General features: G+C 64.5%; 206 protein-coding genes, 1 tRNA gene and 2 pseudogenes (1 of these 209 only partly in view). 88 read left to right on the top strand and 121 right to left on the bottom strand.

Annotation, left to right across the window (positions count from 1 at the left end):
• Positions 1 to 293 carry the 5' end (the start) of a dienelactone hydrolase family protein gene (locus BG83_RS0118625; RefSeq protein ID WP_024978107.1) on the bottom strand. Its footprint begins 523 nt before the window's first position, so 293 of the gene's 816 nt are visible here — the first part of the coding sequence; the start codon lies at positions 291 to 293; the stop codon falls past the left edge of the window.
• A 27-nt stretch (positions 294 to 320) separates the two neighbouring features.
• Entirely contained in the window at positions 321 to 773 is a 453-nt protein-coding gene (locus tag BG83_RS0118620; protein ID WP_024978106.1) for a tautomerase family protein, read from the bottom strand.
• Between the two features lie 97 nt (positions 774 to 870).
• Here BG83_RS0118620 and BG83_RS0118615 point away from each other — a divergent pair, with 97 nt between their 5' ends.
• Both BG83_RS0118615 and BG83_RS0118610 read left to right on the top strand, forming a co-directional pair.
• Positions 871 to 1,842 (top strand): GlxA family transcriptional regulator, encoded by a 972-nt coding sequence (locus BG83_RS0118615; protein WP_024978105.1) that lies wholly within the window; start codon positions 871 to 873, stop codon positions 1,840 to 1,842.
• 126 nt (positions 1,843 to 1,968) lie between these two features.
• A complete protein-coding gene (locus tag BG83_RS0118610) occupies positions 1,969 to 2,661 on the top strand; it encodes a DUF2076 domain-containing protein (protein ID WP_024978104.1) in 693 nt (230 codons plus the stop codon).
• A 131-nt stretch (positions 2,662 to 2,792) separates the two neighbouring features.
• Here BG83_RS0118610 and BG83_RS0118605 read toward each other — a convergent pair whose 3' ends face one another.
• Complete coding sequence (locus BG83_RS0118605; RefSeq protein ID WP_024978103.1) at positions 2,793 to 3,698, bottom strand: LysR family transcriptional regulator; 906 nt, start codon at positions 3,696 to 3,698, stop codon at positions 2,793 to 2,795.
• 118 nt (positions 3,699 to 3,816) lie between these two features.
• On the opposite strand from BG83_RS0118605, the gene BG83_RS0118600 reads away from it, so the two are divergent.
• Positions 3,817 to 4,407 carry a flavodoxin family protein gene (locus BG83_RS0118600; protein WP_024978102.1) on the top strand — a complete coding sequence of 197 codons (591 nt, stop codon included), beginning with the start codon at positions 3,817 to 3,819 and terminating at the stop codon, positions 4,405 to 4,407.
• Between the two features lie 472 nt (positions 4,408 to 4,879).
• On the opposite strand, the gene BG83_RS0118595 is transcribed toward BG83_RS0118600, so the two are convergent.
• Positions 4,880 to 7,270 (bottom strand): PAS domain S-box protein, encoded by a 2,391-nt coding sequence (locus tag BG83_RS0118595; RefSeq protein WP_024978101.1) that lies wholly within the window; start codon positions 7,268 to 7,270, stop codon positions 4,880 to 4,882.
• Positions 7,271 to 7,537: 267 nt separating this feature from the next.
• Here BG83_RS0118595 and BG83_RS0118590 point away from each other — a divergent pair, with 267 nt between their 5' ends.
• Positions 7,538 to 8,659 (top strand): sensor histidine kinase, encoded by a 1,122-nt coding sequence (locus BG83_RS0118590; protein WP_024978100.1) that lies wholly within the window; start codon positions 7,538 to 7,540, stop codon positions 8,657 to 8,659.
• A gap of 102 nt (positions 8,660 to 8,761) precedes the next feature.
• Here the strand turns inward: BG83_RS0118590 and mctP are convergent, their stop codons facing one another.
• The 3 genes from mctP to BG83_RS0118575 all read right to left on the bottom strand — a co-directional run bounded on the left by mctP (position 8,762) and on the right by BG83_RS0118575 (position 12,898).
• A complete protein-coding gene (gene mctP / locus BG83_RS0118585; protein WP_024978099.1) occupies positions 8,762 to 10,270 on the bottom strand; it encodes a monocarboxylate uptake permease MctP in 1,509 nt (502 codons plus the stop codon).
• Complete coding sequence (locus BG83_RS0118580; RefSeq protein WP_024978098.1) at positions 10,270 to 10,449, bottom strand: DUF3311 domain-containing protein; 180 nt, start codon at positions 10,447 to 10,449, stop codon at positions 10,270 to 10,272. The genes mctP and BG83_RS0118580 overlap by 1 nt, the downstream gene beginning before the upstream one ends.
• A 1,072-nt stretch (positions 10,450 to 11,521) precedes the next feature.
• Complete coding sequence (locus BG83_RS0118575; RefSeq protein ID WP_024978097.1) at positions 11,522 to 12,898, bottom strand: MFS transporter; 1,377 nt, start codon at positions 12,896 to 12,898, stop codon at positions 11,522 to 11,524.
• 135 nt (positions 12,899 to 13,033) lie between these two features.
• On the opposite strand from BG83_RS0118575, the gene BG83_RS0118570 reads away from it, so the two are divergent.
• Entirely contained in the window at positions 13,034 to 13,759 is a 726-nt protein-coding gene (locus BG83_RS0118570; protein WP_024978096.1) for an ArsR/SmtB family transcription factor, read from the top strand.
• A gap of 9 nt (positions 13,760 to 13,768) precedes the next feature.
• Here BG83_RS0118570 and blaOXA read toward each other — a convergent pair whose 3' ends face one another.
• Entirely contained in the window at positions 13,769 to 14,596 is an 828-nt protein-coding gene (gene blaOXA, locus BG83_RS0118565; RefSeq protein WP_024978095.1) for an OXA-22 family class D beta-lactamase, read from the bottom strand.
• 171 nt (positions 14,597 to 14,767) lie between these two features.
• Between blaOXA and BG83_RS0118560 the strand changes: the two genes are divergently transcribed.
• Positions 14,768 to 14,852, top strand: a tRNA-Leu gene (locus tag BG83_RS0118560).
• A gap of 271 nt (positions 14,853 to 15,123) precedes the next feature.
• On the opposite strand, the gene BG83_RS0118555 is transcribed toward BG83_RS0118560, so the two are convergent.
• The 10 genes from BG83_RS0118555 to pip all read right to left on the bottom strand — a co-directional run bounded on the left by BG83_RS0118555 (position 15,124) and on the right by pip (position 25,885).
• Entirely contained in the window at positions 15,124 to 16,773 is a 1,650-nt protein-coding gene (locus BG83_RS0118555; protein WP_152543724.1) for an ATP-binding protein, read from the bottom strand.
• A gap of 81 nt (positions 16,774 to 16,854) precedes the next feature.
• Positions 16,855 to 17,910: a substrate-binding domain-containing protein gene (locus tag BG83_RS0118550; RefSeq protein WP_037032185.1), complete on the bottom strand. Its 1,056-nt coding sequence runs from the start codon at positions 17,908 to 17,910 to the stop codon at positions 16,855 to 16,857.
• An 86-nt stretch (positions 17,911 to 17,996) separates the two neighbouring features.
• Positions 17,997 to 19,418 (bottom strand): HD domain-containing phosphohydrolase, encoded by a 1,422-nt coding sequence (locus BG83_RS0118545; protein WP_024978092.1) that lies wholly within the window; start codon positions 19,416 to 19,418, stop codon positions 17,997 to 17,999.
• A gap of 39 nt (positions 19,419 to 19,457) precedes the next feature.
• Positions 19,458 to 20,069: a chemotaxis protein CheC gene (locus tag BG83_RS0118540; protein WP_024978091.1), complete on the bottom strand. Its 612-nt coding sequence runs from the start codon at positions 20,067 to 20,069 to the stop codon at positions 19,458 to 19,460.
• Positions 20,062 to 20,430: a response regulator gene (locus BG83_RS0118535; protein ID WP_024978090.1), complete on the bottom strand. Its 369-nt coding sequence runs from the start codon at positions 20,428 to 20,430 to the stop codon at positions 20,062 to 20,064. The genes BG83_RS0118540 and BG83_RS0118535 overlap by 8 nt, the downstream gene beginning before the upstream one ends.
• A 37-nt stretch (positions 20,431 to 20,467) precedes the next feature.
• Complete coding sequence (locus BG83_RS0118530; protein WP_024978089.1) at positions 20,468 to 21,856, bottom strand: ATP-binding protein; 1,389 nt, start codon at positions 21,854 to 21,856, stop codon at positions 20,468 to 20,470.
• A 244-nt stretch (positions 21,857 to 22,100) separates the two neighbouring features.
• Positions 22,101 to 23,249, bottom strand: a complete 1,149-nt coding sequence (locus BG83_RS0118525; RefSeq protein ID WP_024978088.1) for a DSD1 family PLP-dependent enzyme — start codon at positions 23,247 to 23,249, stop codon at positions 22,101 to 22,103.
• A 10-nt stretch (positions 23,250 to 23,259) separates the two neighbouring features.
• The gene (locus BG83_RS0118520) at positions 23,260 to 23,928 is read right to left on the bottom strand and encodes an HAD-IA family hydrolase (protein ID WP_024978087.1); all 669 of its coding nucleotides are present in this window, start codon (positions 23,926 to 23,928) and stop codon (positions 23,260 to 23,262) included.
• A gap of 94 nt (positions 23,929 to 24,022) precedes the next feature.
• On the bottom strand, positions 24,023 to 24,928 hold the full coding sequence (locus BG83_RS0118515) for a LysR family transcriptional regulator (protein ID WP_024978086.1): 906 nt from the start codon (positions 24,926 to 24,928) through the stop codon (positions 24,023 to 24,025).
• Positions 24,929 to 24,931: 3 nt separating this feature from the next.
• Positions 24,932 to 25,885, bottom strand: coding sequence for a prolyl aminopeptidase (gene pip, locus BG83_RS0118510; RefSeq protein ID WP_024978085.1), 954 nt, complete (start codon positions 25,883 to 25,885; stop codon positions 24,932 to 24,934).
• A 121-nt stretch (positions 25,886 to 26,006) separates the two neighbouring features.
• Here pip and BG83_RS0118505 point away from each other — a divergent pair, with 121 nt between their 5' ends.
• The 3 genes from BG83_RS0118505 (at position 26,007) to BG83_RS29710 (ending at position 29,435) form a co-directional block, all read left to right on the top strand.
• Positions 26,007 to 26,636, top strand: a complete 630-nt coding sequence (locus BG83_RS0118505; RefSeq protein ID WP_024978084.1) for a TetR/AcrR family transcriptional regulator — start codon at positions 26,007 to 26,009, stop codon at positions 26,634 to 26,636.
• On the top strand, positions 26,636 to 29,164 hold the full coding sequence (locus tag BG83_RS0118500; RefSeq protein ID WP_024978083.1) for a PEP/pyruvate-binding domain-containing protein: 2,529 nt from the start codon (positions 26,636 to 26,638) through the stop codon (positions 29,162 to 29,164). The genes BG83_RS0118505 and BG83_RS0118500 overlap by 1 nt, the downstream gene beginning before the upstream one ends.
• Before the next feature lie 124 nt (positions 29,165 to 29,288).
• Positions 29,289 to 29,435, top strand: coding sequence for a hypothetical protein (locus tag BG83_RS29710; protein WP_175537079.1), 147 nt, complete (start codon positions 29,289 to 29,291; stop codon positions 29,433 to 29,435).
• Positions 29,436 to 29,459: 24 nt separating this feature from the next.
• Here the strand turns inward: BG83_RS29710 and BG83_RS0118490 are convergent, their stop codons facing one another.
• The 5 genes from BG83_RS0118490 to BG83_RS0118470 form a co-directional block, all read right to left on the bottom strand.
• A complete protein-coding gene (locus tag BG83_RS0118490; protein ID WP_024978082.1) occupies positions 29,460 to 30,146 on the bottom strand; it encodes a Fe2+-dependent dioxygenase in 687 nt (228 codons plus the stop codon).
• A gap of 48 nt (positions 30,147 to 30,194) precedes the next feature.
• Entirely contained in the window at positions 30,195 to 32,423 is a 2,229-nt protein-coding gene (locus BG83_RS0118485) for a TonB-dependent receptor (protein WP_024978081.1), read from the bottom strand.
• 282 nt (positions 32,424 to 32,705) lie between these two features.
• Entirely contained in the window at positions 32,706 to 34,109 is a 1,404-nt protein-coding gene (locus tag BG83_RS0118480) for a ClcB-like voltage-gated chloride channel protein (protein ID WP_024978080.1), read from the bottom strand.
• Between the two features lie 52 nt (positions 34,110 to 34,161).
• The gene (locus BG83_RS0118475) at positions 34,162 to 34,479 is read right to left on the bottom strand and encodes a YciI family protein (RefSeq protein WP_024978079.1); all 318 of its coding nucleotides are present in this window, start codon (positions 34,477 to 34,479) and stop codon (positions 34,162 to 34,164) included.
• A gap of 127 nt (positions 34,480 to 34,606) precedes the next feature.
• A complete protein-coding gene (locus BG83_RS0118470; RefSeq protein ID WP_024978078.1) occupies positions 34,607 to 35,605 on the bottom strand; it encodes a quinone oxidoreductase family protein in 999 nt (332 codons plus the stop codon).
• Between the two features lie 205 nt (positions 35,606 to 35,810).
• Between BG83_RS0118470 and BG83_RS0118465 the strand changes: the two genes are divergently transcribed.
• Complete coding sequence (locus tag BG83_RS0118465) at positions 35,811 to 36,683, top strand: LysR family transcriptional regulator (RefSeq protein WP_024978077.1); 873 nt, start codon at positions 35,811 to 35,813, stop codon at positions 36,681 to 36,683.
• A gap of 108 nt (positions 36,684 to 36,791) precedes the next feature.
• Here the strand turns inward: BG83_RS0118465 and BG83_RS0118460 are convergent, their stop codons facing one another.
• From BG83_RS0118460 to BG83_RS0118425, 7 genes are all read right to left on the bottom strand, one after another.
• Positions 36,792 to 37,517: an ABC transporter ATP-binding protein gene (locus BG83_RS0118460; RefSeq protein ID WP_024978076.1), complete on the bottom strand. Its 726-nt coding sequence runs from the start codon at positions 37,515 to 37,517 to the stop codon at positions 36,792 to 36,794.
• Positions 37,514 to 38,311 (bottom strand): ABC transporter ATP-binding protein, encoded by a 798-nt coding sequence (locus BG83_RS0118455; RefSeq protein ID WP_024978075.1) that lies wholly within the window; start codon positions 38,309 to 38,311, stop codon positions 37,514 to 37,516. The genes BG83_RS0118460 and BG83_RS0118455 overlap by 4 nt, the downstream gene beginning before the upstream one ends.
• A gap of 7 nt (positions 38,312 to 38,318) precedes the next feature.
• Positions 38,319 to 39,218, bottom strand: coding sequence for a branched-chain amino acid ABC transporter permease (locus tag BG83_RS0118450; protein WP_024978074.1), 900 nt, complete (start codon positions 39,216 to 39,218; stop codon positions 38,319 to 38,321).
• 10 nt (positions 39,219 to 39,228) lie between these two features.
• Positions 39,229 to 40,110, bottom strand: a complete 882-nt coding sequence (locus tag BG83_RS0118445; protein WP_024978073.1) for a branched-chain amino acid ABC transporter permease — start codon at positions 40,108 to 40,110, stop codon at positions 39,229 to 39,231.
• A gap of 109 nt (positions 40,111 to 40,219) precedes the next feature.
• Positions 40,220 to 41,380: an ABC transporter substrate-binding protein gene (locus tag BG83_RS0118440; RefSeq protein WP_024978072.1), complete on the bottom strand. Its 1,161-nt coding sequence runs from the start codon at positions 41,378 to 41,380 to the stop codon at positions 40,220 to 40,222.
• A 449-nt stretch (positions 41,381 to 41,829) separates the two neighbouring features.
• Entirely contained in the window at positions 41,830 to 44,511 is a 2,682-nt protein-coding gene (locus BG83_RS0118430) for a diguanylate cyclase domain-containing protein (RefSeq protein WP_024978070.1), read from the bottom strand.
• A 108-nt stretch (positions 44,512 to 44,619) separates the two neighbouring features.
• Positions 44,620 to 45,060 (bottom strand): surface-adhesin E family protein, encoded by a 441-nt coding sequence (locus tag BG83_RS0118425; protein ID WP_024978069.1) that lies wholly within the window; start codon positions 45,058 to 45,060, stop codon positions 44,620 to 44,622.
• A 125-nt stretch (positions 45,061 to 45,185) separates the two neighbouring features.
• On the opposite strand from BG83_RS0118425, the gene BG83_RS0118420 reads away from it, so the two are divergent.
• On the top strand, positions 45,186 to 45,986 hold the full coding sequence (locus BG83_RS0118420) for a YhfC family intramembrane metalloprotease (RefSeq protein ID WP_024978068.1): 801 nt from the start codon (positions 45,186 to 45,188) through the stop codon (positions 45,984 to 45,986).
• Here BG83_RS0118420 and BG83_RS0118415 read toward each other — a convergent pair.
• The 7 genes from BG83_RS0118415 to BG83_RS0118385 form a co-directional block, all read right to left on the bottom strand.
• Positions 45,983 to 47,341, bottom strand: a complete 1,359-nt coding sequence (locus BG83_RS0118415) for a sigma-54-dependent transcriptional regulator (protein WP_024978067.1) — start codon at positions 47,339 to 47,341, stop codon at positions 45,983 to 45,985. The two genes, BG83_RS0118420 and BG83_RS0118415, sit on opposite strands and share 4 nt — an antisense overlap.
• Positions 47,338 to 49,254 carry a sensor histidine kinase gene (locus BG83_RS0118410; RefSeq protein ID WP_024978066.1) on the bottom strand — a complete coding sequence of 639 codons (1,917 nt, stop codon included), beginning with the start codon at positions 49,252 to 49,254 and terminating at the stop codon, positions 47,338 to 47,340. Before BG83_RS0118410 ends, BG83_RS0118415 begins: the two co-directional genes overlap by 4 nt.
• Positions 49,255 to 49,257: 3 nt before the next feature.
• Positions 49,258 to 50,598 (bottom strand): MFS transporter, encoded by a 1,341-nt coding sequence (locus tag BG83_RS0118405; protein WP_024978065.1) that lies wholly within the window; start codon positions 50,596 to 50,598, stop codon positions 49,258 to 49,260.
• Between the two features lie 283 nt (positions 50,599 to 50,881).
• Complete coding sequence (gene galU / locus BG83_RS0118400) at positions 50,882 to 51,832, bottom strand: UTP--glucose-1-phosphate uridylyltransferase GalU (protein ID WP_024978064.1); 951 nt, start codon at positions 51,830 to 51,832, stop codon at positions 50,882 to 50,884.
• A gap of 266 nt (positions 51,833 to 52,098) precedes the next feature.
• On the bottom strand, positions 52,099 to 52,917 hold the full coding sequence (locus tag BG83_RS0118395; RefSeq protein ID WP_024978063.1) for a DNA-binding protein: 819 nt from the start codon (positions 52,915 to 52,917) through the stop codon (positions 52,099 to 52,101).
• Positions 52,918 to 53,236: 319 nt separating this feature from the next.
• Complete coding sequence (locus BG83_RS0118390) at positions 53,237 to 54,247, bottom strand: ParB/RepB/Spo0J family partition protein (protein WP_024978062.1); 1,011 nt, start codon at positions 54,245 to 54,247, stop codon at positions 53,237 to 53,239.
• Positions 54,244 to 54,912 (bottom strand): ParA family protein, encoded by a 669-nt coding sequence (locus BG83_RS0118385; RefSeq protein WP_024978061.1) that lies wholly within the window; start codon positions 54,910 to 54,912, stop codon positions 54,244 to 54,246. Before BG83_RS0118385 ends, BG83_RS0118390 begins: the two co-directional genes overlap by 4 nt.
• Positions 54,913 to 55,325: 413 nt before the next feature.
• Between BG83_RS0118385 and BG83_RS0118380 the strand changes: the two genes are divergently transcribed.
• The gene (locus BG83_RS0118380; protein WP_004632415.1) at positions 55,326 to 55,529 is read left to right on the top strand and encodes a cold-shock protein; all 204 of its coding nucleotides are present in this window, start codon (positions 55,326 to 55,328) and stop codon (positions 55,527 to 55,529) included.
• A 78-nt stretch (positions 55,530 to 55,607) separates the two neighbouring features.
• Here the strand turns inward: BG83_RS0118380 and BG83_RS0118375 are convergent, their stop codons facing one another.
• A complete protein-coding gene (locus BG83_RS0118375; RefSeq protein ID WP_004632417.1) occupies positions 55,608 to 56,684 on the bottom strand; it encodes a replication protein RepA in 1,077 nt (358 codons plus the stop codon).
• 1,435 nt (positions 56,685 to 58,119) lie between these two features.
• Between BG83_RS0118375 and BG83_RS0118370 the strand changes: the two genes are divergently transcribed.
• Entirely contained in the window at positions 58,120 to 59,424 is a 1,305-nt protein-coding gene (locus BG83_RS0118370; protein ID WP_024978060.1) for an NCS2 family permease, read from the top strand.
• Positions 59,425 to 59,713: 289 nt separating this feature from the next.
• Here BG83_RS0118370 and BG83_RS0118365 read toward each other — a convergent pair whose 3' ends face one another.
• On the bottom strand, positions 59,714 to 60,976 hold the full coding sequence (locus BG83_RS0118365) for an integrase (RefSeq protein WP_024978059.1): 1,263 nt from the start codon (positions 60,974 to 60,976) through the stop codon (positions 59,714 to 59,716).
• 302 nt (positions 60,977 to 61,278) lie between these two features.
• On the opposite strand from BG83_RS0118365, the gene BG83_RS0118360 reads away from it, so the two are divergent.
• The 6 genes from BG83_RS0118360 to BG83_RS0118335 all read left to right on the top strand — a co-directional run bounded on the left by BG83_RS0118360 (position 61,279) and on the right by BG83_RS0118335 (position 68,227).
• Positions 61,279 to 62,061 (top strand): DUF4397 domain-containing protein, encoded by a 783-nt coding sequence (locus tag BG83_RS0118360; RefSeq protein WP_024978058.1) that lies wholly within the window; start codon positions 61,279 to 61,281, stop codon positions 62,059 to 62,061.
• Positions 62,062 to 62,149: 88 nt separating this feature from the next.
• Positions 62,150 to 64,567 (top strand): PAS domain-containing protein, encoded by a 2,418-nt coding sequence (locus BG83_RS0118355; RefSeq protein WP_024978057.1) that lies wholly within the window; start codon positions 62,150 to 62,152, stop codon positions 64,565 to 64,567.
• 52 nt (positions 64,568 to 64,619) lie between these two features.
• Positions 64,620 to 65,876: an AI-2E family transporter gene (locus BG83_RS0118350; protein WP_024978056.1), complete on the top strand. Its 1,257-nt coding sequence runs from the start codon at positions 64,620 to 64,622 to the stop codon at positions 65,874 to 65,876.
• A 225-nt stretch (positions 65,877 to 66,101) separates the two neighbouring features.
• The gene (locus BG83_RS0118345) at positions 66,102 to 66,533 is read left to right on the top strand and encodes a hypothetical protein (protein ID WP_024978055.1); all 432 of its coding nucleotides are present in this window, start codon (positions 66,102 to 66,104) and stop codon (positions 66,531 to 66,533) included.
• A 7-nt stretch (positions 66,534 to 66,540) separates the two neighbouring features.
• Positions 66,541 to 67,713 carry a glycosyltransferase family 4 protein gene (locus BG83_RS0118340; protein WP_024978054.1) on the top strand — a complete coding sequence of 391 codons (1,173 nt, stop codon included), beginning with the start codon at positions 66,541 to 66,543 and terminating at the stop codon, positions 67,711 to 67,713.
• Positions 67,691 to 68,227, top strand: a complete 537-nt coding sequence (locus BG83_RS0118335) for a phosphatase PAP2 family protein (RefSeq protein WP_024978053.1) — start codon at positions 67,691 to 67,693, stop codon at positions 68,225 to 68,227. Before BG83_RS0118340 ends, BG83_RS0118335 begins: the two co-directional genes overlap by 23 nt.
• A 9-nt stretch (positions 68,228 to 68,236) precedes the next feature.
• Here BG83_RS0118335 and BG83_RS0118330 read toward each other — a convergent pair whose 3' ends face one another.
• The 3 genes from BG83_RS0118330 to BG83_RS0118320 are packed head-to-tail and all read right to left on the bottom strand — an operon-like array spanning position 68,237 to position 71,795.
• Complete coding sequence (locus BG83_RS0118330; RefSeq protein WP_024978052.1) at positions 68,237 to 69,031, bottom strand: DUF2334 domain-containing protein; 795 nt, start codon at positions 69,029 to 69,031, stop codon at positions 68,237 to 68,239.
• 21 nt (positions 69,032 to 69,052) lie between these two features.
• Entirely contained in the window at positions 69,053 to 70,267 is a 1,215-nt protein-coding gene (locus BG83_RS0118325; protein WP_037032096.1) for a glycosyltransferase family 4 protein, read from the bottom strand.
• A 25-nt stretch (positions 70,268 to 70,292) separates the two neighbouring features.
• A complete protein-coding gene (locus tag BG83_RS0118320) occupies positions 70,293 to 71,795 on the bottom strand; it encodes an RNA polymerase factor sigma-54 (protein WP_024978050.1) in 1,503 nt (500 codons plus the stop codon).
• Positions 71,796 to 72,118: 323 nt separating this feature from the next.
• On the opposite strand from BG83_RS0118320, the gene BG83_RS0118315 reads away from it, so the two are divergent.
• Together BG83_RS0118315 and BG83_RS29705 are read left to right on the top strand one after the other, a co-directional pair.
• Positions 72,119 to 72,526, top strand: a complete 408-nt coding sequence (locus BG83_RS0118315) for a hypothetical protein (RefSeq protein ID WP_024978049.1) — start codon at positions 72,119 to 72,121, stop codon at positions 72,524 to 72,526.
• A gap of 22 nt (positions 72,527 to 72,548) precedes the next feature.
• Positions 72,549 to 72,695, top strand: coding sequence for a hypothetical protein (locus tag BG83_RS29705; protein ID WP_200869055.1), 147 nt, complete (start codon positions 72,549 to 72,551; stop codon positions 72,693 to 72,695).
• A gap of 66 nt (positions 72,696 to 72,761) precedes the next feature.
• Here the strand turns inward: BG83_RS29705 and BG83_RS0118310 are convergent, their stop codons facing one another.
• A complete protein-coding gene (locus BG83_RS0118310; RefSeq protein WP_024978048.1) occupies positions 72,762 to 73,865 on the bottom strand; it encodes a sigma-54 interaction domain-containing protein in 1,104 nt (367 codons plus the stop codon).
• Between the two features lie 541 nt (positions 73,866 to 74,406).
• Between BG83_RS0118310 and BG83_RS0118305 the strand changes: the two genes are divergently transcribed.
• The 4 genes from BG83_RS0118305 (at position 74,407) to BG83_RS0118290 (ending at position 77,581) form a co-directional block, all read left to right on the top strand.
• The gene (locus BG83_RS0118305) at positions 74,407 to 75,813 is read left to right on the top strand and encodes a sigma-54-dependent transcriptional regulator (protein ID WP_024978047.1); all 1,407 of its coding nucleotides are present in this window, start codon (positions 74,407 to 74,409) and stop codon (positions 75,811 to 75,813) included.
• 90 nt (positions 75,814 to 75,903) lie between these two features.
• Complete coding sequence (locus BG83_RS28870) at positions 75,904 to 76,071, top strand: DUF1328 domain-containing protein (RefSeq protein ID WP_009240192.1); 168 nt, start codon at positions 75,904 to 75,906, stop codon at positions 76,069 to 76,071.
• A 69-nt stretch (positions 76,072 to 76,140) separates the two neighbouring features.
• The gene (locus BG83_RS0118295) at positions 76,141 to 76,446 is read left to right on the top strand and encodes a hypothetical protein (RefSeq protein ID WP_024978046.1); all 306 of its coding nucleotides are present in this window, start codon (positions 76,141 to 76,143) and stop codon (positions 76,444 to 76,446) included.
• A 121-nt stretch (positions 76,447 to 76,567) separates the two neighbouring features.
• Positions 76,568 to 77,581 (top strand): YihY/virulence factor BrkB family protein, encoded by a 1,014-nt coding sequence (locus BG83_RS0118290; protein ID WP_024978045.1) that lies wholly within the window; start codon positions 76,568 to 76,570, stop codon positions 77,579 to 77,581.
• A gap of 10 nt (positions 77,582 to 77,591) precedes the next feature.
• On the opposite strand, the gene BG83_RS0118285 is transcribed toward BG83_RS0118290, so the two are convergent.
• Together BG83_RS0118285 and BG83_RS0118280 are read right to left on the bottom strand one after the other, a co-directional pair.
• Positions 77,592 to 77,918: a hypothetical protein gene (locus BG83_RS0118285; RefSeq protein ID WP_024978044.1), complete on the bottom strand. Its 327-nt coding sequence runs from the start codon at positions 77,916 to 77,918 to the stop codon at positions 77,592 to 77,594.
• 133 nt (positions 77,919 to 78,051) lie between these two features.
• Entirely contained in the window at positions 78,052 to 78,279 is a 228-nt protein-coding gene (locus BG83_RS0118280; protein WP_004632457.1) for a hypothetical protein, read from the bottom strand.
• A 360-nt stretch (positions 78,280 to 78,639) separates the two neighbouring features.
• Between BG83_RS0118280 and BG83_RS0118270 the strand changes: the two genes are divergently transcribed.
• Positions 78,640 to 80,235 (top strand): peptide chain release factor 3, encoded by a 1,596-nt coding sequence (locus tag BG83_RS0118270; RefSeq protein ID WP_024978043.1) that lies wholly within the window; start codon positions 78,640 to 78,642, stop codon positions 80,233 to 80,235.
• Positions 80,236 to 80,277: 42 nt separating this feature from the next.
• On the opposite strand, the gene BG83_RS0118265 is transcribed toward BG83_RS0118270, so the two are convergent.
• From BG83_RS0118265 to mdcA, 10 genes are all read right to left on the bottom strand, one after another.
• The gene (locus BG83_RS0118265; RefSeq protein ID WP_235193220.1) at positions 80,278 to 80,862 is read right to left on the bottom strand and encodes a hypothetical protein; all 585 of its coding nucleotides are present in this window, start codon (positions 80,860 to 80,862) and stop codon (positions 80,278 to 80,280) included.
• Positions 80,852 to 81,787 carry a malonate decarboxylase subunit epsilon gene (mdcH, locus tag BG83_RS0118260; RefSeq protein WP_024978041.1) on the bottom strand — a complete coding sequence of 312 codons (936 nt, stop codon included), beginning with the start codon at positions 81,785 to 81,787 and terminating at the stop codon, positions 80,852 to 80,854. Before mdcH ends, BG83_RS0118265 begins: the two co-directional genes overlap by 11 nt.
• Positions 81,784 to 82,419: a malonate decarboxylase holo-ACP synthase gene (locus tag BG83_RS0118255; protein WP_024978040.1), complete on the bottom strand. Its 636-nt coding sequence runs from the start codon at positions 82,417 to 82,419 to the stop codon at positions 81,784 to 81,786. Before BG83_RS0118255 ends, mdcH begins: the two co-directional genes overlap by 4 nt.
• Positions 82,416 to 83,180: a malonate transporter subunit MadM gene (madM, locus tag BG83_RS0118250; RefSeq protein WP_024978039.1), complete on the bottom strand. Its 765-nt coding sequence runs from the start codon at positions 83,178 to 83,180 to the stop codon at positions 82,416 to 82,418. Before madM ends, BG83_RS0118255 begins: the two co-directional genes overlap by 4 nt.
• An 11-nt stretch (positions 83,181 to 83,191) precedes the next feature.
• On the bottom strand, positions 83,192 to 83,599 hold the full coding sequence (madL, locus tag BG83_RS0118245; protein ID WP_024978038.1) for a malonate transporter subunit MadL: 408 nt from the start codon (positions 83,597 to 83,599) through the stop codon (positions 83,192 to 83,194).
• Positions 83,600 to 83,957: 358 nt separating this feature from the next.
• Complete coding sequence (mdcE, locus tag BG83_RS0118240) at positions 83,958 to 84,788, bottom strand: biotin-independent malonate decarboxylase subunit gamma (RefSeq protein WP_024978037.1); 831 nt, start codon at positions 84,786 to 84,788, stop codon at positions 83,958 to 83,960.
• Positions 84,785 to 85,630, bottom strand: a complete 846-nt coding sequence (locus BG83_RS0118235) for a biotin-independent malonate decarboxylase subunit beta (protein ID WP_024978036.1) — start codon at positions 85,628 to 85,630, stop codon at positions 84,785 to 84,787. Before BG83_RS0118235 ends, mdcE begins: the two co-directional genes overlap by 4 nt.
• Before the next feature lie 10 nt (positions 85,631 to 85,640).
• Entirely contained in the window at positions 85,641 to 85,940 is a 300-nt protein-coding gene (locus BG83_RS0118230) for a malonate decarboxylase subunit delta (protein WP_024978035.1), read from the bottom strand.
• On the bottom strand, positions 85,927 to 86,856 hold the full coding sequence (locus tag BG83_RS0118225) for a triphosphoribosyl-dephospho-CoA synthase (RefSeq protein ID WP_024978034.1): 930 nt from the start codon (positions 86,854 to 86,856) through the stop codon (positions 85,927 to 85,929). The genes BG83_RS0118230 and BG83_RS0118225 overlap by 14 nt, the downstream gene beginning before the upstream one ends.
• Positions 86,856 to 88,544, bottom strand: coding sequence for a malonate decarboxylase subunit alpha (mdcA, locus tag BG83_RS0118220; RefSeq protein WP_024978033.1), 1,689 nt, complete (start codon positions 88,542 to 88,544; stop codon positions 86,856 to 86,858). Before mdcA ends, BG83_RS0118225 begins: the two co-directional genes overlap by 1 nt.
• Before the next feature lie 165 nt (positions 88,545 to 88,709).
• Here mdcA and BG83_RS0118215 point away from each other — a divergent pair, with 165 nt between their 5' ends.
• Positions 88,710 to 89,615: a LysR substrate-binding domain-containing protein gene (locus BG83_RS0118215; protein ID WP_024978032.1), complete on the top strand. Its 906-nt coding sequence runs from the start codon at positions 88,710 to 88,712 to the stop codon at positions 89,613 to 89,615.
• 118 nt (positions 89,616 to 89,733) lie between these two features.
• Here the strand turns inward: BG83_RS0118215 and BG83_RS28865 are convergent, their stop codons facing one another.
• Both BG83_RS28865 and BG83_RS0118205 read right to left on the bottom strand, forming a co-directional pair.
• Positions 89,734 to 89,913: a hypothetical protein gene (locus BG83_RS28865; RefSeq protein ID WP_235193219.1), complete on the bottom strand. Its 180-nt coding sequence runs from the start codon at positions 89,911 to 89,913 to the stop codon at positions 89,734 to 89,736.
• A 361-nt stretch (positions 89,914 to 90,274) separates the two neighbouring features.
• Positions 90,275 to 90,856: a J domain-containing protein gene (locus BG83_RS0118205; RefSeq protein WP_024978031.1), complete on the bottom strand. Its 582-nt coding sequence runs from the start codon at positions 90,854 to 90,856 to the stop codon at positions 90,275 to 90,277.
• 136 nt (positions 90,857 to 90,992) lie between these two features.
• On the opposite strand from BG83_RS0118205, the gene BG83_RS0118200 reads away from it, so the two are divergent.
• Together BG83_RS0118200 and BG83_RS0118195 are read left to right on the top strand one after the other, a co-directional pair.
• Positions 90,993 to 91,337, top strand: a complete 345-nt coding sequence (locus BG83_RS0118200) for an ArsR/SmtB family transcription factor (protein WP_024978030.1) — start codon at positions 90,993 to 90,995, stop codon at positions 91,335 to 91,337.
• The gene (locus tag BG83_RS0118195) at positions 91,327 to 91,845 is read left to right on the top strand and encodes an SRPBCC family protein (RefSeq protein WP_024978029.1); all 519 of its coding nucleotides are present in this window, start codon (positions 91,327 to 91,329) and stop codon (positions 91,843 to 91,845) included. Before BG83_RS0118200 ends, BG83_RS0118195 begins: the two co-directional genes overlap by 11 nt.
• Positions 91,846 to 91,914: 69 nt before the next feature.
• On the opposite strand, the pseudogene BG83_RS29400 reads toward BG83_RS0118195, so the two are convergent.
• The 5 genes and pseudogenes from BG83_RS29400 to BG83_RS0118170 all read right to left on the bottom strand — a co-directional run.
• Positions 91,915 to 92,046, bottom strand: a pseudogene (locus tag BG83_RS29400) (cytochrome c oxidase subunit II); the annotation flags it as partial.
• A gap of 15 nt (positions 92,047 to 92,061) precedes the next feature.
• Positions 92,062 to 93,537, bottom strand: a complete 1,476-nt coding sequence (locus BG83_RS0118185; RefSeq protein ID WP_024978028.1) for a YncE family protein — start codon at positions 93,535 to 93,537, stop codon at positions 92,062 to 92,064.
• Positions 93,534 to 94,019, bottom strand: a complete 486-nt coding sequence (locus BG83_RS0118180) for a DUF305 domain-containing protein (protein WP_024978027.1) — start codon at positions 94,017 to 94,019, stop codon at positions 93,534 to 93,536. The genes BG83_RS0118185 and BG83_RS0118180 overlap by 4 nt, the downstream gene beginning before the upstream one ends.
• A gap of 187 nt (positions 94,020 to 94,206) precedes the next feature.
• The gene (locus BG83_RS0118175) at positions 94,207 to 94,584 is read right to left on the bottom strand and encodes a cupredoxin domain-containing protein (RefSeq protein ID WP_024978026.1); all 378 of its coding nucleotides are present in this window, start codon (positions 94,582 to 94,584) and stop codon (positions 94,207 to 94,209) included.
• A gap of 1 nt (position 94,585) precedes the next feature.
• A complete protein-coding gene (locus tag BG83_RS0118170) occupies positions 94,586 to 95,548 on the bottom strand; it encodes a metallophosphoesterase family protein (protein ID WP_024978025.1) in 963 nt (320 codons plus the stop codon).
• Positions 95,549 to 95,745: 197 nt separating this feature from the next.
• On the opposite strand from BG83_RS0118170, the gene BG83_RS0118165 reads away from it, so the two are divergent.
• Together BG83_RS0118165 and BG83_RS0118160 are read left to right on the top strand one after the other, a co-directional pair.
• Positions 95,746 to 96,381 (top strand): RNA polymerase sigma factor, encoded by a 636-nt coding sequence (locus BG83_RS0118165; RefSeq protein WP_024978024.1) that lies wholly within the window; start codon positions 95,746 to 95,748, stop codon positions 96,379 to 96,381.
• Complete coding sequence (locus tag BG83_RS0118160) at positions 96,371 to 97,192, top strand: anti-sigma factor family protein (RefSeq protein ID WP_024978023.1); 822 nt, start codon at positions 96,371 to 96,373, stop codon at positions 97,190 to 97,192. The genes BG83_RS0118165 and BG83_RS0118160 overlap by 11 nt, the downstream gene beginning before the upstream one ends.
• A 7-nt stretch (positions 97,193 to 97,199) precedes the next feature.
• On the opposite strand, the gene BG83_RS0118155 is transcribed toward BG83_RS0118160, so the two are convergent.
• The 4 genes from BG83_RS0118155 to BG83_RS0118140 all read right to left on the bottom strand — a co-directional run bounded on the left by BG83_RS0118155 (position 97,200) and on the right by BG83_RS0118140 (position 104,638).
• Positions 97,200 to 99,797, bottom strand: coding sequence for an EAL domain-containing protein (locus BG83_RS0118155; protein ID WP_051541553.1), 2,598 nt, complete (start codon positions 99,795 to 99,797; stop codon positions 97,200 to 97,202).
• A gap of 325 nt (positions 99,798 to 100,122) precedes the next feature.
• Positions 100,123 to 102,249, bottom strand: a complete 2,127-nt coding sequence (locus tag BG83_RS0118150; protein ID WP_024978021.1) for a 3-hydroxyacyl-CoA dehydrogenase NAD-binding domain-containing protein — start codon at positions 102,247 to 102,249, stop codon at positions 100,123 to 100,125.
• A gap of 13 nt (positions 102,250 to 102,262) precedes the next feature.
• Positions 102,263 to 103,468, bottom strand: coding sequence for an acetyl-CoA C-acetyltransferase (locus BG83_RS0118145; RefSeq protein ID WP_024978020.1), 1,206 nt, complete (start codon positions 103,466 to 103,468; stop codon positions 102,263 to 102,265).
• Between the two features lie 27 nt (positions 103,469 to 103,495).
• Positions 103,496 to 104,638 carry an acyl-CoA dehydrogenase family protein gene (locus BG83_RS0118140; RefSeq protein ID WP_024978019.1) on the bottom strand — a complete coding sequence of 381 codons (1,143 nt, stop codon included), beginning with the start codon at positions 104,636 to 104,638 and terminating at the stop codon, positions 103,496 to 103,498.
• Positions 104,639 to 104,752: 114 nt separating this feature from the next.
• Between BG83_RS0118140 and BG83_RS0118135 the strand changes: the two genes are divergently transcribed.
• Entirely contained in the window at positions 104,753 to 105,772 is a 1,020-nt protein-coding gene (locus BG83_RS0118135) for a GlxA family transcriptional regulator (RefSeq protein WP_024978018.1), read from the top strand.
• 4 nt (positions 105,773 to 105,776) lie between these two features.
• Here BG83_RS0118135 and BG83_RS30050 read toward each other — a convergent pair whose 3' ends face one another.
• The 10 genes from BG83_RS30050 to BG83_RS0118075 form a co-directional block, all read right to left on the bottom strand.
• Positions 105,777 to 105,911 (bottom strand): hypothetical protein, encoded by a 135-nt coding sequence (locus tag BG83_RS30050; protein WP_024978017.1) that lies wholly within the window; start codon positions 105,909 to 105,911, stop codon positions 105,777 to 105,779.
• 46 nt (positions 105,912 to 105,957) lie between these two features.
• A complete protein-coding gene (locus tag BG83_RS0118125; RefSeq protein ID WP_024978016.1) occupies positions 105,958 to 106,350 on the bottom strand; it encodes a tautomerase family protein in 393 nt (130 codons plus the stop codon).
• A gap of 54 nt (positions 106,351 to 106,404) precedes the next feature.
• Positions 106,405 to 106,821, bottom strand: coding sequence for a MarR family winged helix-turn-helix transcriptional regulator (locus BG83_RS0118120; protein ID WP_024978015.1), 417 nt, complete (start codon positions 106,819 to 106,821; stop codon positions 106,405 to 106,407).
• Positions 106,822 to 107,425: 604 nt separating this feature from the next.
• On the bottom strand, positions 107,426 to 109,612 hold the full coding sequence (locus BG83_RS0118110) for a TonB-dependent siderophore receptor (protein WP_080693694.1): 2,187 nt from the start codon (positions 109,610 to 109,612) through the stop codon (positions 107,426 to 107,428).
• Positions 109,613 to 109,731: 119 nt separating this feature from the next.
• Positions 109,732 to 111,354 carry a PepSY-associated TM helix domain-containing protein gene (locus tag BG83_RS0118105; protein ID WP_024978012.1) on the bottom strand — a complete coding sequence of 541 codons (1,623 nt, stop codon included), beginning with the start codon at positions 111,352 to 111,354 and terminating at the stop codon, positions 109,732 to 109,734.
• A 7-nt stretch (positions 111,355 to 111,361) separates the two neighbouring features.
• Positions 111,362 to 111,628: a hypothetical protein gene (locus tag BG83_RS0118100; RefSeq protein ID WP_024978011.1), complete on the bottom strand. Its 267-nt coding sequence runs from the start codon at positions 111,626 to 111,628 to the stop codon at positions 111,362 to 111,364.
• Positions 111,625 to 111,909: a hypothetical protein gene (locus BG83_RS0118095; RefSeq protein ID WP_024978010.1), complete on the bottom strand. Its 285-nt coding sequence runs from the start codon at positions 111,907 to 111,909 to the stop codon at positions 111,625 to 111,627. Before BG83_RS0118095 ends, BG83_RS0118100 begins: the two co-directional genes overlap by 4 nt.
• Positions 111,910 to 112,079: 170 nt before the next feature.
• Positions 112,080 to 112,559 carry a hypothetical protein gene (locus BG83_RS0118090; protein ID WP_152543723.1) on the bottom strand — a complete coding sequence of 160 codons (480 nt, stop codon included), beginning with the start codon at positions 112,557 to 112,559 and terminating at the stop codon, positions 112,080 to 112,082.
• 88 nt (positions 112,560 to 112,647) lie between these two features.
• Positions 112,648 to 113,235, bottom strand: a complete 588-nt coding sequence (locus BG83_RS0118080) for a 2-hydroxychromene-2-carboxylate isomerase (RefSeq protein WP_024978008.1) — start codon at positions 113,233 to 113,235, stop codon at positions 112,648 to 112,650.
• A 49-nt stretch (positions 113,236 to 113,284) separates the two neighbouring features.
• Positions 113,285 to 114,019, bottom strand: coding sequence for an SDR family oxidoreductase (locus BG83_RS0118075; protein ID WP_024978007.1), 735 nt, complete (start codon positions 114,017 to 114,019; stop codon positions 113,285 to 113,287).
• A 91-nt stretch (positions 114,020 to 114,110) separates the two neighbouring features.
• Between BG83_RS0118075 and BG83_RS0118070 the strand changes: the two genes are divergently transcribed.
• The gene (locus BG83_RS0118070) at positions 114,111 to 114,686 is read left to right on the top strand and encodes a TetR/AcrR family transcriptional regulator (RefSeq protein ID WP_024978006.1); all 576 of its coding nucleotides are present in this window, start codon (positions 114,111 to 114,113) and stop codon (positions 114,684 to 114,686) included.
• Positions 114,687 to 114,699: 13 nt separating this feature from the next.
• Here the strand turns inward: BG83_RS0118070 and BG83_RS0118065 are convergent, their stop codons facing one another.
• The 3 genes from BG83_RS0118065 to BG83_RS0118055 form a co-directional block, all read right to left on the bottom strand.
• Positions 114,700 to 115,197: a hypothetical protein gene (locus BG83_RS0118065; RefSeq protein ID WP_037032090.1), complete on the bottom strand. Its 498-nt coding sequence runs from the start codon at positions 115,195 to 115,197 to the stop codon at positions 114,700 to 114,702.
• A complete protein-coding gene (locus tag BG83_RS0118060; RefSeq protein ID WP_037032088.1) occupies positions 115,194 to 115,727 on the bottom strand; it encodes a hypothetical protein in 534 nt (177 codons plus the stop codon). Before BG83_RS0118060 ends, BG83_RS0118065 begins: the two co-directional genes overlap by 4 nt.
• Before the next feature lie 292 nt (positions 115,728 to 116,019).
• Positions 116,020 to 116,835, bottom strand: coding sequence for an AraC family transcriptional regulator (locus BG83_RS0118055; protein WP_024978003.1), 816 nt, complete (start codon positions 116,833 to 116,835; stop codon positions 116,020 to 116,022).
• 98 nt (positions 116,836 to 116,933) lie between these two features.
• On the opposite strand from BG83_RS0118055, the gene BG83_RS0118050 reads away from it, so the two are divergent.
• Both BG83_RS0118050 and BG83_RS0118045 read left to right on the top strand, forming a co-directional pair.
• Positions 116,934 to 117,827: a DMT family transporter gene (locus BG83_RS0118050; RefSeq protein ID WP_024978002.1), complete on the top strand. Its 894-nt coding sequence runs from the start codon at positions 116,934 to 116,936 to the stop codon at positions 117,825 to 117,827.
• A gap of 112 nt (positions 117,828 to 117,939) precedes the next feature.
• Positions 117,940 to 118,980: a LacI family DNA-binding transcriptional regulator gene (locus BG83_RS0118045; RefSeq protein ID WP_024978001.1), complete on the top strand. Its 1,041-nt coding sequence runs from the start codon at positions 117,940 to 117,942 to the stop codon at positions 118,978 to 118,980.
• A 27-nt stretch (positions 118,981 to 119,007) separates the two neighbouring features.
• Here the strand turns inward: BG83_RS0118045 and BG83_RS0118040 are convergent, their stop codons facing one another.
• The 5 genes and pseudogenes from BG83_RS0118040 to BG83_RS29390 all read right to left on the bottom strand — a co-directional run.
• Positions 119,008 to 119,934 (bottom strand): NAD-dependent epimerase/dehydratase family protein, encoded by a 927-nt coding sequence (locus BG83_RS0118040; RefSeq protein WP_024978000.1) that lies wholly within the window; start codon positions 119,932 to 119,934, stop codon positions 119,008 to 119,010.
• 155 nt (positions 119,935 to 120,089) lie between these two features.
• Positions 120,090 to 121,292, bottom strand: a complete 1,203-nt coding sequence (locus tag BG83_RS0118035; RefSeq protein WP_024977999.1) for a sugar ABC transporter permease — start codon at positions 121,290 to 121,292, stop codon at positions 120,090 to 120,092.
• Between the two features lie 6 nt (positions 121,293 to 121,298).
• Positions 121,299 to 122,846: a xylose ABC transporter ATP-binding protein gene (locus BG83_RS0118030; protein WP_024977998.1), complete on the bottom strand. Its 1,548-nt coding sequence runs from the start codon at positions 122,844 to 122,846 to the stop codon at positions 121,299 to 121,301.
• Positions 122,847 to 122,909: 63 nt separating this feature from the next.
• Complete coding sequence (xylF, locus tag BG83_RS0118025; protein WP_024977997.1) at positions 122,910 to 123,920, bottom strand: D-xylose ABC transporter substrate-binding protein; 1,011 nt, start codon at positions 123,918 to 123,920, stop codon at positions 122,910 to 122,912.
• Between the two features lie 30 nt (positions 123,921 to 123,950).
• Positions 123,951 to 124,058: pseudogene (locus BG83_RS29390) on the bottom strand (carbohydrate porin); the annotation flags it as partial.
• Positions 124,059 to 124,393: 335 nt separating this feature from the next.
• On the opposite strand from BG83_RS29390, the gene BG83_RS0118015 reads away from it, so the two are divergent.
• Complete coding sequence (locus tag BG83_RS0118015; protein ID WP_024977996.1) at positions 124,394 to 125,473, top strand: porin; 1,080 nt, start codon at positions 124,394 to 124,396, stop codon at positions 125,471 to 125,473.
• 137 nt (positions 125,474 to 125,610) lie between these two features.
• Complete coding sequence (gene cynS / locus BG83_RS0118010; RefSeq protein ID WP_024977995.1) at positions 125,611 to 126,054, top strand: cyanase; 444 nt, start codon at positions 125,611 to 125,613, stop codon at positions 126,052 to 126,054.
• 4 nt (positions 126,055 to 126,058) lie between these two features.
• Here cynS and BG83_RS0118005 read toward each other — a convergent pair whose 3' ends face one another.
• Positions 126,059 to 126,907, bottom strand: coding sequence for a FadR/GntR family transcriptional regulator (locus tag BG83_RS0118005; protein WP_024977994.1), 849 nt, complete (start codon positions 126,905 to 126,907; stop codon positions 126,059 to 126,061).
• 355 nt (positions 126,908 to 127,262) lie between these two features.
• On the opposite strand from BG83_RS0118005, the gene BG83_RS0118000 reads away from it, so the two are divergent.
• The 7 genes from BG83_RS0118000 to BG83_RS0117970 all read left to right on the top strand — a co-directional run bounded on the left by BG83_RS0118000 (position 127,263) and on the right by BG83_RS0117970 (position 134,603).
• Positions 127,263 to 128,462, top strand: a complete 1,200-nt coding sequence (locus BG83_RS0118000; protein ID WP_024977993.1) for an ABC transporter substrate-binding protein — start codon at positions 127,263 to 127,265, stop codon at positions 128,460 to 128,462.
• An 80-nt stretch (positions 128,463 to 128,542) separates the two neighbouring features.
• Positions 128,543 to 129,400 carry a branched-chain amino acid ABC transporter permease gene (locus BG83_RS0117995; RefSeq protein ID WP_024977992.1) on the top strand — a complete coding sequence of 286 codons (858 nt, stop codon included), beginning with the start codon at positions 128,543 to 128,545 and terminating at the stop codon, positions 129,398 to 129,400.
• Positions 129,400 to 130,368, top strand: coding sequence for a branched-chain amino acid ABC transporter permease (locus tag BG83_RS0117990; RefSeq protein ID WP_024977991.1), 969 nt, complete (start codon positions 129,400 to 129,402; stop codon positions 130,366 to 130,368). Before BG83_RS0117995 ends, BG83_RS0117990 begins: the two co-directional genes overlap by 1 nt.
• Positions 130,365 to 131,135: an ABC transporter ATP-binding protein gene (locus BG83_RS0117985; RefSeq protein ID WP_024977990.1), complete on the top strand. Its 771-nt coding sequence runs from the start codon at positions 130,365 to 130,367 to the stop codon at positions 131,133 to 131,135. The genes BG83_RS0117990 and BG83_RS0117985 overlap by 4 nt, the downstream gene beginning before the upstream one ends.
• Positions 131,132 to 131,845 (top strand): ABC transporter ATP-binding protein, encoded by a 714-nt coding sequence (locus tag BG83_RS0117980; protein ID WP_037032086.1) that lies wholly within the window; start codon positions 131,132 to 131,134, stop codon positions 131,843 to 131,845. Before BG83_RS0117985 ends, BG83_RS0117980 begins: the two co-directional genes overlap by 4 nt.
• Positions 131,842 to 133,104 carry a Zn-dependent hydrolase gene (locus BG83_RS0117975; protein ID WP_024977988.1) on the top strand — a complete coding sequence of 421 codons (1,263 nt, stop codon included), beginning with the start codon at positions 131,842 to 131,844 and terminating at the stop codon, positions 133,102 to 133,104. The genes BG83_RS0117980 and BG83_RS0117975 overlap by 4 nt, the downstream gene beginning before the upstream one ends.
• A gap of 20 nt (positions 133,105 to 133,124) precedes the next feature.
• Positions 133,125 to 134,603: a M81 family metallopeptidase gene (locus tag BG83_RS0117970; protein ID WP_024977987.1), complete on the top strand. Its 1,479-nt coding sequence runs from the start codon at positions 133,125 to 133,127 to the stop codon at positions 134,601 to 134,603.
• 3 nt (positions 134,604 to 134,606) lie between these two features.
• Here BG83_RS0117970 and BG83_RS0117965 read toward each other — a convergent pair whose 3' ends face one another.
• Positions 134,607 to 135,659 carry a LacI family DNA-binding transcriptional regulator gene (locus BG83_RS0117965; protein WP_024977986.1) on the bottom strand — a complete coding sequence of 351 codons (1,053 nt, stop codon included), beginning with the start codon at positions 135,657 to 135,659 and terminating at the stop codon, positions 134,607 to 134,609.
• 163 nt (positions 135,660 to 135,822) lie between these two features.
• Between BG83_RS0117965 and BG83_RS0117960 the strand changes: the two genes are divergently transcribed.
• Genes BG83_RS0117960 through BG83_RS0117940 form a run of 5 tightly spaced genes read left to right on the top strand, consistent with a single transcriptional unit; the run spans position 135,823 to position 142,147 of the window.
• Positions 135,823 to 137,370 (top strand): UxaA family hydrolase, encoded by a 1,548-nt coding sequence (locus BG83_RS0117960; protein WP_024977985.1) that lies wholly within the window; start codon positions 135,823 to 135,825, stop codon positions 137,368 to 137,370.
• A 50-nt stretch (positions 137,371 to 137,420) separates the two neighbouring features.
• On the top strand, positions 137,421 to 138,758 hold the full coding sequence (locus tag BG83_RS0117955) for an MFS transporter (RefSeq protein ID WP_024977984.1): 1,338 nt from the start codon (positions 137,421 to 137,423) through the stop codon (positions 138,756 to 138,758).
• Positions 138,727 to 139,530: a 4-hydroxy-2-oxoheptanedioate aldolase gene (gene hpaI, locus BG83_RS0117950; protein WP_024977983.1), complete on the top strand. Its 804-nt coding sequence runs from the start codon at positions 138,727 to 138,729 to the stop codon at positions 139,528 to 139,530. Before BG83_RS0117955 ends, hpaI begins: the two co-directional genes overlap by 32 nt.
• Positions 139,531 to 139,559: 29 nt before the next feature.
• Positions 139,560 to 140,645 (top strand): tartrate dehydrogenase, encoded by a 1,086-nt coding sequence (locus BG83_RS0117945; RefSeq protein WP_024977982.1) that lies wholly within the window; start codon positions 139,560 to 139,562, stop codon positions 140,643 to 140,645.
• Between the two features lie 20 nt (positions 140,646 to 140,665).
• Positions 140,666 to 142,147 (top strand): NAD-dependent succinate-semialdehyde dehydrogenase, encoded by a 1,482-nt coding sequence (locus tag BG83_RS0117940; protein ID WP_024977981.1) that lies wholly within the window; start codon positions 140,666 to 140,668, stop codon positions 142,145 to 142,147.
• On the opposite strand, the gene BG83_RS0117935 is transcribed toward BG83_RS0117940, so the two are convergent.
• From BG83_RS0117935 to BG83_RS0117920, 4 genes are read right to left on the bottom strand one after another with little or no spacing between them, the layout of a single operon-like run.
• Positions 142,144 to 143,397 (bottom strand): NAD(P)/FAD-dependent oxidoreductase, encoded by a 1,254-nt coding sequence (locus BG83_RS0117935; RefSeq protein WP_024977980.1) that lies wholly within the window; start codon positions 143,395 to 143,397, stop codon positions 142,144 to 142,146. The genes BG83_RS0117940 and BG83_RS0117935 overlap by 4 nt on opposite strands.
• Positions 143,398 to 143,410: 13 nt before the next feature.
• Entirely contained in the window at positions 143,411 to 143,767 is a 357-nt protein-coding gene (locus tag BG83_RS0117930; protein ID WP_024977979.1) for a RidA family protein, read from the bottom strand.
• Positions 143,768 to 143,788: 21 nt separating this feature from the next.
• Complete coding sequence (locus tag BG83_RS0117925; RefSeq protein ID WP_024977978.1) at positions 143,789 to 145,312, bottom strand: amidase; 1,524 nt, start codon at positions 145,310 to 145,312, stop codon at positions 143,789 to 143,791.
• An 11-nt stretch (positions 145,313 to 145,323) separates the two neighbouring features.
• Positions 145,324 to 146,616, bottom strand: a complete 1,293-nt coding sequence (locus BG83_RS0117920; RefSeq protein ID WP_024977977.1) for an MFS transporter — start codon at positions 146,614 to 146,616, stop codon at positions 145,324 to 145,326.
• A gap of 94 nt (positions 146,617 to 146,710) precedes the next feature.
• Between BG83_RS0117920 and BG83_RS0117915 the strand changes: the two genes are divergently transcribed.
• The gene (locus BG83_RS0117915) at positions 146,711 to 147,361 is read left to right on the top strand and encodes a helix-turn-helix domain-containing protein (protein WP_024977976.1); all 651 of its coding nucleotides are present in this window, start codon (positions 146,711 to 146,713) and stop codon (positions 147,359 to 147,361) included.
• Between the two features lie 670 nt (positions 147,362 to 148,031).
• Positions 148,032 to 148,946: a hypothetical protein gene (locus BG83_RS0117910; protein WP_235193218.1), complete on the top strand. Its 915-nt coding sequence runs from the start codon at positions 148,032 to 148,034 to the stop codon at positions 148,944 to 148,946.
• A 3-nt stretch (positions 148,947 to 148,949) separates the two neighbouring features.
• On the opposite strand, the gene BG83_RS0117905 is transcribed toward BG83_RS0117910, so the two are convergent.
• From BG83_RS0117905 to BG83_RS0117890, 4 genes are all read right to left on the bottom strand, one after another.
• On the bottom strand, positions 148,950 to 150,395 hold the full coding sequence (locus tag BG83_RS0117905; protein WP_024977974.1) for an efflux transporter outer membrane subunit: 1,446 nt from the start codon (positions 150,393 to 150,395) through the stop codon (positions 148,950 to 148,952).
• Positions 150,392 to 151,723 carry an efflux RND transporter periplasmic adaptor subunit gene (locus tag BG83_RS0117900; RefSeq protein ID WP_024977973.1) on the bottom strand — a complete coding sequence of 444 codons (1,332 nt, stop codon included), beginning with the start codon at positions 151,721 to 151,723 and terminating at the stop codon, positions 150,392 to 150,394. Before BG83_RS0117900 ends, BG83_RS0117905 begins: the two co-directional genes overlap by 4 nt.
• Positions 151,716 to 154,922, bottom strand: a complete 3,207-nt coding sequence (locus BG83_RS0117895) for an efflux RND transporter permease subunit (protein ID WP_024977972.1) — start codon at positions 154,920 to 154,922, stop codon at positions 151,716 to 151,718. Before BG83_RS0117895 ends, BG83_RS0117900 begins: the two co-directional genes overlap by 8 nt.
• A 161-nt stretch (positions 154,923 to 155,083) precedes the next feature.
• Entirely contained in the window at positions 155,084 to 155,557 is a 474-nt protein-coding gene (locus BG83_RS0117890; RefSeq protein WP_024977971.1) for a MarR family winged helix-turn-helix transcriptional regulator, read from the bottom strand.
• A 190-nt stretch (positions 155,558 to 155,747) separates the two neighbouring features.
• On the opposite strand from BG83_RS0117890, the gene BG83_RS0117885 reads away from it, so the two are divergent.
• The 6 genes from BG83_RS0117885 (at position 155,748) to BG83_RS0117860 (ending at position 164,371) form a co-directional block, all read left to right on the top strand.
• Positions 155,748 to 156,581, top strand: coding sequence for a p-hydroxycinnamoyl CoA hydratase/lyase (locus BG83_RS0117885; protein ID WP_024977970.1), 834 nt, complete (start codon positions 155,748 to 155,750; stop codon positions 156,579 to 156,581).
• Positions 156,582 to 156,614: 33 nt separating this feature from the next.
• Positions 156,615 to 158,078, top strand: a complete 1,464-nt coding sequence (locus BG83_RS0117880; RefSeq protein WP_024977969.1) for an aldehyde dehydrogenase — start codon at positions 156,615 to 156,617, stop codon at positions 158,076 to 158,078.
• A 120-nt stretch (positions 158,079 to 158,198) separates the two neighbouring features.
• Positions 158,199 to 160,064 carry a feruloyl-CoA synthase gene (locus tag BG83_RS0117875; protein ID WP_051541552.1) on the top strand — a complete coding sequence of 622 codons (1,866 nt, stop codon included), beginning with the start codon at positions 158,199 to 158,201 and terminating at the stop codon, positions 160,062 to 160,064.
• A gap of 60 nt (positions 160,065 to 160,124) precedes the next feature.
• A complete protein-coding gene (locus BG83_RS0117870; protein ID WP_024977967.1) occupies positions 160,125 to 161,873 on the top strand; it encodes a tannase/feruloyl esterase family alpha/beta hydrolase in 1,749 nt (582 codons plus the stop codon).
• Positions 161,874 to 161,902: 29 nt separating this feature from the next.
• The gene (mhpT, locus tag BG83_RS0117865; protein WP_024977966.1) at positions 161,903 to 163,123 is read left to right on the top strand and encodes a 3-(3-hydroxy-phenyl)propionate transporter MhpT; all 1,221 of its coding nucleotides are present in this window, start codon (positions 161,903 to 161,905) and stop codon (positions 163,121 to 163,123) included.
• Between the two features lie 111 nt (positions 163,124 to 163,234).
• The gene (locus BG83_RS0117860) at positions 163,235 to 164,371 is read left to right on the top strand and encodes a porin (RefSeq protein ID WP_024977965.1); all 1,137 of its coding nucleotides are present in this window, start codon (positions 163,235 to 163,237) and stop codon (positions 164,369 to 164,371) included.
• Positions 164,372 to 164,403: 32 nt separating this feature from the next.
• Here the strand turns inward: BG83_RS0117860 and BG83_RS0117855 are convergent, their stop codons facing one another.
• Positions 164,404 to 165,264, bottom strand: coding sequence for an SDR family oxidoreductase (locus BG83_RS0117855; RefSeq protein ID WP_024977964.1), 861 nt, complete (start codon positions 165,262 to 165,264; stop codon positions 164,404 to 164,406).
• A 157-nt stretch (positions 165,265 to 165,421) separates the two neighbouring features.
• On the opposite strand from BG83_RS0117855, the gene BG83_RS0117850 reads away from it, so the two are divergent.
• The 4 genes from BG83_RS0117850 to BG83_RS0117835 all read left to right on the top strand — a co-directional run bounded on the left by BG83_RS0117850 (position 165,422) and on the right by BG83_RS0117835 (position 169,114).
• Positions 165,422 to 165,913, top strand: a complete 492-nt coding sequence (locus tag BG83_RS0117850) for a DUF421 domain-containing protein (RefSeq protein ID WP_024977963.1) — start codon at positions 165,422 to 165,424, stop codon at positions 165,911 to 165,913.
• A gap of 29 nt (positions 165,914 to 165,942) precedes the next feature.
• Positions 165,943 to 166,209, top strand: a complete 267-nt coding sequence (locus BG83_RS0117845; protein WP_024977962.1) for a hypothetical protein — start codon at positions 165,943 to 165,945, stop codon at positions 166,207 to 166,209.
• 7 nt (positions 166,210 to 166,216) lie between these two features.
• Positions 166,217 to 167,488: an Nramp family divalent metal transporter gene (locus BG83_RS0117840; protein WP_024977961.1), complete on the top strand. Its 1,272-nt coding sequence runs from the start codon at positions 166,217 to 166,219 to the stop codon at positions 167,486 to 167,488.
• A gap of 390 nt (positions 167,489 to 167,878) precedes the next feature.
• Positions 167,879 to 169,114 (top strand): cystathionine gamma-synthase family protein, encoded by a 1,236-nt coding sequence (locus BG83_RS0117835; protein WP_024977960.1) that lies wholly within the window; start codon positions 167,879 to 167,881, stop codon positions 169,112 to 169,114.
• Between the two features lie 74 nt (positions 169,115 to 169,188).
• Here the strand turns inward: BG83_RS0117835 and BG83_RS0117830 are convergent, their stop codons facing one another.
• The 8 genes from BG83_RS0117830 to BG83_RS0117795 all read right to left on the bottom strand — a co-directional run bounded on the left by BG83_RS0117830 (position 169,189) and on the right by BG83_RS0117795 (position 175,952).
• A complete protein-coding gene (locus BG83_RS0117830; RefSeq protein ID WP_024977959.1) occupies positions 169,189 to 170,292 on the bottom strand; it encodes a porin in 1,104 nt (367 codons plus the stop codon).
• Between the two features lie 46 nt (positions 170,293 to 170,338).
• A complete protein-coding gene (gene maiA / locus BG83_RS0117825) occupies positions 170,339 to 170,980 on the bottom strand; it encodes a maleylacetoacetate isomerase (protein ID WP_024977958.1) in 642 nt (213 codons plus the stop codon).
• Positions 170,981 to 170,991: 11 nt separating this feature from the next.
• Complete coding sequence (locus BG83_RS0117820) at positions 170,992 to 171,690, bottom strand: fumarylacetoacetate hydrolase family protein (RefSeq protein WP_024977957.1); 699 nt, start codon at positions 171,688 to 171,690, stop codon at positions 170,992 to 170,994.
• Positions 171,691 to 171,791: 101 nt separating this feature from the next.
• Positions 171,792 to 172,838, bottom strand: a complete 1,047-nt coding sequence (gene gtdA / locus BG83_RS0117815; RefSeq protein ID WP_024977956.1) for a gentisate 1,2-dioxygenase — start codon at positions 172,836 to 172,838, stop codon at positions 171,792 to 171,794.
• Positions 172,839 to 172,848: 10 nt separating this feature from the next.
• Positions 172,849 to 173,172 (bottom strand): non-heme iron oxygenase ferredoxin subunit, encoded by a 324-nt coding sequence (locus BG83_RS0117810; protein WP_024977955.1) that lies wholly within the window; start codon positions 173,170 to 173,172, stop codon positions 172,849 to 172,851.
• 9 nt (positions 173,173 to 173,181) lie between these two features.
• Positions 173,182 to 173,673: an aromatic-ring-hydroxylating dioxygenase subunit beta gene (locus BG83_RS0117805; RefSeq protein ID WP_024977954.1), complete on the bottom strand. Its 492-nt coding sequence runs from the start codon at positions 173,671 to 173,673 to the stop codon at positions 173,182 to 173,184.
• Between the two features lies 1 nt (position 173,674).
• A complete protein-coding gene (locus BG83_RS0117800) occupies positions 173,675 to 174,931 on the bottom strand; it encodes an aromatic ring-hydroxylating dioxygenase subunit alpha (RefSeq protein ID WP_024977953.1) in 1,257 nt (418 codons plus the stop codon).
• A 34-nt stretch (positions 174,932 to 174,965) separates the two neighbouring features.
• On the bottom strand, positions 174,966 to 175,952 hold the full coding sequence (locus BG83_RS0117795; RefSeq protein ID WP_024977952.1) for an FAD-binding oxidoreductase: 987 nt from the start codon (positions 175,950 to 175,952) through the stop codon (positions 174,966 to 174,968).
• A 130-nt stretch (positions 175,953 to 176,082) separates the two neighbouring features.
• Between BG83_RS0117795 and BG83_RS0117790 the strand changes: the two genes are divergently transcribed.
• Positions 176,083 to 176,985 (top strand): LysR family transcriptional regulator, encoded by a 903-nt coding sequence (locus BG83_RS0117790; RefSeq protein ID WP_024977951.1) that lies wholly within the window; start codon positions 176,083 to 176,085, stop codon positions 176,983 to 176,985.
• A 476-nt stretch (positions 176,986 to 177,461) separates the two neighbouring features.
• Here the strand turns inward: BG83_RS0117790 and BG83_RS0117785 are convergent, their stop codons facing one another.
• From BG83_RS0117785 to BG83_RS0117750, 8 genes are all read right to left on the bottom strand, one after another.
• Positions 177,462 to 178,817 (bottom strand): MFS transporter, encoded by a 1,356-nt coding sequence (locus BG83_RS0117785; RefSeq protein ID WP_024977950.1) that lies wholly within the window; start codon positions 178,815 to 178,817, stop codon positions 177,462 to 177,464.
• A 163-nt stretch (positions 178,818 to 178,980) separates the two neighbouring features.
• Positions 178,981 to 179,328, bottom strand: a complete 348-nt coding sequence (locus BG83_RS0117780) for a cytochrome C oxidase subunit IV family protein (protein ID WP_024977949.1) — start codon at positions 179,326 to 179,328, stop codon at positions 178,981 to 178,983.
• Positions 179,329 to 179,335: 7 nt separating this feature from the next.
• Positions 179,336 to 180,028 (bottom strand): heme-copper oxidase subunit III family protein, encoded by a 693-nt coding sequence (locus BG83_RS0117775; protein WP_024977948.1) that lies wholly within the window; start codon positions 180,026 to 180,028, stop codon positions 179,336 to 179,338.
• Positions 180,025 to 180,633 (bottom strand): cytochrome c oxidase subunit 3, encoded by a 609-nt coding sequence (locus tag BG83_RS0117770; RefSeq protein WP_024977947.1) that lies wholly within the window; start codon positions 180,631 to 180,633, stop codon positions 180,025 to 180,027. The genes BG83_RS0117775 and BG83_RS0117770 overlap by 4 nt, the downstream gene beginning before the upstream one ends.
• Positions 180,630 to 182,411 carry a cytochrome c oxidase subunit I gene (gene ctaD / locus BG83_RS0117765; protein ID WP_024977946.1) on the bottom strand — a complete coding sequence of 594 codons (1,782 nt, stop codon included), beginning with the start codon at positions 182,409 to 182,411 and terminating at the stop codon, positions 180,630 to 180,632. Before ctaD ends, BG83_RS0117770 begins: the two co-directional genes overlap by 4 nt.
• Before the next feature lie 12 nt (positions 182,412 to 182,423).
• Positions 182,424 to 183,581 carry a cytochrome c oxidase subunit II gene (locus BG83_RS0117760; RefSeq protein WP_024977945.1) on the bottom strand — a complete coding sequence of 386 codons (1,158 nt, stop codon included), beginning with the start codon at positions 183,579 to 183,581 and terminating at the stop codon, positions 182,424 to 182,426.
• A gap of 231 nt (positions 183,582 to 183,812) precedes the next feature.
• Positions 183,813 to 184,325: a hypothetical protein gene (locus BG83_RS0117755; RefSeq protein WP_024977944.1), complete on the bottom strand. Its 513-nt coding sequence runs from the start codon at positions 184,323 to 184,325 to the stop codon at positions 183,813 to 183,815.
• 97 nt (positions 184,326 to 184,422) lie between these two features.
• Complete coding sequence (locus tag BG83_RS0117750) at positions 184,423 to 184,881, bottom strand: DUF3293 domain-containing protein (protein ID WP_024977943.1); 459 nt, start codon at positions 184,879 to 184,881, stop codon at positions 184,423 to 184,425.
• 146 nt (positions 184,882 to 185,027) lie between these two features.
• On the opposite strand from BG83_RS0117750, the gene BG83_RS0117745 reads away from it, so the two are divergent.
• On the top strand, positions 185,028 to 185,483 hold the full coding sequence (locus tag BG83_RS0117745; RefSeq protein WP_024977942.1) for a universal stress protein: 456 nt from the start codon (positions 185,028 to 185,030) through the stop codon (positions 185,481 to 185,483).
• Positions 185,484 to 185,584: 101 nt separating this feature from the next.
• The gene (locus BG83_RS0117740; protein WP_024977941.1) at positions 185,585 to 186,283 is read left to right on the top strand and encodes a YceH family protein; all 699 of its coding nucleotides are present in this window, start codon (positions 185,585 to 185,587) and stop codon (positions 186,281 to 186,283) included.
• A gap of 50 nt (positions 186,284 to 186,333) precedes the next feature.
• Here BG83_RS0117740 and edd read toward each other — a convergent pair whose 3' ends face one another.
• Positions 186,334 to 188,163, bottom strand: a complete 1,830-nt coding sequence (edd, locus tag BG83_RS0117735) for a phosphogluconate dehydratase (protein WP_024977940.1) — start codon at positions 188,161 to 188,163, stop codon at positions 186,334 to 186,336.
• Between the two features lie 321 nt (positions 188,164 to 188,484).
• Here edd and zwf point away from each other — a divergent pair, with 321 nt between their 5' ends.
• From zwf to BG83_RS0117720, 3 genes are read left to right on the top strand one after another with little or no spacing between them, the layout of a single operon-like run.
• Positions 188,485 to 189,954: a glucose-6-phosphate dehydrogenase gene (gene zwf / locus BG83_RS0117730; RefSeq protein ID WP_024977939.1), complete on the top strand. Its 1,470-nt coding sequence runs from the start codon at positions 188,485 to 188,487 to the stop codon at positions 189,952 to 189,954.
• Positions 189,954 to 190,658, top strand: a complete 705-nt coding sequence (gene pgl / locus BG83_RS0117725; protein WP_024977938.1) for a 6-phosphogluconolactonase — start codon at positions 189,954 to 189,956, stop codon at positions 190,656 to 190,658. The genes zwf and pgl overlap by 1 nt, the downstream gene beginning before the upstream one ends.
• Positions 190,639 to 191,706, top strand: coding sequence for a glucokinase (locus BG83_RS0117720; protein ID WP_024977937.1), 1,068 nt, complete (start codon positions 190,639 to 190,641; stop codon positions 191,704 to 191,706). Before pgl ends, BG83_RS0117720 begins: the two co-directional genes overlap by 20 nt.
• A 13-nt stretch (positions 191,707 to 191,719) precedes the next feature.
• Here the strand turns inward: BG83_RS0117720 and BG83_RS0117715 are convergent, their stop codons facing one another.
• Complete coding sequence (locus tag BG83_RS0117715; protein WP_024977936.1) at positions 191,720 to 192,553, bottom strand: MurR/RpiR family transcriptional regulator; 834 nt, start codon at positions 192,551 to 192,553, stop codon at positions 191,720 to 191,722.
• Positions 192,554 to 192,768: 215 nt separating this feature from the next.
• Here BG83_RS0117715 and BG83_RS0117710 point away from each other — a divergent pair, with 215 nt between their 5' ends.
• The 6 genes from BG83_RS0117710 to BG83_RS27885 all read left to right on the top strand — a co-directional run bounded on the left by BG83_RS0117710 (position 192,769) and on the right by BG83_RS27885 (position 202,713).
• On the top strand, positions 192,769 to 194,493 hold the full coding sequence (locus BG83_RS0117710; RefSeq protein ID WP_024977935.1) for a S53 family peptidase: 1,725 nt from the start codon (positions 192,769 to 192,771) through the stop codon (positions 194,491 to 194,493).
• A gap of 95 nt (positions 194,494 to 194,588) precedes the next feature.
• A complete protein-coding gene (locus BG83_RS0117705) occupies positions 194,589 to 195,323 on the top strand; it encodes a response regulator transcription factor (RefSeq protein WP_024977934.1) in 735 nt (244 codons plus the stop codon).
• Positions 195,324 to 195,326: 3 nt separating this feature from the next.
• Positions 195,327 to 196,643: an ATP-binding protein gene (locus BG83_RS0117700; protein WP_024977933.1), complete on the top strand. Its 1,317-nt coding sequence runs from the start codon at positions 195,327 to 195,329 to the stop codon at positions 196,641 to 196,643.
• A 147-nt stretch (positions 196,644 to 196,790) separates the two neighbouring features.
• Positions 196,791 to 198,272, top strand: a complete 1,482-nt coding sequence (locus BG83_RS0117695) for a DegQ family serine endoprotease (RefSeq protein WP_024977932.1) — start codon at positions 196,791 to 196,793, stop codon at positions 198,270 to 198,272.
• A 453-nt stretch (positions 198,273 to 198,725) separates the two neighbouring features.
• On the top strand, positions 198,726 to 200,507 hold the full coding sequence (locus tag BG83_RS0117690; protein ID WP_152543722.1) for a glycoside hydrolase family 28 protein: 1,782 nt from the start codon (positions 198,726 to 198,728) through the stop codon (positions 200,505 to 200,507).
• A gap of 46 nt (positions 200,508 to 200,553) precedes the next feature.
• Positions 200,554 to 202,713: an Ig-like domain-containing protein gene (locus tag BG83_RS27885; protein WP_235193217.1), complete on the top strand. Its 2,160-nt coding sequence runs from the start codon at positions 200,554 to 200,556 to the stop codon at positions 202,711 to 202,713.
• 68 nt (positions 202,714 to 202,781) lie between these two features.
• Here BG83_RS27885 and BG83_RS0117680 read toward each other — a convergent pair whose 3' ends face one another.
• Positions 202,782 to 203,360, bottom strand: a complete 579-nt coding sequence (locus BG83_RS0117680) for a chorismate mutase (protein WP_419177611.1) — start codon at positions 203,358 to 203,360, stop codon at positions 202,782 to 202,784.
• Positions 203,361 to 203,568: 208 nt separating this feature from the next.
• Here BG83_RS0117680 and BG83_RS0117675 point away from each other — a divergent pair, with 208 nt between their 5' ends.
• From BG83_RS0117675 to BG83_RS0117640, 8 genes are all read left to right on the top strand, one after another.
• Positions 203,569 to 203,919, top strand: coding sequence for a hypothetical protein (locus BG83_RS0117675; protein WP_024977928.1), 351 nt, complete (start codon positions 203,569 to 203,571; stop codon positions 203,917 to 203,919).
• Positions 203,920 to 203,991: 72 nt separating this feature from the next.
• Positions 203,992 to 204,318, top strand: coding sequence for a hypothetical protein (locus BG83_RS0117670; RefSeq protein ID WP_024977927.1), 327 nt, complete (start codon positions 203,992 to 203,994; stop codon positions 204,316 to 204,318).
• Between the two features lie 165 nt (positions 204,319 to 204,483).
• On the top strand, positions 204,484 to 205,656 hold the full coding sequence (locus BG83_RS0117665; protein WP_024977926.1) for a GGDEF domain-containing protein: 1,173 nt from the start codon (positions 204,484 to 204,486) through the stop codon (positions 205,654 to 205,656).
• A gap of 68 nt (positions 205,657 to 205,724) precedes the next feature.
• Positions 205,725 to 206,285 (top strand): dihydrofolate reductase family protein, encoded by a 561-nt coding sequence (locus tag BG83_RS0117660; RefSeq protein ID WP_024977925.1) that lies wholly within the window; start codon positions 205,725 to 205,727, stop codon positions 206,283 to 206,285.
• 206 nt (positions 206,286 to 206,491) lie between these two features.
• The gene (gene treA, locus BG83_RS0117655) at positions 206,492 to 208,105 is read left to right on the top strand and encodes an alpha,alpha-trehalase TreA (RefSeq protein WP_024977924.1); all 1,614 of its coding nucleotides are present in this window, start codon (positions 206,492 to 206,494) and stop codon (positions 208,103 to 208,105) included.
• A gap of 33 nt (positions 208,106 to 208,138) precedes the next feature.
• Positions 208,139 to 208,402, top strand: a complete 264-nt coding sequence (locus BG83_RS0117650) for a DUF2164 domain-containing protein (protein ID WP_024977923.1) — start codon at positions 208,139 to 208,141, stop codon at positions 208,400 to 208,402.
• 44 nt (positions 208,403 to 208,446) lie between these two features.
• On the top strand, positions 208,447 to 208,818 hold the full coding sequence (locus BG83_RS0117645) for a 2OG-Fe(II) oxygenase (RefSeq protein ID WP_024977922.1): 372 nt from the start codon (positions 208,447 to 208,449) through the stop codon (positions 208,816 to 208,818).
• 17 nt (positions 208,819 to 208,835) lie between these two features.
• Positions 208,836 to 209,528, top strand: coding sequence for a Crp/Fnr family transcriptional regulator (locus BG83_RS0117640; protein ID WP_024977921.1), 693 nt, complete (start codon positions 208,836 to 208,838; stop codon positions 209,526 to 209,528).
• Here BG83_RS0117640 and BG83_RS0117635 read toward each other — a convergent pair.
• The 3 genes from BG83_RS0117635 to BG83_RS0117625 all read right to left on the bottom strand — a co-directional run bounded on the left by BG83_RS0117635 (position 209,525) and on the right by BG83_RS0117625 (position 213,830).
• The gene (locus tag BG83_RS0117635) at positions 209,525 to 210,538 is read right to left on the bottom strand and encodes a 2-dehydropantoate 2-reductase (RefSeq protein WP_024977920.1); all 1,014 of its coding nucleotides are present in this window, start codon (positions 210,536 to 210,538) and stop codon (positions 209,525 to 209,527) included. The two genes, BG83_RS0117640 and BG83_RS0117635, sit on opposite strands and share 4 nt — an antisense overlap.
• A 27-nt stretch (positions 210,539 to 210,565) precedes the next feature.
• Positions 210,566 to 212,230, bottom strand: coding sequence for an alkaline phosphatase D family protein (locus BG83_RS0117630; protein WP_024977919.1), 1,665 nt, complete (start codon positions 212,228 to 212,230; stop codon positions 210,566 to 210,568).
• A 181-nt stretch (positions 212,231 to 212,411) separates the two neighbouring features.
• Complete coding sequence (locus BG83_RS0117625) at positions 212,412 to 213,830, bottom strand: discoidin domain-containing protein (protein WP_024977918.1); 1,419 nt, start codon at positions 213,828 to 213,830, stop codon at positions 212,412 to 212,414.
• A 942-nt stretch (positions 213,831 to 214,772) separates the two neighbouring features.
• Between BG83_RS0117625 and BG83_RS0117620 the strand changes: the two genes are divergently transcribed.
• Entirely contained in the window at positions 214,773 to 215,522 is a 750-nt protein-coding gene (locus BG83_RS0117620; protein WP_024977917.1) for an autoinducer binding domain-containing protein, read from the top strand.
• 6 nt (positions 215,523 to 215,528) lie between these two features.
• Here BG83_RS0117620 and BG83_RS0117615 read toward each other — a convergent pair whose 3' ends face one another.
• Positions 215,529 to 217,316 carry a phosphodiesterase gene (locus BG83_RS0117615; RefSeq protein WP_200869054.1) on the bottom strand — a complete coding sequence of 596 codons (1,788 nt, stop codon included), beginning with the start codon at positions 217,314 to 217,316 and terminating at the stop codon, positions 215,529 to 215,531.
• Between the two features lie 257 nt (positions 217,317 to 217,573).
• Between BG83_RS0117615 and BG83_RS0117610 the strand changes: the two genes are divergently transcribed.
• Positions 217,574 to 218,602 carry a MerR family transcriptional regulator gene (locus BG83_RS0117610; protein WP_024977915.1) on the top strand — a complete coding sequence of 343 codons (1,029 nt, stop codon included), beginning with the start codon at positions 217,574 to 217,576 and terminating at the stop codon, positions 218,600 to 218,602.
• 75 nt (positions 218,603 to 218,677) lie between these two features.
• Here BG83_RS0117610 and BG83_RS0117605 read toward each other — a convergent pair whose 3' ends face one another.
• Positions 218,678 to 219,562 (bottom strand): aldo/keto reductase family oxidoreductase, encoded by an 885-nt coding sequence (locus BG83_RS0117605; RefSeq protein WP_024977914.1) that lies wholly within the window; start codon positions 219,560 to 219,562, stop codon positions 218,678 to 218,680.
• Between the two features lie 102 nt (positions 219,563 to 219,664).
• Between BG83_RS0117605 and BG83_RS0117600 the strand changes: the two genes are divergently transcribed.
• The gene (locus BG83_RS0117600; protein ID WP_024977913.1) at positions 219,665 to 220,579 is read left to right on the top strand and encodes a LysR family transcriptional regulator; all 915 of its coding nucleotides are present in this window, start codon (positions 219,665 to 219,667) and stop codon (positions 220,577 to 220,579) included.
• Between the two features lie 102 nt (positions 220,580 to 220,681).
• On the opposite strand, the gene BG83_RS0117595 is transcribed toward BG83_RS0117600, so the two are convergent.
• Positions 220,682 to 222,370, bottom strand: a complete 1,689-nt coding sequence (locus tag BG83_RS0117595; protein WP_419177610.1) for an APC family permease — start codon at positions 222,368 to 222,370, stop codon at positions 220,682 to 220,684.
• A gap of 319 nt (positions 222,371 to 222,689) precedes the next feature.
• Here BG83_RS0117595 and BG83_RS0117590 point away from each other — a divergent pair, with 319 nt between their 5' ends.
• A complete protein-coding gene (locus tag BG83_RS0117590; protein WP_024977911.1) occupies positions 222,690 to 224,045 on the top strand; it encodes an MATE family efflux transporter in 1,356 nt (451 codons plus the stop codon).
• 20 nt (positions 224,046 to 224,065) lie between these two features.
• On the opposite strand, the gene BG83_RS0117585 is transcribed toward BG83_RS0117590, so the two are convergent.
• Positions 224,066 to 224,662, bottom strand: a complete 597-nt coding sequence (locus BG83_RS0117585; protein WP_024977910.1) for a helix-turn-helix domain-containing protein — start codon at positions 224,660 to 224,662, stop codon at positions 224,066 to 224,068.
• A gap of 87 nt (positions 224,663 to 224,749) precedes the next feature.
• Between BG83_RS0117585 and kbl the strand changes: the two genes are divergently transcribed.
• The 3 genes from kbl (at position 224,750) to BG83_RS27880 (ending at position 227,305) form a co-directional block, all read left to right on the top strand.
• Positions 224,750 to 225,967, top strand: a complete 1,218-nt coding sequence (gene kbl, locus BG83_RS0117580; protein ID WP_024977909.1) for a glycine C-acetyltransferase — start codon at positions 224,750 to 224,752, stop codon at positions 225,965 to 225,967.
• Positions 225,967 to 226,950 carry an NAD-dependent epimerase/dehydratase family protein gene (locus tag BG83_RS0117575; protein WP_024977908.1) on the top strand — a complete coding sequence of 328 codons (984 nt, stop codon included), beginning with the start codon at positions 225,967 to 225,969 and terminating at the stop codon, positions 226,948 to 226,950. The genes kbl and BG83_RS0117575 overlap by 1 nt, the downstream gene beginning before the upstream one ends.
• A gap of 109 nt (positions 226,951 to 227,059) precedes the next feature.
• Entirely contained in the window at positions 227,060 to 227,305 is a 246-nt protein-coding gene (locus tag BG83_RS27880) for a hypothetical protein (protein ID WP_037032073.1), read from the top strand.
• Positions 227,306 to 227,919: the final 614 nt, after the last annotated feature.

Below are 227,919 nucleotides of genomic sequence, written 5' to 3'. Positions count from 1 at the left end.
GCGCGGAACTCCGCGCTCACGCACGCATGGCGGAAGACCTCCGCGCCCGCATCCGCCTCGGGCACCGCGCCATCACGCCCGAACAACGACGGCATGTAGACCGTCAGCCCCGCATCGCGCACCCAGCGCGCAAACCGCGCCACGTGCGGGCTGATGCCCGGCATCTCGGCCATGACGATCACGCCCGGGCCCGCGCCGGCCACGTACACGGTTTTGGTGATGCCATCCAGCGTGATCTGGCGGCGCGTGAAGTCTTCCAGGCGATCATCCTGCTGCGGGGGCTGGCTTGTCATGCATGGGCTCCGTTGGAATGGCTTGGCTCAAGCGACGAGGTGCTGCAGGTGCGCATAACCCGCCGCCCTGGCGAAATCGGGCAGCGTCCACAGCGCGCCGTTCACGCCCCACGTACCGTCGGCCACGTCATGCAGCATCACGGAGGTCACCACGCGCCGGGCATCGGCCGCCGGCAACGCCTGCGAGAAGGCCTCGTGCATCTGCTGAACGAAGCGCGCCCGCGCATCGGCATCCAGCACACCCGCAGGTACATGGGCGACGACCAGACACGGCACCATCTGCCTTGCCACGTCCACCCCGCCGCACCACCAGGAGGCGGCCGGCACGTCTTCCATCACCACCCAGGTTGTCGCGCGCCGGCGCGGATCATCGGGAATCTGCTCGGCCTGCGCGGCCGCCTCGGTGATGCGGCGTGCGAGCGCCGCGCGTGCGTCGCCGTCAAAGGTGTTTGCGGGAATCTTGACGAGTATGTTTGGCATGTGGGCAATCGTCGGCGTTGTTGACATGCCTGCATTGAACCCTTGCAACCGCTAGACTGGCAGTGTCGATTTCGACATCTTTCGGGCAACTTCGGTCATGGCGGATTTCACCATCCTCGTACTCTCGGGCGCATATGCCACCAGCGTGGCGGCCACGCTGGACATCCTGCAGGCCGCGTCGACACTGGCCCCGCGCATCAAAGCCGCACGCCCGACGTGGCGCGTGCTGTCCGCCGACGCGCCCAGTGTGCGGCTGAGCAACGGCATGCAGGTGGAGGCCACCACGCTGCCAAAACGCCCGCGCCCGGATGGCAGCACCTGGATCGTGCCCGGCCTGGGCCTGGACCATGCGGAAGTGATTGCCAAGCGTCTGGCGCAAGACGATGCCCAGCGGGCAGCGCGCGCCCTGGCCGCCCAAGTGGCGGCGGGCGGGCAGGTGGCAGCATCGTGCTCGGCGGTGTTTCTGTTGCAGGCGGCAGGGTTGCTGCCCGGGCGCTGCGTCACCACGTCTTGGTGGCTGGCCGCAACATTGCGGCGGTGGGAACCCGCATGCACCGTCGACGCAAACCGCATGGTGTGCGCCGACGGCCCGGTCGCCACCGCCGGTGCTGCCTTTGCGCAGACCGACCTGATGCTGCACCTGCTGCGCACGCGCTTTGGTGTGGCGCTGGCCGATGCCGTGGGGCGCGTGCTGCTGATCGACGGCCGCCACGCGCAGGCGCCTTTTGTGGTGCCCGCCATGCTGGCCAACGGCAACGCGCTGATAGCCCGGCTGGTGGCGCGCATTGAAGCCGCCCTGCCCGACCCGCCCAGCGTGCAGACGCTGGCCGACGAACTGGCCATGTCGCAACGCACGCTGTCTCGGCACGTGCGCGAGGCCACCGGCAGAAGCACCCTGGCCCTGGTGCAGAGCGTGCGCCTGAACCGCGCCCGCATGCTGATCGAATCCAGCCGCATGACCATCGACAGCGTGGCCGCGGCCGTGGGCTACGAAGACGCCACCGCGCTGCGGCGCCTGATGCGCAAGGTGTCGGGCACCAACCCGAGCCAATACCGCCCGGCCGCCTAGGGGCCTAGGGGCCTAGGGGCCTAGGGTTACAGGCCGTTACACAAGAAGCTGCGGGACTTTAATTTTCGTTTAAGACTTGAAGCCTAACTTGGTCACGTCGCTCCCACCCAGACAGGAACCCACACCATGTCACCGCAAGAACAGCAAGCGCTGGAGAACTTCCTGGCCCAACTGACGCAAGCCCGCGCCGCAGCCAAGGACCCGCAGGCCGAAGCCCGCATCCTCGATGCCGTGGCGCGCCAGCCAGACGCGGCCTATCTGCTCGTGCAGCGCGTCATGCTGCTTGACCAGGCGCTGGCATCGGCGCAAGCGCAAATCGCCGCGCTGCAAAACCAGTTGCAAGCGGCACAGGCGGGCCGCGGCACATCGTTCATGGACTCCGCCAACAACTGGGGCAGCCACGCCAACAGCCCCGCGCCCAACCCAGCCTACGCCCCGCAGCAGGCCGCCCCCATGCAGATGCCGCCGCAGGCGCAGCCGGCCCCGGCGCAACCCGCGCGCTCGGGCTTCTTTAGCGGCGGCCTGGGCAGCACGCTCGGCAGCGTCGCGACCACGGCAGCCGGCGTGGCCGGCGGCGCGCTCCTGTTCCAGGGCATCGAGAACATGTTCCACCACAACAGCGGCGGTGGCGGCTTCTTCGGCCAGCAGCCGGTAATGGGCGGCACCACCGAAACGGTCATCAACAACTACTACGACAGCGATAGCAACGGCAACAGCGGCAATACCAACACGGCCTCGCGTGACGACAGCCTTGGCCTGATTGATGACAGCGATCTGGGCGGTAGTGATTATTCGGATGACGATTCGATGTTGAGCTAGTCGCCACAGCTCAGGGCTCAAGCGCGAGCGTCGTCTCCTCAATTCGGAGGAAACGTCCGTCGGAGCCGCGCTTTGCGAAGAGAGACACCTCTTGGCAAAGCGGGGTGGCAGGACAGAGGGCCCGCAAACACTTAATCAAGATAAGGCTTCAACACCCCTTCGATCCACGCCATAAAAGCCCGAACGCGCGGCGACAGGTTGCGCCGATGGGCCACGACGAGCGACGCGACCAGGGGTTCGGGGCGCAGGTCAGGGAGCACTTCCACAAGCGCGCCGCTTTCGATATGCGGCGCGAGCGCAGAATATCCCGCCTGAATCAGCCCAATGCCCGCGAGCCCGGCGGCGTGATAGGTCTGCACGCTGTTGACCTGCATGGCACTTGGCAGCGGCAGCCACGCATAACCGTCGCCGTCGGGGTATTCCCATCCGGCATGCCGGGCGCCGAGCGTGAGCGTGTAATGCACCATCTGATGCCCCTGGCTGCGCAGGTCTTCGAGCGTATGCGGGACGCCATACCGAGCCAGGTAAGACGGGCTTGCCGCATTGATCATGCGCAGCCTGCCAAGCGGCCGGGCAATCAGTGTTTCATCCGAGATCGGACCGAGACGGATCACACAGTCGAACCCTTCCTGAACCAGATCGACGCGGCGGTCCGTACTGGAGAGTTCCAGTTGCAGCTCCGGGTGCGCAGCCATCAGTTGCGGCAGCGCAGGGACCACGACACTGCGCGCCAACTCGGTGGGCATGTCGACGCGCAGCCGGCCGCGCAACGGCCCGCCGTTGCCCAGGAACATCGACTGCAGTTCCTGGGCTTCTGCCAGCAAATCCCGCGCGCGTGCATAGAATTCGCGGCCGTCTTCGGTCAGCTGCACACTCCGCGTGGTCCGATGCAGGAGCGCGACGCCCACATCCCGCTCAAGCGTGCGGATCACCGTCGAGACACGTCCCTTCTGGATGCCGAGGCTTTCGGCCGCACGCGTGAAGCTCATCATTTCGGCCACACGCGCAAAGATCAACAGCGCGTCGAGGTTTTGCATTGTTCACCCGTGGAAGAACAGAACGTTCAATTTGGCGTCATTTATAACGCAGTCGCCGCTCGCTAAAGTGGCTTCCCATGTCGTCCACAGCGGACCACGTTCACGATAGGAAGCCACCATGACTGAAACCACCAACACGGCAAAAACGGCCGTCGTCTATCACTCCGGCTACGGGCATACCGCACGCATGGCAAGCGCCGTTGCGCAAGGCGCCAGCGCGGTGCTCGTCGCAATCGACGCCGAAGGCAATATCCCCGAAAACGCCTGGGCCACGCTCGCCGCAGCGGACGCCATCCTGTTCGGCTCGCCAACCTACATGGGTGGCCCCAGCTGGCAGTTCAAGAAATTTGCAGATGCATCGTCAAAGCCGTGGTTCGAAGGCGCATGGCAAAACAAGGTCTTCGGCGGTTTTACCAACAGCGCGAGCATCAATGGCGACAAGCTCAACACGCTCGAATACTTTGTCCTGCTCACGGGGCAGCATGGCGGCATCTGGGTGAGCATGGATATCAAGCCTGCGAACGTAAAGGCATCGAAGCGCGACGACCTGAACCGCATGGGATCGTACATCGCGCCGATGGCACAGACGCCGGCCGATGCCTCGCCCGAAGAAATGTCGGCGGGCGATCTTGAGACGGCACGCCGCTATGGCGCGCGCGTGGCCGTGGTTGCGGCACAGCTCCGCGCGGGGCGGGCTCAAGCGCGCTGAAATGATGGAAGCGCACCCGCCGCCGATGACGCGCTTTGGCGCGATCGGTGGGCGGGGTGCGCCGGGCTACGGGGCAATTGGCATGGAGCTCACTCCTGGAGCCTCAAGCTCGACTCCCCGACACTCAACCCCCAGCCTCAAAGCCTCGCACCCGACACCCAAACACTCGTGTTCGACAGTGCGAGCGTCGAGCATCGCTTCCAGACAGTCGCGCTCCACAGCCTACCCCTGGCGCTCGACTCTTTGAGCTTCAAATTTTCGTCCTCCGAGTGTCGCGTTCCAGTCTCAAACAGTCGATGGCCACGGGCGGAGGCTGGTGCTCGACAGCCCGGCCCTGGAGCACGACTCTCAGAGGTCGAAAATTTCGAGCGAAAACAGCGGCGCTCCACTGTTTGGGTACCGTGCGTGAACCTTCCACTGTGGAACACGAGCCTTTGAAACCCAAACGCCGCGCTCAAACCTCAACGCTCGGCTACGTGTCGGTGGTCATCCGCTCAAGCGCCATCATCGATTGCAGTGCGTGCTGCAATTGATCGAGCGTGTACGGCTTGCGAAGCGCCGTCCACTTGAACGCAAAGCTGTCGTGGTCTGGGATGGGGTTTCCAGAAGCGAAGACCACCCGTAGCGCCGGATCCAATTCAGACGCCCGCTGCGCGAGTTCAATGCCGGACATGTCAGGCATGACGATGTCCGTAAACAGAACGTCGACGGAGCCTGCACGCAGGGCTGCGAGCGCCTGCGCGCCGCTGGCCGCCTGCTGCGGCGTGATCCCGATAAGCATCAACAGCTCGCATACCGCGCCACGCAAGGAAGCGTCGTCCTCCACCACGAGGATGCGCAAGCGCGCCGGCTCCCAAACAGGGCCCGTGTTGAGATCGAGCCGCGTCTCTTCTGCGTCGGGTCCGATCGCTTCCACCGCGTCGCCCCCCAGCACCTGGCGAATCTTGAATGCAAGCTGCTGGCGGCTGTAAGGCTTGCTCAGTAACTCGACACCGGGATCGAGCCGGCCGCCATGCACGATAGCGTTCTGCGTGTAGCCGGACGTGTACAGCACCTTCAGCGCGGGAAGCGTCTGAACCGCCCTGCGCACCATCTCCGGACTGCGCAGTGCCCCTGGCATGACCACGTCGGTAAAGAGCATGTCGATGTGCACGCCACTCTCGACCACGGCCAATGCCTGCTCTGCGTTGTTGGCCTTGAGCACGGCATAGCCGAGTCCGCCCAACAGATCGACTACGGTTTCGCGAACTTTTGCGTCGTCTTCCACGACGAGGATCGTCTCGTTGCCGTGCTTGAGCCCGCTGGCCTTGAGGCGTGAGGGCTCGACCGCCGTGCCGGTGGAGCGGGGCAGATAGACCCGCACGGTCGTGCCCTCCTCAACTTCGCTGTAGAGCCGAATATGACCGCCGCTCTGCTTGACGAAACCGTAGGCCATGCTGAGCCCCAGCCCCGTGCCTTCTCCCTCGGGCTTGGTGCTGAAGAACGGGTCGAATGCCTGCTCCAACACTTGGGGGCTCATGCCCGTGCCGGTATCCGTGACGGCGAGCATAACGTACTGCCCAGCCGACACATCGGGAACTGGCATCACATATTCGTCGTCGAGCGTGGCGTTGGACAGTTCGAGCGTGAGCTTGCCGCCCTCGGGCATCGCATCCCGCGCGTTGATCGCCAGATTCAGGATGACGTTTTCCAGGTGATGCGGATCGACCGCGATATTCCAGAGGCCGCCTGCGACCACCGATTCGATTTCGATCGCCTCGCCCAGCGCCCGCCGCAACAGATCATCCATGGCGCGCAGTTGCCGCGCTGGATTGATCACGACGGGAGCAAGCGGTTGCTGGCGACCGAAGGCAAGCAACTGAGCGGCAAGCGTGGCGCCGCGATCAACGGCATCGATGGCGTTACTGAGTCGCTCGGCGCTCCAGCCATCACGGCCGTGCCGACTTTCGAGCAGTTCGAGATTGCCCCGCAGCACCTGCAGCACGTTGTTGAAATCATGCGCAACGCCACCCGTGAGCTTGCCCAGCGCTTCCATCTTCTGGGCCTGGAACAGCGCCCTTTGCGTTTGCTCGAGCTGCTCGCTGGCACGCCGCCGTTCCGTGATGTCGCGGGTGATCTTCGCAAACCCGACCAACTCACCCTCTTCGTAGATGGCATCGATGATGACGTGCGCAAAGAAGCGGCTTCCGTCACGCCGCACGCGCCAGCCTTCGGCCTCGAAGCGCCCGTCGCGCCGGGCGGTCTCCAGGCCCCGGAACGGTACGCCCGCCGCAACATCCTCAGGCGTATAGAAACGCGAAAAATGTGAACCGATGATGTCGGACTCGGTATAGCCCTTGATGCGCCGTGCCCCCTCATTCCAGCTCGTGATGTGCCCGTCGGTCGACAGCATGAAGATGGCGTAGTCCGTCACGCCCTGAACGAGCAGGCGGAAGTTGCGTTCGCTCTTCAGCACAGCGTCGTGAGCGGCCTTCTTGTCGCTCACATCGCTGATCACGGTACCGAACCCGATCAACGCGTTGTTGCTGTCGCGAAGTGCCGTCATGGCGACGTTCGCCCAGAAGGGCGTGCCGTCCTTGCGCATGCGCCATCCCTCCTCGACATGCCGCCCTGTCTTGGCGGCGGCATGCAGCGCGGCCTCGGGCGCACCCGAGGCTCGGCCCTCCGGCGGATACAGAAGTGCGAACGGCCGGCCAATAATCTCGTCCGGCCGATAGCCGTGCATGCATTCGCCGCCCGGATTCCACGTTGAAACGATGCCCTGTATCGACAGCGCAAAGATGGCGTAATCGGAGGTCGATTCAGCCCACAGCCGAAGCCATGTAGGGCCGAATTCGGAGGGCGGAGAAGCGGCGTCGTTCATTCAGTTGGCAGGTAAGCGTGGAGCGCCGCAAGGGGGGTACGTGCCAAGAGCAGCAACTGGTGTGCCCATGGCCGCCCGCTCGTGCACCCACGACGGTCTGCGGGTGCGAGTTGTAGAGGAATCTCCGCACCCAGCTAGCGACTGGAACGCAGTTTGCATACCTTGTAGCGGTAAAACGGGCAACGACCCTTTCCATCATGTGGGCAATGGCCTCGTTGTGCCCAACCTCCCGTCTCAACATGGCTTTCGCAACCGTCGAGGAAATCCATGACGCTATCTGACTTTATCCAGGCAAACCTCCCCGGCATCGTCGACGACTGGACGGAATACGCGCGCACGGTCAGCAGCGGCCGCGCCGGTCTTTCCGAATCCCAGTTGCGTAATTCGATTCGTGATCTTCTCGTCCGGATTGCCGCAGACATGCGCGAGCGGCAGACGCCCGAGCAACAGCGGGCCAAATCGCAGGGCGACCGGGCGCCTTCGGAGTCCGGCTTCAATGAAGCGGCCCACGAGCATGCCGACGACCGCCTCTCGCACGGTTTCGACATCAACGATGTGGTGGCGGAATACCGCGCACTGCGCGCCAGCGTGCTGCGCCGGTGGCAGCAGTTTGCGCAATCGGACCCGTCAGCCTTCCAGGAGATGATCCGATTCAACGAAGCAATCGATCAGATGCTCGCAGAGTCGGTGCGACAGCACGCGCAGCGAACGGAGCGCACGCGCGACCTGTTTTCCGGCGTGCTCGCGCATGACCTGCGCTCCCCCCTCGGCGCGATCCTGGCCTCCGCAGAAACGCTGCTGCACGACGACGGGCTGTCGTCACGCAGCGTACGCGCGGTCGCATTCATACAGCGCGGTGCAATGCGCGTGCAACAGATGATCGACGATCTGCTCGTCTTTACACGCACCCGCTTGGGCGATTTCCTGCCCACGACTTTCAGCCCCCAGGATATGGGGCGGCTTTGCAGCGATGCCATCGACGAAGTGTGCGCGTCTTACCCCGATGCGCAGATCGATCTGCGCCTTGCGGGCGAACTTCGTGGCACCTGGGACGGGAGCCGGATCGGCCAGTTGCTGGTCAATCTATTGGCCAACGCGGTGCGTTACGGATCGGGGCGCGTCGCCATCGAAGCCGCTGGACGCGAGGGGCAGATGACGGTTGCCGTTTCAAACGAGGGCAACCCCATACCGCCCTCCGCTTTCCCAACACTGTTCGATCCGCTCACCCGCGCCAAACAGCCCGACCACAGCGGGAGCGCAGCCGGCATCGGGCTTGGCCTGTACATCTGCCGCTGCATTGTGCAGGCGCATCGCGGAACGATCGATGTGCAATCGTCCGAACACGGCACGACGTTCACCGTGCGGATTCCCTATTCGGTGGCTGCTTGAAACTTCCGGCTGCGGGCATGCCGGTCGCCCAGCGTTAAAGAAAAAAAGCCGGCACCCTGAGGTACCGGCTCTTTCTCTTCCTTTTGCGAATCGCAGCGTCGATCAGCCTGCCTGACGCAGCGCAGCGGCTTCTTCCCCACGCTTGCCCATCAGCAACTGCACCACCACCGCAACGATGATGTTGAAGGCCAGTGCCGCCAGGCCCGTGTAGATGGTGTACTTGTCACCGCCAATCACAAAGGTGTGCACGGGCTTGATGCCGTCGGAGAACGCCAGCCAGCTGCCGCCAATCATGCCCGCTGCCCAACCGGCCAGCAGCGCCGGTGCGCGGAAGCGGTTCGAGATGTTGAACAACCCGAACACGACCGACGGGAACGTCTGCACGATCCACACGCCGCCCAGCAGCTGCAGGTCCAGCGCGAACTTGGTCGGCAGGAACAGGATGAACACCAGGGCGCCCGCCTTGACGATGAGCGAGATCACCTTGGCAACCTTTTCCTCACCGGCGTGCGTGAGGTCCGGGGCCACGTAGGGCTTCCAGAAGTTGCGCGTGAACAGGTTGGCCGCCCCAATCGACATGACGGCCGCCGGCACGAGTGCACCAATGGCGATGGCCGAGAACGCAAAGCCCGTGAACCAGCTCGGGAACAGCGCGTTGAACAGCGCGGGCACGACGTCGTTGTTGTTGGTGACCTTGATGCCTGCCGCATAGGCCATGAAACCCAGCAGCGCGATCAGGCCCAGCAGCACCGTATAGGCGGGCAGGAAGACGGCGTTCTTGCGGATCGTGTCTGCACTGCGCGCGGCAAAGATGCCCGTGAGCGTGTGCGGATACATGAACGCCGCCAGTGCCGAGCCAATTGCCAGCGTGGCGAACGGCAGGAACTGCGCAGGCTTGAGCGTGAGGCCCGTGGCGCCGCCCTTCAAGGCAAACGCATCATGCGCGGTGGCAAACACCGCACCGTAGCCACCCAGCTTGGCCGGCACCAGCACCACCGCCACCAGCACCACGATGTAGATCATGATGTCTTTGACGAAGGCGATGAGCGCCGGGGCGCGCAGGCCGGCGGAGTACGTGTACAGCGCCAGGATGACGAACGCGGCCGCCAGCGGCAGCTCGCCCGTCAAACCCAGCGCCTTGATCACGACTTCCATGCCGATGAGCTGCAGGGCGATGTAGGGCATCGTCGCCACCACGCCCGTGAGCGCCACCGCAAACTCCAGCGAGCGCGAGCCGTAGCGGCCGTACACGGCATCAGCCGCCGTGACGTGGCCATTGGCATGCGCCACCTTCCACAGCTTGGGCATGATCAGGAAGACGATCGGGTACACCAGGATCGTGTACGGCAGCGCGAAGAAGCCATACGCGCCCACCGCATACACGAGTGCCGGCACGGCGATCACGGTGTAGGCGGTGTAGAAATCGCCGCCCACCAGGAACCACGTGATCCAGGTGCCGAAGTTGCGGCCGCCCAGGCCCCATTCTTCAATGTGGGCACCCTTGTCGGAGTTGCCGCGCTGCCAGCGCGAGGCGATGAAACCCATCACCGTGACCAGCGCGAAGAAGAAGATGAAGACTGCCAGCGCAGTCCAGTTGATTTGTCCGCCCATCATTCTTCTCCTTTGCTCTGACCGTTCTTGAAGACGATCCAGATCAGCAGCGAGGTGATCGGCACCCAGAGGAACTGGTACCAGTAGAAGAACGGAAAGCCGAAGAGCGCCGGCATTTCCTGGTTGTAGAACGGCACCCACAGCAGGCCGATGAAAGGCAGTGCGAGCAAGAACTTCATGGGTTGTCTCCTAGTTCGGGGACTTCGGATTGTTGTTTTGAACAGGTGAGGTGCCACGCCCGATGCGTGGCCAGACGGATGTCTGAGGGAGTGCTTTCCGCCTTTGTTGTTATCCGGCGCACTCTGATCGCGCGCCCTCCGGAAAACCATCCGCACCTGTACGCAGCAGCCACACGTAGTACTACGTAGTAAGCGTAGGCTTTTCGCGTGAAATAACCAATCGCTAAGGTGGGCGCGGGTTTCCTAGGGTTTTCACGAATTCCTGTCATGACAGACAGCGGCCGATTGCGTGAGCAACACGCGTAAGCCGTTACGGCGTCGCATGGCACCAAGCACAACGGGGAGCCGCAATGGTTCCCCGTTGATTGTTGTGGCGCAGCATAAGCCCTAGCGTGTACAGGGTTTCTGCACCGTGCAGCGCTGCCGCGTTGCGGTCGGCTTACCCGTTCCAGCGCATGCCGAGCTTGCCGTCGTAGCCGTGAAGGGGGCCGTCCGAGTGCTTCGAGCGGAAACCCTCGGCGCTGAACCGACACATAAAGCCCCGAATTCTTGCCGGCGGACGCGCCCCGAAATTCGATCAATGTCGATCAATGCAAATGCCTGCTCATGCAGTGGTGTGCGTGCCGATGGGCTCCTGGCGTCCAACATATCCGGTCAGATCGACAATTCAATACGGAATTGATTGAATTAATTTTCCAATTCATTTCAATCCAATAAAGTCTTTTTCATTGGGGGTTTTTTAGCTTTTTTTACTTGAAAGGCACCGCCATTGAAATTCCTCTTTCAAGAGGAAATCGTTTGCCATCAACCCGCAAATGGCGCAGCCATCAGGAAAAACCCGCACACCGGTTGACATTCAAGCGCCCGTTTCTTTAGAGCAAATCCTCAAAAACGTGTTGTGTTTTAAATTTGTTTTCAATCTGATCAAAGAAAATCTTGTAAGGTGATTCTGTCTTATGCATTCACATCCCACTTAGCCCGGCAATCCCCTCGCCGGGTATTTTTTTGCGATGCGTCAGATGGCCTTGCCTGTTCCAATCCGGCGTAAAAGCGGCAGGGCATTGCAGCGCGCTCAGTGGCGCTCAGCGCCATGCCGCCACGCCACGGCGGCGCATGCGAGCTGTACCGCGCCACCGTACAACATGGCCACGCGCAGCCCCGATGCGCCGCTGCCGCACACGGCATACGCCGCCCCCAGAATTGCCACGCCCAACGTCGCCCCGGTCATGCGCGCCACGTTGACGAGCGCCGATGCCGTGCCGGAACGCTCCGGCCCCACGGCGCCTACCGCCGCGCCCATCAGCGGGCCGGTGGCAAAGCCCATGCCGAGCCCCGTGAGCGCCAGCCCGATGGCTGCCGGCACCACCGATGCGACACCTGCAAACGCGCCCACCGTGAGCAGCCCCAGCGCGATGATGCCCACCCCGCCCGCCGTGGCCAGCCGCACGCCGTGGCGGCGCGCCACCGTGCCCGACATGGGCGACACCGCCATGAAGACCAGCGCCATCGGCATCAGCGCAATGCCTGCACCAATGACGTTGAAGCGCCCGGTGCTTTGCCACATGAGCGGCAGCAAAAAGAGTGCGCCGTACATGCCGAACGTCATGCCCGCCGTGGCGACAATGGCGCCGCGAAACTCCCGCACGCGAAAGAGATCCAGTGGCACCAGCGCCTCGCCACCATGGCGCGCCTCTACGCGAATGAACCACGCCAGCGCGATGATCGCCACGGCCAGCACAGCCGCCGCCACAACGGGCGCGTGATGCGCTTCGATGGCGGCAAAGGCCAGACCGCCCAGCGTGATGGCGCCCAACACCTGGGCCAGCGCATCGAAACGGCGATGCGCGGCGTCGGACGATTCCGGTACCACCCGCACGGCCAGCACCATGATGGCCACGCTCACCGGCACCACCACCCAGAACACGGCGCGCCAGCCGAAGTGCGTGACCAGCACGCCGCCGGCCGTCGGCCCAATCGCCATGGCCAAGCCGTTGCATGCTGCCCAGACGCCCAGCGCATGCGCACGTTCGCCCGGGTCGCGCCACACCACCCGCAGGATCGCCAGCGATGCCGGCAGCAGCAACGACGCACCCACACCCGCCATCGCACGCGCCCCGATCAGCCACCCGATCGACGGCGCCAGCGCGCACAGCACCGATGCCACCGAGAACACCGCCGCACCCGACACAAACGCCCGCCGGCGGCCGTACAAGTCGGCCAGCAGGCCGCCGCTGAGCAGCAATGCGGCATAGGCGAGGTTGTAAGCGTCGATCACCCACTGCAGCGGGCCGACCTCCGCGTGGAAGAACTGGCCAATCGGGCGCACCGCCAGGTTGACGACGGCGGTGTCGATCTGCGCGACCAACACGGCCATCGACAGCACGCACAGCACCACGCGTTTACGTGTCGCGGTGCTGGCATGCGCTTGTTGCATCGTGATTCCATCCATCTCGGGGCCTTTAGCTTTTGGCTTTCGCAAGTGATGGCCCCAGCGTAGTGCCGGCATCGTGGGCAACGCTTCGATGCGTGTCGAAGCATCGCGGCGCGCGGCTCCCTAGAATGGCCACATGACAAGGAGTCGGACATGTCGCATCCGAACAGCTTTTCCGGCACGGCCTTCCTGATTGCTGACCCGGCACGGGCGGCCATGCTGACGGCGTTGCTCGATGGGCGCGCGCTGCCAGCGGGCGAGTTGGCGCATGCCGCGGGCGTCACCGCGCAGACGGCAAGCACGCATCTGGCCAAGTTGCTCGACGGTGGCTTGGTGGTGGTGGAAACCGAGGGGCGGCACAAGTACTTCCGGCTGGCCGGGGCACATGTGGCGCAAGCGCTGGAACACCTGGCGGCCATCACGCCCGCAGCGGCCGTGCGACGCGCCACACCCAGCCCGAAGGCGCGAGAGCTTGGCTTCTGCCGCTGCTGCTATGACCACCTTGCCGGGCAGGTGGGCGTGGCCGTCACGCACGCGCTGCAATCACGCGGCTATCTGCTGCCGATGCCAGACAAGCAATACGAGATCACCCCCGCCGGCATCACCTGGTTTGGCGACGTGGGGCTCGATGTGTGCGCCATTCGCCCGACGCGGCGCGGGCTGGCGCGGCAATGCCTGGATTGGACGGAGCGCACGCATCACCTGGCGGGGCCGCTGGGGGTGCAGTTCCTGCGTCGCCTGTGCGATGTCGGCTGGATGCTGCGCGCACGCGATTCACGCGCCGTGCTGGTCACGCCCAAGGGCTGGCAGGAATTGCATCAGCGCCTGGGCGTGGATGAAGCAACGGTGCGCAGCGCGGCCGAACACCGTCATGCATAACGCCGTCGATCAGTGCCCAGCAAAGGCCAGGACTTCGGGCAGGCGCGCCAGCAGCGCATCGCGCGAGCGTATGCCGCCCGACGTCGGCTCCACCTTGTCGTCCTGGATCAGGTTGGCAAATACGTACGTTTTGTCTCCCTTTTTGGCCCAGCCGACAAACCAGCCGTAAGCGTGCGCCTGATCCCACGTGCCGTCGGCTGACGTATTGCCCGGCGCCGGGCCGGCGGTGCCCGTCTTGCCCTGCACGGCCCAACCACCCGGCACCTGCCAGGTCTGCACGGTACGGTCGACCATCTCGTAGGTGCGCGCCGACACCGGCAACTGCCGATTGACGATCCTGCGCATAAAGTCGACCTGCTCCTCCGGCGAGATCTTCAGCGACGAGGTGATCCACGAGCGGTCCATGCCGTTGTTCTTGCCCGGGTCGCCGCTCACGTCCATGTTGCCGTAGCCGAGCTTGCGCACGTACGCCTGGAAGGTCTGCGCGCCCATTGCGTGCGTAATGCGCTGCGAATACCAGACCACCGAATATTTGAGCCACAGCGCCGGGTCGATGGGCTGGTGCCAGGCTTCGCCGCCCCAATCGGGGTCACCACGCTTGAAGTGCTCGACCGGGGTGTGCTCGTCTTTGAGGAAACCGTGGTCAAAACCCATGACGGCGAGTGCCAGCTTGAAGGTGGAAGCGGGGGTCACGCGCTCGTCGCACTTGCCTTCGTGCAAGACGGCCTTGCCTGTGGCGGCGTCGGCCACGATCGTGCAGATCGGGTGCTCGGCGTGGGCAAACGTGGCAAGCGCGGCCAGCAGGGCGCCGGTGGCGGCGTGGCGAAGTTTCATCATCGATCAACCTCATGTTGGGGGGAATGCAAATGGCTGCGTGGCAGCGTAGCAGCGAGGTTGCCGTCCTGCTGACCCCTGCGGGCGTAACGGCTGTAACGCTGGCGGAATAGCCGTTCCAAAAAGAAGGGCTTGCAAATTTTTCGGCGGTCGGTAAAATGCGCGGCTCACCTAGCCCAGGTGGCGGAATTGGTAGACGCACTAGTTTCAGGTACTAGCGGGTAACTCCGTGGAGGTTCGAGTCCTCTCCTGGGCACCAAACACAGTCCCAAGCAGTTCAGGGGCGACAAAAAACCCGCGTGGCGATAAGCCTCGCGGGTTTTTTGTTGTCCGGACGAAGGCGAGATTCAAACCGTCCTGCATCGCCTCACATTGCTCTGATGACGCCCGGCACCGCCGATTCCATGCAAGGCAGAGCACGCGGCTCGGATCGTTGCTGGCTCCGGGAAGGGGTACGAAGGGGTACGAAGGGGTACGAAGGGGTACGAACGCGCCGTATCGGAATCTGGCGCTCGAATGCGCCCGCTGCATCAACGGCTTTGCAGTGGCAAGACGAGCCGAAAACACGTGCCCCGGCCAAGGTCGCTACGCACGTCGATCTGGCCACCATGCTTGCGCACGATGCCATAAGAAACGGACAGGCCGAGCCCCGTCCCCAGGCCAACGGGCTTGGTGGTGAAGAACGGATCAAAGATGCGGCTGAGATGCTCGGGCCGGATACCGCCCCCGGTATCTTCCACCTCCACCCAGACGTTGTCCTCGTCGTGGCCGGTTCGCAGCGTGATGCGTCCGTGGTCCTGAATGGCTTGTCCGGCATTGACCAGCAGGTTCATGAACACCTGGCTCAGTTGGGTGGGCCTGCACTCGATGTCCGGGATTCCGCCATATTCGCGCACCAGCTCCACCTTGTACTTCAGCTCATTCCAGACGATCTTGATTGTTGTTTCCAGACACGCTTCAAGATTGGCAGGTTGCGGCTGCGCTTCTTCTACATGGGAGAAATCCTTAAGACCCTGCACGATCGTCTTGACCCGCTGCAGCCCCTCCTGGGACTCCGCCAACAGCCCCGGCACATCTTCGCGCACGTACTCGAGATCAGCCGCCAGCTTGACCTGCGCAAGCGCAGCCCGCGTGGCGGGCGCCAACTCTGCCTCGTGAGATTCGTAGGCTGACAGCGCGTCGAGCAATCCTCCAACGTATCGCTGCAAACTGCCCAGATTGGCTTTGACAAACGAGACGGGATTGTTGATCTCATGGGCCACGCCGGCAGCGAGCTGGCCGATCGACGCCATCTTTTCCGATTGCAGCAGCTGCCCCTGCGTTTGGGCCAGTTCGTGCAGCAGTTGCTCCTGGCGCGCACGCTCGGCCTGCAGTGCCTCGTGGGCCAAGGCAAGCTGCCATCGGTCACGCTGGAATTGCTCGACCGCGCGCGCCATCTGGCCGATCTCATCGTCGCCATCCACGGGTACCGCACTGGGCGCCCCGTCCGAGTGTCCTTCGCGCAAGCTGCGGCTGACCTGCAGCAAGCGCTGAAGCACATGGCGCCCGAGCAGCCCGTAAGCCGCCAGGCAGGCAAATGCCACGCTGGTGGCGAGCAGCGCTGTCACCCAGCGCTGATTGCGCTCGGAAACTACCACCAACGCCTGCATCGCCTGCTGAAACGCCCGCGTGTGCTGCTCCGACACCTGCTGTGCCGAAACCACCATGGCGCCGGCTTGCATGTAAAGCGCATCCAAGGACCGGTGCCCGGCAAGGCTGCGTTCGGATGCCGGCGCCTGTGCAGCCGCGCCGGCAGTTCCGGCATGCTGCAGCTCGCTTTCCCACCACTGCGCGACGATATTGACGACGTTGCGAAACAGCTGAGTCGACTGATGCAGATCGAGCACTTCAATGTCGTCGTCGGTTGCAGCAAGCCGTTCGGACAACTGCTCGAACGCCTCCAGGTTGCGCAAGATCTCGGCATAGTGCCGGCGCAGGGCTTCCACCGACGAGGTCTTTTCCAACTGCGCCGATTCGCGCTCAATCAACAACGTGCGCTGAACGAGTTCCTGCGCCTCGCGCAATTGCATGAGCTGCTCGCTGGCGAGCCTGCGGGTGGCTTCCGCCGAGGTGCGCAGCGCATAGACCGCCGTGATGCCGCCTGCTGAGATCAGCAGCGCCAGCATGGCGACGACCAACATGAATTGACGCCCGAGCGATCTGGGCCACAGACCGTACCGCGGCATGCGCGCACAGCGGATAGCAGGGGCTGCGCTGAACATTCAACGGCCCCATATCCGGCGATACACGGCCCGGTAGCCGTTGTCCGGGTCGTATTGCCCGAGTGGTCCGCCATCGAAAGCGACGTTCTTGACCGTCACAAGGTGCACGGGGGCCACATACCCGGTGACCACATGATGGGTCAGCAGCCGGTTCACCTCGTCCACCAGTTGCCAGCCTTGCAGGTTCAACGGCTCGGCCACCGTGCTCGTCTGAAACGCTCCAGCCTGGATGCGCAGGAACGCCGCGGCGCTGCCGTCGCCGGCAGACAGCATGTGGATGCCGTCGGGCTTGCCGGCGCGGGTCAGCTCGGCGGCGGCGTAATCGAAGTAGATGTCGTTGATGGCCAGCGCATGCGTCCACACGCGGCCATACCGCTCCAGCAGACGTCGCATGACGGCGGGCATGGCCTGCGCACTGCCCGAGATAGGTACGTCCTCGACGGCCAGCAAGCGGCAGCCCTTGCATGCGCCGATCACCTCAGCCATCGCCGCAGCCTTTGCGCTGGCGATCTGGAAATTGGAGTCGGTAAAGATGACCACGTTGGCGTGGCCCGCCGATTCCACTACAGCCGCCATGGCCGTGAGCCGGGCAACTGCCATCGGGTCGGTGGAAACATTGATGGCGATGGGACTGCCCGTGATGGCGCCGGCCGTTGCGGCAACGTGCCAGCCGACCACGGGCCTGCCCTGCCGCACGAAGGGCAGCAGCTCTGCCTGCATCTCGCGCGCGTCACCCCCGACGAGCACGACGCCGTCCGGTTGCAGCGCCCAGGCCGATGCCATCGCTCGCTTGCGGCCCTCCGGCGTCCCGCCGGCGTCATAGACGCGGATCTTCCAGCCGATGGCCCCAGCGGCCTCCTTGATGCCTTTCGCAACACCAAGAATGCCGCCGTTGCGCAAGTCTTCACTCACGACGGCCAGCGTGATGCCGACCTGCGCACGAGGACCTGCCTGGGGACCATCCCAAGGGGCCCCGTGTTCGCTGGCGCGTGCGACGATCTGCTGCATGCGTGCGTCGTCGGCGATGCCGCCGGAGGCCATCGCCTGGCCTGCCATCGCTCCCCACCCGAATGCGCACAGCAGGGATGCCAGCATTCGCTTGCCGCTGCTTGGGACCATCGCCGCCTCCCGAAGGTCACCCTTCACGCTGCTGGTAGCACGTCTGCCGCATCCGTGGGATTGGGCAAAGGCGCATAGACAAGAATCGCGAACGGCACATCCTCATGGGTTTCGAAGCGCCTGATCTGCAAGACCTGATGCGCACTGACGATGCTGTCCCGTGTAATGAGCAGCACGCCGCGTCGCGTGAGCAGATCGTCGGCCAACCGCATGCCCTCCCGCAGTTCGGCCGCAGCGATCTGCCGCACAGGCATCACCTCGCCCTGCTGTCTGAGCACGGCCACGAAGCGCACAACCACGTCGGGGTCATAGCGCAGGCCCGATTGCGCCTTGACCATCTCCAGAGCTTGATCGCCCGAGACGTGGTCCTTGATGATCTCGCCCGTCAGAAGCCCCTCGAAATCGCGTGCGACCGCCACGATGCGTGCGCCGATCGGGATCGCCGATCCTGCCAATCGGTCGGGAGTACCGCGGCCATTGAAGCGTTCGTACTGGTGCCGGATGATTTGGGCCACATGCTCGAGCTGCGGCACGGGTGTGAGCACCATCTGAGCACGCAGCGGATGCTGATAGAACTGCTGTGCCTGTTCAGCCGAAAGCCTGTCGAGCGACGTATTCAGCAGGGCATCTGGCAGCGACAACTTGCCAATGCCGTGCAGCAAGCCAGCGTGGAAGATGTCCTGCACCTGCAGCCCCGTCAACCCGCATTCAATGGCAATGCGGCGCGCCAGATCGGCCACGCGCAGCGACTGGCGCGCCATGGCACCACAGCGCATCTCGATCATGCTGGCGCATACCTTGACCATATTCGTGAAGTTCGCTTTCTGGTCACGTTGAGCACCCTCCAGGAACATCACGGTCTGGCGAATTTCTTCGGTGCGCGCCAGCACCTGGGTTTCCAGCCCGGCATTCAATTGCTGCAGCGTTTCGTTCTGCTGCTGCGTCAACTCGCTCAGGCGGCGCGCCTCGCATGCGAGCGTGCGCTGCTCGATGGCGTGCTTGACGGTGAGCAACAGGTCCTGGTCATCCCACGGCTTGTTGAGGTAGCGATAGACGCCGCCCTCGTTGATGGCACGCACAGCCGAATCGACTTCGGAGTAGCCGGTCAGCAGGATCCGCATGATGTCCGGATAGCGCTCACGAGCACGTGCCAGGAACTCGGCGCCGTTCATGCCGGGCATGCGCATGTCGGAAATGATCAGATCCACCGGATACACCGACAGCATGTCGAGCGCCGCCGCACCGCCCTCGGCGGTGATCACGCGGTAGCCCGTGGGCCTCAGCAGCCGGCGCAGCGACGAGAGCACGCCTGGCTCATCGTCCACCAGCAGGATCAACGGCGTGGCGTCCGCAGGCGTTGCGCAAGCGGGCGCGCTTTCTGGCTGCGCGGCGGCTTTGATCTCGGGCGCGCTCGCTTGCGCGGTGTCTTCGTCGTAAACAAGCATGGCTGGCGTCTCACGGTTCGATGGCTGGCGGGGCGCGTCTCAAAGCGCCTGCAGGAATTGCTCCAGCGCGTGCTTCATTTTTCGGATGGCGGTTTCAGGTAGCAGCATGACCAACTGGGCCACAAAGCCGCCGCGCTCCAGGGTGAAGCGCACTTCCAGCAACAGCGCCACATCCCAACGATGGAACTGTTCGCCGGACAAGGCTTGCTGGAGCACCGCGGCCGGAACGAAGCTTGGCCGCGAGAACGACAGATTGCGGCCGAGCTGCTCGAAGACGCTGCGCACACAAGCACCCACGAGCAAGTTGGCGATATCGGCCAGCGCTTCGCTTTCGCTGTTTACGTCGGCATCGCCGTAGCCCATCAGTTCTTCGAGTTCTTCGCGGCCGTCCTTGCCGAACAGCACGATCGCCTCGCCCGGAATGTCGGACTGAAACGCCTGCCGCACCGGCGAGGGCGCGTCGCCGGCCATGTCGCGGCCCAGCAGTTCGGCCTTCAGTTGTGCCGCGTTGACAAGCTTGATGCCCGGCACCGAGAGCGTCACAAAGGCGCCCAGCAGTTCGGCCAGTGCCGCCCCCGCTTTGCCCATCCCGATATTGGCGATTTCCTGCAGAGCGTCGCGCTGGTCTTCGTTCAGTGTCAGGTCATTCATAAAGACCGTACCCCCGCAGGATCGGAACAATGCGCTCGGCCGATACGGGCTTCGGAATGAAGCCGATGGCGCCGAGGTCCTTGACGCGCTCGACGGCACCCGACTGGATGTCGGCGGACACCACGATGACGAAGGCGTCGTCGCAGGCCTTGCGGATGTGTTCGAGCACCTGGAAGCCGTCCATGTCCGGCATGGTCAGATCGAGAAAAACGACCGTGCCCTTACCGGCACGAAACAGCTCCAGCGCCTGCGCACCGTTGGATGCCTGCGTAACCTCGACATCCCAGTCGTCAGGCAAGGCGTTGATCAGAAGCTTGCGCGCCAACGATGAATCGTCGGCAACGAGCACAGGTAGCGCCATGATGTGTCCCCTTCAGGCGTAAAGCGTGAGGCTTACGTCATATAGCCAGCGCGGTAGCGGCCGGCGGTTGTTGTTCGACAGGTGGGGCTTCCGGCCTGCAACGTGGCAAGGTCACGCGAAAGGTCGTGCCCACGCCCACCGTGCTCGACACGTCGATGCGCCCGCCATGCGCCCTGACAATGCCGTAGGTGAGAGACAGGCCCAGCCCGGTGCCCTTGCCAACAGGCTTGGTGGTGAAGAAAGGATCGAAGATGCGCTTCAGGTTTTCGGGCGCGATGCCGCTGCCGGCGTCTGCTACCTCAAACCAGATCGATGCAGCGTCGGTCGCGTCAGTTCCGGTGCGGACGGTGATGGTGCCGCGCCCGCCGCCCTGCGTGCTTTTGCCCGCATACGACTGCGCCGCGTTGACCACCAGGTTCAGCACCACCTGATTGATCTGCGACGGGATGCAGGTCACGGCCGGCAGTTCGCTGTACTCGCGCACGAGGTCAGCCTGGTATTTGACCTCGTTGTGGGCGATGTTGAGCGTCGACTCGATGCAGCGGTGAATGTCCACCTGATCCCATTGGTGGGCGCTGTCGACGCGTGAGAAATCGCGCAAGTCCACCACAATGTCGCGCACCCGGGTCAGGCCTTCCTGCGATTCGGCCACGAGCGCTGGACCATCTTCGGCCAGGAACTCGATGTCGGCCGCCTGCGCAAGCGCCAAGAGCTGTGCGTCGAGTGACGGCGTATGCTGGCCAATCAGCTGATCCAGGCTGCGTGCGTAATCGAGCAGCGTGCTCATGTAGCGCTGCAAGCTGTTCAGGTTCGAGAGCACAAACCCCACGGGGTTATTGATCTCGTGTGCAATGCCGGCGGCAAGCTGGCCAATGGCGGCAAGCTTTTCAGACTGCAGCAGCTGCTGATGCGCCTGGGCCAGCTCTTCGTTCAGTGCGGAGAGTTGGGCGTTACGCACGGTGAGTTCCTGAAGCGCATCGGTTACGGTTTTTTCGCGCTTCTTCAGCTCGCCATATGCCAGGCACACGTCCGTCGCATCGAGCAACGTAATCCCCACCGCAATGACCACACCATTTCCATCTTCGATCGGAATAAAGCTGCAGTTCTGCTGCATCCATTCAATCGTGTCGGTAATGGGCCGCGTATGACGAAAACGAAACAAATACGGGCGGTGCTCCCAAGATGTGTACGCAGAGACACCTAGAATGAATACGCTCTCGATTTTCTTGCGCAGCCACTTCTCCGGCAACTCGGGAAACAGCGCAAACATATTCTTGCCGATCACTTCCTCGCCGGAAAAACCGCTGTGATATTGCATGAAGCGGTTCCACGACAGGATCTGCATCTGGCGATTCACAGAAAACACGCCACAACTTACCAATTCCGCAATGGCATCAGATAACAGGGGTTGGGTGACGTCTGCCATGTTTGGCATGCTTCCTGCGGGATAATGATGTTCGCTATCAGCCACTTGAGTTCCGTGGCCGTCTCTCTATCTATCGACCGGATTTTGCCCAGGCAAATGCGTATAAATCCCTATTAACCCCTGAATATCCGGATCGCCACGCTAAAACCGGATCTCATTTTTTTGATTTGGTAGTCTGGATAGAAGCAAAAGGCCCGCAAGTACGCTGCGGGCCTTTTGCTTTTCGGCATACCAGGTGCGCGACTCACCAGCCGTGGAATCGCCCCCACGTCTGCACCATGCCCCGCGACGACACCGCCTGATACTCCGGAAACTGGACCCCTGTCGCGCACGCATGGTTCGGCAGCACACGCAGCTTCGTGCCGACCGGAAATCGCGCCACCAGGTCGTCGCGTGCCGAGCCATCGCTGGCCGCCAGAATGCCGTGCTCCTGGTTCGCGCCGATCAGCATGAGCCCGTCGAGTGGCGTGCCGTCAAGCGCGCACGGCAGCCCGTAGCCGAAGTCATGCGACTGCTTGGCGGTGCCGCGGTCACGGCTCATCGCCATCCATCCGGCGTCGACAATCACCCAGCCTTTGTCGGGCTGATGGCCGATCACGGTGGTCAGCACGCTCAGGGCGATCTCGTCCAGCGCGCACACGCCCACGTTGTGCATGACCAGATCGAAGAACACGTAGACCCCCGCGCGCACCTCCGTCACGCCGTCGAGGTGTTCGGTGGCCAACGCGGTGGGCGTCGAGCCCACGCTCACCGCCGCGCACGGCACGCCGGCATCCCGCAGGCGCTGCGCGGCGCGCACGCAACCGGCACGCTCCTGCTCGGCCAATGCGCCCAGCGCGGCGCGGTCGTTCAGGTCGTAGCTGGAGCCGGCGTGCGTCATCACGCCGCCCACGTCGATGCCACCGCCTTTCAGGATGCGGCCGACTTCCAGCAGCGCCTCCTGCTCGGGCGTGATGCCGGAGCGGTGCCCATCGGTGTCGACTTCGATCCACACTTCACAGCGCTCACCGTGTGCGCGGGCGTAGTCGACCACAGCGTGGGCGGCCTCTGCGTTATCGACCACGAGCTTCAGATCGCAGCCCCGCTTGCGCAGCGCCATCGCACGCGGCAGCTTGGTGGCGACAATGCCCACCGCGTACAGGATGTCCTTGATACCGGCGGCAAAGAAGGCCTCGGCCTCCTTCAACGTCGATACGGTGATGCCTTGCGCGCCGGCTGCCATCTGTGCGCGCACCACATCGAGGCACTTGGTGGTCTTCACATGCGGGCGGAATTTCACGCCCAGCGCGTTCATGCGGTGCTGCATCCGGGCAATGTTGTGCTGCATGCGCGGCAGGTCAATCAACGCAGCGGGCGTGTCGAGGGTTTCAAGCGTGTGCGTGTCAGGGGTCATGGTTGCATCCTCATGCGGCAAAGCGGCGGGCCCAGGGCAACAGATCGTCGAGCGTGGGCGAGGTGATTTCCGGCAACTGGGCGCCCTCCACCGGCGTCAGGCCGATGCGGTTATGCCAGTACGTGCGCAGACCCACGGCCGCTGTGCCAAACATGTCGTAACTGGAGCCCGCAACAAATGCCGCGTCGGCCGCGTCCACGCCAAGCTGTTCGAGCGCCATGCGATAGGGCTTCGGATCGGGCTTGTACACGCCAGCCTGCTCGGCCGTGACAACGACATCCCACGTGACGGGCAACAGCGCTGCGGCTTGCCGGCCCAGCCGTCCCGAACAGTTGGTGACAACGGCCAGTTTGCAGTGCGGCTGGAGCTGGGCCAGCGCTTGCGCAGCGCCGCTCCACGGTGCGAGGTGCAACCAGTTGGCTTCCAGCGCTTCAGGGGCAGAGGCCAATAAGCCGACGTTCTGCGCGGCCTGCCGAACCATCGTTTCATACGGGACGTATGCGCCGCAGCCGTACGTGAGCCGCAGATACTCGGCGCGCCACGTGCGGCCTGCCTGTTCGGAGCCAGCGGCGCGGTTCCACAACGACCACGAATCGAGCAGCGCGGTCAGCAGATCGAACAGGATGGCTTTGGGATAGCCGGTATCGGGAGAAACCGCGGAAGCATTCACGCTTGTCACCTGCAAATCGGTAGAGATCGATGCAGCCGATTGTAGGTACCGCGCACCGGCTTTCGGTGAAGCCGGTTTAAATCAAAGATTCAGTGAAGCTGCATCATCCGCGCCACGGCGGCTGCGGCTTGAAACGGCTCTGCAGCGCCTGCATGAAGTGACGCGTACGTTGAGGCAACCCGGCGCGGTTGTGCGTGAGGGCGATCACGTTGGCGTCCGGCGCCTTCCAGCCGGGCAGCAAACGCACCAGCCGGCCCGCGCGCAAATCATCGGCCACATCCCATTCGGAGCGAAGGATCACGCCACGCCCTTCGCACGCCCACTGGCGGATGACATCGCCGTCGTTGCAGATCAGTCGGCGCGGCACGCGCACGCTGCGGCTCGTGCGCCCCTTGCTGAAATGCCAGAGCGACACGTCTTCCTTGTTCTCGCGCAGCACGATGCAGGGCAGCGCGGCAAGGTCATCGGGGGTTTCCGGCGGGCCAAAGCGCTTCACAAACGCGGGGGAAGCGCAGACAAAGCGCGCATTCGGCGCAATCGCATGGCCGACAAGGTTCGACACCTGCAGCGCGCCAATATGCACCACCACATCAAAGCGGTCCGCCGCTTCGGTCAGGGGCGCATCGGACAGCGCCAGTTCGATGTCGACATCGGGGTGCTGCTGCTGGAAATCGGCAATGACGGGTGCCACGTAGCGTCGCCCAAACCCCAGCGGCGCATTCACCTTGAGCGTGCCGACCAGGCCGCCCCGGCGCGTGTGCAAATCCTCTGACAGTGCGTCGAGCTGGCGGATCAGCTCTGCCCCGCGCTCGCACAGCAGCATGCCTTCCTGCGTAAAGCGCAAGCTGCGCGCCGTGCGATCGACCAGCCGTGTGCCCAGCTTCTTCTCCAGCTGTTGCAGCCGCTGCGACACGGCCGATGGCGTCAGGTCCAGCGCCCGCGCCGTCGCCACCAGGCTGCCGTTGTCCTGGATGGCGAGCAGGAAGCGCAGATCGGCGGAATCCGTCATGGTTTACTTGCCGGCAAAGCGGTCCGTTGCGGCCAGCAGTTGATCGAGAATGCCCGGTTCGGACCACGCATGGCCGGCGCCTTCGATCAGGTGGAAGTCTGAATCCGGCCACGCCTGATGCAACGCATACGCATAGCGCGCGGGGCACGGCATGTCGTAGCGGCCATGCACGATCACGCCGGGAATGCCCGCCAGCTTGTGTGCCTCGCGCAGCAACTGGCCCTCTTCCAGCCAGCACTGATGCGTGAAGTAGTGGTTCTCCAGCCGCGCGAAGGCCAGCGCGAAATGGTCGTCGGCGTGCTTGGCGCTATTGCTCGGGTCGGGCAGCAGCGTGATGGTCTCGCCTTCCCACACGCTCCAGGCGCGGGCGGCTTCGATCTGCCTGGCGGTGTCGTTGCCGGTCAGCACTTTGCGATAGGCCGCAATCATGTCACCGCGCTCGGCCTCCGGAATGGGCGCCTGGAAACGTGCCCATTTCTCGGGGAACATCTCCGACACGCCGTACTGGTAGTACCAGCGCAGCTCGGCCTGCGTGACGGTGTAGATGCCCCGCAGCACGAGTTCGCTCACATGCTGCGGGTACTTCTGCGCGTAAGCGAGTGCCAACGTCGAACCCCACGAGCCGCCAAAGACGAGCCAGCGCTCGGCGCCGGCAATCGCGCGCAGGCGTTCGATATCGGCCACCAGATGCCACGTGGTGTTGGCCTCCAGGCCCGCGTGCGGCGTCGACCGCCCGCAGCCGCGCTGGTCGAACAGCATCACGTCGTAGCGCGCGGGGTCGAACACGCGGCGGTGATCAGCCGAAACGCCGCCACCTGGCCCGCCATGCAGGAACACCGCGGGCTTGGCACCGGGCGTGCCAACGCGCTCGTAGTAGATCGTGTGGCCATCGCCCACGTCCAGCATGCCGGTTTCATAGGGCTCGATTGGCGGATACAGGGTGCGCAGTGCAGTCATGGTCGGTCCTGTCAAAAGGTTGCCGGGAGAATGGGCCGATTCTACAGAGGGGTTCTCGCTTGCACATATTTTTGAACGACGTATAAAATTGCACATCGTTTAAAAAAACAGCGGACCCACCATGTCGTCCATCCCGATCCCCATTGAAGCCGGCCGCCGCGAACGCAAGCGCAACCAGACGCTGGACCACCTGGCGGCCACCGCCTTCTCCCTGTTCGAGCAGCACGGTTACGACGCGGTGACGATGGAGCAGATTGCCGCGCAGGCCGATGTGTCCAAGGGCACGCTGTACAACCACTTTCCGGTCAAGGAAGCCCTGTTGGCACACCAGTTCCACGCCGAACTGGCGGCCGGCGGCGCGCAATTGCGTGCGCAGATCGAGGCGCAGCCGGATTTCGCCTCCCGCCTGGCGGTGCTGCTTTCCGCCTCGGCCGATTGGTGCAACGTGCGCCGGCCCTACCTGGCCGCGTATTTCCGTTACCGCTTTGCCAGCGCCGACCTGGCTGCCCGCAACCGTGACGCAGACAAGCGCAGCGGGCTCGAAGCGGTGTTCATGATGCTCATCGATGCGGCGCAGCGCTCGGGCGAACTCGATACCCGGCTTGATGCGCAGCACCTCGCGGTGTTGTTCGAGTACCTGTATCTCGGCGCACTGATGCGCTGGCTGGCACGTCCTGAAACGGACCTGCACGCGGGTTTCTCCGCCGTTATCGACCTGTTCCTGCACGGCATGGCCGCCAAGGAGGCGTGATGAACCCGCTCGTGCTCGATTGGCCGGCTGCGGCTGCGGCTGGTGCCGCAGTGGCGGGCGGCAAGGGCTGGCAGCTTGGTCGGATGGCGAGACTCGGCGTGCCGGTGCCCGATGGTTTCGTGCTGGCCGCAGAGGCCAGCCTCAGCCGGAAGCACGGAGATGCGGTGCCCGATACGGTGCTGGCTGCCATCGCGCAAGCGCTGGCCGCGCGCGGCTGGCAAAACACGCCACTGGCCGTGCGCTCGTCCGCACCGCAGGAAGATTCCGCGCGACGCTCGTTCGCGGGCATTCACGAAACGCGCCTGAACGTGATTGGCGTGCAGGCGCTGGCGGAAGCGGTGCGCGCCGTGTGGGACTCGGCGTACGCACCGCAAGCGTTGGCATACCGCGAGCGCTTTGGCATCGACACCTCCGATCTGGCGATGGCCGTGGTCATCATGCCGATGTTGCCGGCAGTGGCCGCAGGCATCGCGTTCACCGGCGACCCCCTGAGCGGCCGCGACGACCACATCGTCATCAACGCGCACTGGGGCCTGGGCGAAGCGCTGGTGGGCGGCCAAGCCGATGGTGACGTCGACCGGCTGGAAGTCGCGCCGCAAGACGACGCGCTGCGGGTGGTCCAACGCCAGATCGGCACAAAGCGCCGCATGACGCGCGCGCTGGCCGAAGGCGGCACCGCACTCGCCGATACCGCCACTGAAGATGCCCGCCGCGCCGTGCTGGACGACGCCCAGCTCATTGCACTTGCCACGGTGGCGCGCGACACGGCACGCGCGCTGGATTTTGCGCAGCCGCGCTATGACATCGAATGGGTCTGGGACGGGCAGCGCTTCTGGATCGTGCAGGCTCGCCCGATCACCACGGCCGCCCGCCAGACTTACGCCGCACTCCAAACCCAGCCGACGTTCTGGACGCGCGGCAACACGCGCGAGGTGTTTCCCGCGCCGCTGTCGCCCATCGACTGGACGCTCTACGGTCACGCGGCCAATCGCATGCTGATGCTGGCCTACTCGCTGGCCGGCTACGCATTGCTGCCCGGGCTGGCGCGCGCCAAGTTGTTTGGCGGCTGCGTGTACCTCGACGTCTCGTTGATGCAGTGGGAGGCATTTGACGCGTTCGGCATTGCGCCGGATGCCATCAACCGCATGCTCGGCGGCACGCAGCCCGAGATTGCGCTGCCGCGCGCCACATGGCCGCAGCGGCTGGCACGCGGGGCGCGTCTCCTGCGTTATTTGTGCAGCGCCGGCGCCGCGCGCCGCCATGCGCAAAGCGATCTGAACCGCGCCCGCAAGCAAGCCGCGCAATGGCGTGAAGACGCGTGGCCGGAATCGGCAGCGGAGCTGGCCGCCTGCCTGCGCGAGCGCTTCAACACCGCGCGCCGCGCAGACGGCCTGTTCTTCCTGCAGGGCTCGGCGGGCGGCTCCGTTTCGGGCCTGGTCGACGTGATCGAAAAACACTGCCCCGGCGAGGGCCACGCGCTGGCCGCCGCGCTCATGGCAGGCGCAGAACCCAGCGTCACCGCGCAGCAGAGCTACGAATTGATGGCGCTGGCGCAAACGGCCGCCGCCGATGCCGAAGCCCTCGCCTGGCTTCGCGCCGACAACCGCATCGGCACGCAATGGGCGCAGCAACTGCCGGCGCACAGCCCGTTCCGCCGGCACTTCAGTACGTTTCTGGAGCGCTACGGACACCGCGCCATTGAAGAGAGCTACTTCCGCCGCCCGCGCTGGCGCGAGCAGCCCAACTATTTGCTCGACCTCATCGTCGGGCTGATCGACAGCGACGCGCACGCCGTGCGGCAAAGGCAACTGGCGGCGTCTGAGCGTGCGTGGGCGCGCCTGCCGTTCTGGCTGCGCCCGATTGTGCGGGGGATGCTCAAGGGTGCCGTGCGCGACAGCAACCAGCGCGAAGCCGCGCGCAGCGCGCTGGTGGCGTATCTGGAAGCGCTGCGCATCGGCCTGCTCAAGCTGGCTGACAGGCTCGTCGGCGAGGAAGGACTCGATGCGTCGGAAGACATCTTCAACCTGACGCTGGACGAATGCGTAGCCGCGGCCACAGGCGCATTACCCCTGCGCTTCGCCGCGCAGCGCGCGCGTGAACGCCGCCAACAGTTGGACGATTGGGCCGCTGCGCAGGAGCCGGACATCCTCATCGAACATGGCGAGGCACCGGTCGTGGCCAGTACGTCAGTCGCCCTCTCAGGAGATGCCTGGAGCGGCACCGCCGTGGGCGCTGGCTCGGCACAGGGGCAAGCACGTCTGGTCGATCACGCCGCCGCCGGCACGGCACTGCAAGCCGGCGATATCCTGGTCGCCCCCAGTACCGATCCCGCTTGGACGCCCCTTTTCCTGAAGGCCGGCGCGCTGGTCATGGAAACCGGTGGCTACCTCTCGCATGGCGCCATCGTGGCGCGGGAGTTCGGGATTCCGGCCGTGGTGAACCTGCCTGGCATCCGGGCACAGTTGAAAGATGGCGAGACGATCCGTGTAGACGGCAATGCCGGTACGGTCAGTAGAGTGGCGCATTAGGCACCCATATGTGGTGATGAGGCGACACTGGCGAATGCGGTTTTGCTGCGTCGCAATATTCGGACTAATATTCGGGTATTCCCTACTAGGGTTATCCCTAAATCAGTCCTCAGAAGGAATCGCCATGAACACCGTCGCTCTCAAAGCCGCCCCCGCCTCGCGTTTCGCCCGTTTCTGGCAAATCGTGCGCCGTGAAGCCAGCCGCGCCGTTGCACTGCACGTGGAAAGCTGCGGCATGATGGCCGAGCTGTATCGCCGTTCGGGCCACTGAGCCGAAGCGCACAGCAGGCTCACATCAGGTCTCGCTCCACTGCCGCATCAGGTTGTGATACACGCCGATGAGCGTGCGGCGCGCGGTGGCATCCGCGTCGGTCTGGTTGAGCGTCTGGATTGCGTTGTCCAGGTCGAACAGCATCGCGCGCTGCGCGTCATCGCGAATCAGGCTCTGGATCCAGAAGAAGCTCGCCACGCGCACTCCCCGCGTGATGGGCGTCACCTGATGCAGGCTCGTTGCCGGGTAGATCACGAGGTCACCGGCATTGAGCTTGACGCTGTGCATGCCATAGGTGTCTTCAATCTGCAGTTCGCCGCCGTCATAGCTGGCGGGGTCTGACAGAAACAGCGTGGCCGAGATGTCGGTGCGCAGCTTTGTGCCGTTGTGCGGATGGATACGCACGCTGCCATCGACATGCGCGCCGAAGGTCATGCCCTCGCCGTAGCGGTTGAACATCGGCGGGTACACCACGTTGGGCAACGCCGCGCTGATGAAGCGCGGGTGCCGCTCCAGCACGCTCAGGATGAGCTGCTGGCACTGCAGCGCCACTTCTGCGCGCTCGTCAATCTGCTGGTTGACCTTGACCGGTGCCCCCGAATACCCGGCCGACACGCGGCCATCGACCCAGGCATCGCCCGCGCTATCGAGCAGGTCGCGCAGCGCAGCCACCTGCGCGGCGTTGAAGACGTTGGGAATGCAGACAAGCATGGCGCTGGAAGGAAACGGGGATGCAGCCGAGGGCCCATCCCCCTGCCATTACATCCGATATACCACCGACAACATCGCCGCACGGCCGGTGCCCGGCACGGCGCGACCGCCATCGGACGGAATCAGCGCATCGTAATACGTCTTGTTGAACAGGTTGAACAGGTTCAGCCGCACGTCGTATTTCGGTTGGTGATAGGCCAGCATCGCATCCCAGCGCACGAAGCCACCCACCTGCACCGTGTCGGTGTTGTTGGCGTAGCGCTGCGACATGTAGAACGCGCCCGCGCCCACCTCCCAGTTCGGCAGGAAGGTGTAGCTCGTCCACACCGTGGCAGCGTGCTTGGGCGTGTTGGCCGGCGTCATGCCCTGCGTGCCCGCGGCGATGCCATTGACGATCTGCGCATCCAGGTAGGTATAGCCCGCAAAGATCTGCAGCTTGTCGGTCACGTGGCCCGTGGCACCCAGGCGCGCACCGCGCACGCGGATCTTGCCTGCCGACGTGTACGTCGTGCTGTCGATCTGCGTGCGGGCGTTGTCCTTGGTGATCTGGAACAGCGCCGAGCTGACCGACAGATCGCCGTTGAGCAGATCCCACTTGCCGCCGGCTTCATACGACTTGTTCTTCTCCGGGTCCAGGTTCTGCTGGCCGGTGGTGCCCACGAGTTGCTCCAATGACGGGTTGAACGACGTGCCATACGACACGTAGTACGACTGCCAGTCCGTCGGCTGCCAGATGCCGCCCAGGCGCGTGCTGACAAAGTTCACGCTCTGCTGCGCGTACGGCAGCGCGGTGATCTTGGCCGACGCCGGCGTGTTCGCCGAATTCAGCGAGTTCGAAATGCTCGCAACGTAGCGGTCATAGCGCAGGCCGGCCACCGCCTTCCACTGCTTGGTGAATTCGATCGAGTCGTTGAAATACGCAGCCACCGTGTTGGCCGAGCCGCCCTGCAGGTTGCCCAGGCTGGACGGCGTGCTGGCCGGCGACGTGGTGTAGCTCGGGCTCACCAGCGGCTCGCACGAGACAAAGCCGCTCGTCATGCTCGACTGCGCCAGCGGCGTGCCATTGCACGAGCCGTTGCGGTAATAGTTCTGGTTGTCGTAACCGTCGTGGCCGAACTCGGTGCCAACCAGCAGCGTGTGCTTGACCGAACCCGTATCGAACTTGGCCGTCAGTTCGGTCTGGTTGAATAGCGAGTAATCGCGGATGCGGCGGTCATGGCTTTGCAAACGCACCGACAGCGCCGAGAGCGGCAGATTGCTGTTGGCGAGCGCCGTGAACACGCCCGACGAATTGACCGTACCCACAGCGTTGGGCGCCGTCTCCCGCGCGTCGGTCTGCACGTAGTTGAACTGCGTCTGGTTGCGCAGGCGCAGGTTGGGCGAGAACTTGTGATCGATATTGGCCGAGAACGACGCCACATCCTGCGTGGTGCGGTCATCGGTGTAGCCGTAGTACGTCTTGGGGCTCACGTTGACCGGGTGGCCGTTGAGGTTCGGCACGCCGTAGTCGGGCATGTCGCGGTTGTGCTGCAGCAGCGCGGACAGCGTCACCTCGGTCGGCGTACCGATGCCGAAACGCCACGACGGCGCGATGCCGAAATCCTGCGCGGTCATCTCGTCGCGCGTGCTGGTCTTGCCGTTCTGCGCCATCGCGGCGATGCGGAAGGCGGAGGTGTCGGACGTCGGCGTGTTGACGTCGGCCGTAGCGCGCACCAAGCCGTTGGTCGTGACCGATCCGGTGATTTCCGTGGCCGCTTTCAGCTTCGGCTTCTTCGTCACCTGGTTGATGACACCGCCGGTGGAGCCGCGACCGAACAGCATCGACGACGGGCCCATCAGCACTTCCACCGAATCGAGAGCGAACAAGTCGCGATAGTACTGGCCGCGATCACGGAAGCCGTCGAGGTAGATGTCGGTACGCGCCGAGAAGCCGTTCAGGTTGATGTTGTTGCCAATCTGCCCACCTTCGGCCGCGCCGATGGTGATGCCGGGCACGTTGCGCAGTGCGTCGGCCAGCGAGCTGCCGCCTTGCGCGTCGGTCAGCGCCTTGGGCACGACCGTCACCGATTGCGGCACATCGCGCAGGTTCTCGGGCAGCTTGGAGATGGAGCTTTTGGCGGCGTTGTAGTCGTCGCGCGGGGCGGAGCCCTTCACAACAGCTTCCGGCAACGTGGCGGTGGCGGGTGCCTGGGCAAGCGTGGCCTGCTGGGCGAGTGCGACGGTGGGGGTGGCAAACAGGGCCAACAGGGCGCTGGCGACGGGCGTGCGGCAGTTCATTGCGTGGTTTCTCCGGCGGCACTCTTCTAGTGGTGCCAGCCGCTACGGAACGCCCTCCTGCGCCCGCGCCGCCGTGCACGAGAGCGCACTACGAATTGCGGACGCAAATATAAATGATAACGATTCTCAACAGCAATAAATTGTCGCAATAACTCCCGAAAGTTCCCGGAAACGCACAATTAAAGAGGCTTATAGAGCGCTTTTCCTTGGATTTAGCTGACTTGGCAAGCTTGTCCTCCAGGAATATCTGTGGTCAGGCGCCTCCCAACCAGCAAAGCGTACCTATTTCTGCGTGCTGTCTGATGGCGATGGAAGGTGCTGCGCATCGTTTCCGGCATCTGCACGATTGCGCGCCAGCGCACGCGCATACACCGACGGCGCACCCGCCGCATGTGCCGTCACATAGCCGGTAATGCACGCCAACATGAGCGGCAGCACCACCTGATACGACAGCGTCATCTCGAAGATCATCAGGATCGACATGAGCGGCGCATGCGTGGTGGCCGCCAGCAACGCGCCCATGCCGACCACCGCGTAGCTGACTGGCACGGGCGCCGCATCCGGCAGCAGCGCGTGCATGCCCGTGCCGTACAGCAAACCCAGCGCCGCGCCACAGAACAGCGTGGGTGTGAACACACCACCCACCGCGCCAGAACCTGCGCTGGACGCCGTCGCCACCACCTTGCAGATCAGCACCAGCGCCACCGTCTGCCACAGCCATGGGTCATGCAGGAAGCCATTCACCACGCTGTAGCCGTTACCCCAGACCTCGGGCACGCCCGTGGAGAGCGCACCGACAATCAACCCGCCGGCGGCCAATCGCAGCGTGAGCGGCAGCTTGGTCTGTGCAAACGCATCACGCGCGCGGTCAATCAGACCCAGCAGCAGCGGCCCCACCATCCCCGCCGCCAAACCAAGGCCCAGATACGTCAGCACTTCCCAGCCGGAAACAAAATCGAAGTGCGGCATCTCGTAGACCGCCCCGTACCCGAAGAACTGGCGCACCACGATGTCTGCGGTGACAGCCGCCACCAGCAGCGGCCCGAGTGTCGCCGTGGTGATGACACCGAACACGATTTCGCAGACGAACACGGCGCCCGAGATAGGCGCGTTATAAGCAGAGGTGATGCCAGCGGCCGCACCGCACGCGACCAGCAGACGCAATTGCTCGACCGGCACGGGCGTCCAGCGCCGCAGCACGCGGCCGACCAGCGAGCCGCACATGGCCGCCAATTGCACCATCGGCCCTTCGCGCCCGATCGACGCGCCACTGGCCACCGAGCACAACGACGACGCACTGCGTACCAAGCTCTGCCGCGCGCTGAGCACGCCATCGCCCACGGCAATGGCTTCCATATAGTCTTCCGAGCCCTTTCGGGGGATCCACTTCAGGCCCACTTGCAAGGTAATGCCCGCCAGCAGTCCGCCCACGGTCGGCACCAGCAGGCGCGCCCACCACGGCAACGCGCGCGCCGTGGCCACCAAGCCCTGGTCCGTACCCGAGAGCCACCATTGCAGATGACGCAGGGACTCGCGAAACAGGATCGTCGACAGAGCGCCCGCGCAGCCGATCACCCCGGCAATCACGAACACAAGATGCTCGCGACCGAACGGCAGCCGGGCAGTCGCGCGCCGCCACCATGGCTGGCGCGGCACATCAGGTTGAGGCGGCGGCGTGTCGGTCATGTCGATTCGCGCAAGAACAGATCGACATGATAGCGGCGGCGCCGCGCCCGTTTTAAGTCGATGCCGCGACCACAGCGTCTGGCAACCACGCCTGCGGTGTATCAGCGCTGCGACGATTCGGGCCCCAGGCAATGACGCGCGCCTGTACGAGGTTTTCGATCACGAATGGGTCGCGCGCGACGATGGCGTCGATTTCTTCACGGGATTCGGCACGCGCCAGGATGCCACCGCCCTCACGCGGGAAGAACGGCCCCGACATCAGGAAGTGGCCGCTCGCATAGTGGGCGTCCAGATGCGCACGATGCGCAGGCAGCACGCGATCGAGCGTTTCGAGCGGTGCGGTGTAGTTGAAAAGAATCAGGTACAGCATGCGATGGCTCCTTGTGAGGTGAGGTAAAACCTTCGAAACGCGAGACCCGGCAACGTGAAGCAACGACGCTGAGTGTCCCGCAGAAACGGGTACGCTTTGCACGGAAACCCTTCGGCGCGCAGGGTTCTCAAGGGCGCAAGAGCAACGCCCCCGAGGTCTGTCCGGCTTCGAGCGCGGTGTGGGCGGCAGCCGCATCTTCCAGCGCATAGGTACCGCCCACCGGCACGCGCACGCCATCGAGCATGCGTTGCAACGCCGCCTGCGCTCCCATCCGGTAGTTCGACAGATCGGCCATGTAGCGGAATACGCCTGGCCGCGCCAGCGCAATCGAGCGCGACGGTCCAAGCGCCGCAAGATCGACGACATCCGTTTGGGCGTTGCCGACATCGCCCGCCTGACCGATGCTGGCCACCATGCCGAATGGCCGCGTCACTGCCAACGATGTTTGCAGCATGGCGCCGCCAATGCCGTCGATCACGTAGTCGACGCCTTCTCCGCCGGTGAGCTGCAGCACGGCTTCGCGCACGTCCTGCTGGCGATGCAACACGACGTGGTCTGCGCCATGGCCCAGCGCGACGGCGGCTTTGGCTTCGCTGCCAACCGTGCCGATCACACGCGCACCCTGGCGCTTGGCCCACTGCACCAGCAACACGCCCAGGCCGCCGGCTGCGGCGTGCACGAGCACCGTATCGCCGGCGCGCATCTGCCGTACCCGCGTCAGCAGCATGTGCGCAGTGATGCCGCGGACCAATGTGGCCGCGACGGTTTGGTCATCAAGCGCATCCGGCAAGGCAATCGCCCGTTCGGCCGGAATGTTGCGATGGCTGGCGTAGCCCCCGGGCGCGCCATCCATCAGGCCGGCCCAGGCCACGCGCTGGCCAACCACAAAGCCGCGCACATCCGTACCCACGGCTTCCACCACGCCGACACCCTCCACCCCGAGCACCGCCGGGAATGCGGGCACCGGATACAGCCCGGCACGGTGATACACGTCGACAAAGTTCACGCCGACGGCGGTATGCCGCACCGTCATCGCATTCGGCGCGGGCGGCGGCAACATCAGGCTGGCGGGCCGCAAACCCAATGCTGGTCCGGGTTCGCGCAGTTGGATCACCTTGGCGTGCATGGCAAAAGTCCTCGCAGAAATGGGTACGCTTTTCGGTTTGGTCGATGACGGGTACTGCGTTCGTCACGTTGTGAAACAAGCGTAATCCGTTCAGAATCACCCGGGAATTCACAAAAACCGATCAGCTTCTGTGCAAAAAAGCCCAGGTCGGCCAAAAAATGCACGTGCCCTGGCGCGTGCGGCGGCGGCCGAACCTTCCTCTTCCTTGCAGTGGGATGACGTGCGCTACTTTCTCGTGCTGGCGCGCGAGGGCAGCTTGTCGGCCGCTGCGCGGCGGCTGGCGGTGGAACACACCACGGTAGCGCGGCGTGCCGATGCGTTGGAGCAATCATTGGGCGTGCGCTTGTTCGACCGCCTGCCGCGCGGCTGGCGCCTGACCGCTGAAGGCAACGCCCTGGCCGAGCGTGCAGAACGCATGGAGCAGGAGGCCGCCGGCTTTGCACGTGCCGCAGCGGGGGCGGGCAGCTTGCGCGGGACGGTGCGTATCTCCGCGCCGCCCACGGTGGCCAGCCACATCATCGCGCCAAACCTGGCGGCACTGCGCCGGCAATGGCCCGGCATCGACCTCGTGCTGCTGGGCGAAAAGCGCAACGCCAACCTGATGGCGCACGAGGCCGACTTGGCGGTGCGCTTGTCGCGCCCGACGTCATCTACCTTGGCGACACGGCCGCTGGGCGACCTCGGCTACGGCCTGTACGCCACCGCAGAGGTGCTCGCACGCCCCGAATCAGAGTGGGAATTCATCGGCTACGACGAAAACCTGCGCCACGTCCCGCAACAGCGCTGGCTGGACAACTACGCAGGCGAACGTCGCGTGGTCTTACGCTGCAGCGATCTGGCGGCGATGCATCAGGCGACACTGGCCGGACTGGGTGTTGCAGCGCTGCCTCACCTGCTTGGCGCGCCCGCAGAAACGGGTACGCTTTTGCGCCGATTGCCTGTCGACGATCCTGCGTTGCACCGAGAAATCTGGTTGGTGATCCACCCCGACGTTCGACGATCACCGCGCGTGCGAGCCGTGGCCGATGCATTGATCGCGCTGTTCGACGCACAGCGACACGTCTTGGCGGGGTTTTGAACGTACGCAGAAACGGGTACGCTTTTGGGTGAAAATGAACCGCAAACCCAATGGATATGCGGTTCTTACGCCTCGGCAATGTTGCATGCCGAGGCGCGTTCTGAACGCTCAGCCGCCCAGGTAGGCTTCGAGCACGCGCGGATTGCCCAGCAGGTTTTTACCGCTGTCGGCGAGCACGATCTGGCCGGTCTCCAGCACATAGCCATGCTGCGCGATCTTTAACGCCTGACGCACGTTCTGCTCGACCAGGAAGATCGTCAGACCTTCGGCATTGATAGTGCGCAGGATGCGGAAGATCTCCTGCACGATGATCGGCGCAAGGCCCATCGACGGTTCATCCAGCAGCAGCACGCGCGGGCGAGCCATCAACGCGCGGCCGATGGCAAGCATCTGCTGCTCGCCGCCCGAGAGGTTGCCCGCCAGACCCTCGATACGCTCCTTCAGGCGCGGGAACAGGTGGAACACGCGCTCCAGGTCGGAGGCGATCTGACCTTTGTCCTTGCGCGTGTAGGCGCCCAGCTCCAGGTTCTCGCGCACCGTCATCGTGGTGAGCGTGGCGCGCCCTTCGGCCACCTGCACGATGCCGCGCTCCACACGCTTGTGGGCAGACCACTGCGTGACGTCTTCGCCCTCGAACAGGATCTGGCCGCGCACATCACCCTGCGACTTCGGGATCAGGCCCGAGAGCGCAAGCAGCGTGGTCGATTTGCCCGCACCGTTTGCGCCCACCAGCGAGGTGATCTCGCCGGCCTTGAGCGCAAAGTCGATGCCCTTGACGGCTGCGATGTGCCCGTACGACACGTCCAGCCCTTTGACTTCCAGCAACGTGGTCATGCCGTCTCCTTCTGCGCAGCATCGCCGTTCGCTTCATCGTCGTCATCGCGGCCCAGGTAGGCTTCGATGACCTGCGGATCGTTGCGGATTGCTTCGGGCGGCCCTTCGGCGATGATGCGGCCGAAGTTGAGCACCGCAATGCGCTCGCACAGGCCCATCACGAAACGCATGTCGTGCTCGATCATGAAGATCGTGTAGCCGCGCGCCTTGATGTTCTCGATCTCGGCCATCAGGTCGACCTTCTCGCCCGTGTTCATGCCAGCGACGGGCTCGTCGAGCAGCAGCAGCTTGGGTTCGGTGGCCAGCGCCCGCGCGAGTTCGAGCTTGCGCTGGTCGCCGTACGAGAGGTTGTCGGCAATGTCGTGCGCCTTGTGGTCGAGCTTGACCCAGGAGAGCAGTTCCAGCGCACGGTCGCGCGCGCGGCGCTCGGCGGCGCGGTACTTGGGCAGCGACAGCAGCAGGCCCGGCGCGCCGTAGTCGAGATGCCGATGCATGCCGACCACCACGTTCTCCAGCAGCGTCATCTCCTTGAAGATGCGGATGTTCTGGAACGTGCGCGCAATGCCCATCTGCGTGATCTGGTGCGGCTTCTTGCCGACGAGATTTTCGCCGTTGAACGTGAGCGAGCCGCCCGTGGGTGCCAGCAGGCCGGTGATCAGGTTAAAGACGGTCGTCTTGCCGGCGCCGTTCGGGCCGATCAAGCCGAAGATGGTGCCTTGCGGCACTTCAATGTTGACGTCCTGCAGCACCGACAGGCCGCCAAAGCGTTTGGAAATGGAGGTGAGCTTCAGCATGGCGGCCTCAGTGCGATTCATTGGAGGCGGCCGACGCACCCGGCATGGTGCCGCCGCGCTTCATGCCGAACCAGCGCGCGAAACGCGCCGGATCCCAGATGCCCTTGGGCAGGAACAGGACGATCACCATCAGGATCACGCCATTGACGACCAAGCGGAAATCCTTGAACGCACGCAGCAGCTCGGGTAGCAGCGACAGGATCAGGCTGCCGAGCACCGGGCCCGTCAGGCCGTTGGTGCCGCCCAGAATCGTCATCGTGAGAATTTCCACGCCGCGGTCGAAGCCGAATTCATTGGGGCCGATGAAGAACGTCAGGTGCGCATTGAGTGCGCCCGCCAGCCCGGCAATGGCCGCACCCAGCGTGAACGCCAGCAGCTTGGTGCCGGCCACGTTGATGCCCATGAGGCCTGCGGCGGTCTCGTCTTCCTTGATGGCCTCGAATGCGCGGCCGACCTTGGAGCGGCGCATGCGCGCCAGCACGAACAGCGTGGCCAACACGGCCAGCGCCACATGCCACCACTCGGTCAGTTGCGGAATGCCGTTCAGGCCCAGCGCGCCGCCGGTCCAGTTCTCGGTGTTCAGGATCAGCACGCGCACGACTTCGCCAAAACCAAGCGTGGCCATGGCCAGATACACGCCGGAAAGACGCAGCGTCGGCCGGCCGATGACAACGGCCACCACGGCTGGTGCCGCCATGCCACCCAGCAGCGCGACCGAAAACGGCATCTCCGCATTCATCGTCAGCAGCGCGGAGGTATACGCACCGATGCCCATGAAAGCCGCATTCGCCATCGCCAGCAGGCCGCACGACAGCGTGAGATAAATGGACAGCGCCAGCAACGCGTTGATGCCGAGCGTCAGCACCAGGTTGCTGTAGACCGACCAGAAGTTGTCGAACCATTCCATGTCGGTCTCCTTATGCCTTGCGTTCGAGCACCTTGCCGAACAGCCCTTGCGGCCGCACCAGCAGGATCAGGAACAGCAGACCGAACGCCACCGCATCGCGCATGGTCGAGCCGATGTAGGCCACCGACAGCACCTCGGCAAAGCCGAGGAACAGGCCGCCGAGCATCGCGCCGCGAATATCGCCCAGGCCGCCCAGGATGATGACCGCGATGCCCTTGTGCAGCATCGGCTGGCCCATCAGCGGGAACACGGCGTTGGAGTACAGGCCGATCAGCACGCCCGACAACCCACCCAGCGCAGCGGCGGCAAACGAGGTCAGCAGGAACAGCCCTTCGACATTGATGCCGAGCAGCGCCGCTGCCTTGGGCGACTCCGCAATCGCGCGCAGCGCACGGCCGAGCTGCGTGCGCTTGAGCAGCAGCATGAGCGCGCCCATCAGCACGAACGACAGCACGATGATGCCCAGCTCGAGCGGCGTGAGATGGATGCCGCCCAGGTCCAGCGAGGCGTCCGACACGAGCCCGGCCGGGAAGCGCAGGTTCTCTGCCCCGAACACGCCCTGCATGGCGTTATTGATGGCGATGCCCGCACCGATGGTCCCGATCATCGGAATCAGGTGGGGCGCATTGCGCCGGCGCAGCGGGCGCAGCAGCAGCACATCGATGATGAGCCCAGCCACGCCGCTCACGGCAAAACCGACGGCCAGCGCCGCCCACAGCGGCAGATCGAAGTGGAGGACGACCTGCAGCGCCGCATAGGCACCGAGCATGAAGACCGCGCCGTGCGACAGGTTGATCACGCCCAGGATGCCGAAAACCAGCGTGAACCCCAGGGCGAACAACGCATACACGCAGCCGAGCGACAGCGCATTGACGAGTTGCTGTTCCAGCATGATGAATCAGAGTGAGGAGCGGCCGAATGTCACCAAAGCAGCCACAAAAAAAGCGATGGGGCGTAGGTTTAGCTACGCCCCGCGTTTCGGTTTCAACGAGAACCGAAGATTACTTCTCGATCGTGTACTTGCCGTTCTTGGTCACGCTCACGATCGGCGTCTGCACGGCGTCATAGCCGGCCGGCTTGCCGCGCGCCGTCACCTGACGGAACGCAAACGCGCCGGTCGCGCCAACGTGCTTGACTGCCGGCAGCGCATCGCGGATCGCCTTGCGATCGGCTTCGAGGTTGCCGCTGAACTTCACCTTCTTCAGCGCTGTCGCCGCGATGTACATGGCGTCATACGACTGTGCCGCAAACTGGTCCGGCGCAGCCTTGTACTTGGCGGTGTAGGCGGTGATGAACTTGCTGTTCTCGGCCGTGTGGTTCTCGATCGACCACGGGCTGCCCACCCACAGGTTGTCGGACTTGTCCTTGGCCAGGTCGAACACCTTGACCGAGTTCATGCCGTTGCCGCCGATGATTGGCACATTCAGGCCAAGCTGGCGCGCCTGCACCATGATCGGACCACCTTCGGCAATCAGCGCCGACAGCACGATCGCGTCCGGGTTCGTCGCCTTGATCTTGGTGAGCTGGGCCTTGAAGTCGACATCGCCCTTGGCGAAGGTCTCGGTGGTCGTGACCGGAATCTTCAGGTCTTCGAGCGCCTTCTTGAAGTTGTCGTAGCCGCTCTTGGTGAAGACGTCGTCGTTGCCGTACAGCACGGCCACCTTCTTCACGCCTGCTTTCTTCACAACGGTCTGGATCGTGGCCGGCAGCACGTCGGCTTCGGTCACGGAATTGCGGAAGACGAAATCGCCGATGCTGGTGATGCCGTCTGCGGTGTTGGAAGTGCCAAAGGCAACCGTCTTGGACGCCTGCGCGATCGGGTCGGCCGCCTGTGCCGAGTTGGACAGCGTGGGGCCGAACACCATCGCCACCTTGTCCTGGAAGATCAGCTTCTTGAAGACGTTGATGGCCTCTTCCTTCTTGCCCTGCTCGTCTTCGATCACCAGCGCGATCTTGCTGCCGTTGATGCCGCCCGCGGCGTTGATCTCGTCAGCGGCCAACTGGAAGCCGTTGCGGATGGCCACGCCGTACTGGGCTGCGCCGCCCGACAGCGCTTCGGCCACACCGATCTTGATGTCCTGGGCCGCAGTTGCCGCGCCCGTTGCGATTGCCGCCCCCGCAGCCACTGCCGTCAACAGCAGCCGTTTGATCATTTTTTTCATGCGAACCTGCTCCTTGTTTGTCCGTCGCGATTGCTTGAATGCGATTCGTCTCGAAGATGCGCTGGCCCAACACCGTCGCTCCCCCCGCATGCGCCCTGCATCGCGTCCGGACGCTCGCCTGCCGGGTTTCGCGCCACGAAGACAAACAACGTTGGCGAAACGGCGGAAGACCTGCCGGGCGAGCGATGCCGGATCGGGCATGCTGCGCCGGGAGTGCGTCGGAGTGTGAAGCGAAGGCGCCATGGGTACAGCGCTCTTGTGCGACGCGCCGGGGTGGCCGGCACGTGCAGTCAGTCGCGGGACTTTACCGGAAAGCGCACGACCGTGCGATAGGGGATTGTCCGCCGCCCGGCCTGGGGGGCGACTGTTGCGGCGCAATATTGCCACGCGACACCATCAAATCGACGTGGAGCGTACCCGTTTCTGCGTGCCTTGCGGCACTGCGAAAATCACCCCGTCGGCAGCTCGTCGGCGCTCACAAACAACCCCTTGCCGCGCGATTTGGCTTCGTACAACGCCTCGTCGGCGGCTTCGAAGACGACGCTCTGCGCCAGCGTGCGCGCGTCGAAGGTCGCGATACCGATGCTCGCGCCCACCTGCACCACCGCTTCACGCAGGCGAAACGGCTTGTTGCATGCGGCGAGGATATTGGCGGCAACCGTCTTTGCGTCGTCCGCGTGCGACAGGTGCTCCAGGATGACGGCGAACTCGTCTCCACCAAAACGTGCCACGCCGTCGTACGGGCGCACGGCGCGCGCCAGGCGCTGCGCGAAGGTACGCAGCAGCGCATCGCCCACGGCGTGCCCGTGCGTGTCGTTGACGACCTTGAAGCGGTCGAGATCGACCAGCAGCAGCGCTCCGGTGGATCCGTTCACACGCGCCTGGTCCAACGCTGCCAGTAAGCGCTCTTCAAAGCCAGCACGGTTGGCCAGGCCGGTGAGGTGATCGGTGGTGGTCAGCGCGCGCAGGCGCAGCTCTTGTTTCTTGCGCTCCGTGATATCGAGGGTGACCGAATGCACGCCCGCCACGCGGCCTTGCGCATCGAACTGCGGAAGGTAGCTGACCTCTTCGCACCGGTACAGATCGCGGCCCCGGAGTTCGCGCTCAAAGACCATCGTCTCGCCGCCCAGCGCGCGCCGCAACGCATCGCGAAGGTTGCTGTAAGCATCGTCGCCCACAACTTCACGCAGCGTCTGTCCGAGCATGCTCGCAGCCGATCGTCCATACGCTTTCTCGTAGGCGGCATTCAGGAAGCGGAAGCGCTCGTCGGTGTCGATGAAGGCCACCAGCGCAGGCAACGCATCGGTCACCGTTTGCAGTGTTTCGCGGCTGCGCTGCAGCGCTTCCTTGGCGGCCCTGTCCTGCGTGATGTCGCGCATGACCGACGAGAAGTGCTCCATACGCCCGGCAGGATCGCGGTGCGCGATGATCATGTGGTTGATCGGCACGACCTGACCTTCGGCCCCTCGGACCGTGGTTTCGCCAATCCACACGCCGTCGCGTGAAGCCGCGGGGACGGCCACCTCGCGCAGCCAGCCCATCGTCTCGGGCGGATAGAAATCCGCAACGGTCAGGCCCTGGAGATTGGCGTCCAGCGCAATGCCGGCAAAGCGCCGGCCGGCCGGATTCATGTAGGTAACGTTGCCCTGTACGTCGCTCTGCGCAACGAAGTCGGTGGTGGAGTCGAGGATCTTGGTCAGCACGCGCGACGCCTGTTGCGCCCGCGCGCGTACGGTGATGTCTTCCATGGCCCCAACGTGGCCGACGATCTCGTCGTCCACGCGCACCGGCGCTGTCGTAACGACCAGCAGCCGCTCGCCGATGCCCGGCACGATCACGCGCTGCTCGGCGCTGTAACCTGCGCCGCGCGCGACCGCATCCCGCCAACCGGCCATGGTGGCATCGCGGTCGTTCGGATGCAGGCGTGCGAGCCACACGTCGGCCAGCGCCTCTTCATGCGTGGCACCGAGCAGCCGGCGATACGCCTCATTGGTATAGACGGTCCGGCCGTCCGCATCCGAGCGGAACAATCCGAGCGGCGAGGCATCGTTCACGGCTTCCAGTTCGGCGCGCTGGCGGACAACCTCGCCCATCAGCTTGTGGAATGCCGTCGACACCGCGTCGATTTCCGCCGAGGTACCGTCCAGCTCGAGCGGCGGCGCATTGCGCAAGTCCGTGGCCGAAAGCTGCGTCATGGCGGCATGCAACCGGCCAAGCGGGCGCAGCAGCCACAGCATCGCCGCCCACACCGACACCCCGATCAGCGCTGCCAGCACCAGGAGCGACCAGCGAAAACGCTGGCGCATGAGGAAGAGCTGCCGGTTGGCCTCGGCCCCGGGCAATACCGCAGCAAGCGTCCAGCCGGCCGCAGTGATGTCGTGCGTGGTAACCACGTCGCCGCCGCGATCAGGCAGCGCATCCGGATTCGCGCGGAAGGCCGCGGCCACCGCCGGATCGGCATCGAGCGGCGCAAGCGTCTTGTCGGCCTCGGGGTGGACGATATAGACGGGGTTGTCACCTCGCGTGGCCAGGTAGACATGGCCGGTCTGGCCCACGCGCATGTCGCGCATGTCCCCCAGAAAGTTCGGCTTGAGCAGGTACAGCGACGCGCCGATCAACCCGACGAGATTGCCGTCCTGATCATGCACGGGCGCGGCCATGATAACGATGGGCTCGCCGCCCACCCGGTTGCGCAGCGGCGCGGAGATGGTCGGCTGATCGACCACCATGACCTGCTTGAAGTAATCCCGATCCGAAATGTCGATGCCGACCACGCCCGCGCGGCGCCGCGAGGTGGCTGTCACCTTGCCATCGGCCGAGGCCAGGAACACCCCGTCGAACAGGCCGCTGGCGGGCTGGATGGATCGGTAGAACGCCGCTTCCTGCGCGGGCGTGCTGAACTGCACGGTACGCATCTGCTGGGCAGTGCGCTCGAGCACACCCAGGTAGGTGTCCAGCCGCTGCTTGAGGTCTTCCGCCGACTCCTTGACCATGGCCGTCTGCTGCGCCTTGATCTGCGCCATCACCTCGCGGCGGATCGGCTCACGCTGCGACCAGCCGAACAGGCTCACCACCGTCACGCTGATGACGGTCGCCATGATGGCCGCCTGCGACTTCAGGGTCAGTTTCATCGGACCGTCGGCTGGCACCGGCGCCCCTCGCGACCGGTGTCTTGTTGTAGTGGGAGGGCAGACACCATAGTGCTATGCCCGCCGGTCATTGTCGAGCCGCCGCGGCGTCTAGCGGCGGCCGCAGACGTAAGCGGCAGAGCGAGCAGCGAGCGTACCGGGGCGGATGCGCATCCAGTGCGCGCCGGCTGCGGTATCGGTATCGAGCGTGGCGCCGTCGGGACCGCGCACCACGTAGTCGACCAGGCGGATGCGCTGGCGATGGCAGTCGATCTCCTGACGCGAGAGGATCACCGTGCCGGGCCGGTAATGGGCCCCATGGGCGCGGCGTTCGCTGCGCTTGAGCACGGTGCGCGCCAGAAAGGTCTTGTGGCCGGTACGGTTGGAGCGCAGCGACGTGCGATCGATGGAAGCCACGACGGACGTCGTCGTCAGGTATTGGTGCCAGCGCGCAGCCTGGGCAGGCACCGCCATGCCGAAGGCGCCCACGCCGACACTGCATATCCAGATCCACCGCCACATCATGCGTTTCACGACCGTCCGTCCTGCCATATCAAGAAGTCAAGGAGCGGCACTGCTGCCGCAGGCACATATTGTAACAATCGGCCCGCAAGACTCGCGCCCGCGCCCTCAGGTAGCATGCGGCGACCTTCATTGCCCCAATTGCGCCATCCGCCATGCCTACCGTCGCCCTGTCTGCCCTCGTTGCCCACGCGGTCGCGGCCTTGCTCATCGCAAGCGTGCCAGTCGTGGCGTGGTTCTGGCTGCGGCGGCGCTTTGACCTGGCATGGCGCGACATCGGCGTGGGTGCGGCGGTGTTTGTCGTGTTTGCGCTGGTGCTGGAACGCACGCTGCATTTGTACCTGCTGCAGCTCAATCCGACCACGGCGCACTGGCTGCGCATGCCCGTGCTGTTCGTCATCTACGGCGCGCTGATGGCCGGCTTGTTCGAGGAAAGCGGCCGCTGGCTCGGCCTGCGTTTTCTCGTGCGCAAGCCGGGGGATGCCGCCACACCGGTGGCGTACGCGCTCGGTCACGCGGGCATCGAGGCCTGGCTGGTCGGTGCGGCATCGCAGGCCCAGATGGTGATGTTCGGCATTGCCGCCAACCGCGGCGAGCTGGAATCGCGCCTCGCGGCCAGCGGCGCCGATGCCATGGTCGGGACGATCCACGCCATGCTGGCGCAGCTGTCGCCATGGCTGGCGCTCGGTGCGGTGAGCGAGCGCATTGCGGCGATGCTGATCCAGTTCACGCTCACGTTGGTGGTGTGGCACGCGGTACGACAGCGTCGTTTTGTGATTGTCGTGCTGGCGGTGCTGCTCCATGCGCTGGCAGACCTGCCCGCTGCGCTGTACCAGGTCCATGTGCTGCCGCTGGCGGTGACCGAAGCGATCTACGCCGTGGCGGCCGTGCTGCTGGCAGCAACGTGCTGGCCCCCGCAAGGCGGCCGCAAGATCGGCGAATCCTCGCTGCGCTAACTGCTGCGGAAGCGGTCCGGCTCGATCCCGTGCCGGTTGAGCTTGTCGTACAGCGTCTTGCGCGGCACGGCCAGCAGATCGGCCGCGCGTGCAACGTTGCCCTCCGTGGCGCGCAGTGCTTCCTCGATGGTGGTACGTTCGACCGCCATCATCCGGCCCGCCAGGGAATGCTGGCTCGCTTCCGAAACCACCAGGCCATCGTCCAATCCGAGGCAAAAGCGTTCCGCCACGTTCTTGAGCTCACGCACGTTGCCCGGCCAGTCGTGGTGCTGCCAGCGCATCATGTCCTGCGCAGACCAATCGGGCGCCGCACGCTCGTAGCGCACCGCGGCCTGCTGCAGAAAGTGGGCCATCAGCAACGGAATGTCTTCGGCACGCTGGCGCAGCGCCGGTAGCGCAATCGATACGACATTCAGGCGGTAATACAAGTCCGCGCGGAACTGACCGTGGTCGGATGCATCCTTCAGGTCGACCTTGGCGGCGGCCACCACACGGCAATTGACCGGCACGCTCGCGTTACTGCCCAGCCGTTCGATGCTGCGTTCCTGCAGAGCACGCAGCAGCTTGGCCTGCAGCGCCAGCGGCATCGATTCGATTTCATCCAGGAACAGCGTGCCGCCATCTGCATATTCCATCTTGCCGATGCGGCGGCGGTTGGCGCCTGTGAAAGCGCCCGCCTCGTGGCCAAACATCTCGCTCTCGAACACGGACTCCGGCAGCGCCGCGCAATTGAGCGCGACGAACGGCCCGCGACGCCGGCTGCCTTCGTGAATGGCACGCGCGAGCACTTCCTTGCCCGAGCCGGTCTCGCCCGTGACGAGGATGTCAGCATCGGTGGGCGCCAACGCGGTGACGAGCCGGCGCACGTTCTGCATGACGGCGCTCTGACCGATCAATGGGTACGCCTGCCGGCCCTGCAGCGCTTCACGCAAACGCAGGTTTTCGGAAGTGAGCCTGCGCTTTTCCAACGCGCGCCGCACCACGTCGACGAGGCGCTCGGAGTGGAACGGCTTCTCCATGAAATCGTAGGCGCCCGCGCGCATGGCGGCCACAGCCATCGTCACGTCACCATGACCGGTGATGAGGATGACGGGCAACTGACGGTCGTGCTGCAGCATCTCGCGCAGCACAGCCAGGCCGTCGCGGCCGGGCAGGCGCACGTCGGTGACGACCACGGCCGGCGTTTGCGTGGCGAGTGCGGCCAGCGCGCTTTCCGCATCGGCAAAGGACTGCACCGGCACATCCGCCAGCGTGAGTGCTTGCTCGCAGCCCAGGCGCACCACGTCATCGTCTTCGATCAGGAAGACGGGCGCGTGGTCGATGGGGGAAGGGTCCGGCGTACCGTGTTCAGTCATGTGGGTTTCACAACGCGTTCAAGCTCGATGATGAATTCTGCGCCACCCGCTTCGTCACCCGCATTGCGACCTTCGAGCCGGCCACCAAAGTCTTCGATGATCGCCAGCGAAATCGCCAAGCCAAGCCCCAGGCCCTGACCATCGTCCTTGGTGGTGAAGAACGGCTCAAACAGACGCGGCAGCACATCGGCGGGAATGCCCGGGCCGAAGTCGCGCACGGTGATGCGTACCCATTTCTCGATGGGTTCGACGCTCACGCGCACGGTAGGCGAGTCGGCTGCGGGGGCCTCGGCGGTGGCATCAATGGCGTTGCGGATAAGGTTCACGAGCACCTGCTCGAGCCGCACAGCATTGGCCCAGACCGCAAGATCGGCCGGCACCGGCTCGGCCACCACCGTCACGCCGGCCTGGCGGCGACGCGTCTCAACCAGCATCAGCGCCTGGCGGATGGCCTCGTCCACCGACACGGCAGCGCGTGCCGCATCGCCCTTGCGCGAGAAGGCCTTGATGTGCGAAACGATACGCCCCATGCGCTCGGCAAGCTGGCTGATGTGGGTGAGGTTGCCGCGCACTTCGTCGATGCGGCCGCGCTCGGCAAGCTGGTTGGCGTTATCGGACAGCGTGGTCAGCGCGGTGAGCGGCTGGTTGAGTTCGTGCGTGATGCCGGCGGCCATCTGGCCGAGCACGGCGAGCTTGCCGGCCTGCACAGCGGCATCGCGCGTTTCGCGCAGGATGCGTTGCGCGGCATCGAGCGCTTCGACCTTGCCGGCCAGCGCGGTGTTGGCGGAAGTCAGCTCCGCAGTGCGTTGTGCGATGCGCGCTTCCAGATCACGCTGGATTTCGCGCAGCGCGGCGCGCGCGCGGTGCTGCTCTTCGCGCCGGCGCGTACGCAAACGCAACGCAACGAGTACGGCGAAGATCAGCGCCATCGCAAACGCGGCACTCGCACCGGCCACCAACGCAGTGCGCTGCTCATCGCGCGGGTCGATCAACACGGCGACCTGCCAGCCGAGCAGGCCCACCGGGCGGTACTGCACGCGCAGTGTCGACGCCGATTTTCCGGGCAACGCCACGCGCACGGTCTGCGGTGGGTGGTCCGCAGAAAAGGGTACGCTCACGGCGTGCCCATCGTTCATTCCGAGCGGCGCAAGTACGTGGGGCGCGTACTGGCGCGTCGCGTCGAGTGCTGCGCGCTGGTCCGCGCTCAAGGTGCCGAGCGTGCGGTATTTCCACTCGGGTACGGACGACAGGAAGATCACGCCGTGCCGATCCACCAGCAGCACCGTATCGCCGCTGCGCGACAACGTGGCCTCGAACGCATCGAGGTTGACCTTCACGACCACCACGCCGATCGGCTTGTTGTCTTCGCGCACGGGGGCGGCCACGAAATAGCCCGTCTCGCCCGTGGTATTACCGACACCGTAGAAGCGACCGAGCCCCTCGCGCATGGCCTCGACAAAGTACGGGCGGAATGCGTAGTTCTGGCCGACGAACGAGGTCGGCAGATCCCAGTTGCTGGCCGCAATCGTGAGGCCTGTCGTATTGATCAGGTGTGCGGCGGCCAAGTCGGTGGCCGCCTGGACTTCTTTCAGATAGGCATTGGCCGCGCGACGCATGACGGCGTCGCCAGCCTGGGGATTCTCTTGCAGCGCGACGTGCAGCACGTGCTCCAGCGCCGCCAGCCTGGGCAATGATTCATAGCGCGCCAGCGTGCTGCGCAGGTTCTGTGCGTAGAACGTGGTGCGCTGACCGGCCTCCTCGGCGCGCGTGGCGACGTAGCGCTGCAGGGCGACAGCGTAAGCGCCCCACCCCGCTGCGCCGCAACATGCCGCCATGGCCAGCGCGACGGCCACGCGCCAGCCACGACCGCGTGCGGGTGGGGCAAGGTCGGCGTGGCCGTCGGTTGGCGACATGGGTCAATGTTCGATGCGGGAATGCTCGCGAGTATCGCGCATGAACACGTACACCAACAGCGACAGGAAGATCGTGCCCGTCACATACCAGTAGAACAGCGACTCGTGACCCGCCTGCTTGAGCCACAGTGCGATGTACTCCGCCGTGCCGCCAAAGATTGAGACCGTGAGTGCATACGGCAGGCCCACGCCCAGCGCACGCACTTCCGCGGGGAACAGCTCGGCCTTCACCACCGCGTTGATCGACGTATAGCCCGAGACGATCACCAGCGCGGCCATGATCAGGAAGAAGGCCGTCCACACGTTGGTGGTCTGGCTGATGCCGGTCATGATGGGCACGGTGAACAGCGTACCCAACACGCCGAACGCAATCAGGATCGGACGGCGGCCAATGCGGTCGGACAACCCGCCCACGATCGGCTGCAGCATCGCGAACAGCAGCAGCGTGGCGCCGGACACCAGCGTCGCCGTGTCCTTCGACAGCCCGACCGTGTTGGCCAGGAACTTCTGCATGTAGATCGAGTACGTGTAAAACGCCACCGTACCGCCCATCGTCAGGCCCACGACCGTCGCAACGGCACGCGGATGCTTGGCCAGTTCCGACAGCGTGCCGCGCTTCTTGTTTGCCTTCGCGGCGGTAAAAGACTGCGTTTCCTCCATGTGCGAGCGCATGGCCATTGCCACCAGCGCACACAGCGCGCCGACAAAGAACGGAATGCGCCAGCCCCACGCCTCAAGCTGCGCCGGCGACAGCACGAACTGCTGCAGCACGATCAGCAGCACCAGCGCCGTCAGTTGGCCGGCGATGAGCGTGACGTACTGGAAGCTCGAGTAGAAACCGCGGTTTTCCTTGTTGGCGACTTCGCTCAGGTACGTGGCCGAGGTGCCGTATTCCCCACCGACCGACAGCCCCTGCAGCAGACGGGCCAGCACCAGCATCACCGGTGCCGCAACGCCGATGGTCGCGTAGCTCGGCGTAAGCGCAATGATGAGCGAGCCCGCGCACATGAGCACCACCGAGAAGAACAGTGCGCGCTTGCGGCCGTAGCGATCGGCGTAGATGCCCATCAGCCAGCCGCCCACCGGGCGCGCCAGGAAGCCGACCGCAAACACCGCCGCCGTATTGAGCAGCTGCGCGGTCTGGTCGCCCTTCGGGAAGAATGACTTGGCAAAGTACAGCGCAAACGCCGAGTACACGTACCAGTCGTACCACTCGACCAGATTGCCAATCGAACCGGAGAAGATGGAACGCAGACGACGGCGTACGTCTGCGGGAGTGTCTTTGGTGGGGGCCTGCGCGGGCGAAAAGTCGCCCGTGACCGCACCAGCCTGAGGCTGCGTCATGGTGTCTCCTTGGAGCGTTGGCGGCGGCCTTTGCTGGTGACGTGTCGCACAGAGAGCTGCGTGTGCGACGTCCGAGCGGTCCGCCGGTTTATGGGTGGTTGCTCTTACTCAAGAAGCATTCCATGCGGAAAACAGGCGCGTCGATCCGCCACAAAAGCCCATGGCACAAGGCTTTGCGAGAAATCGACGGAACGGCGGGAGATAGGAGAAGTGTGCGGTTTCTCAGAATCGACCGAGCGGCCTGTGCGGAAACCCGCACGACCGATTCTGAAAGAGGTGAGGCTCAGGCGGCCACGCTCAGCGGAATGGTGTCGCGGACCAACGAATCCATCTCGGCAGACACATCTTCATGCGTTTGGGACAGACCCAGACGGTCATACAGATACGCTTCAAAGTCAGCACGCACTTCCGGATGGCGCAGCGCAAACTCGACCGTCGCCTGCAGGTACCCAAATTTGCTGCCGCAATCGAAACGCTGACCACGGTAGCGATAAGCCAGGATCTGCTCTTCAGCGAGCAGGCTCTGGATGGCGTCCGTCAACTGCAACTCGCCGCCCGCGCCAGGCTTGAGATTGCGCAGATGATCGAAGATGCGCGGCGTCAGGATGTAGCGCCCGACCACGCCCAAGTTGGACGGTGCATCCTTCGGCGCCGGCTTTTCGACGATGCCATCGAGCTTGACCAAGCGGTCATCCCATTCGCGGCCGGCCACCACGCCGTAAGAACGCGAGGCTTCCGGCGCAATCGTTTCGACGCCGACGATGGAGCAACGGTAGTGATCGTAAAGTTCCGTCATCTGCTGCATCACGGGCGGCTGGTTGTCCAGCAAGTCATCGGCCAGGATCACGGCGAAGGGTTCATCGCGTACCAGTTTCTGCGCACAAAGCACGGCGTGGCCGAGACCCAGAGTCTCGGGCTGGCGGACATAGAAGCACTCGACGCCGGGCGGCTTGATGGACTGCACCATCTCCAGCAGCGCATGCTTATTCTTGGCGGCCAGCTCAGTTTCCAGTTCGTAGGCCTTGTCGAAATGGTCTTCGATAGCGCGCTTGGCGCGGCCCGTAATGAAGATCATCTCCGTGATACCCGCAGCGGCAGCCTCTTCCACCGCATATTGGATCAGCGGCTTATCGACGATCGGGAGCATCTCTTTCGGGCTCGCCTTGGTGGCGGGTAGAAAACGTGTACCGAGTCCTGCCACGGGAAACACGGCCTTGGTGATCTTCTCGTTCATGACAACTCCATTGGTGAGACGTAGCGTCATGAGCAAGTCATATGCCAGCGCAAGCCAAGCGGTCCACCCTTTAATGGAGCACGATCTGGCGTGCCCCGCGCAACGTTGCGGGCACTGCATCGGCGCCTTTCCTACAACCGGTTGCAACTCCGTCGCACCAACTTTCAGCGCCGAAAGTCGAAAAGCGTACCCAATTCTGCGTGCCGTTTTACGCCAACGTACGGTGTGCACGACCAGTAAGTACCCGCTAACAGAGCGTCAGGAAATCAGGAGGATGGCTTGACCCAGCCGCGCGAGACTGGTGGGGTGCGTTCCGGCATGCGCCGGTAGGCGTCGATTTGCGCGTTCAGTTGCGCGACCTCGGCTTCAAGGGTGCGGATACGCTGGCGCAGTTGATCGGCTTCGTTTTGCGTCTGCTGGCGCACCGCATCGTTCTGCAAGCGCAGAAAGCGCTCCGTACCCGCCAGCGCGCTGGCCGCCCCCTCCAGGCGGGTCACGGTTTCCATGGTCTGCTCCAGGCGCTCGAGCGTTGCGTCCGTCAACTTGGGGGGCACGGCGGGCGCCGTGGCAAGCGCCTCGCCGAGACGGCGCTCCAAGTCGGCCATCGCGGCCTGCAATTGCCGATTGCGCGCGGCTTCGTGTTCCAGCGCGCGCTCCGCCACCTCAGCGCGGATGCGCGCTTCCATCCATTCGGCGCCCGCACCGGGCGCGCCAATGGCGCGCGAGGCAATGCGGTTGCGCTCATCACGTGCCGAAAGCGTACCCGTTTCTGCGTGCGCCAACAGGATCGGCCACGGCTCGACCGCATCCGCGGTGACACCGTTTGCAACCGGCCCGCGTCCCTGCGCTCGATCTATCGCCTTCTGTAACGTCGTATTGCTCGGACGCCGGCGTAGTCCCGCCTCCGTCAACCACTGCACGTAGCGCCGAACGCCATAAATACGACGCGTCACGGCGTGGACGGCTTCGATCACCTCATCCAGGAACACCGCGTTGTCGTGCGGGAAGGCGATATCCAGCCTCCGGATCGCTTCAACGATCCGCTGCTGCTGCTCAGCCGAGAAATAGAGACCGGGGCGTGCCATAAGGGCTATCAGGTGTCCATGTAGTGTACATCAAGGGTTAAAAACCTCAAATACGTTCATATATACATCATTATTTAAATATTGAATAAGTGTAGTTGCAGTCCAATCCCGAATAGTTGGCATGCCCTACCAACGCCGCATCTGCTTGTTTCGGCGCACGTTTAGTGGTGAAGCGAGCCCTTCCGCGGGACGCACCCGACGCGTATCAGCCCGCGCAGAAACGGGTACGCTCCACACGCCGGCGAGCGTCCGGCACGCGAAATTGGGGCAAAAAAAAGCGCCCTGTTGGGCGCTTATGGCGAACAAAACTGCGTCGAAACTACAGTAAGGCGACGTCCAGGCCGAAGCGGCTTTTCAGTGCCTCGACCAACGATTCTCGTGCGCCTCGATCTCCCAGCTTCACATCAAGCATCACGCGTCCGGAATCCCACTCCTTAATTGTGCCGAGAAGATCACCTTCAGCGCTTCGGATCTTGTACTGGCGGCTGACTTCCTTGACCTTGCGGGTACGCCCCTCCTGAGCCACCTTACGGATCTGCTCCACGTCGCGGCTGGAGAGCCCCTCTTCGAGCACGCGATGCACGAGCTCACGCGTGCGGTCTTCGCCAGCGCTCTTGAAGTACAGCGTCAGCTCATATCCGGTCGCGATACCAATGCCAGCCGGTCGCTCCTTCATCACTTCAAGCACCGATTCCGGCAGTTTCAGCAGCGCCAATGTCTTGTTGACCGTTCCCGCGGATACGCCGGTAATTTCACAAATATCTTCTTCTTTTTTAACTTTTCCTTCATCTAGCAGCTGCCGCCACGCGATGGCGTTGTCCAGCACGGATTGGCCGGAACGCTGCTCGTTCAAGACGAAGGACAGACGGTAGAAATCGATGTCAGACAGGCCGTCTTCGATGAAACAGTCCATCTCGGCCTTCCCAGCAGCGGCCAAGGCACGCTTCCGATAGTGACCGTCGATCAGGACATACCACCCTGGCCGCGCGGGGTCTGGCGCCGCCAACCCAGGCGTCTGCTGACCATGTGTAGCGATGGATGCCGCCCGCTCCTGAACGATCTGCGGATCGTAGATGCGACGGGCGTTGAGCGGATTTTCCTGCAGCCGCTCAAGCGAAACCTTGATCACCCGGCGTTCGGAAGTATTTGCAGGTGCGGGACTTTCAGCGCTGAAAGCGGGGGCAGGAGCCGCCTGCCCAAGCAGGCCGCGGGGGTGCGATGTAATCGCTTTTTCCGCCAAAGCAAAGCGATCAACCGGTGTCGCCTTGGTCTTCTCTGCGGCAATGCCGGCCAGCATGCCGTCTTTGAGCGATTTCAACTTCGCGCTCATACACGTTCCTCCTGCAACAACTGCAACACCTCGTCGATCAAGATGTCGACTTCACTAACGGCTTCCCGGGCGCCCGACACACCATGCACCGTCGCACCGATTGCCTGACATTCACGAAATGCAGAGCGTGAGCCGATCATGGATTCCATCAAAGGAATATCGCCATCATCACCAAGAATTTCAATTGCTTGCTTGGCAAGCGAGACACGCCGCTGAACCATGTTCGCCAGTACACGAATACGCAGCGTCTCGTTGGTGACCTGCGCTTGCTGGGCCAAAGCTTTGGCTGCCACCGCAGCCCAAAGATCGGGCGGTGACGGCACCACAGGGATGAGCGCAATGTCGGAGATCAGCAGCGCGCTTGACGACGATGGCGAATGGACGGCCGGAGGGCAATCGACCACGATGTAGTCATAGTCCGCCACAAACTTGCGGACCTCTCGGTGCATGGCGCCACCAGACGGCGCCAAACCGATCACTGAAGCCGGGAAGGGCTTGTCTTCCGGCGCCTGAGCGGCCCACCGTGTGGCCGTTCCTTGCTCGTCCATATCGACCAGCAGCGTCTTATTTCCCCGCAAACCAAGGGTTCCGGCGATGTGCATGCTGACCGTGGTCTTGCCGCAGCCGCCCTTCTGATTGAATACCGTTACGATCTTGGCGCTCACTGGCCCTCCACTTTCAGCGCTGAAAGTCAGCAGCGCTCATCTTAGGGAAGACAGCACGAAAACACAAGATCGATAAAATTCAATTCGTACAAATTTAATTGTAAAAGTGGGCTAAAGGGATCATCCACACGTGGTTTTCGATTCACCTAAATTGAGATGTAAATGCGCCTTTAACGCACAACTTCATGTGTTCAACCCTGTATTTACGGGCTTCCTAGGTGTTTACCAGCGAGATGCATAAAAGCGACATTTTGGAAAAATGTCGCCCATCGACACTGTGCCCCAAACTGGTTATGATGCTTGGACAGTCGTCTGAAGACTTTGTCTACGCAAGATTCGGAATTAGCCGGTTCTTCGTGCGATGTCCGGATCGGCTGGACGACGTGTTTTTTGTTTTTTAAAGGAATTTTTGCATGGCCACGGGTACTGTCAAATGGTTTAACGAAACCAAAGGCTTCGGCTTCATCACTCCAGACGGCGGCGGCGCAGATTTGTTCGCGCACTTCTCCGAAATTCAGGGTTCGGGCTTCAAGACCCTGAAGGACGGCCAGAAGGTCACCTTCGAGGTGAAGCAAGGCCCGAAGGGTCTGCAAGCCTCGGCGATCAAGCCGGAATAAGTTTCGGGCTGATCGCCTGAGATGAAAAAGGGGAGCTTCTGCTCCCCTTTTTTTTGCCCGCCACTTCTGCGTTTTGCGTCAGGCCAACTTCCGTACGCTGGTACGCGAAGGCTGCAGAATCAGCGCCTTAGACGAGTCAGCATCCACCTTCGCGTCTGGATAGACAACCAGCACGTCTTTCAGCGCCTTACGGAACAACGCTCGGAATTTCCGCTCGCTTTCGGTCTCGGTGCCGAATTGCATCTGCAGCGCTTCCCAAGGGATCTCTGTACGCTTCTGGATCGTAAAGAAGCGGTAGGTAAGCCACGAATACACATCCAGCGCAAACGGCGACTGCTTGAGCGCCTTCAACGCACGCATATCCACCGGCACAGGCCGATTCACGAGTTCGTTGAAGAACGGTTCTGACAGCACCACGAAGCTCTCGAACATCGAGCCCTGGCCGGGCTGCATTGGATCCCACCAGGTCGACAGCTGATCGGCCAGCAGGTAACCGATGCGATCGATCGACAGCGGTTCCTGGTTCTGATTCTGGCTGCTGGGTGCAGACTTGTTCTGCACGATGGCAATCGTGGCAGAGAACAGGCGAATCATCTGCTGGCGCACCAGCGTCATGGTGCCCCGCTTGCCGCCCGTGGCCATCGGGATGCCCAGGTTATACATGAACTCGGACAACGAGTTGCCCAGCGAAATGCGACGGTCTTCCACCGTGCCCTGGAATTCGCCACGCTTCTTCTTGGCCATGATCTCCTTGCCGATCCAGGCCAGCATCAGGCGTGGATACGAGCCATAGGGATAGCCGAAGGAGACGGTCTCGGAGACGATGCGCTGCCGCCCATTGCTGGCCCGCTCCGAACGTTGTTGCGTGAAATAACCCGGTTGGATCATCAGCGAGATGTTGCCGCTCGACCGCGTCCAGACCGGCGGCGCACCTTTGGGAGCACGATAGGGAAGGGTGACCTGCACGCTGGCGCGGCTGAGAAAGCCGACCTCGCCGCTCTGCCAGGCGTCTTCGCGTTCCATCGCCTGCGCTTCGTCGAACAGGCGCTGAAACTTCTCCGGCGCGGCAATGACTTGCCCTCCCGAGGGGACGATGATGCGGCCGGGCGAATTGTCGTCCGGTTTCCCATTGGGTGTTAGGCGTTTGGTGACCATGGTGGGCAAGAATTGTTCAGAGCCTTTGTACTAAAACGCCTTCGCCTTGTCACGCAGAATTGGGTACGTTTTCTGAATTTTGCTCGTTGTCGCGGGAAGGGCATCGGTGGGCAACCGTTAAGGTTGTCCACGGAAGACCTTTCCTCACTACCAGCTATATATACCTTCTATGTTTACTACAGGTAAACCGTATACGCGGCCCGCAAAGCCTTGTCAGCATTAGGTTCAGTGGGGTAAACCGAACCAGATTCTGCGAAGGTGCGAACCAGATTCTGCGCGATGGCGTACCCGCTTCTGCGCGAAACCGTACCCGCTTCTGCGCATTGGGCGTACCGGAATCTGCGGGGACAACATCATGTTGTCCACAGTGTTATCCACAGAAAACAAGGGTAGAGGGGGCACGATTCGGTGTGTTTCTGCGCACGCGTACCCGTTTCTGCGGCTGATTCGGCCATTTTCGGGGCTTGCTCAGCCTGTCAGCCGCCGAAGCGTACCTGTTTCTGCGTGAGCAAGGGCGATTTCGGCGCGTACTTGCGTACCCAAATCTGCGAGTGCGTCGATACCTCCTGACGTTTCTTCCCTTCTTATTACGCCATTACTGCAAAAGCGAGTACACGCTTCGTACGGCCAGCCCACGCGCCACGCGTACCTGTTTCTGCGTGGCGGCCCGCAAGCTGCATGTGGCAGCACCTCACCGAGCCTGTCGCCTGGATGGGCGAATTCTGAACTTTCATCGCTGAAACCTGCACGAGAGGATGCGGTTTACGGAGGTCTCGTGACGCCGCGTTCTGGCCGCCGTACCTGTTTCTGCGGGTAAAAAGCCTTATTGGCCAAGGGCTTGGCGCGGCGGCTTGCAAATAAAGCGTACCTGTTTCTGCGGGGCATTGCGCAGAAACGGGTACGGCCAATCTAATGCCGCTTTCGCAGAAACGGGTTCGCTTTGAGCCGAGCCTCGGCGCCATCACGCGCAGAAACGGGTACGGAGTGCTCTTCAAAGGCGCGCAGAAACGGGTACGCCATCGCTTTTCGTCACGCGCTCTTACATTTGCAGAGGTTCGTACCCGTTTCTGCGGAGACAGGCGCAGAAATGGGTACGCCAATCGCTGCGCATGCCTCGCGGCATCGGGTGTTCGCAGAAACGGGTACGGTTTGTCGGTGGAGTCACGCCCTTTGTTGCCGAAGGGGTGCCTCTTGCCGGGCGAGTGCGCGCGCCCGGCGTTTCGGGCATCATGCGCATCCCGCGCGCCGGCCTGGCACTTGGCTGGCGCGTTTTCCATCATTCGATTCGCATGAACCGTATTTCGACCGCGCCGCCTTGGGGCGCCGGAAGCTTGCTAAGAGTAGCCTCGTCCCATGGTGGGCGTGCATCGGGGGAGCCAGCCGCAGGACAGCGCCGGCCAGCGATGACACTTCACAACAAGAGGAGACAACCTGAATGACCTGGCTCGCGCGCACCTTCAAGCTCGAGGAACACCAGACCGACGTCCGCACGGAAGTGCTTGCCGGGCTGACGACGTTCCTCACCATGGCGTACATCATCTTCGTCAACCCGAACATCCTGGCTGACGCGGGCATGCCGCACGACGCGGTATTTGTCGCCACCTGCATTGCCGCGGCAATCGGCACGATCATCATGGGGATGTACGCGAACTACCCGATTGCGATGGCGCCGGGCATGGGGTTGAACGCCTACTTTGCGTACGCGGTGGTCAAGGGCATGGGCTTTACGTGGCAGGCGGCACTGGGCGCGGTGTTCATTTCCGGCTGCCTGTTTTTGCTGGTGAGCGTGTTCCGCATCCGCGAGATGATCGTCAACGGGATTCCGCATTCGATTCGCGTGGCGATCACGGCGGGTATCGGGCTGTTCCTCGGCATCGTGTCGCTGCGGGGTGCAGGGCTGATCGTCGGGAATCCGGCGACGCTCGTGACGCTGGGCGATGTGCACCAGCCTTCGGTCATCCTGGCGGTGATCGGCTTCTTCGTGATCGTGGCACTGGACCACCTGCGCGTGAAAGGCGCCATCCTGATCGGCATTCTGGCCGTGACGGCAGCGAGCTTCTTCTTTGCGGGCAACACCTTCCACGGCGTGGTGTCGATGCCGCCGTCGCTCGCGCCAACGCTGATGCAGCTCGACATCATGGGCGCGCTGTCGGTGGGCATCCTGAACGTGGTGCTGGTGTTCTTCCTCGTGGAGCTGTTTGACGCGACCGGCACGCTCATGGGCGTGGCCAACCGCGCGGGCCTGCTCAAGCAGGGCAAGATGGACCGCCTGAACAAGGCGCTGCTGGCCGACAGCACGGCCATCATGGCGGGCTCCCTGCTGGGCACGTCGTCGACCACCGCCTATATCGAAAGCGCTTCGGGTGTACAGGCCGGCGGCCGTACGGGGCTGACCGCGCTGACGGTGGCGGTGCTGTTCCTGCTATGTCTGTTCTTCTCGCCGCTGGCTGGCGTGGTGCCGGCTTACGCGACGGCGCCCGCGCTGCTGTATGTGTCGTGCCTGATGTTGCGCGAACTGGTGGATCTGAACTGGGAAGACACCACCGAAGCCGTGCCGGCCGTGCTGACGGCGCTGATGATGCCGTTCACGTATTCGATCGCCAACGGCGTCGCGTTCGGCTTCATCACGTACTCGGGGCTGAAGCTGTTCACGGGGCGCATGCGAGAGGTGCCGGTCATCGTGTGGATCATCTCGGCGGTGTTCCTTTTCCGCTTCTTCTATCTGTCGAGCGGGCACTGAGCGCCAGCGTCTTCAAGCAACGCACAATGAACGCGGACTCTCGGGTCCGCGTTTTTTTTTGGAGCATTTGCGCCAAAGCGTACCTGTTTCTGCGTGCGATTTTGGGGCTGAGCGTACCCGTTTCTGCGGGCCACTGTTGACGATTCAGTGGCGAAGCGTACCCAATTCTGCGGACGACGTAAGCGACAACTGTCGCGCGAATCATGCCGACAATTGGTTTCGACGATGCGTGAATACGGCATCCGCACAGGCCGTGCGTACCCGTTTCTGCGCGATGTGTGGAGGCGTGTCAGGCGGACGGCAGAGCCAGCTTGCGGGCTGCGTCAGCAATGCTGGCCGCCAGATCGGCTTCGCGCGCGCGCACGGCGACGCTTGGCAGGGCGACCAGGCCAAGCGCATGGGCGACCTCGTCTGCGGCTTCACCGGCGGCAAGCCGCTCACGCAAATGCGCACCGCGCACGCCGCGCAACGAGGCATTCGCCAGGCGGACGGCCGCGTCGGCGCGGCCCGTGGCGCGGGCGTACTCAGCGGCTTCGCCGAGCATGGCCTTGACGATGAGCAGCAGTTGCGAACGCGAGGCGATGCCCTTGCGCTCGCCGAAGTCGCGGCGCAGGGCGGGCGAGTCGATGATGGTGCCGTCTGCGCGTCGCGGCGATCGCTTGCGCACTGACAGCAGCAGCGGCGTGGCTTCATTCGGCAGCGGCAGCGGCGACAGGCCAAAGGCCGCACGGTATTCGCGCAGCGCAGACATCAACGCATCGCATGGCAGCCAGCGCTGCGAGCGGCCTGTGCCGATCGCCAGCAGCCAGACCGACGTCGGCAGCAATGCGTCGGATGTCGCCTGCTCGGCCGGCACGGCGTGCAGCGCTACGTCGCCCATGCGGGCGGACACCAGCTCCGATACACGCATGCCCGCCTGTGCGAGCAGCACGGAGAGAAAGTGGTCGCGCGCCTGGCGCAAGCGCGCTTCACGGCCCAAGGCGACACGGGCGCGCACGGCATCGATCATCAATGCCATGTCGGATGCGCCAAGTGCCGTGTCCGGTTCGGATGTTGCGACGGACCTGGGCGCAGGCGCGCTCGGCGCGGGCACGGTAATGACGATCGCATCGTCATCGAGAAATGGGTTCACGCGCAGATAGCCCGTGCGCTGCAGCCAGCCGCAGAGGTTTGCCGCGATGATGCCGCTTTGCCGCGTGGAACGTGCCGAGAGCGGGCCGCGCAGCGGCGTCCAGGTGGCATCGTCGCGATCAATGCCGCGCGCACTGATCGCCCAAGCGGGCGGTTCTTGCAAAAAGCGCAGATAGGCCGACGCGTCATCGCGCTGCCAGCTTGCGATCGGCTTACCGAACGTGCGCGCGTACCAGCACACGCGCTCGGCTTCCACGCGGTACTGCGACAGCGTGGAAGCACTCACCGCACGGTCGCCCGAAGCCCGCGCAGCGAGCCACGCCTGCACGCGTTCGCGCTCTTGCGCGAAAGCCTGCAGATCGGCCTGGGAAGCGGCGTTATCGGGAAGGGGCACGGCATCAGCCGGACGCGGTTCGGGCATGCGGAGCGTGTGTGGCGCACGAAGACAAAACAGATCGCGCAAGTATAGCGATCCGCCTTCAAGCCCAGGCCGCGAGACCGGATTGGAGTGGTCATTCAACGGTGGTGGGCACGCGCCATGCTCAATGCGAGAAGGTCGCTTCGTGTGTCGGACGCTTCCGACAAAACGATCGGAACCGGTTCGATAGGCGCGCCTGTATGTGCGCGGCTATCGTCGGCTCCACAAGTCGGCAACAACGTACACGGGCATGCGCGATGTATGCGGCCCGGTTCATGACAGGACTCTCCCTCCGAGGTGGAAGAATGAAGATACAGATCAGGAAAATCGTCGCCGTGCTGGCGCTGGGTTCGTTGGGCGTGCTTGCCGGATGTGGCGGCGGTAACGACGACATCGGGCAGATCATCGGCACCAGCTCGCCGCAATACCGCACGGTGCACGCCAACCCGTTCATCGGTAACGTTGACTTTGGGGTGAACGGCACCACGAAGGTCACCAATGTCGGTTTCAAGAACGTCAGCAACTACTTCGGCATCGACGCGACGGCCAGCACGGCCACGGTTTCGAACACGGGCAGCAGTACGCCGCTGGCCTCAACCGGCTTCACGCCCGCAAACGGCCACCGCTATACGGCGCTCGCCATCGTGGGCGCCAACGGTTCGGCGACGAGCCTGGCGCTGATCGATGATCCGTATAACAAGTCGATCCTGTCGGACAAGGCGCGCGTGCGCACCTTCAACGCTTCGTACAACGCCCCCAACGTCGACGTCTACGTGACCGCGCCGAATGTGGATCTTTCGGCCATTGCGCCGACCATGAGCGGTGCAGCGTATGGCGGTGCTGCACCGGCCAGCACGCAGGATTCGATCTACGTCGATGGCGGAACGTACCAGGTGCGCGTGGCGACGGCGGGGACGAAAAACATCATCTTCACCTCGCAGCCGTTCAGCCTGGCCAACAACGCCGACTGGCTGATCACCACGCTGCCGGCCGGGGGCGTCGGCGCGGTTACCCCGAACGCGATTCGCGTGCTGGTGGCCCAGGCTAACGGCGCCTCGCAGACGGCTTCTGAATTGCCCTCGCAGTAACCTCGCTCCACGCCCTATGATGCGGTGCTGCGGCACCGCATTTTTTTCGCGATGCCCCCGGGAATGAAAACTGCTGGCGAAGGGCGCAATGAGTGAATCCGTAACGGGCTGGTCCGCACCCGTGCGCGCCGCGCGCGAGACGCGTACCGCACTGGCCGCAAGGAAGCAGGTTGATGTGTTCTGGGTAGACGATCCGTTGACGGGTATGCGTCTGCACGTAAGCGCCGGCGCGCAGACGTGGGGCGTGCAGCCCGATTCCTTGTGCGGCGTCCGTGACCGCTGGCTCGTCCATGTGCATCCGGATGACCATATCGCGTTGCGTGCCGCCTGGGAGGGCTTGGCACGGGGGCAGGAGTTTGCCCTCGAATACCGCTGGCTCGGCACCGACGCTGGCCAAATTCGCGAATACCGCGTTCGCGAACGCGGCTACCTCATGCCGAGCCTTGACGGTGCATCCGCCCATGCCGTGGGCGTGGTCGAAGATGTGACGCAGGGCCAGCAGAGCTTTGCGGCGCTCGCCGAGTCGGAATTCCAGTTGCAATGGCTGACCGAAAGCGTGCCATTTCCGCTTGTGCAGATCGACCCCGAGCACCGCGTGCGCTTTGCCAACCGCGCTTACGCAGAGCGCTTTGGCGCTCGTCACGAAGACGTGCTGGGGCACCATCTGCGCGAACTGATGGGCGAGGCTGCGTATGCGCGCATCCTGCCGTACCTGAACGACGCATTCGCGGGGCAGCGCGTCGAATTTGAAATGGAGCTGTCGTACCCGGCCGATGTCGGCCGCCGCTTCGTGCATGCCGCGTATTCGCCGCAGCACGGTCCGGACGGCAGCGTGCAGGCGCTCGTTTGCGTGGTGGAAGACATCACCGAGCGCAAGGAGGCCGAGCACGAGCGCTTTCGCCATCAGCGCGAGTTCGTCACGCTGGTCGAGAACGCGCCCGACGTGATTGCCCGGCTCGATCGCGAACTGCGCTGCGTGTATGTCAACCGCGCCGTAACCGAAGCCTTTGGCGTGACGCCTGCCGCGCTGATTGGCAAGACGTTGGCCGCGTCGCCGCTTTCCGTTGACGTCACCCTTCCGCTGGAGGACGCCGCGCGCCGCGCGTTCGCCTTGGGTGCGGAACAGACCCTCGCGCTGCATCTCGAAGTGCAGGACGGACGCCCACGCATTGCGCACTACAACGCGCGTGTCATTCCGGAAGCCGACCGGAATGGTGCGATGGAATCGGCGCTGCTCATCGTCTACGACGTGACCGAGCGCACCGAGGCCGAGCGCGAGCGCGATGCGTTGTTGTTGCGCGAACAAGCCGCGCGTGCACAAGCGGAGGCCGCAGCGCTGGCGCGCGATCAGTTCCTGGCGGTGGTGTCGCACGAACTGCGCTCGCCGCTCAATGGCATCCAGAACTGGGCGTATGTACTGGAGAGCCAGATCGCAGGCGGTGCGCCGCTCATGCAGCGCGCGCTCGCGGGCATCAAGACCGGCGTCGAGCAGCAGGTGCGCTTGATCGAAGACCTGCTGGACGCCACGCGCGTGATGAGCGGCAAGCTGCGCCTGACACGCGAACCGTTCGTGCTGCGCGCGGCGCTGGAGAGCGCGCTCAATAGCGTGCACGCGCTGGCCGCCGAACGGCATATCACCCTGCACACCGCCATTGAACTGGACGATCACGAGATCGACGGCGATGCCGATCGTGTCGAACAGATCGTGTGGAACCTGCTGACCAACGCCATCAAGTTCACGCAGGAAGGTGGCGAGGTTTGGCTGTCGGCCGATCTGCTGGGCGAGGTGGCGCGCATTGTTGTGCGCGATAACGGCCGAGGGATTGCGCCGGCGTTCCTGCCCTATCTGTTCGATCCATTCCGCCAGGCTGACGGTGCGCACACGCGACGCACAGGCGGTCTCGGACTGGGTCTGGCGTTGGTCAAGCGCTTGACCGAATTGCATGGCGGGCGCGTGTATGCGCGCAGCGAGGGCGACCAGCAGGGCACCACCTTCACCGTATATCTGCCGCTGCATGCGGGGGCCGATCTGATCACGCCGCTGGCTGAAGACCCCGAGCGCACCGGGCCGTTGCCCTCACTGGCGGGCCTGCGCGTGCTGCTGGTCGACGATCAGGAGGACGCGCGCGACGCGCTGGCCACCCTACTCACGCAAGTCGGTGCGGAAGTCGGCAGCGTGGGCTCCGGCCACGAGACGATGGCGCTGCTCGACGTCTGGGGCGCGCGGGGCGAAGCAGGCCGCCCGCAGGCGGTGGTGTGCGACATCGCGCTGCCCGACGAAGACGGCTACGCGATCCTGCAGAGAATTCGTGCGTGGGAACACGAACATCTGCCCCCAGGTGCGGCGCCGATGGCCGCCATCGCGCTGACCGCATTTGCGCAACCGCACGATCGTGCTCAGGCGTTGGCCACCGGTTTTCAGGAACACCTGATCAAGCCTGTGTCGCCGTACGACTTGGTGCGCACGTTGCGCATGCTTGCCATGTCTGTTTCCACGACTTCATAGACGCCCCAAGGCACAATTTTTGCGCAGAGAACGGTGAACCACATTCTCTGCCATGCCAGCCGAATTCACTCCGCCCCCCACGCATCCGGAACCGCTGCACGGCAGTCTGCTCGACGGGCTGCGGCAGCCCGCGTGGCGCGTGGCGATGGTGCTGGTGGCCATTGGCGGTACGTTGGTCTTTTTGCAATGGGCGCGGGCGTTTCTGGTGCCGTTCACTCTTGGTGTGGTGCTGGCGTTTGCGTTGAATCCGGTGGTGGTGTGGTTGCGACGGTGCTATGTGCCGCGCCCCATTGCGGCGGCCATCGTGGTGCTCGGCCTGTGGATTGCCGGTGCCGTGCTGGTCTTCGGGATGCAAGACGGGGTCTCGGCCATGGCGGACCGGTTGCCCGTGGCGGCGGAGCGCATGGCAGAAGCCATCGACGGTATGCGTGGGCATATGGGCGGCGCGTTCGACAAGATGCGCGATGTGACTGTCGCACTCGAACATGCCGCCGAAGGCGTGCAGGGCAAGCCGGCGCCAGTGCTTGCCAAACGGTCGCCTGCGGTCGCGGCTCCTGCCGCGCAGCCGGTGCTGCCGCTGCGCGAGTTTCTATGGACGGGTTCCGCCAACCTCTTCGCGCTGGTGGGGCAGCTCGTCGTGGTCTCGTTTCTCGTCTACTTCCTGCTCGCTTCGGGCCAGGCACTCAAGCGTAAATGGGTGCGCGCGGTGGGCAACACGTTGAGCGAAAAGAAGCGCGCGGTGCGCATGATGGCGGTCATCGGCACGCAGATTCAGTATTCGCTGCTGGTGCTGTTTGCAACCAACATCGTGTTGGGCGTACTCACCACGGTGGCCTTTGTGCTGCTCGGCATGGAAGACGCAGCGGTCTGGGGTCTGGCGACCGCCGTGCTGCACTTCGTGCCGTATCTCGGTTCGGTGGTGATTGCCGTGGCCAGCGGCATCGGCGCGTACCTGCAGATGGGCGCGTGGTCGGATGCGCTTGTCGTGGCAGGCGTTACGCTGCTGCTGGCCACGCTGGTCGGCACGCTGCTCGTGACGTGGCTGCAGAGCCGGGCCTCCAAGCTCGATCCGTGCGTGGTCTACATCGGCCTGCTGCTGTGGGGCTGGCTGTGGGGCTTGTGGGGCTTGCTGCTTGGAACGTCGATCACGGCAATGATCAAGGTTGTATGTGATCACGTCGATCGATTGCGCCCGCTCGGTACGCTGCTCGGCACCACAGACGCGCCGGCAGGCGTGTCGCAACGCTTGCTGGACCGACTGCGCGGCCGTCCTACGCGACGTGCGGAACGCGTACGCCTCCCGCATTAATTGCTTTTGGATCACCTTGCGCAGCAGGCGTTACAAGCGCGCATGTAACCCTTACGCAACGATCACGTCGCGACGCTGGCGGATGCATTGGTACGTGGCATTGTCTCCGTCGCGGTGTTGTGCAGGAGTGGTGCAGGTCTTGTCGATTGTACGAAGCATGCGGGCGGTGTTGGCACGTCGGTTGCGGTGCGCAAAGCAACGAGATCACGTCCGCAGGAGGGCGCCATGAACCCACTACGCCCCACCTTACGCGGCCCGCATGAGCGCGGCGAACGACCGGCAGGTACCACACCGCCGCGTGCGCCAGGCACGGGCCGAAACGCTGAAAACATCGACACGATGCTCGGCAAGCCGGAGCAAGGCAAGCCAGAGTCGGGTTCGGCAGATCGGCTGCCGCACGAGCGCGACCAACACCTTGAAGAGCAACGCTCCGAACCGCGCAGCAATGTCGAGCAGGCCGCGCGCGACATCGAAAGCGGTCAGCTCGACACCGATCTGCACAACACCCCCGGCGTAGAACGCGTCGTGCGCGAACGCCATGCGGCCAACCGCGACGATCGCGATCGCCAAGTCGCCAATCGCAGCGCAGACGACCTTGCTCACAAGCGAGGCCAGACGGGCGGCCCTTCGCACAGCCGCGATGAGCACAAAGGTTGATCGGCCCATGCGCATTGCTTATGTGACCGAAACCTGGCCGCCGGAACTTAACGGCGTGTCGCTCACTGCCGTGCGCACCGTGGCATTTCTGCAGGCGTGCGGGCATGACGTGATGGTCGTGCGACCGCGCCAAAGTGCCATCGACGCCGGCAAGCCTGCATTGGCAGACGACACGCTGCGAGTTCCGGGCGTGCCGATTCCGCTGTATCCGGATTTGCGCATGGGCTTGCCCGCACGCCGGCGTCTGCTTCGCGCGTGGGCCGCCTATCGGCCCGACCTTGTGCATGTCGCCACGGAAGGGCCGCTCGGCTGGTCGGCCATTCGGGCTGCGCGGCAACTTGGTGTGCCCGTGACTTCGGATTTCAGAACGCGCTTTGACGAGTACGGCCGCCACTACGCGTGGGAAGGCGCCGTAACGCTGGTGCGCGCCTATCTGCGCGCCTTTCACAATCGCACCGATCGCACCTTCGTCCCCACGCGCGAACTGCAGCGGCAGTTAAGTGACCTCGATTTCGAGCGCCTGACCGTGAGTACACGCGGCGTGGACGCACACCGATTCACGCCGCAAGCCCGCAGTCACGCGTTGCGTGCGCAATGGGGGGCTGACGCTGACACGCCGGTCGTGCTCGCGGTCGGGCGTCTTGCGTTGGAGAAGAACCTGGGTGTCGCGCTGGATGCGTTTGATGCCGTGCGCGAGTGCGTGCCCCAGGCACGCCTCGTCATGGTGGGCGATGGTCCACAACGCAACGCACTGCGCCGTCGTTGTCCCGATGCCATCTTTGCCGGCACGCAGCATGGCGAGGCATTGGCCGCGCACTATGCCTCGGCAGATATGTTTCTCTTTCCAAGCGTGACCGAGACCTTCGGCAATGTGGTGGTCGAGGCGATGGCCAGCGGCTTGCCCGTGGTGGCGTTCGATACCGCCGCGGCCGGCATGCACGTGCGCAGCCACGAGAACGGTTGGCTCGCGCCCGTCGGGGACGCCGCGTTGTTCACGCAGGCTGCTATCACGCTCGCCACCGATGTCGGCTTGCGGCAACGCCTGGGTAAAGCGGCGCGGTTGACTGCGCAGAGTTTGGATTGGCCGCGCGTGCTCGAACGCTTTGAAGCCGCGCTCATTGCCGTGCACGACGCTGCCACCAACGGGGAGGCCTACCATGGCGACCCACGCCTGGCCTGACTGGAAGCGCTGGCGCGAGCGCGATCGGCAACTCGCCGTGGCGCTCAACCACGTGGCGGGCGATGCCTCGGCCATGCGCTTCTATCGTGGTGTCAGCCGCCTGGGTGACGGCATGCTTTGGTATGCGTTGATGGCGGCGTTGCCCGTGGTGGGCGGTGACACCGGCTGGGAATGCGCCAAGCAGATGGGGCTCACGGGGCTGCTCTCGCTGGTTATCTACATCCTGCTCAAGCGCGGCGTGTGCCGACCGCGGCCCTACCTCTCGTGCGAAGAGATCCACCTGTGCGGGCGCGTGCTCGATCAGTTCAGCTTTCCGTCGGGCCACACGCTGCACGCGGTGTCGTTCAGCATCGTGATGGCCGCGTATTACCCGCGCATGGCGCTGGCGCTCGTGCCGTTTACGCTGATGGTGGCCGTCTCTCGCGTCGTGCTTGGCCTGCACTATCCGAGCGACGTGCTGGCCGGTGCCGGGCTCGGGATGCTGATCGGCGGATTGTCGGTGTGGTTGTTCTAGCGCTTGCGTTCAGTATGACGTTTGCGCGTGCCCGGCGATGGTGGTTTCCGGGCCGCCCATCCAGGCTTGGGCCAGCACCTGCGCAAAGCCGTTCTTGGTAACGGGCGTGCGCGTCTCCAGGCATGCAGCGAGCAATTCCTGCCAATGGCGAATGACGTCGGGATGCGCCGCGTCAGCCGGGTGCAGGCCCAGGCGCAGCAGTGGTGCCTCCGCGTGCCGCTGCGCCAGCCAGCGCAGGTAATACCGCGACACCAGCCGGCGCGCCGGCGAACGCACGCTGTACGTCAGGCATGGCGCCTTGAGCGGGCGCCGCGGGTGCAGCAAGTAGAAGCGCTGCAGCGTGGTCGTGTAGCGCAGGGGCAGGCCATCGAGCGCCTCCCAGGTTGGCCGGTTCATCAGCCACGCCGGGGCCACAAAGCCATGCAGCGGCCAGCCGTTGGCTGCAAACCACGCGGCGCCGGCCTCAATGCGCGCACGTGCCGCCGCCAGCGGAATTGCAGAGAATTCGCCTTCGCCTGCGGTATAGCGCGTGCGGATCAGTTGGTCGATCACGCCGCCGGGGGGCTGGTCGTCGAGGTGCGCATAGCCATGCAAGACAAGCTCATCGCCCTCGGCCAGGCATTCGCTCATGACGCGGCAGAAACGCTCACTGCTGCGTGCGGTCGGGCCGCGATAGAAGTTTGGGATGACCAGCAGAGACTTTGGTACGCGCGCCACCTCATCCAACGCTGAAAGCAACACCTTGCACGCAGGCCAAGTGGCGGGCGTGACATCGTGCATGGCAAGAATGAGATAGCGCGACATGATGAACAGAATCGATCAGGGCTACCGGGCGCGCGATGCACGCACGCGCTCGCGAGCCGGTTGTGGAGTTGTGTCCGGCGCGGCGCTGGTTTGCCGGCCGAGCAGGGCCAGATAGCGTTGCAGCAGTTGCGGCAGCACGGCCCGCCAGTCGTACTGCATGGCATGCCGGCGCGCCGCGTGCGCCAGTGCGACCGGATCGCGTTGACGCAGCGCCTGTAGCGCCTGCGCGAAATCGTCAGCGCGGCAGCGCGGCACGGCATAGCCGACACGCTCGTTCACCAGCTCGCTTAAGCCGCCGGCCGCGCAGGTGACGACCGGCACGCCGCTGGCCATCGCTTCCAATGCGACGAGGCCGAATGTTTCCTGATCGCCCGCGTGCACAAACACATCGGCACTCGCCATGGCGGCGGCCAGGTGCTGCGTGTCGCCTTCATAAGCGAGGGCGCGCACTTGCTTACCACGTGGGGGTGTCGGGCCCGAACCAATGGTGACGAGCACGCTGCCGTCGTCGAGCTTGTCCACCGCGTCGCACAGTACGTGCAGATTCTTCTCTGGCGCATAGCGGCCGACGTACAGCAGCACGCGTGCATCGCGCGGCAAGTCAAGTTGTTCGCGCCAGCGCAGCGAGCGCCGCGCGGGATGGAACAGGCGCGTGTCTACGCCCAGCGGCTGCAGTTCGATGCGTTGCACACCAAGGTCGGCCACTTTCTGCGCGATGTAGCGGCTGGGCACGAACACCGTATCGAAGTGCGGATACAGCTTGCGGGCGTACGCGGCAGCGGCCAGTTCGGCAGGCGGGCCGCCCAGGCGGCGGAAGAACGCGGGCAGATCGGAGTGATAAAACGCCGCCACCGGCACTTGGAGCTGCGCGCCGGCCTGCACCGCCGCCCACGACAGTCGGTACGGGTCTCCGGCTTCAATGAGGTCTGGCGACAATGCACACAGCGCTCGCACGGCCGGCCCCGTGCGCAGCGGAATGCGATAGCCATGCGATAGCGGCAGCGGCACGCCCGGCACCACGGCGATCTCATTGGTAGCGTCGTCCGCCGTGCCGGGCACGACCAACGTGTGCCGCCAGTGCGTGGAGCGCAGGAAGTCGTGCTTGGCGCGCAGGTAGCGTTTGACGCCACCGCTTTCCGCCGCCCAGAACATCGTCACGTCGGCCAGATGCAAGGACGCGGTCGTCGCATCGCCGTCGTCGCGATGCGGGTAGTGATCGGTGGGCAGCTTGTGCACAGGGCTCCTGTCGGTAGCGGGCGCGTCAGACCTGCCGCCGCATTTCCGCGGGCGCAATGCGCATGAGCCCGCGATACTTGGCGACAGTGCGGCGCGCAACGATCACGCCCTGCTCGGCCAGCATCTTGGCGAGCGACACATCGGAGAGCGGCGCGTCCGAGTCTTCGGCTTCGATCATCTCCTTGAGCAACGCCCGCACCGAAGCCGCCGAGCATGCGCCGCCGGTATCGGTTGCCAGCTGGCGCGAGAAGAAGTATTTGAACTCGAAGATGCCGCGCGGCGTGGCCATGTACTTGTTGCCTGTGGCGCGCGAGATGGTCGATTCGTGCAGGCCCAGCTCTTCAGCCACGTCACGCAGCACCAGAGGCTTCATGGCCACCTCGCCGTATTCCAGGAAGTGCTTCTGGTGCGCGACGATCGCCTCGGCCACGCGCTGGATGGTGGCGAAGCGCTGCTGCGCGTTGCGGATCAGCCAGCGGGCTTCCTGCAGTTGGTGCGCCAGCGGCGTGCGATTGTGGCCGCGCGTCTGGGCAAACAACTCCGCGTAGACCTTATTGACGCGCGCGCACGGTGCCACCGCCGGGTTGGTTACGGCAACCCACTTGCCCTTGATCTTGGCGACGATCACGTCGGGCACGATGTAGCCCGCATGCGCTTGCGAAAAGCGCAGCCCCGGGCGCGGGTCCAGCATGCGGATCAGTGCGCAGGCATCGCGCAACTCCTCTTCGGTGCAGCCGAGCGCGCGACGCATCTGCGTGAGTTCGCGCTTGGCCAATCGCGGCAGGTGGTTACGCACGATGTCTTGCGCAATCTCCTGGATGCGTTCTTCGGCTTCGGTATCGGCGGGGCGCGCTTCGATCTGCAGGCGCAGGCACTCCGCCAGATCACGCGCGGCCACGCCCGGCGGGTCCAGGCTTTGCACGAGCGCCAGTGCAATCTGCATTTCCTTCTCGGTGGGCGGCGGTTCCACCGGTGCCAGCGGAATCAACTCGGAGAGCAACTGACGCAGGTAGCCGTCGTCGTCCAGCGCTTCAATCAGCGTCTGTGCGAGCAGGCAGTCGCGCTCAGACAAGCGATAGCTGCGCAACTCCTGATGCAGATGCTCGCGCAGGCTTGGCGTGGAGTGCACCCATTCACCGATGTCGCTGTCTTCACCATCGCCATGGTGACCGCCACCATGGCTGTAGTAGGTGCTGAAGTCGGTCGGGAAATCTTCCGATGCGGCCAGCGTCGGGTCGGTTTCGATGGCGCTGGTGGTGGTTTCCAGCGGAGCGTCGTCTGCAGGCGTGTGATCGGCCGCGGCGCCGTCCCGATCGGCAGAAATGGCAATGTCGCCGGTGCGCGCGGCATCAGGCTGCGCACCTGCTTCTTGCTCGACTTCTTCGAGGAACGGATTGCTTGCGAGCGCTTCTTGCATTTCCTGCGCAAATTCGGTTGCAGACAACTGCAGCAGCTTGACGGATTGCTGCAGTCGCGGCGTTAGCGCGAGATGCTGCTTCGCACGCATTTCCAGAGCGGCCTTGACCATTCGCCTTGCCTCCTTTGGTGAGTGGGCGTCGACATTTCCGTCGACAGGTCACCGCATCGATGCAAAGGGTATGCCATGTCAACAAAGCCAGTCACCACAAGGCTTTACGGGCGGCTGGCACGCCGTTTCTACATGGTCATGTCGTTTTTATATGCCCATTGTTGCCGGCACATGACAGCGCCGGCTGCGCTTGCGCACTGCGCCGGCAGACGCAGGTGGGTGGCACCGCAGGTACATGCGTTGCTGCGGAGGGAGGCGGGAGACGCGCCGCAGTGCGCTTCCATCGCCTTCTCATCGAGCATTACATCCCAGGAGAAAACCCTATGCGAACACGTTTCCTGACCGCTGCGCTCGCCAGCGCCATCTTCGGGCTTGGCATCGGCACGGCCATGGCCCAGACAACGACCGCGCCGGTCGATAACCAGGAATCCAGCAATCCGACCAAGGCGCAGGGCAAGCGCACCGATCCGCCGTCTTCGACTGCCGACCGCACGGCTAATACGTCGATGCCAGGCAGCCAGGCGACACCTGCCGCGGCTAGTGGCAGTGACACCAGCAAGCCCATGCACAAGAAGCATCGCTATCACAAGAAATCAAAGTCGGATGCAACCGTGCCGGGCGGTACCAATAGCGCGGGCGACATGTCGCACTCGGGCGTGCAGTCCGGCGGCAACGATGCAGCGACGACGACCGGCAATTCCTACCCCGGTAGCTCGAAGCCAGGCCAGTAACGTTGAAAGGGAAGGGCTCGCCATGCCGATGACACTTACCACCGCCGTCCGCACGGGCCCGCGCGCCCGCGCGGAGACCGAACCCGCACCCCGCCGCCCGACACCGGAACCGCAGGAGCGCCGCCGCCACGAGCATCCGGGCGAACGCGCGCACGCACATCCGCGCTAGAACGTCAGCGCGGATGCAGCGGGGTATGACAGGGTCGGAAGCGTCGAGCTTAGAGAAGCAGAGCCGTCAGGCAGCCATGGCGGCGGCCGCGGTGCTTTGATAGAGGTCGAGGCGGTTGTACAGCGTCTTCAGGCTGACGCCGAGCGTCTTGGCGGCTTGGCGCTTATCCCCATGAAAATGCTCCAGCGTGGCCAGGATCATCGCGCGTTGCGCATCGGCCAGCGTCACGCCCACCGACAGGCTGAGCACACCCTCCTTGACGGTCGGGCGCGCAGGGCCGCGTGCGGGCGCCAGCGGTGCGGCCAGCTCCACCGTTTTCTCGCCGAGGATGTATCCGCGCTGCACGGCGTTGCGCAACTCGCGCACATTGCCCGGCCACGGCTGGCCTCGCAGTGCCGCCAGAGCCTGGCGAGAGAACACCTTGTCGGTTTGGTGCGCAGCGTTGAACTGGGCAAGGAAGTGCAGGGCCAGCTCTTCAATGTCGTCTTCGCGATCGCGCAGCGGCGGCACCTGCAGCGGCACCACGGCCAGGCGATACATCAGATCTTCGCGAAAGGCGCCTTCGCTCACTGCTTCCAGCAGGTTGCGGTTGGTGGCAGCGATGATGCGCGCGCGCGTCTGGATCGGCTCGGTGCCGCCCACCCGCATGAACACGCCGGTCTCCAGCACGCGCAGCAGCTTGACCTGCATCTCGACCGGCATCTCGGTGATCTCGTCCAGGAAGATCGTGCCGCCGCAGGCATGTTCGAAATAGCCGACATGACGCTGGGCCGCCCCGGTAAAGCTGCCCTTTTCGTGGCCGAACAGTTCGGACTCGATCAGGTTGGGCGAGATGGCGCCGCAGTTCACTGCGATGAAGGCCTGGTCTGCGCGCGGGCTCATGTCGTGTACCGTGCGCGCGATCAACTCTTTGCCGGTACCCGATTCGCCCATGATGAGCACCGTGGCCAGCGTGCCCGACACCTTGCCGATCTGGTCGTACAGCGCACGCATCACCGGCGAGCGGCCGTAGAGGAGACCGAAATCCGGCTCGGCAATCGATTGAACAGAGGATGTTCCGGCGTCAGACGGCACGCGTTCGGTGTCGTCAAAGTCGGCCAGGGCAGGGGGATAGCGCAGGCGCCCGATGGTCACTGCGCGGTCGTCGGCGAAGGCTTCGCTCAAGGACATGGCTCCCTCGTGGTTGGTCGCGACGGGGACGTCCTGGCGAGCGGCTGCATCTTCAGCGATGCAGTCTTCGGAAGGCAGGGTACGTCGTCATCCCGTCACATTGTGTTGAAAAGTTGAGCCATTATCAGGGCCGCCCAAGTGCGTTGTATGTCGGGCATGCGCTGACGTTTCTTCCATCCTGTCGGCCAAACGCTGACAAGAAACGGGCCTGAGACGCAGATGCAGCGCGGGTTTCACATTTGTCATGCGGCGTACGATGTCCATTTCGGCCCGCAGGTGGCGAAGCGCGGACCTTCTCAACTATGCTGACTCCTGCGTAGTACCAGTGGCCCGCCCTGGAGTGATGCATTCGATCCATTTCTTGCATGCGTGCGTGTAAAAGTTACCGACACCCGCGTTGACGACGCGGGTTGAGGCGCGCGATGGCGGAGGTTGTATTGGATGGAATACTTTTTGCACCTGCCGCCGGTCCTCTAGCCGAGCGGGCCGTTGCACCCTGCATGACCGCCGGCACATAACCGGCTCATCCAACCAAATCGAGATGCCACATATCCTGATTGTCGAAGACGATGCCAACGCACGCGCCGCTCTAGGTGAGCTGGTGGGCGCCGAAGGCTTCACCACCGCGCTGGCCGGGTCGCTGCGCGATGCGCGCATTCAGATGTCGCGTCACAGCCCCGATGCCGTGCTGATCGACCTTGTCCTGCCCGACGGCAACGGCATGGATCTGATGGAAGACATCGCGCCGCACTCCGGCACCGAGATCATCGTCATGACGGGCCACGCCAGCGTGGAAACCGCCGTCGAGGCCCTGCGCATGGGCGCGGCCGACTACCTGGTCAAGCCCGTCAATTTCCAACGTTTGAAATCCGTACTGGCGCGCATCCCACGCCCGGGCGATCTGAAAGCCGAGATCGGCAACCTGCGTGGCGAGCTGCGTCGCCTGGGGCTCTTCGGCCAGATGCTCGGCAACTCGACGGTGATGCAGACGCTGTATGACCAGGTCAGCCGCGTGGCGCCCACCGAGGCGACCGTGCTGCTGATTGGCGAATCGGGCACCGGCAAGGAACTGGCCGCACAGACCATCCACGACCTCAGCCTGCGTCGCAAGCAGCCGTTCCTGCCGGTCAATTGCGGTGCCATTTCGCCCAACCTGATCGAGTCGGAAATGTTCGGCCACGAGCGCGGCAGCTTTACCGGCGCCGACCGCCAGCACAAGGGCTACTTCGAACGCGCCAACGGCGGCACGCTGTTCCTCGACGAAATAACCGAGATGCCGATCGAGCTGCAGGTGAAACTGCTGCGTGTGCTGGAAACGGGCGTGTTCATGCGCGTGGGCACCAACCGCGAGATCGACTCCGATGTGCGCGTGATTGCCGCCACCAATCGCGACCCCGAAGAGGCCGTGGCCGACGGCAAGCTGCGCGCCGACCTGTATCACCGCCTGAACGTGTTTCCGCTGCAACTGCCGCCGCTGCGCGAGCGCGGCAAGGATGTCGAGCTGCTGGCCCAGCATTTCCTCGATCAGCTCAATGCGCAGAGCAATACCAAGAAGGCATTCCTGCCGCCGGCCATGGAAACGCTGCGCGGTTATCACTGGCCGGGCAATGTGCGCGAACTGCGCAATTACGTGCAACGCGCGTACATCCTGTCCGACGACGCCGGCATCGATACGGCCAACGTGCCGCTGCAGGTGTCGAGCACGCAGGTCTCGTCCGGTTCCACGCTGACGATTTCGGTCGGCACCTCACTGGCGAGCGCCGACAAGAAGATCATCCTCGCCACGCTGGAACAGTGTGGTGGTGTGAAGAAGCGCGCGGCTGAACTGCTCGGTATCAGCCTCAAGACGCTCTACAACCGGCTGGAGGAATACGGCAACAGCAACGCCGACGACGGTGGCGACGGCAACAGCGCGGGCTCCGGCCGCGCGCATGCCACCGAGGCATAACCCGACATCCTGGCGCGGTACGCGGCTTGCTGAACCGGTGGGGTATCCGCCCCATGGCGGCAAGCTCACTCAACTGCACAGGAGGTCACCATGCTGCGTTATGCAGTCATCTTTTTCATCATCGCCCTGATTGCGGCCGTGCTCGGGTTTGGCGGCATCGCTGCCGGCGCAGCGAGCATCGCCAAGATCCTGTTCATGATTTTCGTGGTGCTGTTTGTGGTCAGCCTCATCTGGGGTCTGGTCGCGGGCAGAGGATGACGCCGGGATGATGCGCACAGCTTTCAACCCGGCTCTCACGATGCCACGCAACTCCAGGAGCGCTGACTGATGGAACCGTCTCAAACCAACCCGTTTCCCAAATCCGATGCCAATGGCAACCTCATCCGCGGCGACGTGGCGCAAGCCGCCGAGCGTGTGAAGGCGACCACGGCACAGGCCATCGATCGCATTGCCGACGCAGCGGCCACTGCGCTTGACGAGGCCGCTGCCAAGCGCGATCAATGGCGCGCCTCGCAGCAGCGTCTGATGAGCGATGCGGCGGACTGCATGCGATCGCACCCGCTTGCGACGATCGGCCTGGCATTCGGCGCGGGCTTTCTCATCAGCCGGCTGCTGGGCAGCGGTAACGACTGAAGGGCGCAAGCCCTCACGTTTCCGGCCCGCCACGGTCGAGCTTGCGCGCGTCCCGTGTGCTGACTAGGCTCAAGGTCGAGGCCGGCACGGCGCCGGCCGCATCGCCTTGCAAGGAACCTTCATGCGCCCGGCTGCTTACTTCCACCGCGACCTCCTCAAGCGCTCCGCCCAGGTGCTGATGGGGGCCGTGCGGCAGTGGTCCGCGCATCGCGCCGCGAGCAAGGGCGCGGCGCTGTCGTTCTACACGTTGTTCTCGATGGCGCCGGTGCTGGTGCTGGTCATTTCCATTGCAGGCTTGTTCTTTGGCGAACAGGCCGCGCGCGGCGAAATCTTTGGGCAGATCCAAGGTCTGGTGGGGGCGCAGGGCGCCTCTGCGGTGGAAGCCGTGCTCGCGGCTACCCGGCGCTCGGGCAGCGGCCTTTTCGCTGCAGTCACGGCCGTCGCGCTATTGCTGGTGGGTGCCACCACGGCCTTCTCCGAACTCAAGGACAGCCTGGACGAACTATGGGAGGTGCCACCGCGCCAGCAGGCAGGGCTGTGGGGCTTGTTGCGTTCGCGCCTGCTGTCGTTCAGCCTGATTCTGGTGCTGGCGTTTCTGCTGCTGGTGTCGCTCACCATCAACGCGGCTCTGGCGGTGGTGGAGCGCTTCTGGGGGGCGTTGTGGGCGGGCTCCACTTCGGGCATTGCGCTGCTGGTGGCGCAGGTGCTGTCGTCCGCGTTTTCGTTTGCTGTCGTATCGCTGTTGTTCGGCACCATTTTCAAAATGCTGCCCGAAACGCGCGTGGCCTGGCGCGACGTTGCTCTGGGCGCCATCGTTACGGCGCTGCTCTTCACGCTGGGCAAACACCTTATCGGCCTGTATCTCGGCAACAGCGCCGTGGCGTCGTCTTACGGGGCGGCGGGTTCGGTGGTGGCGCTGATGCTGTGGATCTACTACTCCGCCCAGATCTTCTTCTTTGGCGCGCTGGTCACTCGGCAATACGCGCTCCGATTTGGCAGTCGCCAGTACGAGGCCTCCGGTCAGGCCGGCGCGGCCGCGCAGGCGGCGTTGCTCAACCCGACGCTGGCGGCAAACCTGTCCAACGGCGGACGGGCAGTAACCCGAACGCAGCGCGCCACAGCCGCCAAGACCTAAGGACGCCGGCTCAATCCCGCGTCAACTGCTCCAGCAGCATGCCTGCCACGAACGCCAGACCGATCGTAATGACCGGATGCTGACGCACGGAGCCGCTTGCCTGTTCCGAGACATTCGCGTGCAGGTTCTTCAACTGCTCGGTACGTTTGTCGAACTGCGTGAGCGCCGTGGAAAGGACGCTCGCCAGCCGGTCGATGCCTTCAGCCGTGGCATCTTTGACGCGCTGTGCGGTGTGATCGATCTGCGGATGGAGCGTCGTGACGGTCGCACCGTTGGCGCCATGTGTGCCGTTCGTGCCATTGCTGCTGGTGGGCGGCTTGGGGGTCAGTTCGGTCATGTTGGCCTCTTGAGCTGAGTCATGTCAGCCAATCCCAAGCAACCGTCATGCCCCTGCCACATGCCCCCCGATCGTGACGCCCAAAAGAAAAGGGCCACGACTGTGGCCCTCGACACGGTGAGGAACTGCGCGACTAGCCGACCGTCACCACGGTCTTGCGCACGGCCCAGATTTCAGCTTGCAGGGCGAGTGCGGCGAGTGCCTGCAGGCTGTCCTGCGGCAAAGCCTTGATCCGTTTGCGGCGATTGGCGGCACGCTGCTGACGCGCCGCGCGCACGCTTTGCTCGTCGAGTTGCCACGCCTTGCGGGTGGTCTCGATGATGCGTTGCACTGCCGGATCGACAGGGATTCGACTACGCACGATGTTGGACTCCTTGCTTCTTTGCTTCTTTCGACGTCGCGGCGTACCCAAAGGCGGGTTTCGCGACGGCCTCCACAATACGGGAGCTTCATGACAACTTCGATAACACCGACTCCGAAAGGGTTGTCAGTGCATTCCCACAACGGGTTGGTCTCCTCCGTCCGGTGGACGGTTCCTAGGGGGTTTCCCCTGTTTGCCGCTCGGATCAGTCGATCTTAAGCAAGGGCGCCGATCGCGTACAATCTCGGCTGCCCGGATTGACAACTCTGATCGGGCAGTCCATCGGCCGCCGGGATGACCCCGCCAGCCAGCGCCCATGCCATGAGCGCATTCATCACTTCTCCCTTTCGGTTTTTGCCCGTGAGTACGCTGCAGCAGGAGATCCGGCGCCGCCGGACGTTCGCCATCATTGCCCACCCGGATGCGGGTAAAACCACGCTCACCGAGAAACTGCTGTGGTTTGGCGGCGCCATCCAGATGGCCGGCGCCGTGCGTGCGCGCAAGGCCAACCGCCACGCCACCTCCGACTGGATGGAGATGGAAAAGCAGCGCGGCATCTCGGTGACGTCGTCGGTGATGCAGTTCCCGTACCGGAACGATGGCGGCGATTACATCGTCAACCTGCTCGACACCCCGGGCCACGAAGACTTCTCGGAAGACACGTACCGCACGCTCACGGCCGTCGACTCCGCCGTGATGGTGATCGACTCCGTCAACGGCGTGGAAGCGCAGACCATCAAGCTGCTCAACGTCTGCCGCCTGCGCAGCACGCCCATCCTCACGTTCATCAACAAGCTCGACCGTGAAGGCCGCGCGCCCATCGAATTGCTCGATGAAATCGAAAGCGTGCTGCAGATCCAGTGCGCGCCGATGACCTGGCCGATCGGCATGGGCAAGTCGTTCAAGGGCGTGTATCACCTCGTGAACGATACGGTCCAGTTGTTCGACCCGCACGCCGACAGCGAAAAGGGCGCCACCGCCGGCCTGATTCAAGGCCTGGACAACCCCGAGCTGGACCGCGTGCTCGGCTCACAGGCAGAAGAACTGCGCATCGACATCGAACTCGTGCGCGGTGCATCGCACACGTTCGACAAAGAGGCGTTCCTGGCCGGCAAGCAGTGCCCGGTGTATTTCGGTTCGGCGGTGAACAACTTCGGTGTGCAATCGTTGTTGGATGCGCTGGTGGACCAGTCGCCCGAGCCGCTGGCACGCCCCACCGAAACGCGCGAAGTCAAGCCGATGGAAGAGAAGTTCACCGGTTTCGTCTTCAAGATCCAGGCCAACATGGACCCGAAGCACCGTGACCGCATCGCCTTTGTGCGCGTGTGCTCGGGCCGCTTCGAGCGCGGCATGAAGCTGCTGCAGGTGTCGACCGGCAAGACGGTTGCCATCAACAACGCCATCACGTTCATGGCGCAGGACCGCAACACCACGGAAGAGGCATTTGCCGGCGACATCATCGGCGTGCCCAACCATGGCACGATCCGCCTCGGTGATGCCTTTACGGAAGGCGAGTCGCTCAAGTTCACGGGCATCCCGTCGTTTGCGCCGGAGTTCTTCCGCCGCGCGCGCCTGAACAACCCGCTGCGCCTCAAGCAGTTGCAGAAGGGTTTGCAGCAACTGGCCGAAGAAGGCGCCACGCAGATGTTCCGCCCCCTGGCGTCGAACGATCTGGTGCTGGGTGCCGTCGGTATCCTGCAGTTCGACGTGGTGGCGCATCGCCTTGAACACGAGTACGGCGTCGATGCCATCTTCGAACCGCACGAGTGCTCCACGGCCCGCTGGCTGCGCGGCAAGCAGGAAGATATCGACAAGCTGATCGACAAGGCGGGCCACAACGTGGCCCTGGATGGTGCGGGTGACTACGTGTACCTGGCGCCGAGCCAGGTGAACCTGCGCCTGACGCAGGAGCGCTTTCCGGACATCCAGTTCATGGAAACGCGGGAAATCGTCTAAGGGACGATGGGCGAAAAGAGACGGGGCCATGTGCCCCGTTTTTTATTGACCTGTCCGGCGCGCCACCGGGCAAACCGCTTCAAGTCGGCGGGCACCGGTTTCGGCGTTTCGCGGTGAGAGCTGTAGAAGTTGCAGAGGCTGCGGGTCTGCGCCGGTCACTTTGACCGTGATCGGCTTGCCTGTATGGAACAACGCGTAGAAGCGCGCCAGCGTCTTCACGTCACCTACGGCATACGCTTCCATGTCGGACACTTCAAGGCGCGCCGGGATCGTCAAACGGAGAGGGCCGGAAGCCAATTGGAAGCGGACGGCCTTTCCGTTTTGCGCCGTTTGCGCGTTTGTGGATACCGCAACGTGGAGCCGCTTGTCCTCGCAGTTGGCGTAAAAGCTCAGGCCATCGGTTTCGTAACCGCCATAAGTCAATGACTGTGCGACGTAGTACCAGCTTGCAAGCTCCTCTTCGGATGTCTCCGTGGCGGCCGCCAACGCGGATGTGGCGCACAAGGTGGCGATGGCAGCAATGGACACGACGCGCAATTCGGAGCCTCTCACGAGCGATGAAATCCGGTGCGCAACAATGCCGGAATGCCGCTGAAAAATCCATGGTGCAGACAATTCAAAGGCCATCCACGCGACGTTGGCGCTGGATCCGCACCCGCACCGCATCCAGTCCGCCGCCTGCATCCAGCACCGCATCGTGCGCAAACACGCCGTGCGCCAGACGCGCCAGCGTGCCGCCGCCCGGAACCTCCACCGCCATGCGTGCGCCGCGTTCCAATGCATGGCGAAGCGTGTCGTGCCACAGCACCGGCCGTGCCATGTTCCACGCAAGATCCTCGACGATGAGATTGGCGTGAAAGAGCGCTCGCGCCCGGCTGCTGCTGACGTAGGTGAGTTGCGGCGTGTGGGCCGTGACCTTTGCGGCAGCCGCAGCTAGCTCGGCAGCCTGTGCATCCAGCAGCGAACAGTGTGACGGCACCGCCATGCACAGCCGCGTAGCCGTTGATGCGCCCGCCGCTTGCGCGCGCGCCATGACTTGCGTGAGCGCCGCATCGTTGCCCGCCACGACAATCTGCCGTTCCGCATTCAGGTTTGCGACATAGGCCGGTGTTGCGGCGGAATTGACCTGCGCAACGATGGCGGCGACTTCGGGTTCGGTCAGCCCGGCCGTGACGGCCATGCCGTAACCGCTCGGATACGCGTCTTCCATGAGTTGCCCACGCAGGCGGACCAGGCGCAGCGCATCGCTGAACTCCAGCACGCCCGCGACAACGGCTGCCGGCCACGCGCCAATCGACAGGCCTGCCACCATGTCGGGCGCGGCGTCCTGCCGGACCAGCGTGCGCGCTACCGCAACACCGGCAATCAACAGGCAGAGTTGGACGGCCACGGTCGACCGCAGCGCCTCTGCGGTATCGAGCGTGAGCGGGTCCGTACCCAGCGCGTCGCGCGCTTCGGCCAGGGTCTGCACGACGGCCGGATCGACAGGCAACGCGTGCAGCATGCCTGCACGCTGACTGCCCTGGCCGGGAAACATGAAGAGCACGCTCATGCGAGATCGCTCCACGGGTCTGCAACGAGGTGTGGGCCGTGATCGGTCTTGAGCAAGGTTTGGTGGGGCGAGGTCAGCCAGTCGCGCCACGCGAATCCACCGTGCCCGGTGTCGATTTGCAGGTCGACGCGGCATTCGGTTTCGGTCAGCACGTGCACGAGCTGATCGCGCTGCGCGGCCGACGGTGCAGTCGGCATGCGCAGCACGAGATCGAGATCGCTGTCTGCATGCAGCACCGGCAAGCCGCTGGCAAGTGCAAAGCCCGCACCGCCGGTCGGGCCCCACGCCCAGCCCAGCGCGTCGAGTTTTGGCGCCAGCGCACGCAAGGTGCGCAGTGCCGCAAACGGCGCGTCGGCTGCGATGGAGGCCGTTGTGATTGCCAGCGCCTCAGGCGACGCCACGCGCGTGATGGCCCTGGCGGCCACGGTGGCCGCACAGCGTTCATGGCGCGCGCCGCCGCGCAGGCCGACCGGTACTGCACCATCGCTGCCGCGCGGTGCCCGGCGCACAACGACTGGCGCGCCTTGCCGGCATGCCGTGATGGCCCAGTCGGGCAAGGGCATGCCATCCGTCGCCATGGGTGTGTCGGACACCCACAGCAGATCGTGCGCGCGCAGCGGCGTGGGTGTCATCGCAGCAATGCCTGCGTGGCCAGGAACAGGATCGACGGCCCGAGCAGGCAACCGATACCCGTATGGAACGTCGCCACCAGCGAGCCGTAGGGCACCAGCCGCCGGTCGGTGGCCGCCAGACCTGCCGACACGCCGCTGACCGTACCCGCCAACCCGCCGAACACCATGGCCGCGCGCGGGTTGTTCAAGCCCAGTGCCTTGGCCGCGAACGGCGTGCCGACCATCACCAGGATCGCCTTGACGAGCCCTGTGGCAATCGACAGCGCCATCACATCGGAGGAGGCACCCAGCGCCGCACCGGTCACCGGTCCGACGATGTACGTGACGGCACCCGCGCCGATGGTGGTGACGCTCACCGGATCGGTATAACCGAAGGCGTAGGCAACGCTGGCGCCGACGATGAACGGCAGCACCGTGCCCAGCAGCAGCGAGATGGCGCCGATCATGCCCGCCTTGCGTGCCTCGGTCACCTGCACTTCAAAGGCCGTGGCAACGATGGCGAAGTCGCGCAGCATTGCACCGCCCATCAGGCCGATCCCGCCGAACAGCTTCAGGTCAGCCAGACCGCGTTCGCCACCGGTCTGCATGCCGCCCCAGTAGGCGAGCACCAGCCCGATCATGATGGCGATGGCCGAACCGTGCACGCGCCCAAACGTCAGCTTCTTGGACGCCCACATCGACAGACCCATGACGATGCCGACCAGCGCAAACGCCGCGACCAGCCCGTTGTGCTGCAGAACTTTCTCTAGCATTGACAGCATGGTGGGGCTCCTTATGCGCGGGCTTGTTCGGAGTCAGGCAGCGGGGGCAGAGGTTGCCGGTCTTCCGCGTTGCCTGTGCGGTTGATGAGGGCAATGCAGACACCGCACACCAGCACCGCGCCGATGGCGCCGAGCAGTGCAACGGGGCCGCCGCGCAGTGCCGTGACCACGTTCTGCGTGGCGGCCATGGCCACCACCACCGGGATGTACATGGCACCCCAGAACGAGACGCCCGCCTCGGTGGCCGCGGGCATGAGCCCCTGCCTGTGCAGGTAGAGCCGCGCGAAGATCAGCAGCAGCATGGCGATGCCCACGCCGCCCACATTGGCCTTCACGCCGATGGCCTGGCCGAGCAGGTCGCCCAGGAAGAGGCCGGCGAGATGACATAGCGCCAGCAGGGTTGTACCGTAGATGATCACTTCTTTGTCTCCTGAAGGAACGGCGATGGGTCGCCTGTTGTGTGGTGTGGTGATCGAGGTTTGAAGACTGGTTGTTTTGCGTTGATTGCGTTGGTGGTGCATCCCTTGTTTCATCCCCTGCCGGGGCTGACCTACTTTCTTTGTCTTGCCAAAGAAAGTAGGCAAAGAAAGGCGCGCCCGAGATGGCGAAAGACTCCTTGAATTTCTGTCGCAGGGAGGGAGAGGAGGCAAACTCGCTTCGCTCAAACAGCCTCCTCTCTTTTTCCTCCCTGCAACACAAATTCAAGGCGCCATCTAGGGCAGGTACGGCCAAACCATCGAGGCGCATGTGTTCGCGCCGCGATGTGTTTCCTATTCGTTATGCGCTTTCTGGCCGCGCGTTCCATTGCTCGCGCAGGCGTTTGCGTACCTCTGAGGACGCGTTGCGCAGTGGCGCGCCCATGCGGCTTTCGAGTCCGCGCGATGGGTCGGCAGCGATGTCCGCCAGCGCTGCCGCGAGCGCGGTCTGCACGGTATCGACGTCGCTTGCATCAGGTGCGTTGGCCGATTTCACCTTCAGCAGTTTCCACAGCAACCCGAGCGATGCGAAGCTGGCAATGTCGTAGGCCATGGGCGGAATCTCTTGCGCGAGGCGTTCCAGATCGGCGACCGAGCGCAGCGTCACGCGCGCCGCTGCGGCCTTGCCCATCGCGTGCACCATTACCTCGGCATCATCCAGGGCGAGCAGGCGATTGGCCTGGTAGCCGTGCGCCAGCAGCGCGCCCGACATGGCACGACCGACGATAAGACCGATCACGGGGTGGCCGGCCAACCTGGCAGCCGCGTAAGCATCCGCCGCTGCAGCCAGTGCGAGGTGAATGCCATAGGCCTCTTCCCGTCGCCCGTAGGCTTGGCTTGCCACATCGATGACGGCGACGATGGCGCGCTTCTTTTCCTGCCCCGCATCCGCAGTCATGGCATCGCGCACGGCACGCGCGAGCTGCCAGCCTTCGATAAGGCCGACTTCACCGTTGCGTGCGCGGGGGAAGCGGTTTTCCGCATCAGGCACCACGGCGATGTAGCGCGTGGGCTGGCCGGCCAGCGTGGCATCGACGACTTGCAGCGTGCTGCTGTAGCCCGCCACCGGCGTGCCGTTGGCAAGCGCGCGCATCCAGGTCGCGCCGCGCGTGGAAAGTTCGTTCTGGCTCATGCGTCGTCCTTTGCATAGTGCGTGCGCACATCTTCTGCCGTGGCTTGGCGCGATGTGTCGACGGCGTTGAGGCATTCGAGGTAGTCGTCGATCTGCTCGCTGCGCTGGTGCTTGGGTGCACCAGCGCGCAGCCACTCGATCACCTGCGCGCGGATGGCGACGGAATCGTCTTCGATGCAGACGTCGGCCAGCCCGGTGGCGGCGCGTTGTTCGCCGCCCGTCAGGCTCCAGATGAAGGGGCGATCGCGCGAGTCGTATTCTTCAATGCCGGCTTCCTGTTCGATCACCTGCGGGCCGTTCAGGCCGAGGCGTGCCTCACGCGTCATCAGCAGGTAGCTGCACAGGCCTGCGGCGATGCTCATGCCGCCAAAGCAGCCGACCACACCCGCCGTGATGCCGACCACCGGTCCGTACTCGCGCAGGGCACGGATGCCTGCGTGGATTTCGGCAATGGCCGCCAGACCCAGGTTGGCTTCCTGCAGCCGCACGCCGCCCGTCTCGAAAACGATGACGGCGCGTGTGGGAACGCCGTTGCGGTTGTCTTCTGCCGCCAGCTCCAGCGCACCGGCAATCTTGGCGCCGGACACCTCGCCCATGCTGCCGCCCTGGAAGGCGCCTTCAATGGCGAGCACCACGGCGGGCTGCCCGCCCAGCGTGCCGCGTGCCACCACCACGCCATCGTCGGCCTGCGTGACGATGCCCTGGCGCGGCAGCCACGGCGAGGTCAATTGCTCGAACGGATCGAGCAGCTCGCGGAAGGTGCCGGGGTCGAGCAGGGCGATGGCGCGTCGGCGCGCATCGCGTTCGATAAAGCTGTCTCGTTCAATCGGGTTGCGCGACATGCGTATCTCCTCAAGGCTGGGCGAGCGCTTCAAGCGCTTGCTCAAGCCGCAACCGGACCACGGCCGGTGTCGCGCCGAAGTCGTTGATGGTGATCTTGGCCGCCGGCCACGCGTGCGAGCCGAACACACGTGCAAGCTGCGCCTGCCATGTCGCGCTCATGCCATTGACGGACGTGGTGATGGCCACGTCGATCTGGCCGGCGCTGCCGGGGGTCAGCAGCACTTCGAGGTCACCCGAGCCGACCACGCCGGCATACGCACGGCGCGCGGCGGGTGCGCCGCCGGTGAACTGAAAATCAAGATGCTCCATGTTCGGTTTCCTGATGAGCGGATTCGATGTCGGACGCTGCTTGCGCACTTGCGGGCAAGCGGTCGAGGAAGAGCGCGGCGGCCAGCAAGTCGGCTGCGCCGCCGGGCGACACGTGCAGCGTCAGCATGTCTTGTTCAAGCGTGCGGAAAGCGCGACGGCCCTGCGCTGTGGCCAAGCCGCCTTCTGCGCGCACGGTGGCCGCGCCCGTTTGCACGACGCGTAGCGCATCCGCGCCGCCGCGTGCGAGCACGCAGGTGTCGTCCAGCGCGGCCATGACGGCAAGCAATGCATCCACGCGTGCGTGGTCTTCGCGAATGCCTGCTGCGCGCGCCTGGCGCAACGCCGGCAGCGCGACCTTGATCACGTGCGGGAAGCCGGCAGAGGCCTGCCCCTTCGCACCGCCGACGCCGTAGTCGTTGCACGCGCGCTCGCCCTTGTGGCCCGTAGAGACAGGCGCAAAGCGATCCGGGATGCTGGCCAGGTGTGCCGCGCGGCTTGCAACAGCGGCCGCGCCCAATGCATGCGGCGCTTGGCTCGCAGCCGTCACCAGCAAGCCGAGCGCCCAGATGGCACCACGGTGCGTGTTGATGCCGCCGGTGGCATCGAGCATGGCCGCTTCGCCTTCTCGGCCCAGGCGGCCGATGCGCTCGCGCAGCGCGAGTTGTGCGCCGGCTTGCGTTTCGATCTGCGCGCCGGCCAATGCCATGGCTTCAAATGCAGGGCGCAGGGTTTGTGCGGAATGCACCATCAGCGTCCAGTCGAGATCGTGATGCGCGCCGTTGCCACGCACGTCCACAAGACCGGGTTTGGGCGACAGCGTTACCTCGTCGATGAGGGCAGACTCGACCAGCGCGGCCAATCGCTTTGCACGCGCTTTCGGGCTGGCTGGCAGAGGCCGTTGCAATGTCTTCTCCATTACCAGCTCCGGAAGCGCGCAGGCGGGTCGTACAGGCCGCCGGACCATTCGACCAGGTCGGCGATGCTCTTGGCGGCGAGCAACTCGCGGCTCGCATCGCTGCGGCGCACGTCCAGGTCTTCTGGCAGGGCGATCAGGCCGTCGCGGCGCATCTGCTCCGTCTTGGACGGGTCGTGGCGCAGGCCGATCGACGTGACACCCGCCACGGCGGCAATCATGGCGCGCCGCTCTTCCAGCGAGCGGGCCTTGTAGAGATACGCAATGCCGTCTTCGGTCAACAGGTGCGTGACGTCGTCGCCGTAGATCATGATGGGCGCGAGCGGCATGCCGCTTTGCTTGGCCACGGCCACCGCGTCGAGCGTGTCGACGAAGGTCGGCTTGCCCCCTTCCTGGAACGTCTCGACCATCTGCACGACGAGCTTCTTGCCGCGCTCAAGCATCGTCACGGGTTCGGTCATGTCGAGCCACGCAGGCGTGGCGTGGCGGCGGCCGCGCGGGTCGTGGCCCATGTTGGGCGCGCCGCCAAAGCCGGCGAGCCGACCGCGCGTGACGGTGGACGAATGCCCGTCGCCATCCACCTGCAGCGTCGCGCCAATGAACAGGTCGACCGCATATTGACCGGCGAGCTGGCACAGCATGCGGTTTGAGCGCAGCGAACCGTCCCGGCCGGTGAAGAACACATCGGGGCGCGCGGCCACGTAGCGTTCCATGCCGAGTTCTGTGCCGAAGCAGTGCACGCTTTCCACCCAGCCCGATTCAATGGCGGGAATGAGCGTCGGGTGCGGGTTCAGCGTCCAGTTGCGGCAGATCTTGCCCTTGAGGCCTAGGCGTTCGCCGTACGTCGGCAGGATCAGCTCGATGGCGGCTGTGTTGAAGCCGATGCCGTGGTTGAGCGACTGCACGCTGTGCCGCTGGTAGATGCCGCGAATGGCCATCATCGCCATCAGCACGTGCACGGGCTTGATGAGGCGCGGGTCGCGCGTGAACAGCGGCTCGATGTAGAACGGCTTGTCGGCCTGCACGATGAAGTCGACCCACGAGCCCGGAATGTCCACACGCGGCAAGTCGGCCGGATCATCGACGATCTCATTGACCTGCACGATGACGATGCCGTCGGAAAACGCGGCAGGTTCGACCAACGCAGGTGTGTCTTCGGTGCTTGGGCCGGTGTAGATGTTGCCGTCGCGGTCGGCCTTGAAACCGGCCACCAGCGATACGTTGGGAATCAGGTCCACCACCAGCCGTGCATACAGCTCGATGTAGGTGTGGATGGCGCCGACTTCCAGCAGCCCGTCGGCCAACAACTGGCTGATGCGCAGGCTCTGCGGCCCGGCAAACGAGAAATCGAGCTTGTGCGCGATGCCGGCTTCGAAAATGTCGAGGTGTTCGGCCCGGCTCACGCTCGGCATGATCATGTGCAGATCGTGCAGGCGCTCGGGGTTCACCTTGGCCAGCGAGCGCGAGAGGAAATCCGCCTGCTTCTGGTTGTTGCCTTCCAGCACGACGCGATCGCCCGGGGCAAGCAGCGCTTCGAGCGCGGCAACGATATCGCTGGTGGGAATGACCTTGCCGTTGGCAATGCGCCGGGCTGCAGTCAGGCGGCGTTCTTTCTCGTCGCGCCGGCGGCGCCATTGGGGCGGGATGGGTGCGTTGGCCCCGTTTGCCGATTGGGTGGGCATCGGTTGCATTGGGTGGCGTCTCCAGCCTTGATTGATTTGATGCCCTGTACCGTAGGCGGGAACCCCGTGCGCTTCAATCAACCTAGACGCGGTTTCATTAACTTGAAGTTAATGAAACAATGGCGAATTCTGAGAGCAGCGCGCTCACAGACCGCGCCCGGAGGAGACCCTGCCATGGCAATCGATGAAGACATCACCCTGAAGAAGCTGGAGGTGTTCCAGTCGTTCATGACGCTGGGCAACATGGCGCGCGTGTCCGAAGCGCTCGGGCAAAGCACGGTGAGCGTGCATCGCGCGCTGCATTCACTGGAAGAGGGTTTGCGCTGTCCGCTGTTCAAGCGCGACGGGCGCAAGCTGATTCCGTTGTCGACTGCCTACGTGTTTGCCGAGCATGTGGAACGCATCCTGGCCGAGTGCGAAGCTGGCGTGCGCCGCACGCGCGAAGCGGCGGGGTTCTCGTCGACCACGTTGAAGATCGGTGGGCTCTATTCGATGACGGTGGGCACGCTGCCGCGCATCTTTGCGGGCCTGAAGACGCGTCGCTCCGCGCTCGACATCGAACTCACGCTGGGTTCAAACCGCAGCCTGCTCGCCAAGCTGGAAGACGGCCAGCTCGACGCCATCGTCATCGCACTGGGCGAGCCGCTGCGCAATCCCGATCTGCTGACCGTGCCGATGTTTGCCGACGAGATCCTGTTTGCTGCGCCGCTCGGCTCGCCGTATGCGTCGTCAGCGGAGATCGACTTGCAAACCGTACGCAGCGAAAAGTTCGTCGCGCTCGGCGACGATTTTGCGACGTATCACGATTTCATGGCCGCCTTCGACAAGGCGGGCTTTGCGCCGCAGATTGCCCTGCGCGTGGGCGATATCTTCTCGCTCATGAACCTCGTTAGCGGCGGCATCGGCTACGCGTTGCTGCCCCGTCGCGTGGCCGACTTCAGCCCCAAGGTGCAGCTGATTCCGCTGGCCGCGCGTTATGCGATCAGCCAGCACATCGTGCTGGTGATGCAGCGCAATCGCGAGCGCGATCCGAACCTGCTGGCGTTGTCGGCGGAGTGTCGGTTGTTGGGCGCGAGGTAGCGCGGGCCGAGCCGCGCACCACGCTTCAGGGTGATGGGTGGGCGAGCCCAGGCAAGCCCCGCACCGATGCTGCAACATCGGCGCGAGCAGACTTCATGCGCCTGGGTCGCCCATGAAGTCAGCGTTGTTGATCCGGATGTTCCGGCGCAGGCTTCGCGCCTGTATCGCACGTGTTGCGCGCGGCGTTGCGGCTGAACATGGCGCGCAGGAATCCGCGCGCTGTCTGCATGCCTTTCTGATATTCGCTAAGCGCGTCGCCAGCCGGTGAGTTGGTGGCGTGAGAGATCGAGCGGGTCACGGCATTCCTCTTCATGTGATGAACGGAACCGCGCCCAACCCTTGGGAGGGGTGGGCGAGCACAGGCAGGTTTGGAACACCGAGACATAACGATCGGCACGGCCGAAGCCGTACAAGCCTGGCTCGCCCAATGAGGGAGACGAAGCCAAGCCATAGCGGTTGAGGACAAGCACCTATGCTCGGCGCTTGCCCGTTATGCCCGAGGGTTCCAAGCCTCGATCGCTTTCTCTATGGCACGGAAAACGATGGCGCAGAGTGTACCGATGGCTGCTTTGTCTGAGCAGGGGCGAAACTATAAATCAGAATTGGCGTATGACCGGTCGGATGTGTCCCGCCGCTCTACGCTGGTGAAAGCTCGGCAGCTATTGCCGCAGGCCAAACAACCCTTGCCAGAACGACTCGAACGCGCTTGAGTGCCGCTGGGGCGAAGTCGCTTCATCGGGTTGGATCGTCGCTTCGCTGTCGGGCGTGTCAGCGGCGGCCACTGTGTTGCGCCGTGCTTCCTGCAAGGCCCACACGCTGTCGGCAATGCGCGCGGCAAGTTCTGCATCGCAGTCCCGGCCAAGCAGCACGCCGAACAGGACGTCGCGATTGCGGCCCTCGTCGGCAAAGCGCATGGCGATGGCGACCATCTTTTCGTAATGCTCCTGTGCAACGCGTTCGCGCTCGCGTTGCGCTTCCCGCTCCTGTGCTTCCTGCGCATCACGCTCGGCCTGCCAGCGCTGCATTTCCTGCGCGAAGACCTCGTCATAAACGCGGCGCTGTTCAGCGTCGGAGAGGATGGCGTAGGCTTCGCGGATTTCCTGGAACGCCGCATAGGCCTCGGCTTCGCGGCCGAGGTTGCGGTCGGGATGCCACTTCATCGTGGCGCGGCGGTAAGCGCGCTTGATTTCGTCCAGGGTCGCGTTCGGCTGCACGCCGAGTGTCGCGTAGATGGTAGTCATGTGCGGTGTGGCTGCTGCCGGGGGGAAGATCATCCTAGCATGGGGGTGTGTGCATGCCGACGGGCCAACCACCCACGTCACAACGCGCCCTCGAGCCCTGTTGCATCAAAGTATTCTCACGTATATAGTTAGCCAAATGGATAACAATGGAATTGCGCTAGACGCGGTATTTCACGCGCTTTCGGACCCAACGCGCAGGGCGGTTATTCAGCGGCTCGGCGAAGGGCCCGCGACGGTGAGTGAACTGGCAGAGCCATTCAACATGGCGCTGCCGTCATTCATGAAGCACATGCGGGTGCTGGAAGGCGTCGGGCTGGTCCGCTCGCAGAAGAGCGGACGCATCCGGACGTGCATGCTCGAGCGCAAGAAGCTTGCTGCAGCCGAGCGCTGGTTTGAGAAACAGCACGCGATCTGGGCGAGCAGGTACAGCAATCTGGACAACCTCTTAGAGAAACTCCAAGGAGAAAACAATGAAGGCTGATCTTCGGTTTGATTTCCTCGTCGACATGCAAAAGAGCAGCCTCACCGTGAGGCGAGAGTTCGCGGCGAAGCGCCAGCTAGTGTGGGATTGCCATACAAAGCGCGAATTGCTCGATCAGTGGTTTGCGCCCAAGCCGCTCGCCACCAAGACCAAGCATATGGAATTCAAGGAAGGCGGCTACTGGCACTACGCCATGATCACGCCCGATGGAGAGTCATTCTGGAGCCGTCTGGACTATCAGAAGATCAACCCGATCGACAGCTATGCGGCCATTGATGGTTTTTCTGATGAAACCGGCGCCGTGAATCCGGATATGCCCCGCGCCCGCTGGGATGTCACCTTTGCCGATGCGAACGAACGCACCCTCGTCACGACTGTGGTGCTGTACAACTCGCCGGAAGACGTGCAGAAGGTCATCGACATGGGTATGAAAGACGGCATGACCTCCACCATGGAGCGACTCGACGAACTGCTGCTGACCCTGGCTGTGCCAGACGCGCTGGCCTGAGACAGCGCTCGCAGATGAAACGCCCCGACTTGTTCGGGGCGTTTTGCGTTTTGCGTTGGCCGCTGCGCTTCAGGTGACGGTCAATGTTCCATTCATCGTCTCGTGGCCCGAGCCGCAGAAGATGTCGCACAGGAAATCAAACGTGCCGGTCTTGTCCGGCGTGAGCGCCAGCCGCACGGTCTGCCCCGGCACGAACGCCGCAGGGGCGCACATTGCCTAGCGCGCCTGAATCTGCACCGCAGTCCCAAGCTTGCCGGACACCACCGGTGCAATCACAAGATACCGGCGCGTGTTGCCAGCGTCCGCGTTGCCAGGCGTGACCACCTGCCGAATCTGCCCGATCGAGTTGACGATGGCGCCACCGGCCGGGTTGGTCATGAAGCTCGCCAGGGTCTCAAGCGGGCCGCTGCCATCCGCATGCTGTGACAAGGCAATCGCATAGGGCTGCTTCGGCTGCAATCCGGTCACCGATGCCTGGAACACCTGGACGAGCCCCTGATCGAACAGCGCCACGCTGGTGGGGGCGGCCGATGCGTCGGACTTGTCTGCGGCGGCCGGCACGAGTGCGAGATGGCTGACCTGCCCCGCTGTGCCAAGCGGTTGCAGGTTCTCCGTGCCGTTGCCTTCCGGCACAGCGTTCGGCACGTACGTCAGCGCCTGCGGTGCCTGCCCAATCGGAACAGTCGATACCACCTTGTTCGTCAGTGTGTCGATGACGGCCAGTGCGTCGTCATTCTCCAGGCCGACATAGATGCGGGTGCCGTCACCGGACGGCCATAGGCCGTGCGGAAGCTTGCCGACGGGAATCGTCGCGATCTGTTCGAAATTGTCGGTCCGGAATACCTTGACCTGGTTCGTGCCGCCGATCGTCACATAGGCAAACGTGCCCTTGGCGTTATGCGCGAAGTTGACGTGGTTGGTGATGGGCCCGGTCTCGAACGACGTGATCGCATTGAACGGCGGGCGGGCGTTGAATACCTGCACCTTGCCGATGTCCTTCAATGTGAACCACACCTGCTTGCCATCCGGCGTGGCGGCAATGTTGGGGCAGAACGGCGATTCCTGTTTGATGTGTCCCACGATCTTGTGATCCGCTGTCGAGATCACGACCGTTTCCGGATTGAACGACGAGCACACGTAGCCGTACTTGCCGTCCGGCGAGAAGATCGTCATGCCGGGGCCCGCCGGTACGGTAACGCGCGTCTTCTCTGCATAGGTATTGGCATCGAGCACGGCGATGTAGTTCTCGCCGCGCACGGTCACCCAGACCTCGCTGCCTTCCGGCGTGTAGAACGCTTCGTGAGGCGAGCGGCCAACATACGTGGTGTGTTTGACGGCGTTGGTCTGCGTATCGATGAACGTGACCGAGTTGGAGCCGATGGAGACCACCGCCAAGGTCCGGTGATCTGGCGAGAAGCCCATGCCGTGCACCAGCACCTGTCCGCGATAGAGCGGGCTGAAGTTGCCGGGCGCAGGATCGCCCAGTTTGATCACACCCAGGAGCGTGTTGCTGGCGGGGTCCGTGACGGACACCGTGTTTGAGAATTGCTCGGCCGCGTAGACGCGATCCCTGTGGCTGATGGGAATGTCAGGCGAGGCAAGGGATGCGGGTGCCTGCCCGGCGCTGGCGCTCGCGGCGCACGTGATGGCCGCTGCGGCAAGCGCCGTGGCAACAAACAGTCGGTGTTTCATTGGTCTTCCTGTTGGGGGGTGGTGGTGGTGTGGGCGTGATGCGCCGCATGGGATGCGGGCGCAGTCGTTGCGGAGGCGGGGCCGAGCTGCGTGGGGGCCGGTGCAGACGGGGGCAGCGGCTGGCCAAGCGCCAAGCGCATCGCTGCAATCTCTTGCTGTTGCGCGACGACGATTTCCTGCGCGATGCGGCGCAGTTGTTCGTTCTGGCCGTAGCGCAGGTAGGCCACGGCCATGTCGATGGCGCCCTGGTGATGTGGCGTCATCATCGCGACGAAATCCTGGTCGATGTTGCCGCTGGGCTTCGGGGCCATGCCGTCCATCATCTTTGTCATGGCGACATCGTTTTCGGCAAGGAAGGCCTGCTCACGATTGGCCTGTGGCGGTGCTTCCTGCGCAACTGCAGCGTGCGCTCCGATGCCTGACAAGAGTGTGAACACAGCAAACAGCAACGTGCGTAGGCGACGCTGCGAACGTGACGACATATGGGTCCTCCAGAGTGCGGGTCGATGGCGTGTCAGCGGAGTAAACACCGCAGGCCGACGGTTTATTCCCGCGCGTCGTAAAGAATCTGTGTGCCGCTGCAAGCACGTCATGCGTGCATCCTGTCAATGAAAACGCCCCGAACAGGTCGGGGCGTTTCACTTCGCTTTCTTCTTTGCTCTTTGCGCTTCAGGTGACGGTCAATGTTCCATTCATCGTCTCGTGGCCCGAGCCGCAGAAGATGTCGCACAGGAAATCAAACGTGCCGGTCTTGTCGGGCGTAAGCGCCAGCCGCACGGTCTGCCCCGGCACGACGTCGGCGCGCACGTTGAAATCCGGAATGGCAAAACCCATCAGGATGTCTTGCCCGGTCAGCTCGAACACCACGGGCACGCCGCGCTTGAGCGTGATCTTGTCGGGCGTGAAGGTGAACTTGCGCGCGTGTACGCGGATGACGGTCGGGCCTTCGCCACGCGCAACACAGGCGAGTGCCGCACCTGCCGCGAGCACGGTGAACTGACGCAGCGCCAGCCGGCGCTTGGGGTTGTGTGCAATGAGAGGGCGCATGTCAGGTGGTCTCCGGCGTCTTGGTGGTGGCGTTGGCTTCGCTGTTTGCCTGGATCGGCTGCTCGGCCAGCGCCCAGGTGGCGGCGTCCTGCTTGCCGTGCTCGGCAATGCTGCGCCAGCCCAGGCCGCGGTAGGGCGCGGCGGCATCCCACGGGATCGGGTTGCGTTTTGCCTGCGAGCCTGGTGCGGGTGGCGCGGGCAGCGGAAACATCAGCGAGCGCGCCGAGTGATGCGCAATGTGCCCGGTCACGTGGTGATGTTCCTGGTGGACGTGGCCGTAGAACACCGTCACGTTCGGGTGCGGCATCAGCAAATCGATGACCTGCTGGCCGTCTCGCGTGGCCCAGTCCCATTGCGGGTACAGATCGAACAGCGGCCTATGCGTGAACACGACGATGGGCGTGTGCTCAGGCACGGACCGCACATCCGCGGCCAGCCACGCGAGCTGTGCATCGCCCACGCGCGCCGATGGGTCCGATACGTTGTCGATGGCGATGAAATGCACACCCTTGTGGTCGAACGAATAATGCGTGCGGCCGAAGAATTCGATATAGGCCTCGCCGTTGTCGAGCGAGGCATCGTGCTCGCCCGGCATGTAATGCACCACCGGCACCTTGATCTTCGCGGCAATGTCGCGAAACTCGGCCAGGCGCTTGCGGCGCTCGGCAGGGTCGTCGCTGATGTGGCTGAGGTCGCCCGTGAAGATGACAAAGTCCGGCGCGGGCGACAGCGCATTCACCGCCGCAATCGCCTTGGGCAGCGTGCCTTGCGAATCCGGATTCGGTGCGCCCTTGAAGCCCCAGTGGGTATCGGATAACTGCACGAAGTAGAAATCGTCTGGCTTGGCGCCGGCGACGCGCGTGGTGGCCGCCATCGCCTGCCAGCCGGGCAGGCCGGATGCGTACACCAGACCGCCGACCGCGGCCAGTTGCAGGAACTGGCGTCGTCCAGGTTGCTTGCTCATGGGTGTCCCCTGCAATAGATGACTGAGTTGGGTAGCGGCCCAGCGCAATGGCAATGAAGGAAGCGCCGGTCCTGCCTGTCATACCGGCTGGGGTGCCCGCGTATTCCACAAGATTCGCGTTTTCACAAAATTTCTTCGGCGCGGGAATAAACTGGATTGCACCCCGGTATACGGAGGTCAACCGCCTCCAGGCCGCCATGCCCGACCTGCCAGACCCCACGCTCGATCTGCCCACCGACGCCCAGCGCTTTGCGCAGGCGGTGCTGCCGCATGTCGACGCCGCCTACAACCTGGCGCGCTGGCTTTCGGGCGACGCGCAAGACGCCGACGACATCGTTCAGGAAGCCTGCCTGCGCGCGTTCCGGTTGTTTGGTGGGTTTCGCGGTGGTGACGGCCGCCCATGGCTGCTGGCCATCGTGCGCAACACATGGTTTTCGGAATGCGCGCGCCGCAAGCAGGCACCGGCACAGCCGTGGGATGACGACGCGGCTGCCGGCCAGGGCAACGACGACAGCGCCAGCTACGGCGTCGACCCCGCCGCGCTGCTCGCCCGCATCGACGACGTGCGCCGTGTGCATGCCGCGCTGGCGCAGTTGCCCGTGCCGTATCGCGAGGTGCTCGTGCTGCGCGAGCTGGAAGACCTGCCGTACCGCGACATTGCCGCCGTGGTTGACGCGCCCATCGGCACGGTCATGTCGCGGCTGGCGCGGGCCCGGCAGCAGCTCGCCCGCCTGCTCACGGAAGACAACGCGCCGCTGCGCACCAATGTGACGCCCATCCGCGCATCGGGCGGTCTGGGAAACAGTACCAAGGAGTCCCGCCATGAACTGTGACGACATCCGCGCGCTGCTGGCTGCCCGCGCCGATGGCGAACTCGGTGCGGCCGACAGCCTGCGCATGGAAGCGCATCTGGCCACGTGTGCCGCTTGCACCGACATCGCCGCGCGCCACGACGGCGTGGTACGTGCGCTGCGGCAGGGGCTGCGTGCGCCGGCGCTCTACATGAAAGCGCCGCCGGGTTTGAGCGAGCGTGTATTGCAGGCCGTGCAGGCAGAGTCCGGCGTGCGCCCCGAATCGCCTGGTGCGCGCGCGCCGCGCCGGACGGAATTGCCATGGCAGCGCTTGGCCAATTGGTTGATCACGCCATCGCGGGGGCTCGGCTTGGGATTGGGCGCAGGCGCGCTCGCGGCCGTGGCACTCGGTGTGGGCGTGCTGGTGGGCCGGCCCGATACGGCGGCGCTCACCGCGCACGACATCACCGCCAGCCACGTGCGAGCGCTGCTGGGCGCGCGGGAGACGGATGTGCTGTCGTCCGATCGGCACACGGTCAAGCCGTGGTTCAACGGCCGCATCGACTATGCGCCGCCCGTTACGGACCTTGCCGCACGCGGCTTCCCCCTCATCGGGGGGCGGTTGGACTACATCGACGGCCGCCCGGTGGCGGTGCTGGTCTACCGCTCAGCGCAGCATCCGGTCGACTTGTACGTACGCCCCGAGGCGGGCGGTGATGCCGAGCCCGCGCTGCGCACCGAGCGTGGCTACCAGTTGATGGTCTGGCGCAGCGCCGGCATGGGCTACTGGGCCATCACCGATGCGTCTGCCGACGTGGTGCAAGCCTTTGCGCGGGCCGTGCGCGGCGGCTGAAAAACGATCAGGTTTCCGCAAGCTGCCTTTTGGCCACAAAGGCTTCAAACGCTGCGGGCGGCACCGGCGGGCAGAAGAGGTGGCCCTGGCCGTAGTCACAGCCTGCCGCCACCAGAATCGCCTTCTGCTCCTCGGTCTCGATGCCTTCGGCAATGACCTTGATGCGCAGTGCGTGCGCCATGCTCACGATGGCGCTGCACAGTGCGATGTCTTTCGGGTCATGCGCGAGGCTGCGCACGAACGACTGGTCGATCTTGATGTAGTCGATATCAAAGCGCTTCAGGTACGAGAGCGACGAATACCCCGTGCCGAAATCGTCGAGTGCAATGTCCACACCCGCGCGCCGGAATTCGTGCAGGTGCTCGATCACCTCCGCGCTGTCGGCCATCAACGAGCCTTCGGTTATTTCAACGACCAGACTGTGCGGCGGAAGCCCCCGGCGCTCCACCACCTTAGGCCACGATTCGGTGCCCGACTGGTGCGCGCGGAACTCCAGCGGCGACTTGTTGACCGACACCTGCATCGTGTTGTCGAGCGTGGCCTGCCAGTGCGTGAGCTGGTCCAGGGCTTTGTTCAGCACCCACTTGCCGATCTCGACGATCAGCCCGCTGTCTTCCGCCACCGGAATGAAATCCGCCGGATCGATCTCGCCCCGCACAGGGTGCGTCCAGCGGATCAGCGCCTCTGCCTTTCGGACCTTGCCCGTGAGCAGATCGACGATGGGCTGGTAGTGCACCGCAAGCTGGCCGTGCGCGAGCGCCACGCGCAGGTCGCTGGTCACGCGCAGGCGTTCCTGTTCGGCGCGTTGCAAGGCCGGGGTAAAGACGGCCCATTGATTCCGTCCCGCGCTCTTGGCCGCAAACATGGCCTGGTCTGCGCGCACGAGCAACGATTCTGCGGTGTCGGCATCGCGCGGGTACAGCGCCATCCCAATGCTGGCCGACACCTCCACGCTTTCCTGGCCGAGCTGCAGCGGCGCGGCAATGCGCGCGAGCAGGCTGCGAATGATGGGCGTGACCGCCCCGGCATCGGACAGGTCCGGCAGGATGATGATGAATTCGTCGCCCGCCAGCCGCGCGACCGTATCGGTGCCTCGCACGATGGCGGAGATGCGCCGGGCGATCTCCTTGAGCAGGACGTCGCCCTGGTCATGGCCGAGCGTGTCGTTCACTTCCTTGAAGCGGTCCAGATCGATGAACAGCAAAGCCAGTTGTGTAGACGTCTGTCGCGCCCGCGCAATCTCCTGCCGCAGGCGGTTGTAGAACATGTGCCGGTTGGGCAGATCGGTGAGCGCATCGAAGTTGGCCTGCCGCCAGATGACCTCTTCGGCGCGCTTTTTCTCCGTCATGTCGTGGATGAGCGCAACCCGGCGCGGCTCGCCCAGCGTGCTGTCTGCAAACGTGTCGATGGTGAGCAGCGCGGGGAACTCGCTGCCGTCCTTGCGGCGGATCAGGTATTCGCCGCTCCACGAGCCCTTGGTTGAAACGCCTTCGCGCATGGCGTCGATCACGGTGGCCTCGTTGCATTCGGAGCGGATGGCATCGCTGGACTGGCCCTTGAACTCCTGCGCCGAATAGCCGGTGGTGATCGTAAAGGCCGGGTTTACGTCGATCACGTGCCCATCAAGCGTCGTCACCATCATCGCTTCGCTGCTCGAGGCATAGACCATGGAGGCCAGGCGCATGTCTTCGATGTGCCGCTTGCGCTCGGCCCCCTGGTGGCGCAGCGTGAAATACAGCAGCGCGAGCAGCAGGGTGGAGCCGGCCGCCTCCACCAGCGCAGTGCGCCGGTAGCCGTCGTAAGGCGCCAGCACCGAGGCAACCGACTCGCCCACCAGGAAGTACAGCCCGATCTCCGGTACATGGTGATAGCCGATGATGCGCTCCACGCCGTCGGTGCCCGACACCACGCGGTAGCTGCCCGTTTCCAGCGCGCCCGGCTTGTTGAACTGCCGGGCGCGCGGCGGTTTTTCGATACCCGCGGTCGGGTTGGGCACGCGGGCCAGGACCTGCCCTGACTCGCGGATGATGGTGGCGGCCCCGTCCTTGCCAATGGCAAGCGTATTCGCAAAGCTGGCGAACTGTTCCGGGCTGACCGACACCACGACCACACCGGCAAACTGGCCAGCCCTGAGGATGGGGCGCGTGAACTGGATCGACCACTTTTTCGAGATCTTGCCCTGCACCGGGTCGCTGATGAACAGCACGTCGCGTCCGCCCGATTCCTTGTGCACGCGAAAGTGTTCGCGCTGGCTCAGGTCGACGCGTTCTGTCGTGGGGCCGATGCTGGAGTAGACCAGCATGCCGTTCTCGTCGATCACGGCCACCTGGAAGGTCAGGTCGCGCACGGCCTCCTGACGTTCGTGGATGACGTGCTCGAACACGTCGCGACCGGATAGCCAGCTCGCGCGCAGATCGAGCAGGAACTCCGACACGCGCCGCACGCTGCCGAGTGAGTACTCACCAAATGCCCGTGCTTCAACCTGCGTGCGCGCCTGCGCATCACGGATCAGCCTGTCGCGCTCTTGGGTGAGTTGATGGAACGTGAACGTCCAGATGAACAACAGGACCAACACTGCACCGACATTCAGCGGAGACAGCAGCATCCGCCGCCATCCTTGCCATGGCGTCGTATCGGTCGTGTCATCAGAAAAAGCCTTCGATTGCTTTGCGGGCATCCCCACTCCAGCGTTTGCGTGTCCAGTTCTCTGGGGCACGCGCGCAGCGTGCCTGGGTGTCGGCAATTTCAAGTGTCTTCCACTCTATATCGGAGCGAAGCACATGTGTCTTAAGCCGAACGACCTGGCCCGCGAATGGATGCGCAATCGTTTGCTTTTGGGGGCAGAACTCGGACTTACCCGGGGTTGGTGTGTGGGCGCAACGCTTGTAAGTGAGGCGCCGCGCAGACGGTGGTTGCGCGGCGCTGGAGGGTCAGCGTTCGTAAAACGCGGTCTGTTTGTCTGCCATGTCACGCAGCAGGACGGGGGGCGCGAAGCGGCGGCCGTGTTTCGCAGCCAGCCGGTCGCACAGCTCGACAAAGGCGCCCACCCCCATCCGATGGATGTGCGACACCGGCCCGCCCCGGAATGCCGGGAATCCCCAACCCAGCAGCGCGCCCACATCGGCATCGCGCGGGTCGGTCACCACGCCTTCATCCAGGCAGCGTGCGGTTTCCACGGCCTGCACGGTGATGAGGCGATCGACCAGCGTCTGCACGTCGGGCTGCGTGGCGGCTTGGGGGTATTCGGTTGCCAGCCCGGGCCACAGCGCCTTCTTGCCGCTCTCCGGATAGTCGTAGAAACCCTGGCCCGCTTTGCGGCCGAGGCGGCCCAGGGCCACCATGCGCTCGGCCACGGCTTCGCCCGGGCGCTCGATATAGGCGACACCCAGGTCGGCGCGGGTTTGCTGGTTGACCTTGTGGATCAGCTCGCTCGAAACCTCGTCGATGAGGGCGAGCGGCCCGACCGGCATGCCGGCCAGCATCCCGGCGTTCTCGATCAATGCGGGCGCCACCCCTTCGGCGAGCATCGCCAGGCCTTCGAGCACGTAGGTCGAAAACACGCGGCTCGTATAAAAGCCGCGGCTGTCATTGACGACGATGGGTGTCATGCCGATGGCCTTCACGTAATCGAGCGCCTGCGCCAGCGTGGCCCGCGTGGTCTGCCGGGCTACGATCACCTCCACCAGCGGCATCTTGTCGACTGGCGAGAAGAAATGCAGCCCGATGAAGTTGCCCGGCCGCTGGCTTGCCTCCGCCAGACCGGTAATCGGCAGCGTGGACGTGTTGGACGCGAAGATGGCATCGGGCGACAGCACGGCCTCGGCTTGGCGCGTGACGTTGGCCTTGATTTCGCGCTGCTCGAACACGGCTTCCACCACGAGCCCCGCGCCATCCAGGTCGGCGTAGGACGTTGTGGGTTGGATGCGGGCGAGCAGCGCTTCAGCTTGGTCGGCATGCAGGCGCCCGCGCTGTACCTGTTTCTCGACGAGCTTGCGCGAATAGTCCTTGCCGCGCTCGGCGGCTTCCTGCGTGGTGTCGAGCAGCACGACGGGCAGCCCCGCCTTGGCCGTGACGTAGGCGATGCCGGCGCCCATCATGCCCGCGCCCAGCACGCCCACCTTGGCGTAGCGGCGCACCGGCACATCGGCGGGGCGCGCGGCCAGCTTGTTGGCGGCGTTCAGGCTGAAGAAAAGGGTACGGATCATCGCGCGGGCCTCCGGAGACAGCACCGCCTGCACGAAGTAGCGTGCCTCGGTCTTGAGGCCCGTATCAAGATCGGTGATGAGCCCTTCGTACACGCACGACAGGATGCTGGCCGCTGCCGGATAGTTGCCGTAGGTTTTCTGCCGCAGCATGGCGTTGGCCGCAGTGAATAGCTGCTGCACGGCAGGGCCGGAGATGCCGCCCCCGGGCACCTTGTAGCCCTTGATGTCCCACGGTTGCTGCGCGCGGGTCTGGCCTTCGCCCAGCAGCCACGTGCGCGCAGCATCGACTTCTGCCCCCGCGTTGACGACCGCATCGACAATGCCGAGCTTGAGCGCCTCCGCCGCTTTGATGCGCTTGCCTTCAAGCAGCATCGGCAATGCCTTCTGCACACCAATCAAGCGCGGCAAACGCTGCGTGCCGCCGCCGCCCGGCAAGAGGCCCAGCGTGACTTCCGGCAAGCCGAAGCGTGCGCGGGCGTTGTCGGCGGCCACGCGGTAGTGGCAGGCGAGCGCAATCTCCAGCCCGCCGCCCAGCGTGGAGCCCGGCAGTGCGGCGGCCACGGGTTTGCCGCAGGTTTCCAGCTTGCGCAGCATGCGGTGCAGCTCGCACGTGCGTTCAAACAACGTGGGCGCGTCGTCGCTGGCCTGCAGCCATTCGAGGTCACCGCCGGCAATGAAATCCGCCTTGGCGGAAGTGACGAGGATGCCCTTGACGCTGGCATCTGCGCACACGCGGTCGATGGCGGCAAAGAAGGCGGCGCAGGTTTCGCCGTTGAGCACATTCTGCGCGCGGCCCGGCTGGTCCCACGTGAGCGTGGCGATGCCGTCGGTGTCGATGGCGATGTCGATCATGTCAGCTCGCTCCTTAAACGCGTTCGATGATGGTGGCGGTGCCCATGCCGGCACCCACGCATAGCGTGGCCAGGCCCGTGCTCGCGCCACGCCGCTCCAGCTCGTCGAGCAGCGTGCCGAGAATCATGGCGCCCGTCGCGCCCAGCGGATGGCCCATCGCAATGGCGCCGCCGTTGACGTTGATGCGGTCATGCGGCACGGCCAACACCTCCATGAAGCGCAGCACGACGGAGGCGAAGGCTTCGTTGAGTTCGTACAGGTCGATGTCGGACGCGGACATACCGGCGCGCTTGAGCGCCTTCTCTGCTGCGTGGGAGGGGCCGGTCAACATGATCGACGGCTCCGAGCCGATGCTTGCAAAGCTGCGGATGCGCGCACGCGGCTTGAGGCCCGCACGCTTGCCGGCCTCGCGGCTGCCGATCAGCACGGCCGCCGCGCCGTCGACGATGCCCGAGCTGTTGCCCGCGTGGTGCACGTGTTCGATGCGTTCAAGCTCTGGATAACGCTGGCGGATCACCGCGTCAAAGCCGTATTGCTCGCCCAATTCCGCAAACGACGGTTTGAGCTGCGCGAGCGTGTCCACGGTGGTCTGCGGGCGGATCATCTCGTCGCGGTCGAGCATGGTCAGGCCGTTCTGGTCACGCACCGGCACGATGGAACCCATGAACCAGCCGGCGGTGCTGGCTGCATGCGCACGGCGGTGGCTCTCTGCGGCGTAGGCATCGACGTCACGTCGGCTGTAGCCCCACTTGGTGGCGATGGTGTCGGCCGACACGCCTTGCGGCACGAAGTACAGCGGGATGGCGGCTGCGGGGTCGACCGGCCATGCGCCCCCGCTAGCGCCCATCGGCACGCGGGACATGCTTTCCACGCCGCCGCCGATGGCAAAGTCGCTTTGCCCGGCCATCACCTGTGCGGCGGCCATGTTGCAGGCTTCCAGGCCGGAGGCGCAGAAGCGGTTGATCTGCACGCCGGCCGTCGTCTCGGCATAGCCGGCTGACAGGACTGCCACGCGGCCGATGCACGCGCCCTGTTCACCCACGGGTTCCACGCAGCCGAGCACCACGTCGTCCACGAGCGATGTGTCGAGCTGGTTGCGGTCGCGGATGGCGCGCAGCGCGGCTGCGGCCAGGCGCAGCGGCGTCACGCCGTGCAGGCTGCCGTCCTTCTTGCCCTTGCCGCGCGGGGTGCGCACGGCGTCGTAGATATAGGCTTCCATAGCGTTGAGTCCTGAAGGTCGTGCTCGTTAAAGGGTGCGGGCGATCAGCTCTTTCATGATCTCGTTGGTGCCGCCGTAGATCTGTTGCACGCGCGAGTCGGCCCACGCGCGGGCGATGGGGTATTCCCACATGTAGCCGTAGCCGCCGTGCAGTTGCACGCAGCGGTCCATTACCTTGAACTGCAGGTCGGTGGTCCAGTACTTGGCCATCGATGCGGTGGCGGCATCAAGCTTGCCGGCAAGCTTGAGCGCGATGCACTGGTCAACAAACACGCGGCCGATCTGCACTTCGGTTTTCAGTTCCGCCAGTGCGTGCCGCGCAGTCTGGAAATCGAGGATGGCCTTGCCGAAGGCCTGGCGCTCGCGCACGTAGCGCAGCGTCCATTCAAGCGCGCCTTCGGCCGAAGCGATGGCACCGATGGCAATCTGCAGGCGCTCCCACGGCAGCTCCTGCATCAGGTAGGCAAAACCGCGGTGCTCCTCGCCGAGCAGGTTGGCGGCCGGCACGCGCACGTTGTCAAAGAACAGTTCAGCCGTGTCCTGCGCTTTCATGCCAACTTTCTTCAGGCGCTTGCCCTTGCTGAAGCCCTCCATGCTCGTATCGACCACGAAGAGGCTCGTGCCCTTGGCGCCGCCTTGGGGCGTGGTACGCGCCACGACGATCACCACATCGGCGTGCCAGCCGTTGGTGATGAAGATCTTTGAGCCGTTGAGAACGTAGTGGGTGCCGTCGCTGCTGCGCGTGGCGGTGGTGCGCACGCCTTGCAGATCGGAGCCGGCGCCGGGTTCGGTCATGGCGATCGCGCCGATCATCTCTGCGCTCGCCAGCTTGGGCAGGTAGTGTTGCTTCAGTGCCTCGCTGCCGTAGTGCAACAAGTAGGGCGCAACGATTTCAGAATGCAGCCCAAAGCCCAGGCCCGTGGCGCCTGCGCGGGCAATCTCTTCCATCAGCACCGTGCTGTAGCGGATATCGGCACCTGCGCCGCCGTAGGCCTCGGGCATGCTGGCGCAGTGGTAGCCCGCGGCGGCGGCCTTCTCCCAGATGGCGCGGTCGACGTAGCCCTGGTCTTCCCAGCGCTCGTGGTGGGGCAGGACTTCCGCGTCGATAAAGCGGCGGACAGATTCTCGGAAGGTGTCGTGTTCAGCGTCGAACAGCGTGCGGGCAATCATGGCGGCTCCTGATGGCGGCTCCGAGTGGGTGGCTCCGGACTGGCGGCGAATGGGTTGCCGTATTTCAACAAGGCCGCGACAATTCCGGTTGATCTGGATCGCCACCTTATTGATATGAAGCGCCAGCCGAAAGCAGTCTCCAAACGCCACGGTGTGCACGCGCGGGCGCGTATTGCCATCCTGCTGCCGCCGCGCCTCTTCGCGGGCTACGTGTTTCTCACTCAAGAGATGCTGCTGGTGGCGGGCACCATGCAGGCACGCAGCGTGGATGTGATGGGCAGCCGGCTCTTCGACATTGATTTGCTGTCCGCCGACGGTGCCGCCGTATCGAGCTTTGGAGAGATGCCGGTGCCCGCCACCGCCGCGCTGACCGATGCCGCTTACGACGTCGTGATCGTTCCCGCACAGTTCGCCCCAGAGTTGGTATTGGACGCGGAAGAGGCGCGCATCGCCGATTGGCTGCGCACGCGCTATGACGCCGGTGCCCTGGTGGTTGGCATGAACGCGGCACCGCTGTTCGCCAAGGCTGGACTGCTGGATGGTTGTAGAGCGACCGGGCTGGCGAGCGAGCGCGCCTGGTTTGCCCGGCATTTTCCCGACGTGCGTTACACGCCGGACCAGCCTCTGGCGGTGGATGGCCGCATCATCACCGTCAGCGGCATCAACCCCGCCGTGGACGCCTGCGCGTACGTCATCGATCACTGCTGTGGGGTGGGCGCATCTCGTCGGATGTTGCGCACGGCGCTCACGCAATCGCTGCCGTCATACGAACACATGGCCGTGTGGACGGCGCAGTTCAAGCGTCACGGCGATGCGGCCATCCTGGCCATCCAGGAAATCGTGGAGCGGGAATTGGCCGTGCCGCCTGCATTGGCGGAACTGGCCGCCCAGGCAGCGATGAGCGAGCGGACCTTGACGCGCCGTTTTGCCGCCGCTACGGGCAGCAACCTGCGGCGTTACGTGGCGACGCTGCGGTTGGAGCTGGCGGCGTTTCTGCTGCGCACGGGCCGGCTGCCGCTCGATCACATTGCCGATGAATGCGGTTACGGCAGTGTCAGCGCACTGAGCCGCGCGTTTTCTGCCGGCCAGGGTTGCAGCCCCTTGCAATACCGGGCGCAACAGCGCACGCGCTGAAGCGTCACGGACGCAGCAGATCGAAGCCAGCCAGCAACACCACACCCGAGAGCGCGGTCAGCGGCAACGAATGTTGGCCAAAGTACAGCAAGCCGGCGGCCAGCCAACTGGCCGCGAAGAAAGCGCTCATGCGGTTCATGATTTCACCTGTTCTTTGTTGGGTGGGATCGACGCGATCGGCACATTCACGCGTGCTGGTAGCGGTACTCCTGCGTCTTGCCGCCGTAGCCGTAAGCCGCTGCGCGAACGTCCTGCACATAGATATAGCTCTCTTCATGCAGATTGCCGAGTAGCTCAGCAAACGCCGTGAACGCCTCGGCGATGTACTGCGCCTTCTCCGCCTTCGTATTCGTTTCGTCCGTCACCTTGATGTCGAAATAGATGCTGTTCTTGCCCTGCGCGGCCAGCGTCTGCCCCCCGACGACCCAGTCTTCCGGGGCTACATAGTCGATGGCGATGGCCGTGACCTTCGGGTCTTTGCCCAGGATGCGAGAGGTGAGTTCCAGCAGCGTGGTGGAGATCTTCTGCGTCATTTCTGCAGAACGTTGGGCACTGACTTTGACGTTGAGAATCGGCATGATCGTTTTCCTTATTAGTTAGCAATGCAACTAGTTGATCAAAAAAATGGACGCTCATGTCAGGGTGGAGCGCACACCTCGGATCTTCGTCACCGTATCGGTGAATTCATTACTGCCCAATACGCGCTTCAACCTTGCGGTGACGGCGCCGCTTGCCTCGTTCAACGCTGCGCCGATCTTGGCCGCTTCCCGCGTCGGAAAGACGGCGGTCTCGCGGCCGTCGGCTTCGGTCTTGCGCCGTTCGATCAGGCCCTTGGCTTCCAGGCCATCGAGCGCGCGCGTTGCCGTGGGGCGCGTGACGGACATCGCTTCCGATAACTCGCTTTGCAGCATGCCCGGGCGGTCGACGATCGCACGGAGCATGAAGCCTTGCGGCGGCGTGAGATCGAAAGGCGCAAAGGCGTCTGCCCAGACGCGGTCGAGCTTGCGGGCCAGGGCGGTGGTGTTGAAGTAGAGGCAGTGGTCGAACATGGTGAAGTGGATGGTATGTGAGGATGGTTAGATATGCAACTTGTTTTTTGTTTTTGTGGTCCATCCCCCTTTCGTTCCCTGCCGGGACCGACTCACTTTTCTTTGTCTTGCCAAAGAAAAGTAAGCAAAAGAAAGGCGCGCCCGAGATGGCGAAAGCCTCCTTGGATTTGTGTCGCGGGGAGGGGAAGGAGCCAAACTCGCTGCGCTCAGACAAGGCTCCTTCCTTAATCCTCCCCGCAACAAAAATCCAAGGCGCCATCAAGGGCTCAACGTCAAAAGAAAAAAGGCCAACCCATCGTGCGGTTGGCCTTGCCGTTGGGGCGAGCGCCCAGATTGTTTGGCTGTTGGTCTTTGACTTTGCTGCCCTATGCGGCGCCTTGAATTTCTGTGCGCGGGCGGAAAAAGGAAGGAGGCTTGTCTGAGCGCAGCGAGTTTGCCTCCTTCCCCGCACGGTCACAGAAATTCAAGGGGAAGTCGCTGCATCGGGCGCGCATTTCTTTGCTTACTTTCTTTGGGCAAGACCAAAGAAAGTGAGTCAGCCCCGGCAGGGGATGAAACAAGAGATGCACCACCAACACAAAAACAAACACCAAAATAAAAAACATCAAAAATAAACCGTAGCACTAGCCCTAAACGTCCGAGGCGCCCCCTGCACAAGAATGAACCCCCAGCTCGGCAACCAGTACTTCTCATTCGTCAGGTTGTCGACATTGAACCGCAGCGTGACCGGTTTGCCGCTCACCTTGGTCGAATACCGCGCCCCCACATCAAACGTGTGATACCCCGGCACGATGTTGCTGTTGTTTGCTTCCAGCGCCGAGTTGCCAACGTATTGGCCGCCCGCCGAGAGCACAAGCCCCGGCATGGGCGGCACCGCATATTCCACATAGGCCGTGGCCTTGAAGCGCGGCGACCCATAGGCCCGTTTGCCCAGCACGGAGGCGTCGGACTCCGTGTTCTCGGAATTCATGAACAGCACGCCGCCCAGCAGCGTCCAGTCACGCGCGAGCTTGCCGCGTGCGCTCAATTCGAGCCCGCGATATCGCGTCATGCCGTCTTGCGTATAGACGTTGTCCGGCCGCAGATACGCCAGCCCGCGCTGCACCTGGAACAGCGCTGCGCCGAATGTCCAGTCATGCAGTTCGGCTTTGGCACCCACCTCCACCTGCTTGCTTTTGAGCGGCCCGAATACCGTGCCCGCGTTGAGTGCTGTGATTGGTGCGCTGGCGCCGGCCTCAAGCGATTCCACGTAGCTCGTGTACAAGGTCACCGGCTGCACGGGTTTGAACATCACCGCCAGCGTGGGCGTGATGGGCTCGCGGTTGTATTTGGCTGAAGTGCTGCCGTCGGCGTTGTACCCGGTCTGGTTGAAACGCGTGTAGCGCAACCCGCCAAGCACCGACCACTGATCGCTGAATTTGACCGTGTCGCTGGCAAAGACGGCGGTCTGGTCGATCCTGGATGTGCGAGCCAGACCGTCGGACGAGGGCACCCGCATCGGTGTCGCGCCGGAAGACACGAACGCCGACGTGTCGTACAGATTGCCCGTACCGAGTATCGTCGAAGCAAAGCCGCCCGTGGCTTGCGTGAGACTCTGCCACGACGTGCCGAAGACGAGTTCATGTTCGATCGGTCCTGTGCGAACCTTGCCGTTGGCCATCACCTGCGCCTGGCTGTACTGGTAGCGCTGGTACGAGCTGTACTGCAATTCGCTGAAGTTGCCTGTGTTGTCGGTCAGCTGGATCGCGCTGTCGGCATTGCCCCGGTTCTGCTGCGTGTAGCGATAGGCGGCGCGCACGTTCCAGTCGGGCGCGGCTGCCCAGTTCAGTTCGGTGCCGACGGATTTGATCTCGGTCTCGTAATACGAGCCTGGTGATGACACACGCTGGCTGCCGTCAATGGCGCGCGGCGTGCGCACGAACTCCGTCACTGGCACACCAAAATCCTGGCCGGGGATGATGCCGTAGTACGCACCCTGCACGTTGCGCTGCATGTACAGGCCATCGAACGACCACTGCAGATCGGGCGTGATGCGCGCATCGAGCGCCAGCGAGGCAGAGTCGCGCTTGATATGGCCACCGTCGACGAAGGTGTCGCCTTCCTCATGCACCACACCCAGGCGGGCGCCCAGCGCCTTGGTCGGGCCGAAGCGCCCGCCCACATCCACCGATTCCTTGAGCGTGCCGCCGCTGGTAAAGCCGAACGTGGCGCTGCCGCCAAAGGTGTTGGTGGGGCGCTTGGTCACGAAGTTGGCGATGCCTCCGGGCGTGCCGAAGCCATACATGAATCCCGACAGGCCCTTGAGCAGTTCCACACGTTCGAAGTGTTCGAGCGGAACATCGCTGCCCCAGTTGGGCACGGCCAGGCCGTCGACCTTGTAGCCCTCCAGCAGATCCAGTTGCAGGCCGCGGATGGTGATGTTCGATGCCTCGCCGATGTAACCGTCGTTGTTGGCGGTGACCGCCGGATCGCCCTTGAATACCTCGCCGATGGTCTGCGCCTGCCGGTTCTGAATCAGCTCCTGCGTGGCAACATTGATGGTGAACGGTGTATCGAGCACAGCCTTGTCGCCCAGTGCGCCGGTGCTGGCCTGCTTCGCGCCATACGCAGCAGGTTTGCCTGCAGTGACTTGCGTGGCGGGCAGGTCGACCTGCGTGGTGGTCTGCTGCGCTTGCGCCGATGCCCCTGCACCCATGGCGGCGAATGCCAGCGCGAGCCGGCGCACCAGCGGCGTTGGGCGAAGGAAAGCGATAGGACGGCGTGAAGCGGGTAGTAAAGCAACGGCTCGCATGATCAAGCTCCCCTGGATCAATGTTGTGGACAGGCGTGCGCAGTCCCGCGCGAGCCGGCGGGCGGCATGCGCGGAGTCTGTGCGGGTGGTTGTGGTTATTTGGTGCGGAGCGTGTGGAGCTATGGCTCTCTGGCGACGCTCGGGTGCAGGTCGTTGCCGGTGCGCGATTCACGCGCCGGCATGGCCCAGACAGAATCGGGCGCACCGTGGCGCGCCCGGCGCAGCGTCGCACGGGCAAGGCCGGCAAAGCCGCACGCGAGCGCCAGTGCGCCCAGGTCGAAACCGGCCACCATCCAGTCGCCGCGCGCCATCGTGCGCAGCAGGTGGTCACCGGTGACGACGGCATTGGTGATGGGCGCAAGCACCGCTGCAAGGGCGGCAGCGCTCAGCAGTTCGACGGCGCCGCGTGCTGGCGGCCGCAGCATCGCCCAGGCAATCGCTGCGAAGAACACGGTGTAGTACGTCACGCCCACCGAACGCTCGGGCCACAGCAGGGCCGCCGGGAATGTCGCCATGACGCCGACGCAGCATCCGATGCACACGCCAACCGTGGCGCGCGCCAGCAGTTGATGCACGCGTGGCTGATCGGCCTTGCGTTGCTTGCGGCGCGATTCGATCCACAGCAGGTTGCCCGAATAGAAGACGAACGCCCCCGCCAGCCCCATCACGAGATACGCGAGACGCAGGACGATGTCGCCGTAAGTGCCGAAGTGCAGGCCGTAGACAAGGCTGTAGATGGCGTGATTGGTGTCGCGCGCATCGGGCGTCTGGTTGCCGACGAGCTTGCCGCTGTCGGGCTGATTGGCAGCCGCGCGAATCGCCACTGAACCGTAGTCGCCGACCGCTCGGGTGCTGCTGCCACGCACTTCCGCCACGGCATTCGCATCGCCAATGTGCTGGTAGTGGATCGACTTGACGGTGAAGTTCGGATCGGCCACCTCGCGTGCACGGGCCAGCAGTTGCTCGGCCGGCAGCATCGGCGCAGCGCGGTGGGCGGCCACCACCGTGCCAGCCGCTGTGGTCACACGCGGCACCGCATCGAACAGCTTGCCGTTGAGTGCCACGGTATTGAACACGGTCATCAGCACGATGCTCAGACACAGCACCGGCGCGGTGATCGCAAAGATCAGGTGGAAGGGCAGGCTGAACAGCCCCAGCACGTTGTGCATGTCCATCCAGAAGCGCTTGAGATTGCGCCCCGGGCGGACGGCCAGCAGATCCTTCTTCAAACGCGGCAGGTGCAGCAGCACGCCCGAGATGAGCGCCACGCCATACAGCACCGAGATCAAGCCCATGAAGTACATGCCCGGCGCTTCCAGACCCAGCGAGTAGTGCAGCCGGTTCAGAAAATTGGCCAGCTCGCCCTTCGAGGGCTCGATCGACAGATCTTTCGGCGAGGTCTTGCCGGCAGCGAGCCTACTGCCGGTCGTCATCTGCCAGTCGCCCTTGCTGTTCTGCCAGTACGCGGAGAACTCCGGCTCGCCCTCGTTGGGGAAGATGACGTATGCGCTTGCCGCTGCGGCCGGGTGCGTGTGCACCAGCGCGTTCACGAAGTGATCGATATCGGCCGGCTTGATGGCAACGGCGGCATGGCCGGCGCGCAGCGGGTTCTGCCACGCATGCAGTTCTTCATGGAACACGGTGAGCGCGCCCGCAAAGAACGCGATGAACAGCGCCCAACCCGCTATCAGGCCCACCCAGGTATGCAGCGTCTGATACAGACGTAAGGTCGTCGATTTCATGGCGACGTCAAGCCACCATCAGGCGCGGTAGCCATAGCACGCCGAACGACACCGCGTTGGCTGCCGCCAGCACGCCCCACGCATGGGCGCTGCTCCGAAACAGCACGCTCACGCTGATGATCACGGCCCACAGCGGCAGGCACGCGAGCAGCGCACCGATGACGCCGCTGTCCCAGCCGCCCGGCAGCCACAGAATGGCCAGCGTGCACAGCGCGACCGACAGCGGCAGCCCCAGCACGGTACCGGCCAGCCACTTGGTGCCCATGCCGTTCATGACCGCGCCCCAACGCCTGCACGCCGTTGATGTGTCCACGCACCCAACATGGGCCATAGCGACAAGGCCCCCGTCACCACGAGCACCACCGCGATGGTTGCCCCCGGCCAGCCGAGCGCGTCGTTCCACAGCGCGGCGGCAATGACCGACAACGCAACGGCGGCGCTACACAGGACGCGCCTGCGCAGGCGTGGGGCGGGCGCGAGCAGCACCTGGTTGGGCGCGGCCGCATACAGGCAGCCCGCCGCCAGCAGCCCGAGCAGGAGGGCAATACCGTGCATGGCAGTGTTCAGTTTTGTTGATAACGCAAATGATAATGATTCGTATTAAATTACACAAGCCAGGCAGATTCAAGCGTGGGGATGGGGGAATTGACATGCCGCCGCGAGGGCGGACGTTGGTCAGGCAGCGCCCGCGCCATGGGTGGCGGGCGCGGCAGGTGTGACGGGGGTTACTGCTGCAGAACCTTGTATTCGATCTTCTTGAGCACGCCGTCCGCATCGTCGAAGTAGAACGAGGCGATCTTTTTCGAACCAATCGGAATCCCGACAAACATCACACCGATCGCTGCATCGCGCGTGTAGCGATAGTTCCAGATATCGAGACCACCGGCCGCAGCCTTGTCGCTTGGTGCACCCAGTTCGAGCGCCACGTCCCCGCGCTTGGCGACGCCGGGGACGAATTGCTTTTGCAACGATTCCTGCGTGGCGTCGGCAATCTTGTCAACGCCCGTTCCACTGCCGACGCTGACCGCGCAGCCGGACAGGGCAAGAGAAAGCGCAATACCGGATACGAAAATGCGAAACATGAAAGTCCTTTTTATTGATTGGAGTTTGGAAAGCCGCTTCAATGCCACAGCGCACATGGCTGATGCGCTGCCCCCGCATCGAATGCGCGCCCGCATCGTAGAGAGGACGCGCAGGAAGCGCATCCCCCAGAACGGCTCGTTCTCCAACAATCTGAGGTGAAACTTTCTAATGTCTCGTCTGATTGACGCTTAACTCAGCGTCCGCGGGCGTCTACGCGAGTGCCGCTTCCACAAAGTGCAGACGATCCTGCCCCCAGAACATCTCGTCGCCGACAAAGAACGTGGGCGCACCGAACACGCCGCGTGCCACGGCCTCTTCGGTCGTCTTGCGCAGCGTCTGCTTGATGCGGTCGTCCTGCACAAGCTCCAGCATCAGCGCGGGTGAGATGCCGGCCGCTTCCAGCACCGCAGCGAGTTCCTGCAGATCACTGAGATTGCGGGGGTGCTCGAACATCGCGCTGAAGATGGCGGCGAGGTAGCGGTGGAATTCCGCATCGCTGCGCAACTGCATGCCCACCGCACCGCGCATCAATTGCAGCGTGTTGATCGGAAAGTGCGGGTTCTGCTGGATCGGCACGCCAAAGTGTTTTGCCCAGCGTTCCAGATCCACATTGGAGTAGCGGCCCTTGGCGGGAATCGTCGCCGGGCTGCTGTTGCCTGTGGCCTGGAACACACCGCCCAGCAGCATCGGCCGCCAGACAATGTCCGCGCCCTTGGCTTGCGCGATCTTCGGCAACTGGTGATACGCGAGGTAGCTGTAAGGGCTGCCCACATCGAAGAAGAATTCGACCTGCTTCATGCGTGTGTCTCCTGGTGTCGTGATGTTGCGATGGGCTTGGAACAGGCTTCTACCAGCGCTCGATCCAGGGCCGCAGGTCGAGTTCATGGGTCCACGCATCGCGGGGCTGCGTGTGCAGATACCAGTAGTTCTCGGCGATGTGCTCGGGGTTGAGGATGCCGTCCTGGTCTTTCAGCGCGTAGCGCTCGGGAAAGTTCTCGCGGATGAACGCCGTGTCGATCGCGCCGTCGACCACCACATGCGCGACATGTATCCCCTTGGGGCCCAGCTCGCGCGCCATGCTCTGCGCCAGCGCGCGCAGCGCATGCTTGGCGCCTGCAAATGCCGCAAAGTTGGCTGCGCCGCGCATGCCTGCGGTTGCCCCGGTGAAAAGGATCGTGCCGCGCCCGCGCGTGACCATGCGCTTGGCCACTTCGCGCCCTGCCAGGAAACCTGAAAAACACGCCATCTCCCAGATCTTGAAATACTTGCGCGCGGTCTCTTCCAGGATGCTGCTCGGCACGTTGGCGCCAATGTTGAAGACCATCACCTCGATGGGGCCGACGTCGCGCTCGATGTCGTCGACGAGCTTGATGACGTCGTCTTCCTTGCGCGCGTCGGATGCGAAGCCCTGCGCCCGCCCACCTTCCGCGCGGATCGCCTCGACCAACGGTTGCAGCTTGTCGGCCGAGCGGCGTGTCACGCAGGCGATGTAGCCCTCGCGGGCAAAGCGCCTGGCGATGGCACCGCCCGTGGCGTCTCCGGCGCCGATGACGAGGGCCGCCTTGTTCTTGCTTGTCTCCATGTCCACCTCGTTTATAGAATAACGATCGTTACCGGAAATAAAATTATGCTACTGGTTGCATAGTGTCAAGCGGGAAACAGCAGGGGAAAACATGCGATACCAGCCCGGTCACAAGGAAGAAAAGCGCAAGGAGCTGCTGAAGGCCACGGGTCGCAAGGTCAAGGTGAACGGCTTCGCCGCGACCGGCGTGGACGCGCTTGCGCAGGCAGCCGGCATGACCAGTGGCGCGTTCTATAGCCACTTCGGCTCCAAATCGGATTGGCTCAAGGCATTGATCGAAGCCGAACTTGCCGCCAGTCGCGAAATGTGGGCCGGCAATCCGCACGATACGGCCGAAGATTGGCTGCGCTTCGAGCTGGATCGCTACCTGTGCCTTGCCCACGTGAAGCACCCCGAAGCAGGCTGCGCCGTGCCCGGCCTTGCCGCCGAGATCGCGCGTGCAGATGCTTCAGTGCGCAAGCTGTATCAGGAAGAGATGCGCAAAGGGCACGCGATCCTGGCGCAGCGTCTGGGTGACGATGATGCTGCGTGGGCGATGATTGCGCAGCTCGTGGGTGCCATCCATATCGCGCGTGCCATGCCGGAGGAGGCCATGCAGCGCACGATTGTCGAGGCGAGCAAGCGGTTTCTGCAGGACGCTGTGACGCGCCTTACCGCCAAGTCCTGACGTACGAGGCGCGCTATTGCAGGTTGCCCCAGCGCGGCACAGCGGGTTCCGCGTTCGCCCATTGCCACGTGGTGCCGTTCTGGCACGCATAGATCGTGTAACCGGCGCCGGGCGCATTTTTGGGAGCCAGGGCTTCCTGAACGGTCAGGACGGCCTCGCGGCAGGTGGCCAGCGGCGTCGTGAACGTGCGTACCAGCACGACTTGGCCGTGTGCCTTGGTCAAGCCCATCATGCGTTCGAGCGACCAGTTGAGCGAAGGCGTGCTGTCGCTCAATCGCCCGACTGCCATCGCCAGCGCGTCCTGCTCGCTGGCGGCCCATTTGCGCGTTGCGTATTTGATGGAGGCATCGGTCGCGGCGTTGACCGACACGGCCACGCCATAGGCCACCGCCGGATTGCCCGTGACGGTGCCCGTGGCCACGCCCGCTGCCGCGCCGGTCAACGGCCCCACCGACGAGCAACCGGCCATCAGACACGCACCCCCTGCTACAAGCCAGCGCGCGCGGCTCATTGCAGTGAACCCCATCGCGCCGTGGCCGGTTCTGCCGTCGCCCACTTCCATTGCTTGCCGTCATGGCAGATCGAGGCGACGAAGAAGTCGACCTTCGCTGCGCCGTCTTCCATTCCGTCGACGGTAAAGAGGATTTCCTTGCAGTTGACGAGCGGCCCGTTGATCGAACGCGTGACCACTACGCGGCCGTGTTCGTCTGGCTCTAGGGGGATGCGGTGCTTGACCTGCCAGTTGCCGACGGTGTTGTCGGCCAGCGCGCCGGCAATCTGCGCGATGTGGTCTTGGGTTTCGGTGTGGACGACACGCTGGCTGTGTTGCAACGCGGCCCGTGCGCCGGCTTGCACGCCCAGGCCGATGCCGGTGGCCACCGCCGCGTTGTCGGTCACCTTGGCAGCAAGGGCTGCCCCGCCGATGCCGGCTGCGGCAGTCGTGCCTTCCGACATCAGCGAACTGCAGCCGCTGAGTGCCAACGTGCTCAGGGCGAGCGCGCTGCCCAGCATCCGGGCGGATGCGAACCGAGGTGTGCGCATGTGTGGACTTCCAAATCTGCAACAGAGCGAATTCTAAAGGACACTGCGGCCCGCAAACGGCGATGCGGCGCGGTTTCTCACAATTGTTTTTAGTTGCTGCGGTGCGGTGTTGCCTTTGTTCAGCCTGGGCAAAGCGCCTTCAACTGCGTGGCCAACGCATCAAAAACCACCCGCACCCGTGTCGATACTGGCCCTCTTTGTGGTCGATACACATGGAGCGTCCAAGGTTGAGGCTCGAACCGTCGAAGCACGCGCACGAGGTCGCGCGCTTTGGTCGCTTGGTGCGGATGGCCTATGCGGCGGGGCGTTCGGTCTCGCCGCCCATCTGCCGTCGATAGCGCTCTGGCGAAAACCCAACCTGCTTGCGGAACATCGCAATAAACGCCGAGGGCGTTCCATAACCGAGCGCGAGCGCAATGTCCTGCACGGGGCGGTCTTCCTTGAGCCACACCAGTGCCCGCAGCAGGCGCACGCGGTTGCGCCATTGCACGAAGCTCATGCCCAGCTCGGCCTGGAAGCGGCGCGCAAGTGTGCGTTCGGTGCTGTGCACGCGTTCGGCCCATTGCTGCAGCGTGGTGGCCTCGGCGGGGTCCAGGCGGATGGCGTGCAGGATGGGCTCGAGCTGGCGATCGGTGCTGTCGGGCAGGTAGCTGTCGGCGTGGCCGGCACGCACCAACATTTCCACCAGCAACTCGAACTGGCGCAGGTCCCACGCTTCGGTCATGGCGGTGATGCAACGCGTGGTGAAGTCTTCGAACAGCGCGCGCACCAGCGGCGTTTGTGGAATCAGGCAGGCCATGGGCGGCAACCGCTGCGCAAGCGGTTCGGCCATGTACACCGAGAGGAAGTCCGTCGCCTGCCGGATCGATGCCGAATGTGGCTGATTGGCCGGCACCCAGATCACGTATTCGGCGGGCGCAGTCAGCCTGCGGCCATCGACTACCACCTCCATCAAACCGAGGCTGATCCGGTTGATCTGGCCCCAAGGGTGCGTGTGCGGCTCAATGTCGGTTTCGGGCTCGAAATGGTCATAGCGAAAGTAGAACGGGGCGCCTTGCGGCACGCGTAGATCGGCTTCGCGGTAGGCGGTGTACAGGGTGTCAGCCAAGGTTGTCGCTTTCGAGGGGTGATGTTGTCTGGTTCGAAGTATATGTTTTGAACCAGACATTACTAAACTGCGGTCTTCCATTGTTCGAGGAGGCCGTCGTGCCTGTGCTGTATCCCTTGCTGGCAGTGCTGATCTGGGCTGCCAACACCATCGCGTCGAAGGCCGCGGCCGGCGTGGTGGACCCAGCGGCCATTTCGTTCTACCGGTGGCTGCTGGCGGCCATCGTGCTGACGCCTTTCTGCGTGCGGCCGCTGTGGCGTCAACGTCAGGCTGTGCTGGCGCTGTGGCGGCGCTTTGCGGTGCTCGCGCTGCTGGGCATGGTGATGTACCAGTGCCTGGCGTATTACGCGGCGCACAGCACGAGCGCGACCAATATGGGCGTGATCGGGGCGCTGATCCCGATGCTGGGCCTGATCCTGAACGTGGCGGTATTTCGTCAGCCTGTCGGGGCGCAGGCAGTGACGGGCGTGGTGGTGTCGCTCCTTGGTGTGCTGTACCTGCTGGGGCGCGGAGAACCTGCCAACCTGTTCGATGGCGGCATCAACCACGGCGACGTGCTGGTGCTTGCGGGCGCCACTGCATACGCGCTGTACAACATCCTCTATCGCCGTTGGGCGCTGCCGTTCGGGCAGTGGCTCAATCTGTACGTGCAGGTGTTGCTGGCCGTCGTGATGCTTGTGCCGGTGGCGATGACGGCGCACAGCCTGGCCGTACCGGCCAGGGGCATCGGGCTGGTGGTGTTTGCGGGCATTGCCTCGTCAATCGTCGCGTCGTATCTGTGGATGCAAGGGCTCAAGCGCATCGGCAGCGAGCGTACGGCGGTGTTGATGAACTTGATGCCGGTCTTCACGGCAGGCATGGCTGCGGTGATGCTGGGAGAGACCGTGCACGGCTATCACTGGATCGGCGGCGGCCTCGTTCTGCTTGGCGTGAGCCTGGCGCAAGGCATCGTGCGGCTGCCGATCGGCAGTTCGGGATTGAGTGCCCGTTAGTTTTTTTGGCCGCGCCGCTTGGGGGTTGGCGGTAAAATCGAGCACATTGGCGGGCGCGTGATAGCGCCCGTTCCGTGTTCCAGAACCACTCTCGCCAGACCATCGTCAGACCATGAAGCGCAACGCAGGAGCTGTCACCGTCGATGATGTTGCCGCGCATGCGGGCGTGTCCATCAAGACCGTCTCGCGCGTGCTCAACCACGAGCCCAACATCAGCGAGAAGACGCGCGCGAAGGTGGTCGAGGCGATGCAGACGCTCGACTATCGGCCCAACCCGGCTGCCCGGCGACTGGCCAGCAAGCGCGCCGACATCATCGCGCTGGTCTACGACAACCCCTCCGACAACTACATCGTCAACATTCAGCACGGCGCGCTCGAAGCCTGCCAGGCGCTCGATTACAGCCTGCTGCTGACCCCTTGCAACTACCGCGACCCGAACCTCGCTGAGCAGATCATCCAGAGTGCGCGCCAGCGAGCACTGGCCGGCATCATCCTGACGCCACCGGTGTCGGATGTGCCGTCGCTGATCACGGCGCTGGATGAAGCGGGCATCGACTACGTGCGTCTGGCACCGGCCGATCGCGAGCACAAGGGGTTGTCGGTCAACACCGAAGACCGTGCTGCTGCGCGTGACATGACGCTGCACCTGATCGGGCTCGGGCATCGCCGCATCGGTTTCGTGGTGTGCGACCCCGCTCATGGCGCGGCGTATCAGCGCGTATTTGGCTATCGCGACGCGATGGCGCAGGCCGGCATCGAAGTCGACGAACGACTGGTGGAGCAGGGCGAGCACTCGTTCGAGTCGGGCGTTGCCTGTGCTGAGCGGTTGCTCTCCTGCGAGCCGCGTCCGACCGCCATCTTTGCGGGCAACGACGACATGGCCGCCGGGGTGCTCCGGGTAGCGCAGGCACGCGGCATCAAAGTGCCGGAAGAACTCTCCATTTGCGGCTACGACGACACGCCGCTCTCACGCCAGCTCTGGCCGGCGCTCACCACCGTGCGCCAGCCGATCCAGGCGATGGCGCATGCGGCTGTGGAGCAGCTCATTGCGATCCACCGCCCGCATCTACCGGGCCTGAAGCCGCATTCGGTGCACGAAAACTTGCAGTATGAGTTGGTGATTCGGGAATCGACTTGTGCGCCGGCGCGTTGAGCAGTTTGGCCGCCGGTTAGGTGGCGATTAGGCCGGCTGTCTGATCAACGCATACAAATCATCCTGCGGGTCATACCCCAGCAGCTTGCGCCCGGTCTCCAGGCCCCAATCCATTCCGCGATTGTTCGACACGCCATTCACGACGATGGCCGGTGCTGGCCAGCGCGCCGGGTCGGCCGTAATGGAGCAGAGGAACAGCCGGCGCAAATCCCCATTCGAGAGCCACATGTTACGGAACCAGCGTAGCGCCACGTGGCTGGCTTCATCGGGCAACTCGGTCGGCACGGGTGTGTCAGCGGTGCCGGAATAGTTGATCTCGTTGGGGTCGTTCTCGTCGGGCAGCGCCCAGCCGATGCGCAGCGACACGATCGATAGCTTGCCGCCGTTGGCTTCGGAGACGGCGCCTACTGCTTTGCAGAGCCGTTCGCCCATTGCCTTGGACGTTCCGTAGGCGAGCGAGTAGACGTCTTCTGTACCGTTATTCCAGCGCGTGCCTGGGGCGGGCGGCAGTTCAGCGGTGAGTTTGCCGGGGCCGATGGTGCCGGCCAGGGGTTGATCCTTGTACGCGCCCATCGCGTGGTTGGACGAGGCGAACACGAAGCGGCGCACGCCGTGCGTGGCAGCGGCCTGCAGCACATTGAGCGTCATGCCGTAGGAGGCCAGCGCTTGCTCCCACGTTGCGTCTGGCGTGGAGTGGATGGCGGCCAGGTGGATGACCGCATCGACGTTGCTCAGCAGATCAGTCCATGCACCATCGGCTTGCGTGAGGTCGGCCTTGACCCATTGGAAATGTTGGGCCGCTTGCGGCGAAAACTCGACGTTCTGTGCGACCCAGTCGATGCCGATGATGGAGGTGCACCACGGGGCAGAGGCCAACGCCTCGACGACCTTGCGGCCCAGGTTGCCAGCTACGCCGGTCACAAGAACGCGAGCAGGGGTTTGGTAGTCAGCCACGATGTGGAATTCCGTTCGGGATGAAGGAAAGAAAGGCGCGACCGGCGGCTGGCGCTGCAACATCATCGCGCGCCGCCGTGTCGTTCCAGATCAGGAAGGTGGGCCGGATGGGCCCAGGAGTTGTGTGGCGTTTGCCGACGGGGCAGCCGCCGAGGTCAGCCGCGATTGGAGCCCGACAGCACGTCAATCAGCACCGCGACCACCAGCACCACGCCCTTGACGATCATCTGCCACGAGGCGTCGACGTTCATTTGCTGCATGCCGTTGTCGAGGCTGGCCATCACGAGTGCGCCAATCAGCGCGCCGTACACCGTGCCCGAACCGCCGCGCATCGACGTGCCGCCGATGAAGCAGGCGGAGATGGCATCCAGTTCGCCGCCCACACCGGCGGAGGGCGAACCCGCCGCCGAACGCGCGGTGGTGATGATGCCCGCGAAGGCACACATCAGGCCCATCAGCACGAACACCAGCAGCTTGACGCGACCGACGTTCACGCCGGACAGGCGCGTGGCTTCCATGTTGCCGCCCACTGCGTAGACGTGACGGCCGAATACTGTTTGTGTCGCGACGTACGAGAAGATGGCCAGCAGCACCAGCAAGATCAGCACCGGCAGCGGCACACCGCTGGCGTCGTTGAGCACCGCGACGAAGCCAAACGACGCGGCAGCGATGGCCAGCAGCTTCAGCCCATCAGCCCAAATCGGCGTGAGCGAGAGCGACAGGCGCGCACGCTCGCGACGTCGGCGCACGGTCAGCACAACCGAGCCGACAACGATGACAGCAGCCAGCGACCACGACAGCCATGCCGGCACGAAGCTCTGCGCGAGGTTGCCGAGGTCATCGGGCACCGGGGCAATCGTCACGCTGTCCGTGCTCCACTGCAGCAAGCCGCGGAAGGCCAGCATGCCGCCCAGGCCAACGATGAACGAGGGCACACGCAGCTTGGTCGTGATGAAGCCGTTGACCACACCGATGGCCGCGCCCGCCACGAGCACCGTGCCCACGGCCAGCCAGGTGTTCCACCCGAGGTTGACGGTGAGGATGGCGACCAGCCCGCCCAGCAAGCCAAGCAGCGAACCGACCGAAAGATCGATCTCCCCCGCGATGATGACGAACACCATGCCGCAGGCCAGCATGCCTGTGACCGACATCTGCAGGAACAGGTTGGAGATGCTGTTGGGCTTGAGGAACGTGCCGTTGGTCTGGAAGTAGAAGAAGACCCAGATGAGTGCGACGGCCAGCAGCAGCGCCAGCACCTTGTAGCGCACGAACAGTTGCTGGATGGCGCGACCGTCCAGGCGCGGGCCGCCATTGCCGCCGCTTTGGCGGGCGAGTTGGGATTGCAGGATATTGGACATGGCAATTCAAGCCGCTTGGCGGCCGGGTTCAGCGTTGATTGCAGCAGCCAGGATGCGCTCCTGGGTCAGGCCTTGATTGACGAAGTCGCCGCGCAACTGGCCTTCGCCGATCACCAGGACACGATCGCTCATGCCAAGGATTTCCGGCATCTCGGAAGAGACCATGATGATCGCCACGCCGCTGGCGGCGAGGTCGGCAATCATCTTGTAGATGTCGTATTTGGAGCCAACGTCGACACCGCGCGTCGGCTCATCGAGGATGAGCACCTTCGGCATCGCCAGCACCATCTTCGTGACCACGGCCTTCTGCTGGTTGCCGCCGGATAGGCTGGCAATCGCCAGTGCGGGGCTTGCGGTCTTGATCCGCAGGCGTTTGATTTCGCGGTCGACGGTGGTGAGTTCGGCGCCCTTGTCGACACGCAAACCGCGCGCGTACTGAGCCAGCGTGGCAAGCGTGATGTTCTCGCCCACGGCCATCAGCGGGACGATGCCGTGGCGCTTGCGGTCTTCGGGCACCAGGCAGATACCGTTGGCAATCGCCTGTGCGGGCGTGCCGACCTTGACCGGCTTGCCGTCCATGATGATCTCGGCGCTGGAGCGGCCGGGGTAGGCGCCGAACAGCGCGGACACCATCTCCGTACGCCCGGCGCCCACCAGGCCGGCAATGCCGAGAATCTCACCGCGGCGCACGGCAAAACTCACGTTGTCTGTGCGCTTGCGGTTGGGGTTGGTGACATCCCAGCATGTGACGTTGCGCGCTTCCATCACCACGTCGCCCACGGTGTGTTCCACCTTGGGGAAGAGCGATGTCATTTCGCGGCCGACCATCATCGTGATGATGTTGTCGATGGTCATGTCGGCGGCGGGGCGCGTGCCGATGTGCTTGCCGTCGCGGATGACGGTGACGGTATCGCACACGCGCTTGACCTCATCGAGCTTGTGCGAGATGTACACGCACGCCACGCCGCCGCGCTTGAGGTCGTCAATGATCGACAGCAGCACCTCGATTTCCTTGGCCGACAGCGATGACGTCGGCTCGTCGAGGATCAACAGGCGCGCGTTTTTGGCGAGCGCCTTGGCGATTTCGAAAAGCTGTTGGTGGCCGCTGCCGTAGTTCATCACGGGCGCGGCCACGTTCACGTCGGTCAGGCGCAGGCGGGCGAGCAGTTCTTCAGCCTTGGCGTGCATGGCGTCGTAGTCCATGCGGCCCCCCGGCTTGGTGATCTCGTTGCCGAGGAAGATGTTTTCCGTGACGGAGAGCTGCTGCACCAGCATCAGCTCCTGATGGATGATGACGATGCCGGCGCGCTCGCTGTCACGCACGGAATGCGCGTGCAGCGGCTCGCCTTCCCACAGGATCTCGCCTTCGAAGGTGCCGTAGGGGTAGACCCCCGACAGCACCTTCATGAGGGTCGATTTCCCGGCGCCGTTCTCCCCGCACAAACCGACGCATTCGCCCGGCTTCACTGCCAGGCTGACGCCGTCGAGCGCGCGCACACCGGAGAACGACTTCACGATGTTGCGCATCTCGAACAGGGTGCCGTTACTGCTCATGGCGTTCTCCTACTCACTACGACTGACCACTGACCACCGACGACCGACTGCTGCATCGACTGCTTACTTGCCGAAAATCTGCTGATGCGTATAGAAGCCGTCCTTGACGACGGTGCTGTCCAGGTTGTCCTTGGTCAGCAGGGTCGGGGTCAGCAGCACGGTGTCGACATCCTTCTTGCCGTTGTTCAGCTTGGTATTGAACTTCGGCGCCGTGCCCTTCACGAAGTCGACGGCCATCTCGGCTGCGGTGGAGGCAATTTCCTTGATCGGCTTGTAAACCGTCATGGCTTGCGTGCCTTCGGCCACTCGGCGCACGGCGGCCAGGTCGGCGTCCTGACCCGACACCGGCACCTTGCCCGCCAGCTTCTGGCGCGCCAGCGCCTGGATGGCGCCGCCGGCCGTGCCGTCGTTGGACGCGACGATGCCTTGGATGTTGTTGTTGTTTGCGGTCAACGCATTCTCAACAATGTTCTGCGCCTTGGAGGGGTCCCACTCCGGCGTCCACTGCTCGCCGACGATCTTGATGTCGCCCTTGTCGACGTACGGCTTGAGGACCTTCATCTGGCCTTCGCGCAGCAGGCGCGCGTTGTTGTCGGTCGCGGCGCCGCCCAGCAGGAAGTAGTTGCCCTTCGGCGCGATCTTCACGACGCCCTGCGCCTGCAGCTCGCCCACCTTCACGTTGTCGAAGGTGACGTAGCCGTCAACGTCGGCGTTCAGGATCAGGCGGTCATACGACACAACCTTGATGCCCTTCTTCTTGGCGCTGGCAATGGCGTTGCCCAGCACCTTGGAGTTGAACGGCACGATCACGAGCACGTCGACGTTCTGGGCGATCAGGTTTTCGATCTGAGCGATCTGCTTGGCTTCGTTGGCGTTGGCCGACTGCACGTTCACGGTCGCGCCCAGCTTCTTGGCCGATTCGACAAAGTAGTCGCGGTCGTGCGTCCAGCGCTCGACGCGCAGGTCGTCGATCGAGAAGCCGATCACCGGTGCTTCCTTGCTGGCGTGGGCCGAGGTGGCAGCGAAGGTGAGGACCGCTGCAGCGGCAATGGTGTTCAGTACGCGGGAAAGCATGAATGTCTCCTTCTTCATTGATGTTGTCGTTCAGAACGCTATGCCGGCTGTCAGCCCGATGACGAACGCGTTCTTGTTCTGGCTGGTGCCGTCCGGATGCAAGATGTACTGCAGATTAGGACGGTAGTACATCGACGGCTCGTGTGGCTAGCTGCAGGACGGCTTGCGCACATGGAGATTCGTCGCCATCACGTACGAGGACGCTCTGGCCGGCACCGGCATCCGGTTCACGGGCCGGTTGGGACTGCAGAATGGTCAAAATTGACAGCGCTGTCAATCTCGGGATTTGCCCTAGGGTCTGAGGCACCACACGCAATTGCCTCCAACGCCTGGCAGTGACGCACATTGGCCAAAAACTAGGGCAACTCCCTACATTGACAGCGCTGTCAATTCTCCTCATTCTCCTGTCCGGGCCCGCCAAGAGACTCGGCTCGAACGAACAAAGACAACGCCAAATTGAGGAGACGAAAGCTATGCGTATCAAGAACCCATCCCAGCGGATTGCCATCGCAGCCGCTGCAGCCCTGCTGGCAGCCACTAGCGGCCTGGCCGCCGCGCAGAGCAGTGTCACGCTGTATGGCCGCGTCGGCGGCGGCATCGACTACACGAACAAGATTGCGACTGCGAACGGCACCGCCAGCAACCTGCAGTACGGCGGCAACCAATGGGGGACCAGCATGTGGGGCCTCAAGGGTTCTGAGGATCTGGGTGGCGGGCTGTCTGCTGTGATGAACCTCGAGAACGGCTTCAATTCCGGCTCGGGTTCATCGGATGCGCTGTTCAATCGTTTCGCTGTCGTGGGGCTGTCGAGCACCACATACGGCACGCTGTTGCTCGGCCGGGCCATGGGCATTCCCGACGGCGAGACATGGTCGATTGACCCGATGGGCCTGCAGAACATGGGCGCTGAGACGCTGCAGGCCAACCGCACCTGGGGCTCACGCCAGAAGGCGATCACCTACAACTCGCCGACCTGGGGTGGCTTCTCGTTCCGCGCGCAAGCCGGCCTGAACGGAACGGCGGGGCACTTCAACGCTGGCAGGCAGCTTGCCGGCGCCATGGCCTACCAGAACGGCCCGCTGATGCTCAAGGCCTTCTACGAAGAAATTCGCGACACAAACGGCGAGTTCACCAACCTCTATACGGCTTCCCGCTTGTTCACGGCCGGTGGTACCTATCAGATTGGCGACGTCAAGCTGTTTGGTGGCTACAGCCGTATCCAGTCGGGCGGCGCTACCACGGCGGACGCGGATAACCCGAGCGGCGCGACCCGCCAGCAAACCTACTGGCTGGGGGCCAACTATCAGGTCACCCCGGCTTTGACGCTGATTGGCGGTGCATACAGGGCCAACCGCAACCAAGGCGGCGGAAATGGCACGCTGCTGACGGTGGGGGCCAACTATTACTTCTCGAAGCGCACGTTGCTGTACGGCACCATCGGTACCGTAATGAACGGCAGCAATGCGTCTTTCTCGGTTGAGGCGGGTGGCGGCAAGCCGGCCCCGGGTTCTGGCCAGCAAGGTGTGTACACCGGGATCATGCACTGGTTCTGACGCGCTTCGCGTCGACGTCCGAAGCGCGATGGCGGCATGGCCGTCATTGCGCAACCCTTCAAGGGGCGGCGTTCCTGGGTTGGCATCGACCTTGCTCATGTCGCGTGCTGTTTTCTCACCCAACCCAGGGAGCCACCATGCAACGCGAAGACGTAACCGATCTGATCGTCCTGCAGAAAATCAAAAAGAAACTGACGTGGACGCAATTGGCCGAGGTCATCGGCCACAGCAAGGAGTGGAGCACCGCCGCGCTGCTCGGCCAGATGACGCTGACCGAAGCGCAGGCAAAGGCCATTGGCGCGGCGCTGGATCTGCCCGAAGAGGCCATCGCGCTGCTGCAGGTGACGCCGTACAAGGGGTCGCTGCCCACAGCGGTGCCAACGGATCCGCTGATCTATCGCTTCTACGAACTCATCAGCGTGTACGGCACGACCTTCAAGGCGCTGATCCACGAAGAGTTTGGCGACGGCATCATGAGCGCGATCGATTTCAACATGGACCTCACGCGCGAGCCCGATCCCAAGGGGGATCGCGTGCGCATCGTCATGAGCGGCAAGTTCTTGCCCTACAAGACCTACTGAGCCGTCACGCGTTGTCGTCGCTGTGGCCGCTGTCGTCGGGGTCGTCGAGAAGCGGCCGATTGCGGCGCGGCATCTCGGAATCCAGCACGAGGCGGCCGTGCACGCGGCCCTTCATGCGCGTGACGTGATGCGTGCAGTCTTCCATGTGCGTGCTCATGAGTGCGCGCACGGTGTCGGCGTCGCGCGCGCGTGCCGCGTCCAGAATCTGTCGGTGGAACTTGACGTTGGACGCGCCGAACTTGGCGTGGTCCTTCTGCGAGGTTTCGTTGCCGAACACCACAAGCTGCCGAATCATTTCGTTGATCAGCTCGCAGCAGAACCGCAGCATCGGGTTGGGATTGGCTGCGGCTAGGATGTCGTGAAAGCTCAGGTCTTCCTGACGCTGATCGAGCGGCGCGGCGGCCTTGGCAGAAGCCGGGTCGCACAGGTCGATGGTGTGTTCGAGCGCGCGGAAGTCGTCGTCGGTCAGATGCGGTACCGCACCGGCGGCAAGCTCCGGCTCCAGCAGCCGACGCACGGTGTAGACGTCTGCAATGCCGATGTCTTTGAAGAACAGATAGTTCTGCATGAGCTGGAACGTGCGGTCCAGCGGCACCTCGACGATGGTGCCGCCGCCGGCGGGGCCCGTGCTCACACTCACCAGACCCTGCACCTCTAATGATTTGAGCGCTTCGCGGATGGTGCCCTTGCTCACACCGAAGGTCTCCTGCAGCTTGATCTCCTGCGGGAGCCTGTCGCCGGGCTTGAGGTTGCGCTGCGTGATCAGCCGCTTGAGTTCTTCGGCGACGAGGTCGGCGCGCTTCTGCTTGCGGATGCCGATCGACGCCGTTTTGCCTGCTCCGAGTGTGGCCATGGATGTCCGTTCCTTGTTGCGCGCATTCTAACTGCGGGGTTGTGCCGCCCGGCTGTCCGGCGTGGTGCATGCATGCCCATCCATCGTGCGCGCGCACCGGTTTCACACATCCTCGCGCAGCGGGACCGCGTCCTGCACCTCGGCGTAAACACCAACCTCTTGACCGTTGACGCATCGCCAACACGGCTTCTATGATGATTTCGCCTATTTATCATAACAAATATAAGAAACTGGTCTGGTTTTTGCTCGGCGCTATGGTCGGCGAAAACCTCGCCGGTCAAGGCCAGGAGGAAGCCGCCGCCGGTGGTGGCTCCAAGCGCTGTTCTGTATCCACACGAACCCCAAGGAGTGCGCTTTGAATCGTCGAGACTTGCTCAAACTGGCGGCGCTGTCCGCCGTGCCCGCGTCCCTGCTGCAGGCCCGCCTTGCGTTGGCTGCCGATGCCATCGAACTCGGTTGCCCGGTGCCGATGTCCGGCCCGTTCGCTGCCAACGGCAAGTTCGCCGACCTGGGCATGAAGCTGGCTGTGGAGCAATACGGCAAGGTGCTTGGCCGGCCGCTGGCGTACAGCGTGCTCGACACCGAGGGCAAGCCGGCCACCGCTGTGCGCAAGGTGCAGGAACTCGCGCAGCAGAAGAATGCGCGCTACTTCGCGGGCGGCATCCTGTCGTCCGAATCGCTCGCGATGGGCAAGGAGGCGGAGAAGTTCGGCGGTGTGTTCATCACCACCGCTGGCGCCGATGAGATTACGGGCAAGGACTGCAACCGCGCGACCTTCCGCTGGTCGGTGCCGACCTATGGCGCCATCGAGCGCACCGTGCGCCCGCTGATCGAATCGATGCCCAAGGCCAAGCGCTGGTACACCATCACGCCGCAATACGTGTTTGGCGATGGGCTGTTGTCAGCTGCCAAGAACATCTTCAAGGAAAAGGGCATCGAGCATGTGGGCAACAGCTACCACGCGCTTACCGAGAAGGAATTCAGCGGCTACCTGACCAACGCGATGGCGGCCAAGCCCGACGTGCTGCTGATCCTGAACTTCGGCTCGCAGTCGTCCGACACGCTGCGCCAGGCAGTGAGCTTCGGCATGAAGAAGAACACGACGATCCTGGTGGCGTGGGCATCTGGCCTGGAGCAGTTCGAATCGCTCGGCGCGGACCTGTGCGACGGCGTGTACTTCGGCGCGCAGTACTGGCACGCCGTGGATACACCTGCCAACCACGATCTCGTCAAGCGCACGCAGGCCGCGTTCAAATCCAACCCGAACTACAGCCTTGCAGGCTCGTACACCTGCACGAAGATCCTGCTCGACGCGATGGCCAAGGCTGGCAGCGCCGACCCGAAGGCCGTGATCGCCGCGCTGCAGGGCATGAAGTACTACGGCCTGACGGGCCCGGAAGAGATTCGCGCGGCCGACCACCAGGTGCTCAAGAACTACTACCTGCTCAAGGGCAAGCCCAAGAGCCGCATGAAAGACAAGGACGACTTTGCAGACGTGGTGGCGGTCGGCAAGGCCTTCCTGCCGGTTGAACAGACGCAGTGCAAGCTGGCCTGAGGGGCTGATCTGCCGCACGCCCGCCTTCGGTCACTGAAGCGCGGGCGCCTGTCTTTCTGAGTGTCATTTCGATCAACGCAATGAACGTCTACCTGCTCCAGGTCGTCAACGGCGTGGGGATCGGCATGCTCTACTTCCTGCTGGCGGTGGGGCTGTCGATCATCTTCGGGCTGTTGCGCTTCGTCAATTTCGCCCACGGCGCGTTCTATGCGCTGGGCGCGTATCTCTGCTTTCAGGCCCTGCAGATGGGCATGAATTTCTGGCTGGCACTCGTGCTTGCGCCCATCGTTATCGGCGCGCTTGCCTGGGTGACGGAGAAGGTGCTGCTGCGCCATGTGTATGCGCAGGCGCACGAGTTCCACATCGTCGTCACCGTGGGGCTGGCGCTGGTCGTGCAGGAACTCATCATCGTGGCGTGGGGGCCGCTGGGCGTGGATGTGCCGGCGCCCGATGCGCTGCAAGGCGTGGTGATGTGGGGCGATTTCGTCTATCCGAAATACCGCCTCTTCGTGATCGGTTTTACCGCCGTGCTGGCGCTCGGGCTGTGGTGGCTGCTGGAAGGCACACGGCTGGGCAGTGCGGTGCGCGCGGGTAGCGAATCGACCGAGATGGTGTCGCTGCTCGGCATCAACGTGTTTCGCATGTTCAGCCTGATGTTCGCACTGGGTGCGGCTACGGCGGCGGTGGCCGGTGTGCTGGCGGCGCCCATTCGCGGTGCGGAGCCCTTCATGGGTGTAGAGGCCCTCGGCGTTGCCTTCGTAGTGGTGGTGGTGGGCGGCATGGGCAGCTTTGCGGGGGCGCTGGTCGGCGGCCTGCTGGTCGGCATCGTGCAGAGCCTGATGAGCACGCTGTGGCCCGAGGGTGCGCGGCTGATGATCTACGTGGCGATGGCGGCTGTGCTGCTGCTGCGCCCGCATGGCCTGCTGGGGAGGGGATGATGCAAGCCGCATTCCATGGACTCTCGCGCTACCGCTTCTGGTGGCTGGCGCTGGGCGTGACGCTGTTGCTGCCGCTGGTGCTGACGTCCGGCACGTTGGCCACCGAAGTGCTCGTCTACGCGATGGCCGTCATGGCCTGCAACCTGCTGCTCGGCTACACGGGGCTGCTGTCGTTCGGGCAGGGCATCTTCTTCGGGCTGGGCAGCTATGCCGTGGGCATCGGCCTCACGCAACTGGCGCTGCCGATGCCCGTGGCGCTTGTTCTGGCCGTCGTGGTCGGTGCGATCGTGGCGGCGGTGGTCGGGTGGTTTGCCATCCGCCAGCGCGGCACGTACTTCGTCATGCTCACGCTGGCCTTCTCGCAGATGTTCTATTTCCTGGCCTACACCACGCCGTCGCTCACGGGCGGGGATAACGGCCTGCTCGATATTCCGCGCCCGGCGTTTGCCGGCTCACCCTGGGCGTTCTATGCGTTCGCGGCGGCGCTGTTCCTTGTTGTGTTCTTCCTCGTGCAGCGCGTGACGGAATCGGTATTCGGCCGCACGCTGCTGGCGATTCGCGACAACGAAGAACGCGCCCTCGCCGTCGGTTACAACGTGCGTACGTTCAAGCTGCTGGCGTTCGTCATCTCGGGTGCGGTGACCGGGTTGGCCGGTGCACTGCACGCCATGCTCACGGGCATCGCGCCGCTGGCCAATATCGACTACCACGTCAGCGAGATGATTCTGGTGATGACCGTCATCGGCGGCACGGGCAACGTGTTTGCCTCAGTGCTGGGTGCGGCGTTCTACGTGCTGCTGTCGGACTGGCTCTCCAGCCTGTGGCCGCGCTGGCTGATGTTGCTCGGCTTCCTGCTGATTGCGGTGAGCCTGTTCATGCAGCGCGGGCTGTTCGGGCTCGGGCAGAAGCTGTGGCAACGCGTGCGTGCAACGCGTAATGCACCGGCGGTGCAGGAGGAACGCGCATGACCACCACGCCCATCCTGCAAGCCACCGGCATCGTCAAGCAATACGGCAAGTTCACCGCACTGGGCGGCGTCGATCTGCGTGTGATGCCCGGCACCGTGCACTCCGTGATTGGCCCGAACGGCGCCGGCAAGACCACGCTGTTCCACATGCTCACGGGCACACGCATGATCACCAGCGGCACCATCGTCTTCGATGGCCACGACGTGACGCGCGAGGCCGATTTCCAGCGCGTGCAGCGCGGCATTGCACGTTCGTTCCAGGTGACGAGCCTGTTCCCGAGCCTTTCCGTGCGCGAGAACCTGCGCCTTGCGGCACTCGGTACCGCGCCGCGTCGTGCCATGCACGGCTGGCGCTTGCCGCAGGGCGAGCTGGCCTGCGCCGATACGGTTGACCGCGTGCTTGATCGGCTTGAATTGCCACGCCTGGCCGATACGCCGGCCGCCGCACTCTCGCATGGCCAGCAGCGCCGGCTGGAGGTGGGCATGGCACTGGCCGCCAACCCGCGCGCGATCTTCCTCGACGAACCGACTTCCGGCATGGGCGTGGACGATCTGCCCGCCATGAAGGCGCTCATCCGCGGCCTGGCGCAGGACCATACCGTCGTGCTGATCGAGCACAACATGGACATCGTGATGGACATCTCCGACACCATCACCGTCATGCAGCAGGGCAAGGTGCTCATGGAGGGCACGCCCGACGCCGTGCGAGCGGACCCACGCGTGCGCGCCGCGTATCTCGGCAACATGATCACGGGAGGCAAGAAATGACGACGACGGCGATCCTCGACGTTGCAGACCTCCACGGCTACTACGGCAAGAGCCACGTGCTGCAGGGCGTGGGGCTATCGGTGGGCGAGGGCGAACTGGTGACGCTGCTTGGCCGCAATGGCGCGGGCAAGTCGACCACGCTCAAGGCGATTGCTGGTGTGGTGCCGCCGCGCGGGCATGTGCGCTTTCGCGGGAAGGACATTGCCGGACTGCCGGCGCATCGCATTGCCGCGCAGGGTTTGTGCCTCGTGCCGGAGCATCGCGGCATCTTCAAGCTGCTGACGGTGGAGGAGAACCTGAAGCTCGGCGCGCGGCGCGATTCTCCGTGGCAACTGGCCGACATCTACCGCATCTTCCCGCGCCTGCACGAGCGGCGGCGCAACGGTGGCGCCAACTTGTCCGGTGGCGAACAGCAGATGCTGGCTATTGGCCGTGCGCTGATGAACCACCCGCGCCTGCTGATGTTGGACGAGCCGGTGGAGGGCCTGGCGCCCGTCATCGTCGAAGAGATCGTCGCGCAGTTGAAGATGATCAAGCAGGCGGGCGTGTCTATCCTGCTGGTCGAGCAGAACCTGGAGGTCTGCACGCAGTTGGCTGACCGCCACGTGATCATTGAACAGGGCCGCGTGGTCTACACCGGCAGCAACGAAGCCTTCCGCACCGACGACGCCGTCAAGGACCGTTACCTCGGCGTCGGCCTGGCCGCATGAACTCGCGAGAAATGATGACGACAGAGACTCAACTTCGTATCAACGGCGCGCGCCTGTGGGACACGCTCATGCAGCAGGCCAGCATTGGCGCGACACCCAAGGGTGGCGTGCGGCGCCTGGCGCTGACGGATCTCGACCGCCAGGGCCGTGACTTCTTTGTTGCGCAGGCAAAGGCTGCCGGGTGCACCGTGCGCGTGGATGCCATCGGCAATCTGTTCGCACGCCGCCCCGGGCGCAACAATGCGCTGCCGCCGGTCATGACGGGCAGCCATATCGATACGCAGCCGACCGGCGGCAAGTTCGACGGCAACTACGGCGTGTTTGCCGGCATCGAGGTCTTACGCACGCTCAACGACGCGGGCATTCAAACCGAAGCGCCCATCGAAGTGGCCGTGTGGACCAACGAAGAGGGCTCGCGTTTCGTGCCGGTGATGATGGGCTCTGGCGCGTTCATCGGCGAGTTTGCGCTGGACGCCGTGCTGGCCGCGCAGGACCGCGATGGCGTGGCCGTGGGCGAGGCGCTGCGCAGCATCGGCTACGCGGGCGCCGAGCCGGTTGGCGGCAGGCAGGTCGGAGCCTACTTCGAGGCGCATATCGAGCAAGGGCCGGTGCTCGAAGCGCACGGCACGACGATTGGCGTGGTGACTGGCGCGCTAGGCCAACGCTGGTACGACGTGGTTCTGACTGGCATGGAGGCGCATGCAGGTCCCACGCCGATGGAGCTGCGCCGCGATGCGTTGCTGCCCGCGGCGGAGCTTGTCGGCATTGCCAACCGCATCGCGCGGGAGCGGCCACCCCATGCGCGCGCCACGGTGGGCTGCTTGAGCGTGCACCCGGATTCGCGCAACGTGATCCCAGGCCGCGTATCGATGACGATCGATTTTCGTGCCGCCGACGATGCGATGCTGTCTGACATGGACGCCGCACTCCATGACGCCGTGACGGCGTTGGCCGCACGCAGCGGTATCGACATTGCGTTGCGCCAGGTGGTCTATTTTCCGCCGCAGCCGTTCGACGCGACGCTTGTGGACGCGGTGCGCAGCGGGGCGCGTGCGCTGGGCTTGTCCGAGATGGACGTCATCAGCGGGGCGGGCCATGACGCGGTCTACCTTGCCCGTGTGGCACCCACCGCGATGATCTTCGTGCCGTGCAAGGACGGCATCAGCCACAACGAGATCGAGGACGCCCGCCCAGAGCATCTCGAAGCCGGGGCCAACGTGCTGCTGCACGCGATGCTGCAAGCCGCCGGCCGCGTTTGACACCACCACCAGACCGCCCCATGCGCATCCTGATCGCCCGCTTCAATCACGAGACCAATACGTTCTCGCCGGTGCCGACGCCGCTGGCATCGTTCCATCCACGCTACGGCGCTGACGCCTATCGCGCCGCCAAGGGCACGCGTACGGCGGCCGGTGCGTTCATCGATCTGGCCGAGGCGGCCGGCGCGAAAATTGTCGTGCCCGTTGTTGCCGGTGCGAACCCTAGCGGGCGCGTGGCAGCGCAGGCGTACACCACGTTGTGCGACGCGATTGTCGCGGCTGCGCCGGGGTGCGACGCGCTGCTGCTCGACCTGCACGGCGCGATGGTCGCCGAGAACAGCGACGACGGCGAGGGTGACTTGCTCGAACGCTTGCGCGCGGTCGTGCCCGACGTGCCGATTGCCGTCGCGCTCGACTTGCACGGCAATCTCACGCAGAAGTTCATTGACCTGGCCGACATCGCGGTCAGCTTCAAGACGTATCCGCACGTCGACATGTATGAAACCGGGGAGCATGCAGGGCGCCTGCTGTTCGACAAGCTGGCCGGCCGCGCGAACCCCGTGCTCGCGTGGCGCCGCTTGCCGCTGGTCACGCACACGCTGCGCAGCCGCACCGATGAAGGCGCGATGCACCGCGCCGTGGCGCTGGCCAAGCAGGCGGAGCAGGACGGCATGCTGGCCGTGTCGATCCTGGCCGGATTCGGATTGGCGGACATTTCCGCGCCGTGCCTTTCCATCGTGGTGGTCGGCAACGGCGACAAGCACGCTGCCGACGCTGCGGCGCAACGCATTGCTGACGCCATCTGGGCCGACCGCGAAGGGTTCGTCTACCGCTCTGAACCGCTGACCGAATCGATCACGCGCGCAGCCAAGTTGGCGGACGCGCCGGGCAGCGGCCCCGTGCTGCTGCTCGACCATGGCGACAACTGCATGTCCGGCGGCACGTGCGACGACATGCACGTCCTGCACGAAGCGTTGAAGCAAGGATTGAGTGACATCGCCGTCGGGCCTGTGTGCGACCCCGAGGCCGTCGCCGCAATGATCGAGGCCGGCGTTGGCGCCACCGTCACGCTGCCGGTGGGCGACAAGGTGCCGCTTGCGCAGCTGGGCATCTACCCGGTGCCGCGCCCGCTGACGGGCAAGGTCGCCGCCATCAGCGACGGTGAATACACGATCACGGGGCCGACCTACACCGGGCAGCGCATCCGCATGGGGCGTACGGCGCTGCTGGACATTGGCGCGGCGCAGGTGGTCGTCACCGAGACGCCGCAGGAGCATTGGGACCTCGGTATCTTTACGCACATCGGCGTGGACCCGCATGCCGCGCGCTTCGTTCTGCTGAAGTCGCGCATGTATTGCCGGCCCGTGTTCGTGCCCATCGCAAAAGCCGTGGTGGAGTGCGACGGCGGCGGCGTAACGAGTTCGGACTACGCGCGCTTTCCGTTTGCGAAGGTGCAGCGGCCTGTGTTTCCGCTCGATGCGGAAGCGGTGTCAGCCTGAGCGCTACGCGCTGTCGCGCTCAACGAGTGTGAAGCCCACGTCGACCGTGCGGCGTTCTTCGTCGCCGTGCTCGATGCGATCGATGAGCAACGTTGCCGCCAGCTTGCCAATGCCCGTGCCGTCGATGCGGATTGTAGTGAGGGCAGGCGTGGTGTCCTTGGCGAACACCTGGTCGCCGTAGCCGACCACGCGAATCTGTGCGGGCACCGCAACGCCGCGGTGTTCCGCTTCCATCAACACCCCGAGCGCGAGGATGTCGGCGCCGCAGAAGATGGCGTCGGTGTCCGGATGCTGCGCGAGCAATTCGCCCAGCGCACGCCGCCCATCGCCCAGGTTGGCAGGGGATTCAGCGGCAATCACGGGAATGTCGACATCCGGGCCGAACGCCTTCACGAAGGCTTGCGCGCGTGCCTGCGCGCGGCGGTCGCTGGGCGTGACGACGGCAGGGCGCTTTGCGCCGCGCTGCTTCAGATAGCGCGCTGCCGCTTGCCCCACCTTCTGGTGCGAGAAGCCCACCAGCATGTCCAGCGGGTTGCGCGTGATGTCCCACGTTTCCACCACCGGCACGCCGGCGGCTTGCAGCTTCTGCCGCACGCTGGCCGAATGCACCACGCCGGTCAGCACGATGCCCGCAGGCCGCCGCCCGACGATGGCGTCGAGCAGCGCGTCTTCGCGTGATTCGTCATAGCCGCTCTGGCCGATGAGCAATTGATAGCCCGCCGCCGCGAGTTCCGTGGTGAGTGCCGCCACCGTTTCCTGGAACACGCTGCCCGCAATCGTGGGGATGAGCGCGACGATCAACCGGCTGCGGTTGGACGCCAGTGATCCGGCCACCAGGTCCGGCGTATAGCCCGTCTGCCGTACCGCTGCGCGCACGCGTTCCAGCGTGTCGCTCGATACCAGCTCTGGCGTGTTCAGCGCGCGTGACACCGTCACCTTGGTCACGCCCACCAGCTTGGCAAGGTCGCTCAATGTGACGCGCCCGGTGTTCTTGCGCGCGCGGCGTGCGGCGGCGGGTGCGGTTTCTAAGAGGGACACGGCGGGGGACTTGGTCACGTGATCGAGAGGCCGATTAGGGAAACACAGGGGAACGAAGGGGCTAGCAATTATCGCAAAACCCGACTACGATTGCGCCAATGTTACCGGTTACATAAACCGGCAACATCAAAACTGACGATAGACGACGGCTGCACCAGAAGACAGCCCGGAGGAGCAAAGGATGTTGCAGGCAACCCCAACGTACGCTGGGCCGCTGATTCAGCTGAACGCGGCAGACAACGTGCTGATTGCGCGCGAAGGGCTATCGCTTGGGGCGAACCTGTCGATTAACGGCATCGCGGTGCGCCTGCGCGCGCAGGTGCCGGCCGGCCACAAGATCGCCGCGCGGCGGATCGCGCAGGGCGAATTCATCCGCAAGTACGACACGATCATTGGCCGGGCAGCGCGCGATATCGAAGCGGGCGAGCACGTTCATACGCACAACGTGGAGCTGATCGACTATGCGCGCGACCCCGGCTTTGGCCTGGATGTGCGCCCGGTCGATTACATCCCAGAGGCGCAGCGCGCAACGTTCAATGGCATCGTCCGCCCCGACGGCCGTGTGGCCACGCGCAACTTCATCGGCATCCTCGCGTCGGTCAACTGCTCTTCCACCGTTATCAAGAACATTGCGGCGTGGTTCACGCCGGAGCGCCTGGCGCCGTTTCCCAATGTGGATGGCGTGGTGGCATTTGCGCAGACGAGCGGCTGCGGGATGTCGTCGCCATCCGAGCATTTCGATGTGCTGCGCCGCACGTTGGCGGGCTACGCGCGGCATCCAAACCTGGCGGGGGTGCTGATCGTCGGCCTGGGCTGCGAGCGCAACCAGGTGGCGGATTTGATGACAAGCCAAGGCCTGGAAACCGGCAAGCTGATGCACGCACTGGTGATGCAGGACACCGGCGGTACGCGCGCCACCATCGAGGGGGGCATCGCCGCCATCCAGAAGATGCTGCCGGCGGCCAATGACATCGTGCGTCGCCCGGTATCGGCCAGTCATATCAAGATCGGCCTGGAGTGCGGCGGCTCCGATGGTTTCTCGGGCATTACCGCCAACCCGGCGCTGGGTGCCGCGATGGATTTGCTGGTGCGCCACGGCGGCACGGCCATCCTGTCGGAAACGCCAGAGATCCACGGCGTGGAAACCATGCTCACGCGCCGTGCGGTGTCGCCGGAAGTCGGCCAGAAGCTGCTCGATCGGCTCGCCTGGTGGGAGAACTACACGCGCGGCCACAACGGCCAGTTCAACGGTGTGGTTGGCCCCGGCAACCAGCAGGGCGGCTTGGCCAACATCTTCGAAAAATCACTCGGCTCGGCCATGAAGGGCGGCACCACGCCCCTGCAGGCCGTGTACGAATACGCCGAGCCCATCGACCGCGCCGGCTTCGTCTTCATGGATTCCCCTGGCTATGACCCGGTTGCCGTGACGGGCCAGATTGCCAGCGGCGCCAACCTCATCTGCTTCACCACGGGGCGCGGCTCGATGTTCGGCTCCAAGCCCGCACCGACGATCAAGCTCGCCAGCAACACGCCCATGTTCCGCCGGCTTGAAGAAGACATGGACATCAACTGCGGCCGCATTCTCGACGGCGAACGTTCGGTGGAAGAGATGGGCCAGGACATCTTCGAACACATCCTGCGCACCGCCTCGGGCGAGCGCACCAAGAGCGAGCTGCTCGGTCTTGGAGACCATGAATTCGTGCCCTGGCACATGGGCATCGTGAGTTAGCGCCTCGACTCGAAGGCACGCATCACCTATTACAAAACAGGAGACAAACCATGCAGGACACATCACAAGGCGGCCCGCGCTCCAAAGTGCGCTGGGTCGTCGCCGGCCTCATGTGGGCGGCGATTGCCATCAACTACATCGACCGTACCGTGCTGTCGGCCGCTGCACCGCACATCCAGAAAGAGTTCCACCTGAGCGCGGTGGAAATGGGCGTCGTCATGTCGGCGTTCTTCTGGTCATATGCGCTGCTGCAGTTGCCGGCGGGCATTCTGGCCGATCGTTTCGGGCAGAAGAAGGTGCTCGGGTTTGCGGTGCTGTGGTGGTCCGTTGCGACGGCGTTGACGGGCCTGGCAAACGGCTTCAAGTCGCTGGTCGGCCTGCGTGTGGCATTGGGCATCGGGGAGGCGGGTGCGTACCCCAGCAGCGCGGGCATTACAGGGCGCTGGTTCCCCAAGCAGGAACGCGCCACGGTGGCGGCCATTTTCGACAGCGGTTCCAAGCTGGGTAGCGCTGTCGCCTTGCCGCTCATCGCGTGGCTGCTGGTGATGTTCGATTGGAAGATCACCTTTGCGGTGACGGGCGCGCTGGGCCTCGTGTGGGCGGTGGTGTGGTGGGCGGTGTTCAAGGAAACGCCCGAAGCGCACAAGGGCGTGAACGCCGCGGAGCTGGCCCACATCCAACGCGGCCTGCCGCCAGCCCGCAAGGATGAACCCAAGGTGCCCTGGACGAAGCTGCTCACGCACCGGAACATCTGGGCGATGTGCATCGGCTTCTTCATGATCAACTACAACTCGTACTTCTTCATCACATGGCTGCCGACGTACCTCGTCAAGGAACGCGGCATGGGACTGATGGAGATGGGCTTCATGGCGTCGCTGCCGCTGTTCGTGTCGATGTTTGTGGAGGTGTTTGCAGGCTGGGCGTCAGACCGCGTGTATGCGTCGGGCAAGCTTTCGCTCACGGCCACGCGCAAGCTCTTCCTGGTGATCGGGCTGGTGATGGCATCGAGCATCGGGCTGGCCGCGTTCGCGCAATCGGCGGTGGTTGCGGTCATCCTGCTGTGCATCGCCAAGTCGGGCACGACCGTGGCGGCGTCGCAGGTGTGGGCGCTGCCGGCCGATGTGGCACCGGGCAACAACGTGTCGATGGTGGCGGGCCTGCAGAACAGCGTGTCGAACATGGGCGGCGTGGTCGGCCCGATCGTCACCGGCGCCATCGTGGGTGCCACGGGCTCGTTCATTCCGGCGCTGGTGTTTTCCGCCGCGCTGATCGGCTTGGCGATCCTGAATTATCTTTTCCTGCTCGGCAAGGTGGAACCCATCAGCTTCGAGCCCACTTCTGAAACACTCCATTCGCATGACCAACGCAATGCAAACGCCCGCGCTTGACCGCCCGAACAGTTTCAAGGCCGCGCTGGCCGCCAGGCAACGGCAGATCGGCTTCTGGCTGGCGATGAGCGATCCGTACCTGGCGGAGGTAAGCGCCACCGCCGGCTTCGACTGGCTGCTGATCGACAGCGAGCACGCCCCGAACGACGTGCGCACGATCCTCGCGCAACTGCAGGCCGTAGCGCCGTACCGCGCCGAGCCCATCGTGCGCCCGTACAACGGCGATCCGTCGCTCATCAAGCGCCTGCTCGACATTGGCGCGCGCACGCTGCTCGTGCCGATGGTCGACACGGCGGACGAGGCGCGCGAACTCGTGCGCGCGGTGCGCTATCCCCCGCATGGCATTCGCGGCGTTGGCAGTGCAGTGGGCCGCGCTTCGCGCTGGAGTGCCCGCACCGATTACCTGCAGGTTGCCGATGACGAAGCCTGCCTGCTCGTCCAGGCGGAGACCGTTACCGCGCTGCAAAACCTTGAAGCCATCTGCAATGTGGATGGCGTGGACGGCGTGTTTATCGGCCCGGCGGATCTGGCAGCGTCGATGGGCCACCGTGGCAATGCAGGCCACCCGGATGTGCAGGCTGCCATCGACAACGCCGTGCGCACGATTGTTGCGTCGGGCAAGGCCGCCGGCACGTTGACGTCCGATGCTGCGCTGGCACGTCACTATCTGGAGCTGGGCTGCACCTTCGTCGCCACTGGCGTTGATATCCTGATGTTCGCCAACGGCGCCCGCAAGCTCGCCCGTGAGTTCATCGCGCCGCAAGGTGCCTGATTCTTCTTCCTCTTTCTACCGGACCTGACATGACCCGCAAGACCTACCGGATCGCCGTGATCCCCGGCGACGGCATCGGCCGCGAAGTGATGCCCGAAGGCCTGCGCGTGCTCGAAGCGGCCGCACGCCGCTTCGGCATCGGCCTCGAAACCCAGCACATCGACTGGGCCAGTTGTGATTACTACCAGCAGCACGGCACGATGATGCCGGATGACTGGAAGCAGCGACTGCATGGCATGGACGCCATCCTGTTCGGCGCGGTCGGCTGGCCGGCTACGGTGCCCGATCACGTCTCGCTGTGGGGCTCGCTGCTCAAGTTCCGCCGCGAATTCGACCAGTACATCAACCTGCGCCCCGTGCGTCTGTTTGAAGGCGTACCGTGCCCACTGGCCAATCGCAAGCCGGGCGACATCGATTACTACGTCGTGCGCGAGAACACCGAAGGCGAATACACGTCGCTCGGCGGCATCATGTACGAAGGCACCGACCGCGAGATCGTCATCCAGGAATCGGTCTACTCGCGCAAGGGCGCGGAGCGGCTGCTGAAATTTGCCTTCGACCTCGCACAAAGCCGCGAGCGCAAGCACGTGACGCTTGCCACCAAGAGCAACGGCATCGCCATCAGCATGCCGTGGTGGGACAAGCGCGCGGATGAAGTCGCGCAAAGCTACCCCGATGTCACGCTCGACAAGCAGCACATCGACATCCTGACCGCGCGCTTCGTGCTGCAGCCGGGTCGCTTCGATGTGGTGGCCGCCACCAACCTGTTCGGCGACATCCTGTCCGATCTTGGCCCCGCGACGACTGGCACGATTGGCCTGGCACCTTCCGCCAACCTGAACCCCGATCGCACCTTCCCGTCGCTGTTCGAGCCGGTGCACGGCTCCGCGCCGGACATCTACGGCAAGAACATCGCCAACCCGATCGCGATGATCTGGTCGGCGGCGCTGATGCTGGACTTCCTGACCGAAGGCCAGGGGGCAGGGCGGGCCGCGCACGACGCCATCGTCGCGGCCATCGAAACCGTGTTGAAAGAAGGCCCGCGCACACCGGATCTGGGCGGCACGGCCAACACCACGCAGGTGGGCGAGGCGATTGCCGCGCACCTCGGTTGAACGGCTTGAAGGAATCGACGATGGCTTTCAGCTTCGACCAACTCCGCCAGACGGGGCTCGTGCGCACCGACAACCTGATCGACGGTCAATGGGTTGCCAGCACAGACGGCGCACGCTTTGCCGTGACGGACCCTGCCACCGGCAGCCTCATCGCCAACGTGCCTGACAGCAGCGCCGCAGACGCGCGTGCCGCCACCGACGCGGCAGCACGCGCCTTTCCCACGTGGCGCGATACGCTGCCTGCCGAACGCGCTGCAATCTTGCGCCGCTGGCACGCGGCCATCGTCGCCAATGCCGATGCGCTGGGGCGGCTGATTTCGCTGGAGCAGGGCAAGCCGTTTGCCGAAGGGCGCGGCGAGGTCATGTACGGCGCCTCGTACGTCGCGTGGTTTGCCGATGAGGCCACGCGCATCTATGGCGATCTGATCCCGCAGCAGCAGCGCGGCAAGCGAATGAGCGCCGTCAAGGAGCCTGTGGGAATCGTGGCGGCCATCACGCCGTGGAATTTCCCGCTGGCGATGATTGCGCGCAAGATCGCGCCGGCGCTGGCGGCGGGCTGCACCGTCGTCGCCAAGCCGGCGGAAGACACGCCGCTCACGGCGCTCGCGCTGGCGCAGCTTGCGCAGGAAGCGGGGCTGCCGCCGGGCGTGCTGAACATGATTTCCGCCTCGCGTGATCGCGGCATCGAAGCCGTGGCCGATTGGCTGCACGACAGCCGCGTGCGCAAGATCACCTTTACGGGCTCCACGCCGGTGGGCAAGTATCTGGCACGGGAATCGGCGGGCACGCTGAAGAAGCTGTCGCTGGAGCTGGGCGGCAACGCGCCGTTCATCGTGTTTGACGACGCGGACCTCGATGCGGCCATCACGGGTTTGCTGGCGGCCAAGTTCCGCAACGGCGGCCAGACGTGCGTGTGCCCGAATCGCGTCTACGTGCAGGCCGGCGTGTATGAGCGCTTTGGTGCCATGCTGGCCGAGCGGGTTTCCGCGCTGAAAGTCGCCCCCGCCACCGATCCGGATGCGCAGATCGGCCCGATGATCAACGCCCGCGCTGTCGACAAGATCGAACGCCACGTGCAGGACGCCGTCGCCAACGGTGCGCGCGTGCTGGCCGGTGGCAAGCGCTTGCCGGAAGTTGGCGAACACTTCTATGCGCCCACCGTGCTGGCCGACGCCAACAGCGGCATGGCCCTGTGCGGCGAAGAAACGTTCGGCCCCGTTGCGCCGCTGTTCCGCTTTGTCGACGAAGCCGAAGCCGTGCAGGCCGCCAACGACACGCCGTTCGGCCTCGCGTCGTACTTCTACACGCAGGACATTCGCCGCATCGAGCGGGTATCACGCGCGCTGGAAGCGGGCATCGTCGGCATCAACGAAGGCGCGCTTGCCAGCGAGGCGGCGCCCTTTGGCGGCGTGAAGGAATCGGGCTACGGCCGCGAGGGCTCCAAGTACGGGCTCGACGATTATCTGTCGATCAAGTACCTGTGCCAGGGCGGGTTGAACTAGCGCGCTGAATCCCAGAAGCGTTGTGCACGGAACGGGCGAACATCCACAGCGGATGTCTCGCCCGTCATCATTTCTGCAATTAATCGCCCGGTAATCGGCCCCAACGTCAGGCCGTGGTGTGCATGGCCGAACGCGAACCACAGGCTTGGATGGTGCGGCGCGGGCCCGATGATCGGCAACATGTCGGGCGTGCAGGGGCGAGCGCCCATCCACGGTTCCGCATCCACACGTTCGGCCAGCGGAAAGAGCTTGCGGGCGACGGGCTCGACGGCGTCCAGTTGTACGGGCGTCTTGGGTGCATCGCGGTGCGCGAGTTCCGCGCCGGTCGTCAGGCGAATGCCGCGCGCCATCGGTGCGAGCACATATCCGCCGTCGGCATCAAGCACGGGATGGTTCAACTGCGCACCTTGCGCGGGCGCGTAGTGCATGTGGTACCCGCGCTTGACGGCCAGCGGCAGGTTGTAGCCCAGGCGCGAGGTGATGACGTCCGCCCAGGGGCCCATGGCAATCACGACGTTGTCGGCGCGCAGCTCGCCTTCCTTGGTTTGCAGCAGCCACGGTGCGTTGGGCGTGAGCGTGTTGGCATCGGCTTCAAACAGGCGGCCGCCGAGTTGCTGGAAGTATTTCGCGTAGGCCGTGACCAGGGCGTTCGGGTCGCTCACGGAATCGGCTTCTGTGTAGCGCAGACCGCCCAGCAGCGATGTATCCAGATGCGGTTCAACCGTGCGCAGGCGCGCAGGGTCCAGCGCTTCAAAGGCGACGCCGTACTCGCGTTGCCAGCGTTCGACGTTGCGGGTTTCCTTGTCCTGCGTGGCCGTGTTGCGGAAGACCTTGATCCAGCCGCTGGGGCGGATCAGATGCATGGCGCCGGCGGCTTCGGCCAGTGCGCGGTGCTCACTCACGCTATGTGCGATGAGCGGCGCATACGCACGTGCAATCGCCGCGTGCCGCGTGGGGTGCGAATTGCGCCAGTACTGCCACAGAAACGGCAGCAGCCGGGGCAGATCGCCCAGGTGGTAATGCACGTCCGCCGACGTATTGCTCGCATAACGCAACAGCGTCGACAGGTCGCGCGGGAACGCATACGGATACACGCCCTCGCGCTGGATCAGCCCGGCATTGCCGAACGACGTCTCAAAGCCCGGCGCGCGGCGGTCCACCAGGGCGACGGCGCGCCCGCGTTTCTGCAGATGCACCGCCACCGATACGCCGACAATGCCGGCGCCCAGCACAAGGGTGTCGAAGCGCATGGCAACCCGCTCCTTAACGCTTGGCCAACGCCGTGACGGCAATTTCCACGTCAATGCCCGGGCGCATCAGGCCTGACTGCACGCAGGCGCGTGTGGGTGCGTGGCCGGCCGGCACCCAGGCCTCCCAGGCCGCGTTCAGCTCGGCAAAGTGCTTGGCATCGGTCAACCAGATGTTGGCGGAAATCAGTCGCGTCTTGTCCACGCCCGCTTCGGCGAGCAGGGCATCGATGCGCTCGAGGATATTGTTGGTCTGCTCCGTCACCGACAGGAAATCGACGTCGGGCACTTGCCCGGCCAGATGCACGATGCCGTTGGCGATCACGATCTGGCTCATGCGGGCGTTGGTGTGGAGGCGTTGGATATCGGTCATGTCGAGGAGGTCGTTGTAGGTTCAGACGGCCGAGGTGCCCATGCCGCTCGTGGCGGCATCGAACACCGGCGGCGCGGTGACGATGGATTGGAGTGCAGGCATCGGTTGCGTGAGCCTGGCGAGGTCCGGACGCGGCCGCCGCAGCGTATCAGACGCATCGAAAGCCTGCTCAAGCGCATGCGCCACGGCAAGCGTTCTGCGGTCGCCGTGAAAGGGCCCGACGATCTGCAGGCCGAACGGCATGCCCGCGTGGTCAACACCGCATGGCAAGGAGATCGCCGGGTGCGTGGTCAGCGTGACGACGTACGTCAGCGCCAGCCAGCGGTAATAGTTCTCCTGCGCGCGGCCGTCGATGTGCGTGGCATACAGCTCGCTCCATGGAAACGGCGACACCGGCGTCGTGGGCGACAGAATCACGTCGTACTGGCCGAAGGCCGCCTGGAAGCGCTTGAGGATGCGCGTCTGTTCAGCCTGGGCCCACGCGCAGTCAGCGAGCGTCATGGCGGCGCCCAGCTCGTAGTTGGCGCGCGAGTTGGGACCGATCGATGCCGGGTCGCGCGTATAGGCATCGTGCAGGCCGGCGACGAAGCTCTCTGCGCGGATCACGTCAAAGCAGCGATGCACCTCGCCCAGGTCGAACTGCACGGGTTCGCACGATCGGAACATCGGCGCGATGGCGGCCATGCGCTCGCGGAAGACCGTGCGGATGCTGGCATCGACATCGCAGCAGCCGAAGTCCTCTGTCCAGCCGACGCGCAGGGTGGAGAGATCGACGGGTGCGGGCGTGGCAAAGCTCAGTGGATCGACGTGAAAGCTGAGCGGATCGCTTGCCGCCAGGCCCGCCGTGGCGGCCAGTTGCAGGCAGGCTTCGGCCACGGTGCGTCCCATCGGGCCGACCACCGAAATGGGCGTCCAGCCGAGTTTCTTGCGCGAATTCGGCACCAGACCCGGCGATGGCCGAAAGCCGACCACACCGCATTTGGAGGCCGGAATGCGCAGCGAGCCGCCGGTGTCGGAGCCCGTGCAGACGGGCAGCATGTCGCACGCCAGCGCCGCTGCCGCACCGCCCGACGAACCGCCTGCATTCAGCATCGGGTTGAACGGGTTGCCTGTCGCGCCCCATACCGGGTTGCGCGTGTTGGCGCCGGCACCGAACTCCGGCACGTTGGTCTTTGCCACCAGCACGGCGCCCGCTGCGCGCAGGCGCTCGACCAGCAGCACATCCTGCGTCGGCACGTTGCTGCGTGCGGTGGGCGAGCCATACGTGGTAAGCAGGCCGGCGGTGTCTTCCAGATCCTTCACGCCCAGCGGCAGGCCGTGCAGCAAGCCGAGCGGTTCGCCATTGAGCACGGCACGCTCGGCCGCACGGGCGGCGTCGCGGGCCTGGCTGTAGCACGTCGCCGTGATGGCATTCACGGCTGGGTTGATGGCTTCGATCCGCTCGATGCAGGCGTCGAGCAACTCGACGGGCGAGATTTCCTTGGCGCCGATCATCCGACGCAATTCCACGGCAGAACGGCTGACGAGTGTGTCGTTGTGCGACATGAACATTCCCTTTAAAGCGCTTCGCCGGTACGGTCCCGCAGCCAGATCACCGGCACCAGTGACACTAGGCATGCCGCCGCCACATACCACGCCGGCGCCAGCGGGTTGCCCGTGCGCTCCACCAGCCAGCTCGCGATGAACGGCGAGAACCCGCCGAAGAACGATGCGCTCACCACATACGTGAGTGCAATGCCGGTGGCGCGCACATGCTTGGGAAACAGCTCCGGGATCATCACCAGCACGGGCACGATCTGCGCGGCGACGAATACCGCCAGCAATGCGGATACCGCGTACAGCGCCAGCGGCGTTGGATGCGCGCCCAGAAAGGCAAACGCGGGGTAGACCGCCAGCAGCATGATGATGCGCGAGGTGACCAGCAAGCGCTTGCGGGTGTAGCGATCGGCCATGCGCCCGGCAATCGGTGCGGCCACAAACAGGACGAGCGAACTGACCACGCCGGAAGCCACTGCCGCCGTGGGCGACATATGCAGCGTGCGCACCGCGTGACTCGGCAGGAAGAACGCGGTGATGTACACCGACACCGAGCCGCCAAGCTCCGCAAAGGTGCCGAGAATGGTCAGCTTCAGATGTGTGGTCAGCGCGGCCTTGAGGGCGCCCTGCGGCTTGGCGTGACCGGGCGCTGCATCGCGGCGGTCGAGCGTTTCTTCCAGCCGGCGGCGGATCAGCATGCCGGCCGGGGCCGCAAAAATGCCCAGCAGGAATGGCAGCCGCCAGCCCCAGGCGAGCACCGCCTCTTTGGACAGCGTCACGTTGATGAGTGTGGCGACCGCCGCGCCCAGTGCGAGCCCCAGTGCGGTTGCCGCAAAGTTCCAGCTCGCAAAGAACGCCCGGGTGCGGTCGCTGGCGTATTCGACGAGCAGCGTGGTGCCGGGCCCGAATTCGCCACCTGCTGCAAAGCCCTGCATCAGGCGCGCGGCCAGCACGATCATCGGCGCGAAGATGCCGGCCGTGGCGTAGGTGGGCGCCGTGGCGATCAGCGCGCACGACAGCGCCATCATCATGATGGTCAGCACCATCGCCTTCTTGCGGCCGACCCGGTCAGCATAGGCACCGATGATGACGCCGCCGAGCGGCCGCACCACAAAGCCCACGCCAAACACCCCGATCGACAACAGAAACTGGTTCACCGGCGATGCCGATGGAAAGAACAGTTGCCCGATCTGGATGGCGAAGTAGCTGTAGATGGTGAAGTCGTAGAACTCCAGCGCTGTGCCGATGGTAGTGGCGGCAATGACTTGCGTGCGTGACAGCGCGGGGCGGCTGTCGAGGGCGAGTGTCGACACGGGCTGCTCTCCTAGGTTGGAGGCTGGGGAGGGTTTGAGTTATCGTATACGAGAAAAATCAAATTCTCGTATACGAGAAAACCCGGAGACATGCGTGGCATCTAGCGCAAAAGCGGCTATCCAGGCCCATCCAATCGACGAGGCACCGGCGCAGCTCAATCACCAAGAGGTCGGCGCGCGCATTCGCGAGGCACGCAAGGCGCGCGGGCTGACGCTGCAAGAGCTGTCGGAGCGCTCTGGCGTGGCGCTGTCGACCATCTCCAAAGCCGAGCGCGGCGACATTGCGCTGACGTATGAAAAGTTTGCCGGCCTGGCGCAGGCATTGGGGCTGGAGTTCGAGCAACTGCTCGGCCGGCGCCGCACGCCGGATGCCGGACCATTGCGCCCGACCTTCACGCCCTCGGGCGGCCAAGTCATCTATGACACGCCGAATTACGAATACGGCATGCTGGCCGATGCACTGACCGGCAAACGCATGTTGCCGATGCGCGCGCACATCCGCGCACGCTCGGTCGACGACTTTCCCGATTACATCCGCCACCCCGGCGAGGAGTTCGTCTTCGTGCTGGGCGGCGAGATCGAACTGCGCTTCGAAAACGGTGAAGCCTTTCGCCTGGCGCCCGGCGATAGCCTGTACTTCGACAGCGCAGTCGGGCACGTCTATCTCTCCGTCAGCAAGGAAGACGCCGAGATACTCGCGTGCTGCACCGGCACCGATGTGCGCGAACTCGGCGACGTGATCTGAGCGGCTGACTTGCGCAGTGCCCGCCCCGCCAGAACATCCGGCACTGCCTTGCCGTCGGCCACCGCCACCGTGCCATTGACCAGCAGCCAGCGCACACGCACGGGCGGCAGCCCCGGCTGTCATAGCGCGCACGGTCGGCGTAGGTGGCAGGGTCGAGGATGACCAGATCGGCAAACTTGCCGGGCTGCACAGTGCCGCGGTCTTTGATGCCGAAGATATCAGCGGCGCGTGCGCTGGCTGACCAGACCAGCGAGCGCGAGGCTCAGGGTGAGGGCGGACAGCAGGCACTGCGGCAGACGGTGTGGGCGCATGTCGGCTTCCTTGTGGTGTGCAGCGGGTGTAAGGAGCCTTGCTGCCCACATGACATGCAAATGGTTCGGGCCGGTATGCGGAGCGGACATGCAGGGGTTCGCGGTGCAGGAGCGCTTGCGCGCAGGCGTCAATACAACACTCAGCGTTTTCAATATCTGAGTTAAGAACAACTAATCACCCGCAATGCCTTGCTGGCATTGGATCCGCCAAGACATTGACGACAATGTGGTGCTGTCCCCACTTTGGAGGGGGGCAACTGACTTGCCCCGGTGACACAATCGCGAAAATTCCGAAGTCATGCTGCGCCACATGCGACGCATGGCAGACCCGGTCGGGGAGCTTCATGCAAGAGAGTTGGATGGCAATTTCGGCGGCGCGCGCGCGGGCCCATCGCCTGTACGGCGTACGCGGCTGGCTGGTGACACTGCTGTGGCTGAACACGCTGCCGGCGCTGGCGATCGTGCTGGCGATGGGCATGATGCTCACGCTCGGCGAGGCCAACGGCGGGCCGGCGCGGGCGGCGCCGGCGCTGGCTGGGCTCGTCTTCCCGCTGGGGCTCGTTACCCTGGCCTTCTTGCGTGTGCGCTGGTTTCCGATGGTGTGGCTCGGATACGGCGTGCTCCAGCTGCTGGCCACGCTGGCCATGAGCGGCGGCATCCACGCGTGGACCATGCAAGCCTCCGGCGGTACGGCAGGGCGCATGCCCATCACGCTGCTGCTGGCAGCGGAGGCGCTGCTGCTCATCGGCTCGGCAGCGTACGTCTGGTTTTCGCGCCGCGTGCGCGTGACCTATCGGCATGAGGTGCGGCTGACCGATCCTGCTGCAGCACCGGCCGTGTTCGACAAGCCCGCCCCCAATGAAACGCCCTCTGACGCCACCGACCACGCACGCGAACGCGCGGCCCTGCGGCGCGTTGCACAGGAACTGAGTTCCGGGGTGCTGGACACCCGAACCTGGATGCACGTCATGCGGCATCACGCCGACGCCACAGATGGCACCCGCACGGCGGCCTATGTGCGTGCGCGCATGTCAGAGCTGTGTCCGCCGGCGCATGTGCATCCGCCCGTCGTACGCACGTTGTCGACCGGGCTGGGCGCGCTCCTGGTGAGCGTGCTGGCCGCGGGTGTGCTGATGGCTTTGGTGATTGCGCTGGCGCTGCGCATGCCTGGCGATGCCACCGATCTGCTTGAAATGCTCGTTGCCGTGGCGCTCACGCTCAGCTGGCTGGGCGGTCTCTTTGTTGGCGCGGGTTTTCAGCGCCGCGTTGCCTGACGCCTACTGCGTGGCTGCTGGCGCAGGCGCGGCGTGGTTCCAGTCGCCGCCCACCGCCTTGACGAGGAACACGCTCGTCGTCATCTGCTGGCCGAGAATCTGCACGGCCGTGCGCTGGTTGTTCAACAGTGATTGCTGCGCGGTGATCACGTCCAACGAAGTTGCGAGCCCGCCCTCGTAGCGCACGCTCGCAATGTCGTAGACCTTGCGGGCGCTTTCCACGGCATGGCGCGCCTGGTTTGCCGCGCGGTCCAGCGATTGCAGCCCGGCCAGTCCATCTTCCACTTCCTGCAACGCGCCCAGCACCGTCTGCCGGTAGTTGGCGATCGCGCCCTGGTAGGCCGCATTGGCAATGTCCACGCGTGCCCGTGTGCGGCCAGCGTCGAACACCGTCTGGGCGATCTGCGTGCCGAACGACCACAGCAGCGTAGGCGCAGAAAACAACAGCGCAAGATCGCGGCTTTCCCAACCGGCGCCGCCGTTGAGCATCACGCTCGGGAAGAAGGCCGCACGTGCCACGCCCACTTGCGCGTTGGCGGCCGCTGCACCGCGCTCTGCGGCGGCCACGTCGGGGCGGCGTTCGATTACGTCGGAGGGCAGCGCCACCGGAATCTGCGGCGCGGTGCCCGCCAGCGGTGCGGGGTCCAGATGAAAGGCCGGGGCGGGTGTACCGACGAGCGTCGCCAGCGCGTGTTCGTACTGCGCGCGTTGCTTGGTCAGCAGTTCGGCCTGCGTGGCGGTGCCGTCCACCAGCGCTTGTTGTTGCGCCAGATCGAGCCCCGAGGCCACGCCGTCCTGATGCCGCGAGGTGACGAAATCGAGCGCCTTATGCTGCAGCGCCAAACCTTCCTGCACCACGGCGATTTCCGCATCGGTCTCGCGCAGGTTGTACCAGGTGGTGGCGACCTGCGCGGCAAGCAGCAGGCGGAAGTTCTCGAAATTGGCGCCCGCCTGCTCTTCACTTGCGGCGGCGTTGGCGACGGTGTTGCGCACGCGGCCGAACAGATCGGCTTCGTAACTCGCGTCGGCGCGCAGGACGAAGTCGCTCTGCACGGTCGACATCGTCGGGCTCGTGTATGAAGAGAGCGGCCGTTCCGACGACGTGCGCGTGCGCGTGTCGTTGTTGGTGGCCGTGAGGGTGGGGAGCAGGCTTGCGCGGGCGACGCGCGTCTGAGCCTGCGCCTGCTCCAGGTTCGACAACGCAACCTTGAGCGATTGGTTGTGCGCCAGCGCCTGCGTGACGAGCTTGTCGAGCTGCGGATCGTTGAAGCGCTGCCACCACGGGCCTTTGGGCGCGGTGTCGGCGGGTTGCGCGGCGCGCCAGGGCGCTTCGGTCTGCCAGTGCGCGGGCACGTCCATGGCCGGGCGCTCGTAGGTCGGCGCGAGCGAGCAGCCGGCCAGCGCGGCGATCATCGATGCCACCAGCGTGGTGGTGCGCAACCGCGTCATGATGCATGCGGCGCAGAAGCCGCGGGTGCCGATGCCGGGGCAGGCGTGACGATGGTCACCGCTTCGCCCTGCTCGATGGAATCGGCCGGGTTGAGGATCAGCGCGTCCGTCGCCTTCAGGCCGGAGACGATTTCTACCGTGCGGCCGTAGTCGCGTCCGATGGTGACGGGGCGCAGGTCGACGTGGCCGTTCTCTGCCACGGCGATGCGCGGGCCCTCCTTGCGGAAGAGCAGCGTGTTGGTTGGCACCGTGAATGCAACCGGTGCATCGGTCTTCGCGCCCGCGGCGTCGCCAGCCCCGTCGCCAGCGGCTTTGCCCTTGATGGCGACCTGCACATAGGCGCCGGGCAGCAGGCGACCGTCCTTGTTGGGTAACTGCACTTCCACCTGCATGGTGCGCGTGGTGGCGTCGATGGCGCCGGAGGCGCGCGCGATGGTGCCGTGGAAGGTCTGGCCCGGCAGCTCGGCCAGCGTCACGGCCACGTCCTGCCCGACCTTCACCTGTTGCGAATACGCCTGCGGCACGTAGAGGTAGATGCGCAGCGGATCGGTCTGCGCAAGCGTAAACAGCTCGCGGTTGGCGCCCGCGTTGCCGGCGTTGACCAACGCGCCGACGTCGACATTGCGCTTGGTCACCACGCCCGCAAAGGGGGCCACCACGCGGCGGAAGCCTTGCAGTTCCTGCAGGCGGCGCACGTTGGCTTCTGCGGCAGCCAGGTCGGCCTGGGCCTGGTTGGCGGCGCTGGTGCGCTCGTCCAGTTCCTGTTGCGAGACGGCGTCTTTCTGGCGCAGGTTCTGCCAACGCGTGAGCGAGGTCTGCGCCAGCGCCTTGCGTGCGGCGGCCTGGTTGCGCGTGGCCTGCGCCTGGTTCAGTTCCTGGTCCACTTCTGGCGTGTCGAGCAGCGCCAGCACTTCGCCCTTGTCGACGTGCGCGCCGATGTCCTTGAACCAGCGCAGCACGTAACCGCTGGTGCGCGCATAGATGGGCGATTCAACGTAGCCCTGCAGCGTGCCCGGCAGCGTCAGTTCGCGATTGGTGTGGGCCGGTTTGGGGGCGATGGTGGTGACGTAGCGGCTGGTCTGCGCGTTCACCTGCCGCTCCAGCGCATGCGCGTTGTAGTAGCGGCCGACCAGCGTGCGCGCAGCGCCCAGCGCCAGCACCACCCCTACGGCAATCACGACCCAGCGTGCGCGGCGCATGGCGGGGCCGCGGTCGACCTGTTCGATCGGGTCCACCGTGACGACGTGGTGGGGCGGGCCGCCCGCGAGGTGCCCCGAATGCGGCCCTGAATGCGGCCCTGAATGGGCACCGGATGTTTGTTCAGACATGTCCTTCGCTTCCCCGCAAATCGTGACTACGCCGGGCGGCGCGCCGCTGCAATCTGTTGTGCACGCTGGCAAACACCACCGGAACAAAGAAGAGGGTCGAGACGGTCGCAAACAGCAGACCGCCGATCACCGCGCGCCCAAGCGGCGCGTTCTGTTCTGCGCCTTCGCCCAGGCCCAACGCCATGGGCACCATGCCGATGATCATCGCCAGGGCCGTCATCAACACCGGGCGCAGGCGTGTGGCGCCCGCTTCCAGCGCGGCCTGCACAGGCGCAATGCCTTCGGCCAATCGCTCCCGGGCGAACGAGATCAACAGAATCGAGTTGGCCGTCGCCACACCCATCGTCATGATCGCGCCCGTGAGTGACGGCACCGACAGCGTGGTCCCCGTCACGAACAGCATCCAGGCGATGCCCGCCAGCGCGGCCGGCAGGGCCGTCACGATGATGAGCGGGTCGATCCACGACTGGAAGTTCACGACGATCAGCAGGTACACCAGCACGATCGCCATCACCAGCCCCACACCCAGGCCGACGAAGGACGATTCCATCGTCTTTACCTGGCCGCGCACCGTGACCTGCGCGCCGCGCGGCAGCTTGGGGCGAATGTCGTCAACGGCTTTCTGCACTTCCTTGGCGACGGCGCCTAGGTCGCGGCCCTGCACGGCGGCGTACACATCCACCACGGGTGTGATGTCGTAATGCGAAACGACCTGCGGCTGCACCCCGGGGCCGACCTGCACGAGGTTGCCCAGCAACTGCGGGCCGCCTGCCTGTGCAGCGCCACCGCGCGAGCCCGCCACCGGCGTGCGCAGCAGCGCATCAAGAGAGTCGACGCGGTACTGCGGGCTTGTGACGGCCACTTGGTACACCACGCCGTTGATCGGGTTCAGCCAGAACGTGGGCGAGGTCTGGAAGCTGGAGCTGAGCGACACCAGCAGGTTCTGCGCCACGTCGCGCCCTTCCAGGCCCACCTGCTGGATGCGGGTGCGGTCCATGTTCAAGGCCAGCGTGGGCTGGTCGAAGCGCTGGTGCACGTGTGTATCCACCGCGCCCGGAATCTGCTTGATGCGGTTGGCCAGCATGCCCGCGAGCTGCTTATTGGTGGCCACGTCTGCGCCAGAGAACTGCACGTCGATGGCCGACGGCAGGCCGAAGTTCAGGATCTGGCTGACGATGTCGGCGGGCTGGAACGCGAACTCCACGCTAGGGAACCGTTTCGGCAGTTCTTCGCGCAGGCGGCGGATGTATTCGGCGCTGGGTTTGCGCTCGCCTTCGTGCAGGGCGATCAGGATTTCGCCGTCGAGCGTGCCGATGGTGCCGGCGTTGCTGTACGACAGGTTGATACCGGAGTTGGGCACGCCCAGGTTGTCGAGGATGGTCGACAGCTCTTTCTTGGGAATGATTTGCCGGATGGTGGTTTCCACCTCGTCGGCCAGGCGCGCTGTCTCTTCAATGCGCATGCCCGACGGTGCCCGCATGTGCAGGCGGATCTGGCCTGCATCCACATCGGGGAAGAAGTCGCGGCCGAGCACCAGGAACAGCGCGCACGACGCCACGCAAAAGCCCAGGAACGACAATGCAAACACGCGGCGGCGCTCCAGCAACCCGCCCAGGACGGCGGCGTAATTGCCGCGCATGTGCTCGAACTGCGTGTTGAAGGCCCGATAGATGCGGCCGAACGTGCTCGGTTTTGCGTCGGCTTTCTTGGCGTCTTGCGTGTGCCCGGTCATGAGCATCATCACCAGCGTCGGCACCAGCGTGCGCGACAGCACATACGACGCCAGCATGGCGAAGATCACCGCTTCGGCCATCGGCACGAACAGGTAGCGAGCCACGCCTGTGAGGAAGAACATCGGCACGAACACGATGCAGATGCAGAGCGTCGACACAAAGGCCGGCACGGCAATCTCGGCCGCGCCGTCCAGGATGGCGGTAACGGGCTCCTTGCCTTCGTGCAGATGGCGCTCGATGTTCTCGATGGTGACGGTGGCATCGTCCACGAGAATCCCGACCGCGAGTGCGAGGCCACCGAGCGTCATCAGGTTGATGGTCTCGCCCAGCAGGTGCAGCACGATGATCGACGACAGGATCGACAGCGGAATCGACACCGCAATGATGGCCGTACTTCGCCAGTTGCCGAGGAACAGCAGGATCATGGCGGCGGTCAGGCACGCGGCGATGAGCGCCTCGCGAATCACGCCTTCAATGGCCGCTTTCACGAACAGCGACTGGTCGAACAGCGGCGTGATCTTGATGTCTTGCGGAAGCGCCGCCGCGGCGGTGGGCAGCAGCTTGTAGATATTGCTGACGATATCCAGCGTCGACGCACCGCCGTTCTTCAGGATGGACAGCAGCACGCCGCGCTGGCCATCCTGGCGCACCACGTTGGTCTGCGGCGAGAAACCGTCGCGCACATGGGCCACGTCGCCCAGGTACAGCGTCGCGCCGTTGCTGGTCTTGACCGGAATGGCGTTGAGCGCGGCGATGCTGCCGGGCGTGCCGTTGAGCGTGACGCCGTATTCGGTGGCGTCGATCTTTTGCGTGCCCGCTGGCAGGATCAGGTTCTGCGCGCCCACCGCGTTGACGATGTCCACGGGCGTCAAGCCCTGCGCCAGCAGCTTCTGCGTGTCGAGATCGACCGTGATCTGCCGGCTCTTGCCGCCATACGGGAACGGCACGGCGATGCCAGGCACCGTAATCAGGCGCGGGCGCAGGAAGTTCAGCGCCGCATCATTGAGTTCCTGCTCCGACAGCGTGTTGCTCGACAGGCCCAGTTGCAGGATCGGAATGCTCGACGCTGAATACTTGATGATCAGCGGCGGAGTCGTCCCCGGTGGCAACTGCCGCACCTGCGCCTGCGACACCGAAACGATCTGCGCCAGCGCGGTCTGGATGTTGGCCGTCGGCTGGAAGAACACCTTGACGATCGAGATGCCGTTCAACGATTGCGATTCGATGTGCTCGATGTCGTTGACGGTGGTCGTCAGGCTGCGCTCCGTGACTGACACGATGCGGTCGGCCATCTCCTTGGCGGGCAGGCCGTTGTAATTCCAGATGATGCTGACGACCGGAATATCGATTTCCGGAAAGATGTCCGTTGGCGTACGCATGAGCGTAAACGGCGTCGCCAGCAGGATCAGCAGGGCGAGGACGATGAACGTCAGCGGCCTTCGCAGCGCGAGTTGGACAATCCACATGGAGGTGTTTCAGAACCGCGGTGCGTTGATGGGGGACGAAGGCCGCTCGAACGGCGGCGACCAGCCATTCTATCGCCGAGGGGTGTCGATCAGAATGTTCCTATGATCAGACTTTATTACATTGAATAACGGCGGCCGCCGGGGCAACTGAAGGCGCCCGCTCAGCGCAGATTCCGCCCACATTGCAGCAGCAGATCGTGCAGCAATGCGGCGTGCGCGACGTCGATTCCCTGCAACATTTCCTTCTCCAGCCGGCTGACGGCCTCGTCGCATAGCGCCAGCAGCGCGAGCGCTTCGTCGGTCAGGCCCAGCATGACGATGCGGCCGTGCGTCGGATCGGGCGTGCGCGTCACCCAGCCCCGCGCTTCCATCGTCTTCACCACTTCATTGGCCGATTGCGGCGACATGAAAGAGCGTTCCGCCAGTTGCGCGTTGGACAGGCTGCCGCGCGCGTGCAGCACAGAGAGCGCGGTGAACTGCGGGACTGTCAGCCCATGCGGCGCCAGCGCCTCGCCCAGGCGGCGCTTGACGATGCGGTCGGTGCGGCCGATCAGGTAGGGCAGTCGGGCAGACGTTGCAGGGGCGCCCTCTTGCGCGGGCTGGGGGGTGTTGCGTTTGGTTCGTGTGGCCGCCATGGATGTGAGTGGGTGTGCACCTATGCAGATGCGCACATTCTGCTACGTGTCGTTCGGATCAGGGTTTACGGCAATGATAATCTCCTTGTGATATCAGGTTACCTGATATTAAATGGGCACCAAGCTGAGACGCGCCGCACACACAAGGCGGCGGGTGTCTCAAGCAAGCCGACTGATCAAGGAGATGGAAATGGCTGATTACCAAGGGCGCTGGCAGACCGTGGACGTGAAGGTGGACCAGGGCATTGCATGGGTGACGTTCAACCGCCCCGAGAAGCGCAACGCCATGAGCCCGACGCTCAACGCGGAGATGATCCAGGTGCTTGAAGCGCTGGAGTTGGATGCCGATGCCAAGGTGCTGGTGCTGACCGGCGCGGGCGATGCATGGACGGCCGGCATGGACCTGAAGGAATACTTCCGCGAAGTGGACGCGGGCCCCGAGATCCTGCAGGAGAAGATCCGCCGCGACGCCTGCCAGTGGCAATGGAAGCTCTTGCGCATGTATGCCAAGCCGACCATCGCGATGGTCAACGGCTGGTGCTTCGGTGGCGGGTTTTCGCCGCTGGTGGCGTGCGATCTGGCGATTGCCGCAGACGAGGCCACCTTCGGTCTGTCGGAGATCAACTGGGGCATCCCGCCGGGCAACCTCGTCAGCAAAGCGATGGCGGATACCGTTGGCCACCGTCAGGCGCTCTACTACATCATGACCGGCGAGACCTTCACAGGCCAGCAGGCCGCCGCCATGGGGCTCGTCAACGAGAGCGTGCCGCGCGCCCACCTGCGCGCCCGCACCGTGGCGCTGGCCGAGAAGCTGCTGGAGAAGAACCCGGTGGTGCTGCGTGCCGCCAAGCACGGCTTCAAGCGCAGCCGCGAGCTGACGTGGGAGCAGAACGAGGACTACCTGTACGCCAAGCTCGACCAGGCCACGCTGCGGGACCCGGAGGGCGGCCGCGAACAGGGCCTCAAGCAGTTCCTGGACGACAAGTCGATCAAGCCGGGTCTGCAGGCATACAAGCGCGCCTGATCCGCTCCCTCCAACGCCCCCGGAGACGAACCCATGCTTGACGTGACTCAGCTTGTGACCCTGCTGATCGGTGGTCAAAGCCGGCCAGCCGCCAACGGTGCCACCTTCGAGCGCCGCAACCCAGTCAACGACGCGGTGGCCTCGCGCGCGGCGGCTGCCACGCTGGAGGATGCGGACGCCGCCGTGCAGGCCGCCGCCGATGCCTTCCCCGTGTGGGCAGCGCTACCGCCGGGGGAGCGCCGCAAGCGCCTGCTCAAGGCGGCCGACCTGATGGACCAGCACACCGAGGCATTCATCCATGCCGGCGCTGCCGAAACCGGCGCCAGCCCCAACTGGATCGGCTTCAACGTCATGCTGGCGGCCAACATGCTGCGCGAAGCTGCCTCCATGACCACGCAGATCGACGGCAGCGTGATCCCGTCCGATGTGCCGGGCAACTTTGCGATGGCCGTGCGTCAGCCGAGCGGCGTGGTGCTGGGCATTGCGCCGTGGAACGCGCCGGTGATCCTGGGCACGCGCGCGCTGGCGATGCCGCTGGCGTGCGGCAACACGGTCGTGTTGAAGGCCTCGGAGATGTGTCCGGGCGTGCACCGGCTGATCGGCACCGTGCTGCAAGAGGCTGGCTTGGGCGACGGTGTGGTCAACGTGGTGAGCAACGCGCCGGCCGATGCGGCCCAGGTGGTGGAACGCCTGATCGCGCACCCGGCCGTGCGGCGCGTGAACTTCACGGGCTCGACGCACGTGGGGCGCATCATTGCGCAGCACGCCGCGCGGCATCTGAAGCCAGCGCTGCTGGAGCTGGGCGGCAAGGCGCCGGTACTGGTGCTGGACGATGCGGATCTCGACGCCGCGGTGGATGCCATCGCCTTCGGTGCGTTCTTCAACCAGGGGCAGATCTGCATGTCGACCGAACGCGTCATCGTCGATCGCAAGATTGCCGATGCCCTCGTCGACAAGCTGGCCGCCAAGGCGCGCACGCTTCGCGCAGGTGACCCGACCGACGCCACCGCGCAGCTGGGCGCGATGGTGAGCGTGGATGCGGCCAAGCGCGTGCAGGCGCTGGTGGAAGATGCCCGCGCGCTCGGCGCCGCGCTGCCCGTTGGCTTGCACATGGATGGCGCCATCGTGCAGCCGGCCATCGTGGATGGCGTGACGCCTGCCATGCGGTTGTACAACGAGGAATCGTTCGGCCCCGTGGTGACGGTGGCGCGCGTCGATGGCGACGAAGAGGCGATCCGCTTGGCCAACGACAGCGAATACGGCTTGTCGGCCGCCGTGTTCAGCCGCGATGTGTCGCGCGCCATGCGGGTTGCGCAGCGTATCGAATCGGGCATCTGCCACATCAACGGCCCCACCGTGCACGATGAAGCGCAGATGCCGTTTGGCGGCGTGAAGAGCAGTGGCTATGGCCGTTTTGGCGGCAAGGCATCGATTGCGGAATTTACGGAGCTGCGCTGGATCACCTTGCAGAATACGCCGCGCCACTATCCGATTTAACCGATCTGAAGTTCGGCAGCCGCCCACCACAACCATAAAACGGGCGGCGCATTCAGGAGACAAGACGTGAATCACGTCGAAATGCAGGCTCAAGGCCGGCAGGTTCAAACCGGGCATCACATGCCGCCCCCGGCAGGTGTGCCAAATCACCCATACAGGCAGGTTGCCGTGAGCGATGCGCCTGCGCGTTGCGAGATGGAAGCGCGCGACGGCACCGTCTGGCACGTGCGCAATACCGAGGCGCTTGCCGAGCATCCGCAACGCATGACCGACTGCCTCGTGGCGGGCGCGCAGCGCCATCCGGATCGTGTGCTGGCTGCACGCCGCGGGGCAGACGGCGCGTGGATCAAGCTGACGTATCGCGAGATGCTGGAGCGCGCCCGCGCAATCGGCCAGGCGTTGCTGGATCGTGGTGTCTCCACCGAGCGCCCGCTGGCGATTCTGTCCGGCAATGATCTTGAGCATCTGCAGCTGGCCCTGGGCGCCATGTGGGCGGGTGTGCCGTACGCGCCGGTGTCGCCGCCGTATGCGTTGGTGTCGACGGATTTTGGCAAGCTGCGCCACGTGTTTGATGTGCTCACGCCGGGGCTCGTCTATGCGGCAGATGGCGCGGCCTTTGCCAAAGCCATCGATGCGGTGGTGCCGGAGGGCGTGGAGGTGATCACGCGCGACGGCATACTGCCGGGGCGCAGCGCTACAGCCTTCGGCACGCTGCTGCAGACGCCCGTAACGACAGCAGACGCCGCGCAGGCCGCAACCGGCCCCGATACGCTGGTGAAGGTGCTCTTCACTTCCGGCTCGACACGCGCGCCCAAGGCCGTGCCGACCACGCACCGCATGCTGTGCAGCAACCAGCAGATGCTGCGCCAGACCATTCCCGAATTTGCCAAGGAACCGCCGGTGCTGGTGGACTGGCTGCCCTGGAACCACACCTTCGGCGGCAGCCACAACGTTGGCATCGTGCTTTACAACGGCGGCACGCTTTACATCGATGACGGCCGGCCCGTGCCGGGCAAATTCGACGAGACCCTGCGCAACCTGCACGAGATCGCGCCCACCGCGTATTTCAACGTGCCCAAGGGGTGGGAAGAACTCGCGCTGGCGCTGGAACGGGACCCGGCATTGCGCGAGCGCTTCTTCTCGCGCGTGAAGCTCTACTTCTTTGGCGGTGCCGGGCTGTCGCAAGAGGCATGGGACCGGCTGGAGCGCGTGACCGGCCAGCACTGCGGCGAGCGCATCCGCATCATGGCCGGGCTGGGCATGACCGAGACCTCGCCGTGCTGCCTGTTCACCACCGCGCCGATCATGCGCTCCGGCTATGTCGGCACGCCGGCACCGGGGTGCGAACTCAAGCTCGTGCCCGTGGGCGACAAGCTGGAGGCGCGTTTTCGCGGGCCGCACGTCATGCGTGGCTACTGGCGCCTGGGCGAAGAGCCCGCGGCTCCCGTCTTCGACGAAGACGGCTATTACTGCAGCGGCGACGCGCTGCGTTTCTACGACCCGGAGCACCCCGAGAAAGGCCTCGTCTTCGATGGCCGCATTGCGGAGGACTTCAAGCTCAGCTCCGGCACCTTCGTGAGCGTGGGGCCGTTGCGCGCCCGCGTGATTGCGGCGGGCGCGCCGTACGTGCAGGACGTGGTGATTGCCGGCATGAACCGTGACGACATCGGCTTGCTGGTATTTCCGCAAATGGAGCGATGCCGCAGCCTGTCTGGCCTGCCGCCCACCGCGGGCGTGGCCGAAGTATTGGCTGCCCCCGCCGTGCGCGCCGCATTTGCCGCGCTGCTGCATGAACTGAACGCCACGGCCACCGGCAGCGCCACGCGCGTGGCGCGGCTGCGCTTGCTTGACGCGCCGCCGTCGCTGGACCGTGGCGAGATCACCGACAAGGGCACGCTCAACCAGCGTGCCGTGCTGACCCACCGTGCAGAGCAGGTCGACACGCTGTATCGCGATGGCGATCCCGCTGTCATCCGCGCGGGCTGATCCCAACGCAGCAATACGACCAACCGGCAAAGACTGGTTCATCCACCCAGGAGGAGACTCATGAAGACCGTCATGTCACGGGGCATGGCGCTGACCGCGCTCGCCCTCGCGCTGAGCTGCGCCGGCTGCAACGACGACAGCACAGGCGACGCATCAACGTCGCAAGCATCGCAACTGCCACAACTCACGCCTGCCACCGGCTTGACGCTCGCCACCACGTGCGAGAGCTTTGCCGGCAAGCTGAGCTTTGCCAACACCAGCATCACCGCCGTCTCTACCGTGGCGGCAGGCACGTTGACCGTTGGCGGCAACGCCGTGCCCGAGCATTGCCTGATCACCGGAACCATGAACACGCGCGTGAGCCCGGTAGACGGCAAGACCTACGCCATCGGTTTTGAAATGCGCCTGCCCAAGGCGTGGAATGGTCGCTTCTTCTATCAGGCCAACGGCGGGCTGGATGGCTCGGTGGCCACCGCGCTGGGCGCGTTGGGTGGCGGGCCCGTGAGCAGTGCGCTGGGCTCGGGGTTTGCCGTGATCAGTTCGGATGCTGGGCATAACGGCAGCCAGGTGCCGCTGTTCGGGCGTGACCCGCAGGCGCGCCTCGACTACGGCTACAACGCCGTCGCCACGCTCACGCCAATGGCCAAGTCGATGATCGCGCAGGTGTACGGCAAGGCGCCGGACCGCAGCTACTTTGGCGGGTGCTCCAACGGCGGGCGCCATGCGATGGTGGCCGCTGCGCGCTCGGCCAATGCGTATGACGGCATCGTTGCCGGCGACCCGGGCTTCCATCTGCCCAAGGCGGCCATCAACGAGGTGTACAGCGCGCAGCAGCTGGCGACGGTGGCCACGGCCAACACCAGTGCCGGCTTTCCAGACATCACCACGTCCCTGAGCGCAACGGAGCGCGCCATGGTGGCCAGCCACGTGCTCGCCAAGTGCGATGCGCTGGATGGCACGACCGACGGCATGATCAACAACCTCAAGGCGTGCCAGACGGCCTTCAGCCTCGCTAACGATGTGCCGACCTGCACCGGCGCACGCGACGGCACTTGCCTGACCGCCGCGCAGAAGACCGTGATGGCCAATCTGTTTGCCGGCGCGCACAACAGCGCAGGGCAGGCGTTGTATTCGGGCTTTTCGTTTGATGCCGGTATCAGCGGCAGCAACTGGGCTGCCTGGAAGCAGGGCAACTCCATTCAGCTCGACCCCGCAGCACTGGCGTTCGTGTTTACGACCACGCCGCAGCCCGCATCCGCCATTACGTCACTCACCGCGTATGGCCTGGCGTTCAACATGGACACCGACGCGCCGAAGATCTTCGCCACCGACGCCACGTACACCGAATCCGCCTGGTCGTTCATGACGCCGCCCGACGAGACCAACCTCGGCACGCTCAAGGGGCGCGGCGCCAAGCTGATGGTCTATCACGGCACGAGCGACCCGGTGTTCTCGTCCGACGACACGACCGACTGGTACCAGCGCCTGGCTGCTGCCAACGGCGGCGATGCCAGCAACTTCGCGCGCTTCTATCCGGTGCCAGGCATGAACCACTGCGCGGGCGGCCCGACCGCCGACCAGTTCGACATGCTTACGCCGCTGGTGGCCTGGGTGGAACACGGCGTGGCGCCCGACAGTGTGGTCGCCACCGCACGCGGCCCTGCCAACGCCGTGCCCAATGCCGAAGTGCCCAGCGATTGGAATTCCGCCGGCCACGACCGCACGCGCCCGCTGTGCGCGTACCCGAAGAACGCCCTCTATACGGGCACCGGTAACGTCAACGACGCGTCGAGCTTCAGTTGCCAATGACGGCCGCCCAACATCCGGAAGGAGACGCCATGCAAACCACCACCACGACATTGACCCGGGAGAACGTTGGCCCCGGTGTCGCCATGACCCTCGGGCTGTGCTTCATCGTTGCACTGCTTGAAGGGCTCGATCTGCAATCCATCGGCGTGGCCGCGCCGCGCATGGCGCGCGAGTTCGGCCTATCGGTCGGGCAGATGGGCCTGGCCTTCAGCGCCGGCACGTTCGGCCTGTTGCCGGGCGCCATGCTGGGCGGCCGCCTGGCCGATCGCATCGGCCGCAAGCGCGTGCTGATCCTGGCCACGGCGCTGTTTGGCATTTTTTCAATCGCCACGGCGCACGTGTGGGATTTCAACAGCCTGCTGATGATCCGCGTGGCCACCGGCATCGGCCTGGGTGCTGCCATGCCCAACCTGATCGCGTTGTGTGCCGAAGCGGTACCCACACGCCTGCGCAACACCGCCGTGAGCGTCATGTATTGCGGCATCCCGTTTGGCGGCGCCATCGCCGCGGTGGTCGGCATGTTGAGCGCGGGCGATTCCGGCTGGCGTCACATCTTCTACGTGGGCGGCTTCGGCCCGCTGGTCGTGGTGCCGCTGCTGCTGACGCTGCAGGAATCGCGCCGGTTCGACAGCGCGCAGCGTGGCGCCATCCAGCCACCGCCCGTGTCATGGGCACTGTTTGGCGAGCGCCGCACGGCCGCCACGCTGTTCCTGTGGGTCAGCTACTTCTTCACGCTGATCGTGCTGTATTTCCTGCTCAATTGGCTGCCTTCGCTGATGGCCGCGCAGGGGCTGAGCCGGCCGCAGGTGGGCATGGTGCAGATCCTGTTCAACATTGGTGGCGGCGCCGGTGCGCTGGGTATCGGCATGCTGATGGACGCGGCGCGCCCGCGCTGGGTGGTGTCGGGCATGTATGTCGGCATCATCGCGGCGCTGTCGTTGCTGGCCGCTGCGGGCGGTATGGCATCGATGTCGGCCGGGGCGTTCATGGCCGGGCTGTTTGTGATTGGTGCGCAGTCGGTGCTATACGCGCTGGCGGCGGCCTATTACCCGACTGTCGTGCGCGGTACCGGCGTGGGTGCCGCAGTGGCTGTGGGCCGGCTGGGCTCGATCGCGGGGCCGCTGCTGGCGGGGCAGTTGCTGGCGATGGGGCAGCACGCCACCACCATCATCGGCGCAAGCATCCCCGTCACCGTTGTTGCGGCGCTTGCGGCGTTGCTGCTGCTCAAGCGGCCACGCGTGCAGGACTGACACAGCGCTTCTTCAGCGCCGTCCGCCCGGATGGCGCCTTCCACGTATTCCAAACTGCCGGCCCGCCACACATGGGGGGCGGGACCGGCTCGACCCTAGGAGGGGCCCCACATGCAAACCACCACCTTGCGCACGCACTGTCTCGCGCTGGCAGCGGCCACCTGCGCACTCGCCAGCGGCGTGGCCAACGCCCAGAGCGTCACGCTTTACGGCCTGATCGACACCGGCATCGAATACGTGAGCCATGCCAACGCCAACGGCAATGGTCTAACACGCATCCCCTCGGTGACGGGTACGTTGCCCTCGCGCTGGGGCCTGCGCGGCGCTGAAGACCTGGGCAGCGGCATGAAGGCCGTGTTCACGCTGGAAAGCGGTTTCAACACAGACACCGGCACCTCCGGTCAGGGCGGTCGTCTCTTCGGCCGGCAGGCGTGGGTCGGGCTCGCAAGCGATTACGGCACCGTCACGCTGGGCCGGCAGTACAGCATGGTGTTTCTCTCGCTGGCCGATGCTGACATTCTCGGCCCCAGCCAGTACGCCATCGGTTCACTGGACGCCTACATCCCTAACGCCCGCACGGACAACACAATCGCCTACAAGGGCACCTTCAGCGGCCTGACGGTGGGCGCCACGTATTCGTTCGGCCACGATGCGGCGGGCGGTGTGCCCGCGTCCGGCACCTGTGCGGGAGAGGTCGCGGGTAATGCATCGGCGTGCCGCACCATGTCGGCAATGGTGAAGTACGACGCCGCCACCTTTGGTGTGGCCGGCGCCTACGAAGAGCAGCGCGGCGGCACCGGGGCTACTGCATCGTTCTTCAACGGCAGCGCGCCCATCGCGTTCACCGATGCGGGCGACAAGGACCGCCGCATCGTCGCCAACGGTTATGTGAAGCTCGGCAACGCCAAGCTTGGCGTCGGCTGGATCGGCCGCCACCTGCAAGCCGTTGCTGGGGATGTCCGCTCCAACCTGTACTTCGTCAACGGCAGCTATCCGCTCACGGGTGCGCTCACGCTCGATGCCGGCCTGCTCCGTATCGTCAATGCCGACCAGAGCCGCAGCGCAACGATGGCCGTGCTGCGCGGCGTCTATGCACTGTCCAAGCGCACGGCGCTGTATGCGCAGACTGGCTATCTCTGGAACAGCGCCAACGCGCAGTATTCCGTCAGCGCCGGAGGTGGCGGCACCACGCCCGCCAAGGGCGTGAACCAGCTCGGTGCGATGGTGGGGATGCGGACGGCGTTTTGATGATGTGGAAGGGGGGGAGCATCGCCACCCCGTCACCCATTGACGATCTCCCCCCCATTCGGATGCAGCGTCTGCCCCGTCATGTAACTCGCATCGGCAGACGCAAGAAATATGTAGCAGGGGGCCACTTCATCCGGCTGGCCGGCCCGGCCCAATGGCTCCTTGCTGCCAAACTTGGCGACGTGCTCAGCATCGAAGGTGGACGGGATCAACGGCGTCCAGATCGGCCCCGGCGCCACGGCGTTCACCAGGATGCCCTTGTCCGCCAACTGCTGCGCCAGTGAGCGGGTGAACGCCACGATCGCGCCTTTGGTGGCGGCGTAGTCCACCAGGTGCCCGCTGCCGCGAAACGCCGTGACCGACGTGGTCGCGATGATGCGCGCGCCTTCATGCAAGTGCGGTAGCGCCGCGCGTATCAAATAGAACATCGCAAAGACATTGGTGCGGAACGTGCGCTCCAGCTGCGCCGCATCAATGTCGGCCAGGCTTTGCTGTGGATGCTGCTCTGCCGCATTGCTGACCACGAGATCGATCTTGCCGAACATGGCCACCGCCTGCGTAACCACTGCGCGGGCATGCGCTTCGTCGCCCAGGTCGCCGGCAATGGCTTCGCAGCGGCGGCCCGTGGCGCGTACGAGGCGGCAGGTCTGGTTGGCGTCGTCGTGTTCATCCAGGTAGGCGATCAGCACGTCCGCGCCTTCCTTGGCGAAGCCGATGGAGACGGCGCGTCCGATGCCGCTGTCGCCGCCGGTGACGATGGCGACCTTGTCTGTCAGCTTGCCGCTGCCGACGTAATTCTCCATCTCCGCGCGCGGGCGTGGCGTCATGTTGCCCTCGGTGCCGGGCTGACGGTCCTGGTGCTGTGGCGGTTGCTGCTGTGGCTGGTCGGGCATGGCGGGCTCGCTATGAAAGTGTGGATACACTGGCTTTCAGCACGCGGCATGCCATTGCGCCCGAACGCGGCGTGAGATGCACTCTCGGGCGCATGCCGTGCGGCACGCCGCTTGCTCTGCTGGTGGAACAGACTCCACATCGACCACGGGAGGCGCCATGGACACGCTGCTGTTCCTGTTTGGCGAAGGCAAGGATCTCAACCCGCTGCAAACCGCATTGCGCGCGGTGGTCGTGTTCGCCATCGGGCTGGCGCTGGTGCGCCTGTCGGGCCGGCGCTCGTTCGGCCAGCGGGCGCCGTTCGACTTCGTTGTCGCCGTGTTGCTGGGCGCGACGCTGAGCCGAGCGATTGTCGGGGCCTCGCCGTTTGTGGCCACGGTGTCGGCGTCGCTCGCGCTGGTGGCCGTGCATCGCCTGCTGGGGTGGGCATGCGTGCGGCTGCCGAAGCTGGACCGGCTCATCGCGGGGCGCGAACGCGAGGTCTATCGCGAAGGGCGCTTCGATCAAGGGCAGATGGATGCGGCGCTCATCACCATGGGCGACTTGCAAGAGAGCGTGCGCCAGACCTTAGGCTCGCGCACGCTCGACGATGTGGAGGCCGCCATCCTGGAGCGCAACGGACAGGTCAGCCTGATCCGCAAGCGTCGCTGATTTTGCACACACGCACATCGGAGCCAGCCATGCGAAACAAGCAACAGAAGGAAAACCGAGACGCCGAACAACGCAAGGCTGATTGGGAACAGGCCGAATCGCACCGCAAGCCGGGCGACCGGCCGGCCAATGCGGAAGTGGGCCGCACCGGCAGCACGGCACCCAAGCAGCAGAGCCCGCACGACACGCGGCGCCGCATGCGCCAGGGCGAGGTGCCGCCTGGCATCACCCGCGACAAGCTGCACGACCCCGGCGACCAGACCCCCGGCGCTTCACCCACAGATAACCGCAGCTGAGCGCAACGTGCCTGCCGCAGACGACGCCCCGTGGTACCGCCGGCTGGGGCCCGGCCTGATCACCGGCGCCGCAGATGACGATCCGAGCGGGATCGCCACCTATGCGCAAGCCGGCGCGCAGATGGGTACCGGCATGCTGTGGACGCTGTTGCTGACGCTGCCCCTGATGATTTCCATCCAGCTCGTCAGCGCCCGCTTGGGGCGCGTGTCCGGGCAGGGCGTGGTCGCCAACATCCGACGGCATCAGTCGCCATGGCTTGCCTATGCATTTGTGGCGCTGGTGACGCTTGCCAACATCATCAACGTGGGTGCCGACATTGCGGCCATGGGCGACAGCGTGCGCCTGCTTCTGGGGGGGGCGACAGCGTGGTATGCATGCCTGTTTGCCGTCTTCACGCTCGTGCTGCAAGTGTGGATGCCGTACCGCCGCTATGCGCGCTATCTGCAGTGGACGGCGCTGTCGCTGCTGGCATATGTGGCGACGGCATTTGTCGTGAAGGTGGACTGGGTGCACGCGCTGCACGACACCGTGGTGCCCCGGCTGCATTGGTCGAAAGACTATGCAATGACGCTGGTGGCGGTGTTTGGCACCACCATCAGCCCCTATCTGTTTGTCTGGCAGGCTGCGGGCGAGGTCGAGGAAACACGGCTGGCCGAAGACGAAGCGCCGCTCAAGAAAGCGCCGTGGCAGGCGAAGGATCAGCTCGCACGCATCCGCATCGACACCACGGTCGGGATGGTGGTGTCGGCGCTGATCGCCTTCTGCATCATGTTGACGGCCGCTTACGCACTGCACACGCACGGCCTCACGCAAATCGAGACCTGCGCACAGGCCGCTGAAGCGCTCAAGCCCGTGGCTGGGCGCTTTGCGCAGACATTGTTTGCCGTGGGCGTGATCGGCACGGGGCTGCTGGCGGTGCCGGTGCTGGCGGGCTCCGCCGCCTATGCCGCTGCCGAGGCCTTCCAGTGGCACAGCAGCCTGGAGGCGAAGGTGCACCGCGCGCCCAAGTTCTACCTGTTCCTGGCGCTCGTGATGGCGGTGGCCACGGTGATGGTGTTTCTGCCTATCGAACCGTTCAAGTTGCTGTACTGGGCGGCTGTGCTCAATGGTGTGGCGGCCACGCCTGTCATGGTGATGCTGCAGTTGATGTCGCGCCGCAAGGCTGTGATGGGGCCGTTCCGCAGCTCCCGCCTGCTGCATGGCACGGCGTGGCTGGCGACGCTGAGCATGTGCGCCAGTACGCTCCTGTTCTTCGTGCTGGCTGTGCGCGGTTCGTAAAACGGCAGGCACTGGGGTTGCGTGTCTTGGGCGAAACCGCGCAACCGGCGCGGTGCCCTGTTGACCAACTAGGGGTCAATCATGAAAGCTGTCGTATTCCACGGCATTGGCGACATTCCTCTGGAAGACGTGCCCGTAGTGCCGCGCTCCACATCGCAGACCAGCCCGCCCGTCTGCCGGCTTGCATGAAGGCGCGGCCCGAACTGGGACGGTGCAGAAGACGGACTCGTCACCAGGCGTGGAATCCGCTCAGTCCTGCAACGCGAGGCGCGACGCAAGCCACGTTCCACGCCCGCACGGGTTCCGCTGCCCAGGTGGTCCCGGAATCGCGCGATAATGCAGGACTTTCCTGCTGTTTCCTGTCCTACCCCGCCTTTCTGCCGCCCCGCCATGACCGGACTGACCACCGCCCTCCTGCACGCCGACCGTGAAGCCGGCGTCGAGCACTACGCCGTCCACAAGCCCCTGCACACGTCAACCACGTACGGCTATGCCGATACACGCGAGCTGATCGACGTGTTCCAGGGCAAGCCCGGCTACACCTACGCGCGCCAGGGCAACCCGACCACCGCCGCACTGGAAGCCAAGATCACGATGATGGAAGCCGGCGTGGCCACTGCGTGCTTTGCCACCGGCATGGCGGCCATCATGGCGGTGTTTTCGACCATGCTGCGCGCGGGCGACCACGTGGTCTCCAGCGCCTTCCTGTTCGGCAACACCAACAGCGTGTTCGAGACGCTGCGCAACCTGGGCGTGGAGGTGACGTTCGTCGATGCCACGTCTGCCCAGGCCGTGGCCGACGCTGTGCAGCCGAATACGCGCCTCGTCTTCGTGGAAACCATTGCCAACCCGCGCACCCAGGTGGCGGATCTGAAGGGCATTGGCGACGTGTGCAAGGCACGCGGCCTGATCTACGTGGTCGACGGCACGATGACCTCGCCGTGGCTGTTCCGCGCGCGCGACGCGCAGGCGAGCCTGGTGGTGCATTCGCTGTCCAAGTACATCGGCGGGCACGGCAACGCGCTGGGCGGTGCGGTGGTCGATACCGGCCTGTTCGACTGGACGGCGTATCCGAACATCTACCCGGCGTACCGCAAGGCCAAGCCGGAAATGCAGGGCATCCAGCAGATTCGCAAGAAGGGCCTGCGTGACCAGGGCGCGACGTTGATTGCCGATGCCGCGCACCGCATTGCCGTGGGGGCCGAAACAATGGCGCTGCGCATTGACCGCACCTGCAGCAACGCCCTGGCGCTGGCCCGCACGCTGGCCGCGCACCCGAAGGTGGCACGCGTGTACTACCCCGGCCTGCCGGAACACCCCGAACACGCACGCGCCACCGAGCTGTTCCGCCACTACGGCGGCCTGCTGAGCTTCGAACTGGTGGACGGCGCAGACTACGTCGACATGCTCGACCACCTGCGCTACGCCGTGCGCGCCACGCACCTGGGCGACACACGCACGCTGGTGATTCCGGTCGCGCCGACCATCTACTGGGAAATGGGCGCGGAGCGCCGCGCATCCATGGGCATTGCCGATTCGCTGGTCCGCGTGTCGGTCGGCATTGAAGATGAGGCCGATCTGTTGGCGGATTTCACGCAGGCGCTGGATGCTACGGCCGTCGGCTGAGCTGGCACCGTTCTGGCTTTGAAATTTGAAGGCCCGCTCACTCGCACAGAGTGGCGGGCCTTTTTCATGGCCGGTCAGAACACGTGCCGGATGCCGACCATCGTGCCGAGCTGGTTTCCGCCGGCGGCGGGTGCGGCGCCCGTGGCGGCACTGTCTACAGACAGCGCCAGGCTGCCGCGGTTGTCGATATAGCCGACCGTGGCATACACCGACGAGCGCTTGCTGAACGCGTAGCTGGCGCGCACCGCCCCCAGCCATGCCTTGTTGGCGCTGTTGTGGAACCGCAGGTGGAAGACCTCGCCCGTGAGCGTGAGTGCCGGTGTCAGGTCGTACGCGGCGCCCGCATAGAAGAGGTCGCTGCGCGGCGTGGCCGATGCGCCATTGCGGCGGCCGATCCAGCCCAGGCCGATCTTCGCGCGGTCGAACAGCGCATAGCCGCCCAACGCCATGCGCTCATCCTTGAGTGAGCTTGACGTCAACCCGGCAAACGCGCCGGGCCCGCCGCGCTGGGAATCGTACGCGGCGGAAACGCCCCACTTGCCGGTCTCGTACATCAGCAGCGCAGACCACTCGTGACAGGCTCGCGTGTCGGCAGGGTTTTCGCCTGCGCAGTTGGTGCCGGACGGGCTGGGCCCGGCGTTGACGGCATCGCGGCCAAAGCTGTAGGTCGCACCGACCGTGAGCCCGCCGAACTTGCCCTTGTAGGCAATGGCGTTGTCGGCGCGGGCGTTGGGCAGGTAGGTGTCGAGCGAGCTGGAACCGTACGCGTTGGGGCCGAGCAGGTCGGTATCGAGCGTGGCCCAGAACAGCATCGTGTACTGACGGCCGAGGCTGATCTGCCCCCAGTTGTTGGACAGGCCCACCCACGCCTGCCGACCGAACAGGCGGCCGCCCTGGTTGCTCGTGCCGCTGTCGGGCGCGAAGCCCGATTCCAAGGTGAACAGCGCCTTGGCGCCGCCGCCCAGGTCTTCGGTGCCGCGCAGGCCCCAGCGCGAGGGTACGGTGCCGCTCAGGTTGGGCATGCGCACGACGCTATTGCCGGCCGAGCCGATGCGGTTGACGTATTCGACGCCCGTATCGATGACGCCGTACAGCGTCACGGACTGGGCTGCTGATTGTGCGGCGGCAAGCGCGGGCGCTGCCAGCAGCAAGGGAAACGCCAGGTGGCGCAGGTTCATGAGGTCTCCTCCGTTGTGATTGTTTTTCAGCGATGCGTGACGTGCATCAGGCGGCGAAATCTGGTTGTTGTGCCGGCGCGGCAGCCTTGAAGGCCGGATGCGCACTGGCGTGTTGGTAGATCGTCATCGCGTGCTCGTACCGCTCCAGCGAACACCCCATGCGCAGCGCGTTGGCAACCTGCGGCACCAGCGCCACGTCGGCCAGCGTCGGCGCATCGCCAAAGCACCATGGGCCGGTGCCGTACCGCGCGAGCAGGCGCTCGACGGTCGCCATGCCTTCGTCGATCCAGTGGCGATACCACGCGTCTTTCTGCTCGGGCGTGACCTTCAGCACGTCTTGCAGATAGCGCAGCACGCGCAGGTTGTTGATCGGGTGGATGTCGCAAGCGATGGCGTTGGCCAGTTCCAGCACGCGCGCCCGCTGCAACGGTTCGAGCGGAATGAGCCGTGGCTCGGGGTGGCGCGCATCGAGGTAATCGATGATCGCGAGCGACTGGCTCAATTGCATCTCGCCGTCGATGAGCGCCGGTACGCCCGCCGACGGGTTGATGTGCTCCACATAGCCTGCCGCGCGATGCTCGCCGGTGCGGATGTTCACCGGCAGCGTCTCGTAAGGCAGCCCTTTGAGCGCCAGCGCAATGCGCACCCGATACGACGTCGAGCTATTGAAGAAGCTGTAGAGCTGCATGGCGCGCCTGCTCAGACGATGCAGGCTTTCAGCTCGCCCAGGCCATCCACGCCCATGACGATGCGGTCGCCGGGCTTCACGGCCCCGACACCTTCCGGCGTGCCGGTAAAGATCACGTCACCCGGCTCCAGGCGGAAGAACTGCGACAGGTACGCCACCGTTTCCGCCACAGACCAGATCAGGTGCGATACATCGCTGCGCTGTTTGGTCTCGCCATTGACGGTCAGCCAGATGCCGGCTTGCTGCGGGTGGCCGATCTTGCTGACCGGATGGATGGGGCCCATCGGTGCGGACACATCGAATGCCTTGCCGATTTCCCACGGGCGGCCCATCTCACGCATCTTCATCTGCAGGTCGCGGCGGGTCATGTCGAGCCCGACGGCGTAGCCCCACACATGGTCGAGCGCGGTGTCCACGGAGATGTCGGCGCCGGGTTTGCCGATCACGGCCACCAGCTCGGCTTCATAGTGGTAGTTCTGCGTTTGCGAGGGATACGGCAGTTCAAGCGTTTGACCATCCGCCACCGGCACGATGGCGTCGGTGGGCTTGCAGAAGAAGAACGGCGGTTCGCGGTCAGGGTCGTAGCCCATCTCGCGGGCGTGGGCGGCGTAGTTGCGGCCGACGCAATAGACGCGGCGGACGGCAAATTGGTCGCGGCTGCCTGCAACGGGCGCGGCGGTGAGGGCAGGGGGCGTGAAGACGTAGGTCATGGTGGGCTCAGTGTGGTCGGTCAAAGCGCAGGGGTCAGGCGTGAATCGGCCCGGCGGCGGTGCCGTCTGGCACGCCGCAAGAGCAATGGAGTGGGTTCTTGTCAGGTACGCGCTTCGCGCAGCAGATTCAGTGCAGACAGCACGGGCCGGTCGGAATAGCTGAACAGCACCGCGTCCTCCGATGCGTTGAGCTGCACCGGCGCCCACGACGGCGCGACAAACACGTCGCGCGGCTCGAACTCGAATTGCTCGTCGCCAATGCGTGCCGTGCCGCGGCCTTCCACCACGCTGTAGACGGTGGCGTCGGTGCTGCGGTAGGTCTTGCCCGCAAAGCCCTTGGGCAGGAACTGCATGAAGGTGGCGATGGTCGGCATCGGCCAGCCGCCGGTGGTGGGATTCACGTAGCGCAGCTTCACGCCGTCCCAGGGGTCCAGTTCGCCGTGGCGGTAGAGCGTGTCGAGCGCTTCGAGCGAGCGCGCATACGGGTAGCTGAAGATCGGCGACGTGGGGTCGGTCACGCGATGGCGCACCGGCACCATGTTGTGGCCGAAGCGCGCGTAGCTGTCACCTTCCGGGCGCATCACGGGTTGCTGGGCTTCGGGGTAGTTCTCGGCAAAGCCGCAGTCGAACTGCTGCACCAGTGGAATGTCGAGGCCGTCCAGCCAGACGACGGGTTCGCCACCATCCTCAAGCGTCGGGCAGCCGTGGTCGTGCCACGTCCACGAAGGCGTGATGATGAAATCGCCGGGGTGCATCGTGGTGCGTTCGCCGTTGACGGCCGTCCACGCGCCACGGCCTTCGACAATGAAGCGCAGCGCCGATTGCGTATGCCGGTGGCTCGGCGCGATCTCACCCGGCAGGATCAATTGCAGCCCCGCGTACAGCGTGGACGTCACGCTGGCCTTGCCCGGCAGCCCCGGGTTCTCCAGGATCAGAACGCGGCGCACGGCCTCTTCGGCGCTGATGACGGCGCCGGCCTGCATGACCAGCGGGCGCACCTCGTTGTACTTCCAGATGGCGGGCACGATGCGCGGCTTGGGCTCGCGCGGCACCAGCGAATGCAGCGATTCCCACAGCGGCGCCAGTTGCTTGCCATCGAGTTGCGCGTAGTACGCGCCGCGCTCGGTCTGCAGCGTGGTTGATGTCATGGCCATCCCCTTACAGCTCGACAAAGACGTGGCCGTCTTCGATCTTGATCGGGAACGTGCGCACGTCGGTCGTGAGCGGTTCGCACATCGCCTTGCCCGAGCGCACGTCGAACTTGCCCTGGTGCAGCGGGCATTCGATCTCGTAGCCGTCGAGAAAACCGTCGCACAGGCGCGCGTGGCCGTGCGTGCAGACGTTGTCGGTGGCGAAGACTTCACCGGCAACGCGGTACACCGCGATCTCCGCGTCGCCGGCACTGACGGCAATCACGTCGTCGTCCGGCAGGTCGTCAACGCTGATGAGCTTGAGCCAGGTGGTGGTTGATGTATTGCTCATGGGCAGACCTCAGATCGGATAGATGATCGAGTTCGGGATCATTTCGCTGTCGAACACGCAGGTGCGCGACTTCAGCTTCAATCCCGCTTCGGTGCGGACGATGATGTCGATGTAGCGGCCGACGTTGAACACCGTCGACAACGCATCGGGCTTGGTGCGGAACACGGCGTAGTTGGCCTGCGCTTCAATGCGGTCGCCTTCCACATGCGTGACCTCGGGCAGGCCAACCACATGGCGCTGGTAGTACGGGTCGTGGAAGATCGTCTCTGTGATGCCGTAGATGCGGTCCTTCAACATGCCCTTGCTTTCGAACGACAGCGTGGCGAGCGGAAAGCCGCGTTCGTAGTTTTCGCGCGGCTGGACCTTGTAAGTGCAGTCGTCGACGAAGAGGTCGGTCCATTGATCCCACGCCGCGTTGTCCACGGCGGCGGCGTAACGGGTATAGAGGGCCAGCAGTTGCTGGTAGGTCGAGAAATCGAGCGTGTCAGTCACGTCAGCCATGTCAGATCTCCATCACCTTGCGCCAGTATTCGTACATGCCGCGGATAAGCGTTTCCGTGACCATGTGGTCGGTGTCGCCCACTTCGCGGCCGCCGAGTTCGGCCACGGTGCGGTGGCCCGGCTTCTGCTCAAAGCCTTCCTGCGAGAACTCGATGACCTCGCCGTCATCTGCCGAGACAAAGCCGGCGGGCCCGAACAGGTTGGCCTGGCGCAGGCGGCGCTGCGTCATCTCTTCGGTGTCGTCTTCAAAGCCGAAGTGGGTCCAGACGAAATCGAATGAGCCGTGGCCGTTGGGCTGGATGTGTCGTGTCGACACGGAATTGACCTGCTGCTGGATGATCACGCTCGGGAAGACGGTCATCATCACGGCCGTCGGGCCGCCCCACCAGGGTTCCTGCGCAACATCGAGAAAGCGGTCGTCGTGCAGCGTCATCTTCTCTTTGAAGCTGGTGACGCCGCTGGTGACGGCGCCTTTCCCGCCGGTGCCGCGCGTGGAAATCATCGCGGCGTGGCGATGCAGCGCATCCATCTTCAGCTCGGATTTGTTGTCCGCCCGCCAGAGCCCGAACGTGACGAACCACGTGTGCAGAAGCCCCGGGTGATACGGGTCTTTGATGTTCTCCTGCATCAGCTTCCAGTTGCCCGGAATGCGCTGCTTGTTGTAGCCAAGGATCTTCAGCTTGCGACCGTCGAACACGCGGTCGAAATAGCCAAGGATGGTCGGCCCGAGAAAGTCTTCCAAAGACGGCAGGTCGTGGTCGAACGAGGCAAAGATGACCCCGTTGCGCACGGCCACGTTGAGTTGCGTGAGGCCGTGTTCCTTCGGATCGAAATCGGCAGGCATGCCGCCCTGCACCTTGCCTTCGGACTTCACGCCCCGCCGAAAGGGCACGCCGATCAGGTTGCCTTTCAGGTCGTAGTTCCACTGGTGGTAGGGGCAGGTGAAGTCTTTGCGGTTGCCGGATCTCTCGCGGCAGAAGCGCACGCCGCGGTGCGCGCAGACGTTCTCCACCACGGCAATCGAGCTGTCCTGCGTGCGTGTGACGATCACCGAACGTTCGCCCACCACCGTGCGCTTGAAATCGCCCGCGTTGGGTATCTCCGCTTCCAGGCCGACGTAGCACCAGTGCCCGTTGTAGAACAGGCGTTCCAGCTCGCGCTGGTGGATCTCGTCGTCGGTGTAGGCGCGGAATGGAATCCGGCTGGAGCCATCGTCTTTCCAGGCGGGTCTGGAAAACGTGAGGGTCGACTCTTTCATGGGTGTCTCCGAGGCTTGTAATGGGCGTGCGGCTTCAGACGCCAACGGCGTAGAAGGCATCCGCGTAGATGTGTTCGGGCAGCACGCCGCGCTGGCGCAACAGCAGGCTCGCGGCGTCCACCATGACGGGCGCGCCGGCCAGGTAGGCGCGCCAGCCCGTGAGGCTCTGCCAGTCGCTCGCCACTGCGTCGGTCACGACGCCCGAGCGGTAGCGGTGGTCTGTGTTGGATGTCGTGATGACGACGTGCGTGTGCAGGTTCGGCAGGCGCTCGCGCAGCGCATCCAGCCAATGGGTGCCGTACACGTCGATGGGTGAGCGCACGCCGAAGTACACGTGTACCGGGTTGGTCATGCGCGCATCGGCCATGCCGCGCAGGATGGAGAGAATGGGCGCGAGGCCGGTGCCGCCCGCAACGCAAAGGATCGGGTCTGCATTCCGGCGGCGCAGATACGCCGTGCCCAGCGGGCCACTCACGCGCACGTCATCGCCCACCTTGAGTTCGCTGGCAATGTACGAAGTGACACGGCCATCCGGCACCACACGCACATGGAACTCAAGCGTGCTCCCTTCGTTGGCCACGGCCATCGAGTACGGCCGCACATGCTTGGGCGTGAACTGCAGCGTGGCGTACTGGCCGGGCGAGTAATCGAGCGGCTTGGCGAGATCCAGCCGGATGCGCTTGATGTCGTGGGTCATATTCTCGATGGACGCGACCTTCGACTTGACGATCCGGGCGGCGTGCACGACCACTTCGTCCACTTCCGGCAGTTCGATTGCGCAGTCTTCTACCAGCGTGGTCTGGCAGGCCAGCACGATCTGGCCCGAGGCCGAGGGGCTGTTCATGTCGGCACCACCCGTGACGGCCACATTGCCGGATACGACCCGGCAGCGGCACGTGCCGCAGCGGCCCGCCATGCAGCTATACGAGATAGGGACTTCGTTGGTGCGAAGGACTTCGAGCAGGTTATCGCCCGAGCGCGCGCTGACGATGCGCTGCAGTGGGGTGACGGTGACGTCCATGCCGTGTCTCCGGGCTAGTCGTTTTTCTGTGTGGAAGCATCATGGCCCGCTTGACGACATACATAAATAGAAGCAACCTGATGTCTCATATCACTCGCAGTGATAATGCGAGAACACGAGGAGACACGCGGTGGAACTGCAGGACATCGACCTCAACCTGTTGGTCGTCTTCAATGAGTTGCTTCGGCAGCGTCGTGTCTCGGCCGTGGCGGAAACACTGGGCATCTCGCAACCCGCCATCAGCAATGCGCTGAACCGCATGCGCAAGTTGTTTGGAGATGAGCTGTTCATCCGCACATCCAAAGGTATGGTGCCGACGCCCTTTGCCGAGACACTTGCGGAGCCCATCGCCTACGCGCTCGGGGCGATCTACAACTCGCTCAATGCCACGACCAAGTTCGACCCCAAGACGAGCACACGCGCCTTCACCATTGCGATGACGGACATCGGCGAGATCTACTTCCTGCCTAGTCTGATGCGCCGCCTGGAGAAGGACGCACCCGGGGTCACCATCAGCACGGTGCGCAACCATGCCGACACGCTGCGCGATGAGATGGAGGCCGGCCGTGTGGATCTCGCCATTGGTTTTCTGCCGGACCTGAAGGCGGGGTTCTTCCAGCGCAGGCTGTTCAAGCAGCGCTATGTGTGCCTCTTCAGAAAGGGCCATCCGCTCGCCAAGAACGGCATGACGATGAAGAGCTTCCTGGAAGCCGAGCACGTGTCGATCGTGGCCGAGGGAACGGGCCACGGCATGGTGGATTCAACCATCCTGCGGGCAGGGATGTCGCGGCGGGTGAGCCTGCGTGTGCCGCACTTCGTGGCGCTGGGGCACATCCTGCAGTCGACAGACATGATTGCGGTGGTGCCTGAGGCCTATGCCACGCGCACGCTCAAACCGTTTGACCTTGCCACGGCGCCTTGCCCGGCCAAGATTCCGGATATCACCATCAATGTGCTGTGGCATGGGCGCAATCACCGCGAGCCGGCCAACCAATGGCTGCGGCAGTTGCTGTTCGAGATGTTTGCTATCTAGGCAGGACACAAGGGTGTGCCGCCTCGTTGCCTGCGAGTTCTGGAGCATCGCTCCACCGTCGAACATTCGAATTCCAACTGGGGATCGTCAGGACTGAGGCTCGAACACTGATGCTCCAACTTCCGAGGGTCGAGCGTCAGGCTCGATCGCTCGACGATGGCGCTCTGATGGACAAGCTCCACCGTCTGGGTGGCGTGTCTCACTCTCGAACACTCGGCTGCCGCGTTCGGAGGCTGACGTTTCAGCCTCGAAGGCTCGAACGCGACTGTTGGAGGCTCGTGCTCCGCCCTGAAACATTCGACCCTTCCGTGATCCGAGGCTCGCAATCCGCCCTCGGACCGTCGCGCTCGGCGGGTTGGGGCTGGCGTTCGGCTCTCGGACTGTCGAACGCCGCGCTCTGAGGTCGAAATTTTCGACCTCAAACAGTGACACTCCACTGTTTGAGGTCCGTAATCCGCCCGCAACAGGCCGAATGCTTACGTGCCTTCCGGGGCAATGGGCAATGCCTGCCCGGCGCCGGTACGTTTTGCCTGGCTGCCGCATAGGAAGATGGCCACCGCCGCAATTGCTGCCGGCACCGCCACGATCAGGAACAGCAGCTGGAACCCGATGTTTGCCGTCAGCAATACGCCGCCCACCAGTGCACCGCACACCGAACCGAGACGGCCTACGCCCAGTGCCCAACTGATCCCTGTCACACGGTTGGCGGTGGGGTAGAACTGGGCCGCGAATGCGTTCGCGCCGATTTGCGAGCCGCTGATGCAGAAGCCCACACCCGTGACGGCAAAGGCGAGCATCGTGCCTTGCGTCACGCCTGTCAGGGCGAGGAATATGGCACCCAGGCCGTAGGTGCCGCACAGCACGATCGTCGCGGGGTACCGATCCATCAACCGTCCGATGATGAGCGCGCCAATGGTGCCGCCCACCTGGTACATCACCGCAATGCGCGACGCCAGCGCGAGCGACACGCCACCCGCGTGAACGAGCGTCGGCAGCCAGTTCGTCAGCAGATAGACGATCAGCAGGCTCATAAAGAACACCGTCCACAGCAGCAGCGTGCCCGTGCGGAAAGCCGGCAGGAAGAGCTGCCGCACCGGCGACCCCGGCGCCTTGGCTTCATGCAGCGCGAAGCGCGTGTCGGGCGTGACGGCCAATGGCGCAATGCGGTTGAGCAGCTTGCCGACCGTGGTGTTGTCTGCACCACTGGACACCAAGTAGCGCACCGATTCCGGCAGCGCAAAGGCCATCAATGGCACCAGCACCAGTGGCACGACGCCGCCAAACAGCAGCACGCTGCGCCAGCCGAAATCGGGCACCAGTTGCGCCGCGACGATGCCGCCAAAGCCCGAGCCCAATGTAAAGCCGCAGAACATGACCGTGGTGAGGAAGGACCGTCGGCGCTCCGGGCAGTATTCGGACGTGAGGGCGATGGCGTTGGGCATGGCGCCGCCCAGGCCAAGGCCCGTCAGGAACCGCAACGCGATCAGCGCGCTGACGTTCGGCGCAAACGCCGATGCCACGGTGGCAACGCCAAACGCCGCCACCGTGAGCAGCAGCGTGCGTTTGCGCCCGATGCGGTCGGCCAGTGGGCCAAAGGCAAGCGCCCCAACCATCAGCCCCGCCAGGCCGGCACTGAACACGGTGCCCAACACGCCGGGGGTGACGTGCCAGTCCTGCACGAGCGCCGGCGCGATGAAGCCGACGCAGGCGGTGTCGAAGCCGTCAATGGCGACGATGAAGAAGCACAGCGCAACGACGCGCCATTGGAACGCGGAAAAGCGTTGGCCGTCGAGCCACGCTCGCACGTCGATGGTTGTAGGGTGGGGCAGCATGGTGTCTCCTCAGTTTTTTGTAGGTGTGCGCTGAAGGTAGCGGGCACCGAGGAGGCACGCCAGTCGGCTGGTGAATGCGCGACATTCACCAGATTGATACTGGACGGAAAAGGTAGGTGGGGCCGGCCTGGGCCGGCAAGTCAAGCGACAGCCGAGAGGCAGCTCAGTGGAAGAACAACATGCGCATCCCGAACGTGTGATGCGCCTCCGCCGCCATCAGAACCATCAGCACCAGCAACGCGAGCGGCGGCATGAGAATGGCGTACACCAGTGCCAGCCGCTCCCACATCATGTGCATGAACACAGAGACGATCAGCCCCGCCTTGGCGATCATCAGAACGACGATCAGCACCCAGCGTGTGAGGCCTTCCACGCGAAAGTAATCGACCAGGTACGACAGCGTGCTGAGCACGAACAGCAGGCCCCAGATTTTCAGGTAGACGCTGATGCTGTGCTGCTGGCCGTGGGTGTCGGGCACTGCTGGCGTGGAGGATGGGTCGGTGTGGTTCATGGCTGCCTCACCACAGGTAGAACAACGCGAAGATGAACACCCAGACGAGATCGACGAAGTGCCAGTACAGGCCCGCGATCTCCACGATCTGGAAGTTGCCGTGCTCGGCAAAGCCCGGTTGTCGGATCTTGCGTGCGACCAGCAGCAGGTAGATCACGCCGCAGGTCACGTGAAAGCCGTGGAACCCGGTGATCATGAAGAAGCACGCGCCAAACTGCGCTGCACCCAGGGGGTTGCCCCAGGGGCGCACGCCTTCGAGCACGATCAGCTTGGTCCACTCGAACGCCTGCAAACTGACGAAGCAGACCCCCAGCAATGCCGTGGCCAGCATGAGTGCGGCGGCACGCTTTGCATTGCGCCGATAACCGAAGTTGACGGCCATGGCCATGGTGCCGCTACTGCTGATGAGCACGAAGGTCATGATGGCGATCAGCAGCAACGGCACCTCCACGCCGCCGATCTTCATGCCGAACACTTCGGCCGTGTCGGGCCACGGCACCGTGGTCGACATGCGCACCGTCATGTAGCCGATCAGGAAACTGCTGAAGACGAAGGTGTCCGACAGCAGGAAGATCCACATCATGGCCTTGCCCCACGGCACCTTGAAGGTTTCGCGGTCGCCCGACCAGTCGTTGACGATGCCGGGCCAGCCCTCGGGCAAGGCGTTGGCCGAGTCGGTAGGAAGCGTGGGGTTGCTCATGGCGTGGCTCCGTACAACGGCCCGCAGATGGCGCTGACGAATGCGGGCGTGATCCACCACATTGCGGCCAGCAGCACGAGCCACACGGCCAGCAGGAAGTGCCAGTACGTCGCGCAGAGGGCAACGGCACGTTGGGTGCGATCAGCGTTCTTGCGCAGCCGCGCGACCGTCACCGCCCAGACGACAAGGCCACCGATGACATGCGCTGCATGCAGGCCGGTGAACACATACAGAAAACTGTTGGATGGGTTGACTGCCACGCCTTGCCCGGTGGCGGACAGTTGCTGCCACGCTGCCCATTGGCCGAAGACGAACAGCGCGGCAAGCACGCCACCCGCCAGCAGCCAGATCGTGCGGCGTGCCTGCGCGCGCCGTGCCAGTTCCATGGCCATGCTCGCCAGCGCCAGCACGCCGGTGTTCCACCACAGCAGCACGGGGTGCGGAACGGGCATCCAATCCGGCTCGCGCATGCGCATGGCATAGGCCAGGATCAGCAGCGAGAACAGCGCCGTCACCACGGCCATGAAGACGCGCAGGCCAATGCGCCCCGCGGGTGGCAATACAGGCGAAGCATCGGGAACAAAGTGGCGGGGCAGGGTCGTCATGTGCGCACCCCGCCGGCGTGAAGGATGTCGGTTCCGGATTCCGTTCCCAGGTCGGGTGCACCGGTGGGCGGTTCGTTCTGGGGCACGAAGTCATCCACACGGTCGGGCGGGCTGTACTCGTATGCCCAGCGGTAGACCACCGGCAGCGCGGGCCCCCAATTGCCGTGCACGGGCGGAGTCTGCGGCGTCTGCCATTCGAGCGTCGTTGCCCGCCACGGGTTGGCCTCGGCCTTCCTGCCGCGCACGAGGCTCCATGCCAGGTTGAAGAGGAACAGCAACTGCGCCACGCCCACGATGATGGCGATGACGGTGATGAACGTATTCAGCGTCTGCGCCGAGGGCGGGATGAAGCTGTAGCCCTCATACGCGTAGTACCGCCGTGGCATGCCCAGCACACCCAGGTAGTGCATCGGGAAGTAGATCAGGTACGTGCCGATGAAGGTGATCCAGAAATGCGCGCGGCCCAGCGTGTCGTTCAGCATGCGGCCCGTTACCTTGGGATACCAGTGGTAGAGCCCGCCGAACACGACCAGGATCGGCGACACGCCCATCACCATGTGGAAGTGCGCCACCACGAAGTACGTGTTGGACAGCGGAATGTCCACGCTCACGTTGCCCAGGAACAGCCCCGTCAACCCGCCAATCAGGAACGTGCTGATGAAGCCGATGGCAAACAGCATGGGCACGGTCAGGTGGATGTCGCCACGCCACAGCGTGAGCACCCAGTTGTAGACCTTGAGCGCGGTCGGGATGGCGATGATGAGCGTGGTGGTGGCAAAGAAGAACCCGAAGTACGGGTTCATGCCTGACACGAACATGTGATGCGCCCAGACGACGAAGCTCAAGGCTCCGATGATGACGATGGCCCATACCATCATCTTGTAGCCGAAGATGTTCTTGCGCGCGTGCGTGCTGATGAGGTCCGACACGATGCCGAAGGCGGGCAGCGCCACGATGTACACCTCGGGGTGCCCGAAGAACCAGAACAGGTGCTGGAACAGCAGCGGGCTGCCGCCGCTGTGCTTGAGCTGCTGCCCCATCGATACCACCGCCGGCACGAAGAAGCTGGTGCCCAGCGTCTTGTCGAGCAACATCATGATGGCCGACACGAACAGCGCCGGAAACGCCAGCAACGCCAGGATGGTCGCGATGAAGATGCCCCACACCGTGAGCGGCATGCGCATGAGCGTCATACCGCGCGTGCGCGCCTGCAGCGTGGTGGTCACGTAGTTCAGGCCGCCCATCGTTGCCGCCACGATAAAGATCCCAAGCGACACCAGCATCAGCACGATGCCCCATTCGGTGCCCGGCGTGCCGGGCAGGATCGCCTGCGGCGGATACAGGGTCCAGCCCGCACCGGTGGGCCCGCCCGGTACGAAAAAGCTCGCCACCAGCACCAGCACGGCCAGCAGATACACCCAGTAGCTGAGCATGTTCAGAAACGGAAACACCATGTCGCGCGCGCCCAGCATCAGCGGGATCAGGTAGTTGCCGAAGCCACCGAGGAACAGCGCCGTGAGCAGGTAGATCACCATGATCATTCCGTGCATGGTGACGAACTGGTAGTAGTGGTTGGCGTCGATAAAGGCGAACTTGCCCGGAAAGCCCAGCTGCAGCCGCATCAGGTTCGACAGCACGAGCCCCACCAGCCCGATGGCGATGGCCGTGAGCGAATACTGCACCGCGATGACCTTGTGGTCCTGGCTCCAGACGTAGCGTGTCCAGAAGCTTTGCGGTGCGTGGCCCTGGCCGTGGGGGTCGGTCTGTGCGTAGGACATGGTTTCTCCTCGCTACGGTTTTGCAGCGGTCGCCGCTGCGTCGCCACCTTGCGCCTTGATGTACGCCACCAGCGCTGCGAGTTCCTGCTCGCTCAGGTCGAAGTTCGGCATGATGGGCGCGAAGCCTTTGACCACACGCGCTTTCGGATCGCGGATGAAGGCGCGCAGATAGGCTTCATCGGCCACTGCGGTCGAGCCGTCGGCCATGGTCTGTGTGGAGCCGTACAAGCCCTTCCATGTCGGGCCGACGCCGGGGCTGCCATTCACCGAGTGGCAGGCGACGCAGCCCTTGGCCTGGGCGAGCGTGTGGCCTTGCTCGGCCAATGCCTGTGCACCGCCGCCCGCAGCGCCGGACGCGGCCTGCACCTTCGCCTTCTGGCTCTGCTCAAAGGTGGTCTGCTGTGCGAGCCAGCGTGCAAACGATGCCTCGTCTTCCACGACCACCACACCGCGCATGTTGGAGTGCCCGATACCGCAGAGCTGCGCGCACAGGATGTCGTAGCGGCCGGCCTTGGTGGGCGTGAACCAGAACGTGGTGACCATGCCCGGCACCATGTTCATGCGTGCGCGGAACGGCGGCACATAAAAGTCGTGCAGCACATCGCGCGAGCGCGCCAGCACCTGGATCGGGCGGTTGATCGGCAGGTGCAGCTCGGGCGTTTCGATCAGGTAGTTGTCGCGTCCGTTCGGGTCAGCCGGGTTCATGCCGAACGGGTTGTTGTTGCTGATGTAGCGCACGTCGGTCGTGCCGAGCTTGCCGCCGGGGCCGGCAAAGCGGAAGCGCCATTGCCACTGCTGGCCGAGCACTTCCATCTGCAGGGCGTTCGCTGGTGGGCGTACGTAATCGGCATAGACGAACAGGCCGGGCGCGAGCAGCGCGGCCACACCCACGCTGGTGACGCCGATCAGCCACCATTCCAGTCGTGTGTTGTGCGGCTCGTAGGCGGCGCGTTGGTTGGGTTGGCCATCGCGATGGCGATAGCGCAGGAGCGCCGCGACGACGAAGAGGTTGATGGCGACAAACAGCACGCCGGTGATGACGATGGTGATCGTCAGCGTGTCGTCCATGCGCACCCAGTTGGAGGCGATCGGGGTGATCCACCACGGGCTGGCAAAGTGAAACCCCACCGCCAGCACGACGATCAGCACGAGCGCAATCGCAAGGGCCATGGGCACCTCCGGCGAGGGACTTCCTCAACACGCTAAAGACAGGCTAGGTCGCGCACTCGGATCGTGCAAGGCAACGTAAGGACGAGGCGCACCCCGCGTACGGATCGCGCCAATGCGGCATCTGCGTGCTGCGCCGCAATGCAAAACGGCCGCCTCCGGCATGTGTTGCCAGAGGCGGCCGCCTCCTGATAGCGCCGCTCAGCTTGCGGCGCCGCAGGAAAAAGGGTCGTGTCAGTGCATTGGTTCCCGCACGCGCCGTTCCAGCATGCCGTAGGTGATGGCCGCCGCCACCCCAAACAGCAGGTTCGCCAGTAGCGGCCCCGAGCCGCGCTCCGACACAAACCACGGAAACACGGCCGTCATGCCGTAGAAGTTCACCACGTACGCCACGATCCCGAAGGCCACGCCGACGGCCGCGAGCATGCCCGGACTCGAATCGAAGTGGAACGGCGCGATGATGGCGCCAAGGATCATCCCCATGCTGGCGCCCAGCACGAAGTGCAGCACGAGAGCCGTCGCCACGATGCTGTAGCTGAACAACGACATCTCTTCCAGTGCGCCCCGGCCCATGACCATAGCGGCGATCTTGTGGGTCGGGCGCCATGGGCTTTCATTGAGCACCATGGTCGACCAGAAGAATTCGAGCACGATGACCAGTGCGCCGCCCACGAGGCCGGCCACGCTGGCGGCGAGCCAGTCGGGCATGCGGCGCTCCCAATGATGCGATTGCATGTGCAGTTCCATACGAACCTCCTGCTGATGTATCTACGCAAGCACTTAGGAATCGGAAGCGCCACTTACGGTGCTGCAAAGCGCTGTGCGCCAAGTGCCTTGTGCAAAATCAGTCTGGCAGATACGGGTGCCAACGCAAGGTACAAAATCCGTGCGCATCGCACAGCACTACGGCGTTCTGCTCGAACGTGAGCATCAGGGTGTCGGCGATGGCCGGGTCTTCGATGAACAGGAGCAGGCTCGGCTCGGGCGACCACGTGTTCGCCGGGGCATCTTCCGGCGGGCCGCCTTCGCCAGAGAGCCAGGGCATGCCGCGCGCGATGGCCCAGGCCAGCAGCTCGGCCTGCCGCGCAGCGTTTTCATCGGCAGACACCGCGCGGGAGAAAGGCTGATGCGCCGTCACGAAGACGGCCCACGGTGAATCGGCTTGCGCGAGCAATGCCGCCACACATGGGTTGATGGCATCGACGCGCAGCAGCACGTCGCCTTGCGGTGCGCTGACGCGATACCGCGCGCTGCGGTAAGCAGCAATCAACTCGGGCGTAGGAGCGGGCGGATGACGGTGCATTGTTGCGTCGCATGGTCGCGGCCATCTGATTTGGCGCAACGCAAAAGGGCGTTCGATGTCACAGAATAGCGTGTGGGTGGCCAAAACGCTGCCCCAGCACAGTCAGCACAGTATTCCGACAACCACTCCCCTGCGAGGCTTGAACCATGTACAAGAAGATCCTGGTCGCCATTGATGGCAGCGAAACCAGCAAGCTGGCCCTGGCCGAGGCCGTGCGCCTGGCCAAGGCATTCCAAAGCACCGTCCGTGCCGTCTATATCGTCGACAGCCCCGCCATGTTGTTCGACGTTGGCTATTACGACCCGACCGAGCTGCGCAAGTCGTTCATCCAGGCCGGCACCGCGCTGCTGGCCGACACCGCCGCAACGCTCACCTCTGCCGGTTTGCAGCAGGAAACGGTGCTGGTGGAAACGCAGAACGTGGGTGAGGATGTGGCCGCCGCTCTGCAGGGCGAAGCGGTGCGCAGTGGCGCCGATGTGGTCGTGATCGGCACGCACGGCCGCCGTGGGCTGGCGCATGCGATGCTGGGCAGCGTGGCCGAGAAGTTCATCCGCCAGGCGACCACGCCTGTGTTGCTGGTGCGCGGCCCGGCCAAGGGCTGAGTTTCGCTGTCGTTGCGCAGGCAGGGCCTCCTGCCTGCGGGTGCCGGATATGATGTTGGGATTCGATTTGCCCCAACCAGCGTATCCGTCGCCGCCCCATCATGAATATCAATCCCGACGCTGTGCAGCGTCGTGCCATCCGTACCCTCACCGCACTTGAAGGACGCGTGCTCGGCGTTCTGGTCGAAAAGCAGCACACGGTACCCGACACTTATCCGCTGACGCTCAATGCGCTGGCGGCCGGCTGCAATCAGAAAACCGCGCGTGCGCCGGTCATGTCCGTCACCGAAGCCGAGATCCTCACGGCCATCGACGGGCTGAAATCGATGAGCCTGATCATGGAGGGCAGCAGCAGCCGCGTGCCGCGGTTCGAGCACAACATGAACCGCGTGCTCGGTGTGCCGAGCCAATCCATCGCGTTGCTTACCGTGCTGCTGCTGCGCGGTCCGCAGACCGCAGCCGAGCTGCGACTGAACGCCGCGCGGTTCCACGCCTTTGCCGATATTTCATCCGTTGAAGCGTTTCTGGATGAACTGGCCGAGAACGATCCACCCTATGTCGTCAAACTGCAACGTATGCCGGGGGAGCGTGAAAGCCGTTGGATGCACCTGCTCTGCGGTGAAGTTGCGCAAGCCGACATCCGTCAGGGCGACGGCGTTGACGAGTCCATCGCACCGTCTGAGTTTGAAGCGCTGAAGGCGGAGCAGAAGCAGTTGGCCGACAAGGTGGCCAGGCTTCAGGCGCTCGTCGAACAGATGGCGGGTGAGCTGGGTATCTCGATCGACAAGTCGATGCTGTAGAAGCAACCGGCCCCGGTATCGACCTCTGGGCCGGTCAGTTTGCCTTCAGCTTATGCGCCCGCCGATACGAACAACGTGCAGGCGCCTTCTTCCGCCGCGGACACATTGCGGCGGAAACCCGAGAAGAGGTCTCGCCCCACGCCTGCGTGGTAATGCGACAGATCGGGCGTGCTGACCTGGCGCGCATTCCACTCATCTTCCGACACGCGCACCGAGAGCGTGCCCGCTTCGGCATCCAGCACGACGATGTCGCCATCGCGCACGCGCGCCAGCGGCCCGCCGTTGAGCGCTTCCGGCGTGATGTGAATGGCGGCCGGCACCTTGCCTGACGCGCCTGACATGCGGCCGTCCGTCACCAGCGCGACCTTGAAGCCGCGCTCCTGCAGCACCGACAGCGTGGGCGTGAGCTTGTGCAGCTCGGGCATGCCGTTGGCGGCCGGGCCCTGATACGGCAGCACGGCCACGAAATCGCGCTCCAGTTCGCCGGCCTTGAATGCATTGATCAGATCGTCCTGAGCAAGGAACACGCGCGCCGGCGCTTCCACAAAGCGATGCTCCGGCTTGACCGCCGACACCTTGATGACCGAGCGCCCGATGTTGCCGTCCAGCACGCGCAGGCCACCGTCCGGCGAGAACGGCTCGGCCACGCCGCGCACGATGTTGGTATCGAGCGAGGCCGCGGCACCATCGCGCCACACGAGTTTGTCTCCGTCCAGGAAGGGCTCTTGCGAATGACGGCGCAGGCCCTTGCCCATGATCGTCGTCACGTCGTCGTGCAGGAGGCCCGCATCGATCAGCTCGCGAATCACGATGGAGAGGCCACCCGCCGCCTGGAATTCGTTCACGTCGGCCTTGCCGTTCGGGTAGACACGCGCCAGCAGCGGAATCACGCCCGACAGATCGTTGAAGTCATCCCACGTGAGCAGGATGCCGGCCGCGCGCGCCATCGCAATCAGGTGCAGCGTGTGGTTGGTCGAGCCGCCCGTGGCCAGCAGGCCGACGATGCCGTTGACGAAGGCGCGCTCATTCAGCACGTCGGCAATGGGGGTGTACTGGTCGCCGCTGAAGACGAGCTTGAGCGCCTGGCGCGCCGATTCACGCGTGAGCGCCTCGCGCAGCGGCGTGTTTGGGTTGATGAAGGCGGTGCCCGGCAGGTGCAGGCCCATCACCTCCATCAGCATCTGGTTGGAGTTGGCCGTGCCGTAGAACGTGCAGGTGCCGGCGCCGTGGTACGACTTGGATTCGGCTTCCAGCAGGTCGGCGCGCGAGAGCTTGCCCTCGGCGTAAAGCTGCCGCGTGCGGGCTTTTTCATCATTGCTGATGCCGGTGGTCATCGGGCCGGCCGGCACGAACACGGCGGGCAGGTGGCCGAACGACAACGCACCGATCACCAGCCCCGGCACGATCTTGTCGCACACGCCCAGGTACAGCGCCGCGTCGAACATCTGGTGCGACAACGCCACGGCCGTCGACAAGGCAATCGTGTCGCGCGAGAACAGCGACAGCTCCATCCCATCCTGCCCCTGCGTGACGCCATCGCACATGGCCGGCACGCCGCCGGCAAACTGTGCGGTGCCGCCGGCATCCAGCGCGGCCTGCTTGAGCCATGCGGGAAACGCCTCCAGCGGCTGATGCGCAGAGAGCATGTCGTTGTACGCCGAGACAATGCCGAGGTTCGGCCGTTCCAGCGCTTTCAGGCGGATCTTCGCTTCGCCCGGCATGGCCGCAAAACCGTGGGCGAGGTTCGTACACGAAAGCAGCGTACGCTCGACCTTGCGGCCGGCGTTCTTGCGGGTGACGTCCAGATAGGCCTGACGGGGGCCGCGGCTGCGGTCGATGATGCGCTGGGTGACGGCGGCCAAAGTGCGGTGCAGGGCCATGCGGGTTCTCCTGGGGGGTAGGTCCGGGCAGGACGGAATGCTGTAATTTTCCTACAAATGCGCCGGATGTGGTGCAGGGTTTTCCACAGGTATCGCATCCGACGCAGCGCCGATAACACGGTCGAGCACGCGAATTGCGTGCCAGAAGACGCGCCAGAGCCCGTGCCCTGTGGCAAAAGTCTCGCCGGAAACGCTTGCCCGGGCAGTTTCACGAACGTCTTGCTCGTGATGTAGTAATACTACAAAATGAGCTTAAAACGCGTGTTGTCTTGCTAGTCAGCTAGGCTAGCCTAATCGATGGCTCACACACAGGAGATGACGATGTCGGTGCCCGCATTCGACATGGTGTTGTTCGGCGGTACGGGCGATCTTGCCCGCCGCAAGCTGATTCCGGCCTTGTTCGATGCGCATCAGGGCGGCGAACTGCACCCGCGCGGGCGGATCTTCGCCATCGGCACGCAGCCGCTGGAGACAGCCGGCTACCTTGCCCTGCTGGAGCGTGAAACGCGCCCGACCATGCGCCTGTATTCCGGCGCGCCCGTTTCCGACGACGCCTGGGCCTCGTTTGCCGAGCGCATCGTCTACCAGCAGGTCGACGCCCGCAAACCCGAACAGTTCGATGGACTGGCCGCCGCGCTGGGCGAGGACCGCGCGCCAGTGACCGTGTGCTATCTGGCCACGGCGCCTGGCTTCTTCATCGATATCTGCAAGCAGCTCGCCCGTGTCGGGCTGAATACGCCGAATGTGCGGCTGGTGCTGGAAAAGCCGCTGGGCACCGATCTCGCGTCGAACGAGCGCATCAACTCCGCCGTGGCCGAGTTCTTTGCCGAAGACCAGATCTACCGGATCGACCACTACCTCGGGAAAGAATCCGTCCAGAACCTGATGGCGATCCGCTTCGGCAACGCGCTGTTCGAGCCGCTGTGGCGCCGCGAGTGGATCAAGGACGTGCAGATCACCATTGCCGAGCAGCTTGGCGTGGAAAAGCGCGGCGATTTCTACGACGGTGTCGGCGCGCTGCGCGACATGGTGCAGAACCACCTGCTGCAACTGCTGTGTATCGTCGCCATGGAGCCGCCGTCGAGCCTGTCGCAAGACGCCATCCGTGACGAGAAGCTGAAGATTCTCAAGGCGCTCAAGCCGATCCCGCTGCAAGAGGTGCCCGAGAAGACCGTGCGCGGCCAGTATCTCGAAGGCGCCATTGCGGGGCAGCCGGTGCAGGGCTATCTGCATGAGCAGGGTATTCCGCCGGACAGCCGTACCGAAACGTTCGTCTCGATCAAGGCCGAGATTGCCAACTGGCGCTGGGCTGGCGTGCCGTTCTACCTGCGCACCGGCAAGCGCATGCCGCAGCGCCTGGCGGAGATCGTGGTGCGCTTTCACGATGTGCCGCACGCGCTGTTTCCCAAGCCGCTGATCCAGTTCCCGGAAAACCGTCTCGTCATCCGCCTGCAGCCGGAAGAGAGCATCCGCCTGCAGTTCCTGACCAAGACGCCGGGCGCGGCGCTCGGCCTGCAGCCGTCCACGCTGGACCTGGACTTTACCGACCACGGCGGCGTGCGCCATGCCGGCGCCTATGAGCGTTTGCTGATGGACGCCGTCAATGGCAAGCTGGGCCTGTTCGTGCGCCGCGATGAACAGGCCGAAGCCTGGCGCTGGGTCGAGCCGATCATTGAAGCGTGGAACGAAGCACGCATTCCGCCCAAGGGCTACACCGCGGGTAGCTGGGGCCCGGCGGCATCGAGCGCGCTGCTCTCGCGCGACAACGCTGCCTGGCACGAGGAGATGTAATGGCGATGCGCTGGCACGCAGTTCCGGACGCCACCGCGCAGGTCCAGGCGTTGGCCCAGTCCATTGCGAGCACGCTCACGCATGTGATTGCCGAGCAGGGCAGCGTGTGCCTTGCCGTGTCGGGCGGGCGTTCGCCCATCGCGCTGTTTTCCGCGCTGCGCGTGTTGCCGCTGCGCTGGGCTGATGTGTCGATCACGCTGGTCGACGAGCGTGCCGTGCCGCCCGAGCACGCCGACAGCAACGCGCGCCTCGTCCGCGAGCACCTGTTGCAGGATGCCGCGGCTGCGGCGCGCTTTTTTCCGCTGGTGTTGCCACCGCACGTGCATGGTGAATCGGTTGACGTGGATGCATGCGTGGCGACTGCCAATGATCCGTTTCAGCAACCCGACGTAGTGATTCTCGGCATGGGCGACGACGGGCATACCGCATCGTTGTTTCCCGACGCGCCCGAATTGAACGAGGGCCTCGATCGCACGCAGGCGCCGGCCTATCTGCCGGTGCGTCCGGGCACAGCGCCGCATCGGCGTATCAGCCTGAATCTGTCTGCGCTGTGTGCGGCGCGGCGGTTGTTCCTTTCGATCTCCGGGCCGGTCAAGCGCGGTGTGTTCGACGATGCCGCGCGAGGCGCGGCACAGCGTGCGCTGCCGGTGAGCTACGTCATTCATCAGCGGGAGGTACCGCTCGATGTCTATTGGACTACATGAGGTGAACGCGGGCACTGGGGCCGACCAATTGGCCGATATGCTGGCCTACCCGCGGCTGGTGGCCGACGTTGGCGGCACCAACGTGCGCTTTGCGCTGGAGATGGCGCCGATGCGCCTGGCCCACATCGGTGTGCTGGCCGGCGATGACTACCCTTCGCTCGAAGCGGCCATGCGCGCGTACCTGGCATCGTTGCCGCCGGAAATCGCAACCGCTGGCGTGCGCCATGCGGCCATCGGCATCGCCAATCCGGTGCTGGGCGACCAGATTCGCATGACCAACCGCGATTGGGCGTTCTCGATCGAGGCAATGCGCCAGTCGCTGGGCTTCGACACCTTTGTCGTGCTCAATGACTTTGCCGCGCTGGCGCACGCATTGCCCTATCTGCCCGCAGATGAGCTGGAACAGGTGGGCGGCGGTGCCAGCCTGGCCGATGCACCGCGGGCGCTGCTCGGTGCCGGCACGGGCCTGGGCGTTGCATCGCTGCTGCCGACGCAGGAGGGCCGCTACATCGCCGTGGCCGGCGAGGGCGGCCATGTCGCCTTCCCGCCGATGAACGACGAGGAAGCCGTCATCTGGCGCTTCGCGCGCGAGCGCTTCGGCCATGTGTCGGCCGAGCGGCTGATCTCCGGCATGGGCCTGGAGCTGATCTACGAGGCGCTGGGTGCGTGCTTCGACCTCTGGCAGCAAGGCCCCACCCTGCGCCGCGCGGCCGACATCACCGCCATCGCACTTGGCGAGATGGAAGACGCCGCCGGCGACCATGCGCGCTGCCGCTATGCCGTCGATACGTTCTGCGCGTTTCTCGGCACCATCGCGGCCAACCTGGCGGTCACGCTGGGTGCGCGCGGCGGCGTGTACATCGGCGGGGGCATCGTCCCGCGTCTGGGGCCGGCGTTTGCCAACTCACCGTTCCGGCGCCGCTTTGAAGACAAGGGCCGCTTCTCGACCTATGTGGCGTCGATGCCGGTGTATGTGATTCATTCTCCGTACCCGGGGCTGATCGGCCTTTGCGCTGCCATGGACCACGCGGTGGCCCAGGGACACTGACGCAGCTTTCGCGTTACTCAGGTTGATCGGCGTGATGGAGTGCGCTGCCCTTGCGCAGCGCCACTTCCAGCACCAGCGCATCGAGCAGCGCCAGGTGCAAGATGCGCGCGACCATCGAACGGTCGGCCACGGTATCGTCAACGCCAGCGGGCAGCACGACATCGGCGAGTGCTGCGAGCGGGCTGCCGGGCGCTGTCACGGCAATCACGCGCACGCCCAGTTCGCGCACACGCTCCACCGCTGTCTGCAGTTCGGGCAGCGCACCCGATTTGGAAATGGCGATCACCACGTCGCCTGCCTGCAGCACGTTCAGCGACATCGACACGAGATACGGATCGCTATACGCATTCGCAGGAATGCCGTAGCGGAAGAATTTCGTCTGTGTATCGAGCGCCACCACGCCCGAGCTGCCGAAGCCGTAAAGATCGATGCGGTGGGCGTTGTCGACCAGCGCCACCGCTGCATCGAGCGTGCCCGGGTCGAAGCGGTCCTGCAGCGTGGTGAGCGAATCGATGGCGTTCTGCAGGACGCGCATGCCCGAGGGGGACGCGATGCGCGCCGGCGCGGTATCGCGGGCCACGTTGCCTTGCGCCAGCCGCAGCTTGAAATCCGACAGGCCATGGCAGCCCATCGAGCGGCAGAAGCGGATCACGGTCGGCTGGCTGACACCGGCCTCACGCGCGATGGCCGCCACCGGCAGGCTGAGCACTGTGCCGGGCTGGCGCAACACCCAGTCCGCCACCTGGCGTTCGGCCGGCGAGAGCGACGGGCGCGCCGTGCGAATGCGCTCGCGCAGGTCGGTCGGTGAATCAGGGGTGGCGGGGGAAGTGGTTTGCTGGGCGCTCATCTGGGCGCGGGTTCGAATCGCGGATCGCATCACGATAAAGGCAAGCGCTGCCTTGCGCAACCGCCCGGCGAGGGGTTGCTAGATGCAGCGCGCTCCGGATGCAACTGACTGTTTTCGCACTGTTGCGAGGGCAACGCGTTGGATACGGTGAACGACGCCCACGTCGTCACAAGCGGCGTGGTCCTGCAACGTCGTACTCCTCAAAAGGACATCCGATGCTCCGTACTGCTCTCCCCACGCAGCAACTTTCTACTTTGTGCCGTCAACTGGCTTGTGCATGGCCGCTGGTGCTCGCGGCCGGGCCGCTGCATGCCGCCACCGACTGGGTCGACACCCACACCAAGGCCTTCGTCACCGGCCCGCAACTCATGACGCGCGGCGCCGCCAACGAGGTCGCGCCCGGCCAGACCACTGATGTACTGATCAGTCTCAAGCTGCGCAATGAGGCCAGCCTTAAGGCGCTCGCGCACGGCGTCAACGACCCGCGCAGCTCACACTACCGCAAGTACCTGACCAGCGAGCAGTTCCTGGCCAACCACGCGCCCACGCAGGCACAGGTGGATGCCGTGGTGCGCTATCTGCGGCAGAACGGCTTTATCGATATCGACGTTGCGCCCAACCGGCTGTTGGTGTCGGCGCGCGGTACGGCCGGCACGGTCAAGGCGGCGTTCAACACGCCGCTGGTGCATTACCAGCTTGCCGGCCGCAGCGGGTTTGCGAACAGCAGCAAGGCCCAGGTGCCGCGCGCGCTGGGCGGCATCGTTGGCTCGGTGCTGGGCCTGCAGAACGTGGCGCGCGCGCGTCCGCTGCTGCGTGTGGGGGATGTGGCGGAAGCGCGTACACTGGCTGCGGGCACAGCCACGGGCCATTACCCGAAGGAATTCCCAGCGCTGTACGGTGCGACCGGCGTTCCGACGGCGGCGGGCACGACCGTGGGCGTCATCACCATCGGCGGCGTATCGCAAACGCTGCGTGACCTGCGTACGTTCACGAGCAACAACGGCTACGCCGCGGTGTCCACCACCACGATCAAGACCAACGGCAGCAGCGGCAACTACACCGATGATCAGGAAGGCCAGGGCGAGTGGAACCTCGACAGCCAGTCCATCGTAGGTGCGGCTGGTGGCGCGGTCGGCAAGCTGGCCTTCTACATGGCCGACCTGAACGCGCCGGGCAACACGGGCTTGACCAAGGCTTTCAACAAGGCAGTGACCGACAACACCGCCAAGATCATCAACGTGTCGCTCGGCTGGTGCGAGAACGATGCCAGCGCCGACGGCACGCTCGACGCCGAAGAGGCCATCTTCACCACAGCCGCCGCGCAGGGGCAGACGTTCTCCGTGTCTTCGGGCGACGAGGGCGTCTACGAGTGCAACAATCGCGGCTATCCGGACGGCGGCAACTACAGCGTGTCGTGGCCGGCATCGTCACCGCACGTGCTCGCCATTGGCGGCACCACGCTCTATACGAGCGGTTCCAGCTTCGCTAGCGAGACCGTGTGGAACGAAGGCCTGGACGGCAACGGCAAGCTGTGGGCCACCGGCGGCGGCATCAGCCAGATCCTGCCGGCGCCAAGTTGGCAGGGCGGCAATGCGCGCCTATTGCCCGATGTGTCGTTCGACGCAGCACAGAGCACCGGCGCCTACATCTACAACTACGGGCAGTTGCAGCAGATTGGCGGCACGAGCCTGGCATCGCCCATCTTTGTCGGCTTCTGGGCACGGTTGCTGGCGGCCAACGGCAACCTGGGCTTTCCGGCGGCGCGCCTGTACAGCGCCATTCCGGCCAACGCTTCGCTGCTGCGGTATGACGTGGTCTCGGGCAACAACGGCTACCAGGGCTACGGTTACAGCGCCGCGCAAGGCTGGGATTACCCGACGGGTTGGGGCAGCCTGAACATCGGCGCGTTGAATCAACTGATCAAATCGGGCGGGTTCTGATGGGGGGGTGAAACTGCGGGCGGCTCTGCACAAAGTGCGGGCCGCCCGCGCGGCAGTTCTACAATGAGCCCTCCCCGGCTAATTTTTGATTCGCCATGCGCGTACTGCTCGTAGAAGACGACGACATGATCGGCGACAGCGTGCGCAAGGGTTTGCGCCACGACGGTTTCGCCATCGATTGGGTGCGTGACGGCGAGGCAGCCGTGCACGCCATCACGGCGCCTGGCGCCGCCGGCGCAGAGTCCGGCGCCACCATGTTCGACCTCATGCTGCTCGACCTCGGCCTGCCCAAGCGCGACGGGCTGGATGTGGTGCGCGAACTGCGCCAGCGCGGCATCGCCATCCCCATCCTGATCCTGACCGCGCGCGATGCGGTGGCCGACCGCGTGGCCGGTCTCAATGCCGGCGCAGACGATTACCTCGTCAAGCCCTTCGACCTCCAGGAGCTGGCGGCACGCATGCACGCGCTGCTGCGCAGACAAGGCGGCCGCGCCGATCCGCTCATGCGCCACGGCGAGGTGCTGCTCAACCCCGTCACCCGCGAGGTGCTGCGCGCGGGTGTGCCGGTCAAACTGTCGGGCCGCGAGTTTGCGGTGCTGCATGCGCTGCTTGCGCGGCCGGGCAAGGTGTGGTCGATCGCCCAGTTGCAAGACAACCTCTACGGCTGGGATGAAGAGGTGGGCAGCAACACGGTCGAGGTCTACATTCACGCGTTGCGCAAGAAGCTTGGTAGCCATTTCATCCAGAACATCCGCGGCGTGGGGTATGTGATTCCGCGTGAGGCGTCGACGTCGCCTGCGGAACCTGCCGCTGGCGACGCGCACCAATAAGCCATGCAATCGATCCGTAAAACCCTGCTGTGGTGGCTGGCCGGCGGCCTGCTGGCGGGCATCGTCATCGCCACCGGTCTGATCTACGCGCAGGCGCGCCAGGAAGCCAACGCGCTGTTCGACTACCAGATGCAGCAGGTGGCCGCTGCGCTGCCGAGCCAGTGGATCGACCCGCCGCCGCCGGCGCTCGCCGGCATTGCGCGTGACGATGACGTCGTGATCCGCATCTGGGACGGCACTGGCCGCAGCCTGTATCTCTCGCACGCGCGGCCCGATCTGCCGGACCAGGCGGAGCTCGGTTTTTCCGACGCGAATACGCCGGAGGGGCCGTGGCGCATCTACAGCGTCGCGTTCGGGCCCGCCGTGGTGCAGATCGCGCAGCCATATAGCGCGCGGCACGAGGTGGCGGCGCGCATGGCGCTGCGTACGGTCGCACCGTTGCTAATCCTGCTGCCGCTGCTGGGATGGATCGTGTGGCTGGCGGTCGGGCGTGGGCTGGCGCCGCTGGGCTCGGTGGCCAAGCAGGTGCAGGCGCGCGATGCGGCAGCGCTGTCGCCGTTGCCCACGCAGGGTTTGCCTGACGAGATCCGCCCGCTGACACAAGCATTGAACGATCTGCTTGCGCGGCTCGGCACCGCACTTGCGCACCAGCGCGCGTTCGTTGCCGATGCCGCACACGCGCTGCGTACGCCGCTGGCCGCCCTCAAGCTGCAGTTGCAGGTGGCCGACCGCGCTGAGAACGAAGACGAACGCCGCGCCGCGCATGCCGATCTGCATCGCGGTGTCGAACGCATGATCCGCCTCGTTGGCCAGTTGCTGACGCTTGCACGGCAGGAGCCGGGCGCGGCCGATACGCAACGCGCATCCGTTGCGCTGGACGCCGTGGCGGCCGACGTGGTTGCCGAGTTGTCACCGGCGGCAGTGCACAAGGGCATTGATTTGGGGGTCGCGGTGGAGTCGCAGCCGGCATCGGTCATCGGCAATGCTGATGCGCTGCGCGTGCTGCTGGTCAACCTTGTCGACAACGCGCTGAACTACTGCCCGCGCGGTGCGCGCGTCGATGTATCAACCGAACACACGCCCGACGGTGGCGCGCAGCTGGTGGTGGAAGACAACGGCCCTGGCATCCCTGCGGAGGAACGCGAACGCGTGCTCGATCGCTTTTATCGGCCTGCTCAGGCACCCACGGGCGGTAGCGGCCTCGGCCTCGCCATCGTGCGCGAGATCGCCCAGGCGCACGACGCAACCCTGGCGCTGGAAGCGCGCGAGGGGGGCGGCTTGCGCGTGGTGTTGCGCTTTCCATTCAAGGCCAATGCGTAGAAACATTTTGTTTCGTGTGATGTGCGCGTGCGCCTTGCACCTTTAAGTCTCGTTTAAGTCTGCCCGCCTACGATGCCTTCAACCGATGGGCACGACAGGCGACTCCGCAGGCCGTGACCCTCGTGCTAAGCAAGAGAGGACACGACAATGACGCGTCAAACCCTGGCACGCAGTGCGGCTGGCCTGGCCGCAGTGGTCGCCGTTGCAGGCGGCTATGCCTATCTGCAGAAAGACATGATTTCGCGTGCGGTGGCGGCGCCCGTGGCCACTGCGACGGCAACGACCGCGCCTGCTCCCGGTGCAGCTCCGGTGGCTGTGGCGGCGCCAATGGACTTCTCAGGCATCGTCGATCGCTACGGCCCGGCGGTGGTCAACATCAGCACCACCGCGCACGCGCAGCGCACCAGCATGCAGGGCTTGCCGCCCGGCATGAGCCCGGATGATCCGTTCTCCGAATTCTTCAAGCGGTTCATGCCGCAGATGCCGCAGCAGCGCGGCGACCAGATCGTGCGCGGTCTGGGCTCCGGCTTCATCGTCTCGGCCGATGGCCTGATCCTGACCAACGCCCACGTGGTGGATGGCGCGCAGGAGGTCAACGTCAAGCTGACGGACCGCCGCGAGTTCAAGGCCAAGGTGCTCGGCGTCGACAAGCAATCCGACGTGGCAGTGCTGCGCATCTCCGCCAAGAACCTGCCGATCGTGCAGATTGGCAGCCCAGCCAATACCAAGGTGGGTGAGCCCGTGCTGGCCATCGGTTCGCCGTACGGTTTCGAGAACACCGTCACGGCGGGCATCGTGAGCGCCAAGTCGCGCTCGCTGCCGGACGATACCTATGTGCCGTTCATCCAGACCGATGTGGCCGTGAACCCCGGCAACTCGGGCGGCCCGCTGTTCAACCAGCGCGGCGAGGTGATCGGTATCAATTCGCAGATCTACAGCCAGACCGGTGGCTACCAGGGCTTGTCGTTTGCCGTGCCGATTGATGTGGCGATGAAGGTGGAGCAGCAGCTTGTGTCGACGGGCAAGGTCACGCGCGGCCGCCTGGGCATTGCGGTGCAGGAGGTCGACCAGTCGCTGGCCGATTCCTTCAAGCTGCCCAAGCCCGAAGGCGCATTGGTCAACTCGGTGGAAGACGGCGGCCCCGCAGCCAAGGCCGGCCTGCAACCTGGCGACGTGATCCTGCAGATTGGCGGTGCACGGATCGACCGGTCGGGCGATCTGCCCGAGCAGGTGGCCGACATCAAGCCGGGCTCCACCGTGCCGCTGCAGATCATCCGCCAGGGCAAGCCGACCACACTGACTGTGACCGTCGGTGCCGCCAAGGATGCCAAGGTGGCATCCAGTGAAAAGGCCGCGCCGGACCAAGGCCGCCTGGGTCTGGCGGTGCGACCGCTGCAGCCGGAAGAGAAGCGCCAGAACGGCCTGCCTGGCGGCCTGGTGGTGATGGACGTGACCGGCCCGGCGGCCAAGGTTGGCATCCAACCCGGCGACGTGATCCTGTCGCTGAACGGCACACCGGTGTCGTCGGTGCAGGAGTTGCGCACGCTGGTGGATCGCGCCGGCAAGCATGTCGCCCTGCTCGTACAGCGTGACGATACGAAGATCTTCGTGCCTGTGGATCTGGGTTGACGTAAATCTCGGCGCTGCCTCTCCTCGCATAGCCGGTCCCCTGGGGCCGGCTTTTTTTTGTTCCCGTCTTGCTGGCCTTACGGCTCTGCCGGGAAAACCCTGCCTTGACTTCTAATATATCAATTAATAGATTTTGATATATCAGAAACTGGCTGACCGGGGACCTGCCTGCTCGCAAGGACGCAGTTCTCCGGTAGTGGCCAATACAAAAATCAGAGAGGAGACGCATGGAACACCCCCGCCACCGGCGGTGGGCGCCAACTCGCGCCCATACGCTTTTCGCGCGTTCACGACGCACGTTGCGGCGCAATACCGGCGCGTGCTGATCCGCCCATTCGGCGCTCGTATTCCCACGCGCGCCCGCCTCCGCCAAACGCGTGCTGCTCCGCCTGCGAGCGGGTAGCACGCGCGCTGAATTCACACCCATACGAAGAAAACGAGGAGAACAACACGATGACCCATTCAAGAGCGATGCGGACAGCGCGTGCCCGCATCGGCCTGATCTGCCTATCTGTCAGCCTTGCGTTGACCGGCTGCGGGGGCGGTGATGGCAGCAGCAGCGACATCGCCAGCAGCGGTGGTGGTGTCGCGACCAGCCCTGGAACCGGCCCTGGAGTCGGCACCGGTACATCTACGACAACTTCCACTGCGCTCTGGCCGGCCACGGCGCTTTCTGATCCAGCCGTGCAGGGCAAGGAGCCGTCGCTACCCACTACGGTGTGTGCGACCTTGAGCGCGAGCTTGACCAAGAACAGCAAGGGGCTGCTCGACGCGTCGGTGGATGCGCCGCCGGCCAACTCTGAGCCCGACACCGCCAACATTCAGGCGGCCATCAACGGTTGTCCTGCCGGGCAGGCAGTGAAGCTCGTCAAGGGAAGCCAAGGCCAAAACGCATTCCTCAGTGGCCCGATCGTCTTGACGGGGTCCGTCACGCTGTGGGTCGACGCGGGGGTGACGCTGTTCGCCTCGCGTAAGCCGTCTGACTACCAGATCAGCGGCAAGAACAATTGCGGCGAAACCGCCAGCAGCGACAACGGCTGCAACGCGCTCATCACCACGACGCCCAATGGCAACGGTGTGGTCGGCGACGGCGTGATCGACGGCCGCGGCGGCGAGGTGCTCACCTCCGGCCTGTATGCCAACAAGCTCACGTGGTGGGATGTCGGCGCGCTGACCAAAACCATGAGCAACGCCAGCCAGAACAACCCGCGCCTGATCCAGGTGAATGGCGGCAGCAACTTCAGCCTCTATCGGATTACGTTGCAGAACGCGCCGAAGTTCCACGTTGTCACGAGCGGCGTCAGCGGCGTGACCGCCTGGGGCACCAAGATCCTGACGCCCTCGCTCGAATACTCCGTGGCAGGCTACCAATGCGCAGCCAACACGATGCCGGTCGTCTCAGGTTCGCCCAATACCACCACGCCCAGCACCTGCTTTACGCCTGCCACCGTCAAAAACACAGACGGTATCGACCCGGGCCAATCGCAGAACGTGCTCATTGCGTTCAACCACATCAGCAATGGCGACGACGGCATCGCCATCAAGTCGCACGCCAGCACCACGGGCCCCGTTTCCAACGTGCAGATCCTGCACAACCGCTTCTATTTCACGCATGGCATGTCGCTCGGCAGCGAAACCGACAGCGGCATGAACGGCATCACGATCCGCGACCTGACCATCGACGGCTTCGACATGGGCGCCACCAGCGGCTTTCGCATCAAGACCGACGATAGCCGTGGCGGTGAAGTCAAGAATGTGACGGTTGACGGTGTGTGCGCACGGCGTCTGCAACAGCCGATCGTGATGGACCCGTACTACGGCGACGCTTCGGGCTCGGCCAAGGCGCTCTACCCGAACCTTCACGACATCACGGTGCGCAATTTCCGCTACCTGGATGTGGCCGGCTCCGTCTATGACGGCGCCAACGCGGCCTTGTTGCTGCGCGGCTACCAGTCGCAGAGCCAGTTCAACTATCTCTACAACGTCGTCTTCGACAACGTGGTCTTTGATTCTCTGCCGGGTTGGGCAACGACCAAGCTGACGAATCCCGTGCCGTCCTATGCGGAGTTGACGATGGGTTCGGGGCCGGTGTCGTTTGCCAGCCTGCTGCTCGCGGGCCAGGACATCAACCACGTCCATATCTTCGATAACCGGACGGCAACGCCGGCGCCCTATGACTGCACGAGCGCGTTCGTGGACTTCCCCGCAGTGAATGCGCCGATGTCGATTCACTGAGCGCAACTGCGTCACGCTCATACCAAAAGAAGAAGAGGAGACAACAATGACAAGAATGTTCCAGCACGCAGTTGTGGTTGCAGCCCTGCCAGCACTGCTGTTGGCGGGCTGCGGCGGAGATAGTGGCACCGACACTGCCAGCAGCACCACCGGCGGAAGCGGCGGCTCGGCTGCAACGGCCAACCTCGCTTCTGTGAATGTGTCCGAGACCGCCAGCCAGACGAGCGCCGCCGTTGGCGATCGTGTGATCTGGACGATCACCGCCGTGAACAATGGAAGCGGCGCTACCGGGGATACCATTTCGCTGGTGGCCACCGTGCCCGGCAACGTCGGCGGTATCGCGGTGAACGCGCAGGGTGCAACATGCGGCCCGGCGGTCAGCACGCTCACGTGCACGATTCCTGCGGGGCTCGCAGCCGGAGCCGCCGCGACCGTCACCCTGACGGCTACGGCCACAGTCGCCGGTAGCCTCACCAGTTCTGTCTCGACGTCCGGCGAAGGGGTGTCGGGCTGCACGGCTCAGGGCAGTTGCAGTACGTCAGTGACTGTCGCGGCGGCTTCCAGCGGATCGGGGTCTTCCGGTGGTTCGTCGTCAGGCTCGACGAACGCGGTCGGGTTGGTTCCCGCCAATGGAGAAACCGCCGCCTATGTCGACACACGGCTGCAACTCAGCTTTGACGCCACACCCACCTTGGGCGCAACCGGCTTGGTCAAGGTCTTCAATGCCACGACGGGCGTGCAGGTCGACCAGATCGATATCAGCGGAGCGCCGGTCACCGCCGGCGGCGAAACGCAGACCTACATGCCGGCCGCCAACACCGAGATCGACACGCTGGGCAACAACACCGGGCTGACCCAGTGGCGGTATGTGTACTACACGCCGGTCACGATTTCCGGCAATACGGCCACCATCCGCCTGCATGACAACATGCTCAGCAACGGCACCAAGTACTACGTCACCGTCGACAACGGTGTATTGGCCGGCAAGATGAACGGCACGCCCTTTGCGGGCATCACCTCGCCTACGGCGTGGACCTTCACGACCAAGGCCGCCCCGGCATCCCAGACGGCCGTGACCGTCGCCAGCACCGGCACGGCGGACTTCCGCACCGTACAGGGTGCGCTCGACTGGATCATGCGCAACAGCAGCGCGAACGCGTCTGCCAGCAAGACGATCACGATCCAGGATGGCAGCTACAACGAGCAGCTGTTCCTGCGCAACGTGAATAACCTGACGATCTCGGGCCAGAGCCAGGCTGGCACCATCGTCTACCAGGACAACTCGGAGTCTTACAACCCGGGCACCGGCGGCAGCAAGACAGCACCGGCCACAACGCTCACGACGGAAGGCAGCGGCACCCGGCGCGCCCTGGGAGGCGGAAGATCTGTCCTTCTGGTGGAGGGCTCCGACCTGCTCAAGCTCACCAACTTCACGTTGCAGAACTCGCACGTCAGACAGTCGAACTTCAACAACCAGGCCGAGGCGCTTTACTACAACACCTCAACCCTGACCGCCAGCCGCATGGTGGCAAGTTTCATGAACTTCCTGAGCGCGCAGGATACGATCCAGACCAAGGGCTGGGTCTGGTACTACAAGTCCTACATTGCGGGAAACGTCGATTTCATCTGGGGCTCCCCCTATGCGGCACTGTTCGAGCAGAGCGAGCTGCATACGACGTTTGACCCGATTGCAGGCTCGGGCGGCAGCTATAGCGCCAACGCCATCATCCAGGCCCGTGCGGCCACGGGTTACCCGGGCTTCGTGGTGCTCAACAGCGCGTTGACCGCGGATGCCACGGTGCCTGCGGGGACCACCTATCTCGCACGATCCCTGACCGGTGCCACCCAGGCCGCGAACAGCTACTGCACCCAGCAATACACGGGCACCGGCAGTTTCGGCAATGCTCAACTGTATTGCGACACAGCTGCGTACATCAGCACGAAGATGGGCACACACATCGCAAGCGGCGGCTGGGAAGATCCGAACACCAACGGCGCCATGGCACCGTACCCCGGAACACCAACCGCCACCGCAGGGTGGCGCGAATGGCTGAGCATGGACGCGGCCGGCAATGCGTTGAGCATGTCGGGTCGCGATACCCAATATGCCACCAGCGCCATTGATTTGAGCGGGCTCAACACCACCGCCAAGGTGTTCGCCAGCTTCAAGGATGGCAACGGCGCGAGCTGGACGCCCACGCCCTGATTTCCCTAACAAGCGTGACGGATGCTGCGGCGCGTGCCCTTTCAGGACCGCGCCGTTTTTTCATGGGATCAGCGGGGGCTGCAGAGCCTTGCCGTTGCACGGTCCAGTGCAATCCGATGCAGGGTGTCGAGCGATTTCTCATGCACGACACGGCCGATGTCGTTTGCTACCTGCACCGGGCAATCCGCCTGGCCGCGTGCGGGGGCAGCGTCGCGCAGTGCTTGCAGGATGGATTTCTGTAGCCCGTCCAGCTTGGGGCGGATCACATCCGGCAGGCTCTGCCGTTGCGCGGTGGGCGCAGCCCCGGCCCGGCGCCAGTCGTTCAGCAGGGCGTATTGCACCTCCTTGTTCGCCTCGATCTGGTCTGTGAAGACGTTGCTCACGTCTGCCGCCGCCAAGCCGTAGGCGGGCGCCTGCGCCGAGGCATTGGCGATGACCTTGTCCTCGCGCGCCGGGTCGTAGACCGACTGGCCGCTGTCCCATTTGCTCAGCGCAACCTGGTCAGCGGTGACCAGCCGATCGGCCAGATGGCGGAGTAGCGGCGCGAATGCGCCTTCCTGGGCGTGGGCCTGGGTGGCGAAGCTTGCCGCCAACAACAGGGTGCAGGCGATTCGGGGTGTCATCAACGTGTTAAGGGCGTTCTTCATGCTAGGTACCGGTCGATTGCCGCGTGTCATGAAACTGGGAACGGCCATCATACCGAAGCGCTGATCGGACGACGTGCGCAACGTTGTTCCGATGCCCGCCGTTAGGCCGTTTGCACGTGCTGTCTGCCATAAACCCAGGTATCATGCGGGCTGCGCGCCGTGTTTGTCTGCAAAGCCTGCGGCGGCGCGGCTAGCTGAGCATACGACGATGGATTTCTACCCCGATCTGGAAGGTTTGCCGCTGTTTGCCAAACCCGCTTTCGGCTGGGAGGAACCAGCGTCGGCATCACCAGCCGAAACGTCCCCCACCAAACCCCGCCGCTTGCGCCGATGGCGCGGCCCGATCACGCATTGGGAACGCGGCTACCGCTCCCACTACTACCGTGACAAGCGCGGCAAGAAGCTCGGTGAAATCCACCTGAGTCCGCGCGGTCAGGCGCCGCTGCTTTACCGCTGGCTGGCCGGCACGCTCTCGGGCATCGAGGGGTCGCTCACGCACGCGCGCATGCGGGTGGAAGAGGCGATCGGGTTTGGGATGCGGCAGATGGCGCTGTTCTGAGCCACCCGCCCGGCGTGCCGCTGGGCACGGCCGATGCGTCAACTTTGGGTTCACCACGACGAGGAGAACCCCATGCCAACCATCGTCCGCATCTTCACAGACCATGCTGCTGCTGAGGCAGCCCGCCAAGCCGTGCTCAACACCGGCCTCACGCTGGAGCGCGTCGCGCTGTCGCACCAGGGCGACGAGGCAGGTGCCTTGTGCGGCAACTTCCTCTGCGGCGACTACGAGCCCGGCGGCGAAAACGCCGAGACCTACGAGCGCAAATTCCAGAATGTCGTGATCGGCGGGCGCTTTCTGCTGACCATCGACGCCGAGCCCGCACAGGTGGACGCCGCCGAAGCTGCGTTGCAGCCCGCCGGCGGACATGCGGTAGACGATCTCGGGCCGAAGGCCTGACCTTGCGCGACGGCTCCTTCATGCAAGGGTTGTCATCACACGATGGAAGCCACCGGCTGCGTTGATTTGCGGCTTTCGGCCCAGGTTGTGCCCCACCACCCGGTGATGTCCGCAATGCGCCGCTTTTCGTAGAATCCCCGCCACAGAAGACTTGCGGGAGTGCTCATGCTGGATCCAGGCGTCGCCATTGCCACGTCGGCGCTGATGAGCTTTGTGCTCCTGGGGCTGCTGGGTTCGTTGCTGCGCGCCGGCAAGGCCGGCATTGCCGAATGGTTTGGTGCCAATCTGGCTGTGGTGCTGGCGTTGCCATTGATCCTGCTGCGCGGGAAGATTCCTGACAGCCTCTCGGTGGTTGTGGCCAATGTCTTGTTGGCGCTGGGTGGCGCTGCCTACTACGCGGGCTGTGCGCGGTTTCTCGGCCGCCGGCCGCAGTGGCCGGTCCTGCTGGCGGGCGTGGCGGCGGTGGGGGTGGCAGTCATCTATTGGCGCTACGCCGTCGACAGTATCCCCATGCGGGTGTTTTCGACCACGCTGTTTTCCGCCGCATTCTGCACGGCACTGGCGTGGATGCTGGTGCGCCATTCGCCCGCCGGTCGACCGACCTATCCGTATCGGGTCACGGCCATCATTGCGCTCGTGTTCGGCGCCTGTCAGCTCGTACGCGGTGTCTATTTCCTGACGCTGGGCGCGGCTTCCAGCCCGAGCATGTTTGCCAGCGCCGGCAGCGTGCTGCTGCTCGTGGTGGCGGCGGCGATCATGCCCATCCTGTCGATGTCGGCCATGCTGATGGTGCATGACGCGCTGCTGGCCGACGCGCGCGATGCGGCCAACCGCGATTTCCTGACCGGTGCGCTGTCGCGCCAGGGCTTTGAGGCGCTGGCGCGCCGCCATGTCGGCCGTGTGCAGCGACACGCCAAGCCGCTCGCATTGCTGATTCTCGATCTGGATCACTTCAAGCGCATCAACGACAGCCTCGGTCATGCTGCCGGCGATGCGGTGCTGCGCGCGTTCGTGCAGATGGCGCATGTGCAACTGCGGCCGACCGACGTGCTCGGGCGCATCGGTGGCGAAGAGTTTGCGCTGCTGCTGCCTGACACTGACAGCGGCAACGCCATGCATCTCGCAGACCGCTTGCGCAAAGCTGCCGCCGCGCAAGTTGTCATGGCTGGTGCGCAGCCGTGCCGCTACAGCATCAGCGGTGGCGTGGCGGCGTGGCAACCCGGCGAATCGTTCGACCGGCTGAGCGCACGCGCAGACCGCGCGCTGTACGACGCCAAGCATCAGGGGCGCAACCGGATCTGCGCTGCCGATGCTGGCAACGTCGTTACAGTGGCGTAGCGCCGCGCAAGGCAATGGCAATTCGTGCGGCGTAACATCTCGCTCCTAAATTTCAACGGGAGCCCGCCATGTCGAAGACGCAGTACTACGCCGCTACCACCCTGGACGGCTTCATCGCCACGACGGATCACTCGCTCGATTGGCTGATGCAGTTTGGCTCGCTGGAAGGCACGAGCTACGACGGCTTCATTCGCGACGTCGGCGCGCTGGCGATGGGTGCGTCCACCTACGAATGGCTGCTGCGCGAACTGACCAAGCCCGGCCCGGCGGGGCAAGCCCAGCCATGGCCTTACGTGCAGCCCGCGTGGGTCTTCACATCGCGCACGCTGCCGGCGGTGCAAGGTGCAGACATCCGCTTCGTGCGTGGTGATGTGGCGCCCGTGCACCGCGACATGCTCGCGGCAGCCGGCGGACGCAATCTCTGGATCGTTGGTGGTGGTGAACTCGCCGGCAAGTTTCTCGATGCAGGGCTGCTTGATGAACTCATCGTGCAGGTGATGCCTGTCACCCTGGGCTCCGGACTGCCGCTGTTGCCACGCCGCATCGTGCAGCCCGCGCTCAAGCTCACTTCCGCAGTGCCCTACAAGAACACCTTCGTGGAGATGCGCTACGAGGTCGTGCGCGGGTAGAGCAGGTTCCAGCGTAGGACCGACGGGCCCGACGGGCGGGCCAAGCATCGCCGCGCATCAGCAAGTTGCTTGCCCGCAGCGCCCGATATGGCGCCGTTTCTGGCGCTTCGGCATGGTGCTGTTTTGCGCAAAACCTGTCGATTTGACAACGCTGTCCGCGTCTCCTTTTCTGGACTGGCTTTCCGTCCACCAGGCAGGAGATGACGATGCATCGACAGGCTCACTTTTTGATCCGGCACCGCGCGGCCAATGTTGCTGCATGGCTGGCGTTCGGTTTGGCGGCGTCGTCCGCATTGGCCGATGTGGGCGTGGGTGCCGCGCTGCCGCCGTCGCCCGACAAGCTCTACGGCGACTTGTTCGTGGCCGTGCAGACCGCGCAGGTGTATCCGGACCAGAAGACGTTTGTCGATGCGGTGCCCAAAGCCGCACCGGCCGTCATCCTGCAGGCCTACCAGGCACAGAAGAACGTGCCGGGTTTCTCGCTCAAGGCGTTTGTCGATCAGTACTTCACGTCACCGGTGGATACGCCCGTGACACCGCCTGCAGGGCAGACCTTGCGCGCACACATCGACTGGCTCTGGCCGGCGCTCACGCGCACGACGACCACCGCGCCTGACAACAGCTCGCTCATTCCTCTGCCCAAGCCGTACGTCGTGCCCGGCGGCCGTTTTCGCGAGGGCTATTACTGGGATACCTACTTCACCATGCTGGGTCTGCAGGAGGCTGGCCGCGAAGACCTGGTCGATAACATGCTAGACAATTTCGCCTATGCCATTGATCAGTTCGGCCACATTCCCAACGGAAATCGCACGTATTACCTCAGCCGCTCGCAGCCGCCGTTCTTTGCGTTGATGGTCGAGCTGGCCGCTCAGCAGGAGGGCGACGCGGCGCTCAAGCGCTACCTGCCGCAACTGCGCAAGGAGTATGCGTACTGGATGCGCGGCGCCACCACCACGCCCGTCGGGCAGGCGAGCAACAACGTCGTCGTCATGCGCGACGGCGTTGTCCTCAACCGTTACTGGGACGACCAGGACACCCCGCGCCCCGAGTCCTATCTGCAAGACATGACCACCGCGCAGCAAACACCCGCACGCCCCGCCAACGAAGTCTGGCGCGACCTGCGCGCAGCGGCCGAAAGCGGCTGGGATTTCAGCTCGCGCTGGTTCGGCGACAACGCCACGCTGGGCACCATTCGCACCACGTCGATCGTGCCGGTGGATTTGAACAGCCTGATGTTCCAACTGGAGAAGACCATCGCGCGCGGCTGCACAGCGGCGCGCGATTTTGCATGCACGGTCGAGTATTCCGTGCGCGCCGGAAAACGTTCCGTCGCCATCGAGCGCTACCTGTGGCACCCCGCCGGCTACTATGCAGACTACGACTGGCAGCTCGGCCGCATTCGCGATAACAAGTCTGCTGCGATGACGTATCCGCTGTTTGTGGGCGCCGCACGGCCAGACCGCGCGTGGAAGACGTTGCAGTGGACGCAGCAGGCGCTGCTGCAGGTGGGCGGGCTGTCCACCACCACCTTCAAGACAGGCCAGCAGTGGGATGCGCCCAACGGCTGGGCGCCGCTGCAATGGATCGCGCTGCGCGGTGCGCAGCGATACGGCTGGCAGCCACTCGCGCAGGCAATCGGCGAGCGTTTTCTCGGCAGCGTCGAGCAGCTCTACGCCAGCCAGCAGAAGCTCGTCGAGAAATACATCGTGGATGGAACGGGCACGGGCGGTGGCGGAGGGGAATACCCGTTGCAGGACGGCTTCGGCTGGACCAACGGTGTCACGCTCAAGCTGCTGGATGCGTATGGCCGCGGGCAGTAAGCTGGCGGTTCCATCCGCCACTGAGCCCCTCGCATGCCCATCGAACTTGACCGCGACGTCCGCGAAGAGGCCGTGCAATCCATCCAGCGTTACTTCACCGAGCACATGGAAGAGCGCATCGGCAACATTCAGGCCGGTGCGCTGCTGAGTTTCTTTCTGGAAGAGATCGGCCCGGTGGTCTACAACCTTGCCGTGCAGGAGGCGCAGGAACGCCTGCACACGCGTGTGGCCGAGCTGGACTACGAGTGCCATCAGGAGCCGTTCGGGTACTGGAAGAAATTCGACAAGCGCCGATAGTTCCCGGCTACCATGCCCGGATTCCATCGGGCTGCTCCGCTTCCATGTCTTCCTTGCGCGCATTCTTCAGCACAGCCTTCCGCTGGCAGCGCGGCCGCCAGGGCACCGGCTACGACAAGATGCTGCTGGCCACCGCGCTGTGGCCCATCCCGTTTGATAGCTACCTGATCCGCTATCCGGACGGTTCAGAAATTCCGCCGCATACCGACCCCGTAACGAACGGTCGGCACTATCGGCTGAACATCGTGCTGAAGTCACCGAGGGCGGGCGGCGAGTTCGTCTGTGCCAGCCCGATCTTCCAGACGCGGCGCATCAAGCTGTTCCGCCCCGATGCGTGCGAGCACAGCGTGACGCGCGTGGTGGGTGGTAGCCGGTATGTGCTGTCGGTCGGATGGGTGCTAGGGCGGCGGGCTTGAGGGGTGGGAACAGAATCGTGACGCACGCATTTACCACCAACCCATGGTTCCAGAGCCTGCCACCGCACGTGGCCGATGCGCTGCTCGAAGCTGCGGTGCCCCTGCACATCGCAGCCGGCGCATTTCTCTTTCGCCAGGGCGATCCGATGGACGCCGGTTCGCATGCCTTCTTTGGCGTGGCCAGTGGCGCGCTCAAACTTTCCATCTTCAACGCTGACGGAGATGAGGCCATCCTCACGTTGGTGGAACCTGGCAACTGGTTTGGCGGGGTGTCGACGCTTGATCAACAACCGCGCGGCCATTGTGCAATCGCGCTGGAAGATTCGGACGTGCTGGGGGTGAGCGTGGCGCGCTTTGAAGCACTGATGCGCGATGCCGCATTTGCCGGAGCGATTGCGCGGCTGGTGGCGACGCGCTTGCGCCTGGCGTATGGCTCACTGGCGAGTGCGGCGCTGCACGGTACGCGGGCACGTGTGGCGCGGCGTATTGCTTCACTGGCGCACGGCGATGTGTCGCAATCGGCAGAAGGCCGCGCGAGCATCTCCACCTCGCAAGACGCGCTGGCGATGATGTTGGGCATCAGCCGGCAGACGCTCAGCAAGGAGCTGCAGGCGCTGGTCAAACTCGGCGCGATCCGCCTGCGCTATGGCCACATCGAGATTCAGGACATGACGTTGTTGCTGGACGCGAGCGAGGCCGGCGCCGACTAACCCGCAGCCCGCAAGGCCGCCAGCAGATCACTGCCTGACCAGCTTGGGCGCGTGGCAGCAGATTCGGCGGCATGCACCATCGCACACAGCTGCGCGTTCACGGGGGCGCGTTGCCCCAGGCGCTCCGCCAGGCGCACAACTTCGCCGTTGATCCAGTCGACTTCGGTCGTGCGTCCGGCGGCAAGGTCGTCGGACATGGACGAACGCGCGAGCGGATCAATGGCGAGCATCTTGCCGCCCAGCCGCGCAAACACCGCATCGGGTGTGGCGAGCAGGCGTGGAATCCAGGCGGGCGGTATGGGCGTCAGCTTGGCGGGCTGGATGCCCGCGCGCGACAGCAGCCGCAGCGCCTCCATTTGCGCCAGCGCGAGGCAGCGCCGATATGCACGCTGCGACAGCTCTTCTTTCAGTGGCCGGTTGGCCAGTGCGTTGATGGCGTTGTTCAGGTTGAGCAGCAGCTTGGCCCACTGCACGGCTGTCATGTCGGTCCGTTCCGTGAGCGCCAGACCCGCGCGGAGGAAATCACCGAGAAACGGCTGCAGCAAGGGTGACGCTGCCACTTCCAGCTCACCGCCCGTGCCTTGGTGGAAGGCGCCGGGGCCAGGCTGCATCACATTGAAGGGCACCATGCCAGCCAGCACGGTCTGCTGCGGCAGGGTGGCCCGCAGCACGTCGGCGTTGCCAAGACCGTTCTGGAAGCTGATGACGATGGCGCCCGCGCGCAGCAGGGGCTTCAGCTCATCGGCCACGGACTGCGTGGCTGCAGATTTGACCGTGACGAGCACGAGATCGGCATCGGCGGCCGCGCCGGGATCGGTCGCGTAGCGCACCTCAGCCGCCGGTACCTGCCAGCGGCCGTTGCGGTAGTCCGTCAAGGTGAGGCCGTGCTCACGCAGTGCGTTGCCGATGCGCGCGCGGCCGACCAGCGAAACATCGGCACCGGCTGCCAGCAGACGGCCACCCAGATAGCAGCCGATCGAGCCGGCCCCCACGATGCAGATTTGCGCCATGCGTCTCCCTGTTGTTGCGCTGACTTGTCACGCCAGCCGCGGTACCTCGTACACCAGCGCCGGCTGCAGTGTATCGATGGCTTCCACTGGTTCGGGCGGGCGCCACATGAACAGCGAGAAAGTCATCTTCTCGGGCGTCACGTCGATGATGGTAAAGCCATTTTTCTCCGTCGGGCGCAGCGCCTCCTGCATGGCGACGGACAGTGCGGGTGTGGTTTCGATGCTGCGGAATGCCGAAGGGAAGGCGAGGTCGCCGGTGCCGAGCGTGCCGGTCATGACCGTATGCACCGGATGCGCGAATGTCAGATCGCCCGAGCGCGACATGGACCCGGCCGCCGATGCATGGAAGTCGCCCTGCACGATCACGGCCGCACGTTGTTTCTGCTCGGCAAGCGCTGCCACCAGGCGCTGGTGCTGCGAGTGCCAACCGGCCTGCCAACCGGGCTTGAGCTGGTTGGCGACGAGGCGGCCGGTCTTCCTGTCGAGCAGGTCCGGATACCAATCGCCCAGCTTGCCCGACGAATACGCAAACGGTAGCGACGGCACATGGAAGAAATGCGCGGTGTCTTCGGCGCGCGTGCGGGCTACGAGCCAGTCCTCCACCCATTGCGGCACCACGCGTGCGTGGATGCCCTTGTTGTCGAGAAAGCGCCGGCAGTCGTACAGCACGGCTTCGAGCAGCGCGCCGTAGCGCAGCGTGCCGAAGGCGCTGTTGGTGTCGGTGGGCATGCCGGCCTTGTCACCGCCGGGCAGCCACACGGGGCGGTTCGCGTCAGGCAGGAACTCGGGGTAGTAGCGATGTTGCGTAAGCTCAGCGCCCACCAGACCGTACGGCTCCGGCGGCAGTGTGGCGACCTTGTCGTCGAACTCGTCGTTCTCGAAGGTGTCGTGGTCGTCGGTCAGGAAATACGCCGGCGTGGAGCGCAGCGTGGTGCCGTACAGGCCGCTGATCTGGTAATCGCACACGCGCGTGAAGATGGCTTCGTTCTTCGGGTGCGACATTGGCACCGATGTGTCGAGCGCGCCGCCAAATTTTGCCCACATCAGTTCGCGCACCTGGCGTGCGAACGGCTTGTTCTGCGAGGTCTGCAGATCCCAGTAGATGTGGTCGCCATTGGCGATGACGGTGTCGGGCGCGAACGACATGCCGCGCGCGAGCAGGCGACGGCGGGCGCTCATGTCCAGCCACGCGGTCTTGCCCGCCACCGGCGGGCCGTCATAACCGCCGGCGCAGGTGTAGGCCAGGATACGCAGGCGCGCGGGGGTGGCATCGGGTGCGGGAAAAGTCCGCAGCGGCCATGCGTCGGCCAGCGGCTTGCCGGCCGCATCGACAATGCGCAGCGTGTATTGCGTCGCGGGCTGCAGGCCCCGCGCATCGAAGCGCCAGAAGCGGCCGGCGGCATCGGTCTGCTCCCCGGCGACGCGCTTGCCGTTGACCATCAGCCACGGCGCACGCGCAAGCGGTGCCTGGAACGATGCCTTGATGAGAAAGCGGTCGTGGCTCGCCGCCGGAATCAGATGCGTGAGCTGGCCGGCATGCCAGTTGGCGTCGGCGGCATGCGCGGCGGCTTGCGCGCCTTCCGGCAGGCTCACGCCCAGTGCGCCAAGGCTGGCAGCGGCGGTGCCGAGCGTCAGAAAATCGCGCCGGCTCATGCCGTGCGCAGGGGTGTTCGGGGGTGTACGGGAGGGCATCGTGATCCTCTGGCGTGGAGCGGAGACGCCATCGTGCCGAGCCCTGCACAGGCTGAATGTTCAGCTTTTGACAATTTAGGGGTAGGCCCCAATGCGGCGCGCCCATCGCACCAATGACAAACGCCCCGGGGGCCGAAGCCACCGGGGCGTTTGTCATGTCAGATGATGCCGGTGCTGCTGCTTAGTAGCCCCACACCTGCATCTCGTCCAGCGAGTAACCCCATTGCGTGGCGCGCTGCGTGCCGTACATGCGCACATAGCGGCCGCTGCCCTTGAGGTTGGCCAGCGCTGTGTGGCCCCACGAAGCACCGCTCGACGTCGAGTAGATGTTCGTCCAGGTCACGCCGTCATTCGAGGTTTGGATGTAGTACACCTTGGCGCCGGCGTCCCAGTACAGGTCGACGCCGGTGATGGTGCGGGTCGAGCCCAGATCCACCATCAACCATTGCGCGCCCGCAACGCCTTCCACTGAATCCCAGCGCGTGCTGGTGGTGTTGCCGTCAAACGCGTAGGCGGGGCCGAAGCTTGCGCTGTAGCTGGTGGACGCGCTGGCCGGCTTGCCCTGCGAGAGCAGTGTGACAGCCTGTGCGGCGGCCGTCGGCGTGCCCGGGTAGTAGTTCGAGCCGAGCTTCGCCTTGGTCGTGTCCGAGTTCACACCAAACTGCGACAGGCTCCAGCGCTGGCCGTTGCTCGCATCGCCCAGGTAGAGCTGGTAGCCGCCCGCGCTCGTCGACGAGAAGAACACGTAGTTCGTGCCGTTCACGGGCGACGGGTCGGAGTTGTTGCTGTTGCAGTCGTTGAGTGTGAGCTGGTTGGGCGTGTCGCTCGGGTTGACCTTGGTGTAGATCTGGTCGGCCTGGCTGGTAGCGTCGTGCCAGCGGGCATAGAAGACGGTGCCGTCGGCGCGCACGATCGGGTAGTACGTCGCCAGGCCCGCCGGCGTGTCGAACGCCACCTTGGTGGTGCTGCCCACGGTCTGTTTGTACAGGCCCATGCCCGAACCTGTGCCCGTGGTGTAGTAGACGGCCGTGCCGTCCGGCGTCGCAAACGGCATCGAGTTTTCCAGCGTCGGTGCCGTGCGCGTCAGATTCACAGTGGAAGTGAATACGGGGCCCGAGCTGGTGTACGACAGCGCGGCCTGCATGACATCGCCGTTCTGCTTGAAGAACAGCGATTTGCCGTCGGCGCTGAACTTCGGGTCTTCATTGCGCGTCTGGCCGGTGCTGTTGGTCAGGTTGATCGGCATGCTGGTCGAACCGACCTGCCAGAAGAACACGTTCCACGCGTTGTTGGTGATGCCCATGAAGGCGATCCACTTGCCGTCGGGGCTGAACACCGCATTCATCGGGTCCTGGATGCCCCAGGCCGCCTTCGACACCTGCTGCAGCGTGCGTGCCGAAAAATCATAGATGAAGAGCTGACTGGTGCCGTCGCCGTAGCTGACGTAGCTGTGATACGCGAGCTTGCCGGTCAGGCTGGCAGGAAAGGTCGTGTTGGATTGCGTGGGCGGATTGGCAACGCAGTTGGCCTGGGCACCGGCAGAGAACAGACCGAGGGCGGCGGTGGCGACAAGGCCAAGAGAAATCAGAGTGGAGCGCATGAAACGGGACTTCCTATGCAAATGGGTCAGTGGGGCGGGACAACCGCCGCATTAAGTCCGCGTCACTTTTTTGAATTTGGGCAAAGCTCCGCCAATTCCGGGAAATCCGGATTTGAAAAAGCGCCACAAACCGGGGGAGTGACGAGGATGAAGACGCGCCAAAAACCCTGTTGCTTCGTACCGTCGTGTTTCTTGTCGGGGTCTCGACTACATCGAGAGGGCGAGTCGCGGACCAGACTGTAAGGGTTTCGCTGACACTGTGAAACCCCAATAAGAAAGCCCTTCTTGCCCTAATTCGCTGCCGTGGTAGCGAATCGCCACACGCGCGTGTAAATCTGACACGTCAATTTTTCCGAACGTCGGTCAATCTGCACGTGCAACGTCGATATTGTTATTTTTACTGCGGCGTTTCGTCGCGGGGCGGCGGTGTGGTCCTTGCTGGGTGTCGCGCTTTCGCACCACTGCAATGTGGCGCCGGCGCACGCTTTGCGGCGTTTTCGGCACCGCAACGCGACGATGCGTACGGAGACGCACCTAGGCAGGAACCGCGAGCAATGGTGGAAACGGACGATACGAATTCCGCCTCCCCGGACTTTGTAAGAAGGGCCGATCAGGTAGACAGATTGCAATGGCGATTGCGGACATCTCGCGCATAAAGATCCGATTTAAATAATGGGCGTGTTTTTGCGCAAAGCCGTTTGACTATCCATTCATTTATCACTGTATTGCACTATTCAAATATTCGAGAAAACCTACTAATTGCATAGGCTATGCCTGGCGCGCAATTCGTTTTGGATTATGTATAGTTCCAGCACGCCAACGATTGCCCTCAGCAAAACGCAAGGCTGATCACGCTTTCCGCCCGTTTTGAAATGAGGAAAGCCAGTTGGCGGGAATGGGCGCGGGCATGGCGATTTAGCGTGTGTTCTGGGGGCTAATGGGATGGGCGTTCACAACCAATTGCCGCACGGCTGCGCAACATCCTGGCGTGCGGAATTGCTGCGCGAGTTGAACGCCCTGCGCGATGCCGATGCGGTCATCCGTTGCCTGCAACAGGCGGTGGCTCTACTGGGTTTCGACTATTGCGCCTACGCCCTGCGTGCAGCCATTCCGATCACGCGCTTCAACACCATCTGCTGGAGTACCTACCCGGAGCACTGGCGCGAGCACTACCGGGTGCGCGGCTACTTGGCCATCGACCCGGTGCTGCAATTTGGGCAGCGCTGCGTCAAGCCAATGCTGTGGTCCGGCATCGCCACGGCAGACGCACCGTTCTGGATGGACGCGCGCCGGCACGGGCTCAACCACGGGTGGTCGCACACCATTCGGGATCACACCGGCATCTTCGGCACCTTCAGCCTGGTCCGCAGCGCCACGCCTATCACCGAAGATGAACTGGCCGCCCGCGAGCCCGAAATGATCTGGCTGAGCCAGCGCGCGCACGACAGCATCAGCACGCTGATGGCAGAAAAGGTCTTGCCCGATGCCGCCACGCGCCTGAAAGAGGTTGAACGCCGGACACTGCACTGGACGGCCGAAGGCAAGACGGCGGCCGAAGTCGCGGCCATCCTGGAGATGACCGAGCGCAACGTGAACTTTCACATCCGCAACGCCATCACCAAGCTCAATGCTGCCAACAAGACGCATGCCGTGGTGAAGGCCGCGCTGCTCGGGCTGATTCCGGCGCTGTAGCGTTGTCTAGGCCATTGCGCGCATTGCCGCGGCGGAAGGCTGCATGGCTTCAAGGTAGAACCCATCGTCACTTTGCTTGGCACGCCGCTTGGCGAGTGCGGCGGCAGTGCCGATGTCGTCGCTGCTGCGCGCGGCACCGGGGTACACGTGCAGCGCGCCCACCGCCATCGTCACAAAGCGGAAGAAGGCTGGCAGCCCTTTGCGGTCTTCGGCGTGGATGCCGCCCGCAGAGCGGTCTGCCGGCGTATACATGGCGAGCGCGTTGGCGTTGAACGCCGCCATGGCCTGCGTGATGCGCGCCTGCCAGTCGGCGCTCTGAAACAGGATCAGGAAATCGTCGCCGCCCACGTGGCCGAGAAAGTCGCGCGTGGGCTCGCAGGCAGTGGCCAGCACGGCGGCGGCCATCTTCAGCATCTCGTCGCCTTGCCAGTAGCCGTATTGGTCGTTGAAGGGCTTGAAGTGGTTGAGGTCGACATAGCAGGCATAGAACTCTGCGCGCGCCTCCAGCAAACGTTCAATGTGCAGATTCAACGGAATGTTGCCCGGCAGGAATGTGAGCGGGTTGGCGTAGCGTGCGGCCTCGATGCGGATTTCCGTCACGGTGCGCACCAGCTCTTCACCGGTGCCCAGGCCCAGGTAGCGGCCATGCTCGGTGATGATGAAACCGTCGGTCAGGTAGCGTTGGTCTTCGCTCATCAGCAGCGCGGACATGTCTTCGAGCGAAGCGGATTTTTCCACCAGCACCGGCTGCCGGTTGGCAAACGCCAACGCCGGCTTTTTGCCGTACAGCTCGCGGTGATATGGCATCGCATAGCGGTCGATAAAGGCTCGGCGCGCGACGAGCGCGAGCGGCCGCTCGTCTTCATCGAGCAGCGCCACGGCGTGCAGATCGGGGTGGCGGTTGAACAGGTGCAGTACGTCGTCGTTGCTGCTGCGCAGGGGCACGGTGGGTGCCACGCGCAGCAGCTTGCTGGCCGTGATGGCGCGCCAGCCCACGCGCACAGCCTGAGGAAACACCGCAATCTGCGAAGACTGCAGCACGCGCGCCGCGTGGCTCGACATGTCGCTCGCGGGCTTGTCCTGTGGGCGTGCGAGGAAGAAACCTTGCCCAAAGCGGATGCCCAGATCGCGCACCACGCCCAGTTCGTCTTCGGTCTCCAGCCCTTCGGCAATGATGCTGGTGGCGCTGCCCTTGAGTGTCTGTTGCAGCGTGCGTGCCATGTCCAGCTTGGCCGGGTGCTTGGCAATGTCACGCAGGAAATATTTGTCGAGCTTGATGAAGTCTGGCGTCAGTTCGATCAGCAGGTTCAGGTTGGCATTGCCGGTGCCGAAATCGTCAAGCGCGCATTGCAGGCCAAAGTCGCGTGCCACCGACAGTGCCTCGGCAAAGCTGGCCAGATCATCGATCGGCGTTTGCTCGGTCAGTTCGATGACGATGCGCGAGGGGTGCAGGTCGTGGTCGGCAATGGCATGCAGCAGGCGGGCATGGTCTTCCAGTAACTGGCGTACGCCCTGCGCGCTGAAGTTCAGGAACAGCTTGCCCGGCAACCGCATCGCCGAGAAATTGGCGATGGCCAAACGCGCAGCGGTGGTCTCCAGGGCAATCGTGCCGGCTGTGTCCGACGCTGCGGCAAACAGCGCTGCGGGCGACTCCATGGCCGAACCCACCGGCCCGCGCAGCAGGGCTTCGTAGCCGAGCACCTCGGTGGTCGACAAGCGGAAGATCGGTTGGAACACCGTGCGCAGCATCTCGGGCGCAATGCCCGCAGGCAGGGGAAGCGGTGAGAAAGTCATGACGTTGGCGGTAGACGCAAGATCGGACATTCCGCTAAACGACCCGCTGAACACAGAGTTGAATGAATTTTTTGTGACGCACGCAGCGGCGCGGGTTCGCGGGACATTGTCCCCACCACAGAGGGGCGTGGTTCAGTATGCTCGATACGCCTGCGTCTTCATCGGGCGCTGTCCATTTCGATCCCATTCACGCCGCGCTTGACCCTCACACTGTGTGAGGTCCTAGCCTACATCCAAGCCAGAAGACAGGAGCCACGATGTTGTTGAAAGTGGGCGATCTCGCCAAACGCTGCGGCCTCTCGGTGCGCATGCTGCATCACTACGACACCATCGGCCTGCTCACGCCTTCGGCCCGCTCCGACAGCGGCTACCGGCTGTACGACAAGGCTGACGTCGCCCGTCTGCACCAGATCCAGGCCTTGCGGCGCTTCGGCATGTCGCTGGCCGATGTCGGGGCTTTCCTGGCCAATCCGGACATTCCCCTGACCACGATCGTGGAACGGCAGATTGCGATGCTCGATCAGCAGATCACGCAAACCAGCGTGCTGCGCGATCGGCTGTCGCGGCTGCACGGCCAGCTCGTGCGCAAGGAGGAGCCCGAATTGACCGAGTGGCTCACAACCTTGGAATGGATGACCATGTACGACAACTATCTTTCGCAGGAAGAGCGTGCCCGCGCCGAACGCATGGACGCCGATACGGCCCGTCATGAACGGTGGGCGGCATTGGTATCGACCGTGCAGGATGCGATGACGCGCCAGGTGCCCTCACGCAGCAGCGACGCACAGGCCCTTGCAAAGCAATGGATGGCACTGCTCGCGCAGGACGCGGCACTGGACCCGGTTCTCACGGCGAAGCTGCACACGATGCACATCAACGAGCCGGCGTTGCAGCAGCGCACCGGCATCAGCCTGGAAATGCTCGACTTCATCATGGAGGCGGCGAACGAAACCAAGCTGGCGATCTATGCGAAGTATCTGTCGGCGCAAGAGCTGGAGTTCATGCGCGCAAACTTTGGCAAGCGCGCTAACGAGTGGCCGACGTTGATTGCCGAGGTGCGGCAGCATCTGGCCAAGGGCACGCCACCGCATGCGCCGGCCATGCAGGAGCTTGCGCGGCATTGGATCGAGCTGTTCCGCTCATATGCCGGGGATGATCCGCAAACGCAGGCCAAGGTGCGCCTTGCAATGGAGCGGGAGCCGGAGCTTTCCGCCAGCCCGTGGATGGGTCCGGATCTGATCGCCTATGTGCGCGAGGCGATGGAAGGGCTGATGAAGGCGGCATAGCGGCGGCGCTACAGACGGCGGGTTCCATCGCGTTTCGATGATGACTCGGTGGGCCCGCCAAGCGTTTGCACAAAATCAGGCGGCCTCGTCCGTGGAAAGTGCAACGGCGTCGAGTTCGCGCATCGCCTCTTCCGGCAACGCAATCGCTGCCGCAGCGAGGTTCTCGCGCAGGTGGGCGACCGACGAGGTGCCCGGGATCACCAGAATGTTCGGTGACCGGTGCAGCAGCCATGCGAGGGCCGTCTGCATGGGAGTCGCGCCGAGCCGCGTCGCCACATCGTTGAGCGTGGACGATTGCAGCGGGTTGAACCCGCCTAGCGGAAAGTACGGGACATACGCGATGCCGTCGGCGGCCAGTGCGTCGATCAGGCCGTCGTCGTTTCGGTGCGCGAGGTTGTAGTGGTTCTGCACGCAGACGATGTCGCAGATTCGCCGCCCTTCTGCGATCTGGTTGGCCGTGACGTTGCTCAGCCCGATGTGCCGCACGAGCCCCTGCCGTTGCAGTTCGGCCAGGGCCGTGAGCGGCGCTTCGATCGATCCTTCGGCGGGGCCATGCGTGTCGAACATGATCCGCAAGTTCACCACGTCCAGAGCATCCAGACCGAGGTTGCGCAGGTTGTCGCGCACGGCTTCGGTCAGCGCCTGCGCTGAGAATGCCGGCAGCCACGCGCCGTGGGCGTCGCGCCTGGCGCCGATCTTGGTGACGATGAGCAGATCGTCGCGATAGGGATGCAAGGCTTCGCGGATCAGTTGATTCGTGATGTGCGGGCCGTAGAAGTCGCTGGTGTCGATGTGATTGACGCCCGAGGCAACGGCTTCACGCAACACCGCAAGCGCCGCGTCGCGGTCCTTGGGCGGGCCGAAGACGCCGGGGCCGGCGAGCTGCATGGCGCCGTAGCCGAGACGATGCACGCGATGGCTGCCGATGGAAAACGTACCGGACTGAACGATGGGGGACATGGTCACACTCCTGTGTGAAAAACGAGGTGACGGCAGATTAGGCGTAAGCGCCCTGCTCGATAAGAGGACATAATCCGCACGGGCTGTGCGAAAAAGTGAACAATGCAAGTCGATCTGGGTGATCTGAATGCCTTCGTGGCGGTGGCGCAAGCCAAGGGCTTTCGCGAGGGCGCAAGGCTGATGGGCGCGAGCGCATCGGGGCTGAGCGAGGCGGTGCGTCGGCTTGAGACGCAGCTTGGTGTGCGCCTGCTGAACCGCACGACGCGCAGCGTCTCGCCAACCGAAGCGGGGCAGCGCCTGCTTACCCGTCTGCGGCCGGCCTTGAGCGAGGTGGAAGCCGCGCTGGACGTCGTCAACAATTTCCGCGAAAGACCGGCAGGCACCCTGAAGCTCAATGTGCCGATGAGCGCCGCGCGGCTCGTGCTGCCTGCCATCATCCCGGGCTTTCTTGAGGCCTATCCCGAGATCCGGCTGGAGGTCGTGGCGGAAGAGAGCTTCGTCGACATTCTTGCCGCCGGCTGCGACGCGGGCATCCGTTATGACGAGCGGCTCGAACAGGACATGATCGCCGTTCCGATCGGGCCGCGAACGCAGCGGTTCGCGACGGCGGCGGCACCCGGCTATCTCGATCGACGCGGCCGCCCCACTCATCCGCGCGACCTGTTGGACCACGCCTGCATGCGCGGGCGGTTTGCGAGCGGCGCCATGCCGCCGTGGGAATTCGAGCGTGACGGTGAAGTGGTCAACGTGGACCCGTCGGGCCCGCTGCTCGTCCGTATTGGCGGCGCGACGGATCTTGTCGTGGACGCCGCTGTTGCCGGCGTCGGCGTCGTGCATCTGTACGAAGACTGGCTGCGCCCGCATCTTGCGAGCGGGGCGCTTGAACCCGTGCTCGAAGATTGGTGGCGGCCGTTTCCCGGGCCGTATCTCTACTATCCGGGGCGGCGGCTCGTGCCGGCTCCGCTGCGGGCGTTCATCGATTTCATCAAAGCCGGTTCGGATAAAGACGCGATCTGAGCTTTCGCAGCCGGGGCTCTCGCTAAGGCGTCACTGCTGCAACGAAAAAAACGCCCGCCGGCAGAACCGGTCGGGCGTTTTTTCTTGCGAGCAACAGCGGTGTCAGGCGCGTTGCGGCACGGCGCGCGGCGCACGCTTGGTGTCGTGCGCTTGCACGTCGTCATGTACGTGTTCGACTTCATCCAGATAGCGCGTGTGCCAGCCGCTGGCCACGCCCCAGTGGTAGAAGAACAGTGAGAGCACTGCCACGATGCCCATGTCCCAACCGTAGGGGATGTAGCCGTGGCCGCCGAACTCCGTGCTGCCGCAGTACGACAGCGCGGCGATGGTCGGCAGGTAAGCGATCATCCACCACGCGCCCTTGAGTTCCGTCTTGAAGTCGGGCCAGCCGGCCTTGGCCTGGTAATAGAAGTACACGGGCAGCGCCACCAGCATCAGCACGATGATCTCGCCCGTCAGCGGCCACTTGGCCCAGTACAGGATGAGCGATGCGCACACAAACGCGAACGGCGCGACGAGCGACAGCCCCGGCAGACGCAGCGGGCGATGCAGTTGCGGCGACGTGCGGCGCAGCGACATCACGCTGATCGGGCCCGTCAGGTAAGAGATGACCGTTGCCACCGAGATGACGGCAGCCAGCGCGCCCCAGCCACGGAAGAAGAACAGGAAGATGAACGACACCGCCAGGTTGAACCACATGGCCGGACGCGACACGCCAAACAGCGGGTGCACGCGGCCGAAGATGGCCGGCATGGTGTTGTTGCGCTCCATCGCGTAGATCATGCGTGTGGTGGTGGCCATGTACGTGCTGCCGGTGCCCGACGGGCTGACGAAGGCGTCGACGTACAGCACGACGGCCAGCCAGTTCAGGTTCAGCGCAATCGCCAGTTGGGCGAACGGCGAGTGGTAATCAATGCCGTGCCAGCCATTGACGAGCGACTCAGGCGGCACCGCGCCCAGGAAGGCCACTTGCAGCGCCACGTAGATCACCGCGGCCAGCAGGATCGAACCGATCACCGCGATGGGCACGTTGCGGCCCGGGTTGCGTGCCTCGCCCGCAAGGTTGATCGGGCTCTGGAAACCGTTGAATGCAAACACGATGCCGCTGGTGGCAATGGCGGTCAGCACCGCAGACCAGCCGTACGGGGCAAAGCCCTGTCCTGCCACGTTCGCACCCGTGGCCGTGCCAAAGTTGCCCGGGTGGAACCCTGCTGCAACCAGGGCCACCGCAGTTGCGGCCGGAATGATGAACTTGAAGATCGTGATGGCGTTGTTCGCCTTGGCAAACACCTTCACACCCCAGTAGTTCAGCAGGAAGTACACGACGACGAGCACCGCCGACAACACAAGCCCCGGCGGCGTGAGCTCACCGTGCTGGAACAGCGACTGCGCCCAGGGCCACGGCCAACTGCTCATGTACTGGATGGAGGCCTCGGCCTCGATGGGGATGACGGTGACGATGGCGATCCAGTTGGCCCATGCCGCCACGAAGCCCACCAGTGAGCCATGCGAGTAGCGCGCATAGCGCACCATGCCGCCCGATTCCGGGAACATCGCGCCCAGTTCGGAATACGTCAGGGCAATGGCCAGGATGACGACTGCGCCGATGATCCAGGTGAAGATGGCAGCGGGGCCCGCCACCTTTGCAGCGTGGCCGGCGCCGAACAGCCAGCCGGAACCGATGATCGAGCCCAGCCCGGTCAGCATCAATGCCCAGGCGCCCAGATTGCGTTGTACGTTTTTTTCCAAGAGGAGTCTCCGCCCCGGCGAGTCGGAAGTTCGACAGGGCATCGCGGTTGCTTACCAGTCCGCTTAGTTCTACCGAGGCGACGCTGTTTGGGCGCCGCCCGCCGTCCCATGTGGTGGGTGTCACCAGCCTGGGACATGCGTGTGCCGGATGATGCGTAGCATCAACCGCACCCGTCCGGCCGCGATGAAAGGCAAAACACGGTGTCTGCCTTCCGGGGGGATTCGCGTATAGTCATCGGCGACGTTGTGCGGGGTGCCGCACTTGCCGCCCGATTCCGGAGCCCGCAATGGGGCGCAATGATAGCGAAATCGTGAGCGGTTGCACCGCCTTTTTCATCGTTCCTCGCAGTTTTTTCTCCGCATGGAGTCCTCTTTCGCCACTTCGGTTGCACCTGCGTCACCTGCGCAGTGGCACAGGCGCGTGCTGACGCTGGCGTTTCCCATCGTGCTGGCCAACCTGACGCAGCCGATCCTCTCGGCGGTGGATACCGCCGTGGCCGGGCATCTGCCGGGGCCGGAATACATTGGCGGCGTGGCGCTGGGCGGGGTCTTCTTCAACTTCGTGTTCTGGGGGTTTGGCTTCCTGCGCATGGGCACCACGGGGCTGGTGTCGCAGGCGCACGGCGCGGGCGACACGCAAGCGTTGCGGGCCAGCGTGGTGCGCGCGCTGCTGCTGGCATTCGCCATTGGAGCGGCATTGCTGGTGCTGCAGGTGCCGGCGATCCGCATCACGCTGGCGCTGCTTGGTGCGAGCGAATCCGTCACCCGCATGGCCGAGGTGTATTGCCACACGCGCATCTGGTCGGCGCCGTTTGCGCTGGCCAACTACGTGGTGCTCGGCACGCTGCTCGGGCGCCAGCAGGTGCGGCGTGCTTTGCTGCTGCAGGTGTTCATCAACACCGTGAACATGGTGGCAGTGCTGACCCTGGTGCTGGGGGCTGGCATGGGCGTGGGCGGTATTGGCGCGGCAACGGCGCTGGCTGACATTGCCGGGTTTGGGCTCGGCATGCTGCTGCTCTGGCTGCAACGGCCGATGGGTTTGCCGGCGCTCACGCGCGCCGAATTGCTCGCTCGCGACGCCTGGCGCCGCCTGATGGGCCTGAACACCGACATCTTCCTGCGCACGCTGTGCCTCCTGGCCGCCTTCGGCTGGTTCGCCCACGCGGGTGCCAAGCAGGGCGACGTGGTGCTGGCGGCCAACGCGCTGCTGCTCAACTTCCTGACCTTCATGGCCTACGGGCTGGACGGCTTTGCGCACGCCGCAGAAGCGCTGGTGGGCGCCGCCATGGGCGCGCGGGACCGCGCCGCGCTGCGCATGGCGATTCGCGTGTCGACGTTCTGGTCGGTGCTGGGCGCAGGGCTTTTTGCCGCCGCATACGCGCTGGCGGGCGCCGGCATTATTGGCGTGCTGACCGATCAGGCCGCCGTGCGCGAAGCCGCGCGCCACTATCTGGTGTGGGCGGCACTGCTGCCGATCGTGTCGGTATGGGGCTTCCAGTTTGACGGGGTGTTCATCGGCGCGACGCGCACACGTGAACTGCTGGTGACGATGGCCGTGGCGGCTGCCGCGTTCTGGGGCTTGTCGGTCACGCTGCAGCCGCTGTGGGGCAACCACGGGCTGTGGTTGTCGATGCTGGGGTTTATGGCGTTGCGCGGGCTGATGCTCGGGGTGCTGCTGCCGCGCGTGTGGCGGGCGCCTCAACTGCAGGCAGCCTAGGCAGCATCAAGCTGCAGCGGCTACTGCGCGTATTCCACCACCAGCAACGCCGTCGCCACCGTCTTGCCGGCGTTTGAGATGGCGTGCTGCACATCCCCCGGGTAGCGCGCCGATTCCCCGTGCCGCACCTTCTTCTCACTCGGGCCGGATTGCACGGTCACCGTGCCGCTGAGCACGGAGATGTGCTCCTTCGAGCCCAGCTCGTGCGGCTCTGACGCGAGCACGCCGCCGGGCTGGATCGCCAGTTCATACCATTCAAAGCGCGCCGCCAGGTCCACAGGGCCAAGAATCTTCAATTCGCACTTGCCATCCGGGCTTTTGATGACTGGGATGGAGTGAGCGGGGATGACCGTCACCGCGGGCGCCGCATCGGCCGCGCCTTCGGGCGACAGAAAATCTGCCAGCCCTACGCCAAGCGCGCTGGCCAGGCGCCACAGCACCGCGACGGTCGGGTTGGCCAGATTGCGCTCGACCTGCGAGAGCATGGATTTGGACACGCCTGCGCGCCGCGACAGTTCATCGAGCGACAGCTTGCGCGCCTGGCGCAGCGCTTGCAGCTTGGCACCAACGGCGGGCGGGCCGTCGGCAAGGACATCGGTGGCGGGGGCTTGTGCCATCGGTTGGTATCTTGTAAATTGAACGAATTATTCGATATATCGAACATGTTCGATTTATCGATCAACGCAGTCTACAGGAGCAGCACCATGGGGACAACGCAAGCCAATGCTTCCACCGACGCCTTCTACGCGCACATCCGCCGCGAACTGGAGGCGATCGAGGAAGCCGGTCTCTACAAGACCGAGCGCATCATCACCTCGCCGCAGGGCGCTGTGATCCGCACGGCTGACGGCAAGGAGGTCATCAACCTCTGCGCCAACAACTACCTGGGCTTGTCGTCGCACCCGGAGGTGCTCAAGGCTGCGCACGAAGCGCTCGACACGCACGGTTTCGGCCTCAGTTCGGTGCGCTTCATTTGCGGCACGCAAGACCTGCACAAGACGCTGGAAGCGCGGCTGGCGAAGTTTCTTGGCACGGAAGACACCATCCTCTACGGTTCGGCGTTCGATGCCAACGGTGGCTTGTTCGAAACGCTGCTGGGCGCGGAAGACGCCGTCATCAGCGACGAGCTGAACCACGCGTCCATCATCGATGGCATCCGCCTGTGCAAGGCGCAGCGCTATCGCTACAAGCACAACGATCTGGATGATCTGCGCGCGCAACTGAAGGCGGCCGATGCGGCGGGCGCGCGCTTCAAGCTTGTGTTTACCGACGGCGTGTTCTCGATGGACGGCACCATCGCGCGGCTGGATGAAATCCGCGCCATTTGCGACGAGTTCGGTGCGCTGCTGGGCATTGACGAATGCCATGCCACGGGCTTTCTCGGCAAGCGCGGGCGCGGCTCGCACGAACACCGCGGCGTGTTCGGCAAGATCGACATCATCACCGGCACGCTGGGCAAGGGCCTGGGCGGTGCGTCGGGCGGCTTTACGAGTGCGCGCAAGGAGGTGGTGGCACTGCTGCGCCAGCGCTCGCGGCCGTATCTGTTCTCGAACACGGTGGCGCCGTCCATTGTTGGGGCCACCATCAAGGTGCTCGATCTGCTGGAAGCCGACACCGCGCTGCGCGACAAGCTTGAAGACAGCGCGCTGTATTTCCGCCGCAAGATCGTCGAGCTGGGCTTCGATATCAAGCCGGGCGACCATCCCATCGTGCCGATCATGGTGTACGACGCCCAGAAGGCGCAGGCTCTCTCCAAGCGCCTGCTGGAGTTGGGTGTGTACGTGGTCGGCTTTTTCTACCCGGTGGTGCCCAAGGGGCAGGCGCGCATCCGCGTGCAGATCAGCGCCGTGCACGAGCGCGCGCAACTCGATGCGGCGCTCAAGGCGTTTGAAACCGCAGGCAAGGAACTGGGGATCATCTGATGAGCACCGGTACCAGCGCGAATTTTGGAACGGCGCCGCGCATTCTCATCATCGGCGCCAACGGGCAATTGGGGACGGAGCTGGCCGCCGCGCTGGCCGAACGCTACGGCACTGGCAACGTCGTGACCAGCGACATGGTGCCCCGGGGCCGCCACCCGCAGATCCGCCACGAAACACTGGATGTGACCGATCGCGGCCAGTTGCGCGAGATCATCGAGCGCCACGGCATTACCCAGATCTATCACCTGGCGGCGGCGCTGTCGGCCGCGGCAGAGCAATCGCCCACGTGGGGCTGGGCGCTCAACATGAATGGCCTGCTGAACGTGCTGGAGGCCGCGCGCAATCATCAGCTTGAGCGCATCTTCTGGCCCAGCTCGATTGCCGCGTTCGGGCCCACCACACCTGCGGACAACACGCCGCAGAGCACGATCATGGAGCCCAAGACCGTCTACGGCATTTCCAAGCTGGCGGGCGAGGGCTGGTGCCGCTGGTATTTCGAGCATTACGGCGTGGATGTGCGCAGCCTGCGTTATCCGGGCCTGATCTCGTACAAGACCGCACCGGGCGGCGGCACGACCGACTACGCCATCGACATCTTCCATTCGGCCGTGAAGGGTGAGCGCTATACGTGCTTCCTTGATCACGACGAGGCGCTCCCCATGATGTATATGCCAGATGCCGTGCGCGCCACCATCGAGTTGATGGAGGCACCGGCCGAGCGCATCACCGAGCGCGGCAGCTACAACCTGGCAGGCGTGAGCTTTACACCGGAGCAGCTGGCGGCCGAGATCCGCCGGCATCGTCCGTCGTTCGAGGTGGCGTACGCGCCGGATTTCCGCCAGGCGATTGCGGCCAGTTGGCCGAATTCCATCGACGATTCGGTCGCCCGGCGCGATTGGGGCTGGAAGCCCGAATACGGTGTGGCGGAGATGACGACCGACATGCTGCAGAACCTCGCGCACTTGGCTACGCATCCGGCCTAGGCAGCTTTAATTAGGGGAAGTGCGAGTCTTCCCTAGCGCTGTTTTCTGTTTCGCTTCGATCGGTTGTGTTCAACAATGCAGCATGGCCATCACATCTCGTCCCTGCCGCATGTCTTCTTCGACACCCGACCCCGCGCCGCGCCATCGCGACGATCTGCCGCCCGCCAAGCGCACGTGGTGGGTGCCGGTGCTGCGTATGTCGGTGGCGGCCGGCGCGGTGGCGGCCATTCCGCACACGTCGATCCAACTGCCGTTTGCCGACGGTGCCTGGATGCTGCATATGGCGGCGGGCATCATCTTCATGGTGGGCGCCATCGACAGCCTGTTCCTCTTTGCCATGCGCCATAAGCCCTGAAGGGGCGCATCGGTCATCTATCCGCTGCCGGCCTGCCGCTAATGTGGCGCCTGCCGCGCTCGCTCGGTAAGTTTTAAAACAGGTTGTAAAAACGTTCAGTGGACAACCGACGGCATGACCGGGCCTGCCGTCACACGCCGCGAATTCGTAACTGAATCGTTACAGAAATGGAGTGGATTTGCGGCGTCGCACCAATCGATGCCACCGCCCAGCGATCCTTTGCCACAGTGGGTTTTCACCGCCTTCCTCATGACCGCATTTGTGCCGCAAGTGTAAGCAGATGTTGCGCTGCACGTAGGTGGCCCGATGCTTGCTCTATGTCGTGCGGTCACTCTGCATGTGCAAGGCATTTCCGCCACATGCAGAACATGTTCTTCCAATAAGCGAATCCGGAACCGGATTGGTCCCCACGGCACCACGGTTTCCACGGCATTCGCAATTCGCTTCTCCAGATCCGGCACATCGCCGGTGGCAGGGCGCTTCTCTCGGACGGTCCCGGGGTTTCGACGGTCACATGCGTGCTCGCCCGCAGCGGCTGGCCTGCGCGCGCCTGACCGGAATCGCTTCACAAGAAAACGAGGAAACCATGAAAGCAGTCCTGCTGGAGAATCATC

It is taken from the genome of Ralstonia pickettii (genome assembly GCF_000607165.1).
Lineage (GTDB): Bacteria > Pseudomonadota > Gammaproteobacteria > Burkholderiales > Burkholderiaceae > Ralstonia > Ralstonia holmesii.
Note: the sequence above shows the minus strand (reverse complement) of the source record. Positions and strands in the feature narration are given on the sequence as shown.

Coding starts and splice junctions, on each gene's coding strand:
- BG83_RS0118620 (WP_024978106.1), bottom strand. CDS start 773: ATGCCAAACATACTCGTCAAGATTCCCGCAAACACCTTTGACGGCGAC.
- BG83_RS0118615 (WP_024978105.1), top strand. CDS start 871: ATGGCGGATTTCACCATCCTCGTACTCTCGGGCGCATATGCCACCAGC.
- BG83_RS0118610 (WP_024978104.1), top strand. CDS start 1,969: ATGTCACCGCAAGAACAGCAAGCGCTGGAGAACTTCCTGGCCCAACTG.
- BG83_RS0118605 (WP_024978103.1), bottom strand. CDS start 3,698: ATGCAAAACCTCGACGCGCTGTTGATCTTTGCGCGTGTGGCCGAAATG.
- BG83_RS0118600 (WP_024978102.1), top strand. CDS start 3,817: ATGACTGAAACCACCAACACGGCAAAAACGGCCGTCGTCTATCACTCC.
- BG83_RS0118595 (WP_024978101.1), bottom strand. CDS start 7,270: ATGAACGACGCCGCTTCTCCGCCCTCCGAATTCGGCCCTACATGGCTT.
- BG83_RS0118590 (WP_024978100.1), top strand. CDS start 7,538: ATGACGCTATCTGACTTTATCCAGGCAAACCTCCCCGGCATCGTCGAC.
- mctP (WP_024978099.1), bottom strand. CDS start 10,270: ATGGGCGGACAAATCAACTGGACTGCGCTGGCAGTCTTCATCTTCTTC.
- BG83_RS0118580 (WP_024978098.1), bottom strand. CDS start 10,449: ATGAAGTTCTTGCTCGCACTGCCTTTCATCGGCCTGCTGTGGGTGCCG.
- BG83_RS0118575 (WP_024978097.1), bottom strand. CDS start 12,898: ATGGATGGAATCACGATGCAACAAGCGCATGCCAGCACCGCGACACGT.
- BG83_RS0118570 (WP_024978096.1), top strand. CDS start 13,034: ATGTCGCATCCGAACAGCTTTTCCGGCACGGCCTTCCTGATTGCTGAC.
- blaOXA (WP_024978095.1), bottom strand. CDS start 14,596: ATGATGAAACTTCGCCACGCCGCCACCGGCGCCCTGCTGGCCGCGCTT.
- BG83_RS0118555 (WP_152543724.1), bottom strand. CDS start 16,773: ATGTTGGTCGTCGCCATGCTGGCGCTGCTGATCTCAGCAGGCGGCATC.
- BG83_RS0118550 (WP_037032185.1), bottom strand. CDS start 17,910: ATGGCAGGCCAGGCGATGGCCTCCGGCGGCATCGCCGACGACGCACGC.
- BG83_RS0118545 (WP_024978092.1), bottom strand. CDS start 19,418: ATGCTTGTTTACGACGAAGACACCGCGCAAGCGAGCGCGCCCGAGATC.
- BG83_RS0118540 (WP_024978091.1), bottom strand. CDS start 20,069: ATGAATGACCTGACACTGAACGAAGACCAGCGCGACGCTCTGCAGGAA.
- BG83_RS0118535 (WP_024978090.1), bottom strand. CDS start 20,430: ATGGCGCTACCTGTGCTCGTTGCCGACGATTCATCGTTGGCGCGCAAG.
- BG83_RS0118530 (WP_024978089.1), bottom strand. CDS start 21,856: ATGGCAGACGTCACCCAACCCCTGTTATCTGATGCCATTGCGGAATTG.
- BG83_RS0118525 (WP_024978088.1), bottom strand. CDS start 23,249: ATGACCCCTGACACGCACACGCTTGAAACCCTCGACACGCCCGCTGCG.
- BG83_RS0118515 (WP_024978086.1), bottom strand. CDS start 24,928: ATGACGGATTCCGCCGATCTGCGCTTCCTGCTCGCCATCCAGGACAAC.
- pip (WP_024978085.1), bottom strand. CDS start 25,885: ATGACTGCACTGCGCACCCTGTATCCGCCAATCGAGCCCTATGAAACC.
- BG83_RS0118505 (WP_024978084.1), top strand. CDS start 26,007: ATGTCGTCCATCCCGATCCCCATTGAAGCCGGCCGCCGCGAACGCAAG.
- BG83_RS0118500 (WP_024978083.1), top strand. CDS start 26,636: ATGAACCCGCTCGTGCTCGATTGGCCGGCTGCGGCTGCGGCTGGTGCC.
- BG83_RS29710 (WP_175537079.1), top strand. CDS start 29,289: ATGAACACCGTCGCTCTCAAAGCCGCCCCCGCCTCGCGTTTCGCCCGT.
- BG83_RS0118490 (WP_024978082.1), bottom strand. CDS start 30,146: ATGCTTGTCTGCATTCCCAACGTCTTCAACGCCGCGCAGGTGGCTGCG.
- BG83_RS0118485 (WP_024978081.1), bottom strand. CDS start 32,423: ATGAACTGCCGCACGCCCGTCGCCAGCGCCCTGTTGGCCCTGTTTGCC.
- BG83_RS0118480 (WP_024978080.1), bottom strand. CDS start 34,109: ATGACCGACACGCCGCCGCCTCAACCTGATGTGCCGCGCCAGCCATGG.
- BG83_RS0118475 (WP_024978079.1), bottom strand. CDS start 34,479: ATGCTGTACCTGATTCTTTTCAACTACACCGCACCGCTCGAAACGCTC.
- BG83_RS0118470 (WP_024978078.1), bottom strand. CDS start 35,605: ATGCACGCCAAGGTGATCCAACTGCGCGAACCCGGACCAGCATTGGGT.
- BG83_RS0118460 (WP_024978076.1), bottom strand. CDS start 37,517: ATGACCACGTTGCTGGAAGTCAAAGGGCTGGACGTGTCGTACGGGCAC.
- BG83_RS0118455 (WP_024978075.1), bottom strand. CDS start 38,311: ATGCTGAAGCTCACCTCCATTTCCAAACGCTTTGGCGGCCTGTCGGTG.
- BG83_RS0118450 (WP_024978074.1), bottom strand. CDS start 39,218: ATGGAATGGTTCGACAACTTCTGGTCGGTCTACAGCAACCTGGTGCTG.
- BG83_RS0118445 (WP_024978073.1), bottom strand. CDS start 40,110: ATGCTGGAACAGCAACTCGTCAATGCGCTGTCGCTCGGCTGCGTGTAT.
- BG83_RS0118440 (WP_024978072.1), bottom strand. CDS start 41,380: ATGAAAAAAATGATCAAACGGCTGCTGTTGACGGCAGTGGCTGCGGGG.
- BG83_RS0118430 (WP_024978070.1), bottom strand. CDS start 44,511: ATGAAACTGACCCTGAAGTCGCAGGCGGCCATCATGGCGACCGTCATC.
- BG83_RS0118425 (WP_024978069.1), bottom strand. CDS start 45,060: ATGGCAGGACGGACGGTCGTGAAACGCATGATGTGGCGGTGGATCTGG.
- BG83_RS0118420 (WP_024978068.1), top strand. CDS start 45,186: ATGCCTACCGTCGCCCTGTCTGCCCTCGTTGCCCACGCGGTCGCGGCC.
- BG83_RS0118415 (WP_024978067.1), bottom strand. CDS start 47,341: ATGACTGAACACGGTACGCCGGACCCTTCCCCCATCGACCACGCGCCC.
- BG83_RS0118410 (WP_024978066.1), bottom strand. CDS start 49,254: ATGTCGCCAACCGACGGCCACGCCGACCTTGCCCCACCCGCACGCGGT.
- BG83_RS0118405 (WP_024978065.1), bottom strand. CDS start 50,598: ATGACGCAGCCTCAGGCTGGTGCGGTCACGGGCGACTTTTCGCCCGCG.
- galU (WP_024978064.1), bottom strand. CDS start 51,832: ATGAACGAGAAGATCACCAAGGCCGTGTTTCCCGTGGCAGGACTCGGT.
- BG83_RS0118395 (WP_024978063.1), bottom strand. CDS start 52,917: ATGGCACGCCCCGGTCTCTATTTCTCGGCTGAGCAGCAGCAGCGGATC.
- BG83_RS0118390 (WP_024978062.1), bottom strand. CDS start 54,247: ATGAGCGCGAAGTTGAAATCGCTCAAAGACGGCATGCTGGCCGGCATT.
- BG83_RS0118380 (WP_004632415.1), top strand. CDS start 55,326: ATGGCCACGGGTACTGTCAAATGGTTTAACGAAACCAAAGGCTTCGGC.
- BG83_RS0118375 (WP_004632417.1), bottom strand. CDS start 56,684: ATGGTCACCAAACGCCTAACACCCAATGGGAAACCGGACGACAATTCG.
- BG83_RS0118370 (WP_024978060.1), top strand. CDS start 58,120: ATGACCTGGCTCGCGCGCACCTTCAAGCTCGAGGAACACCAGACCGAC.
- BG83_RS0118365 (WP_024978059.1), bottom strand. CDS start 60,976: ATGCCCGAACCGCGTCCGGCTGATGCCGTGCCCCTTCCCGATAACGCC.
- BG83_RS0118360 (WP_024978058.1), top strand. CDS start 61,279: ATGAAGATACAGATCAGGAAAATCGTCGCCGTGCTGGCGCTGGGTTCG.
- BG83_RS0118355 (WP_024978057.1), top strand. CDS start 62,150: ATGAGTGAATCCGTAACGGGCTGGTCCGCACCCGTGCGCGCCGCGCGC.
- BG83_RS0118350 (WP_024978056.1), top strand. CDS start 64,620: ATGCCAGCCGAATTCACTCCGCCCCCCACGCATCCGGAACCGCTGCAC.
- BG83_RS0118345 (WP_024978055.1), top strand. CDS start 66,102: ATGAACCCACTACGCCCCACCTTACGCGGCCCGCATGAGCGCGGCGAA.
- BG83_RS0118340 (WP_024978054.1), top strand. CDS start 66,541: ATGCGCATTGCTTATGTGACCGAAACCTGGCCGCCGGAACTTAACGGC.
- BG83_RS0118335 (WP_024978053.1), top strand. CDS start 67,691: ATGGCGACCCACGCCTGGCCTGACTGGAAGCGCTGGCGCGAGCGCGAT.
- BG83_RS0118330 (WP_024978052.1), bottom strand. CDS start 69,031: ATGTCGCGCTATCTCATTCTTGCCATGCACGATGTCACGCCCGCCACT.
- BG83_RS0118320 (WP_024978050.1), bottom strand. CDS start 71,795: ATGGTCAAGGCCGCTCTGGAAATGCGTGCGAAGCAGCATCTCGCGCTA.
- BG83_RS0118315 (WP_024978049.1), top strand. CDS start 72,119: ATGCGAACACGTTTCCTGACCGCTGCGCTCGCCAGCGCCATCTTCGGG.
- BG83_RS29705 (WP_200869055.1), top strand. CDS start 72,549: ATGCCGATGACACTTACCACCGCCGTCCGCACGGGCCCGCGCGCCCGC.
- BG83_RS0118310 (WP_024978048.1), bottom strand. CDS start 73,865: ATGTCCTTGAGCGAAGCCTTCGCCGACGACCGCGCAGTGACCATCGGG.
- BG83_RS0118305 (WP_024978047.1), top strand. CDS start 74,407: ATGCCACATATCCTGATTGTCGAAGACGATGCCAACGCACGCGCCGCT.
- BG83_RS28870 (WP_009240192.1), top strand. CDS start 75,904: ATGCTGCGTTATGCAGTCATCTTTTTCATCATCGCCCTGATTGCGGCC.
- BG83_RS0118295 (WP_024978046.1), top strand. CDS start 76,141: ATGGAACCGTCTCAAACCAACCCGTTTCCCAAATCCGATGCCAATGGC.
- BG83_RS0118290 (WP_024978045.1), top strand. CDS start 76,568: ATGCGCCCGGCTGCTTACTTCCACCGCGACCTCCTCAAGCGCTCCGCC.
- BG83_RS0118285 (WP_024978044.1), bottom strand. CDS start 77,918: ATGACCGAACTGACCCCCAAGCCGCCCACCAGCAGCAATGGCACGAAC.
- BG83_RS0118265 (WP_235193220.1), bottom strand. CDS start 80,862: ATGGCCTTTGAATTGTCTGCACCATGGATTTTTCAGCGGCATTCCGGC.
- mdcH (WP_024978041.1), bottom strand. CDS start 81,787: ATGAGCGTGCTCTTCATGTTTCCCGGCCAGGGCAGTCAGCGTGCAGGC.
- BG83_RS0118255 (WP_024978040.1), bottom strand. CDS start 82,419: ATGACACCCACGCCGCTGCGCGCGCACGATCTGCTGTGGGTGTCCGAC.
- madM (WP_024978039.1), bottom strand. CDS start 83,180: ATGCTGTCAATGCTAGAGAAAGTTCTGCAGCACAACGGGCTGGTCGCG.
- mdcE (WP_024978037.1), bottom strand. CDS start 84,788: ATGAGCCAGAACGAACTTTCCACGCGCGGCGCGACCTGGATGCGCGCG.
- BG83_RS0118235 (WP_024978036.1), bottom strand. CDS start 85,630: ATGTCGCGCAACCCGATTGAACGAGACAGCTTTATCGAACGCGATGCG.
- BG83_RS0118230 (WP_024978035.1), bottom strand. CDS start 85,940: ATGGAGCATCTTGATTTTCAGTTCACCGGCGGCGCACCCGCCGCGCGC.
- BG83_RS0118225 (WP_024978034.1), bottom strand. CDS start 86,856: ATGGAGAAGACATTGCAACGGCCTCTGCCAGCCAGCCCGAAAGCGCGT.
- mdcA (WP_024978033.1), bottom strand. CDS start 88,544: ATGCAACCGATGCCCACCCAATCGGCAAACGGGGCCAACGCACCCATC.
- BG83_RS0118215 (WP_024978032.1), top strand. CDS start 88,710: ATGGCAATCGATGAAGACATCACCCTGAAGAAGCTGGAGGTGTTCCAG.
- BG83_RS0118205 (WP_024978031.1), bottom strand. CDS start 90,856: ATGACTACCATCTACGCGACACTCGGCGTGCAGCCGAACGCGACCCTG.
- BG83_RS0118200 (WP_024978030.1), top strand. CDS start 90,993: ATGGATAACAATGGAATTGCGCTAGACGCGGTATTTCACGCGCTTTCG.
- BG83_RS0118195 (WP_024978029.1), top strand. CDS start 91,327: ATGAAGGCTGATCTTCGGTTTGATTTCCTCGTCGACATGCAAAAGAGC.
- BG83_RS0118185 (WP_024978028.1), bottom strand. CDS start 93,537: ATGAAACACCGACTGTTTGTTGCCACGGCGCTTGCCGCAGCGGCCATC.
- BG83_RS0118180 (WP_024978027.1), bottom strand. CDS start 94,019: ATGTCGTCACGTTCGCAGCGTCGCCTACGCACGTTGCTGTTTGCTGTG.
- BG83_RS0118175 (WP_024978026.1), bottom strand. CDS start 94,584: ATGCGCCCTCTCATTGCACACAACCCCAAGCGCCGGCTGGCGCTGCGT.
- BG83_RS0118170 (WP_024978025.1), bottom strand. CDS start 95,548: ATGAGCAAGCAACCTGGACGACGCCAGTTCCTGCAACTGGCCGCGGTC.
- BG83_RS0118165 (WP_024978024.1), top strand. CDS start 95,746: ATGCCCGACCTGCCAGACCCCACGCTCGATCTGCCCACCGACGCCCAG.
- BG83_RS0118160 (WP_024978023.1), top strand. CDS start 96,371: ATGAACTGTGACGACATCCGCGCGCTGCTGGCTGCCCGCGCCGATGGC.
- BG83_RS0118155 (WP_051541553.1), bottom strand. CDS start 99,797: ATGCTGCTGTCTCCGCTGAATGTCGGTGCAGTGTTGGTCCTGTTGTTC.
- BG83_RS0118150 (WP_024978021.1), bottom strand. CDS start 102,249: ATGATCGACATCGCCATCGACACCGACGGCATCGCCACGCTCACGTGG.
- BG83_RS0118145 (WP_024978020.1), bottom strand. CDS start 103,468: ATGGAAGCCTATATCTACGACGCCGTGCGCACCCCGCGCGGCAAGGGC.
- BG83_RS0118140 (WP_024978019.1), bottom strand. CDS start 104,638: ATGATTGCCCGCACGCTGTTCGACGCTGAACACGACACCTTCCGAGAA.
- BG83_RS0118135 (WP_024978018.1), top strand. CDS start 104,753: ATGAAGCGCCAGCCGAAAGCAGTCTCCAAACGCCACGGTGTGCACGCG.
- BG83_RS30050 (WP_024978017.1), bottom strand. CDS start 105,911: ATGAACCGCATGAGCGCTTTCTTCGCGGCCAGTTGGCTGGCCGCCGGC.
- BG83_RS0118125 (WP_024978016.1), bottom strand. CDS start 106,350: ATGCCGATTCTCAACGTCAAAGTCAGTGCCCAACGTTCTGCAGAAATG.
- BG83_RS0118120 (WP_024978015.1), bottom strand. CDS start 106,821: ATGTTCGACCACTGCCTCTACTTCAACACCACCGCCCTGGCCCGCAAG.
- BG83_RS0118110 (WP_080693694.1), bottom strand. CDS start 109,612: ATGCGAGCCGTTGCTTTACTACCCGCTTCACGCCGTCCTATCGCTTTC.
- BG83_RS0118105 (WP_024978012.1), bottom strand. CDS start 111,354: ATGAAATCGACGACCTTACGTCTGTATCAGACGCTGCATACCTGGGTG.
- BG83_RS0118100 (WP_024978011.1), bottom strand. CDS start 111,628: ATGAACGGCATGGGCACCAAGTGGCTGGCCGGTACCGTGCTGGGGCTG.
- BG83_RS0118095 (WP_024978010.1), bottom strand. CDS start 111,909: ATGCACGGTATTGCCCTCCTGCTCGGGCTGCTGGCGGCGGGCTGCCTG.
- BG83_RS0118090 (WP_152543723.1), bottom strand. CDS start 112,559: ATGCGCTTCCTGCGCGTCCTCTCTACGATGCGGGCGCGCATTCGATGC.
- BG83_RS0118080 (WP_024978008.1), bottom strand. CDS start 113,235: ATGAAGCAGGTCGAATTCTTCTTCGATGTGGGCAGCCCTTACAGCTAC.
- BG83_RS0118075 (WP_024978007.1), bottom strand. CDS start 114,019: ATGGAGACAAGCAAGAACAAGGCGGCCCTCGTCATCGGCGCCGGAGAC.
- BG83_RS0118070 (WP_024978006.1), top strand. CDS start 114,111: ATGCGATACCAGCCCGGTCACAAGGAAGAAAAGCGCAAGGAGCTGCTG.
- BG83_RS0118065 (WP_037032090.1), bottom strand. CDS start 115,197: ATGAGCCGCGCGCGCTGGCTTGTAGCAGGGGGTGCGTGTCTGATGGCC.
- BG83_RS0118060 (WP_037032088.1), bottom strand. CDS start 115,727: ATGCGCACACCTCGGTTCGCATCCGCCCGGATGCTGGGCAGCGCGCTC.
- BG83_RS0118045 (WP_024978001.1), top strand. CDS start 117,940: ATGAAGCGCAACGCAGGAGCTGTCACCGTCGATGATGTTGCCGCGCAT.
- BG83_RS0118035 (WP_024977999.1), bottom strand. CDS start 121,292: ATGTCCAATATCCTGCAATCCCAACTCGCCCGCCAAAGCGGCGGCAAT.
- BG83_RS0118030 (WP_024977998.1), bottom strand. CDS start 122,846: ATGAGCAGTAACGGCACCCTGTTCGAGATGCGCAACATCGTGAAGTCG.
- xylF (WP_024977997.1), bottom strand. CDS start 123,920: ATGCTTTCCCGCGTACTGAACACCATTGCCGCTGCAGCGGTCCTCACC.
- BG83_RS0118015 (WP_024977996.1), top strand. CDS start 124,394: ATGCGTATCAAGAACCCATCCCAGCGGATTGCCATCGCAGCCGCTGCA.
- cynS (WP_024977995.1), top strand. CDS start 125,611: ATGCAACGCGAAGACGTAACCGATCTGATCGTCCTGCAGAAAATCAAA.
- BG83_RS0118005 (WP_024977994.1), bottom strand. CDS start 126,907: ATGGCCACACTCGGAGCAGGCAAAACGGCGTCGATCGGCATCCGCAAG.
- BG83_RS0117995 (WP_024977992.1), top strand. CDS start 128,543: ATGAACGTCTACCTGCTCCAGGTCGTCAACGGCGTGGGGATCGGCATG.
- BG83_RS0117990 (WP_024977991.1), top strand. CDS start 129,400: ATGCAAGCCGCATTCCATGGACTCTCGCGCTACCGCTTCTGGTGGCTG.
- BG83_RS0117985 (WP_024977990.1), top strand. CDS start 130,365: ATGACCACCACGCCCATCCTGCAAGCCACCGGCATCGTCAAGCAATAC.
- BG83_RS0117980 (WP_037032086.1), top strand. CDS start 131,132: ATGACGACGACGGCGATCCTCGACGTTGCAGACCTCCACGGCTACTAC.
- BG83_RS0117975 (WP_024977988.1), top strand. CDS start 131,842: ATGAACTCGCGAGAAATGATGACGACAGAGACTCAACTTCGTATCAAC.
- BG83_RS0117970 (WP_024977987.1), top strand. CDS start 133,125: ATGCGCATCCTGATCGCCCGCTTCAATCACGAGACCAATACGTTCTCG.
- BG83_RS0117960 (WP_024977985.1), top strand. CDS start 135,823: ATGTTGCAGGCAACCCCAACGTACGCTGGGCCGCTGATTCAGCTGAAC.
- BG83_RS0117955 (WP_024977984.1), top strand. CDS start 137,421: ATGCAGGACACATCACAAGGCGGCCCGCGCTCCAAAGTGCGCTGGGTC.
- hpaI (WP_024977983.1), top strand. CDS start 138,727: ATGACCAACGCAATGCAAACGCCCGCGCTTGACCGCCCGAACAGTTTC.
- BG83_RS0117945 (WP_024977982.1), top strand. CDS start 139,560: ATGACCCGCAAGACCTACCGGATCGCCGTGATCCCCGGCGACGGCATC.
- BG83_RS0117940 (WP_024977981.1), top strand. CDS start 140,666: ATGGCTTTCAGCTTCGACCAACTCCGCCAGACGGGGCTCGTGCGCACC.
- BG83_RS0117935 (WP_024977980.1), bottom strand. CDS start 143,397: ATGCGCTTCGACACCCTTGTGCTGGGCGCCGGCATTGTCGGCGTATCG.
- BG83_RS0117930 (WP_024977979.1), bottom strand. CDS start 143,767: ATGACCGATATCCAACGCCTCCACACCAACGCCCGCATGAGCCAGATC.
- BG83_RS0117925 (WP_024977978.1), bottom strand. CDS start 145,312: ATGTCGCACAACGACACACTCGTCAGCCGTTCTGCCGTGGAATTGCGT.
- BG83_RS0117910 (WP_235193218.1), top strand. CDS start 148,032: ATGGCAATTTCGGCGGCGCGCGCGCGGGCCCATCGCCTGTACGGCGTA.
- BG83_RS0117905 (WP_024977974.1), bottom strand. CDS start 150,395: ATGACGCGGTTGCGCACCACCACGCTGGTGGCATCGATGATCGCCGCG.
- BG83_RS0117900 (WP_024977973.1), bottom strand. CDS start 151,723: ATGTCTGAACAAACATCCGGTGCCCATTCAGGGCCGCATTCAGGGCCG.
- BG83_RS0117895 (WP_024977972.1), bottom strand. CDS start 154,922: ATGTGGATTGTCCAACTCGCGCTGCGAAGGCCGCTGACGTTCATCGTC.
- BG83_RS0117890 (WP_024977971.1), bottom strand. CDS start 155,557: ATGGCGGCCACACGAACCAAACGCAACACCCCCCAGCCCGCGCAAGAG.
- BG83_RS0117885 (WP_024977970.1), top strand. CDS start 155,748: ATGGCTGATTACCAAGGGCGCTGGCAGACCGTGGACGTGAAGGTGGAC.
- BG83_RS0117880 (WP_024977969.1), top strand. CDS start 156,615: ATGCTTGACGTGACTCAGCTTGTGACCCTGCTGATCGGTGGTCAAAGC.
- BG83_RS0117875 (WP_051541552.1), top strand. CDS start 158,199: ATGCCGCCCCCGGCAGGTGTGCCAAATCACCCATACAGGCAGGTTGCC.
- BG83_RS0117870 (WP_024977967.1), top strand. CDS start 160,125: ATGAAGACCGTCATGTCACGGGGCATGGCGCTGACCGCGCTCGCCCTC.
- mhpT (WP_024977966.1), top strand. CDS start 161,903: ATGCAAACCACCACCACGACATTGACCCGGGAGAACGTTGGCCCCGGT.
- BG83_RS0117860 (WP_024977965.1), top strand. CDS start 163,235: ATGCAAACCACCACCTTGCGCACGCACTGTCTCGCGCTGGCAGCGGCC.
- BG83_RS0117855 (WP_024977964.1), bottom strand. CDS start 165,264: ATGCCCGACCAGCCACAGCAGCAACCGCCACAGCACCAGGACCGTCAG.
- BG83_RS0117850 (WP_024977963.1), top strand. CDS start 165,422: ATGGACACGCTGCTGTTCCTGTTTGGCGAAGGCAAGGATCTCAACCCG.
- BG83_RS0117845 (WP_024977962.1), top strand. CDS start 165,943: ATGCGAAACAAGCAACAGAAGGAAAACCGAGACGCCGAACAACGCAAG.
- BG83_RS0117835 (WP_024977960.1), top strand. CDS start 167,879: ATGACCGGACTGACCACCGCCCTCCTGCACGCCGACCGTGAAGCCGGC.
- BG83_RS0117830 (WP_024977959.1), bottom strand. CDS start 170,292: ATGAACCTGCGCCACCTGGCGTTTCCCTTGCTGCTGGCAGCGCCCGCG.
- maiA (WP_024977958.1), bottom strand. CDS start 170,980: ATGCAGCTCTACAGCTTCTTCAATAGCTCGACGTCGTATCGGGTGCGC.
- BG83_RS0117820 (WP_024977957.1), bottom strand. CDS start 171,690: ATGACCTACGTCTTCACGCCCCCTGCCCTCACCGCCGCGCCCGTTGCA.
- gtdA (WP_024977956.1), bottom strand. CDS start 172,838: ATGACATCAACCACGCTGCAGACCGAGCGCGGCGCGTACTACGCGCAA.
- BG83_RS0117810 (WP_024977955.1), bottom strand. CDS start 173,172: ATGAGCAATACATCAACCACCACCTGGCTCAAGCTCATCAGCGTTGAC.
- BG83_RS0117805 (WP_024977954.1), bottom strand. CDS start 173,673: ATGGCTGACGTGACTGACACGCTCGATTTCTCGACCTACCAGCAACTG.
- BG83_RS0117800 (WP_024977953.1), bottom strand. CDS start 174,931: ATGAAAGAGTCGACCCTCACGTTTTCCAGACCCGCCTGGAAAGACGAT.
- BG83_RS0117795 (WP_024977952.1), bottom strand. CDS start 175,952: ATGGACGTCACCGTCACCCCACTGCAGCGCATCGTCAGCGCGCGCTCG.
- BG83_RS0117785 (WP_024977950.1), bottom strand. CDS start 178,817: ATGCTGCCCCACCCTACAACCATCGACGTGCGAGCGTGGCTCGACGGC.
- BG83_RS0117780 (WP_024977949.1), bottom strand. CDS start 179,328: ATGAACCACACCGACCCATCCTCCACGCCAGCAGTGCCCGACACCCAC.
- BG83_RS0117775 (WP_024977948.1), bottom strand. CDS start 180,028: ATGAGCAACCCCACGCTTCCTACCGACTCGGCCAACGCCTTGCCCGAG.
- BG83_RS0117770 (WP_024977947.1), bottom strand. CDS start 180,633: ATGACGACCCTGCCCCGCCACTTTGTTCCCGATGCTTCGCCTGTATTG.
- ctaD (WP_024977946.1), bottom strand. CDS start 182,411: ATGTCCTACGCACAGACCGACCCCCACGGCCAGGGCCACGCACCGCAA.
- BG83_RS0117760 (WP_024977945.1), bottom strand. CDS start 183,581: ATGGCCCTTGCGATTGCGCTCGTGCTGATCGTCGTGCTGGCGGTGGGG.
- BG83_RS0117755 (WP_024977944.1), bottom strand. CDS start 184,325: ATGGAACTGCACATGCAATCGCATCATTGGGAGCGCCGCATGCCCGAC.
- BG83_RS0117750 (WP_024977943.1), bottom strand. CDS start 184,881: ATGCACCGTCATCCGCCCGCTCCTACGCCCGAGTTGATTGCTGCTTAC.
- BG83_RS0117745 (WP_024977942.1), top strand. CDS start 185,028: ATGTACAAGAAGATCCTGGTCGCCATTGATGGCAGCGAAACCAGCAAG.
- BG83_RS0117740 (WP_024977941.1), top strand. CDS start 185,585: ATGAATATCAATCCCGACGCTGTGCAGCGTCGTGCCATCCGTACCCTC.
- edd (WP_024977940.1), bottom strand. CDS start 188,163: ATGGCCCTGCACCGCACTTTGGCCGCCGTCACCCAGCGCATCATCGAC.
- zwf (WP_024977939.1), top strand. CDS start 188,485: ATGTCGGTGCCCGCATTCGACATGGTGTTGTTCGGCGGTACGGGCGAT.
- pgl (WP_024977938.1), top strand. CDS start 189,954: ATGGCGATGCGCTGGCACGCAGTTCCGGACGCCACCGCGCAGGTCCAG.
- BG83_RS0117720 (WP_024977937.1), top strand. CDS start 190,639: ATGTCTATTGGACTACATGAGGTGAACGCGGGCACTGGGGCCGACCAA.
- BG83_RS0117715 (WP_024977936.1), bottom strand. CDS start 192,553: ATGAGCGCCCAGCAAACCACTTCCCCCGCCACCCCTGATTCACCGACC.
- BG83_RS0117710 (WP_024977935.1), top strand. CDS start 192,769: ATGCTCCGTACTGCTCTCCCCACGCAGCAACTTTCTACTTTGTGCCGT.
- BG83_RS0117705 (WP_024977934.1), top strand. CDS start 194,589: ATGCGCGTACTGCTCGTAGAAGACGACGACATGATCGGCGACAGCGTG.
- BG83_RS0117700 (WP_024977933.1), top strand. CDS start 195,327: ATGCAATCGATCCGTAAAACCCTGCTGTGGTGGCTGGCCGGCGGCCTG.
- BG83_RS0117695 (WP_024977932.1), top strand. CDS start 196,791: ATGACGCGTCAAACCCTGGCACGCAGTGCGGCTGGCCTGGCCGCAGTG.
- BG83_RS0117690 (WP_152543722.1), top strand. CDS start 198,726: ATGACCCATTCAAGAGCGATGCGGACAGCGCGTGCCCGCATCGGCCTG.
- BG83_RS27885 (WP_235193217.1), top strand. CDS start 200,554: ATGACAAGAATGTTCCAGCACGCAGTTGTGGTTGCAGCCCTGCCAGCA.
- BG83_RS0117680 (WP_419177611.1), bottom strand. CDS start 203,360: ATGAAGAACGCCCTTAACACGTTGATGACACCCCGAATCGCCTGCACC.
- BG83_RS0117675 (WP_024977928.1), top strand. CDS start 203,569: ATGGATTTCTACCCCGATCTGGAAGGTTTGCCGCTGTTTGCCAAACCC.
- BG83_RS0117670 (WP_024977927.1), top strand. CDS start 203,992: ATGCCAACCATCGTCCGCATCTTCACAGACCATGCTGCTGCTGAGGCA.
- BG83_RS0117665 (WP_024977926.1), top strand. CDS start 204,484: ATGCTGGATCCAGGCGTCGCCATTGCCACGTCGGCGCTGATGAGCTTT.
- BG83_RS0117660 (WP_024977925.1), top strand. CDS start 205,725: ATGTCGAAGACGCAGTACTACGCCGCTACCACCCTGGACGGCTTCATC.
- treA (WP_024977924.1), top strand. CDS start 206,492: ATGCATCGACAGGCTCACTTTTTGATCCGGCACCGCGCGGCCAATGTT.
- BG83_RS0117650 (WP_024977923.1), top strand. CDS start 208,139: ATGCCCATCGAACTTGACCGCGACGTCCGCGAAGAGGCCGTGCAATCC.
- BG83_RS0117645 (WP_024977922.1), top strand. CDS start 208,447: ATGTCTTCCTTGCGCGCATTCTTCAGCACAGCCTTCCGCTGGCAGCGC.
- BG83_RS0117635 (WP_024977920.1), bottom strand. CDS start 210,538: ATGGCGCAAATCTGCATCGTGGGGGCCGGCTCGATCGGCTGCTATCTG.
- BG83_RS0117630 (WP_024977919.1), bottom strand. CDS start 212,230: ATGCCCTCCCGTACACCCCCGAACACCCCTGCGCACGGCATGAGCCGG.
- BG83_RS0117625 (WP_024977918.1), bottom strand. CDS start 213,830: ATGCGCTCCACTCTGATTTCTCTTGGCCTTGTCGCCACCGCCGCCCTC.
- BG83_RS0117620 (WP_024977917.1), top strand. CDS start 214,773: ATGGGCGTTCACAACCAATTGCCGCACGGCTGCGCAACATCCTGGCGT.
- BG83_RS0117615 (WP_200869054.1), bottom strand. CDS start 217,316: ATGACTTTCTCACCGCTTCCCCTGCCTGCGGGCATTGCGCCCGAGATG.
- BG83_RS0117610 (WP_024977915.1), top strand. CDS start 217,574: ATGTTGTTGAAAGTGGGCGATCTCGCCAAACGCTGCGGCCTCTCGGTG.
- BG83_RS0117605 (WP_024977914.1), bottom strand. CDS start 219,562: ATGTCCCCCATCGTTCAGTCCGGTACGTTTTCCATCGGCAGCCATCGC.
- BG83_RS0117600 (WP_024977913.1), top strand. CDS start 219,665: ATGCAAGTCGATCTGGGTGATCTGAATGCCTTCGTGGCGGTGGCGCAA.
- BG83_RS0117595 (WP_419177610.1), bottom strand. CDS start 222,370: ATGCCCTGTCGAACTTCCGACTCGCCGGGGCGGAGACTCCTCTTGGAA.
- BG83_RS0117590 (WP_024977911.1), top strand. CDS start 222,690: ATGGAGTCCTCTTTCGCCACTTCGGTTGCACCTGCGTCACCTGCGCAG.
- BG83_RS0117585 (WP_024977910.1), bottom strand. CDS start 224,662: ATGGCACAAGCCCCCGCCACCGATGTCCTTGCCGACGGCCCGCCCGCC.
- kbl (WP_024977909.1), top strand. CDS start 224,750: ATGGGGACAACGCAAGCCAATGCTTCCACCGACGCCTTCTACGCGCAC.
- BG83_RS0117575 (WP_024977908.1), top strand. CDS start 225,967: ATGAGCACCGGTACCAGCGCGAATTTTGGAACGGCGCCGCGCATTCTC.
- BG83_RS27880 (WP_037032073.1), top strand. CDS start 227,060: ATGTCTTCTTCGACACCCGACCCCGCGCCGCGCCATCGCGACGATCTG.